Annotated in this window: 188 protein-coding genes, 1 other RNA gene and 1 pseudogene (1 of these 190 only partly in view); 87 read left to right on the top strand and 103 right to left on the bottom strand. The window is 63.4% G+C overall.

Annotation, left to right across the window (positions count from 1 at the left end; all coding sequences use genetic code 11):
* Window positions 1-265: 265 nt before the first annotated feature.
* A complete protein-coding gene (gene rhtA, locus ACLEJW_RS14270) occupies window positions 266-1,153 on the top strand; it encodes a threonine/homoserine exporter RhtA (RefSeq protein ID WP_145188749.1) in 888 nt (295 codons plus the stop codon).
* Window positions 1,154-1,339: 186 nt separating this feature from the next.
* Entirely contained in the window at window positions 1,340-1,621 is a 282-nt protein-coding gene (locus ACLEJW_RS14265; protein WP_145188752.1) for a hypothetical protein, read from the top strand.
* A gap of 58 nt (window positions 1,622-1,679) precedes the next feature.
* Here ACLEJW_RS14265 and ACLEJW_RS14260 read toward each other — a convergent pair whose 3' ends face one another.
* Window positions 1,680-3,488, bottom strand: a complete 1,809-nt coding sequence (locus ACLEJW_RS14260) for an aminopeptidase P family protein (protein ID WP_440777778.1) — start codon at window positions 3,486-3,488, stop codon at window positions 1,680-1,682.
* A 185-nt stretch (window positions 3,489-3,673) separates the two neighbouring features.
* Between ACLEJW_RS14260 and ACLEJW_RS14255 the strand changes: the two genes are divergently transcribed.
* Both ACLEJW_RS14255 and ACLEJW_RS14250 read left to right on the top strand, forming a co-directional pair.
* Window positions 3,674-4,786, top strand: coding sequence for a DUF3182 family protein (locus ACLEJW_RS14255; RefSeq protein ID WP_313297926.1), 1,113 nt, complete (start codon window positions 3,674-3,676; stop codon window positions 4,784-4,786).
* A complete protein-coding gene (locus ACLEJW_RS14250; RefSeq protein WP_313297928.1) occupies window positions 4,770-5,540 on the top strand; it encodes an alpha/beta hydrolase family protein in 771 nt (256 codons plus the stop codon). The genes ACLEJW_RS14255 and ACLEJW_RS14250 overlap by 17 nt, the downstream gene beginning before the upstream one ends.
* Window position 5,541: 1 nt before the next feature.
* Here the strand turns inward: ACLEJW_RS14250 and ACLEJW_RS14245 are convergent, their stop codons facing one another.
* Entirely contained in the window at window positions 5,542-5,910 is a 369-nt protein-coding gene (locus ACLEJW_RS14245) for an antibiotic biosynthesis monooxygenase (RefSeq protein WP_145188763.1), read from the bottom strand.
* A gap of 92 nt (window positions 5,911-6,002) precedes the next feature.
* Here ACLEJW_RS14245 and soxR point away from each other — a divergent pair, with 92 nt between their 5' ends.
* A complete protein-coding gene (soxR, locus tag ACLEJW_RS14240; RefSeq protein ID WP_313297936.1) occupies window positions 6,003-6,452 on the top strand; it encodes a redox-sensitive transcriptional activator SoxR in 450 nt (149 codons plus the stop codon).
* A gap of 6 nt (window positions 6,453-6,458) precedes the next feature.
* Here the strand turns inward: soxR and ACLEJW_RS14235 are convergent, their stop codons facing one another.
* Entirely contained in the window at window positions 6,459-7,022 is a 564-nt protein-coding gene (locus ACLEJW_RS14235; protein WP_313297939.1) for a helix-turn-helix domain-containing protein, read from the bottom strand.
* 83 nt (window positions 7,023-7,105) lie between these two features.
* Here ACLEJW_RS14235 and ACLEJW_RS14230 point away from each other — a divergent pair, with 83 nt between their 5' ends.
* From ACLEJW_RS14230 to ACLEJW_RS14200, 7 genes are all read left to right on the top strand, one after another.
* The gene (locus ACLEJW_RS14230) at window positions 7,106-8,056 is read left to right on the top strand and encodes a DMT family transporter (protein WP_313297942.1); all 951 of its coding nucleotides are present in this window, start codon (window positions 7,106-7,108) and stop codon (window positions 8,054-8,056) included.
* Window positions 8,057-8,204: 148 nt separating this feature from the next.
* A complete protein-coding gene (locus ACLEJW_RS14225; protein WP_440777777.1) occupies window positions 8,205-11,120 on the top strand; it encodes a monovalent cation/H+ antiporter subunit A in 2,916 nt (971 codons plus the stop codon).
* Complete coding sequence (locus ACLEJW_RS14220) at window positions 11,120-11,464, top strand: Na+/H+ antiporter subunit C (protein ID WP_145188779.1); 345 nt, start codon at window positions 11,120-11,122, stop codon at window positions 11,462-11,464. Before ACLEJW_RS14225 ends, ACLEJW_RS14220 begins: the two co-directional genes overlap by 1 nt.
* Complete coding sequence (locus tag ACLEJW_RS14215) at window positions 11,461-13,140, top strand: monovalent cation/H+ antiporter subunit D (protein WP_440777776.1); 1,680 nt, start codon at window positions 11,461-11,463, stop codon at window positions 13,138-13,140. Before ACLEJW_RS14220 ends, ACLEJW_RS14215 begins: the two co-directional genes overlap by 4 nt.
* The gene (locus ACLEJW_RS14210; protein ID WP_145188785.1) at window positions 13,137-13,625 is read left to right on the top strand and encodes a Na+/H+ antiporter subunit E; all 489 of its coding nucleotides are present in this window, start codon (window positions 13,137-13,139) and stop codon (window positions 13,623-13,625) included. Before ACLEJW_RS14215 ends, ACLEJW_RS14210 begins: the two co-directional genes overlap by 4 nt.
* The gene (locus tag ACLEJW_RS14205; protein ID WP_440777775.1) at window positions 13,622-13,900 is read left to right on the top strand and encodes a K+/H+ antiporter subunit F; all 279 of its coding nucleotides are present in this window, start codon (window positions 13,622-13,624) and stop codon (window positions 13,898-13,900) included. The genes ACLEJW_RS14210 and ACLEJW_RS14205 overlap by 4 nt, the downstream gene beginning before the upstream one ends.
* Window positions 13,897-14,262, top strand: coding sequence for a Na+/H+ antiporter subunit G (locus tag ACLEJW_RS14200; protein WP_145188791.1), 366 nt, complete (start codon window positions 13,897-13,899; stop codon window positions 14,260-14,262). The genes ACLEJW_RS14205 and ACLEJW_RS14200 overlap by 4 nt, the downstream gene beginning before the upstream one ends.
* Window positions 14,263-14,323: 61 nt before the next feature.
* Here the strand turns inward: ACLEJW_RS14200 and ACLEJW_RS14195 are convergent, their stop codons facing one another.
* The 11 genes from ACLEJW_RS14195 to ACLEJW_RS14145 form a co-directional block, all read right to left on the bottom strand.
* A complete protein-coding gene (locus ACLEJW_RS14195; RefSeq protein WP_145188793.1) occupies window positions 14,324-14,794 on the bottom strand; it encodes a hypothetical protein in 471 nt (156 codons plus the stop codon).
* A gap of 446 nt (window positions 14,795-15,240) precedes the next feature.
* Window positions 15,241-15,645, bottom strand: a complete 405-nt coding sequence (locus tag ACLEJW_RS14190) for a TraR/DksA family transcriptional regulator (protein WP_145188795.1) — start codon at window positions 15,643-15,645, stop codon at window positions 15,241-15,243.
* 278 nt (window positions 15,646-15,923) lie between these two features.
* Window positions 15,924-16,697 carry an enoyl-CoA hydratase gene (locus ACLEJW_RS14185; protein WP_313297961.1) on the bottom strand — a complete coding sequence of 258 codons (774 nt, stop codon included), beginning with the start codon at window positions 16,695-16,697 and terminating at the stop codon, window positions 15,924-15,926.
* A 13-nt stretch (window positions 16,698-16,710) separates the two neighbouring features.
* Window positions 16,711-17,838, bottom strand: coding sequence for an acyl-CoA dehydrogenase (locus tag ACLEJW_RS14180; protein ID WP_440777774.1), 1,128 nt, complete (start codon window positions 17,836-17,838; stop codon window positions 16,711-16,713).
* Window positions 17,839-17,846: 8 nt separating this feature from the next.
* Window positions 17,847-19,040 carry an acetyl-CoA C-acyltransferase gene (locus tag ACLEJW_RS14175; RefSeq protein ID WP_440777773.1) on the bottom strand — a complete coding sequence of 398 codons (1,194 nt, stop codon included), beginning with the start codon at window positions 19,038-19,040 and terminating at the stop codon, window positions 17,847-17,849.
* Window positions 19,041-19,050: 10 nt separating this feature from the next.
* Window positions 19,051-19,818, bottom strand: a complete 768-nt coding sequence (locus tag ACLEJW_RS14170; RefSeq protein WP_313297970.1) for an SDR family NAD(P)-dependent oxidoreductase — start codon at window positions 19,816-19,818, stop codon at window positions 19,051-19,053.
* A gap of 13 nt (window positions 19,819-19,831) precedes the next feature.
* Window positions 19,832-21,478 (bottom strand): AMP-binding protein, encoded by a 1,647-nt coding sequence (locus tag ACLEJW_RS14165; protein ID WP_313297973.1) that lies wholly within the window; start codon window positions 21,476-21,478, stop codon window positions 19,832-19,834.
* Between the two features lie 125 nt (window positions 21,479-21,603).
* Complete coding sequence (locus ACLEJW_RS14160; protein WP_440777772.1) at window positions 21,604-26,055, bottom strand: NEL-type E3 ubiquitin ligase domain-containing protein; 4,452 nt, start codon at window positions 26,053-26,055, stop codon at window positions 21,604-21,606.
* 109 nt (window positions 26,056-26,164) lie between these two features.
* On the bottom strand, window positions 26,165-30,676 hold the full coding sequence (locus ACLEJW_RS14155; RefSeq protein WP_440777771.1) for an NEL-type E3 ubiquitin ligase domain-containing protein: 4,512 nt from the start codon (window positions 30,674-30,676) through the stop codon (window positions 26,165-26,167).
* A 63-nt stretch (window positions 30,677-30,739) separates the two neighbouring features.
* On the bottom strand, window positions 30,740-31,762 hold the full coding sequence (locus ACLEJW_RS14150; protein ID WP_145188817.1) for an AraC family transcriptional regulator: 1,023 nt from the start codon (window positions 31,760-31,762) through the stop codon (window positions 30,740-30,742).
* Window positions 31,763-31,816: 54 nt separating this feature from the next.
* Window positions 31,817-32,683 carry a LysR substrate-binding domain-containing protein gene (locus tag ACLEJW_RS14145; RefSeq protein ID WP_145188820.1) on the bottom strand — a complete coding sequence of 289 codons (867 nt, stop codon included), beginning with the start codon at window positions 32,681-32,683 and terminating at the stop codon, window positions 31,817-31,819.
* A 109-nt stretch (window positions 32,684-32,792) separates the two neighbouring features.
* On the opposite strand from ACLEJW_RS14145, the gene ACLEJW_RS14140 reads away from it, so the two are divergent.
* Together ACLEJW_RS14140 and phnX are read left to right on the top strand one after the other, a co-directional pair.
* Complete coding sequence (locus ACLEJW_RS14140; RefSeq protein ID WP_440777770.1) at window positions 32,793-33,908, top strand: 2-aminoethylphosphonate--pyruvate transaminase; 1,116 nt, start codon at window positions 32,793-32,795, stop codon at window positions 33,906-33,908.
* A gap of 29 nt (window positions 33,909-33,937) precedes the next feature.
* On the top strand, window positions 33,938-34,765 hold the full coding sequence (gene phnX / locus ACLEJW_RS14135) for a phosphonoacetaldehyde hydrolase (protein ID WP_440777769.1): 828 nt from the start codon (window positions 33,938-33,940) through the stop codon (window positions 34,763-34,765).
* A 3-nt stretch (window positions 34,766-34,768) separates the two neighbouring features.
* Here the strand turns inward: phnX and ACLEJW_RS14130 are convergent, their stop codons facing one another.
* Window positions 34,769-35,329: an NADPH-dependent FMN reductase gene (locus ACLEJW_RS14130; protein WP_145188828.1), complete on the bottom strand. Its 561-nt coding sequence runs from the start codon at window positions 35,327-35,329 to the stop codon at window positions 34,769-34,771.
* Between the two features lie 157 nt (window positions 35,330-35,486).
* On the opposite strand from ACLEJW_RS14130, the gene ACLEJW_RS14125 reads away from it, so the two are divergent.
* A complete protein-coding gene (locus ACLEJW_RS14125) occupies window positions 35,487-35,705 on the top strand; it encodes a hypothetical protein (protein WP_145188831.1) in 219 nt (72 codons plus the stop codon).
* Here the strand turns inward: ACLEJW_RS14125 and ACLEJW_RS14120 are convergent.
* The 4 genes from ACLEJW_RS14120 to ACLEJW_RS14105 form a co-directional block, all read right to left on the bottom strand.
* Entirely contained in the window at window positions 35,689-37,938 is a 2,250-nt protein-coding gene (locus ACLEJW_RS14120; protein ID WP_440777768.1) for an Orn/Lys/Arg decarboxylase N-terminal domain-containing protein, read from the bottom strand. The two genes, ACLEJW_RS14125 and ACLEJW_RS14120, sit on opposite strands and share 17 nt — an antisense overlap.
* Before the next feature lie 78 nt (window positions 37,939-38,016).
* Window positions 38,017-38,772, bottom strand: a complete 756-nt coding sequence (gene dnaQ / locus ACLEJW_RS14115) for a DNA polymerase III subunit epsilon (protein ID WP_145188839.1) — start codon at window positions 38,770-38,772, stop codon at window positions 38,017-38,019.
* A gap of 124 nt (window positions 38,773-38,896) precedes the next feature.
* Window positions 38,897-39,334, bottom strand: a complete 438-nt coding sequence (gene rnhA / locus ACLEJW_RS14110) for a ribonuclease HI (protein WP_313298000.1) — start codon at window positions 39,332-39,334, stop codon at window positions 38,897-38,899.
* Between the two features lie 13 nt (window positions 39,335-39,347).
* Window positions 39,348-40,121 (bottom strand): methyltransferase domain-containing protein, encoded by a 774-nt coding sequence (locus ACLEJW_RS14105; RefSeq protein ID WP_145188845.1) that lies wholly within the window; start codon window positions 40,119-40,121, stop codon window positions 39,348-39,350.
* Between the two features lie 83 nt (window positions 40,122-40,204).
* Between ACLEJW_RS14105 and gloB the strand changes: the two genes are divergently transcribed.
* The 7 genes from gloB to ACLEJW_RS14070 all read left to right on the top strand — a co-directional run bounded on the left by gloB (window position 40,205) and on the right by ACLEJW_RS14070 (window position 49,979).
* A complete protein-coding gene (gene gloB, locus ACLEJW_RS14100; RefSeq protein ID WP_440777781.1) occupies window positions 40,205-40,984 on the top strand; it encodes a hydroxyacylglutathione hydrolase in 780 nt (259 codons plus the stop codon).
* Between the two features lie 100 nt (window positions 40,985-41,084).
* Window positions 41,085-42,515: a transglycosylase SLT domain-containing protein gene (locus ACLEJW_RS14095; RefSeq protein ID WP_440777767.1), complete on the top strand. Its 1,431-nt coding sequence runs from the start codon at window positions 41,085-41,087 to the stop codon at window positions 42,513-42,515.
* 97 nt (window positions 42,516-42,612) lie between these two features.
* Window positions 42,613-44,442, top strand: a complete 1,830-nt coding sequence (locus tag ACLEJW_RS14090) for an extracellular solute-binding protein (protein WP_440777766.1) — start codon at window positions 42,613-42,615, stop codon at window positions 44,440-44,442.
* Entirely contained in the window at window positions 44,439-46,274 is a 1,836-nt protein-coding gene (locus ACLEJW_RS14085) for an extracellular solute-binding protein (RefSeq protein WP_440777765.1), read from the top strand. Before ACLEJW_RS14090 ends, ACLEJW_RS14085 begins: the two co-directional genes overlap by 4 nt.
* Window position 46,275: 1 nt before the next feature.
* Window positions 46,276-47,349 carry a microcin C ABC transporter permease YejB gene (locus tag ACLEJW_RS14080; protein WP_440777764.1) on the top strand — a complete coding sequence of 358 codons (1,074 nt, stop codon included), beginning with the start codon at window positions 46,276-46,278 and terminating at the stop codon, window positions 47,347-47,349.
* Window position 47,350: 1 nt separating this feature from the next.
* Window positions 47,351-48,370, top strand: a complete 1,020-nt coding sequence (locus ACLEJW_RS14075; RefSeq protein ID WP_145188859.1) for an ABC transporter permease — start codon at window positions 47,351-47,353, stop codon at window positions 48,368-48,370.
* 1 nt (window position 48,371) lies between these two features.
* Entirely contained in the window at window positions 48,372-49,979 is a 1,608-nt protein-coding gene (locus tag ACLEJW_RS14070) for an ABC transporter ATP-binding protein (protein ID WP_440777763.1), read from the top strand.
* A 60-nt stretch (window positions 49,980-50,039) separates the two neighbouring features.
* Here ACLEJW_RS14070 and ACLEJW_RS14065 read toward each other — a convergent pair whose 3' ends face one another.
* Window positions 50,040-52,244, bottom strand: a complete 2,205-nt coding sequence (locus ACLEJW_RS14065; RefSeq protein WP_440777762.1) for a TonB-dependent receptor — start codon at window positions 52,242-52,244, stop codon at window positions 50,040-50,042.
* 179 nt (window positions 52,245-52,423) lie between these two features.
* Here ACLEJW_RS14065 and ACLEJW_RS14060 point away from each other — a divergent pair, with 179 nt between their 5' ends.
* Both ACLEJW_RS14060 and ACLEJW_RS14055 read left to right on the top strand, forming a co-directional pair.
* Window positions 52,424-55,351, top strand: coding sequence for an aminotransferase (locus ACLEJW_RS14060; RefSeq protein WP_440777761.1), 2,928 nt, complete (start codon window positions 52,424-52,426; stop codon window positions 55,349-55,351).
* Window positions 55,352-55,411: 60 nt separating this feature from the next.
* A complete protein-coding gene (locus tag ACLEJW_RS14055; RefSeq protein WP_440777760.1) occupies window positions 55,412-56,317 on the top strand; it encodes a LysR family transcriptional regulator in 906 nt (301 codons plus the stop codon).
* 7 nt (window positions 56,318-56,324) lie between these two features.
* Here the strand turns inward: ACLEJW_RS14055 and ACLEJW_RS14050 are convergent, their stop codons facing one another.
* From ACLEJW_RS14050 to ACLEJW_RS13985, 14 genes are all read right to left on the bottom strand, one after another.
* Window positions 56,325-57,020, bottom strand: coding sequence for a response regulator (locus tag ACLEJW_RS14050; RefSeq protein ID WP_440777759.1), 696 nt, complete (start codon window positions 57,018-57,020; stop codon window positions 56,325-56,327).
* Window positions 57,017-59,671, bottom strand: a complete 2,655-nt coding sequence (locus tag ACLEJW_RS14045) for a DUF4118 domain-containing protein (RefSeq protein WP_440777758.1) — start codon at window positions 59,669-59,671, stop codon at window positions 57,017-57,019. The genes ACLEJW_RS14050 and ACLEJW_RS14045 overlap by 4 nt, the downstream gene beginning before the upstream one ends.
* Window positions 59,672-59,725: 54 nt before the next feature.
* The gene (gene kdpC / locus ACLEJW_RS14040) at window positions 59,726-60,271 is read right to left on the bottom strand and encodes a potassium-transporting ATPase subunit KdpC (protein WP_313644912.1); all 546 of its coding nucleotides are present in this window, start codon (window positions 60,269-60,271) and stop codon (window positions 59,726-59,728) included.
* A 10-nt stretch (window positions 60,272-60,281) separates the two neighbouring features.
* Window positions 60,282-62,336 (bottom strand): potassium-transporting ATPase subunit KdpB, encoded by a 2,055-nt coding sequence (gene kdpB / locus ACLEJW_RS14035; protein ID WP_440777757.1) that lies wholly within the window; start codon window positions 62,334-62,336, stop codon window positions 60,282-60,284.
* Window positions 62,337-62,346: 10 nt separating this feature from the next.
* Window positions 62,347-64,038, bottom strand: a complete 1,692-nt coding sequence (kdpA, locus tag ACLEJW_RS14030) for a potassium-transporting ATPase subunit KdpA (RefSeq protein ID WP_440777756.1) — start codon at window positions 64,036-64,038, stop codon at window positions 62,347-62,349.
* Between the two features lie 9 nt (window positions 64,039-64,047).
* Window positions 64,048-64,137, bottom strand: coding sequence for a K(+)-transporting ATPase subunit F (gene kdpF / locus ACLEJW_RS14025; RefSeq protein WP_313459172.1), 90 nt, complete (start codon window positions 64,135-64,137; stop codon window positions 64,048-64,050).
* Window positions 64,138-64,269: 132 nt separating this feature from the next.
* Window positions 64,270-65,325 carry an AI-2E family transporter gene (locus tag ACLEJW_RS14020; RefSeq protein ID WP_145188891.1) on the bottom strand — a complete coding sequence of 352 codons (1,056 nt, stop codon included), beginning with the start codon at window positions 65,323-65,325 and terminating at the stop codon, window positions 64,270-64,272.
* Entirely contained in the window at window positions 65,326-66,120 is a 795-nt protein-coding gene (locus ACLEJW_RS14015) for a DUF4892 domain-containing protein (RefSeq protein WP_440777755.1), read from the bottom strand. It abuts the gene before it with no gap.
* Window positions 66,121-66,229: 109 nt separating this feature from the next.
* Window positions 66,230-67,084, bottom strand: coding sequence for an alpha/beta hydrolase (locus tag ACLEJW_RS14010; RefSeq protein WP_145188897.1), 855 nt, complete (start codon window positions 67,082-67,084; stop codon window positions 66,230-66,232).
* Complete coding sequence (locus ACLEJW_RS14005) at window positions 67,081-67,869, bottom strand: alpha/beta fold hydrolase (RefSeq protein WP_313298054.1); 789 nt, start codon at window positions 67,867-67,869, stop codon at window positions 67,081-67,083. The genes ACLEJW_RS14010 and ACLEJW_RS14005 overlap by 4 nt, the downstream gene beginning before the upstream one ends.
* A 92-nt stretch (window positions 67,870-67,961) precedes the next feature.
* Entirely contained in the window at window positions 67,962-68,345 is a 384-nt protein-coding gene (locus tag ACLEJW_RS14000) for a hypothetical protein (RefSeq protein WP_145188903.1), read from the bottom strand.
* 100 nt (window positions 68,346-68,445) lie between these two features.
* Window positions 68,446-68,904: a phosphohistidine phosphatase SixA gene (gene sixA / locus ACLEJW_RS13995; RefSeq protein ID WP_440777754.1), complete on the bottom strand. Its 459-nt coding sequence runs from the start codon at window positions 68,902-68,904 to the stop codon at window positions 68,446-68,448.
* A complete protein-coding gene (locus ACLEJW_RS13990; RefSeq protein WP_145188913.1) occupies window positions 68,901-69,248 on the bottom strand; it encodes a DUF4389 domain-containing protein in 348 nt (115 codons plus the stop codon). The genes sixA and ACLEJW_RS13990 overlap by 4 nt, the downstream gene beginning before the upstream one ends.
* Window positions 69,249-69,263: 15 nt before the next feature.
* On the bottom strand, window positions 69,264-70,289 hold the full coding sequence (locus tag ACLEJW_RS13985; protein WP_313298065.1) for an NAD(P)H-dependent glycerol-3-phosphate dehydrogenase: 1,026 nt from the start codon (window positions 70,287-70,289) through the stop codon (window positions 69,264-69,266).
* Between the two features lie 153 nt (window positions 70,290-70,442).
* On the opposite strand from ACLEJW_RS13985, the gene ACLEJW_RS13980 reads away from it, so the two are divergent.
* The 5 genes from ACLEJW_RS13980 to fabB all read left to right on the top strand — a co-directional run bounded on the left by ACLEJW_RS13980 (window position 70,443) and on the right by fabB (window position 77,322).
* Window positions 70,443-72,557, top strand: a complete 2,115-nt coding sequence (locus ACLEJW_RS13980) for a TonB-dependent receptor plug domain-containing protein (protein ID WP_440777753.1) — start codon at window positions 70,443-70,445, stop codon at window positions 72,555-72,557.
* Window positions 72,557-73,447 (top strand): ABC transporter substrate-binding protein, encoded by an 891-nt coding sequence (locus ACLEJW_RS13975; protein WP_145188921.1) that lies wholly within the window; start codon window positions 72,557-72,559, stop codon window positions 73,445-73,447. Before ACLEJW_RS13980 ends, ACLEJW_RS13975 begins: the two co-directional genes overlap by 1 nt.
* Window positions 73,444-75,372 carry an ATP-binding protein gene (locus tag ACLEJW_RS13970; RefSeq protein ID WP_440777752.1) on the top strand — a complete coding sequence of 643 codons (1,929 nt, stop codon included), beginning with the start codon at window positions 73,444-73,446 and terminating at the stop codon, window positions 75,370-75,372. The genes ACLEJW_RS13975 and ACLEJW_RS13970 overlap by 4 nt, the downstream gene beginning before the upstream one ends.
* A gap of 202 nt (window positions 75,373-75,574) precedes the next feature.
* Window positions 75,575-76,090 carry a 3-hydroxyacyl-[acyl-carrier-protein] dehydratase FabA gene (gene fabA / locus ACLEJW_RS13965; protein ID WP_145188927.1) on the top strand — a complete coding sequence of 172 codons (516 nt, stop codon included), beginning with the start codon at window positions 75,575-75,577 and terminating at the stop codon, window positions 76,088-76,090.
* Between the two features lie 11 nt (window positions 76,091-76,101).
* On the top strand, window positions 76,102-77,322 hold the full coding sequence (gene fabB / locus ACLEJW_RS13960; protein WP_145188930.1) for a beta-ketoacyl-ACP synthase I: 1,221 nt from the start codon (window positions 76,102-76,104) through the stop codon (window positions 77,320-77,322).
* Window positions 77,323-77,394: 72 nt separating this feature from the next.
* Here fabB and ACLEJW_RS13955 read toward each other — a convergent pair whose 3' ends face one another.
* The 5 genes from ACLEJW_RS13955 to ACLEJW_RS13935 all read right to left on the bottom strand — a co-directional run bounded on the left by ACLEJW_RS13955 (window position 77,395) and on the right by ACLEJW_RS13935 (window position 82,262).
* Window positions 77,395-78,399, bottom strand: a complete 1,005-nt coding sequence (locus ACLEJW_RS13955; protein WP_440777751.1) for an amidohydrolase family protein — start codon at window positions 78,397-78,399, stop codon at window positions 77,395-77,397.
* 139 nt (window positions 78,400-78,538) lie between these two features.
* Window positions 78,539-79,264: a dienelactone hydrolase family protein gene (locus ACLEJW_RS13950; protein ID WP_440777750.1), complete on the bottom strand. Its 726-nt coding sequence runs from the start codon at window positions 79,262-79,264 to the stop codon at window positions 78,539-78,541.
* Window positions 79,265-79,328: 64 nt separating this feature from the next.
* Entirely contained in the window at window positions 79,329-81,236 is a 1,908-nt protein-coding gene (gene htpG, locus ACLEJW_RS13945; RefSeq protein ID WP_145188938.1) for a molecular chaperone HtpG, read from the bottom strand.
* Between the two features lie 70 nt (window positions 81,237-81,306).
* Window positions 81,307-81,789, bottom strand: a complete 483-nt coding sequence (locus ACLEJW_RS13940) for a PaaI family thioesterase (RefSeq protein WP_313301069.1) — start codon at window positions 81,787-81,789, stop codon at window positions 81,307-81,309.
* Entirely contained in the window at window positions 81,786-82,262 is a 477-nt protein-coding gene (locus tag ACLEJW_RS13935; RefSeq protein ID WP_440777749.1) for a PaaI family thioesterase, read from the bottom strand. Before ACLEJW_RS13935 ends, ACLEJW_RS13940 begins: the two co-directional genes overlap by 4 nt.
* A 154-nt stretch (window positions 82,263-82,416) precedes the next feature.
* On the opposite strand from ACLEJW_RS13935, the gene ACLEJW_RS13930 reads away from it, so the two are divergent.
* A complete protein-coding gene (locus ACLEJW_RS13930) occupies window positions 82,417-82,698 on the top strand; it encodes a hypothetical protein (RefSeq protein ID WP_145188946.1) in 282 nt (93 codons plus the stop codon).
* A 54-nt stretch (window positions 82,699-82,752) separates the two neighbouring features.
* Here ACLEJW_RS13930 and ACLEJW_RS13925 read toward each other — a convergent pair whose 3' ends face one another.
* The 11 genes from ACLEJW_RS13925 to sdhC all read right to left on the bottom strand — a co-directional run bounded on the left by ACLEJW_RS13925 (window position 82,753) and on the right by sdhC (window position 96,764).
* On the bottom strand, window positions 82,753-83,517 hold the full coding sequence (locus tag ACLEJW_RS13925; protein WP_145188948.1) for a DUF599 domain-containing protein: 765 nt from the start codon (window positions 83,515-83,517) through the stop codon (window positions 82,753-82,755).
* A 232-nt stretch (window positions 83,518-83,749) separates the two neighbouring features.
* Complete coding sequence (brnQ, locus tag ACLEJW_RS13920; protein WP_145188951.1) at window positions 83,750-85,063, bottom strand: branched-chain amino acid transport system II carrier protein; 1,314 nt, start codon at window positions 85,061-85,063, stop codon at window positions 83,750-83,752.
* Between the two features lie 361 nt (window positions 85,064-85,424).
* Window positions 85,425-86,309, bottom strand: coding sequence for a succinate--CoA ligase subunit alpha (gene sucD, locus ACLEJW_RS13915; protein ID WP_003254203.1), 885 nt, complete (start codon window positions 86,307-86,309; stop codon window positions 85,425-85,427).
* Window positions 86,309-87,475, bottom strand: coding sequence for an ADP-forming succinate--CoA ligase subunit beta (sucC, locus tag ACLEJW_RS13910; protein ID WP_003254205.1), 1,167 nt, complete (start codon window positions 87,473-87,475; stop codon window positions 86,309-86,311). Before sucC ends, sucD begins: the two co-directional genes overlap by 1 nt.
* 171 nt (window positions 87,476-87,646) lie before the next feature.
* Complete coding sequence (gene lpdA, locus ACLEJW_RS13905; RefSeq protein WP_145188954.1) at window positions 87,647-89,083, bottom strand: dihydrolipoyl dehydrogenase; 1,437 nt, start codon at window positions 89,081-89,083, stop codon at window positions 87,647-87,649.
* Between the two features lie 96 nt (window positions 89,084-89,179).
* On the bottom strand, window positions 89,180-90,403 hold the full coding sequence (gene odhB, locus ACLEJW_RS13900; protein WP_440777748.1) for a 2-oxoglutarate dehydrogenase complex dihydrolipoyllysine-residue succinyltransferase: 1,224 nt from the start codon (window positions 90,401-90,403) through the stop codon (window positions 89,180-89,182).
* Window positions 90,404-90,445: 42 nt separating this feature from the next.
* Window positions 90,446-93,277 carry a 2-oxoglutarate dehydrogenase E1 component gene (locus tag ACLEJW_RS13895; RefSeq protein ID WP_440777747.1) on the bottom strand — a complete coding sequence of 944 codons (2,832 nt, stop codon included), beginning with the start codon at window positions 93,275-93,277 and terminating at the stop codon, window positions 90,446-90,448.
* A 246-nt stretch (window positions 93,278-93,523) separates the two neighbouring features.
* Complete coding sequence (locus tag ACLEJW_RS13890) at window positions 93,524-94,228, bottom strand: succinate dehydrogenase iron-sulfur subunit (RefSeq protein WP_060478582.1); 705 nt, start codon at window positions 94,226-94,228, stop codon at window positions 93,524-93,526.
* 11 nt (window positions 94,229-94,239) lie between these two features.
* Entirely contained in the window at window positions 94,240-96,012 is a 1,773-nt protein-coding gene (gene sdhA / locus ACLEJW_RS13885) for a succinate dehydrogenase flavoprotein subunit (protein WP_145188964.1), read from the bottom strand.
* 3 nt (window positions 96,013-96,015) lie between these two features.
* Entirely contained in the window at window positions 96,016-96,384 is a 369-nt protein-coding gene (sdhD, locus tag ACLEJW_RS13880; RefSeq protein ID WP_145188967.1) for a succinate dehydrogenase, hydrophobic membrane anchor protein, read from the bottom strand.
* A complete protein-coding gene (gene sdhC, locus ACLEJW_RS13875) occupies window positions 96,378-96,764 on the bottom strand; it encodes a succinate dehydrogenase, cytochrome b556 subunit (RefSeq protein ID WP_178108345.1) in 387 nt (128 codons plus the stop codon). Before sdhC ends, sdhD begins: the two co-directional genes overlap by 7 nt.
* Before the next feature lie 351 nt (window positions 96,765-97,115).
* Between sdhC and gltA the strand changes: the two genes are divergently transcribed.
* Window positions 97,116-98,405: a citrate synthase gene (gene gltA, locus ACLEJW_RS13870; RefSeq protein ID WP_145188970.1), complete on the top strand. Its 1,290-nt coding sequence runs from the start codon at window positions 97,116-97,118 to the stop codon at window positions 98,403-98,405.
* Between the two features lie 62 nt (window positions 98,406-98,467).
* Here the strand turns inward: gltA and ACLEJW_RS13865 are convergent, their stop codons facing one another.
* The 9 genes from ACLEJW_RS13865 to ACLEJW_RS13825 all read right to left on the bottom strand — a co-directional run bounded on the left by ACLEJW_RS13865 (window position 98,468) and on the right by ACLEJW_RS13825 (window position 105,508).
* Entirely contained in the window at window positions 98,468-99,076 is a 609-nt protein-coding gene (locus tag ACLEJW_RS13865) for an START domain-containing protein (RefSeq protein ID WP_145189557.1), read from the bottom strand.
* A gap of 33 nt (window positions 99,077-99,109) precedes the next feature.
* Window positions 99,110-99,364 (bottom strand): YkgJ family cysteine cluster protein, encoded by a 255-nt coding sequence (locus ACLEJW_RS13860; RefSeq protein WP_145188973.1) that lies wholly within the window; start codon window positions 99,362-99,364, stop codon window positions 99,110-99,112.
* Window positions 99,365-99,486: 122 nt separating this feature from the next.
* Window positions 99,487-99,951, bottom strand: a complete 465-nt coding sequence (locus ACLEJW_RS13855; RefSeq protein WP_145188976.1) for a hypothetical protein — start codon at window positions 99,949-99,951, stop codon at window positions 99,487-99,489.
* A gap of 67 nt (window positions 99,952-100,018) precedes the next feature.
* The gene (locus ACLEJW_RS13850; protein ID WP_145188979.1) at window positions 100,019-101,461 is read right to left on the bottom strand and encodes an aminotransferase-like domain-containing protein; all 1,443 of its coding nucleotides are present in this window, start codon (window positions 101,459-101,461) and stop codon (window positions 100,019-100,021) included.
* 281 nt (window positions 101,462-101,742) lie between these two features.
* A complete protein-coding gene (locus tag ACLEJW_RS13845) occupies window positions 101,743-102,555 on the bottom strand; it encodes an OmpA family protein (RefSeq protein WP_440777746.1) in 813 nt (270 codons plus the stop codon).
* Window positions 102,552-102,905, bottom strand: a complete 354-nt coding sequence (locus tag ACLEJW_RS13840) for a DUF4398 domain-containing protein (RefSeq protein WP_313301092.1) — start codon at window positions 102,903-102,905, stop codon at window positions 102,552-102,554. Before ACLEJW_RS13840 ends, ACLEJW_RS13845 begins: the two co-directional genes overlap by 4 nt.
* A gap of 9 nt (window positions 102,906-102,914) precedes the next feature.
* Entirely contained in the window at window positions 102,915-103,736 is an 822-nt protein-coding gene (locus ACLEJW_RS13835) for a substrate-binding periplasmic protein (protein ID WP_440777745.1), read from the bottom strand.
* A gap of 80 nt (window positions 103,737-103,816) precedes the next feature.
* Window positions 103,817-104,758 carry an electron transfer flavoprotein subunit alpha/FixB family protein gene (locus ACLEJW_RS13830; RefSeq protein WP_440777744.1) on the bottom strand — a complete coding sequence of 314 codons (942 nt, stop codon included), beginning with the start codon at window positions 104,756-104,758 and terminating at the stop codon, window positions 103,817-103,819.
* Window positions 104,759-105,508 (bottom strand): electron transfer flavoprotein subunit beta/FixA family protein, encoded by a 750-nt coding sequence (locus ACLEJW_RS13825; protein WP_440777743.1) that lies wholly within the window; start codon window positions 105,506-105,508, stop codon window positions 104,759-104,761.
* A gap of 541 nt (window positions 105,509-106,049) precedes the next feature.
* Here ACLEJW_RS13825 and ACLEJW_RS13820 point away from each other — a divergent pair.
* Window positions 106,050-107,732: an electron transfer flavoprotein-ubiquinone oxidoreductase gene (locus tag ACLEJW_RS13820; RefSeq protein WP_313303209.1), complete on the top strand. Its 1,683-nt coding sequence runs from the start codon at window positions 106,050-106,052 to the stop codon at window positions 107,730-107,732.
* 70 nt (window positions 107,733-107,802) lie between these two features.
* Here ACLEJW_RS13820 and ACLEJW_RS13815 read toward each other — a convergent pair whose 3' ends face one another.
* Together ACLEJW_RS13815 and ACLEJW_RS13810 are read right to left on the bottom strand one after the other, a co-directional pair.
* Window positions 107,803-109,128: an MFS transporter gene (locus ACLEJW_RS13815; protein ID WP_313459224.1), complete on the bottom strand. Its 1,326-nt coding sequence runs from the start codon at window positions 109,126-109,128 to the stop codon at window positions 107,803-107,805.
* A gap of 69 nt (window positions 109,129-109,197) precedes the next feature.
* Entirely contained in the window at window positions 109,198-109,677 is a 480-nt protein-coding gene (locus ACLEJW_RS13810; RefSeq protein WP_145189002.1) for a histidine kinase, read from the bottom strand.
* A 306-nt stretch (window positions 109,678-109,983) separates the two neighbouring features.
* Between ACLEJW_RS13810 and ACLEJW_RS13805 the strand changes: the two genes are divergently transcribed.
* From ACLEJW_RS13805 to ACLEJW_RS13795, 3 genes are read left to right on the top strand one after another with little or no spacing between them, the layout of a single operon-like run.
* Window positions 109,984-111,150: an efflux RND transporter periplasmic adaptor subunit gene (locus tag ACLEJW_RS13805; RefSeq protein ID WP_145189005.1), complete on the top strand. Its 1,167-nt coding sequence runs from the start codon at window positions 109,984-109,986 to the stop codon at window positions 111,148-111,150.
* Complete coding sequence (locus ACLEJW_RS13800; RefSeq protein WP_145189009.1) at window positions 111,151-113,115, top strand: MacB family efflux pump subunit; 1,965 nt, start codon at window positions 111,151-111,153, stop codon at window positions 113,113-113,115.
* A gap of 3 nt (window positions 113,116-113,118) precedes the next feature.
* Window positions 113,119-114,531 (top strand): efflux transporter outer membrane subunit, encoded by a 1,413-nt coding sequence (locus ACLEJW_RS13795; RefSeq protein WP_313459231.1) that lies wholly within the window; start codon window positions 113,119-113,121, stop codon window positions 114,529-114,531.
* A 61-nt stretch (window positions 114,532-114,592) separates the two neighbouring features.
* Here the strand turns inward: ACLEJW_RS13795 and ACLEJW_RS13790 are convergent, their stop codons facing one another.
* The 8 genes from ACLEJW_RS13790 to ACLEJW_RS13755 form a co-directional block, all read right to left on the bottom strand.
* Complete coding sequence (locus tag ACLEJW_RS13790; RefSeq protein ID WP_440777742.1) at window positions 114,593-115,984, bottom strand: aspartate aminotransferase family protein; 1,392 nt, start codon at window positions 115,982-115,984, stop codon at window positions 114,593-114,595.
* A 77-nt stretch (window positions 115,985-116,061) separates the two neighbouring features.
* A complete protein-coding gene (locus tag ACLEJW_RS13785; protein WP_313303092.1) occupies window positions 116,062-117,390 on the bottom strand; it encodes an ATP-binding protein in 1,329 nt (442 codons plus the stop codon).
* The gene (locus tag ACLEJW_RS13780) at window positions 117,387-118,070 is read right to left on the bottom strand and encodes a response regulator transcription factor (protein WP_313303094.1); all 684 of its coding nucleotides are present in this window, start codon (window positions 118,068-118,070) and stop codon (window positions 117,387-117,389) included. The genes ACLEJW_RS13785 and ACLEJW_RS13780 overlap by 4 nt, the downstream gene beginning before the upstream one ends.
* Window positions 118,071-119,016: 946 nt before the next feature.
* Window positions 119,017-119,583: a nucleotidyltransferase family protein gene (locus ACLEJW_RS13775; RefSeq protein WP_440777741.1), complete on the bottom strand. Its 567-nt coding sequence runs from the start codon at window positions 119,581-119,583 to the stop codon at window positions 119,017-119,019.
* Complete coding sequence (locus ACLEJW_RS13770) at window positions 119,580-120,551, bottom strand: XdhC family protein (protein WP_313301502.1); 972 nt, start codon at window positions 120,549-120,551, stop codon at window positions 119,580-119,582. The genes ACLEJW_RS13775 and ACLEJW_RS13770 overlap by 4 nt, the downstream gene beginning before the upstream one ends.
* Before the next feature lie 3 nt (window positions 120,552-120,554).
* Window positions 120,555-121,766 carry a cytochrome c gene (locus ACLEJW_RS13765; protein ID WP_313301505.1) on the bottom strand — a complete coding sequence of 404 codons (1,212 nt, stop codon included), beginning with the start codon at window positions 121,764-121,766 and terminating at the stop codon, window positions 120,555-120,557.
* A 2-nt stretch (window positions 121,767-121,768) separates the two neighbouring features.
* Entirely contained in the window at window positions 121,769-122,305 is a 537-nt protein-coding gene (locus ACLEJW_RS13760; RefSeq protein WP_145189034.1) for a (2Fe-2S)-binding protein, read from the bottom strand.
* A complete protein-coding gene (locus ACLEJW_RS13755) occupies window positions 122,298-125,129 on the bottom strand; it encodes a xanthine dehydrogenase family protein molybdopterin-binding subunit (protein ID WP_313458910.1) in 2,832 nt (943 codons plus the stop codon). Before ACLEJW_RS13755 ends, ACLEJW_RS13760 begins: the two co-directional genes overlap by 8 nt.
* 269 nt (window positions 125,130-125,398) lie before the next feature.
* On the opposite strand from ACLEJW_RS13755, the gene dsbD reads away from it, so the two are divergent.
* The 3 genes from dsbD to dsbG are packed head-to-tail and all read left to right on the top strand — an operon-like array spanning window position 125,399 to window position 128,707.
* Window positions 125,399-127,111, top strand: coding sequence for a protein-disulfide reductase DsbD (gene dsbD, locus ACLEJW_RS13750; RefSeq protein ID WP_440777740.1), 1,713 nt, complete (start codon window positions 125,399-125,401; stop codon window positions 127,109-127,111).
* On the top strand, window positions 127,111-127,947 hold the full coding sequence (locus ACLEJW_RS13745) for a prolipoprotein diacylglyceryl transferase family protein (RefSeq protein ID WP_313301516.1): 837 nt from the start codon (window positions 127,111-127,113) through the stop codon (window positions 127,945-127,947). Before dsbD ends, ACLEJW_RS13745 begins: the two co-directional genes overlap by 1 nt.
* A gap of 1 nt (window position 127,948) precedes the next feature.
* Window positions 127,949-128,707, top strand: coding sequence for a thiol:disulfide interchange protein DsbG (gene dsbG / locus ACLEJW_RS13740; protein ID WP_313301519.1), 759 nt, complete (start codon window positions 127,949-127,951; stop codon window positions 128,705-128,707).
* A 77-nt stretch (window positions 128,708-128,784) separates the two neighbouring features.
* Here dsbG and ACLEJW_RS13735 read toward each other — a convergent pair whose 3' ends face one another.
* Window positions 128,785-141,726, bottom strand: a complete 12,942-nt coding sequence (locus tag ACLEJW_RS13735) for a non-ribosomal peptide synthetase (RefSeq protein ID WP_440777739.1) — start codon at window positions 141,724-141,726, stop codon at window positions 128,785-128,787.
* Window positions 141,727-142,029: 303 nt separating this feature from the next.
* On the opposite strand from ACLEJW_RS13735, the gene ACLEJW_RS13730 reads away from it, so the two are divergent.
* Window positions 142,030-142,554: an RNA polymerase factor sigma-70 gene (locus ACLEJW_RS13730; RefSeq protein WP_145189054.1), complete on the top strand. Its 525-nt coding sequence runs from the start codon at window positions 142,030-142,032 to the stop codon at window positions 142,552-142,554.
* A gap of 47 nt (window positions 142,555-142,601) precedes the next feature.
* On the opposite strand, the gene ACLEJW_RS13725 is transcribed toward ACLEJW_RS13730, so the two are convergent.
* Both ACLEJW_RS13725 and ACLEJW_RS13720 read right to left on the bottom strand, forming a co-directional pair.
* Window positions 142,602-143,615, bottom strand: coding sequence for a GNAT family N-acetyltransferase (locus tag ACLEJW_RS13725; RefSeq protein WP_440777738.1), 1,014 nt, complete (start codon window positions 143,613-143,615; stop codon window positions 142,602-142,604).
* Between the two features lie 62 nt (window positions 143,616-143,677).
* Entirely contained in the window at window positions 143,678-144,478 is an 801-nt protein-coding gene (locus ACLEJW_RS13720; protein WP_145189060.1) for a substrate-binding periplasmic protein, read from the bottom strand.
* A 160-nt stretch (window positions 144,479-144,638) separates the two neighbouring features.
* Here ACLEJW_RS13720 and ACLEJW_RS13715 point away from each other — a divergent pair, with 160 nt between their 5' ends.
* The gene (locus tag ACLEJW_RS13715; protein WP_145189062.1) at window positions 144,639-145,190 is read left to right on the top strand and encodes an exonuclease domain-containing protein; all 552 of its coding nucleotides are present in this window, start codon (window positions 144,639-144,641) and stop codon (window positions 145,188-145,190) included.
* A gap of 77 nt (window positions 145,191-145,267) precedes the next feature.
* Complete coding sequence (locus tag ACLEJW_RS13710; protein WP_145189066.1) at window positions 145,268-145,552, top strand: pyrimidine/purine nucleoside phosphorylase; 285 nt, start codon at window positions 145,268-145,270, stop codon at window positions 145,550-145,552.
* A 52-nt stretch (window positions 145,553-145,604) separates the two neighbouring features.
* Here the strand turns inward: ACLEJW_RS13710 and ACLEJW_RS13705 are convergent, their stop codons facing one another.
* On the bottom strand, window positions 145,605-146,297 hold the full coding sequence (locus ACLEJW_RS13705; RefSeq protein ID WP_440777737.1) for an alpha/beta family hydrolase: 693 nt from the start codon (window positions 146,295-146,297) through the stop codon (window positions 145,605-145,607).
* A 50-nt stretch (window positions 146,298-146,347) separates the two neighbouring features.
* Between ACLEJW_RS13705 and ccoN (ACLEJW_RS13700) the strand changes: the two genes are divergently transcribed.
* The 17 genes from ccoN (ACLEJW_RS13700) to ACLEJW_RS13620 all read left to right on the top strand — a co-directional run bounded on the left by ccoN (ACLEJW_RS13700) (window position 146,348) and on the right by ACLEJW_RS13620 (window position 162,778).
* Window positions 146,348-147,772, top strand: coding sequence for a cytochrome-c oxidase, cbb3-type subunit I (gene ccoN / locus ACLEJW_RS13700; RefSeq protein WP_440777736.1), 1,425 nt, complete (start codon window positions 146,348-146,350; stop codon window positions 147,770-147,772).
* Between the two features lie 13 nt (window positions 147,773-147,785).
* Complete coding sequence (ccoO, locus tag ACLEJW_RS13695; protein WP_145189075.1) at window positions 147,786-148,394, top strand: cytochrome-c oxidase, cbb3-type subunit II; 609 nt, start codon at window positions 147,786-147,788, stop codon at window positions 148,392-148,394.
* 6 nt (window positions 148,395-148,400) lie between these two features.
* A complete protein-coding gene (locus tag ACLEJW_RS13690) occupies window positions 148,401-148,607 on the top strand; it encodes a cbb3-type cytochrome oxidase subunit 3 (RefSeq protein ID WP_440777735.1) in 207 nt (68 codons plus the stop codon).
* Entirely contained in the window at window positions 148,604-149,542 is a 939-nt protein-coding gene (gene ccoP / locus ACLEJW_RS13685) for a cytochrome-c oxidase, cbb3-type subunit III (protein ID WP_440777734.1), read from the top strand. The genes ACLEJW_RS13690 and ccoP (ACLEJW_RS13685) overlap by 4 nt, the downstream gene beginning before the upstream one ends.
* Before the next feature lie 270 nt (window positions 149,543-149,812).
* Window positions 149,813-151,255, top strand: a complete 1,443-nt coding sequence (gene ccoN, locus ACLEJW_RS13680) for a cytochrome-c oxidase, cbb3-type subunit I (protein WP_145189085.1) — start codon at window positions 149,813-149,815, stop codon at window positions 151,253-151,255.
* Complete coding sequence (gene ccoO / locus ACLEJW_RS13675; RefSeq protein ID WP_313297193.1) at window positions 151,255-151,863, top strand: cytochrome-c oxidase, cbb3-type subunit II; 609 nt, start codon at window positions 151,255-151,257, stop codon at window positions 151,861-151,863. The genes ccoN (ACLEJW_RS13680) and ccoO (ACLEJW_RS13675) overlap by 1 nt, the downstream gene beginning before the upstream one ends.
* A 5-nt stretch (window positions 151,864-151,868) precedes the next feature.
* Window positions 151,869-152,060, top strand: a complete 192-nt coding sequence (locus ACLEJW_RS13670) for a cbb3-type cytochrome oxidase subunit 3 (protein WP_145189091.1) — start codon at window positions 151,869-151,871, stop codon at window positions 152,058-152,060.
* Window positions 152,057-153,037 carry a cytochrome-c oxidase, cbb3-type subunit III gene (gene ccoP / locus ACLEJW_RS13665; protein ID WP_313458939.1) on the top strand — a complete coding sequence of 327 codons (981 nt, stop codon included), beginning with the start codon at window positions 152,057-152,059 and terminating at the stop codon, window positions 153,035-153,037. Before ACLEJW_RS13670 ends, ccoP (ACLEJW_RS13665) begins: the two co-directional genes overlap by 4 nt.
* A 144-nt stretch (window positions 153,038-153,181) precedes the next feature.
* Window positions 153,182-154,165 carry a metallophosphoesterase family protein gene (locus tag ACLEJW_RS13660; RefSeq protein WP_440777733.1) on the top strand — a complete coding sequence of 328 codons (984 nt, stop codon included), beginning with the start codon at window positions 153,182-153,184 and terminating at the stop codon, window positions 154,163-154,165.
* Between the two features lie 223 nt (window positions 154,166-154,388).
* Window positions 154,389-155,804, top strand: a complete 1,416-nt coding sequence (gene ccoG, locus ACLEJW_RS13655) for a cytochrome c oxidase accessory protein CcoG (RefSeq protein WP_313458942.1) — start codon at window positions 154,389-154,391, stop codon at window positions 155,802-155,804.
* An 18-nt stretch (window positions 155,805-155,822) separates the two neighbouring features.
* The gene (locus tag ACLEJW_RS13650; RefSeq protein ID WP_313458945.1) at window positions 155,823-156,353 is read left to right on the top strand and encodes a FixH family protein; all 531 of its coding nucleotides are present in this window, start codon (window positions 155,823-155,825) and stop codon (window positions 156,351-156,353) included.
* A gap of 65 nt (window positions 156,354-156,418) precedes the next feature.
* The gene (locus ACLEJW_RS13645; protein WP_440777732.1) at window positions 156,419-158,896 is read left to right on the top strand and encodes a heavy metal translocating P-type ATPase; all 2,478 of its coding nucleotides are present in this window, start codon (window positions 156,419-156,421) and stop codon (window positions 158,894-158,896) included.
* A complete protein-coding gene (gene ccoS / locus ACLEJW_RS13640; RefSeq protein WP_145189109.1) occupies window positions 158,878-159,093 on the top strand; it encodes a cbb3-type cytochrome oxidase assembly protein CcoS in 216 nt (71 codons plus the stop codon). The genes ACLEJW_RS13645 and ccoS overlap by 19 nt, the downstream gene beginning before the upstream one ends.
* Entirely contained in the window at window positions 159,086-159,769 is a 684-nt protein-coding gene (locus ACLEJW_RS13635) for a sulfite exporter TauE/SafE family protein (RefSeq protein WP_313458954.1), read from the top strand. The genes ccoS and ACLEJW_RS13635 overlap by 8 nt, the downstream gene beginning before the upstream one ends.
* A 105-nt stretch (window positions 159,770-159,874) precedes the next feature.
* Window positions 159,875-161,257 carry an oxygen-independent coproporphyrinogen III oxidase gene (gene hemN / locus ACLEJW_RS13630; RefSeq protein WP_440777731.1) on the top strand — a complete coding sequence of 461 codons (1,383 nt, stop codon included), beginning with the start codon at window positions 159,875-159,877 and terminating at the stop codon, window positions 161,255-161,257.
* 182 nt (window positions 161,258-161,439) lie between these two features.
* Window positions 161,440-162,174, top strand: a complete 735-nt coding sequence (gene fnrA / locus ACLEJW_RS13625; protein WP_145189118.1) for a Crp/Fnr family transcriptional regulator FnrA — start codon at window positions 161,440-161,442, stop codon at window positions 162,172-162,174.
* Window positions 162,175-162,229: 55 nt separating this feature from the next.
* Entirely contained in the window at window positions 162,230-162,778 is a 549-nt protein-coding gene (locus tag ACLEJW_RS13620) for an adenine phosphoribosyltransferase (RefSeq protein ID WP_145189121.1), read from the top strand.
* Window positions 162,779-162,836: 58 nt separating this feature from the next.
* On the opposite strand, the gene recR is transcribed toward ACLEJW_RS13620, so the two are convergent.
* The 3 genes from recR to dnaX all read right to left on the bottom strand — a co-directional run bounded on the left by recR (window position 162,837) and on the right by dnaX (window position 166,053).
* The gene (gene recR, locus ACLEJW_RS13615; RefSeq protein ID WP_145189124.1) at window positions 162,837-163,439 is read right to left on the bottom strand and encodes a recombination mediator RecR; all 603 of its coding nucleotides are present in this window, start codon (window positions 163,437-163,439) and stop codon (window positions 162,837-162,839) included.
* A 145-nt stretch (window positions 163,440-163,584) separates the two neighbouring features.
* The gene (locus ACLEJW_RS13610; RefSeq protein WP_145189127.1) at window positions 163,585-163,920 is read right to left on the bottom strand and encodes a YbaB/EbfC family nucleoid-associated protein; all 336 of its coding nucleotides are present in this window, start codon (window positions 163,918-163,920) and stop codon (window positions 163,585-163,587) included.
* A gap of 63 nt (window positions 163,921-163,983) precedes the next feature.
* A complete protein-coding gene (dnaX, locus tag ACLEJW_RS13605; RefSeq protein ID WP_440777730.1) occupies window positions 163,984-166,053 on the bottom strand; it encodes a DNA polymerase III subunit gamma/tau in 2,070 nt (689 codons plus the stop codon).
* A 124-nt stretch (window positions 166,054-166,177) separates the two neighbouring features.
* Here dnaX and ACLEJW_RS13600 point away from each other — a divergent pair, with 124 nt between their 5' ends.
* Window positions 166,178-166,936 (top strand): substrate-binding periplasmic protein, encoded by a 759-nt coding sequence (locus ACLEJW_RS13600; protein WP_145189132.1) that lies wholly within the window; start codon window positions 166,178-166,180, stop codon window positions 166,934-166,936.
* Window positions 166,937-167,021: 85 nt separating this feature from the next.
* Window positions 167,022-167,240, top strand: a complete 219-nt coding sequence (locus tag ACLEJW_RS13595) for a TIGR02450 family Trp-rich protein (RefSeq protein WP_145189135.1) — start codon at window positions 167,022-167,024, stop codon at window positions 167,238-167,240.
* A 21-nt stretch (window positions 167,241-167,261) separates the two neighbouring features.
* On the opposite strand, the gene ffs is transcribed toward ACLEJW_RS13595, so the two are convergent.
* The 5 genes from ffs to ACLEJW_RS13570 form a co-directional block, all read right to left on the bottom strand.
* Window positions 167,262-167,358, bottom strand: an RNA gene (gene ffs / locus ACLEJW_RS13590) — signal recognition particle sRNA small type.
* Window positions 167,359-167,516: 158 nt separating this feature from the next.
* Window positions 167,517-169,853, bottom strand: a complete 2,337-nt coding sequence (gene ligA / locus ACLEJW_RS13585) for an NAD-dependent DNA ligase LigA (protein ID WP_440777729.1) — start codon at window positions 169,851-169,853, stop codon at window positions 167,517-167,519.
* Between the two features lie 114 nt (window positions 169,854-169,967).
* Window positions 169,968-170,852 (bottom strand): cell division protein ZipA, encoded by an 885-nt coding sequence (gene zipA, locus ACLEJW_RS13580; protein ID WP_440777728.1) that lies wholly within the window; start codon window positions 170,850-170,852, stop codon window positions 169,968-169,970.
* Between the two features lie 204 nt (window positions 170,853-171,056).
* Complete coding sequence (gene smc, locus ACLEJW_RS13575; protein WP_440777727.1) at window positions 171,057-174,545, bottom strand: chromosome segregation protein SMC; 3,489 nt, start codon at window positions 174,543-174,545, stop codon at window positions 171,057-171,059.
* Window positions 174,546-174,548: 3 nt separating this feature from the next.
* Window positions 174,549-175,208, bottom strand: coding sequence for a GntR family transcriptional regulator (locus tag ACLEJW_RS13570; RefSeq protein WP_313297267.1), 660 nt, complete (start codon window positions 175,206-175,208; stop codon window positions 174,549-174,551).
* Window positions 175,209-175,475: 267 nt separating this feature from the next.
* Between ACLEJW_RS13570 and xdhA the strand changes: the two genes are divergently transcribed.
* The 4 genes from xdhA (at window position 175,476) to guaD (ending at window position 181,571) form a co-directional block, all read left to right on the top strand.
* On the top strand, window positions 175,476-176,930 hold the full coding sequence (gene xdhA / locus ACLEJW_RS13565) for a xanthine dehydrogenase small subunit (RefSeq protein ID WP_313458979.1): 1,455 nt from the start codon (window positions 175,476-175,478) through the stop codon (window positions 176,928-176,930).
* Window positions 176,923-179,322: a xanthine dehydrogenase molybdopterin binding subunit gene (gene xdhB / locus ACLEJW_RS13560; protein WP_440777726.1), complete on the top strand. Its 2,400-nt coding sequence runs from the start codon at window positions 176,923-176,925 to the stop codon at window positions 179,320-179,322. Before xdhA ends, xdhB begins: the two co-directional genes overlap by 8 nt.
* Window positions 179,323-179,410: 88 nt before the next feature.
* A complete protein-coding gene (xdhC, locus tag ACLEJW_RS13555; protein ID WP_440777725.1) occupies window positions 179,411-180,256 on the top strand; it encodes a xanthine dehydrogenase accessory protein XdhC in 846 nt (281 codons plus the stop codon).
* A 10-nt stretch (window positions 180,257-180,266) separates the two neighbouring features.
* On the top strand, window positions 180,267-181,571 hold the full coding sequence (guaD, locus tag ACLEJW_RS13550; protein WP_313297279.1) for a guanine deaminase: 1,305 nt from the start codon (window positions 180,267-180,269) through the stop codon (window positions 181,569-181,571).
* Window positions 181,572-181,631: 60 nt separating this feature from the next.
* Here the strand turns inward: guaD and ACLEJW_RS13545 are convergent, their stop codons facing one another.
* Window positions 181,632-182,387, bottom strand: a complete 756-nt coding sequence (locus tag ACLEJW_RS13545) for a GntR family transcriptional regulator (RefSeq protein ID WP_313297282.1) — start codon at window positions 182,385-182,387, stop codon at window positions 181,632-181,634.
* Between the two features lie 283 nt (window positions 182,388-182,670).
* Between ACLEJW_RS13545 and ACLEJW_RS13540 the strand changes: the two genes are divergently transcribed.
* Window positions 182,671-184,020 (top strand): NCS2 family permease, encoded by a 1,350-nt coding sequence (locus ACLEJW_RS13540; protein ID WP_440777724.1) that lies wholly within the window; start codon window positions 182,671-182,673, stop codon window positions 184,018-184,020.
* Between the two features lie 67 nt (window positions 184,021-184,087).
* Here ACLEJW_RS13540 and ACLEJW_RS13535 read toward each other — a convergent pair whose 3' ends face one another.
* Entirely contained in the window at window positions 184,088-184,870 is a 783-nt protein-coding gene (locus tag ACLEJW_RS13535; RefSeq protein ID WP_313458993.1) for an RHS repeat-associated core domain-containing protein, read from the bottom strand.
* A gap of 181 nt (window positions 184,871-185,051) precedes the next feature.
* Window positions 185,052-185,405 carry a hydroxyisourate hydrolase gene (gene uraH / locus ACLEJW_RS13530; protein ID WP_145189167.1) on the bottom strand — a complete coding sequence of 118 codons (354 nt, stop codon included), beginning with the start codon at window positions 185,403-185,405 and terminating at the stop codon, window positions 185,052-185,054.
* A gap of 388 nt (window positions 185,406-185,793) precedes the next feature.
* Between uraH and puuE the strand changes: the two genes are divergently transcribed.
* The 7 genes from puuE (at window position 185,794) to ACLEJW_RS13495 (ending at window position 192,739) form a co-directional block, all read left to right on the top strand.
* Window positions 185,794-186,720 (top strand): allantoinase PuuE, encoded by a 927-nt coding sequence (puuE, locus tag ACLEJW_RS13525; RefSeq protein ID WP_145189170.1) that lies wholly within the window; start codon window positions 185,794-185,796, stop codon window positions 186,718-186,720.
* On the top strand, window positions 186,720-187,235 hold the full coding sequence (gene uraD / locus ACLEJW_RS13520) for a 2-oxo-4-hydroxy-4-carboxy-5-ureidoimidazoline decarboxylase (protein ID WP_145189173.1): 516 nt from the start codon (window positions 186,720-186,722) through the stop codon (window positions 187,233-187,235). The genes puuE and uraD overlap by 1 nt, the downstream gene beginning before the upstream one ends.
* A gap of 50 nt (window positions 187,236-187,285) precedes the next feature.
* Window positions 187,286-187,789: an ureidoglycolate lyase gene (locus ACLEJW_RS13515; RefSeq protein ID WP_133331566.1), complete on the top strand. Its 504-nt coding sequence runs from the start codon at window positions 187,286-187,288 to the stop codon at window positions 187,787-187,789.
* Window positions 187,790-187,846: 57 nt separating this feature from the next.
* The gene (locus ACLEJW_RS13510; protein ID WP_145189175.1) at window positions 187,847-189,175 is read left to right on the top strand and encodes a urate hydroxylase PuuD; all 1,329 of its coding nucleotides are present in this window, start codon (window positions 187,847-187,849) and stop codon (window positions 189,173-189,175) included.
* 147 nt (window positions 189,176-189,322) lie between these two features.
* Window positions 189,323-190,678, top strand: a complete 1,356-nt coding sequence (locus ACLEJW_RS13505; RefSeq protein WP_145189178.1) for a nucleobase:cation symporter-2 family protein — start codon at window positions 189,323-189,325, stop codon at window positions 190,676-190,678.
* Window positions 190,679-190,817: 139 nt separating this feature from the next.
* Window positions 190,818-191,603, top strand: coding sequence for an outer membrane protein OmpK (locus tag ACLEJW_RS13500; protein ID WP_440777723.1), 786 nt, complete (start codon window positions 190,818-190,820; stop codon window positions 191,601-191,603).
* Between the two features lie 353 nt (window positions 191,604-191,956).
* Window positions 191,957-192,739, top strand: coding sequence for an outer membrane protein OmpK (locus ACLEJW_RS13495; protein WP_145189184.1), 783 nt, complete (start codon window positions 191,957-191,959; stop codon window positions 192,737-192,739).
* A gap of 60 nt (window positions 192,740-192,799) precedes the next feature.
* Here the strand turns inward: ACLEJW_RS13495 and ACLEJW_RS13490 are convergent, their stop codons facing one another.
* Window positions 192,800-193,720, bottom strand: coding sequence for a DUF808 domain-containing protein (locus ACLEJW_RS13490; RefSeq protein WP_440777722.1), 921 nt, complete (start codon window positions 193,718-193,720; stop codon window positions 192,800-192,802).
* Window positions 193,721-193,868: 148 nt separating this feature from the next.
* On the opposite strand from ACLEJW_RS13490, the gene ACLEJW_RS13485 reads away from it, so the two are divergent.
* Complete coding sequence (locus tag ACLEJW_RS13485) at window positions 193,869-194,480, top strand: TetR/AcrR family transcriptional regulator (protein WP_145189190.1); 612 nt, start codon at window positions 193,869-193,871, stop codon at window positions 194,478-194,480.
* A gap of 82 nt (window positions 194,481-194,562) precedes the next feature.
* On the opposite strand, the gene ACLEJW_RS13480 is transcribed toward ACLEJW_RS13485, so the two are convergent.
* Window positions 194,563-195,003, bottom strand: coding sequence for a GlcG/HbpS family heme-binding protein (locus ACLEJW_RS13480; RefSeq protein ID WP_145189193.1), 441 nt, complete (start codon window positions 195,001-195,003; stop codon window positions 194,563-194,565).
* 255 nt (window positions 195,004-195,258) lie between these two features.
* Here ACLEJW_RS13480 and gcl point away from each other — a divergent pair, with 255 nt between their 5' ends.
* The 6 genes and pseudogenes from gcl to ACLEJW_RS13450 all read left to right on the top strand — a co-directional run bounded on the left by gcl (window position 195,259) and on the right by ACLEJW_RS13450 (window position 202,776).
* Window positions 195,259-197,034 carry a glyoxylate carboligase gene (gcl, locus tag ACLEJW_RS13475; protein ID WP_313297307.1) on the top strand — a complete coding sequence of 592 codons (1,776 nt, stop codon included), beginning with the start codon at window positions 195,259-195,261 and terminating at the stop codon, window positions 197,032-197,034.
* Window positions 197,035-197,087: 53 nt separating this feature from the next.
* Window positions 197,088-197,870: a hydroxypyruvate isomerase gene (hyi, locus tag ACLEJW_RS13470; protein WP_313297310.1), complete on the top strand. Its 783-nt coding sequence runs from the start codon at window positions 197,088-197,090 to the stop codon at window positions 197,868-197,870.
* A gap of 65 nt (window positions 197,871-197,935) precedes the next feature.
* Window positions 197,936-198,841 (top strand): annotated as a pseudogene (locus tag ACLEJW_RS13465) (2-hydroxy-3-oxopropionate reductase); the annotation flags it as partial.
* A 223-nt stretch (window positions 198,842-199,064) separates the two neighbouring features.
* Window positions 199,065-200,339, top strand: coding sequence for a glycerate kinase type-2 family protein (locus tag ACLEJW_RS13460; protein ID WP_145189204.1), 1,275 nt, complete (start codon window positions 199,065-199,067; stop codon window positions 200,337-200,339).
* Complete coding sequence (pyk, locus tag ACLEJW_RS13455; RefSeq protein ID WP_145189207.1) at window positions 200,336-201,751, top strand: pyruvate kinase; 1,416 nt, start codon at window positions 200,336-200,338, stop codon at window positions 201,749-201,751. Before ACLEJW_RS13460 ends, pyk begins: the two co-directional genes overlap by 4 nt.
* Before the next feature lie 149 nt (window positions 201,752-201,900).
* Window positions 201,901-202,776: an urea transporter gene (locus ACLEJW_RS13450; RefSeq protein ID WP_440777721.1), complete on the top strand. Its 876-nt coding sequence runs from the start codon at window positions 201,901-201,903 to the stop codon at window positions 202,774-202,776.
* 11 nt (window positions 202,777-202,787) lie between these two features.
* Here the strand turns inward: ACLEJW_RS13450 and ACLEJW_RS13445 are convergent, their stop codons facing one another.
* The gene (locus ACLEJW_RS13445) at window positions 202,788-203,612 is read right to left on the bottom strand and encodes an RHS repeat-associated core domain-containing protein (RefSeq protein WP_440777780.1); all 825 of its coding nucleotides are present in this window, start codon (window positions 203,610-203,612) and stop codon (window positions 202,788-202,790) included.
* 195 nt (window positions 203,613-203,807) lie between these two features.
* On the opposite strand from ACLEJW_RS13445, the gene ACLEJW_RS13440 reads away from it, so the two are divergent.
* Window positions 203,808-204,632 carry an ion transporter gene (locus ACLEJW_RS13440; protein ID WP_440777720.1) on the top strand — a complete coding sequence of 275 codons (825 nt, stop codon included), beginning with the start codon at window positions 203,808-203,810 and terminating at the stop codon, window positions 204,630-204,632.
* Here the strand turns inward: ACLEJW_RS13440 and ACLEJW_RS13435 are convergent.
* A complete protein-coding gene (locus tag ACLEJW_RS13435) occupies window positions 204,594-205,238 on the bottom strand; it encodes an RHS repeat-associated core domain-containing protein (RefSeq protein WP_440777719.1) in 645 nt (214 codons plus the stop codon). The two genes, ACLEJW_RS13440 and ACLEJW_RS13435, sit on opposite strands and share 39 nt — an antisense overlap.
* A gap of 251 nt (window positions 205,239-205,489) precedes the next feature.
* On the opposite strand from ACLEJW_RS13435, the gene ACLEJW_RS13430 reads away from it, so the two are divergent.
* Window positions 205,490-206,488, top strand: coding sequence for a sulfate ABC transporter substrate-binding protein (locus tag ACLEJW_RS13430; protein ID WP_145189217.1), 999 nt, complete (start codon window positions 205,490-205,492; stop codon window positions 206,486-206,488).
* Window positions 206,489-206,580: 92 nt separating this feature from the next.
* Here ACLEJW_RS13430 and ACLEJW_RS13425 read toward each other — a convergent pair whose 3' ends face one another.
* Entirely contained in the window at window positions 206,581-207,522 is a 942-nt protein-coding gene (locus ACLEJW_RS13425) for a class I SAM-dependent methyltransferase (protein ID WP_440777718.1), read from the bottom strand.
* Between the two features lie 506 nt (window positions 207,523-208,028).
* Between ACLEJW_RS13425 and ACLEJW_RS13420 the strand changes: the two genes are divergently transcribed.
* Window positions 208,029-209,561, top strand: coding sequence for an NCS1 family nucleobase:cation symporter-1 (locus tag ACLEJW_RS13420; RefSeq protein ID WP_313459035.1), 1,533 nt, complete (start codon window positions 208,029-208,031; stop codon window positions 209,559-209,561).
* Window positions 209,562-209,577: 16 nt separating this feature from the next.
* Complete coding sequence (locus ACLEJW_RS13415) at window positions 209,578-210,306, top strand: aspartate/glutamate racemase family protein (RefSeq protein ID WP_440777717.1); 729 nt, start codon at window positions 209,578-209,580, stop codon at window positions 210,304-210,306.
* Window positions 210,307-210,343: 37 nt separating this feature from the next.
* Here the strand turns inward: ACLEJW_RS13415 and ACLEJW_RS13410 are convergent, their stop codons facing one another.
* The 14 genes from ACLEJW_RS13410 to ccmA form a co-directional block, all read right to left on the bottom strand.
* On the bottom strand, window positions 210,344-210,958 hold the full coding sequence (locus ACLEJW_RS13410) for a histidine phosphatase family protein (RefSeq protein ID WP_256675095.1): 615 nt from the start codon (window positions 210,956-210,958) through the stop codon (window positions 210,344-210,346).
* 164 nt (window positions 210,959-211,122) lie between these two features.
* The gene (locus ACLEJW_RS13405; RefSeq protein WP_313459041.1) at window positions 211,123-211,461 is read right to left on the bottom strand and encodes an FKBP-type peptidyl-prolyl cis-trans isomerase; all 339 of its coding nucleotides are present in this window, start codon (window positions 211,459-211,461) and stop codon (window positions 211,123-211,125) included.
* Window positions 211,462-211,498: 37 nt separating this feature from the next.
* Window positions 211,499-212,287 carry a PhzF family phenazine biosynthesis protein gene (locus ACLEJW_RS13400; protein ID WP_145189232.1) on the bottom strand — a complete coding sequence of 263 codons (789 nt, stop codon included), beginning with the start codon at window positions 212,285-212,287 and terminating at the stop codon, window positions 211,499-211,501.
* A 46-nt stretch (window positions 212,288-212,333) separates the two neighbouring features.
* A complete protein-coding gene (locus ACLEJW_RS13395) occupies window positions 212,334-213,272 on the bottom strand; it encodes a 2-hydroxyacid dehydrogenase (protein WP_145189236.1) in 939 nt (312 codons plus the stop codon).
* Window positions 213,273-213,405: 133 nt separating this feature from the next.
* Window positions 213,406-213,822, bottom strand: a complete 417-nt coding sequence (locus ACLEJW_RS13390; RefSeq protein WP_145189239.1) for a hypothetical protein — start codon at window positions 213,820-213,822, stop codon at window positions 213,406-213,408.
* 12 nt (window positions 213,823-213,834) lie between these two features.
* Window positions 213,835-215,019: a c-type cytochrome biogenesis protein CcmI gene (gene ccmI / locus ACLEJW_RS13385; protein ID WP_145189242.1), complete on the bottom strand. Its 1,185-nt coding sequence runs from the start codon at window positions 215,017-215,019 to the stop codon at window positions 213,835-213,837.
* Entirely contained in the window at window positions 215,012-215,488 is a 477-nt protein-coding gene (locus ACLEJW_RS13380) for a cytochrome c-type biogenesis protein (protein ID WP_440777716.1), read from the bottom strand. The genes ccmI and ACLEJW_RS13380 overlap by 8 nt, the downstream gene beginning before the upstream one ends.
* Window positions 215,485-216,021 carry a DsbE family thiol:disulfide interchange protein gene (locus ACLEJW_RS13375; protein ID WP_313297353.1) on the bottom strand — a complete coding sequence of 179 codons (537 nt, stop codon included), beginning with the start codon at window positions 216,019-216,021 and terminating at the stop codon, window positions 215,485-215,487. Before ACLEJW_RS13375 ends, ACLEJW_RS13380 begins: the two co-directional genes overlap by 4 nt.
* Window positions 216,018-217,991, bottom strand: coding sequence for a heme lyase CcmF/NrfE family subunit (locus ACLEJW_RS13370; protein WP_178108349.1), 1,974 nt, complete (start codon window positions 217,989-217,991; stop codon window positions 216,018-216,020). Before ACLEJW_RS13370 ends, ACLEJW_RS13375 begins: the two co-directional genes overlap by 4 nt.
* An 11-nt stretch (window positions 217,992-218,002) precedes the next feature.
* Window positions 218,003-218,458 (bottom strand): cytochrome c maturation protein CcmE, encoded by a 456-nt coding sequence (gene ccmE / locus ACLEJW_RS13365; protein WP_145189252.1) that lies wholly within the window; start codon window positions 218,456-218,458, stop codon window positions 218,003-218,005.
* Window positions 218,455-218,631 carry a heme exporter protein CcmD gene (gene ccmD, locus ACLEJW_RS13360; RefSeq protein ID WP_145189254.1) on the bottom strand — a complete coding sequence of 59 codons (177 nt, stop codon included), beginning with the start codon at window positions 218,629-218,631 and terminating at the stop codon, window positions 218,455-218,457. The genes ccmE and ccmD overlap by 4 nt, the downstream gene beginning before the upstream one ends.
* Window positions 218,628-219,395, bottom strand: a complete 768-nt coding sequence (locus ACLEJW_RS13355; protein WP_313297358.1) for a heme ABC transporter permease — start codon at window positions 219,393-219,395, stop codon at window positions 218,628-218,630. Before ACLEJW_RS13355 ends, ccmD begins: the two co-directional genes overlap by 4 nt.
* Window positions 219,396-219,436: 41 nt before the next feature.
* Window positions 219,437-220,105 carry a heme exporter protein CcmB gene (gene ccmB / locus ACLEJW_RS13350; protein ID WP_145189260.1) on the bottom strand — a complete coding sequence of 223 codons (669 nt, stop codon included), beginning with the start codon at window positions 220,103-220,105 and terminating at the stop codon, window positions 219,437-219,439.
* Window positions 220,102-220,734 carry a cytochrome c biogenesis heme-transporting ATPase CcmA gene (ccmA, locus tag ACLEJW_RS13345; protein WP_145189263.1) on the bottom strand — a complete coding sequence of 211 codons (633 nt, stop codon included), beginning with the start codon at window positions 220,732-220,734 and terminating at the stop codon, window positions 220,102-220,104. Before ccmA ends, ccmB begins: the two co-directional genes overlap by 4 nt.
* Before the next feature lie 165 nt (window positions 220,735-220,899).
* Here ccmA and fliK point away from each other — a divergent pair, with 165 nt between their 5' ends.
* From fliK to ACLEJW_RS13325, 4 genes are all read left to right on the top strand, one after another.
* Complete coding sequence (gene fliK / locus ACLEJW_RS13340) at window positions 220,900-222,456, top strand: flagellar hook-length control protein FliK (protein WP_440777715.1); 1,557 nt, start codon at window positions 220,900-220,902, stop codon at window positions 222,454-222,456.
* Window positions 222,453-222,797 (top strand): EscU/YscU/HrcU family type III secretion system export apparatus switch protein, encoded by a 345-nt coding sequence (locus tag ACLEJW_RS13335; RefSeq protein WP_440777714.1) that lies wholly within the window; start codon window positions 222,453-222,455, stop codon window positions 222,795-222,797. Before fliK ends, ACLEJW_RS13335 begins: the two co-directional genes overlap by 4 nt.
* Window positions 222,798-222,861: 64 nt before the next feature.
* Entirely contained in the window at window positions 222,862-225,588 is a 2,727-nt protein-coding gene (locus ACLEJW_RS13330; protein WP_440777713.1) for a dermonecrotic toxin domain-containing protein, read from the top strand.
* A gap of 88 nt (window positions 225,589-225,676) precedes the next feature.
* On the top strand, window positions 225,677-227,848 hold the 5' portion of the coding sequence (locus tag ACLEJW_RS13325; protein WP_440777712.1) for a dermonecrotic toxin domain-containing protein. 552 nt of this gene lie beyond the right edge of the window; only the first 2,172 of its 2,724 coding nucleotides appear in the window; the start codon lies at window positions 225,677-225,679; the stop codon falls past the right edge of the window.

The following is a 227,848-nucleotide window of genomic DNA, read 5'->3' as shown; positions in this document are numbered from 1 at the left end:
CAGCGTTTAAAACCGCTGTCAACCATTCATCTCAACCGCTGCCGATCTGACGATCGAAGCGCCTCCAGCACCGCTTGAACAATCTAACTCGTTGAATCTCAAGGAGTTTCTCGTTCCGTTGTCGCTGGAAGTGGGGCGCATTATAAGGGGATTCGAGAGGGCGTCAACCTTTAACTTCATATATTAGTCCATTCCCGTCCTTGCGCCCCACTCCGCCATTTGCGCACTATATTGCACACTCGCCCCTCAGGAATGTCATCGCTAAATGAACAACAAGCCCCGCAGCCTGGCCGCCATGCTTTTCCCTATCGGCCTGCTGCTCATTGCCATGGCCTCGATTCAATCGGGCGCGTCGCTGGCAAAGACCATGTTTCCCATGATCGGTGCCCAAGGCACCACCACCCTGCGCCTGATTTTCGCTAGCGTCATCATGCTGCTGGTGCTGCGCCCATGGCGTGTACGCATGACCGCCAGCACGCTGCGTAACGTCGTCATCTACGGCATGGCATTGGGTGGGATGAATTTCCTCTTTTATATGTCCTTGCAGACGACGCCACTGGGCATCGCCGTCGCCCTCGAATTCACAGGCCCCCTGGCCGTGGCGCTGTTCGGCTCGCGCCGCGCGCTGGACTTCCTGTGGATTGCGCTTGCAGTGGCGGGCCTGCTCTTGCTGCTCCCGGTAGGCCATGGCGGGCAACCGGTGGACCTGGTCGGTGCTGCCTACGCGCTTGGCGCCGGCGTCTGCTGGGCGCTGTACATTCTATTCGGCCAGCGCGCAGGCGCCGAGCACGGGATCCAGAGCGCAGCACTGGGCGTTGTGGTCGCGGCATTATTCGTCGCACCGATCGGCATCGTGCACGCCGGCAGCGCATTGCTCACTCCTGCGGTCATTCCACTGGCCCTGGCCGTTGCGGTGCTGTCGACCGCGTTACCCTACAGCTTGGAAATGGTCGCCCTCACACGCATGCCCGCTCGCACGTTCGGCACCTTGATGAGCATCGAACCGGCCATCGGTGCGTTGTCGGGCCTGGTGTTTCTCGGCGAGGTATTGAGCACCACGCAGTGGCTGGCAATCGCAGCCATCATCGCAGCATCCGTGGGAGCCACACTGTCCATGGGCCGCAAAGCCACCCCTGCGGTTGTCGCGGATTGATCGGCAAGCGATTGGCCACCGCAACGAGATAAGGATTGTCGCAGCCTGGCCTGCTGATTAAGCTGTGGCGAAGATCATCATCGCTCAACGATCGCACTGCACGAATGGATGCCGGGGAAATTCAGGAAGAACGAAGCCATAACGACAGGGTCAGACAGCAGTCACGCCCTGCATATAAGGACAGGAATGAAACGAATTTTGCTCATCCTGGCCGTCTTGGCCATTGCCGGATGTGCCGCTACGGCCAAGACTGAGGTCAAAAAAGGTAAGAAAGGCCTGCACATCAACTGCTCAGGTCTGTCTTCTTCGTGGGACAAGTGCTACAGCAAGGCCGCCAGTTCCTGTAGCTCGCGCGGGTACAAGGTGATTGCCCGTTCGGGGGACACCGACGCCGAGGCGGGGGACTACCTGTTCGGCATCAATCCTGCCGGTTACACCAGCCGCAGCATGATCGTCATCTGCAAATAACATCAAGGGCAGCCACTGGCTGCCCTTCCTTTTAAACTGCCGCTTAGGAAGCGCTCGCTCAAATCGCAGCCGTACGCGATTGCAGCCACGCCAGGGCGTCACCCTGCAGCAGTGGCGACAAGCGCTCGCGCACCGTTGCGTGGTAGTGATTGAGCCAGTCTCGCTCCTCTTCGGTCAGCCGCTCGGCGAGCAGGCAGCGGGTATCGATTGGGCACAGCGTCAGGGTTTCGAAGTCGAGAAACTCGCCAAAGGCGCTGGCACCTGATTCGCGGTTGACCACCAGGTTCTCGATCCTGACGCCCCACGACCCTGGCCGGTAAGTGCCAGGCTCGATAGAGCTGATCATGCCAACCTGCATTGCCGTTTGCGGCGTGGATGGCGCCTGGTAGGCAATGACCTGAGGCCCTTCGTGCACATTCATGAAATAACCGACGCCATGGCCGGTGCCGTGACCGTAATCCACCTGATCAGCCCAGATCGGTGCCCGAGCGATGGCGTCGAGCAGCGGTGAGAGAATGCCTTTCGGGAAACGCGCACGGGACAGCGCAATCATGCCCTTGAGCACCCGCGTGCAATCTTGTTTCTGTTCGACACTCGGCGTGCCCACCGGGACCATGCGGGTGATGTCGGTGGTACCTCCCAGGTACTGCCCGCCGGAGTCGATCAACAACAAGCCGTCACCTTCGATCACTGCATGGGCGCGCTCGGTTGCGCGATAGTGCGGCATCGCGCCGTTGGCATTGAAAGCGGCAATGGTGGCAAAACTGAGCGAGACAAAGCCCGGGCGGCGCGCCCGGGCGGCGCTGAGCTGCTCGTCGATGGTCAGCTCAGTGATGACTTCCTGGCCTTGATGAGCTTCGAGCCAGGCAAAGAATTCGCACAACGCCGCGCCATCTTGCTCCATCGCCTGGCGAACATGCGCGAGCTCCAGATGAGTCTTGCGTGACTTGCTCAAGGTCGTCGGATTGAGCCCTTCAACCAGCTGCACCTGCTTGGGCAGCGTGCTTACCGAGCCACAGGTCACGCGCGCCGGATCGAGCAGCAAACGGCTGCCGGGTGCCAGCTCCGCCAACGCCTGTTGCACTGCCGCATAGTCGCGCACCTCGATACCGTCGACTTCCAGCACGTGGCGCAGATGCCCATCGAGCTTATCGGCGCCCACGAACAGTAGCGCCTGCTCTTTGCCGACCAATGCGAAGGCCAGGAACACCGGGTTGTAAGAGACGTCGCTGCCACGCAAATTGAACAGCCAGGCGATGTCATCGAGTGTGGCGATAAAGTGCCAATCGGCGCCACGCTCTTCCAGGGTACGACGCAACTGGGCCAGTTTTTCCGCTCGGTTGATCGTGGCGTGCGGCGGCAGATGCTGATACACCGGATTGCTCGGCAGCGCCGGGCGCCCCTGCCACACCTCACCGAGCACATCCTGGTGGGTGACCAAGCGCGATCCGCGCGCCTGTAGCCGAGCTTCGAGCTGGCGCGCCGCAGACAAAGCCATCACGGCGCCATCGACTGCCACAGCGCCATTGACCGGCGTGTGCTCGCCCAGCCATTCGAGCGCTCCGGGCTTACCGGGCGCCAGCTTCATCAAGGCGATACCGCTCCCGGCCAGTTCTCGCTCAGCCTGCTCCCAATAGCGGCTATCGACCCAGACGCCGGCGAACGCAGCAGTGACCACCAGCGTGCCGACCGAGCCCTCGAAGCCAGACAACCACTGCCGCCCTTGCCAGAAACCCGGCAGGTACTCGGACAGATGTGGGTCGGCCGAGGGCACCAGCAGAGCGTCAAGGCCTTCCCGCGCCATGACCTCACGCACCCGCGCCAAGCGCTCCGGCACAGTCTGTACTCCGGTGGTCTGAACGTTCATGCGCACTCCTGGCAATCCATCGTGGTGTTCTGGTGCGCTAAATAATGGAGCAGCCGCCCCGTCGTCGCAACGGTGTCGATCAAGGCCTGGGGCCAAGCTCGCACACGCCATCAGTCGTTTACCGCTGAACTAACCGTCGACGGGCGCTTCACAACTGTACATTCACCGACAGCAAGCAGGTGCGCATGGCCAATGTCAACGACCGCAAGACTGCCGTCATCTTGCTCGATACGCGCGAGCACACCCCGGAGCACGAGCGTGCCGTGCACCTGAAGATCGCCGAGCGACTGGCCTGCTTGCTCGGCTGCGATCAGGTGCTCAACGCACTGCCGGGCGACATCAACGGGCGCTACTACTACCTGCCCACTTCAACCCTGGTCGGCCCCGAGCGCTATGCCGCACTAGGCATTCATAGTGAGGCAGACCTGTTTGGCGGCTTGGTCGCCCAGCCGTACATGGCCACCAAGGCCATCTCTCACCCACTGCCTGCCGATGCGGTAATGCCACCCGGCTGGACGGACGGATTCGCTCGCCAGGCCAGCGATGCCTTGCTGCGCGGCTACAGCGTGTTCAGCAAGGCCGATGCTCGACGCGCCGTGCAATTGCTGCTGCCTGAAGGGCCAGTGCGGGTGAAACCGGTACTGGCCACGGCGGGGCGCGGGCAGTGCGTGATCACGCAGGCCGCAGAGCTCGAGCCACTGCTTGGCGAAATGGACGACAGCACGCTGGCGCTCTACGGCCTGGTGCTTGAGGAAGATCTACACGATGTCGAGACTTTCAGCGTCGGCCAGGTGAGGGTCGCAGGCTTGACCTGCAGTTATCACGGCATTCAGCACCTGACCCACGACCACCAGGGCATGTCAGTGTACGGCGGCTCGTCTCTGGCCGTGGTGCGTGGCGGCTATGACGCCTTGCTGCAGTTGCCCCTCGAAGAGCATCTACGCCTGGCGATCAACCAGGCCATGGTCTATGAGGCGGCTGCCGAACAGCACTTCCCAGGTTTCCTCGCCAGCCGGCGCAATTACGACATCGCCCGCGGCACCACCGCCAACGGTCAGGTTCGCAGCGGTGTGCTGGAACAGTCCTGGCGACTGGGCGGGGCAAGCAGCGCGGAAATGCTGGCCCTGCAGGCGTTTGCCAGCGACCCGACACTGCTGCGCGTGAAGGCTTCGACCCATGAGATCTTTGCGCAGGTTTCCCTGCCCAGCGATGCCACCCTCTTCTATCAAGGAAACGACAGTGAACTCGGACAATTCAGCAAGTACGCGCGCATCGGCCAGCATGAGCATTCAGAGTGAAACGGTTGAACTGCAAGTCGAAAATGACAGCATCGTCGGCACGCTGGTAAGCCCTGGCAGCAAGATGCCAGGGATTCTATTCGTGCATGGCTGGGGCGGTAGCCAGCAGCGCGACCTGGCCCGCGCCCGACACATCACCGGCCTGGGCTGCGTGTGCATGACTTTCGACCTGCGCGGCCATGAGAAGACCGAAAGCCAGCGCCTGACCGTCACCCGCGAGCAGAACCTGCAGGACCTGCTGGTCGCCTATGACCGCCTGCTCAGCCATCCGGCCGTGGACAGCGACGCCATTGCCGTAATTGGCAGCAGCTACGGCGGCTACCTGGCTACCTTGCTGACCTTGCAGCGGCCGGTGCGTTGGCTGGCCCTGCGCGTGCCGGCGATGTACTGGGACGACGAATGGAACATGCCCAAACAGGGGCTTGATCGCCAGCGCCTGAACGTCTACCGGCAAAGCACGCTTGGCCCGGCCGATAACCGAGCGCTGGCAGCCTGCGCTGAGTTCGCAGGCGACGTATTGCTGGTCGAATCCGAGCAGGACGATTACGTACCGCACGCCACGCTGATGAACTATCGCTCAGCCTTCGTCAACGCCCATTCGCTCACCCATCGCATCGTCGACGGCGCCGACCACGCGTTGTCCAGTGAGCAGAGTCAAAAAGCCTACAGCTCGATCCTGGCCGCCTGGATCAGCGAGATGGTGATCGGCGCACGCCTGGACCGCTACCCGCACTACGCGCCCTGGTATGCCTGAGCTAGGCGTGATTGGGGCTCAACTGGCAGTGCAAGCCGCCATCGCTGCTGCGCACCAGGCTGCGCAGGGCCTGGAACGCCGCGAAATTGACCCCATGGGCTTGGTTCTGCCTGAGCAGCTGCAAGAACGGCTCGTCGCTGAAGCACTGCGCTGAAGCCTCCCAGGCCTGACGCGATTGCCACTGCAAGCATTGCAGCACACGGCTGCCATCATCGCTGGCCTGTATGCTCACCCCTTGCAGGCCAGGACAGCGGGAGGCCAGTTGCTCGCTGCGGGTTGCCAGTGCCTGGGCCAGGGACTCCTGGCGGCAAGCAGGGACGTGATATTCGATCATCTGGGTGAACCACAAAGCGTTAGGCATGGCCGTCATGGCAGGTCTCCTGGCTGAACGCGCTTGCTTGAGAATGTCCAGCAGGGTAAAACCTCGAGTTAACTCAAGGTCAAGCGCTCTATTGTCCCTCTATGCCCAAACCAATGTCCGCCGCTGCCGATAAGCTACTCACCGTGGGCCAACTGGCTGCGCGCAGTGGCGTTGCCGTCACCGCACTGCACTTCTATGAAACCAAAGGTCTGATCAGCAGCACGCGTAATGCGGGAAACCAGCGCCGCTACCCCAGGGCGATGCTGCGCCGCGTAGCAGTGGTCAAGATGGCGCAGCGCCTTGGCATTCCCTTGGCGGAAATCGCCTGCGCGCTCGCCGCGTTGCCTCTCGACCACACCCCCACTGCGCAGGACTGGCAACAGCTCTCGGCGCGCTGGCGTGAAGACCTGAACCGTCGCATCGATAAGCTGCTCAGGCTGCGTGACCAACTCGATGGCTGCATTGGCTGCGGCTGCATGTCGCTCAAAGAGTGCCCGCTGCGCAACTGTCAGGATCGCCTGGCTGACGAGGGGCCAGGGCCGCACCTTTGAGCGACTTCAGATCACCACGTTGCGCACGAAGCGCACGGGCACTGCCTGATCATTGCGATAGGCATAGCGACAGTTGCTGGCAAATACATGGAAATGGCCGGCTGCCAGCGCATGCTCGATGCCTTCGATGATGAGCGTCAACTGGCCTTCGGCCACGTAAATCTGCTCGTGCCAACCCTCGGCATCCGCTTCGCTGGTGTAACACTCACCTGGCGCCAGGCGCCACTCCCAGATTTCTACCTCACGTCGGGCGCTGCTACTGGCCAGCAGCGTGGCCCGGCTCAATGGGTGCTCGCCAGCCCAGGCCAGTTCATCGATACGGCCAGGGTCGCGCTGATCCGGCGCCTGGATCAACGTACTGAAGGCCACACCCAGCGCTTCGGCGATCAGGTCGAGGGTGGTCAGGCTGACGTTCTTCTCGCCCGCCTCGATGGCGACCAGCATGCGCCGACTGACCCCCGAGCGCTCGGCCAGCGCGCTCTGGCTCATCCCCGCAGCATTGCGCAGGCTCCGTACATTGAGGCTGACGTGTTGCAATACCGAGGCGCGGTGGGCGGAATCTTTGTGCACTATATTGCTCACATGCCAGGGCTGCGCAGTATACTGCGCACTTTGCGGCGATTGTGCGCCGCGTTCAGCGAGTGCGCAAGAACATGAAGCCAGCCAGCAGCCGCCCGACAACCACCGTCTCGTTCCGCCTGAGCAAGGCAGAATGGGTGCTGGTGTTCATCACCATGTTGTGGGGCGGGACATTCCTGTTGGTGCACAACGTCATGGCCGTGAGCGGTCCGATGTTCTTCGTCGGCCTGCGCTTCGCGGCCGCTGCCTTGTTCGTCGGCCTGGCCTCGGCGCGGGCACTCTCCGGCCTGACCTTCACCGAACTCAAGGCTGGCCTGCTGATCGGCGTTGCCATCATGCTCGGCTACGGCCTGCAGACCATGGGATTGCAAACCATCAGCAGCAGCCAATCGGCGTTCATTACCGCACTTTACGTGCCGTTCGTGCCGCTGCTGCAATGGCTGGTGCTAGGCCGCCGCCCGGGCCTGATGCCAAGCATCGGCATCTGCTTGGCCTTCATCGGCCTGATGCTGCTGGCTGGGCCAGAAGGCGGCGGCCTGCACTTCAGCGAAGGCGAGATGGTGACCTTGGTGAGTGCGGTGGCGATCGCTGCGGAGATCATTCTGATCAGTCGGTTCGCAGGCCAGGTCGATGTACGCCGGGTCACGGTGGTGCAATTGGCGACTGCGTCGCTGCTGGCATTTTTGATGATCGTACCGACCCAGGAGCGTCTGCCAGACTTTTCCTGGCTGTTGCTGCTGAGCGCCCTGGGCCTTGGTGTGATGAGTGCGGTGATCCAGGTGGCGATGAACTGGGCACAGCAGTCAGTCTCGCCTACCCGCGCCACCCTGATCTATGCCGGCGAGCCTGTCTGGGCCGGTATCGTCGGGCGCTTGGCCGGCGAGCGCCTGCCCGGCATCGCACTGCTCGGCGGGTTGTTGATCGTCATCGCTGTCGTAATTAGCGAACTAAAGCTGCGGCGCAACCGTCAACTCGATGATGCTACGCAAGTTGCCATCACCCGCGAGCCTGAAGCCGGGCACTGATTACCTGGCGATGACTATGCTCTGTAAAAAGCTGTTATAAAAAAACAGCTAGTCACAGCGCTTTTGTAGGATTCTGCGACAGCTTGCGTGTTGGTGATGAACGGTCTGGCACGTATGATCCCTGCAAACCTTTCCAGAATAGATCGCTATGTCCTTGATAGTGCTACTGCTTCTGCCGTTCGTGGGCAGTTGCCTGGCAGCTGCGCTGCCGCACAATGCACGTAACGCCGAGTCCATACTCGCCGGGCTCGTGGCCTTGGTCGGCACCGTCCAGGTAGCACTGCTGTACCCTCAGGTTGCCCACGGCGGGGTGATCCGCGAGGAATTCCTCTGGCTGCCCAGCCTGGGGTTGAACCTGGTGCTGCGCATGGACGGCTTCGCCTGGCTGTTCTCCTTACTGGTGCTGGGCATCGGTACCCTGGTATCGCTCTACGCGCGCTACTACATGTCGCCGCAAGACCCCGTGCCGCGCTTTTTCGCGTTTTTCCTGGCCTTCATGGGCGCAATGCTGGGGCTGGTGATTTCCGGCAACCTGATTCAGCTGGTGTTCTTCTGGGAATTGACCAGCTTGTTCTCTTTCCTGTTGATCGGCTACTGGCACCACCGGGCCGACGCTCGCCGAGGCGCCTATATGGCGCTGATGGTGACCGGCGCCGGCGGGTTGTGCCTGCTGGTGGGGGCGCTGTTGCTCGGCCATGTGGTCGGCAGCTACGACCTCGACCGGGTCCTGGCTGCCGGTGCAACCATACGCGAACACGCCTTGTACCCTGTGCTGCTGCCGTTGATCCTGCTCGGCGCCTTGAGCAAGAGTGCGCAGTTCCCCTTCCAGTTCTGGCTGCCCCACGCCATGGCGGCGCCCACGCCGGTGTCCGCTTACCTGCACTCGGCGACCATGGTCAAAGCCGGGGTGTTCCTGATGGCGCGTCTCTGGCCGGTACTGTCAGGCAGCGAGGAGTGGTTCTGGATCGTTGGCGGCGCTGGCGCGATCACGCTGGTACTGGGCGCCTTCGCCGCCATGTTTCAGAACGACCTCAAGGGCTTGCTGGCCTATTCGACCATCAGCCACCTGGGCCTGATCACCCTGCTGCTGGGACTCAACAGCCCGTTGGCGGCCGTCGCCGCGGTGTTCCACATCCTCAACCATGCCACCTTCAAGGCCTCATTGTTCATGGCAGCGGGAATCATCGACCATGAAAGCGGCACGCGCGACATTCGCCGCCTCAGTGGCCTGATACGCCTAGTGCCCTACACCGCTACCCTGGCCATGGTGGCCAGCGCCTCGATGGCCGGCGTACCGTTGATGAACGGGTTCCTGTCCAAGGAAATGTTCTTCGCCGAGACGGTGTTCATCAGCTCGACTGCGTGGGTAGAGGCCGCTCTACCGGTCATTGCCACCCTGGCCGGGGCATTCAGCGTCGCCTACGCCTTGCGATTTACGGTCGACGTGTTCTTCGGCCCCACCGCACAAGACCTGCCGCACACCCCGCACGAGCCGCCACGGTGGATGCGCGCCCCGGTCGAGTTTCTGGTACTGGCCTGCCTGGTGGTGGGTATCTTCCCCGCCCAGTCGGTTGGCCCCCTGCTCGCAGCGGCCGCGCTGCCCGTGGTCGGCGGCACGCTGCCTGAATACAGCCTGGCCATCTGGCACGGCTGGAACGCCCCGCTGATCATGAGCCTGGTGGCGATGTGCGGCGGGGCCGTGCTTTACCTGCTGCTGCGCAAGCAGCTGCGCCGGGGCCGCTTCCCTTATCCGCCGCTGATCGAGCGCTTCAATGGCAAGCGCCTGTTCGAGCTGGGCCTGTTGCGCCTGATGTTGTTGGCAAGGCGCCTGGAAACTGCACTGACCAGCCGCCGGCTGCAGGCGCAGCTGTTCATGCTGGTCACCGCGGCCTTCATCGCTGGCCTGGCGCCCATGCTCTACAGTGGGCTCAGCTGGGGCGAGCGACCGAAGATTCCAGGCTCTGGCGTCTTCGTCGCGCTGTGGCTGATCGCTATCGCCTGCGCCATCGGCGCCGCTTATCAGGCCAAATATCATCGACTGGCGGCCCTGACCATGGTCAGTGTCTGTGGCTTGATGACGTGCATCACCTTCGTCTGGTTCTCGGCGCCTGACCTTGCACTGACCCAGTTGGTTGTCGAAGTGGTCACCACCGTCCTCATCCTGCTCGGGCTGCGCTGGCTGCCACGGCGGATCGAGGGCGTCTCGCCACTGCCGGGCCGGTTCGATCGTGCCCGCGCCAGGCGCCTGCGCGACCTGCTGCTGGCCATGCTTGTAGGCGGTGGCATGGCTGTGCTGTCTTACGCCATGCTGACCCGGCCGACCCCCAACGACATTTCGTCGTTCTACCTCAGCCGCGCCTTGCCGCAAGGCGGCGGCACCAACGTGGTCAACGTGATGCTGGTGGACTTCCGCGGGTTCGACACCCTGGGCGAGATTACCGTGCTGGTTGCGGTAGCTCTGACGGTGTTCGCCTTGCTGCGACGCTTCCGCCCACCCAAGGAAAGCATGCAGTTGCCTGCCCAGCAGCGCCAACTGGCTCCGGATGTGGTCACCGACCTGGTCAACCCGCGGCACGTCGCCGACACCGCCCTGGGCTTCATGACGGTGCCGGCGGTACTGGTGCGTCTGCTGTTACCCATGGCCCTGCTGGTGTCGATGTACCTGTTCATGCGCGGTCACAATCAACCAGGCGGAGGCTTCGTCGCCGGGCTGGTGATGTCGGTAGCGTTCATCCTGCAGTACATGGTCGCCGGCACCCAGTGGGTCGAGGCGCAAATGAGCCTGCGCCCACTGCGCTGGATGGGGACTGGATTGTTCTGCGCAACGCTCACCGGCGCGGGCGCGATGATGCTTGGCTATCCGTTCCTGACCACCCATACCGCGCACTTGCACCTGCCAGTGCTGGGCGACGTGCACGTGGCCAGCGCACTGTTCTTCGATGTCGGCGTGTACACCGTGGTGGTGGGTTCGACCTTACTGATTCTCACCGCCCTGGCGCATCAGTCGGTACGCGCTTATCGCCCCGGGCAACCGTCCAAAACCAACCGAGCAGGAGCCGCCTGATGGAAGAAGTCATTGCAGTCGCCATCGGCGTTCTCGCGGCCTCCGGGGTCTGGTTGATCCTGCGGCCACGCACTTTCCAGGTGATCATGGGCCTTTGCCTGCTGTCCTATGGGGTCAACCTGTTCATCTTCAGCATGGGCAGCCTGTTCATCGGCAAGGAGCCGATCATCAAGGAAGGCATCACCCAGGACCTGCTGCACTACACCGACCCGTTGCCGCAAGCCCTGGTGCTCACGGCCATCGTCATCAGTTTCGCCATGACTGCGCTGTTCCTGGTGGTGTTGCTGGCTTCGCGCGGCTTGACCGGTACCGACCATGTTGACGGCCGGGAGCGCGACGAATGAGCGGTATGAGTCAACTGATCGCCGCCCCCATCCTGCTGCCGCTGCTGACCGCGGCATTGATGCTGTTGCTCGGTGAAAAGCATCGCCGGGTCAAGGCCCGTCTGAATCTGCTGTCGACCGCTGCAGGGTTGGGCATCGCCATCTACCTGCTACTGTGGGTGCGCACCCAGGGCCAGGCCGAATCGTTCGGTGTCTACCTGCCAGGCAACTGGCCGGCACCCTTTGGCATTGTGTTGGTAGTCGATCACCTCTCTGCGCTGCTGCTGACGCTGACCGGGGTAATCGGCATCAGCGCCCTGCTCTTCGCCCGGGCGCGCTGGGACGGGGCAGGCGCCAGTTTCCATGCACTGTTCCAGATCCAGTTGATGGGGCTGTACGGGGCATTCCTGACCGCCGATCTGTTCAACCTGTTCGTCTTTTTCGAGGTATTGCTCGCCGCGTCCTACGGGCTGCTGCTGCACGGCTCGGGACGAGCTCGAGTGCGCGCCGGCTTGCATTATGTCGCCATCAATCTGTTCGCCTCATCGCTGTTTCTGATTGGCGCCGCGATGCTGTACGGCGTAACGGGTACGCTCAACCTGGCCGACCTGGCGCTGAAGATACCGCTGGTGCCCGAAGCCGATCGTGGCCTGCTGCATGCCGGTGCAGCCATTCTGGCCATCGCTTTTCTGGTCAAGGCGGGTATCTGGCCGCTCAACTTCTGGCTGGTACCGGCCTATGCCTCGGCCAGCGCGCCGGTGGCCGCGCTGTTCGCCATCATGACCAAAGTCGGTTTGTACGCACTGTTACGCCTATGGACCCTGCTGTTCTCCGGCCAGGCCGGCGCATCGGCGCATTTCGGCGGTCAGTGGCTCGTCTATGGCGGTCTGGTGACCCTGGCGGTCGCAGCCGTGTCGATACTGGCCGCTCAGCGTCTGGAGCGCATGGCCGCGCTCAGCATCCTCGTTTCGGCTGGCACCCTGCTCGGCGCCGTTGGCTTCGCCCAGCCAGCGCTCACCGGCGCGGCGCTGTTCTACCTGGTCAACTCGACCCTGGCCTTGTGCGCGCTGTTCTTGCTGGCGGAGCTGATCGAGCGGTCGCGCTCGGCGAACGAAGCGCCGCTCGAGGACGAGGAAGGCGCCCTGCCCTCGCCACTGGAATCGCTGCACCCGCCTAAAGGCATCAACCTCGACGACCAGCAGAAAGCGGTGATCGGCCAGATCATTCCCTGGACCATGGCCTTTCTGGGCTTGAGCTTCATCGCCTGCGCGCTGTTGATCATCGGCATGCCGCCGTTATCCGGGTTCGTCGCCAAGCTCAACTTGATCAGTGCGCTGTTCAACCCACTCAGCCTGGGCACCCCGGCCGACCAACCCCTGTCGGCGGCTGGCTGGGCGCTGGTCACGCTGCTGGTGCTGTCTGGCATGGCTTCGTTGATCGCCTTCGGCAGGGTTGGCATCCTGCGCTTCTGGAAGCCGGAGGAGCGACCCTCGCCTGTGCTGCGCCGCTATGAGTGCCTGCCGATCGTCATCCTGCTGGGCCTGTGCATCTTCGTCAGCCTGCGGGCCGAGCCATTGCTGCGTTATACCCAGGACACCGCCGCCAGCCTGCAGGCGCCAAACGCCTACATCGAAGCGGTGATGGCGGCGCGTCCGATACCAGGCCCGACCACAGTCGACACGCAGGTGCAGCCATGAGTAAGTTATTCCCCGCCCCGCTGTTATCGGCCGCATTGTTTGCCCTGTGGTTAGTGCTGAATTTGTCCGTGAGCCCGGGCAACCTGCTGCTGGCCGCCGCGCTCGCGCTGCTGGCCCCGCTATTGCTGGCGCCGCTGCGCCCCCAGCATGCCCACGTGCGCCGGCCTTGGACAATCCTCAAGCTGGTCGGCCGGGTCGGCATCGACGTCATTCGCTCCAACCTGCAGGTGGCAGCGGGGGTGCTACGCGCTGGACGACGTTCGCCAAACTCGGTGTTCGTGCACATTCCACTGGACCTGCGTGACGCACATGGCCTGGCGGCCTTGTCGATGATCACCACGGTAGTGCCGGGCACCGTGTGGTCGGAGCTTGCCTTGGATCGCAGCGTACTGCTACTTCATGTGTTCGACCTGGCCGATGAAGCGGCCTTCATCGAGCACTTCAAGCTCACTTATGAACGGCCTCTGATGGAGATCTTCCAATGACCGGTCTGCTTGCCACTGCGGTGCTCGCCAGTCTGTTCATCTTTACCCTGGCCATGGGCCTGACGTTGATCCGACTGTTTCGCGGGCCGTCCGCCCAGGACCGGGTCCTGGCACTGGACTACTTGTATATCCTGGCCATGCTGATGATGCTGGTGCTGGGGATTCGCTATGCCAGTGACACCTATTTCGAAGGTGCCCTGCTGATTGCCCTGTTCGGCTTCGTCGGCTCCTTCGCGCTGGCCAAGTTCCTGCTGCGGGGCGAGGTGATCGAATGAACGAAACCTTGGAACTGCCGTTCTGGCTGGAACTGCTCACAGCCGCCCTATTGCTGATCGGCAGCCTGTTCGCTTTGATCGGCGCCTTGGGCTTGCTGCGTTTGAAGGATTACTTCCAGCGCATGCACCCGCCAGCATTGGCATCGACCATCGGCGCCTGGTGCGTGGCGCTGGCCTCGATCATCTACTTTTCCTGGCTCAAGCAAAGCCCCGTGCTGCATGCCTGGCTGATCCCGATACTGCTGTCGATCACCGTACCCGTCACCACGCTATTGCTCGCCAGGGCGGCGTTGTTTCGCAAGCGCATGGCCAAAGAGCCTGTGCCCGAGGAAGTCAGCAGCGGTGGTGATCGCGGTAACTGAAACGACAACGCCGTGGCAACCCGTCTGTCGATGTGCCCGCCCGGGCTTGGGCGGGCTTTGATCACTCACTGGCCTTGAAGGTGGTCAATTCGCCCTTGCGCCATTTTGCGACCTTGCCCGTCACAGCCTTGAGCAGCTTGCCAAGGCCCTCCTGAATCTGCTGCTGAGCAGCGAACACCAGCATCACCCCTTGGCCTTCGCGAAAGACGATGCCCTCGCCTTCTGGCACGGAGACGAACGCGTAGTCGCCCACACCATAGACGTTAAGCTTGATCTCGCGAAAGCGCATCTCCAACTTGCCGCCCTCGCGACTGGGCAGCACAGCCGCGCGGAAGTGATCGCCGACCTTTAATTCCAACCGCTGTTTGTCGTCGACCACCAAAGCACTTTCGGTGTCGATCTCGGCCATATACAAGCCTTCGGGGGTCTGTTCGGTGACATAGATGAAACGGCCCTGAAACAGCTTGGCCAACTTGCCGCGCAGATCGCCCAGGGCAAACAAGGCGTGGGTATCAAGTGTACTGACTGCCAATGAAGTAATCCTCAAACCGGTGACATCCGCCCTCTCCCGCAAGCGGCGAGGCACGGCATTACAGTGCGTTAAGCGAAAAATAATATAAAAGTAATGCACGAACCGTCTGTGCCCGCCGACGATGCAGCACGCAGGAAACGTTACTCTGGCTTGCCAGATACGGCCTCAAAACAGGGGGTCGACCTAGGCGCCGCGAGGGCCGCGTAGTTTCTGACAACAAACCTGTCGGAAAAGATGCGATGGATAACTGCGCGCCCCTCGGCACAAAGGGCTCGACGTTCCATCGGCGCATTACCTGGATAAATATGCACGAAAACACTGAAATCCGTCGAGTGGTAAAGCGTATTTCTTGTTTGTGTCACGGGCCGAGCCAGCTGTATTCAGGCTCGCGATAAACGCAAAAAGCCCCATGAATCGCTTCATGGGGCTTCGCGCGCTACGCCGGGTTAAACCTGGCGCTGGTGACGATCAAGCTGCTCGTGACGCTCCTGCGCCTCGATGCAGTACTTGGTGGTCGGGCTGATCAGCAGACGTTTCAGGCCAATGGGCTCGCCACTGTCATCGCACCAGCCGAAGCTCTCATCGGCGATTCGATCCAACGCCATTTCGAGCTGCGGCAACAGGCGCTGGTCGCGGTCGATGGCATTGACCAGCCAGCTGCGCTCCTCTTCGACCGACGCTACGTCGGCGGGATCCGACGGCGTGTCCAGGCCCTCGATGGTGGCGCGGCTCAGCTCGATGCGTTCATGGGTTTCGACTTTCATCGCCTGCAGCAGGCCAGTGAAGAAGGCCAGCTGGTCGGCATTCATGTAGTCATCGGCCGACATGGCCAGCAACTGTTCCTTGGTCATCGATTTCTCTATGAAAAAATGTGCATTTAGGCGATACAGGGGTCACCGACGCCTCAGCGTCGATGACAGAATTCTTCAAGCGCCTATCGGCACTCTTTTACAGGGGGCGGCAGTCTAAGGCGCCACGTCGCGTGGAGCAACTGCAATCGGAAGCGAATTTGCCCCAACTGGGCACAATCCGCTGGTCGGTGCCGGCACAAGGCCCGGGGCAATCGTACAACAACCAGCACGTCCGGGCCGCCGGCCTGGAGCGCAGCGACCCGGACCGTTGACCTGTCTCAACGATTCTTGAACTGGGCCTCGCGCTTGGCGATGAAAGCAGCCATGCCCTCTTTCTGGTCCTCGGTGGCGAACGCGGCATGGAAGACCCGGCGTTCAAAGCGTACACCTTCGCTCAGGGTCACTTCAAAGGCGCGATTGATACTTTCCTTGACCATCATGCTCACCGGCACGGACTTGCCGGCTATCGTCGCTGCAACCTTCAGGGCCTCCTCCAGCAGCTGCGCTTGCGGCACGATCCGCGCCACCAGGCCAGCCCGCTCCGCCTCTTCAGCGTCCATCAGACGGCCGCTCAGGCACAATTCCATGGCCTTGGCCTTGCCCACCGCGCGGGTCAGGCGCTGAGTCCCGCCCATGCCCGGCAGCACGCCGAGGTTGATTTCCGGCTGGCCGAACTTGGCATTGTCGGCGGCCAGAATGAAGTCGCACATCATCGCCAGCTCACAGCCGCCGCCCAGCGCAAAGCCCGAGACCGCAGCGATGATCGGCTTGCGCCGGTTGGCGATGCGGTCGGCGTCGCTGAATAGATCGTCAACGTAGATCTGCGGGTACTGCAGCTCAGCCATTTCCTTGATGTCGGCACCGGCGGCAAAGGCCTTGGCTGAGCCTGTGAGGACCACGCAACCAATATTCGCGTCACGCTCAAGCTGATCCAGCGCCTGGTTGATCTCGCCAACGATCTGCGCATTGAGCGCATTCAGCGCCTGGGGCCGGTTGAGGGTGATCAGGCCGACCTTGCCGTGGATGTCCAACAGGATGGTTTCGAATGCCATGCAGGCTGCTCCTTCAAAGATTGCGCGCAATGACCATGCGCTGAATGTCGCTGGTGCCTTCGTAAATCTGGCAAACCCGCACGTCGCGGTAGATGCGCTCCAGCGGGAAGTCACTCAGATAGCCATAACCGCCAAGGGTCTGCAAGGCATCGGAACAGACATTTTCGGCCATTTCCGAGGCGAACAGCTTGGCCATGGACGCTTCGACCAACGCGGGCCGCCCCGCATCACGCAGCGCTGCGGCATGCAGAACCATTTGCCGGGCCACGGCAATCTGGGTCGCCATGTCGGCCAGGCGAAACGCTACCGCCTGATGCTCGAACAGCGGCTTGCCGAAGCTGTGTCGCTCATGGGCGTAGTCCCGGGCCACCTCATACGCCGCGCGGGCCATGCCTACCGCCTGGGCAGCGATGCCGATACGGCCGCCTTCAAGATTGGCCAAGGCGATTTTGTAGCCTTCCCCTTCTGCACCCAAACGGTTGCTCAACGGTACCTGCACATTGTCGAAGACAATCTGACAGGTGTCCGAAGCATGCTGCCCAAGCTTGTCCTCGACCCGCGCCACCTGATATCCCGGCGAGTCCGTCGGCACGATGAACGCGCTGATGCCTCGCTTGCCAGCGGCAGGATCGGTCACGGCGAAGACAATCACCACTGCGGCGTTCTGCCCGGAGGTGATGAACTGCTTGCTGCCATTGAGTACGTAGTGGTCACCGTCCAGGCGCGCCCGGGTCTTCAGGCTGCTGGCGTCCGAGCCCGCATGGGGCTCGGTGAGGGCGAACGCCCCGAGCATGGCGCCGGTGGCCAGCGGGGTCAGAAACCGTGCTTTCTGCTGCTCGGTGCCAAATCGCAGAATCGGCACGCAACCCACCGAATTGTGCACGCTCATGATCGTCGAGCAGGCACCGTCACCGGCGGCGATTTCCTCCAGCGCCATGGCATAGGCCACATAGCCGGTGTCACTGCCGCCCCACTGCTCAGGGACCAGCATGCCGAACAAGCCCAGCTCGGCCATTTCGCCGATGGCTTCACGGGGGAAGCGATGGGCTTTGTCCCACTGCTCGGCGAATGGCTTGAGCCGCGCCTGGGCAAACCCCCGTACCGCATCGGCGATTTGTTGTTGCTCTTCAGATACCAGCATGGTGCACCTCAGTACAGGCATTCAATGGCCATGGCCGTGGCTTCGCCACCGCCGATGCAGATCGCTGCGATGCCGCGGCGCAGCTTGTTCTGGCGCAAGGCCCAGAGCAAGGTCACCAGGATGCGCGCGCCCGAGGCCCCGATGGGGTGACCCAAGGCGCAGGCGCCGCCGTGGATGTTGACCTTGTCATGGGGCAAGTCGAAATGCTTCATGGCCGCCAAGGTCACCACGGCAAACGCTTCGTTGATCTCGAACAGGTCAACATCGGCCAGGCTCCAGCCGGTGCGCGCCAACAGCTTGTCGATGGCCCCGATCGGTGCAGTTGGGAACAGCGCCGGCGCGTCGGCGAAAGCCGCGTGGCCGTGAATCAGCGCCAGCGCCTGCAAGCCCCGCCGCTCGGCCTCGGAGCGGCGCATCAGCACCAATGCGGCGGCACCGTCGGAGATCGAGCTGGCATTGGCCGCGGTCACCGTACCGCCCTGGCGAAACGCCGGTTTGAGCTGTGGGATCTTGTCCAGACGCGCTTTGGGCGGTTGCTCGTCGCTGGCAACGACCCGCGTCTGTTTACCCTCGCTGACCTGCACCGGGATGATTTCATCGGTAAAGCGGCCGTGCTCGATTGCCGCCTGGGCACGGGTCAGCGAGGCAATCGCGAATTCGTCCTGGGTCTGGCGACTGAAACCCTCGGCCTGCGCGCAGTCTTCGGCAAACGTGCCCATCAGACGGCCTTTGTCGTAGGCATCCTCCAGGCCATCCATGAACATGTGGTCGATGATCTTGCCGTGGCCCATGCGATAGCCACCGCGGGCCTTGTCCAGCAGGTAAGGCGCATTGCTCATGCTTTCCATCCCGCCGGCCACCAGCACGTCGGCGCTGCCAGCCAGCAACAGGTCATGGCCGAGGATCGCTGCCTGCATGCCCGAGCCGCACATCTTGTTCAACGTCGTGCACGGGGTGTGCTGGCCGAGCCCCGCGCCCAGCGCCGCCTGGCGCGCCGGTGCCTGACCTTGCCCAGCAGATAGCACGCAACCGAACAGCAGCTGATCGACGCTCTGGGCATCGATACCGGCGCGTTCGACGGCGCCACGAATGGCTGCGCTACCCAGCTGCGCAGCGCTCAGCCTCTGCAAATCACCCTGCAAGCCGCCCATGGGCGTGCGCACAGCACTGACGATGACAATCGGATCATTGCTCAGAATCATGTTGTACTCCTTATCTGGCAGCCATGCGCAGCGCGCCATCGAGGCGAATCACCTCGCCGTTGAGCATGCTGTTCTCGATGATGTGGCGCACCAGCGCCGCGTATTCCTGCGCGCGCCCCAAGCGCGGCGGGAACGGCACCCCTGCGGCCAACGAGGCCCTGACCTCATCGCTCATGCCGGCCATCATTGGGGTTTCAAAAATGCCGGGGGCAATGGTCATCACGCGAATGCCGAACCGCGCCAGCTCGCGGGCCGCCGGCAGGGTCAGACTGGCGATCGCGCCCTTGGAGGCGGCATAGGCGGCCTGGCCGATCTGACCGTCATAGGCGGCGATCGATGCGGTATTGATGATGACGCCCCGCTCGCCGCCCTCGTCCCCAGTGCCCTCGGCCATGGCCGCTGCGGCCAGGCGCAACATGTTGAAGCTGCCGATGAGGTTGACGTTGATGACCTTGGAAAAGCTCAACAACCCGTGCGGCCCTTGTTTGCCCAGCACCTTCTCGGCACCGACGATACCGGCGCAGTTGATCAGCCCTTGCACAGATCCGAAGGCCTGCATGGCGGCATCAACCGCCGCTTGCGCCGCGACCTCGTCGCTGATGTCTGCCACCGCGAAATGGGCATTTTCGCCCAGCGCCTCGGCCTTGGCCTGGACGGCCGCCGCGTTGAGGTCGACCAGCATGACTTTGGCACCGGCCTCGACCAGCATCTGTGCGGTGGCAGCGCCAAGCCCTGAGGCTGCGCCGCTGACGATGAAATGTGCGTTCAAAATGTGCATGTGAAGGTTCCTGTCAGGCGCTGGCTGCGGTGGCTGGCTGCGCGTGTTGTCGGGCGATTTCCTGATTGCGCAGGATGAAGCGCTGCAGCTTGCCGCTCGGGGTCTTGGGCAGCTCGCTGACGAACTCGATTTCCCTGGGGTAGGCATGGGCGTAGAGGCGCTGGCGCACGTGCTGGCGCAGCGCTTCGGCAAGCTCGGCGGAGGCCGGGTGGCCTGCAGCCAGAATCACGAATGCCTTGATCACCTCGGTGCGCTGGGGATCGGGCTTACCGATCACTGCTGCCTCGATGACCGCGGGGTGCTCTATCAACGCACTCTCCACATCGAAAGGGCCAACCCGGTAACCGGAGGTGGTGATCACGTCATCACTGCGGCCAACGAAACTGATGCTGCCATCTTCATTCAATTCCACGGTGTCGCCGCTCAGGTAATAGCGGCCGACGAACGCCTTGGTGGGCAAGCCGAGGTAGCCGCCGAACCAGCACAGCGGCGAGCGGTCACGATCTACCGCGAGAATGCCTGGCTGCCCCGCTGGCAGCTCCTGGCCCTGCTCGCCCAGCACGACGATGCGGTGTCCGGGAATGGCGAAGCCAGCGGAGCCCTGGTGCACGGGATGGCGCAGGCCGTGGTGGTTGCACAGCACCATGCCCAGTTCGGTCTGGCCGTAATGGTCGTGTAGGGTCACCTGCAGTTCATCGGCGAACCAGCGAATGACCTCGGGATTCAACGGTTCTCCGGCACTGCTCACCACCCGCAGCTGCCCCTTGATCGCTGTCGAGAACGTGCTGCCCGCCGCGATCAGCAGGCGAAACGCGGTAGGCGAGCCGGCCAGGTTGGTGATGCCCAGCTTGGTGATCAGCCGGGCACAACTTTCGACTGAGAACGGCCCGTCGTAGAAAGTCGTGCTAAGGCCCAGCGACAGCGGCCCGGTGACCGCGTAGTACAAGCCATAGGCCCAACCTGGATCAGCCAAATTCCAGAAGCGGTCCGGCTCGCGCAGGTCGATGGCATCGCGCATGTAACCCTGGAACGCGACGATGGCCCGCAGCGGCACTTCAAGCGGCTTGGCAGGGCCGGTGGTACCGGAGGTGAACATCAACAGGAAAGGGTCATCCCCCGTGCGCAGCACCGGCTCGCAGTTTGCGTCGCAGCCATCCAGGCACTGCTGGAAATCCAATTCGCCGGGGCGGGCCTGGACGGTAACGATGATTGGGCAGGCGGTCACTTCATCGAGCTTGCCGCGATTATGGGCATCGGTGACCACCACGCGGGCAGCGGACTGCTGCAAACGATGCTCAATGGCCTTGGGACCGAACGCCGTGAACAGCGGCTGGTAGACCGCGCCAAGGCGCCAGGTGGCGAGAATGGTGATAAGCAGCTGGGGGGTACGAGGCAGCAGCCCGGCGACCCGATCGCCTGCGCGCACACCTTGCGCCTTCAGCGCATTGGCGAAGCGGCTGGACTGGCTCTTGAGTGCATCGAAATCGAGCTGCCCGCTATTGCCTTGTTCGTTCTCCCAGCGCAATGCCACCCGGCCTTGGCCGGTATGGCGGTCACAGCACTCGATACAGGCATTGAGCGCCCGCAGGTTGCCCTGCAGCGCCGCCGCCGCAGTCTGCTCAAGGTCGAAGCCCCGGGCGGCCTCGGTGTAATCGCGCATCGTCGCACTCCTGGTCTCTTGTTTTTGCAGTTGAACCATCGGTGCGACGATGTTCGCCCTGGCCAGCACAGGCGGCAATGGCCAAAGGCATCAATATGGATGACCGGTTTGGCCGCTGGCGCCAGTCAACCGGCGCGACGCTCCAGGACGTGGATGAAGCGCAGGCTCAGCGCCCGTTTCGCGGCGTCTCGTTGATCCTCCAGGTCGATCAATTGCGCCTGGTACTGCTGCTCCCCCAGTGCAGCGCGCTGCGCCAACAGGGCTTGGGCGCCTTGCTGGTAGACCTGCTCGATCGTGGCCAGGTCGGCGGCATAGGTTCGTTGCATAAGCGCCTGCCAGAAAGGCCGCTGCCCCAGATAGGCGACCAAGGCTGCCGGCGTCTCCGCCTCTCGCACCGCGCGACGTGCCGCCAGCAGTTGCTCGCTGGTGATGCGATTGAGATCGCTGACATGCATCGCCCGGGGTTGGCCTGGCAAGCCAAGCCATTGGCGCAAGCGCACGCGGTAGGCGAGCCTGATACCTGGCGCATCGATCACCTCGCGCCGCGCGTTGCGCGCATTGATGTCCTGCCTGGCCACGCGCTCGACCTGCTCGAGTCGGAACAAGCTGCGCCCAAGGTTGAACCAGCTGACGTCGCGGCTGCCGACCGGCTCGTCGGCAGCCAGCGCGCCGCTCTGACTGCGCAGTCGATGCACCAGCAACTGGCTGAAGCAATCAATGACTGCGTTGTCGTCCGTCGGACGCTGGCCAACCAGCCGCAGCATGGCGCTGCGCAGATTGTCATCGACATCGGCGGCAGCCAGCAGCGCCCATAATTGCTCGGTCATGTAGCCTTGAGTCCAGGCATAGTCGGCCAACGGCATCAATCGCTCAAGCAAATGGAGCAGATCGCCGCCGCCGGCTTGCGCCGACAGGCGCTGCCAGCGCACCGCGCGACCCGCCTGCGCCTGTTCGTCGGCTCCCAGCCACCAAGCACGCGTCTGCTCCGCGTCTGGGGTGTTGGCGGCGATCGACTCGGGCGCCTCGACGATGGTATCCAACGCCCGCAATGCCAAAAGATCTAGGCTCGGCAGCGGATTGTTGTCGACCAGCAACGAGCGGCGAAACTCGTAGGGCATCAGACGAATTTCAGCGGGCACTTCGGTCAATGCGTTGTCTCTCAGATCACCCTCTTCGAGGAACCCACACAACCACAGCCCCTCTGGCCACGTGCCCAGTTGGCAGCTGCGCAGGCCCAGGCGCACAAGATGAGGAAGGCGACTGTAGCTCATCGCGTACTGGCCCAGCGGGTTGTAGCTCAGGTCCAGGTGGGTCAGGCGTGCCAGGCTCTGCAGCGCAGCCAACGAAGCGGAATCCGGACGGATATTGTTGTGCCGCAGGTTCAGTTCCCGCAGTTCAGTGAGGTAACCAATCCCGTGCGGTATGCGCAGCAGATTGTTGTTGCCCAGGTTCAGTTCACGCAAGGCCGAGAATGCTTCGATGAAGCGCGAAGGAAGATGAGTGAGCCCGGTTTCATTAAGCACCAAGGCCGACACGTGGTTGAACTCGACCGACATCGGTATTTCCGGCAGGCTGCTGATCTGCAGGCCGAACAAACGCAAGCGTTGACCACTGTGTCGGCCTTGCCCATCGATCACCGGCTCAGCCTGTACTCGCCAGGCCCTGGCGATTTCTTCACGCACCCGCACCCGTAATGCACGCCGTGTTTCGTTCAGCTCGCTGCCCACCCACTGGTTCAAGGTACGCTGCAGCTGCATGTGGTCGTCCTGCACATCCAGCAGCACCTGATAAGCGCTACCGCGACTGGCAATCCGCCGCTCGATCTCCAGTTCGACCTGTGCCGGGGTCAGTCCTGGGAAATAGCGCAGCAGGATCGCCCGCAGCAGCAAGCTGGGTGTGCCGCTGCCAGCGCCACGCCCGCTCAGCGGATAACCGACTCGGCCATCGTCAAGCCGTCTGCCAGGGTTGAACCACTTCGGTTGCGGCGCCCAGTTCAGCAACTGCGCAAGGCCCTGGTGGGAGCTAGGCAACTGCGCCATTACCCAGCTCCGCAACTGACCGGCCGGGTCTGCGCCGGTGATGTCGAATTCGGCCAACTGTTGCGTCGATAACGCGGCGACGACTGCCCGGAACAGATCGCCGGCGTCATCGACCGCAAGCGTCAGGGCATGGCCCGCGGCATCGTAAAGCCAGAATCTGCCTTGGTCACGCACCAGCACCTTGGCCGCCTCGGTGACTGCATGGGCCACCACGCTCCCGATCAGACGCCCGGCCGCAGAACCTTCTCGAAGCTCCAGGTTGACGGAGGCCGAACCGCGTTGGGTCATGACCGCCAGCACCAATGCGCCGCTGTCGTCGCTGTAGGCATTGCTCAAGTACAAGCCTTCCAGGGCACGGTTGAGCCGGGCCACGCGCATCAGCGATGCCGCCTTGGTCGCCAGCGCCAGCGGCACTTTCTGCCCGGCAATCGCCTCGCGCCGTGTATGCGCTGATACATCATGCAGCAGCTCGCGGGCATAAGCCTCGGGCAGCGCCACAAAATCTCGACGCAGCAGCGTCAGCAAGGCGTCGTCCATGGGCGGCAGGCTCGCCAAGTGCTCGAACAGCGGCTCACGCAAGGCGGTCTGGCTGGCGCGCACATTGGCCACGCCCGTGCCCACCAGCGCTTGCGATTCACACCATTGCAGCAGCGGCAATTCGTCAACGGGCAACTGGCCGGCGCGCACATGTGCAAAAAAGCGCTCTACGCGCGCGTCCACTTCAAAACGGCGCAAGGTTTCGCGCAAATTGACCGGGGTGCGGCGGTTTTCCAACAGGATGCCACGCAGCTCATCCTCATCGACCCCGGCCACGTGCAGCATCTGTCGGACCCGCTGCAGGCTGGCCGGTGGGTGCTGCGGCCATAGCGTGTCGAGCATGCGCTGGGGATCGTCCCAGGCCTGCGGATGCTCGCGCAGCAGACGCCAGCAGCGCTCGCCGTTGTGCACCACCTCAGGCGCGTAGGCATCGCTGCGCAAGGGGTGGCGCACGCAATACGGCGCCTCCGGATCTGGTCGATGCACCTCGAAATAACGGCTGCCAGCGCGCATCCATTGACGCCCGCCCTGGGTGTACAACCCGTTGCTGCCCAACTCGAGCGATTCAGGCTGCGACTGGTAGGGCGTGAGGTCGCCTGACCACAATCGCTGCCCTCGCCCGCCAAGGTTCACGGGCTCCATCGCAGCGACCACCGCGTTACTCACCAGCACGCCAGTACCTGCGGTCGCGGCGCTGGCCAAAACGGTTTCAAGCACGTCGAACAGGTGTTGCAGCGCCTCGTGCTGATGCCCCTCGGCCAAATCGGCGAAACCCTCGTACACATCCGCTACGGTTTGCACCACCAATTGCCCAAGCAACATCGCGCCGACCACCGGCATGAACAACCCCGCCAGGTTGAGAATGCCCATGCCGACACTCTCCCAGTCCTCGATCCTCGCTCGCGCTGCCTTGGCGTCGGCCTGCGCGGTGGGTACCAGCAATAACCGCGCATCGTCTTTGACGCGCTGCACCTGCTCCTGGGCCAAGGCGCTGAATACCGACGCCGGCGGCACGCGGCCCAGCAGCTGCAGGTCGCTGCGAGGGTCACGCAGACGCAGGGCCAACGTGCGGATGAACGCAGGGCGCTGCTCGATGCCGATGAGTTGGCTGAAGAACTGGCGATAGCCAGCGTCTGCAAGCTCTGCCACCACGGCTCGCTGCATGGCAACGCCATTGTCGTAACGGCGCAGCGCCCTCACAGGGTCACCTGGCAAATACAGCACCACGGCCTTCTCGGCGCCAGCGCTGTCCTTGAGTGTAATGTACAGGCCATCGGCCACCGGGTGCCCCAGCACCTGCAACAGGCCGGGGTAGCTTCTCAGTCCGCTGGGCAGCTTGTCGGTGTCTGGCTCGGCGATCTCCCGCAACGCCAGCTCCTCATGGCCGCTAATCTCGCCCTTGAGCGCGGCGATCTTACAGGCCAGGCGAAAGCCCGCTTGCTTGTCTGCAGCCAGCGCCTCGATCGCCTCAGGCGTAAAGGTGTCATTCAACTGACCCTGGTATTGCTTGCCGACATCCAGCGTGCGACACGCCTGGACCAAATTGCCCACGTCGCCGGAAAGCACCTGGTCCTTGCCGGGCATGACCAGACCGGTACCTTGGTAGTAACTGGCCGTGGGCGCAAAGTTGCTCATCAGTTGCAGCAGGCCGTTGCGTCTGCGCTCGCCGTAGCCATAGGTGGGCAACGTCAGGTTAGTCAGGGTATCGAAGCTAGGCGTGATCTCCAGCCATTCGAGCGAACTGAACGGCACGCCATCGGCCAGCGGTGATGCCAGCAGCGTGCTCAATCGCTGTTCGGCATAGACCTGCAACGGCAGCAGTTGCGCGGTGTGTTGCCGCAAGCGCTGCTGACTTGCGCGGTGCGCCGCGAACAGCCCGCGCAACGCGGCGATTTGCGCTGCCGAGGCGCGGCTGAGCCAGTCGGGTAAACGGGCGCTGATGAAGTCTGTGGTGGCCGTCGCGATCTTCTCCTCGTTCGAGCGTTTTACTTGTGTGCCCATGTTTGGCTCCTGCGTTGTGCTGGCAAAACGCAGATGCTCACCCATGGGCATGGCCGTGGGCAGAGGGAATCGTGCAGCCTGAAGCGCCGATCAAACGCAGCAGCGCGCCTCAGTCATCGACGAAGCTCGCCAAGGCTTCGCGGGTCAGGCGCAGCGCCAGCACCTCAACCGCATCCTGGCGTTCGATGGCCAGTTCATTGGAGCTGCGCAGGTAGTCCACGCTGTCGAGCTGCGCCGACTCCAAAGTCTGCAGGCGCACCCAGAATGGCGCCTCCACCTCGCTGAACGCTTGGGCATGTTGCGCCCGCAGGCTTTCCAACCAGTATTCGCGCTGGCTGATATAGCGCGGCAATGCGTCGCTGGCCTGTGCCTGACGCACGGCGACGGCGGCTGCAGCCAACTGCTCGCGGGTCACCCCGGCGAGGGCCTGGAAGTGCATGGTGCGCGGTTGGCCCGGCAGATCGAGCTCGATAGCCAGGCCCGTGCGATAAGCCAGGCTTATCTCAATCTCATCGCCAGCGCGATTCTGCGCACGACGCACATTCATGTCTTCACGCGCGATCATTTCGACCTGATCGAGCCGAAACAGCTGCCTGGCCAGGCGCAGGCGCGCCCGCGTCGCCGCCGCTGGGTCGCTGGCGCGCAGGGCGTTGGCCACGTAGCGGCGTACCTCCAAGGTACTGAAGCAAGACGCGACGCTGTCCACGCAGGTGCGTGGATTGCTTGCCAGCGTGAACAGTTCCTCGCGCAGCTCTGGATCGTTGCCGGCATCTTCGAGCAAGGCCCAGACCCGTCGCCTGAGGTCCGCCGGGACACTGTGGAAATCCTGGGTGTCGACCAGTTCGGTCAGTAGCTGGAACAAGGGGCGACTGCCGGACTCGGCATAGAGCGCGTCCCAAAGTGCGGCCCGCTCGCCGCGTACCTGCCCGCTCGCCGTCTGCAACCAGGTGTTCCGGGCAGCGGTTACGGCGGCGTGCAGGTCTTCCACCGGCTCGACCAGGCTGGGAATTATGCCAAAGCGTCGGCTGAGTGCCGCTGGCAGCGGATTACCGTTGAGTACCAGTGCCCTGCGCCACTGCTCAGGCGCGTCGAGCACCGCCTGGGGCACGCTCGCCAGATGATTGTCGCGCAAATCGGCGATTTCCAGCTGCCCGCACCAGTGCAGGTCGGACGGTACATTGAGCAGGTTTGCGCTACGCAGGCTGAGCTCGCGCAATCGCGCCAAGGGCCGCAGATTGAGGCTTATGCTGCCTAGCGGATTGAAGCTGAGGTCCAGTACCTGCAAGCGTGTCAGCCTGGCCAACGTACCCATACCGGCCGCGCTCAAGGTGATCTGATTGCCGGCCAGGCGCAGGTTGCGCAGTTCGCTCAATTGCCCAAGCTCAGGCGGCACACTGGTCAGCGCATTATCGCCCAGGTTCAGCCAGCGCAAGCGGGTGAAGCTTCGCAAAAATCCTTCAGGGACCTGCTCCAGGCGCAATCCCGTCAGCGTGAGCTCGGCCACGTGGCTGAAGCTGGTCGCCAAGGGCAGGTGCGGCAGGCTGCGCAATGGCATGTCAGCCAGGCTCAGGCTCATGCCCTGGGGGATATCCCACTGATCGACGATGCGCTCGCCAATCAATTGCCAGTTGCGCCGCAAGCGCCGCGCTGCGCGCCGCCGCAGGGCAGTGGCTTCGCTGCCGCGGGCGCGCTCGATCCACAGCTCAAGCGCTTTTTTCAGCTCGCGGTACTCCTGCTCCTGCAGCAACAGGTTGCGATAGGCAGAGCCTGGACGTTGCAGCAGGATGTCCAGGTACTGCTGCACCTCCTGCTGGTCGAAACCTGGATAAAGCCCGCGGATTCGTGCACGCAACAGGTTCAATGGCGGGTGATCACCGGGCAGGCGCCCGCTGAGCAGGTACCCGATGCGCCCGTCGGCAAGCCGGCGCATCGGATTGGGCGCGACGCCTGCGTCTGGCTTGCCTAACAGCTGCAGCAAAGCCGAGCGCTGCGCGGGCAGCCAGGCCTGCAGGTCGCCACGCAGTTTTTGCGCAGCCTGAGGCCCCTCCCAACCGAGCCGGGCCCGCTCGGCTGCATCGAGGCATGCGAGCAATGCTTCGGCAAGCATGGCCGGCTCGTTCTGTTCGGTCGTAGCGCTGCCAGCCCCGATGTGTACCCTGAACCCACCCTCGGCGCGCACCAGCACCGTAGCCTTGCCCCCCGGCACAGGCGCGCGCAAGCTGGCGATGCGCGCGCCGGTTGCCGATCCCTCACGTACTTCCACGGCCGGGGCCAGCGGCCAGCGGCCCGGTTGCTCAAGCAAGGCAAAGATCAGCTCGAGCTGGTCGCCCCGTTGACAGCAGTTGAGGTAAAGGCCTTCACGCAGGCGCGTCAATTGCGCGACCTGCAGCAACTGCCGAGCCTGCTGCGCCACCGCCAGCGGAATGCGCCCATGGCTGCGCAGGCTGACGCGCTGCTCGAGCGTGATGCCCTTTAGCAAATGCACGGCATAGGGCTTGGGCAGCCCTGGGAAATCCCGCAGTACCAGCGCAAGCTGCGGATCATCGGCGACTGTCTGAGCGGTGAAGTGCTCGAACATCCGTTCACGCAGTGCAGGGGCCTGCTGCCCGATCGCCGCTCGCTGCGCGGGTAATCCAAGATCCTGTATGCCCAGCTCGTCCATGCACCACTGCCAGAGCTCGGTGTCGGGCTCGCCAATGCCGATCGCCGCGACGAAGCGATCGATCCTGGCATCCACGGCGAAGCGCTCCAAGGTATCGCGCAGCGCTATCGGCAAAGGACGATTCTCCACCAGCAAACCGCGCAGATAAACGTCATCGACGTCCGCCACGTTGAGTACCTGGGCTATCCGTTGCGCCTGCAATGCTTGCGCCGCTGGCCACAGGCGGCCCAGCAACTGCTCGACACCCTGCCATTCCAGGGGCCGTTCATGCTGCAGTCGCCAGCCTCGCTCGCCGTTGAACGCCAGCGCGGGACCATAGGCGGTGGGGTCCTGCACATCCACCAGGCGCCACCCACCCGCGAGCGCCGTGGCGCGCACGCGATAGTGCTGCCCCTCGTGCCGCCACCATTGTTCGACGCCGTCGCTAAGCAGGCCGTTATCGAGCTCAAGCAACATCGCCGGGGGATTGGCATCCTGATAGGCCGTGAGGTCGTTACGCCAGAGCCGCTGCTGGTTGGCATCGTTGACCACCGGCTCAAGCTCGGCGACCCAGGCACTGCGCTTGAAGGCGCTGGCGACGACCTTTGCTCCGGTCAGGACAGCAGCGTTGACTGCAACCGTTTCGGCAACGCCCAACGCGTGTTCGAGCGCTTCGTGCTGATGGCCCTGCGCCCAGTGGACGACGCCTTCGCACACCTGCGCGAGGGTTTGACGGACCATGTCGGCCAGTAGCAAGCCCCCGACCACAGGTGCAAAGGCGCCGGCCAGGTTGAGGATGGTCATGCCCACGGACTTCATCAAGGCCAGACGTTCGGCCGACTGACGGGCATCGGCATCGGCAGTGGGCACGACGACAAAGCGGGCATCGTCGCGAATCCGCTGCAGCCGCGCCCCGGCCAGCGACGCGAACCACTGCCCGGCAGGACCAACGTACGCACTCAGATCCACGCCGAGGTCAGGCTCGTCGTCGAGCAGCCGCTGGCTGAGCATTTCAAGAAACTGTGCCCTGTCGCGCAGTGCCACCCGTTGTACAAGGCGCTCGCGCTTGAGCGCGTCGTTCAGCCACTGCACCAGCAAGGTGTTGAGCGCGCCCCAGGTGCTCAGGTGGCGCACCGGCTGGTCGGGGTCATCGGCCATGCACAGCAGCACACCATTGACCGTGTTGCGCTTCACGGCACCCGTGAGTCCGGGTTTCCAGTCGCCGCTGAGTTCGATGACCATCAGCCCTGACAGACAGCTGTCCAGAATCTGCAACTCGCCATACCGAACAGTGGGACTTTGGCTGTGCTTGGGCAGGCGCCCTTGTCCCAGGTCACGCAATACAGCCACCTCTTGCGACGGCAACGCGCCGCGGGTGGCGGCCAATTCAGCCATCAGCACGAAGTTGCACCGCAGGTCCTCGCCCAATTCGGCTGTCAATGAGTCGGTGAACAGCCTTGCCAGATGCTGTTGATACTGCTTGCCGGCGTCGATTTTGCGACACAAGGACACGACCTTGGCAGCGTCCTTGCTCAGCACTGTCTCCGGGGTAGCAGCGGCTTCATCGGCGGGGTAAATCAAGGCAGTCTCGCTGTAGAACGACTCACCGTTCTTGAAATTCTGCATCAACACCTGCAGCGCCGGCACTGTCACGAAGTAACTGTCACCGCTGGGCAGTTCCCCTGGTTTGACGGTAAAAGTCCGCCGCTCTTCTCGCCAACAGGCTCGGGCCAAATCGATCGTCAGGCCCATGTCGCGCTTGATCGCCGCTTGCAGCAAGTCCTGCACGAAAGTGTGCAACGGCACGAGGCGCTCGAAAACCGCCTTGACCTTGCGCTGACTGGCCATATGGGCAGTGAAAGCCCGGCGCAGCGCAGCGATCTGCGCAGGCGGCGCCGTGGTCAACCAGCGAGGCAGGATCTCGCCGAGAAACTGATCCGTGGCATGTTCGATCTTGGCAGGCAATGTGGATCCAGGCATGACAGGTAACCCTCTGGGAAACCTGCGAAACTGGCTCATCGCGCGCCTTTCAAGCAGCGGGAATCAGTCACCTGCCTGCTGCGCCAGCATCAACGTCCGGTAGTGCCCTGGATTACAGCCGAACCACTTGCGGAATGCTTTGTAGAACGAGCTGGTGTCGGCAAAGCCCAAGCGCTCGGCGACCTCGCTCGTACTCAATTCGGGGGCCGCCAGCCAGGCGATGGCCAGCTCTCTGCGCACGCTGTCCTTGAGACCCTGGAATGTCTGCCCTTCGTCAGCCAAGCGCCGGCGCAGGGTCGAAAGCGAAAGGCACAACGTCTGCGCCAGACTGTCGGCGTCTGGCCACTGGCTGGGCGGTTGATGCGACAAATCGTGACGTATGCGCCGGCCCAGGCTAGCGGGGTCACGGTACTTGACCAGAATGTTGCCAGGCGCTTCGGCCAGGAAGCGCTGCAGTTCTTCCTCGCTGCGCCGCAGCGGCAGATCGAGGCAATCGGCCGCAATGATCATGCGACTGCGTGGCCGGTCGAATTGCAGGTTTTCCGAAAACATCACCCGGTAATCATCACAGAACGGCGGCTCGGCACAGCGCGACTCGATGGCCAGAATAGGGATCCGCCTGCCCGCCAGCCAACACGCAACACCGTGCACGATCATCCAGAAGGTGAAGTAGGTGAACGCCCGTCGCGGCGCCTCCTGCGGTTCATCGATCACCACCTGCGCCAGGCTTTGCTGGCGCACAAGAGCCGGCTGCAGGTCCTCGAGCATCAGTGCCAGAAACGCCAAGGCGGTTTCAAGGGCCGCGCCCAGGGTAGGCTGGGCCATGCTCGCCCGGCACATGAATGCCAGGCTGCCGCTGCGCAGGCCACGCGGGTCCATGGCGAAGAATTCATCGTTGCAACGGCGCGCCAACAGTCGCCAAAGCCTGGCATAGGCTTGGGCAGTGACGCGCGCCTCTGGCCATGCCAATGCCTGCCCGTCGATCCCGGCACGCGCCAGCAAGCCCATGTCAGCGTCTGCACCTGGACAGGTTTGCAACAGCGCCTCGCGCACCAGTTGCATGGAGATGGTGTCTTTCTCGCTCATCGATGGCCCTATCGCTCCATTGCCGGCCATCTTAGCCGGCCCTGCTGGCAGACGTCAGCATGCCTCGCTCGCCAGGCTCAGAAACGCCTGGATCACGCGCAGTTCCCGGCGCCGCTCAAGGCAGGCGAGCCAGTGCTGGTTGACCAGCCCCTGCCCTGCCAATGGCCGTGCCACCAACCGCGGATCGTTGGCGATCTCGGTCGATGAAACCACGCCGATGCCCAACTGCGCGGCAACCGCTTCGGTCACCGCTTCGCGGCTGTCCAGCTCCAGCAGCACGCGCGGCTGCACTGCGGCCTCGGCGCAGGCCCGATCGAAAGTGATTCGAGTGATGGAGCTCGGCTCGCGCATCACCATGACCTGCTGATCGAGCTCAGCCAGGGACAGATCGCCCTGGCCTTGGGCCAAGGCATGGCTGGCCGGCAACAGCGCGCATACCTGTGACTGGCACAGGCGCTGCAAGTGCAGGCCGTTACGCGGCTCAACGTCGGTCAGCACAGCGACATCGGCATGCTCGCCGAGCAGCGCCGCCAGGGTGTCCTGGGCATTGCCCAAACGCAGATTGACGGTCACGCCTGGGTAGCGTTGGCGCAGCCGGGCCAGAATCGGCATGACCCGATGCGGCCCGTCGGCGGCCACTTGCAGACACCCGGTCAGCAATTGGCGATTGGCTTCGAGCATGGCCTGGGCCTCATCGGCCAGACCGAACAGCGCCCGGGTGATCGCAGCCAGACGAGTGCCTTGTTCGGTGAGTTCGACCCGCCGCGCAGTGCGCCTGAGCAAGCTCACCTGGTAATGCGCTTCCAGTGCCTTGACGTGCCCGGTCACCGCCGGCTGGCTGATGAACAACCGCGCAGCCGCGCGGGTAAAGCTGCCCTCGCGGGCCACGGCGTCGAAGGCACGCAACTGAAACAGGTTCATCGGCATCGGCCTGACTTATGGCTGGGATCGGAACAAGCAATTTGATTGATGAACCGCGCGATTGCAACCTGTGCCCTCGCTTGCGCTTACCGCTTGAGGGCTATCTTCGATGACTATCACACCGATTCTGCTGACCCCAGGACCGCTCACCACGTCACTGCGCACCCGCCAGGCCATGTTGACGGACTGGGGCTCCTGGGACCGCGACTTCAATCAACTGACGGCCAGCGTCTGCGAGCAGTTGCTGGGCATGGCCGGCGCCAGCAGCAGTCACCATTGCGTACCGCTGCAAGGCAGCGGCACGTTTGCCGTGGAAGCGGCAATCGGTACATTGGTGCCGCGCGCGGGCAAGGTCCTGGTGCTCATCAATGGCGCCTACGGTCAGCGCCTGGCGAAGATCTGCAGCGTTGTGGGCCGTCGTTTCAGCACGCTGCAAAGCGCCGAGGACCAACCCATCAGCGCCGCCGAGCTCGAACGCGTGCTCGCAGCCGACGCAGCGTTCACCCACGTGGCGCTGATCCACTGCGAAACCAGCACCGGCCTGCTCAACCCGCTCAGGGAGATCGCCGCTGTGGTCGCGCGCCACGGCAAGCACTTGATCGTCGATGCCATGAGTTCATTCGGCGCGTTGCCGCTCGATGCCCGACATATCCGCTTTCAAGCGTTGGTCGCAGCCTCGGGCAAATGCCTTGAAGGCGTGCCCGGCATGGGGTTCGTGCTGGCCGAGAAAGCGGCCCTGGCAGCTGCCGAAGGCAACGCCCACTCACTGGCCATGGATCTGCATGAGCAGCAGGCGTACATGGCGAAAACCGGCCAGTGGCGTTTTACCCCGCCGACCCATGTGGTGGCGGCCTTGCATGCAGCCCTGCAGCAACATGCCGAAGAAGGCGGGCAACCGGCGCGCTTGCAACGCTACGCCCGCAACTGCAAGACCTTGCTCGATGGCATGCAGGCGATCGGCATACGTAGCTTTCTGCCGGCGCATGTCCAGGCGCCAATCATCGTCACCTTCCGCGCCCCCAGCCATCCACGCTACCGCTTCGATGATTTCTACCGGCGGGTCAAGGCCAAGGGCTTCCTCATCTATCCGGGCAAGCTGACCCAGGTCGACACCTTTCGCATCGGCTGCATGGGCTGCATCGATGCGGCCGCTGGGAACGGTATGCAGGCTGCGGTAGACGCTGTGGCCCAGGTGCTAGGCGATATGCGCGTGCTCAACAGCTGATTATGCAGTTGCAACCCTTGGAGGCCACCATGAACTACAGCAATCCCCGTCAGCTTCAAGCCGTCATCCTCGATTGGGCCGGTACAGTCATCGACTTCGGCTCTTTCGCCCCGACCCAGATCTTCGTCCAGGCGTTTGCCGAGTTCGGCGTGCACCTGAGCCTGGACGAGGCGCGCGGCCCCATGGGCATGGGCAAGTGGGATCATATTCGCGCCCTGTGCAACCTGCCGCACATCGCCGAGCGCTACTGCAATGCAGTCGGCCGCAAGCCCTGCGACGACGACGTGACCGCCCTCTACGAGCGCTTCATGCCGCTGCAGATCGAACACATTGCCCAGCACTCGGCGTTGATTCCCGGAGCATTGGACACCCTCGATCGCCTGCGCCAGGCTGGCCTGAAAATCGGCTCGTGTTCGGGCTATCCGAAAGTGGTGATGGACAAAGTCATCGAGCTGGCGGCGCGCCAGGGCTACCGCGCCGATTACGTGGTAGCCAGTGATGAAACCCCCAATGCTCGCCCCTGGCCTGCGCAAGCGCTGGCCAACGTCATCGTCCTGGGGATCGACGACGTGGCAGCCTGCGTGAAGGTAGACGACACCGTCCCAGGTATTCTCGAGGGGCGGCGCGCCGGCATGTGGACCGTGGCGTTGGTTTGCTCGGGCAATGCCCTGGGGGTGACATGGGAGACTTATCAGGCGCTGGGCCGCGAGCAGCTGCAACGGGAGCGGGCGCGCATCCATGCGCAATTCGCAGGCTCACGGCCGCACTATCTGATCGACACCATCAACGATCTGCCAGCGGCCATCGCCGATATTCAAAGGCGCCTGGCCAGAGGCGAGATGCCGCAAGCCTGCTGAACCTCAAACCGCGCGGTTGAGCTTGACCCACGAGGCGAACTTGTCGATGAAACCTTGCAGGAAGGGCCGGGTCTTTTCGCTGAGTTTGCCATTGTCGTCGAACAGGTTGGCCGCACCGCCGATGTAGGCTTCGGGCATTTGCATGCACGGCATGTCGAGAAATACCAGGGTTTGGCGCACATTGTGGTTGGCCCCGAAGCCGCCAATGGCCCCCGGCGAAACGCTGGCCACCGCTGCCGGCTTGCCGCCCCAGGCGCTTTGCCCATAGGGCCGCGAGCCCACATCGATGGCGTTCTTCAGGCAGCCCGGGACCGAGCGGTTGTACTCGGGAGTCACGAACAGCACGGCATCGCTGCGACGGATTTCATCACGAAACCGCTGCCACGGCTCGGGCGCGCCCTGGGCCTCGACATCCTCGTTGTACATCGGCAGGTCGCCGATCTCGACAATCTTCAGGGCAAGGCTGGACGGCGCCAGCTCCGAGAGTGCGCGGGCCACCTTGCGGTTGTAGGAATCCTTGCGCAAGCTGCCGACGACGACCGCTACCGAATACACCTGGCTCATGGCGATTTCCAACCTTTGCTGGGAAAAGGGACGTGTTAGTTATAGATGACCGTTCCTCGGCGACTTGGTTTTTTTTCCGAGGTATTAAAACTTCCCTGTAACTCGGACGGTCTATCTATTCAGACATTTCCTACGTAATTCAGAGGTTTTCCCCCAAATGGCAGCAGTAATGGTCGGCCAATTTCACGCCCGTGACGCCGAAGGCCGTATCTATCCCGTCCACGAGTTTCAGGAATCCACCCTGCAGGCGGACGGCAGCGCAGTCGGCGCGCCGATCACCACCTACCGCCTGGCCATCGGCGACCGCGTCAACCACCTGGGTGATAACCGCTTCGAACTGGCCCAGACGGGCGTCGAGATCATTCGCATTCCTTGATGCAATCAACGGTGTACTGGCCATGTTGATACTGCAGGCCATGCACATCGGCCACGAAGCCTGGGAATTCGCTATTGAAGGCGCGGGCGAAAGCCAGATAGTCGAGAATCGAGCGCGTCTGCTCAGTGAAGCGTTCACCCGGCATGATCAAGGGGATGCCTGGCGGGTAAGGCACCAGCATCACCGCCGACACTCGCCCGAGCAATAGCTCGATCGGCACCGCATGCACGTCCCCGCGTACCATCCGGTCATAGGCGTGCGCCGGGCTTGTCGCGACCTCTGGCAGGCGGGTGAACAGGCGTTTGAGCTGTTTGGCAGTGGCATTGCTGCGATAGCACTCATGCAGTTGATCGCACAGCTCGCGCAGCCCCAGCCCTTGATAGCGCTGCCCATCCACGGCAACGATACTGGGCAGGCAGGTACTGAGCAGGGTATTGGCCTGGTAGTGGCGCTTGAACTCGAGCAACTCGGTCAGCAGGGTGCTCCACTTGCCCTTGGTAATGCCCATGGAGAACAGCACCAGAAAACTGTACAGGCCGGTTTTCTCCACCACCAAGCCACGCTCCCAGAGAAACTTGCTGACCACCGCTGCCGGCACACCTCGCTGGTCCAAGATCCCGCCGGCGCTCAGCCCTGGCATGACCAGCGTGACTTTCAGCGGATCGAGCAGCGCGTAGTCCTCGACCACTTCGCCAAAACCATGCCAGGGGTCGTCCGGTTGCAGCAGCCAATCCGCTGCGTCCTGGCGCTGGGCGCCGTCTGCAGCCGGTGGTTGCCAGATACTGAACCACCAATCCTCGGCCGCGATGTGTTCGCGCAAGTTGGCCAATGCCCGGCGGAAACTCAGGGCCTCGTCGAACATCTCCTGCAACAACGAACGCCCCGCCGGTCCTTCCATCATGGTCGATGCCACGTCCAGCGAGGCAAGGATGCTGTACTGCGGCGAGGTGGAGATATGCATCATGAACGCTTCATTGAAACGGTCCCGGTCCAGCTGACGCAATGCGCCATCCTGCACATGGATCATCGACGCCTGACTGAACGCCGCCAGCAGCTTGTGGGTGGAATGGGTGCTGAACACCAGCGGGCTGCGTTCGCCGCGCGCAGTGCCCATGGCATAACGCCCTTCGAAGAACTCGTGGAAGGCGGCATAGGCGAACCAGGCTTCGTCGAAATGCAGCACCTCGACACTGTCGCCCAACGCCTGTTTGATCATGCCAGCGTTGTAGCACAGCCCGTCATAGGTGCAATTGGTCACCACTGCCAACCTGATCCGCCCCTCGCGCCCCCTGGCCAGCGGGTTGGCCTGAAGCTTGGCCTGGATCGAAGCGGGGCTGAACTCGCTCAAGGGGATAGGCCCGATGATGCCCAGTTCGTTGCGTTCCGGGCACAGGTAGATAGGGATCGCACCGGTCATGATGATGGCGTGAACCACTGACTTGTGGCAGTTGCGATCGACCAGGACCAGGTCGTCGCGACCCACCATGGCGTGCCAGACGATCTTGTTGGCGGTGGAAGTGCCGTTGATCACGAAAAAGCTGTGGTCGGCGCCGAAGTTGCGCGCCGCACGGGCCTCTGCCTCGGCCAGGGGGCCGGTGTGATCGAGCAGCGAGCCTAGTTCGGGCACTGATACCGAAAGATCCGAGCGCAAGGTATTTTCACCGAAAAATTGGTGAAACGCCTGACCCACCGGGCTTTTGCGGTAGGCCACGCCGCCGCCGTGGCCGGGGGTATGCCAGGAGTAGTTGGACTGGGCAGTGTGCTGCACCAGCGCCCTGAAGAACGGCGGGAGCAGACCGTCGAGGTAATTGTGCGCGGCCCTGGCCACCTGGCGTGCCAGAAACGGCACGGTGTCTTCGAAGAGGTACAGAATGCCGCGCAATTGGTTGAGCTCGCCCATGGCCTCGGCCGGTGCGTTTTCCAAGGTCACTTGTTCGCCCAAGGCGAAGATCGGCAGGTTGGGTGCGCGCAGATGGGCCAACGCAATCAGCTCGGCCATGTTCTGCAACAGATGCAGGTTGTCGCCCACCCCCTCAGCGGCGATCAGCATGCACGCCAGGCCATGATGCGTGGTCGCGACCAGCCGGGCCTCGGTATGCTCGGCAGCCTTGATGACGGCAAAGCCGTCCTGGATCAGCTCATCGGCGATGGCGCGGATCCGCTCACCTGCGACGCTGTCGCTCTTGATCGCGCGGTGGACGATGAGGATCGGGAACTTGAGGTCCTTGTACATCAGCCAGCTACCTTTGCCGGACACGTTGTCCTAAGGGTAGTAGCCCAACTGCCGCGTGGGCTTTTTCTGACGCCGTTATCAGCCCGCCGTGGCTTCGCTCAGGGCCTGCCACAGGGATGGGCCGCCTGCCGACTTGGCCACTGCCGCCAGCCGCTCGGCATGCGCCTCGAGTTCCTCGGCGCTGGCCAGGATCACCCGCCCCGGTGCCCGTCCGACAATGCGCCGGATCTCGCTGCCACCACTGCCCTGCCCTTCGTTGTCATCAGCGCCTTGACCTGCCAGCGACAGGCTGGTCTGGCCACCGGTCATGGCCAGGTAGACGTCGGCGAGCAGCTCGGAGTCGAGCAGCGCGCCGTGCAACTCGCGACCCGAGTTGTCGATGTCGTAGCGTTTGCACAAGGCATCGAGGCTGTTACGTTGCCCAGGGTGACGGGCACGCGCCAGCAGCAAGGTATCGAGGATGGTGCAGTGGTTGGCGATTTCGGCGCGGTCAGCCTGACCGGCCAGGGCGAACTCGTTATTGATGAAGCCTACGTCAAACGCCGCGTTATGAATGACCAGGGTAGCGCCTTGGATGAACGCGAAGAATTCTTCGGCGACATCGGCGAAACGCGGCTTGCCAACCAGAAACGCATCGGTGATGCCGTGAACGTTGATCGCGCCTTCATCGCTTTCGCGATCCGGTTGCAGGTAGACATGGAAATGCCGGCCGGTGAGGCGTCGACCGATGACTTCGACACAGCCAATCTCGATGATCCGGTGTCCTTCGCTGACAGGCATACCGGTGGTTTCGGTATCGAGAATGACGAACCGTTTATCTTGCTGCTGCTCCACGCCAGGCACTCCAACTTACATCGAGGGCGCGCATTATAGCGCGTTCGGCGCGCTGCAAGGGGCAAGCTGCAAGCTGCAAGCAAAACCAGCGCGCCGGCAGTTCGACTTGCCGCTTGCTGCGGACCTATCGCAGTTCAGCGACGCCGCGGTTGGCCAGTTGGTCGGCGCGTTCGTTGCCGGGGTGGCCGATGTGGCCGCGGACCCACTTCCAGGTGACCTTGTGGCGATTGACCTGCTCATCCAGCAGCTTCCAGAGATCGGCGTTCTTGACCGGCTCCTTGGCTGCGGTTTTCCAGCCGCGCTTCTTCCAGTTGGCCATCCACTCGTTGATGCCTTTCATCACGTACTGCGAGTCCGTGGTCAACACCACCTCGCATTCGCGCTTGAGTGCCATCAGGCCCTGGATCGCCGCCATCAACTCCATGCGGTTATTGGTGGTTTCGCGCTCGCCGCCCCACAATTCCTTCTCGACGCCCTTGCAAACCAGCAGGACACCCCAGCCGCCCGGGCCAGGATTGCCCTTGCAGGCGCCATCGGTATACATCTCGACGCTATCGCTCATGTACCACTCTTGTTCAGTGCTCTTCGGTGTCTGGATGAACGGCCGTGCGATTGACCTTGGCCAACGGCAGGGGGAGCAGCTTGCCCATCGGCTCGCGGCGTTCCTGGCGCAACGGCCGCAGGCCAACCACCATCTTGCGCGCCACCAGCAGGTAGACCCCGCCGCCAGCGCTCTGCCAGCCACCGGCCAGCCGTTCCCATCCGGCCAGGCGTTGCTGCCAGGCAGGTGAGGCAAGCGGCGGACGATAGCACCCGAAGCGGCGTTTCTCCAGCGCAAAGCCCAGCAGGTTCAGCCAATCACCTACCCGTGACGGCGGAATGCAACGCGCCTTGCGCAGCGCACCTTGGCTGAAGCAGTGGCGAACACCCCAACCGCTCCAGGGATTGATACCGACGATCAGCAGGTGCCCGCCCGGCCGCACAGCGCTGGCCGCCTCGCGCAGCAGGCCATGGGGCGACAGGCTGAAGTCCAGGCCGTGCTGCAGCACCACCACGTCGGCCGCGTGCTCCCCCAATGGCCAGGCCTGCTCTTCGCAGACGATCTCGACCCCCGGCAACGGCGCCCCGAGGCGCACATTGCGTTGCACGCGCGGTGCGGTAGGGGGCGCTTCGGCGCACGGGCCGTAGTGCACGAGGTAGCCGCCGAAAAAACGCCCAAGCTCTTCTTCGAGCAGTTTCTCCTCTTCCTTGAGCATCAGTTGGCCCAATGGGCCACGGAACCACTCACGGGCCAGGCTGATCAGCTCAACCCACTGCGGGTCGGCCTGGGCAAAGGCTTGGTCGGTCATACGCTCTCCCTCGAGGTTCTCGTACCACGCCAAGGCGGCTAAGATGCCTGCATGTGCCACGCCAGGCGATACGGATCCGCACCATGATACAGATCGATGCTCTACCTGCTTTCTCCGACAACTACATCTGGTTGTTACAGGATACTGCCAAACGCCGCTGCGCGGTGGTCGATCCTGGCGATGCCAGCCCGGTGGAGAGCTGGCTGCAGGCCAACCCCGGGTGGACACTCGACACCATCATGATCACTCACCACCACCATGACCATGTCGGCGGCGTCGAGCGTCTCAAGCAACTGACCGGCGCGCATGTCTGCGGTCCGGCCAACGAGCAGATCCCGGGGCGCGACCAGGCGCTGGACGACGGCGATCAGGTCACGGTGCTCGGCGTCACATTCCAGGTGTTGGCCGTGCCCGGCCACACCTTGGGCCACATTGCCTATTACAGCGACCAGCCAGCAACACCGCTGCTGTTCAGCGGCGACACCCTTTTCGCTGCCGGTTGCGGGCGCATGTTCGAAGGCAGGCCCGAGCAGATGCAGCCTGCCCTGTCCCGCTTGGCTGCGCTGCCTGAGCAGACCAAGGTGTACTGCGCCCACGAATACACGTTGAGCAACCTGCGCTTTGCCAAGGCCGTGGAGCCGAGCAATCGCCACATACAGCAACGCTTCGACGAAGTCACTCGACTGCGCGCCGAGCAGCGCATTACGCTGCCGTCGACCATCGGCCTGGAACGCCTGACCAACCCCTTTTTACGTACCGCTGAAACATTAGTTAAACAAAAAGCAGACGAATGGAAGGGACATTCAAACGACTCGCAGGTCACTGTTTTTGCTGCTTTGAGGTCTTGGAAAGACAGCTTCTGATAACCTCAAGATATATCGCAATGGGTTGTCAACGGTTGACCCGGCCGGGTGCGGTTTCTAGAATCGCCGAAATTTTTTGCCCGGATACCTGTCTCAGCCGATGTCTTCCAGCAGCCGCAGAACCGCTCATTCAGTCGCCCTGACGCGCCTGGCCCAAGTCAGTGCGCTGGCGCTCGCCGCCACCCTGGTGGGCTGCCAGAGCACCCGTCAGGTCGAGGAAACCGACAGCGTCCGCGCGCACAGCTACCAGGCGCGGATCAAGCACAAGCCCGCGCCGCTGGTGGTCAAGGTCGCCGACCAGCCGCCGCAGGATGTCTGGGAACGCATGCGCCGGGGCTTCGCCCTGCAGGACAGCATCGACGTCAATCCGCGTATCGAGCAGCAACGCCTGTGGTTCGCCAGCAACCCATCGTTCCTGGAAAGCGCGGGCGAGCGCGGCAGCTTGTACCTGCACTACATCGTCGAGCGCCTCGAAGAGCGCGACATGCCGCTTGAACTGGCGTTGCTGCCGGCCATCGAAAGCGCCTACAACCCGATGGCCTATTCGCGCGCCAGCGCAGCCGGCATGTGGCAGTTCATGCCAGCGACCGGTCGCCACTTCAACCTGCGCCAGACCAACTTCTATGATGGTCGCCGCGACGTCACCGCCTCCACCAATGCCGCTCTGGACTACCTGACGCGGCTGCATGACATGTTCAACGGTGACTGGATGCTCGCACTGGCGGCGTACAACGCCGGTGAAGGCACGGTCAGCCGGGCCATCGAGCGCAATGAAAAGCTCGGCCTGCCAACCGATTACTGGAACCTGCCGCTGCCCCAGGAAACCCGCGACTACGTGCCCAAGCTGCTGGCCCTGTCGCAGGTGGTGCTGACGCCGGAAGCCTATGGTGTGAACCTCACCCCCATCGCCAACGAGCCGTACTTCGAAGCGGTGGCGATCAACGACCGTCTTGACCTGTCGCGGGTTGCCGCCTTCGCCAATATCGACGAAGACGAGCTGCTCCAGCTCAATCCGGCCTTCAAGAAGCGCATGACCGTCGACGGCCCGAAGCAGCTGCTGGTGCCCACGGCCAAGGCGCAACTGCTCAGCGCCAGCCTGTCCAACCTCAAGCCCGAGCAACTGGTCAGCCTGCAACCGAACAAGGCCGTGTTCGCTCGCGCCGTGGCCGAAAGCCGCGCTCCGGCTACGGCCCGCAGCTACCGCGTCAAGCGTGGCGACAACCTGAGCACCATCGCCAAAGCCAACCGAGTGTCGGTCAAGGACATCCAGCGCTGGAACAAGCTGCCCGGCAACCGCCTCAAGGCCGGCCAGGTATTGGCCCTGCGCGGTGGCAATGCGCCAAGCGCGGCAGCCAATCGAGTCGCGGCCGCTGGCAAGCGTTCGACACAATACAAGGTTCGCAAGGGCGACTCCTTGTATCTTGTAGCCAAACGTTTCAATGTGGAAATGCAGCACCTCAAGCGCTGGAACCCGCGCAGTGGCCACGCGCTCAAGCCGGGCCAGACCCTGACGGTCTACCTGGGGCATTAAGGCGCAGGGGCTGCTTGCAGCCCCTCTCTTTTTCCATACCCGCCAAGCTGTTACTGTACGCCGATCAAAGCCCAACGCCTCTGGATCGGATGCCGACTTGATACGTCCCCTCCTGCTGTCTCTCAGCCTGGCCTTGAGCTTCCCCGCCGTCGCGATGGTGAGCGAAAGCCACGGATACGCGCAATTCGGCACGCTCAAGTACCCGGCCTCATTCACCCACTTCGACTGGGTCAACCCGCAGGCGCCCAAGGGCGGGACCTTGCGCGCCATGGCGTTCGGCACATTCGACACGCTCAACCCCTACACCTTCAAGGGTACCAGCCCGGTCAGCACGCCCAACTTCTTGCAGTATGGCGTCAGTGAGCTGAACGAAACGCTGATGGTCGGTACCGGCCAATACGACCCGTCAGGCGACGAGCCTACCTCCAGTTATGGACTGATCGCCCGTTCGGTGGAGTACAGCGAGGACCGCAGCTGGGTGGTATTCAACCTGCGTCCCGAGGCGCGCTGGCATGACGGCAAGCCGATCACTGCAGCCGATGTCGCGTTTTCCTACCGGACCTTGCTCAAGCAAGGCCACCCGATCTACCGCACCAACCTGCAGGAGGTGCAGCGGGTCGATATTCTCGGGCCACTGCGCATTCGCTTCGTGTTCAAGCGGGCCGGTAACCCGCTGCTGATCCTGCGCCTTGGGGAAATGCCGGTGCTACCCAAGCATTACTGGCAAAAGCGCGACTTCCAGGCCACGACCTTCGAGCCGCCGCTGGGCAGTGGGCCCTATCGCATTACCCAGGTGCAATCGGGGCGCAGGCTAGTGTTCCAGCGCGTGAAGAACTACTGGGGCAAGGACCTTGCCGTGAACCGCGGCAAGTACAACTTCAACCGGGTCGAGTACGAATTCTACCGCGATGCCACGGTAGCCTTCGAAGCCTTCAAGGCGGGCGAGTTCGACATCTATATCGAGCACCAGGCGAAAAACTGGGCCAATGGCTACAACTTCCCTGCAGTACGCCGGGGCGAAGTGATCAAGGCGCAGATCCCTCATCGCATTCCCACGCAAACCCAGGGTTTGTTCATGAACAGCCGCCGGGCCACTTTCAGCGACCCTGCTGTGCGCCAGGCGCTGGGCTTGATGCTGGACTTCGAGTGGACCAATCGGGCGCTGTTCAGCGATGCCTACCGGCGCTCGACCAGCTATTACCCCAACAGCGAATTCAGCGCCAGCGGCCTGCCCACGGGCAAGGAATGGCTGCTGTTGGCGCCGTTTCGCGACCAGCTGCCCGAGCGGTTGTTCACCCGGCCTTATCAGGTCAGCCACACCGACGGGCGCGGCATCAACCGCCAGACCCTGCGCCAGGCGCTGAGCCTGCTGGGTCAGGCCGGCTGGAAACTCGACGGCCAGCGCCTGGTCAATGGCAAGGGCCAGCAACTGCGCATGGAAGTGCTGCTGGTCAACCCCAACCTGGAACGCATTCTGCAGCCCTACGTCGAAAACCTTGCCAGCATCGGTATCGACGCGCATTTGCGTACCGTTGATCGCGCCCAGTACAAGCAGCGCCTGGACCAGTTCGATTTCGACATGATTCTGATGACCCTCAACCAGACGCTGAGCCCGGGGCTCGAACAGTGGTTGTATTTCCATTCGAGCCAGGCCTCGGTCAAAGGCAGCAAGAACTACGCAGGAGTGAAGGATCCAGTGGTCGACCACTTGCTCGATACCTTGCTCGCCGCGCGCAGCCGTGACGACCAGGTCGCCGCCGCCAGGGCGCTGGACCGCGTGTTGTCCTGGCATTACTACATGATTCCCAACTGGTACCTCGACAATCACCGCCTGGCCTACCGCAACCGGTTCGCCTTCGTCAGCACACCGCCCTACACGCTGGGGCTGAACAGCTGGTGGATCAAGCCTTCGGAGAAAGCCCAATGAAGCCGACCCATCGCCTGGCGCGCAGCCTCCTGCTCGCCTGCCTGAGCCTGCCGGCGCTGGTTGCACTGGCCGCGCCGCAACATGCGCTGACGCTGTACGACGAGCCGCCGAAGTACCCGGCGAACTTCAAGCATTTCGACTACGTCAACCCTGATGCGCCGAAAGGCGGCACGTTCCGCCAGTCCAGCTTCGGCGGCTTCGACAGCCTCAACCCGTTCATCAACAAAGGCGTGGCCGCAGACAATATCAGCAGCATCTACGACACCTTGATGCGCCAGAGCCTGGATGAGCCGTTCACCGAATACGGCCTGGTCGCCGGCCAGATCGAAAAGGCCCCGGACAACAGCTGGGTGCGCTTCTACCTGCGCCCTGAGGCACGCTTTCACGACGGCCATCCCATGCGCGCCGAGGACGTGGTGTTCACCTTCAATGCCCTGATGAAGGATGGCGCACCGTTGTACCGCCAGTACTACGCCGATGTCGCCGAAGTGGTGGCCGAAGATCCGCTCAAGGTGCTGTTCACGTTCAAGCACACCAACAACCGGGAACTCCCGTTGATCCTCGGCCAGCTTCCGGTACTGCCCAAGCATTGGTACCAGAACCGCGAATTCACCCGCGGCAGCCTCGAGCCGCCGCTGGGCAGCGGCCCGTACCGGGTCGCCGAGGTCAAGCCAGGGCGCTCGATCCGCTACGAGCGGGTCAAGGATTACTGGGCCAAGGACCTGCCGATCAACCGCGGTTCCTACAACTTCGACGCCATGACCTTCGATGTCTATCGCGACAACAACGTGGCATTGGAGGCGCTCAAGGCTGGCGCATTCGACTACGAGCTGGAAATGAGCGCAAAGAACTGGGCCACCGCCTACGATGTGCCCGCCGTACGCGACGGCCGCCTGATCAAGGAAGAGATTCCCAACGGCAACCCGGTCGGCATGCAGGGCTTCATTTTCAACCTGCGCAAGCCGGTGTTTCAGGACGTGCGAGTGCGCAAGGCGATCAGCCTGCTGTTCGATTTCGAATGGACCAACAAACAGTTGTTCAACGGCGCCTACATCCGCACCGACAGCTACTTCGAAAACTCCGAGATGGCCGCTAGCGGCCTGCCGTCGGCGGCTGAGCTGAAGATCCTCGAGCCTTTGCGCGGCAAGGTCCCGGATGCGGTGTTCGAGCAGGCCTTCGCCAACCCGGTAAGCGACGGCAGCGGCATGATCCGCGAACATCAGCGCGAGGCGTACAAGCTGTTGCAGGAAGCGGGTTGGAAGATCGTCGACGACAAGATGGTCGACAAGGACGGCAAGCCCGTCAGCATCGAGTTTCTCCTCGCGCAAACCCAGTTCGAGCGCGTGTTGCTGCCATTCAAGCGCAACTTGGCGGACCTGGGCATCGGTTTCGAGATTCGCCGCGTGGATGTGTCGCAGTACATCAACCGCCTGCGTTCGCGAGACTTCGACATGATCGTCGGGGGTTATCCGCAATCCAATTCGCCAGGCAACGAGCAACGTGAATTCTGGTCCAGCGCCGCTGCGGATAACCCCGGCAGCCGCAACTTCATTGGCCTGCGCGACCCGGCCATCGATCAGTTGGTGGAGCAGTTGATCAACGCCGACTCGCGCCAGAGCCTGATCGAGCACTGCCGAGCGCTCGACCGTGTCCTGCAATGGGGCTACTACGTGGTACCCAACTGGCACATCAAGACCAACCGCGTGGCGTACTGGAACCACATCGGCCATCCCAAGGTGTCGCCCAAGTATGACGTTGGCATCGACACCTGGTGGATCAAGCCCAACGTGCAGCCGGCGGTGAACGCAGCACCTGTGGATGAGGCTAACTGACATGCTCGCCTATATCCTGCGGCGCCTGCTGCTGATCATCCCGACCCTGTTCGGCATCCTGGTCATCAACTTCATCATCGTCCAGGCGGCCCCAGGCGGGCCGGTGGAACAGATGATCGCCAAACTCGAAGGCTTCGAGGGGGCCACCAGCCGTATCGCCGGGGGCGGCGCCGAAGTGTCCGTGGCCGGTTCCAACTACCGCGGCGCGCAAGGCCTGGATCCGGCGCTGATTGCTGAAATCGAGCGCATGTATGGCTTCGACAAGTCTGCACCGGAGCGCCTGTGGTTGATGATCAAGAACTATGCGCAACTCGATTTCGGCACCAGCTTCTTCCGCGACGCCAAGGTCATCGACCTGATCGCCGAAAAGCTGCCTGTGTCGATCTCCCTGGGGTTATGGAGCACGTTGATCATGTACCTGGTGTCGATCCCGCTGGGCATCGCCAAGACGGTGCGCCATGGTAGCCATTTCGATGTCTGGACCAGCTCGGCGATCATCGTCGGCTACGCGATACCGGCCTTTCTGTTCGCCATCCTGCTGATCGTGCTGTTTGCCGGCGGCAGCTATTTCGACTGGTTCCCCTTGCGCGGGCTGACCTCCAACAATTTCGACGAGCTGTCCACTACCGGCAAGGTGCTCGATTATTTCTGGCACCTGGTGCTGCCGATCACCGCGCTGGTGATCGGCAACTTCGCCACCATGACCCTGCTGACCAAGAACAGCTTCCTCGACGAAATCGGCAAGCAGTATGTGGTCACCGCCAAGGCCAAGGGCCTGAGCCGCTCGCGCGTGTTGTACGGCCATGTGTTCCGCAATGCCATGCTGCTGGTGATCGCGGGCTTCCCCTCGGCGTTCATCGGCATCTTCTTCACCGGCTCGCTGTTGATCGAGGTGATCTTCAGCCTCGATGGCCTGGGCCTGATGAGTTTCGAGGCGGCCATCAACCGCGACTACCCGGTGGTCTTCGGCACCCTGTTCATCTTCACCCTACTCGGCCTGGTGGTGAAATTGATCGGTGACCTGACCTACACCCTGGTCGATCCACGCATCGACTTCGCCAGCCGGGAGCACTGACATGGCCCTGTCCCCTCTCAACCGTCGCCGCTTCGAGCGCTTCAAGGCCAATCGCCGCGGCTGGTGGTCGTTGTGGCTGTTCCTGATTTTGTTCGGCCTGAGCCTGGGCGCCGAACTGATCGCCAACGACAAGCCGATTGCCGTGCGCTACGACGGCTCGTGGTATTTCCCGGCGTTCAAACGCTACCCGGAAACCACTTTTGGCGGCGAGTTTCCCCTCGAAGCCAACTACAAAAGCCCATACATCCGCGATCTGCTGGATAAAAAGGACAGCCTGGTGCTATGGGCGCCTATCCCGTTCAGCTACCAGAGCATCAACTACGACCTGCGCGTGCCCGCCCCGGCGCCCCCGTCGGCGGACAACTGGCTGGGCACCGACGATCAGGGCCGGGATGTCCTGGCGCGGGTTATCTACGGCTTCCGCGTGTCGGTGTTGTTCGCCCTGACCTTGACCGTGCTCAGTTCGATCATCGGCGTGATCGCCGGCGCCCTGCAGGGCTTCTACGGCGGCTGGGTGGACCTGGCCGGCCAGCGCTTCCTGGAGATCTGGTCGGGGCTGCCGGTGCTGTACCTGCTGATCATCCTGGCCAGCTTCGTGCAGCCGAATTTCTGGTGGCTGCTGGGCATCATGCTGCTGTTCTCGTGGATGAGCCTGGTGGATGTGGTACGCGCCGAGTTCCTGCGCGGGCGCAACCTTGAATACGTGCGCGCCGCGCGCGCGTTGGGTATGCGCAATGCCGCGATCATGTACCGGCACATTCTGCCCAACGCGATGATCTCGACCATGACCTTCATGCCGTTCATCCTGACCGGCGCCATCGGCACCCTTACCGCGCTGGACTTCCTCGGCTTCGGGCTGCCGCCCGGCGCGCCTTCGCTTGGCGAGTTGGTAGCCCAGGGCAAGTCCAACCTGCAGGCACCGTGGCTGGGCATCAGCGCCTTCGCCGTGCTGGCGATCATGCTCAGCCTGCTGGTGTTCATCGGTGAATCCGCCCGCGATGCCTTCGACCCGAGGAAGTGAAATGACGCAACAGAACCTGATCGAAGTACGCGACCTGGCCGTGGAGTTCGTCACGGGCGAGCAGGTCAACCGGGTGGTCGATGGCATCAGCTTCGATATTCGCAAGGGCGAGACCTTGGCCCTGGTCGGCGAAAGCGGCTCGGGCAAATCGGTCACGGCTCACTCGATTCTGCGCCTGCTACCCTACCCGCTGGCCCATCACCCCAGCGGCACCATCGTCTACCAGGGCAAGGACCTGTTGCAGCAGACCGAGAAGAGCCTGCAGCGCATTCGCGGTGATCGCATCGCGATGATCTTCCAGGAGCCGATGACCTCGCTGAACCCGCTGCACAGCATCGAAAAACAGATCAACGAGATTCTCCTGCTGCACAAGGGACTCACTGGCAAACAGGCCACCGCGCGCACGCTTGAGCTGCTGGAGCTGGTTGGTATTCCCCAGCCGCACAAGCGTCTGAAGGCCCTGCCGCATGAGCTTTCCGGTGGTCAGCGGCAGCGGGTGATGATCGCCATGGCGCTGGCCAATGAGCCTGAACTGCTGATCGCCGATGAGCCCACCACGGCGCTGGATGTCACCGTGCAGCTGAAGATCCTCGACCTGCTCAAGTCATTGCAGGCACGCCTGGGCATGGCCCTGTTGCTGATCAGCCACGACCTCAACCTGGTGCGTCGCATCGCCCACCGGGTGTGCGTGATGCAGCGTGGGCAGATCGTCGAGCAAGCCGACTGCGCGACCTTGTTCAGCGCACCGCAACACCCCTACACGCAGATGCTGATCAATGCCGAGCCCACCGGGCTGCCGGCGCATAACCCAGTGGGGGCGCCGCTGCTCGAGGTCGACGACCTCAAGGTGTGGTTTCCGATCAAAAAAGGCCTGCTGCGCAAGACGGTCGACCACGTCAAGGCCGTGGACGGCATCAACTTCAGCCTGCCCCAGGGCCAGACCCTCGGCATCGTCGGCGAGTCCGGCTCGGGCAAGTCGACCTTGGGCCTGGCCATCCTGCGGCTGATTGCCAGCCAGGGCGGCATCCGCTTCCGTGGCCAGTCCCTGCAACACCTCAACCAGCAGCAAGTGCGCCCCCTGCGCCGAGAGATGCAGGTGGTATTCCAGGACCCCTTCGGCAGCCTCAGCCCGCGCATGTGCGTGGCGGACATCGTCGGCGAGGGCCTGCGCATTCACAAGATCGGCACGCCTGAAGAACAGGAGGCGGCGATCATCGCTGCCCTCGAAGAGGTTGGCCTGGACCCGGCCACTCGCCATCGTTACCCCCATGAATTCTCCGGAGGTCAGCGCCAGCGCATCGCCATCGCCCGGGCGCTGGTGCTCAAGCCCGCCTTGATCCTGCTGGATGAGCCAACCTCGGCACTGGACCGCACGGTCCAGCGCCAGGTGGTCGAATTGCTGCGCAACCTTCAGCACAAGTACAACCTGACCTACCTGTTCATCAGCCACGACCTGGCAGTGGTCAAGGCGCTGAGCCATCAACTGATGGTGATCAAGCAGGGCCAGGTGGTGGAGCAAGGCGACGCGCAGCAAATCTTCCGTGCTCCGCAGGATGCGTATACCCGGCAGTTGCTCGAGGCGGCGTTCTTGCAGGTCGAGGGTAGCTAGCCAACGCGCCACGCTGCCAATGGCTGATAGCGCGGCGTTGAACCGATGGCTCCCGACACGCTAGAAATCAATGGTGCCAGAGAACTTCACCAGACGAGGATCGCCCTGGGTCAGGTAGCCGCCATTGGCTGAAGCCCAGTAGTTCTTGTCGGTCAGGTTCTCGACGTTGACCCGCAGGGTCAGGTCTTTTTCGGCGACCTTGAGCGTGTAGCGGGCGCCGGCATCGAAGCGGTTCCAGGTCGGCAGGCTGACGTTGTTCGCCGCATCGACGAATTGCCCGCCAGTGCGCAGCATGCGGGCGTTGAGCGCAAGGCCAGGCACGCCGGGTACATCCCAGTCGACGCTGGCATTGAGCTGGAAGGTCGGCACACCGATCGCATGATTGCCGTCATTGCTCCCGTTAGCGGTGTTCTTCTGCTGCGAACTCATGCGCGTGCCGCCGGCCATCAGGCGCAAGCCTTCGACAGGCTCGCCGAACAGGCTCAGTTCCACGCCTTTGTTCACCTGCTCGCCATCGCGGATGTAGGTGACGCCGTCAGTGTAGCCATCCGATGGCTTCTCGATCCGGAACACTGCCAGGTTGGCACCGTAGGTCTGTTTGTCGAACTTGATGCCAGCCTCGAGCTGCTTGGTGCGCCCCGGTGGGAACATCTGCCCGGCATTGACCACGTTGGCCGGCGCGGTGGGGCCTTGGGCCAGGCCTTCGATACGGTTGGCATACAACGAGATGCTGTCGGTGGCCTTGAACACGATGCCGTACACCGGCGTGGTGATCGACTCGCTGTAGGGCTCGCCATTGCGGCTGCCGTCCTTGGACGGGTTGCTCGGCGTGGCCGGAGTGGTGCCGTCGTAGAAGTAGTTCTCCACCCGCAACTGCTGTCGGCGCAGGCCGTAGGTCAGCAGCAGACGGTCATCGAAAACGCCGATCGTGTCGGAAATCGCCAGGCTGCGGCTGCGGGTCTTGCCGGTGACGCCCGGGTCGCCCATGTCGCCGCCGGTGATGCTGACGTCAGTCGGCCGCGGTAATTTGCCCGGGTTGTAGATATTGCTGTTGCCTGGGGTGGAGCGGTAGAAGACGTAGGCGTTGCTCTGCTCCGCCCACAAGGTGGTGGCGCCCAGCGCAATCTGGTGGCTGAACGGGCCGGTCTGCAGCCGGCCATTGAGCCCGGCGGTGAAGCTGGTATTGTCCTCACCGTGGACGATATCCGAGCCGCCGAGGGTGGCCCTGCCACTGTTGCCGACCAGCACTGGCGTGCCGTAGGTGCCGTGCTCGCGGGTATGGCGGGCGCCACCGGCCAGGTAGGCGGTCCAACTGTCGTTGAGGTCCCATTCGCCTCGCAGCATGCCGAAGGTATCTTCCGACTCGCTGTAGCTCCAGTTCTGGCCATAGTTGTGGCTGGCATCCGGCGCGGTTGGAGCCTTGGTGGTGAGGTTGGCGCCCGTGCCCAGGCGCACCGAGTTGCGCAGGTGATTGATGCGTTGCTTCTGGTAACCGATGTCACTGGATAGGCGAAAACCATCGCCACGGTAATCCAGCCCGGCGGTGAACAGCTTGGTGCGCTGATCCTGATCGTCGATCGCCGTCTCGCCTTCACGCTGGCTGAGGTTCAGGCGCGCGCCGAAGCGGTTGTCCGCGCCGAAGCGCTGGCCGATGTCCAAGTGCTCGCCGAGGCGGCCATCGGTGCTGATGTCCTGGGTGTAGCGACGGGTCGGCTGGTCACCAGCGCGCTTGGGCTGCAGGTTGATGTTGCCACCAAGCCCGGTGCCGGTTGGGCTGACTCCGTTGAGGAACGCGTTGGGCCCTTTGAACACCTCGACCCGCTCGACGCCATCGGTCGACATGATTTGCCGCGGCAGCAGACCGTACAGGCCATTGAAGGCAATGTCATCCCCGGCCAGGGGCAGGCCACGGATGACGAAGACCTTGGACTGGTTGCCGAAGCCGAACGACTCGCGCACCGACGGGTCATTGGCCAACACATCACCGATATCCTCGGCCTGCTGGTCCTCGATCACCTGCGCGGTGTAACTGGTCATCGTGAACGGTACGTCCATGTAGTCCTGGTTACCCAGCAGCCCCATCTGCCCACCCCGGGCCACCTGACCGCCTGCGAACGCTTCGGGCAGCGCGCCAGGCTGGGCCTTCAGCGCATCGGCGTTGACGTCGGTGGCTTCTAACTGGATGGGCTCGGCCGCGTGTGCCACCAGTGTGGCCGAACAGCAGAGCGCGAGTAATGCGGGGCGCGAGGGAAAGAGGCATGACATGGTGATGACCTGGCGGCGCTGGATGGGAAAGGAAGCGTAAATGGTAACGCTTCGCATATCCAGAAAATAATTGCACCGGGCTTACTGTCAAAAATCATGAAGACAATCGTCTTTCACTATCAGCGAGTCAAAGCATAAAGTTGGCCCAACACAAAAACACCTGCACTCAAGGTAGCGCCATGTCCAGCCAGCCACAGTCCAGCTCCGCCATACTCGAGACATTGATCGAGCGCTCTGCCCTGCCCAGCCCCGCGGTCACTGCGGCGCAGGCGCGGGCGTTGTTGCAGGCCCACTATGGCATGGAGGGCGAGCTGACGGCGCTGGGTAGTCAACAGGACGTGAACCTGCGTGTCGACGCCGCATCCGGCCGTTACGTATTGAAGGCCTGCCACGCCAGCTATGCCGAAGTCGAGTTGCAGGCTCAGCATGCCGCCCTGGCTTACCTGCACCGGCAGAGCCTGCCAGTACCGGCCGTGCAAGCCGCGCGCGATGGGCAAACCCTGTTGGCCGTCGAAGTGGGTGGCCAGGCGCTGCGCGTACGACTGCTGGACTTCATCGAGGGTCAACCGCTGACCCGTCTCAAGCATATGCCGGCGCAGCTCATGGCAGCGCTGGGCGAGCTGTGCGCACGGCTCGACCAAGCCTTGGCTGGCTTCGACCACCCAGGGCTGACGCGTACCCTGCAGTGGGATCCGCAACATGCCCAGACATTGATCGCGCACTTGCTATCTGTATTACCGGATGCCGGGCAGCGTACGCGCCTCGAGCAGATCACCGGCGAAGCGGCCGCTGTATTGGCGCCACTGGTCGAGGCCCTGCCCAGCCAGGCCGTGCACCTGGACATCACCGACGACAATACCGTTTGGGCACGTGACGCGCAGCGGCAGTGGCAACTGCAGGGCGTCATCGACTTCGGCGATCTGCTGCGCACCTGGCGGGTTGCCGATCTGTCGGTGACCTGCGCCGCGCTGTTGCACCACGCCGAAGGCGACCCGCTGCGCATTCTGCCGGCAGTCAGCGCCTACCAGGCGATCAACCCGCTGACCGAGGCCGAGCTGCGGGCGCTGTGGCCGCTGGTGCTCAATCGCGCTGCGGTGCTGGTATTGAGCAGCGAGCAACAACTGGCGGTCGACCCTGATAACCAGTACACCCGCGATAACATCGCCCATGAATGGGAGATCTTCGACACCGCCGCAGCCGTGCCCCTGGCCTTTATGCAGGCGGCCATCCTGCAGGCTGCCGGATTGCCCGCGGACGTCTTGTCGCTGCAGGGCTGTGCGCCGTTGCTGCCTGACCTGCGGGAACAAACGGTGACGCGTTTGGACCTGGGCGTGCTTAGCGAGCATTACCAGGCAGGCAACTGGGAGCAGCCAGGGTGTGACCAGCGACTGCTGTCGGCACAGCCGGCACCAGCGTGCACCCTGCATGGCGAGTACCGGCTGTCGCAAACCCACATCGACCGCGCCGATGAACCTGCGACCTGCGCGCTGGCGGTTGAACTGCTGTTACCGGCCGGTAGCCGTGTGCAAGCACCGCAGGCTGGCGCCTGGCAGTGTCACGCCGATGGGCGAGGCTGCCTGCGTACAGCGGACTGGACGTTGTGGCTGCATGGGCTTGAGCAATCGCCGGCAGACGGCCTGCATCTCGACAAAGGGCAGCCCTTGGGTACCAGTGGCGCGTACCTGACCGTCCAGCTGTGCCTGGACCCGGCGATCTGCCCGCCGCGATTCGCCCAACCGTCCCATGCCAAGGCCTGGCTGGCCATCTGCCCGTCGCCGGCCGCATTGCTTGGGTTCGATTGCGATGCCGCGCCCCTGCCCGACGCACAGGCGCTGCTGGCCCGCCGTGATGCCAGCTTCGCCCGTTCGCAAAAGCACTACTACGCCCAACCGCCGCAGATCGAACGTGGCTGGCGCAATTACCTGATCGACCTGCAGGGTCGTTCGTACCTGGACATGCTCAACAACGTCGCGGTGCTTGGCCACGGCCACCCGCGCATGGCGGCCGAGTCAGCGCGGCAATGGTCGCTGCTCAACACCAACTCGCGCTTCCATTATGCAGCCGTCACCGAGTTCTCCGAGCGCCTGCTGGCGCTGGCACCGCCAGGCTTCGATCGGGTGTTCATGGTAAACAGCGGCACCGAAGCCGGCGATTTGGCGATCCGCCTGGCATGGGCCTACAGCGGCGGGCGTGACCTGCTCAGCGTGCTGGAGGCCTACCACGGCTGGTCGGTGGCCACCGATGCCATTTCCACCTCCATCGCCGACAACCCGCAAGCCCTGCAAACCCGCCCGGACTGGGTACATCCGGTCGAGGCGCCGAACACTTTCCGTGGCCGCTTCCGCGGCGCGGACACGGCTGCCGACTATTTGGCCGATGTCGACGCCAAGCTGGCCAGGATCGATGCCAGTGGCCGCCAGTTGGCAGGTTTCATGTGCGAGCCGGTGTACGGCAATGCCGGTGGTATCGCGTTGCCGGCGGGTTACCTGCAGCAGGCCTACGCCAGGGTCCGCGCACGCGGTGGCGTGTGCATCGCCGACGAGGTGCAGGTCGGTTACGGACGCCTGGGCGAATATTTCTGGGGCTTCGAGGAGCAAGGCGTGGTGCCGGACATCATCACCATGGCCAAGGGCATGGGCAATGGCCAGCCATTGGGCGTGGTCATCACTCGCCGGGAGATCGCCGAGGCGTTGGAGGCCGAGGGCTATTTCTTCTCTTCAGCCGGTGGCAGCCCGGTCAGTTGCCGTATCGGCATCGCGGTCCTCGACGTCATGCAGGAGGAAGGCCTGTGGCACAACGCCCGCGAAACGGGGCGTTACTTCAAGGCGCGCTTGCAGGCGCTGGTGGATAAATACCCCCTGGCCGGCGCAGCCCATGGCTCGGGCTTCTATCTGGGGCTGGAGCTGGTCCGTGACCGCCAGACCCTGGAACCGGCCACGGAAGAAACCATGCTGCTGTGCGAGCGGCTGCGCGAACTGGGCATCTTCATGCAGCCCACCGGCGACCACCTGAACATCCTCAAGATCAAGCCGCCAATGTGCACCACCCGAACCAGCGTCGACTACTTCGTCGACTGCATCGAGCAGGTCCTGGCCGAAGGCCTTTAGGGCTGTGATACGGGCCGCCGAGTGTTCATACTTTGCGACCCGATCGACAGGTAGGCGGCTATGGCGTTCAGCAGCGACTCTCTGACCCTTTTTCTTGCGGTACTCGAGGCCGGCTCGTTCTCAGCCGCTGCGCGCAAGCTGGGCCGTGTGCCTTCGGCGGTGAGCATGGCCATCGGCCAACTGGAAGCAGAGCTGGACCTGACCCTGTTCGACCGGTCCACGCGCAAGGCCTTGCCCACCAGCGCAGCCCTGGCCCTGGAGCCGCAGGCGCGCCAGGTGATCTGCCAGCTCAACCTGCTCGATGCGCAGGCCCTGCAATTGCACCAGGGCCTGGAAAAACGTCTGACCATCGCCATGGCGCCCGAGCTGCAAACCGGTCGCTGGAGCGAGCCGCTGCAGGTACTCGCCCAGGAATTCCCCAGCCTTGAAATCGAAGTGCGTTCGGCCACGCAGACCGAAGCAGTGCGCTTGCTGCACGAAGGCAGCGTGCAGTTGGCGCTGGTCTTCGAGCGGCCCGGGATCGACGAGCGGGAATCGTTCCTGGAGGCTGGCAGCCAGTTGCTGGTGGCGGTCGCTTCACCGCGCCACCCCGCTGGGCAACACAGCGAAACGCCGCTGGCCGAAGAGGCGTTTGCCGAACAGCGGCAGATCATCGTGGCCTCCGGCAAGGCCACAGGCTCCGACCCACGCATGGTGTTGTCGCGACGCATCTGGCTGACCGACAGCTACCTGGCGACTCTCGACCTGGTGCAATCAGGCTTGGGCTGGGCCTACCTGCCGCAACCTCTGGTCGAGCCGTTGATCGCCTCCGGCGCGCTGGCCGAAGTACGCTTCGACAACATGGCCAGCCGTTTGCGACTGTGGGTCGATATCCTCTGGCTGAAGCCGCGCCCATTGGGTTTGGGCGCCAGGCGCTACCTGGAGGTCGCGCGGCAGTTGTTCGAGCAGGAGCCGCCCAGGGCATGAGCCCTGCTCAAGGCGCGGGCGCCATCAGGCGATAGCCCACGCCTGCCTCGGTGACGATGAAGCGTGGCGCGGTCGGATCGTCGCCGAGCTTCTGGCGCAGGTGCCCGACCACGATGCGCAGGTAGTGGGTGTCGTCCACATGGGTCGGTCCCCAGATGTCCTTGAGCAACTGCCGTTGGGTGATGACCCGACCCGGATGCCGAGCCAACTGCGCCAGAAGCGCATATTCCTTGCGCGTCAGGGCGATTTCGGCGCCCGCCAGGGTCACTCGGCGAAAAGCGAAGTCGACCACCAGCGGCCCGAAATTCGCCTGCGCCGGGTTGCTGCCGACCTGTGGCACCTGACGCAGCAAGGCCCGCACCCGGGCGAGGAATTCCTGAATGCCGAACGGCTTGGTCACGTAGTCGTTGGCCCCACCATCCAGCGCGTCGACCTTCTGCAACTCGCTGGCACGCACCGACAGCACCATGACCGGTACCGCGCTCCACTCGCGTAGCTCACGCAGAACCTGCTGGCCGTCCATGTCGGGCAAACCAAGGTCGAGCACCACCAGGTCCGGCCTGGCCAGGGCAGCCTGGGCCAGACCTTCGGTGCCGTTGGCGGCTTCGATCACCCGGTAGCCTTGGGCGCTCAGGCTGATACGCAGAAACTTGCGGATCTGCGCTTCGTCGTCGATGACCAACAAGGTCGCGGGCTGGCTCATGGGCGTTCACTTTCGGCAGTCGGCTGCTGGGGCAGTGGCAAGCATAGGGTGATGCACGTGCCTTGGCCATCGAGGCCTTCGCCGACCCGCACCTGCCCCCCATGAGCGCCGACCATGCCCTGGCAGATTGCCAGGCCCAAGCCCGTGCCTTGCCCGCCGCGATCACCCCGGGCGGCGGTGTAGAACATGTCGAAGATCAGCTCGCGCTCCTCTGCCGGTATGCCCGGCCCCTGGTCGCTGACGGCAATCAGCAAGTGCTCTTCCTGCACCGTGACCTGCAGCAGCAGACGCCCTTGGGCTGGCGAAAAGCGCGCGGCGTTTTCCAGCACGTTGACCAGCCCCTGCTCGATCAATGCAGCGTGGACGTAAAGCAACGGCAACTGCGGCGGTACTTCGGTATGCACCTGCAGCAGTGCCAGCAGCACGCGCAGACGCTGCAGCGCGCTGGCGATGATATCGGCCGGCGCCACCCAGTCCCGGGCAAGCTTGAGGGCACCGTGGCCGAGCCGGGTCATGTCCAGCAGATTCTGGATATAGCGGTCCAGGCGCTCGGCCTCGTCGCGGGTGCCTTCGAGCAGCTCGCGGCGGTCATCGACGGGGATCGCCTCGCCCAGCGCCAGCAGGCTGTCGATGCTGCCGCGCATGGCAGTCAAAGGGGTGCGCAAGTCATGGGAAACTGAAGCGAGCAAGGCACTGCGCAGCTGCTCGGTTTCGCCATGCAGACGCGCCGCTTCCAACTGCTCGGCCAGGTGCACGCGGGCCAGGGCCTGCGCCAACGGTTGGCCGAGGGCCATGAGGAGACGGCGACGCTGGCCACTCAGCGGCTCGCCGGCGCGCGAACGCACCCCAAGCAGGGCCAAGGGCCGTTCCTCCACCGTCAGCGGCCACCACCACCAGCGGCCATCGGGTAGCGTGTCAGTGCCGTGGCCCGCAGCCTGGCCATGCTGCCAGGCCCAGTCGGCAGCGGCGCGCTCGGTGTCGGTGAACGTGCCGCCCTCACCGCTGGCCAACTGCAACTGGTCGTTACCATCACGCTCCAGCAGGCACACCTGGACCTGCTGCCAACCGCCCAAGTGCTGCCCGGCGGCACTGAATACGGCCTGACGGTCGGTGGCGACCGTCAGGCGTCGAGACAAGTCGAGCAGCTGACTGGTCTGCGCCTGGGTCTCGCGCAGGGCCTGCACCTGTCGGCGTTGGCGCGCCGCCAGGTTGCCGGTGAGCGCGGCCATGAGCATGAAGAACACCAGCGTCAGCACGTCCTCCTCGCGCTGGATGCTCAGCGAGAAATTCGGTGCGATGAACAGGTAGTCGTAGGCCAGGAACGACAAGGTCGCGCAGAACAGCGCAGGCCCCAGGCTGCTGCGCACTGCCACCAGTAGCACGGCGGCGAGAAACACCAGGGAGATGTTCGGCAGCTCCAGCACCTGCGATACGCCCCAGGCTGCCGCCGCGGCGCTTAGCGTGGCCAGCACTGCCCACAGGTAGTGACGCCACGCCCAGGCCTGCCCCACCGCCCGCGGCGCAGTTCGGGCGCGGCTGTCGCGGTCCAGCACATTGATCTCCAGGCCGTGGCGTTCGCGCAGCAGGCGCGTGGCGACGCCGGCGCCGAACAAACGCCGGCGCACGCGGTCGCGCGATTGGCCGACCAATATCAGGCTGGCCCGACGCTGCTGGGCGTGCTGAATCAAGGTGCGTGCCACCTCGCCCGCACGCAGCACCACCACCTCTGCACCCAGCCGTTCAGCCAGTTGCTGGGCCGCTTGCAAATACTGGCGGGCCGCCTCGTCGCGCAGCTGGCCGTTATCCACGTGCACCAGGCTCCACGGCAGATGACGGCGCTGGGCTACCCGACTGGCATGGCGCACCAGACGCTCGGCTTGGGCATCCCCCTCCACCCCGACCAGCAGGCGCCCGCGCAGGGCTGGCGGCGCTTCGCCGCGCTGACGGTAGCCCTGTGCGAGGTCCGCGTCGACCTGGGCGGCAGCGGTGTGCAAGGCCAGTTCGCGCAGGGCGCTCAAGTTGGTCTGGGTAAAGAATGCATCGATTGCCGCGCGCGCCTGCTCCGGCACGTACACCTTACCCGCGCGCAGGCGCTCGAGCAGCTCGCGCGGTGGCAGGTCGATCAGCACCAGTTCGAACGCCTCCTGCAGCACCCAGTCGGGCACGGTTTCGCGCACCTGTACGGCAGTGATATCGCGCACTTTATCGTTGAGGCTTTCCAGGTGCTGGACGTTGACCGTGGTATAGACGTCGATGCCTGCGGCCAGCAGCTCCTGCACGTCCTGCCAGCGCTTGGCGTGACGGCTGCCGGGGGCATTGCTGTGCGCCAGCTCATCGACCAGCACCAAGCGCGGTGCGGCCTCGAGCAAGCCGTCAAGGTCCATCTCTTCCAGGGTGACGCCACGGTACTCGCTGCGCAGCAGCGGTTGCTGAGCCAAACCTGCGAGCAGCGCCTCGGTCTCGGCCCGGCCATGGGTCTCGACCACTCCGGCCAGCACGCGCAAGCCCTGGCGCTGATGGGCGTGCGCGGCCTGGAGCATGGCGTAGGTCTTGCCAACCCCTGGCGCTGCGCCGAAAAACACCTTGAGCCGGCCCCGGCCGCTGCGCGGCAACCCGGCCAGCAGCGCATCGGCGCGCGTGGCATCACTCATGGTCGATCCCTTGCGCCGATGTACGCCTGCCGCGATCACTCATCGAACATCTCCTCAAAGCCGTTGCAATGCTTGGTTCAAGGCCAGCACGTTGACCACCGGTGGCCCGATCAGCGGATGCAGGGTGGCCTCTTCCAGCAGGGCCTGCAAGCGCTGTGGCGATAGTTTCCGCGCCGCTGCCACCCGCGGGATCTGGTAGGCCGCTGCGGCAGGCGGCAAATGCGGGTCCAGGCCGCTGCCCGAGGTGGTCAGCAGCGCCTGGGGCACCGGCCCGAGCTGGGGCTCGAACAACCTCGCCGCGTCGTCCATGACCCGCTGGGCCAGCGCCGGGTTGCTGGGGGCCAGGTTGCTGGCAGCGCTGGCCACCGTGGCGAAGGCTCCGGCCGATGGCCGCGGGTGGAACCACTCAGGCCCCTCGAAACCCTGGGCGATCAAGGCCGAGCCGCGAATCTGCCCCTGGTTATCGCGCACCAGGCTGCCATTGGCCTGTTCGGGGAATGCCAGCTGGGCGATGCCGGTCACCGCCAGGGGGTAAAGCCCGCCGGTAATGGCGGTCATCAGCAGGATCAGGCTCACGGCCGGGCGTAGATAGCGAGTCATGATGGCCTCCTCAGACCAGGTGCAAGGCATTGAGCAACAGGTCGATCAACTTGATCCCGGCGAACGGCACGACGATGCCGCCCACGCCATAGATCAGCAGGTTGCGCCGCAGCAGCTGCGCGGCGCTCGCCGCCTGGACGCGCACACCGCGCAGCGCCAGGGGAATCAACGCGATGATGATCAGTGCGTTGAACACGATGGCCGATAGAATCGCGCTTTGCGGGCTGGCCAGCTGCATCAGGTTGAGCACACCCAGCTGCGGGTAGATAGCCGCGAACAACGCCGGCAGGATGGCGAAGTACTTGGCAACATCGTTGGCGATGGAAAAGGTGGTCAACGCGCCGCGGGTCACCAGCAGTTCCTTGCCGACCTGCACTACGTCCAGCAATTTGGTCGGATCGCTGTCCAGGTCGACCATGTTGGCCGCCTCCCGTGCCGCCTGTGTGCCGTCGTTCATGGCCATGCCGACATCTGCCTGGGCCAGGGCCGGAGCATCGTTGGCGCCATCGCCACACATCGCCACCAGGCGCCCGTCGTGCTGCTCCTGGCGGATACGCTCGAGTTTTTTCTGTGGGGTCGCTTCCGCCAGAACATCGTCAACGCCGGCCTCGGCGGCGATGGCGGCAGCGGTCAGCGGGTTGTCGCCGGTGACCATGACGGTGCGAATGCCCAGCTTGCGCAACGCGGCGAAGCGCTCGCGAATGCCCGGTTTGACCACATCCTTGAGGTGGATCACGCCGAGCAGCCGTTTGTCCAGGCACACCAGCAGCGGTGTGCCACCACTTTGTGCAATGCGTTCCACCTCACGGGCCAGGGCAGGCGGCATGTCCAGGCGCTGCAGGCCAACGAAGGCCAGGACCGCGTCCACAGCACCTTTGCGATAGCGATGCTGCTGGAAATCGATCCCCGACAGCCGCGTCTGCGCGCTGAACGCGACGGCCTCGTACTGGCCCGACGACGGCTCGATGAAATCGTGCAATTGCCGCAAGAACTCGACGATCGACTTGCCTTCTGCCGTTTCATCGGCCAAGGAGGCGAGCAAGGCCCCCTCCCCCAGGGCCTTTGCGGTGATGCCCGGCGCTGCGTGCAGCGCCGCGCAGCGACGGTTGCCGAACGTGATGGTGCCGGTCTTGTCGAGCAGCAAGGTGTGCACGTCACCGGCGGCTTCTACCGCGCGCCCGGAGCGGGCGATTACGTTCAACCGCACCAGCCGGTCCATGCCGGCGATGCCGATGGCCGAGAGCAATCCACCAATGGTGGTGGGGATCAGCGTCACCAGCAAAGCGGCGAGGAAGATCAACGGCAGGCTGCCGCCGGAGAAATGGGCGAACGGCTGCAGGGTGACCACGACGATCAGAAAAATCAGCGTCAGGCCAATCAGCAGCATGTCCAAGGCAATTTCATTCGGCGTCTTCTGCCGTTTGGCGCCTTCGACCAGCGCAATCATGCGATCCAGGGTCGATTCGCCGGGATTGCTGGTGACGCGAATCAACAGCGCGTCCGACACCACCTGGGTGTTGCCGGTAACCGCCGAGCGGTCGCCACCGGACTCGCGGATCACCGGGGCGGACTCCCCGGTGATGGCCGCCTCGTTGACCGCCGCGATGCCCTCGATGACTTCACCATCGGCAGGGATCATTTCGCCAGCCACCACCCGCACCACATCGTCGCGACGCAGCGCGCTGGCGGCCACGGTCTCGAAACTGCCGTCGCGCTGCCGGCGCTGGGCACTCAGCCCTCGACTCCCGGCCTTCAGGCTGTCGGCCCGGGCCTTGCCGCGGCCTTCGGCCAGGGCTTCGGCAAAGTTGGCGAAGAGCACGGTGAACCACAGCCACAGGGCGATCTGCAGCGCCACCAAGCGGCTGACGCGCGGATCGGGGACCAGGCACAGCAGCGTGGTCAGCAACGCGGTCAGGGCCACTACCAGCATCACCGGCGAGCGCTTGAGCTGACGCGGATCGAGCTTGATCAACGCCTGGATCAAGGCCGGGCGCCACAATGCGCGAAGGCGTATGCGGTCGCCTGCGTGGGACCGGGCTGTTACTTCGGGAATGGGCATGTTCATCAATGGTTCCTCAGAAACCCAGGCTCAGGTGCTCGGCAATCGGCCCCAGGGCCAAGGCCGGCAAGAAGGTCAAGCCGCCGATCAGCAGGATGCTTACCAGGAGCAGGCCGGTGAACAACGGACCGTGCGTGGGAAAGCTGTTCAGCCCTTGAGGTGCACTGTTCTTGGCCGCCAGGCTGCCGGCCAGGGCGAGAATCGGCAGGATGTAGCCAAACCGGCCGATCAGCATCGCCAGGCCAATCATCAGGTTGTGATACACCGTGTTGGCCGAAAAACCGGCCAGCGCCGAGCCGTTGTTGGCGGTGCCGGAGGTGTAGGCGTACAGCAGCTGGCTGAAGCCATGGGCACCCGGGTTGCTTACCGCAGCGGCCGAGCCTGTCAGGCTGGCCGCGATGGCGCTGAACGCCAGCACGCCGACCGGCATCACCAGTAGGGTCGCCACCAGCAGCTGGACCTCGCGGGCCTGCAGTTTCTTGCCCAGGTATTCAGGTGTGCGGCCAATCATCAACCCGGCGAGGAATACCGCGATGAGCACGAACAGGAGCATGCCGTAGAGACCTGCGCCCACGCCGCCGAAAATCACTTCACCGACCATCATGTTGATCATCGCCACCATGCCGGTAAGCGGGTTGAGACTGTCATGCATGGCGTTGACCGAGCCGTTGGAGGCCGCCGTAGTGGTCACCGTCCAGAGCACCGAGCCTGTGGTGCCGAAACGGCTCTCCTTGCCCTCGAGCGGGGCGCTCTGCTCGACCTGGGCACTGCGCAGCGCCGGGTTTGGCTGCTGCTCCGACCACAGCGCCGTGCCAGCACCAAGCAGGAACAGGCTGAACATGCAGGCCAGGATCGCTCGGCTCTGGCGCAGGTCCTTGACGTAATGACCGAAGGTGAATAGCAGCGCCACCGGGATGAGGATGATGGCGGCGACTTCGAACAGGTTGCTCCAGGCGGTAGGGTTCTCGAACGGGTGCGCCGAGTTGACGCCGAAAAAGCCGCCGCCATTGGTGCCCAGTTGCTTGATCGCGATCTGGCTGGCGACTGGCCCCAACGGCAGGGTCTGCTCGTTGCCCTGCAAGGTCAGGGCATGGGCGTAATCGGCGAAGGTCTGCGGCACGCCCTGCCACACCAGCAGCAAAGCCAACAGCAGGCACAACGGCAGCAGCCCATAGAGGGTGGCGCGGGTCATGTCGACCCAGAAGTTGCCCAGGCTGCTGGTAGAGCGCCGGGCGATACCGCGACACAGCGCGACCAGCACTGCCAGGCCCGTGGCAGCGCTGACGAAGTTCTGCACCGTCAAACCCAGCATCTGGCTCAGGTAGCTGATCGATGCCTCCCCGCTGTAGGCTTGCCAGTTGGTGTTGGTGACGAAGCTGACGGCGCTGTTGAATGCCAGTGACCAGTCCAGACCGGGCAGATGCTGCGGATTGAGCGGCAGATGGCCCTGCAGGAGCAGGACACTGAATAGCAACACGAAACCGGCCAGGTTGAACGCCAGCAGCGCCAGTGCGTACTGCTGCCAGTTCTGTTGCTCGGTATTGACCCCGGCAAGGCGGTAGCAGCCGCGCTCGATCGGGCCCAGCAGCGGTGTCAGCCAGGTGCGATTACCCTCCATCACCTGATAGTAAAAACGTCCAAGCCAAGGCGCTGGCAGCAGCACGATCACCAGGAAGGCCAGCAGCAATGCGTAGTCGTAACTGTGCATGGCCGCTCCCTAGCTGCGATCGGCGCGCAGCAGCGCCACCAGCAGGTATACCGCCAACGCCACTGCCACAAGCAGTGACAGACCATCGAGCATGTACATGAATGCAAATCCCCCAGGATGCGGCGTCAGCCGCTGTGGGGGAATTGTCGGTGCGAGGGGCGTAAAGGAACGAGAGCGAAACCGCGAGGGAGGAATAAAGAAAGCGTAAAGTCTACTTTTTACGCGTTCGCTTCAAGGCTGTACCTGGGCGGTATTGCGGCTCCAGTCCAGCAACAGGCTGTAACCCACCGCCAGCAACGTCGGCCCGATGAACAGGCCGATGAAGCCAAAGGCGATCAAACCGCCGAACACACCCAGCAGCACGATCACTAACGGCAGATTGCCGCCACGGCTGATCAGGTAGGGCTTGAGCACGTTGTCCACGCCGCTGATGACGAAGGTGCCCCAGATACCCAGGAACACCGCCATGCCATACTCCCCCTTCCACACCAGCCAGCCAGTGGCAGGGATCCATGCCAACGGCGGTCCCATGGGGATCAGGCTGAGCATGAAGGTCACCAGGCCCAGCACGATGGCCCCAGGCACACCGGCGATCAGAAAACCGATCAGTGCCAGCAGGCCCTGGGCGGCGGCCGTGCCGATCACGCCGTTGACCACCCGCTGCACGGTGCCGGCCACCAGTTCGAGGTAGTAGTCGGCGCGGGCGCCCACCAGGCGGTTCAGCAACCGCAGCACGAAGGCCGACAAGCGTGGGCCGTCGCGATAGAAAAAGAACACGAAGACCAGGCTAAGGGTGAGCTCGAGTATGCCGCTGCCAATCTGTGCACTGCGCGCCAGCAGCCAGTTGCCGACCTGCCCTAGGTAAGGCTTGAGCGAGGCCAGCAAGGCCGCGCCCTGTTGGTCAAGCGACTGCCAACCGCTGACCAGGCGCTCGCCCACGAACGGTATCGCCCCGAGCCACGCCGGGGCATCGGGCAGGCCATCGACCTGCACGTCGCGCACGAACGCCGTTGCATCACGGATATGATCGGCCAGGTTGAAACCCAACCACACCAGCGGCAGCGCCACGATGAGGATCCAGGCCGTGGTCAACAGGCTGGCAGCCAAGGTTTCGCGCCCGCCCAGGGCGCGCGTCAGCAAGCGCATCAGCGGCCAGCTGGCGAAAGCCAGGATGGCGCCCCACAGCAGCGCGGAGATGAACGGCGCCATCACCCATAGGCCGGCGCCGAGCAAGGCCAGCAGGAGAATCTGGATCAGCAGGCGATCATTGTTGATGGCGGCGCTCATTCAGCGGATCAGCTCCAGGTGCAGGCCATCGGTCGCGGCACTGCCGATCTCGAGACGGCCGGCGCGGACCCCGGCCTTGACCAGCTGCTCGCGCCAGGCCTCGGCCTCGGCGCCGCTCAGGCTGGCGCGCAAGGTGCTGTCCAGGTTCAAGCTGCGGGACAGTAAGGTTACCCAGCTGGCTTGCGGCTCGCCCAGGTCCGGGTAGTCGAGCTTGCCGGTATCGCGCATTTCACGCAGCACCGTGGCGGCAGTCGGCAAGATTTCGCCCAGCGGCTGCGCTGCGACGAACTCTTCGACATGCAGGTACGCGCGGCGGTTGCCACGGGTCACGCTGTACAGCGCGACCAGGGTGTCTGCCTCTTCGGCCGAGCGGCGCAGCAGGATGAACGCCTGGCGCTCGTCACCGCCATTGAGCCGGGCATTGGCGAACACGTCGTTGGCCCACAGGCTGGCTTCGCCGCAATCACGGCCCTGACACCAGAACAGCGGATAGCCGCCTTCGCTTTGCAGGGTCTCGCGTGCACGGGTGAAGGCTTCGCGGGCGCTGCGCTCCACCGGCAATTCGTAGGTCACCGAGCTGACCTGGCCACGGCTCTCGACCTTGTCGTCAACGCGCAGCCGACCGCTGATCTTGCGCAACGGTCCCATGGGATAGATGCGCTCCTGCTCCACGGCCGGGCGCTGGTCGACGACCTTGGCGTCGACCGGCACCGGCAAACTGCCGGCCCACAGCAGCGGGCTGGCAAGGATCAGGCAGGCAGCAAATGTGCCACGCATGGCGGTAGGTGCGCTCATGGGCGGCCCATGCGGCGCAACGCGCCGGGTTGAAGCTCCAGGATGTCTGGCAGTTGCATGGTTGTCTCCCTGTTCAACCCGCCCAGCCTCGACACTTGTCCGGTGCAAGTCAAGCAAAGCCAAAGAAGCGATTGAAACAGTCTGCGACAAGGGTCGCGCCTTGCTCGTCGTTAACGTGCAGGTGATGCCCACCCGGCAGCACCGTCTGCTCAAAGGGTAGCTGCTCCAGCAGGTCGGTGTGCTGCACCAGCATGCCGTCGGCCGCCACCACCAGGCTCACCGGACAACTGACCCGTTGCACGTAGGCCATCGCCTGGCCCTGGCTCAGGCGCAGCGGCGAGGGCAAGGTCAGGCGACTGTCGCTGCGCCAGCTGAAACCGCCGGGCACCGGCATCAGCCCGCGCTGGGCCAACAGCTCGGCCGCCTCACGGCTGACGGCCACCATGCCCTTCATGCGCGCTTGCACGCCTTGCTCCAGGGTCGGATAGACCGACTTGCGCTTGCCATCCAGGCGCAACTGCGCCTGCAACGCCACACCCAGGCGCTCGCCGGCATCCTGCTCGGCCGCCGTCGGAGGAATGACGCCGTCGATCAGCGCCAGGTGGCTGACCCGCTCGGGCAACGCTGCGGCCAGTTGCACGCAGATGATTGCACCCAGCGAATGGCCCATCAGGGCAAAGCGCTGCCAACCCAGTTGCTCGGCCACGCGCAGCACATCGTGGGCGTAGTCGGCCAAGGCGTAGCCAGCCCCTGGCGGGCGGTGCTCGGAATAGCCGTGGCCAGCCAGGTCGAGGGCAACGATACGCAGGCCTTTCAAGCGCGGCGCCAGGCGAGCGAAGCTGTTGGCGTTGTCCAGCCAACCGTGCAAGGCGATCACCGGCAAGCCCTGCTCGGGGCCAAACAGGTGTGCGGCCAGCTCGATATGCCCAAGGCTCAGGCGCACCTCCTCGACCTGGGCGCTCATGCCTGGCTCCAGCGGTCGAACAGGCCTTTGAGCAGGCTGGCGGTATCGGCTGGCCGTTCCAGTGGGAACATGTGCCCACCCGCAACGCTGTGGTACTCGCCGCGCGGCATGCCGCGCACTGCCAAGGCGTGGTGGCGGCGAACGACCTTGCTGCGATCACCGCCCACCATGGCCAGCGGCACCTGCAACTGCCGCGCAGGTGCCGGGCTGGCATGCGGGATGCTGCGGTAGATACTGATTTCCGTGGCCGGATCGAAACGCAGCCGCAAGCCGTGCTCGGCCGCTTGCAGGCCGTGCTCGAGGTAGGCTTCCAGGCAGTCCGGGTCAAAATGCCGAAACAACGACTTACCGGCGAAGTAGGCCCGCGCGCTGTCACGGTCGCTGAATGTTTCGCGCCGACCCAGGGTACGGCCAGCCGGGGTGATACGGTCGATGAAGCCCAAGCGCTTGGCGGTGCGCAGCAGCCACTGGTCGGCGCGGGTCAGCACCGGTGAATCGAGCATCACCACCCCGCGGTACAGCTCCGGGCGGCGCAAGGCCGCATGCAGGTGCAGCAGGCCGCCCAGCGAGTGGCCCACGCCCCAGACCGGCGCGCGCTGTTGCACCAGGTGGTGCAGCAGCTCATCCACCAGGTTGTGCCAGTTGTCATCTACCGGAAAGCGCGGGTCATGACCATGCTGAGCCAGGTGCGTGACTTGATAATCCGGCGCCAGGGCGGCGAACAGCTTGCCATAGGTGGCAGACGGAAAACCGTTGGCGTGGGCGAAGAATATCTGCTGCGACATGGCGCCATGTCCGGAGGGGGAAGATGGCTTATTGTCGGCATCGCGCCCCGCTCGGGCAACGTCCGTATAGGTCATCGCCAAGGGCGTTCAGGTCATGCCGACTGATCGAAGCTGCCGCGAGAGCGGCGCAGGCACGCCTGCAGTAGCGCCACCTGGGCCTCCAGCGTCTGGCGCGCCAGGTCCTGGTCCTTGGCGGACAACTGCACCCGGCGCAGCGCCAGGCAGCTGGTCTGAATCAGATGCGAGACGCGCAAGCAGGCATCCTGCAGTTTGCGCAGCTGTTCCTGGGCGTGCTGATCATGGGCATGCGGGCTGCCTGTCTTGTGCAGGTGCCCCATCAATTGATACAGCTTGGCGTCTGCGGCATCGCGCAGCAGGCTGTAGTGCACGAAATCCAAGGCGATGTCATTTTTCACCTTGTCCACGGTGGGGCCCAGATCCAGCGAGGCTACCAACTCCAAACGTGGTACTGGCATAGCGTGCTCCCTGGCTGGCCCGAAAATCGATTCCTGGGTGCAACGCTACCAATGGATCCAAAATGTGGGCAACTGGCAAATTTGTCAGTTGCCCACGCCCTCACGGTGTGTGAAGCAGGTTGCGTAGCGTCATCAGCCCCGCGAGAGGCCAATCGCCGTCAAGCTCGGCAAGGCTGGCTGTACTCAACGGCGCCGGCTGGCGAGCATGGCCGTGCTCGAGCAGACCGACCAGATTGCCCACCAGCGGCTGATGGCTGACCAGCAGCACATGCTCCAGGCCCAGCCGCTCGATCTCAGCGATCACCATCTGCGCGTCGCTTTCCGGCGTCAACCAAGGTACCGTCTGCACCGGCTGGGCAAAGCCCAGGGTGTCATGCACCAGTGCCGCGGTCTGCTGCGCGCGCACATAGGGGCTGGCAATGATCGCCTGCAAGGGCTGGCCCAGCAGGTGCGCTGCGCTGTGCAGGACCTGTTCGCGGCCATGCGCGGTCAGGCGTCGTTCGGCATCGGTGTTGGCGCGCGGCTCCGCCTCGCCGTGGCGCAGTACCCACAGCCTCACAGCTTCGGTTCCTCGTCACGCACCGGGTGCGGCGCCGGGGGCACGCTGTGCGGCGCCTCGCCCTGGGCCGCGCGCGGGGCCGGCCAGTCGGCGAACGGCCAAGGTTTCTGGTCGGTGTGAAAGATCCCGAAGCGGCCGATCTGTGCCAGGTACTGGCTCAGGCTGTCACCGAAGTTCATCAGGCTGGCGCTCGGCGCACCGTAGATCAGGCGGTAGATCAACTGCACCAGGACCAGCGCACCCAGGAGCAGCTCGGCCAGTTGCCAGACCACCAGGAACACCAGCATCCACAGCACTCGCAGGATGATCGACTCGCGCTCGGCGCGTTCAGGGGTATCGTTCACGTGCTGCTCCTTGGCTCAATTGAAACCGCTGATGGAAATGAAATCGACGTCGGTCTTGGGCTCGGCGCGCATCAGGTGCTCGATCACCTGATTGAGCGTACGGCCTTCGAACAAGATGGCATGCAGACCAGCCACCAGTGGCATGTAGACCTGGGCTTGCTGAGCCTTGGCCTTGAGCACCTTGAGCGTGTTGACGCCTTCGGCGACCTCGCCCAAGCGGCTGACGGCCTGCTCCAGGCTCAGGCCCTGGCCGAGCGCATGGCCGACCTGATAATTGCGGCTCTTGGGCGAGGAGCAGGTGACGATCAAGTCGCCGACGCCGGCCAGGCCAAGGAAGGTCATGGGGTTGGCGCCAAGGCTTACGGCAAAGCGCGTCATCTCGGCCAAGGCACGGGTGATCAGCATGCTCTTGGTGTTCTCGCCCATGTCCAGGGCCACGGCCATGCCGGCGATGATGGCGTAGACGTTCTTCAGTGCCCCGCCCAGCTCGACGCCGAAGCGATCGCTGCTGGCGTAGACGCGGAACGTGCGACCGTGCAGGACCGCCTGCACGCGCTGGCAGAGCTCGTCGTCCTCGCTCGCCACCACGGTCGCGGTCAGCGCGTGCTCGGCGATCTCCCGCGCCAGGTTGGGGCCGGACAACACGCCGATACGCGCCTGCGGGGCAATTTCTTCGAGAATCTGACTCATCAGCTTGAAGCTCTGCGCCTCGATGCCCTTGGTCAGGCTTACCAGGAGCTTGCCGCCAAGCAGTTCGGCATGCGGGGCCAGCACGCTGCGCAAGGCACTGGACGGCAAGGCGACGAAGATCAGGTCGCTGCCTTGCAAGGTCGACAGCAGGTCGTTGACCGGCTCCACCCCTGGCTGCAGGCGAACGCCCTTGAGATAGCGCGGGTTCTCGCGGTTGACGCGCATCGCCTCGGCCTGCGCCGGGTCGCGCATCCACTGGCGCACGGGCACGCCGTTCTCGGCCAGCAGGTTCGCCACGGCGGTGCCGAAGCTGCCGCCCCCCAGAACCGCAACAGGTTGCTGTTCAGTCATATCCAATCCGTTAAAGCCATAAGTTAAGTGGCGACCGGGGCATTATACGGCTCGTCCGCGACAGAACCAGTGCCAGGCAATCCACTGGCATTGCTGGCAAAACCGTCACGGTCGGTTAACATCGCCGTTTCAATCGTGAAACAAGGCTGTCCTGTGTTCCCTGGCCCGCCCCCTTACCCGCGCCTGCTCTTGCTGACTGCCCTGCTTGGCGGCCCGGCCCTGGCCGATGATCTGTTCATCGACAACAGTGACTTGCCACAGGTTCTGACCGCCACGCGCTTGAAGCAATCGCCGGCTGCGGTGCCAGGCAGCATGACCGTGCTCGACACCCAGCTGATCCGCGCCAGCGGCGCACGCGACATTCCCGAACTGCTGCGCCTGGTGCCGGGCATGATGATCGGCTACGGCGCCGGCAATCAGCCGACGGTCAACTACCACGGCAGCAATGTCAGCGATGCACGGCGCATGCAGGTGCTCATCGATGGCCGCTCGGTGTACCGCGCAGGCCTGGCCACGGTGGACTGGAGCGATATTCCGCTGGCCATCGAGGATATCGAGCGCATCGAGGTGTTTCGCGGCCCCAACACGGTCAGCTATGGCGCCAACGCGCTGATGGCGGTGGTCAACATCCTCACCCGCAACCCGGCTGACAGTCATGGCACCCGGGTGAAACTGACGCGCGGCCAGGACGGTATCAACGATTATTACCTCAGCCACGGCTTCGGCTGGGACGGCGGCGACCTGCGCCTGTCGCTTTCGGGGCAGCAGGACGACGGCTTCGACGAAGACCAGTTCGGCCAACACTATCGGGACAGCCGACGCCTGAACCGCTTCAACCTCAGCGCCAGCCATGTGCTCGCCCCCGACCAGACTTTGGAATGGCAACTGGCGGCCAAGGAAGGCAGCAACCAGCGGCCCTACACCTACCAGCCGGTGTTTCCCTACGTCACCCAACGCGGCGACGATGCCGACGTCACCGCCAAGGACTACGCCGGGTCGGTGCGCTGGAACATCGACTTCAACCCCGAGCACAGCCTGTACGTGCAAGGCTCGGCGCAGCACTTCGATCGCCAGCAGGTGTGGCGCGCCTGCGACGCGGCACTGTCGTTCAGCCCTGAACTGACCCGCCTGTGGCAGCTCAATCCCGACTTCGCGGAAAAAGTCGCGCGCGGCGCCAACGACCCGCCCAGCAGCACTAACCCTGAAGAGCAGGCGCTGGTCGATGCAATCAGGGACCAGTGGAACAACCAGGGCGGCAAGAACGTGGTATGCGGCGATGTCGATCAGAGCACGCGCGAAACCCGCTACGATCTGGAAATCCAGGACACCTTCAGCCTGACCGACAACCTGCGCCTGCTCAGCGGCATGAACTATCGCTACGATCGGGCCGATTCGCAGACCTACTTCAATGGCAGCCTCGACGACCAGACCTGGCGTCTGTTCGGCCAGCTCGAATGGCGCGCCGACGAGCACTGGATCATCCAGGGCGGCGCCATGCTCGAAGACTCGCGCCTGTCCGGCAGTTCCCTGACGCCGCGCCTGGCGGTCAACTACCTGATCACGCCACGGCACGGCCTGCGCGCGGTGTATTCCGAAGCCGTACGCTCGCCCGACATGTTCGAGAACAACGTCAACTGGAGCTACACGGTCAAGAACCTGGCCCCTGCCGCGTTCGGCCAACGCAATGCCGAATATTTCGTCAAGACCCGAGGACCGGGCGACCTCGAACAGGAGCGCATGCGTTCGCGCGAGCTGGGGTACAACGGCTACTTCAGCGACCTGGACCTGAGTGTCGACCTCAAGCTGTTCTACGACGAGATCACCGGCATGATCAGCGAACCGTTGAAGAACAACCAGTACATCGCCAGCAACGCCAACCGGGCCCGCTTCAGCGGCAGTGAAGCGCAACTGGATTGGCGCCTGAGCCCGCGCGACCGCTTGCGCATGACCTACGCCTACGTCGACGCCTGGGCCAGCAACCCGGCCGATCGCCGGCTCAGTGCGCGCAACAGCGGCTCGGCCGGGTGGATGCGCGACTGGGGTGCAGGGTGGTCGAGCGCGCTGTTCTACTACGGTGACGATGCGCTCAATCAGTACCGCTACGAGCGCGTCGATCTGCGCGTGGCCAAGCGTTTTCGCCTGCACGGCAGCACCCTGGAACTGGCGGCGCTGTGGCAACAGCGCCTGGACGATCAGCCCACTACCGTGGAGCAGAACCGCTACGACAGCCGCCAGCGCTTGAGTGTCAGCGCGGAGCTGGAGTTCTGATGGTGCGCATGCTGCGCCTGCTGCTGCTGTGCCTGTGGCCGCTGGGTTCGCTCTCGGCCAGTGAAATCCTGCTGCTCGGCGGTGAAGACCAACCCGGCATCCGCAGCTTCGTCGAAGCCCTGCAAGCCCGTCGTGGGCACGATCAGGTACGCTTCCAACGCGTCGCCCAGGCGCCGCGCCCCAGTCAGCTCAAGAATGACCTGCGGCTGGTCCTGCTCGACAGCGCCGCCATGGACTGGCGCCTGGCCGACGCCAGTGGTCCCCCTGCCCTGGCCATGCGCATCAGCCGGGTGCAGGCTGAACGCCGCCTGGGAAAGTCCCGCCCGGCCTTCCTCACCCTGCTGTGGAGCGATCCGCCCGTGCAGCGCCAATTGCGCCTGGCCCGCTACCTGCTCCCGCAGGCCCAGCGTGTTGGCGTGCTGTACGGTGAGCACAGCCATTTTCTGCTCGACGAGCTGCGCGAGGCGGCCCATTCCCTGGGTCTGGAAATTGTCGCGCAGGCCTGGCCGGACCCCCGCGACAGCCGCCCGCTGCAGCATCTGCTGGGGCACAGTGACGTATTGCTGGGCCTTGACGACCCCGAGCTGTACAACTCCAAGACGGCGAAGAACCTGCTGCTCAGCAGCTATGGGCGGCAAATGGCGATGATCGGGCCGAATGCAGGGTTCGTGCGGGCCGGGGCACTGGCCAGCACCTACAGCGATCAAGAGGATTGGCTGGCCGTACTCGACCAGTTGCTCGACCAGCCGCCAGCGCGCTGGCCGCGCAGCCTCTATCCCCAGCATTACGGCGTCAACGGCAACCAGCAGGTTGCGCGCGCCCTGGGCCTTGAGCCGATCGATCCGACTGCCACCGCCAAGGCCCTGGCCGAAGGAGAGCCCACCCCATGAGCAAACGCCTGAGCTGGGACATCCACACCCGCACGCAGATCATCAGCCTTGGCCCGGCATTGCTACTGACATTGCTGTTGATCAGTTTCTTCACCTTCGTGCGCATTCAGGACTTGCGTCAAGAGCTCAATCACACTGGGCAGTTGATCGCCAATCAGCTGGCTCCGGCCTCTGAATACGGCGTCATCTCCGGCAACAACGAAGTGCTCGAAGGCCTGATGCGCGCCACGTTGAGCATACCGCACGTGCGTTTTCTGGAAGTGCAGGACAGCCGCAACCACATCCTGGTGTACGTCGAACAACAGGGTGAAAGCAGCAACCGCGCGCAGCAGGTAGAAGTGTTCCAGGCGCCGATTCGCCTGCAGCAGATTCGCCTGGACAGCGACTTTCTGCAACAAGGCAAGGCACTGCCAGCCATTGGCGACGACTACTTGGGCAGGGTCATCGTCGGCATGTCCGATGACGCGTTCAGCCAGCGGCAGCAGGAAATCGTGATCAAGGCCGGCATTCTCGCGCTGTTCGCCTTGCTGTTCACCTTCCTGTTGGCCCGCCGCCTCGCCATGAGCCTGGCCAAGCCGATCAGCGACATGGGCCATGCGGTCAAAGCCATTCAGCAAGGCCAGTACAACGTGCCGTTGCCGGTGGTCGACGACAGCGAGCTGGGTCATCTGGCACGCCACATCAACAACCTCGCCAGCGCCCTGGAACAGGCCAGCGCAGAACAGAAGAAAGCCATCGCCCAATTGATCCAGGCCCGCGAGGAAGCCGAGCAGGCCAACGGCGCCAAGTCTGATTTCCTGGCCATGATGAGCCACGAGCTGCGCACGCCGATGAACGGGGTATTGGGCATGCTGCAGTTGCTGGAAACCACGCCGCTGACTGCCGAGCAGGCCGATTACGCGGCCGTGGCCAGTGAATCGACCGGGCACTTGCTCAAGGTCATCAATGACATCCTCGACTTCTCGCGGATCGAGCGCACCACCCTTGAGCTCGAACACATCGACTTCAACCTGTGCGAACTGGTCAGCAGTTGCGTGCAGTCGTTCCAGCACAATGCCCAACAGCGCGGGCTGGAGCTGCATCTGCAGCTGCCGACGGACGGCGCGCAGCCGCAGGTGGTGGGCGACCCGACGCGTATCCGGCAAATTCTCCTCAACCTGATCGGCAATGCGCTGAAATTCACCGAGCGTGGCCAGGTGCAGGTGCAGGCGCGCTGGCAAATGCTCGATCGCCAGCTGCTGTGGGTGACATGCAGCGTACGTGACACCGGCATCGGCATCGACAGCGAGCGCCTGGAAACCATGTTCGTCGCCTTCCAGCAGGCCGACAGCTCGATCTCGCGGCGCTATGGCGGCACCGGCCTGGGCCTGTCCATCGCACGCACCCTCGCCGAACGCATGGGCGGCAAGCTGCGCGGTGAGAGCCGCGAAGGCCTGGGCTCGACCTTCACGCTGGAAATTCCGCTGGCCCTGGCCGCCAGCGCAGCAAGCAGACAACCTGGCACGTCACCGGCCAGCGCAGCGCTCAATCACGGCACGCGCATCCTGTTGGTCGAAGACAACCCGGTCAACCAGAGCGTCATCGAAGCCATGTTGCGCAGTCTGGGCCTGGAAGTCAGCGTGGCCCATGACGGCCTGCAGGCCGTCGAGCAAGTCAGCAGCCAGCCGTTCGCCGCCGTGTTGATGGATTGCCGCTTGCCGCAGGTCGATGGCTACGAAGCGACCCGGCGCATTCGCCTGTTGCCCGATCACGCCGACCTGCCGATCATCGCCTTGACCGCCAACGCCCTGCAGGGCGATCGCGAGCGCTGCATGGCTGCCGGCATGAACGATTACCTGAGCAAACCGTTTCGCCGCACCGAGCTGCAACGGGTATTGCAGCGCTGGTTGCCCGGCCGCACAGCTGCGACTGGCGATAAATGCTAAAGTGCGGCAGTCTTAAGGACTGGACAGGACCTGATTCGGACCTGAAAATAGACGTTTCAGTGCACACCTGTACTTCTTTCGTCGGGTGCACTGTGACTTTCACCACAACGCAATAGTCTACCTGTAGGCTGCCGCCCTGAGCGTACGTCAGGCCGGTCGGGAAGATTCATCCCCTGCCACAGGGGGTTATTGAGGAGCTCGCATGACCAAACAACACGCCTTTACTCGGGAAGACCTGCTGCGCTGCAGTCGCGGTGAGCTGTTCGGCCAGGGTAATGCGCAACTGCCCGCGCCGAACATGCTGATGGTCGATCGCATCACCCATATCAGCGAAGAAGGCGGCAAGTACGGCAAAGGTGAATTGGTCGCTGAGCTGGATATCACCCCGGACCTGTGGTTCTTCGCCTGCCATTTCGAAGGCGATCCGGTGATGCCGGGCTGCCTGGGCCTCGATGCCATGTGGCAGCTGGTTGGCTTCTTCCTGGGCTGGCAAGGCCTGCCAGGTCGCGGTCGCGCACTGGGCTCGGGCGAAGTGAAGTTCTTCGGCCAGGTCCTGCCGACCGCCAAGAAAGTCACCTACAACATCCATATCAAGCGCGTCCTGAAGGGCAAGCTGAACATGGCCATCGCCGATGGCTCGGTCAGCGTCGATGGCCGCGAGATCTACACCGCCGAAGGCCTGCGGGTCGGCGTGTTCACCTCCACTGACAATTTCTAAGGGTTATTCGCATGCGCCGCGTCGTTATCACTGGTCTGGGCATCGTGTCGTGCCTGGGCAATGACAAAGCTACCGTCACCGAAAACCTGCGCAACAGCCGTCCGGGTATCCGTTACAACCCGGAGTACAAGGAACAGGGGCTGCGTAGCCAGGTGTCCGGCTCGATCGACCTCAACCTCGAAGAACTGATCGACCGCAAGGTCTACCGCTTCGTCGGTCACGCCGCTGCCTACGCCTACCTGGCGATGCAGGATGCGATCAAGGACGCGGGCCTGAGCGAAGAGCAGGTGTCCAGCCCGCGCACCGGCCTGGTGGCCGGCTCCGGCGGCGCCTCGACCCTGAATCAGATGGAAGCGCTCGATACCCTGCGCGAAAAAGGCGTCAAGCGCGTCGGCCCTTATCGCGTCACCCGCACCATGGGCAGCACCGTGTCGGCCTGCCTGGCTACCCCGTTCAAGATCAAGGGCATCAACTACTCGATCTCCTCGGCCTGCGCCACTTCTGCACACTGCATCGGCACTGCTTTGGAGCAGATCCAGTGGGGCAAGCAGGACATCGTCTTCGCCGGTGGTGGTGAAGAAGAGCATTGGAGCCAGTCGTTCCTGTTCGATGCCATGGGCGCCCTGTCGACCAAGCGCAACGAGACCCCAGAACTGGCTTCGCGTGCCTACGATGCCGACCGTGACGGCTTCGTCATCGCGGGCGGCGGCGGCATGGTGGTGGTCGAGGAGCTGGAGCACGCCCTGGCCCGTGGCGCCAAGATCTACGCTGAAATCGTCGGCTACGGCGCTACCTCCGATGGCTACGACATGGTCGCGCCAAGCGGCGAAGGCGCCATCCGCTGCATGCAGCAGGCGCTGTCCACGGTCGATACCCCGATTGACTACCTGAACACCCACGGCACCTCGACCCCGGTCGGTGACGTTGCCGAAATCAAGGGTGTGCGCGAAGTGTTCGGTGCCAATGCGCCGAAGATCAGCTCGACCAAGAGCCTGTCGGGTCACTCGCTGGGCGCTGCGGGCGTGCACGAGGCAATCTACTGCCTGCTGATGATGGAGAACAACTTCATTGCCGGCTCGGCCAACATCGACGAGCTGGATCCGCAAGTCGCCGACTTGCCGATCCTGCGCAAGACCGAAGAAAACGCCAAGATCGATACGGTCATGAGCAACAGCTTCGGCTTCGGCGGCACCAACGCCACTCTGGTGCTCAAGCGCTGGACTGGCAAGTAATACCCCGCCGCTGCAACGAAAACGCCCCGACTGGTTCGGGGCGTTTTCGTTTCCGGCATCGCCGGCGCCCGCTTAGCGGGCCTTGGGCAGCACGGCGAGGAAATTATCCCGGGCGACTTTGTTGGCGACTTCCGTTGGCAAAGCATCGAGGAACGGCTTGAAGCCGTGCATCTGCTCCCCCAGGCTGCCAAAGCGGCCGACCACGTCCGAGCCCAGCATGAATTTATCCGGATGCTGCTCGACCAGTGCCAGCCATTGCTTGCGCGGAACGCCCTGCTCGTCGAGCAGGTAGGGTTGCAGCACGCTCCACGAAAGGTCGACGTACAGATTGGGGTAGTCGGCCAACAAGCGCGTCAGCACTGGCAGCAGGAAATCCATTTGCGTCTGATGGCGATGGATCTCGGCACTGCTGCCAGCGTGCGCCCAGATGAAGCGGGTGTGCGGGTGATTGCGCAACGGCTCTTCGATTTCGGCCAGGTAGAGCGGGTTGCGTTCACGCTTGGAGGTGATGTTCGAATGCACCAGTACGGGCATGTCGCGTTCGGCGGCCAGGTGGTAGATACGGGTCATGGCTTCGTTATTGGCCCGCGGTGTGTCGCCAACGGTCAGCGCAGTCAGGTCGTCATGGCGGGTGAACACTTCGCCGATGCCCTGCCACAACCCTGGATTGAGCTCGAGCATGCGCTCGATGTGGCTGACGGCGTTCTTGTCGACCGGGTTGAAGCCGGTCAGGAACGGATGGAAGCGCTTGCGTTGCTCGGCCGACAGTTTCTGCAGCGCCGCGGCGACGTAGGTGTCGGTGGCGCTGTACCAATAGGCATCGGCGTCATCGCCTGCGTAGTAGCGCGGGCGCTTGGGCTCGTCCTCGTGCCATTTCTTGGCCACCGGGATCCCGGAGATCATCGAATGCTCGACGCCCGCACGGCCCATGGCCTCGATCAGCGCCGGCATGCCCTCGGTTTCCTGGAAAAAATCCACGTAATGAAGGTGAGCATCGCTATAGCGGTAGTCACGGGCTTGGGCTGCCTGACACAAGCAGCCAGACACCACCAGGCAGGCCAGTACTCTGGCGATCATCGATAACTTCCTTATCTGGGCATGAACAGAATAGACCGAGCGGCAAGCGCAACGGTTCAGCCCTGCCCGCTACTCAGGCGCTGTGGCTCTAGTCGCCGAGCAAGCCGCGCAGGGGCTGCCAGGCAGCCCCTGGGTGCCATCAGCGGGCGAACACTTCGCTGAGCAGGTTGTGCATCGAGCGAAACGCACGCTCACTGGTGCGTCGGTCGTACTGCATCTTGCCGGGGACATTGGCATTCGGGTCGGTGAACGAGTGCACCGCGCCGCCGTAACTCAGGAGCTGCCAATCAACCTTGGCTGCATTCATTTCGTCCTCGAAGGCCGGCAGCTGCTCTTTCGGCACGAGGGGATCGCTCGCCCCGTGCAGCACCAACACCGAGCCTTTGATGAACTTGGCATCCTCAGGATTGGGCGTATCGAGGGTACCGTGGAACGACACAGCAGCGCGCAGCTCGGCGCCGCTGCGGGCCAGCTCCAGCGCACAGCAGCCGCCGAAGCAGAAGCCGAACGCGGCGATCTTGCCAGGCGCCAGCAGCGCCTTGGACTGGCCAAGCAACTGCTCGAGCGCTACCTGCATGCGCTTGCGCAGCTCGGCACGGTCATTCTTCAGCGGCATCATCGCCGCGCCCGCTTCCTCGGCAGTGGAGGGGCGTACCGACTGGCCGTACAGGTCGGCGAGCAGCACCACGTAACCCTGGGCGGCGACTTCCTTGGCAATGCGCTCGGCGCCTTCGGCGATGCCCATCCAGTTCGGCGCCATCACCAGACCGGGGCGGCCCAGGGCACCTGGTTCATACACCAGGCGGCTTTCATAGGTCTTGCCGGAGAGGTGATAGACCAGCGATTCGACGATTACCTTGCTCATCAGGCGCTCCTTAACTGCTCACAATGAAAAAAGCCCGCCGAAGCGGGCTTTGCTGTGCGTCAACTCATGCAGACAGCTCGACGAGCAGCTTGTTCAGGCGACGCACATACGCCGCAGGGTCCTTCAAGCTGTCACCGGCGGCCAAGGCTGCCTGATCGAAGAGAATGTGCGACAGTTCGGCGAAGCGATCTTCGCTTTGCTCATGATCGAGTTTCTCGATCAGCGGGTGAGTTGGATTGAACTCGAAGATCGGCTTGGATTCCGGCACTTTCTGCCCGCTGGCCTCGAGAATCTGACGCATCTGCAGACCCAGATCCTGCTCACCGATGGCCAGAATGGCCGGCGAGTCGGTCAGGCGATGCGAGACCCGCACCTCGGCCACGCTGTCACCGAGCGCGCCTTTGAGGCGCTCGACCAGGCCTTCCTTGTCCTTGGCGACTTCTTCCTGGGCTTTCTTGTCCTCTTCGGAGTCCAGCTTGCCCAGATCCAGGTCACCACGGGCCACGTCGACGAACGCTTTGCCGTCGAATTCATTGAGGTAGCTCATCAGCCACTCATCGATGCGATCGGTCAGCAGCAGCACTTCGATGCCTTTCTTGCGGAAGACTTCCAGGTGCGGGCTGTTCTTCACCTGCGCGTAGGACTCACCGGTGAGGTAGTAGATCTTGTCCTGGCCTTCCTTGGCACGCGCCAGGTAGTCGGCCAAGGCAACGCTCTGCTCGCCGCTGTCGTCATGGGTGGAGGCGAAGCGCAGCAGACCGGCGATCTTTTCCTTGTTGGCGAAGTCCTCGGCCGGGCCTTCCTTGAGCACCTGGCCAAAGTTCTTCCAGAAGCCTTTGTATTGCTCAGGTTCGTTCTTGGCCAGCTTCTCGAGCATGTCCAGCACGCGCTTGGTCAGCGCCGTCTTCATCGAGTCGATGATCGGGTCCTTCTGCAGAATTTCCCGCGATACGTTCAGCGACAGGTCGTTGGAATCGACCACACCCTTGATGAAGCGCAGGTACAGCGGCAGGAACGACTCAGCCTGGTCCATGATGAACACGCGCTGCACGTAGAGCTTCAGGCCGCGCGGCGCTTCACGCTGATACAGGTCGAACGGGGCGCGGGCCGGTACGTAGAGCAGCGAGTTGTACTCGAGCTTGCCCTCGACCTTGTTGTGGCTCCAGGCCAGCGGGTTTTCGAAATCGTGACCGATGTGCTTGTAGAATTCCTGGTATTCCTCGTCCTTGACCTCGCTGCGCGAACGGGTCCACAGGGCACTGGCGCGGTTGACGGTTTCCCATTCCTGCGCAGGCTGCTCTTCACCCTCGGCGGCTTCGGCCTGCTCCTTGGGCAGCTCGATGGGCAGGGCGATGTGGTCGGAGTACTTCTTGACCACATTGCGCAGGCGCCAGCCGTCGGCGAATTCCTGCTCGTCCTTCTTCAGGTGCAGGACGATTCGGGTGCCACGCTGTGGCTTGTCGATGGTGGCGACTTCGAATTCGCCCTCGCCCTTGGACGACCAGTGCACGCCTTCTGCAGCGGGCTGACCGGCACGGCGGCTGTAGACGTCGACCTGGTCGGCGACGATGAACGCCGAGTAGAAACCAACACCGAACTGACCGATCAGGTGCGAGTCCTTTTTCTGGTCGCCGGTGAGGTTCTTCATGAAGTCGGCGGTACCGGATTTGGCGATGGTGCCCAGGTGGGCGATCACATCGTCGCGGCTCATGCCGATGCCGTTGTCTTCGAGCGTTACGGTGCCGGCCTCCTTGTCGAAGCTCAGGCGGATTTTCAGGTCGGCGTCGTTCTCGAGCAATTCAGGCTTGGCCAACGCTTCGAAACGCAGCTTGTCGGCGGCGTCAGAGGCGTTGGAGATCAGCTCCCGCAGGAAGATTTCCTTGTTCGAGTACAGCGAATGGATCATGAGGTGCAGCAGCTGCTTTACCTCGGTCTGGAAGCCCAGCGTTTCTTTTTGAGTCTCCACACTCATGGTCTTCAAAACTCCGATCTGATGGCAATGGCGCCTGGCGGCCGTTACGGCCAGCCTTTGACGGCGGATGTCATTCAGATGGGGGCTGGCCTGACGAATTCAAGGGCTTTTGCGGTTCGATCTTGAAATGAGCGCGCGCAGTGGCGATCGGCGTGTGCGCATCGGCCTGCCAGGCGGTGATGGCGACGTTGGTCACACGCCGCCCCTGGCGCCACAGCTGGCAGCGTGCGTAGGTGTCGCGGTAGTGCCCGGCACGCAGGTAGTCGACGGAGAAGTCGATGATCTTGGGAATGCTCGCGCTTTCGCTGTAGATCAACAGGTACAAGGCTGCAGACAGCTCCATGAAACCGGCGATGACCCCGCCGTGGATGGCCGGCAGCAATGGGTTGCCGATGTTGTCTTCGCTGGCCGGGAGCCGAAACAGCAAGTCCTGCCCTACCCGCTCGCACTCGACGCCGATCAAGCCGGCGTAGGGTATCAACGCCAGCAGCGGCCGGTAATCACCGACCGCGTGTGCGGCGCTGAGTTGCTGGCGCACCTCCTGCGGGATCATGCTTCACCCGCCTTGAGGCTGTTGCCGAAGCGAATACCGCCCTTGATGTCCTGCCCCAGGCGCATGAAGGTGCCTACCGCATGGCAGATCGGTTGGGTAGGGTCGTCCTGATAGGCTGTGCCACGGGTGAAGATCACGTCGCGGGTCACTCGATAGCACTGTGAATGGCCGTAGATCGGCTTGTGCGGGGTGGCGGCATGCATGTAGTCGATGCGCAGGTCCAGGGTTGGGCACACTTCGAAACGCGGTAGCACGCACAGGGTTGCCATGCCGCAGGTCGTGTCCATCAACGTGCTGAGCGCGCCTCCATGCACCGCACCACTTTGCGGGTTGCCGACAATTGCCGGTGACCACGGCAGCATGAGTGTGATACCTGCAGGACCGGCGGCGGCCACCTGCATGCCCAACAACTGACAGTGTTTCAACGCCGACAGAAATCGCTCGGCCATGGCCATTAACTCAGTGTCGTTCATATCCCGTTCCGTCATTAACTGCGCATGGACATAAAAGCAGTAGCCAAGGCGCGCTTGAATGAGTTGTTATATATCTGCAACCGCAGCGGAACTTATCCGAAACGGCTGAACTCGAAGGAACAAGTCGATTATTCCACCAAGGAGATACACCCTCATGCGTAAACCTTTTGCTTTTGCTCTGATGCTGGCTGCTGCCATGGGCCTGGCCGCTTGCGATAAAGCGAGCGAAGACAAAGCCCAGGACGCACAAGAACACCGCGAGCAAGCCCAGGAAAAAATGGACGACGCTCAGGATAAGATGAACGACGCTGCCAAGGAAAACGCCGAAGCTGCCAAAGATCAGGCTGAAGCCCAGCAGAAGGCCGCTGAAGAGGCCGCACCGGCCACTCCAGCCACCGCCCCTGCAACTGCTCCGGCCGAACCTGCCAAGCAGTAATAAGCCAGATACAAAAAACCCGACACCTGTGTCGGGTTTTTTTATGCCGGTGGATTAACGATTAATCGTTTCAGTCGGTAGTACAGGTGCATCTTTACTCGCTTCCAGTGGCAGGCTTTGGGTGGGCGTGAAGACCATCACCTCCAACACGTCGGAATGAAACTCGCGGCGGTACAAGATCAATACCACGCCGACACTCACCAGCATGAACAACCACGGGCTGATGAACCAGGTCAGCATGGCCATGCCGAAGTAATAAGAGCGCAGGCCCAAGTTGAACTGGTTGGCCGCCAGTGACAACACCCGCGCAGCCCGTGAAGCGAAGGCCTTGCGCTCCAATTCATTGACCAGGCGCTCACCGATCATGGGTGCCGAGCCGACCAGCACTGCGGCGAAGTTGTACTGGCGCATGCACCAACTGAAAGTGAAGAACGCGTAGACGAACACCATGGCCAGGCACAGCAATTTTATTTCCGACATGCCCTGGGAGGCTTGCTGCACCATAGGCAGGTCAGCCAGGAGCGACAGCGCTCGGTCGGAGGCGCCCAGTACGGTAAGAATGCCCGCCAGGATGATCAGCGTGCTGGAGGCGAAGAACGACGCGTTGCGCTCCAGATTGCCAATCACGCTGGCGTCGGCGATGCGGTTGTCCCGTAGCAGCATGCGGCGCATCCAGTCCTCGCGATACAGGTGCAGCACGCTGGCCAGGCACGCCGTGTCGCGGCCCTTCCAGATCGCGTAGCGGGTATAACCGCCCCAGCAGAGTGCGAACCAGCAAACGGCCAGCAGGTTGTGAAGGTTGCTTTGGATGAAGTGCATGCAGAGTTCCCGAGCGGCAGGTGCACAGAGAATAAGGTCGCCTGTTCGACGCTGCCTAGCGGTAAAAGGCACAGGCTGAGGTTGAAAGCGGCGCGAGGTGCGCAGGCCTTGCTGCAGCAACAGCCAGGCAAGAAAAAGCCCCGCCTCTCAACAGAGAACGGGGCTTCGGCGTTGACAGCTTGGGCAGGCGCCCCTTGGCTTGTGGCCGGCGCCGCCTCAAGCCATCAACCCATCACGCCAGCGCTTCGCGCGGCTTGCCGAGCATCCGGTCGCACGCCACGGCGGCTACCAGCGTCAGCACTGAAGGCACCAACCAGGCCAGGCCTTGATCACTGAGTGGCAGGTGCGCCATGAAGTCAGGCAGCACGTGGGCAACGCTGCTGCCCTTGACCGCGTCGACCACACCGAACAGCAACGACACCAGCATTACCGGCGCCAGAATGCGCGTCGGCGAGTTCCACAGATCCTTCACGAAGCTCAGCCCCACCACCACGATGCATGGCGGATAAATCGCGGTGAGCACCGGGATCGAGAACATGATCAGCTTGGTCAGGCCCAGGTTGGAGATCAGCAGCGAGAAGCCGGCCAGGATCACCACCAGCGCGCGGTACGACAACGGCAGGATCTTGCTGAAGTACTCGGCACAGGCGCAAGTCAGGCCGACCGCGGTCACCAGGCAAGCCAGGGCGATCAGTACGGCGAGAAAACCGCTGCCCAACCAGCCGAAGGTATGTTGCACGTAGGCATGCAGCACCGCAGCACCATTGGAGGCACCGGCGGCGATTTCATGGCTGCTGGCGCCGAGTCGGAACAGGCTGACATAGACCAGGGCCAGACCGACACCTGCGATCAGACCGGCGATGATCGCGTAGCGCGTGATCAATTTAGGCGACTCGACGCCGCGCGAGCGGATGGCGTTGACGATGACGATACCGAACACCAGGGCGCCCAGGGTATCCATGGTCAGGTACCCATCGGAGAAGCCCTTGGAGAACGCGGCAGCGGCATAGGCTGGCTGCGCTTCGCCAACGGTACCCGCCGGCAGCGCGAAGGCCGCGACGCCCAGCACCGCCAGGGCCAGGATTTTCAACGGTGCGAGGAAGCGCCCGACCGTGTCGAGCAACTTGCCCGGATACATCGACACCGCCAGCACCACGGCGAAGTACACCAGGCTGTAGATGAACAGCGCCGTCGGGCTTTCACCGGTCAACGGCGCCACGCCCACCTCGAACGAGACGGTCGCAGTACGCGGCGTTGCGAACAGCGGGCCGACCGACAGGTAGCACACAGCTGCCAGCAGGCCACCGAAGAACTTGCCGATCGGGCTGCTCAGGGCGTCCATGCCACCACCGACCTTGGCCAAGGCAATCACAGTGATCACGGGCAGGCCCACGGCTGTCACCAAAAAGCCCAGCGCCGCCATCCAGACGTGCGGACCAGACTGCAGACCGACGATAGGCGGGAAGATGATATTGCCGGCGCCAACGAAAAGCGCAAACGTCATAAAGCCAAGCGCCAGGATATCCTGGCCTTTGAGAACTTTCATTTAGGGTAGTACCACACTGCTGAAATCGGGATTCGAGAGGGGATTTCCCCGTGGATGAGGGAAATGCTGCCCGGCTTGATAGGCCAGACCCGTTTAGCGTGTCGTTCCCTTTTGGGGTACGGGCACAGAGTGAACGCGTAGATTAACCGTTTTACCCAGCAAACGCACTGGCACAGTGCCGGTTGTCCGATGTGCATACATGTTTGTCGTCTCTGTGAACGCAGACAGCAGGGATTATCCTCCTATCGAGGATGCCGTCTGTGTGAAAATTCCTATCAATCCCATCGAAAATTCTTTATTGCCTAGATACGACAAAGGCCACCCGAAGGTGGCCTTTGTGCGCGTGGGGGGTGTAGCGGTATTACTTCTTGGCTTCCCAGCCGGTCAGCTCGGCCAGCGCCTTGCCGATGTCAGCCAGGGAACGCACGGTCTTCACACCAGCGTCCTGCAGCGCGGCGAATTTCTCGTCCGCAGTGCCTTTGCCGCCGGAGATGATCGCACCAGCGTGGCCCATACGCTTGCCCGCAGGTGCAGTGACACCGGCGATGTAGGAAACCACTGGCTTGGTCACGTGGGCCTTGATGTAGGCCGCAGCTTCTTCTTCAGCCGAACCGCCGATTTCGCCGATCATGACGATCGCTTCAGTCTTCGGATCTTCCTGGAACAGCTTCAGGATGTCGATGAAGTTGGAGCCTGGGATCGGGTCGCCACCGATGCCCACGCAGGTCGACTGGCCGAAGCCGGCGTCGGTGGTCTGCTTGACCGCTTCGTAGGTCAGGGTGCCGGAGCGCGAAACGATACCGACCTTGCCCGGCAAGTGGATGTGGCCTGGCATGATGCCGATCTTGCACTCGCCCGGGGTGATCACACCTGGGCAGTTAGGGCCGATCAGGGTCACGCCCAGTTCGTCGCACTTGACCTTGGCATCGAGCATATCCAGGGTAGGAATGCCTTCGGTGATGCACACGATCAGCTTGATGCCACCGAACGCGGCTTCCAGGATCGAATCCTTGCAGAACGGAGCCGGAACGTAGATCACCGACGCGTCAGCGCCGGTTGCTTCAACGGCTTCCTTGACGGTGTTGAACACCGGCAGGCCCAGGTGGGTGGTGCCACCCTTGCCTGGCGTAACACCACCGACCATCTTGGTGCCGTAGGCGATGGCTTGTTCGGAGTGGAAAGTACCCTGCGAGCCGGTGAAGCCCTGGCAGATGACTTTGGTGTCTTTATTGATCAGGACGCTCATTACTTGCCCTCCGCAGCTTTGACAACTTGTTGAGCAGCGTCGGTCAGGCTGGTTGCCGCAATGATGTTCAAACCGCTTTCTGCCAGTACTTTAGCGCCCAGTTCGGCGTTGTTGCCTTCGAGGCGAACCACGACCGGAACCTTGACGCCAACTTCTTTCACTGCACCGATGATGCCTTCGGCAATCATGTCGCAGCGAACGATGCCGCCGAAGATGTTGACCAGCACTGCAGCGACATTGCTGTCGGACAGGATGATCTTGAACGCTTCGGTAACGCGCTCTTTGGTAGCGCCGCCACCTACGTCGAGGAAGTTGGCTGGCTTGCCGCCGTGCAGGTTGACGATGTCCATGGTCCCCATGGCCAGGCCAGCACCGTTGACCATGCAGCCGATGTTGCCTTCGAGGGCAACGTAGTTCAGTTCGAACTTGGCAGCGTGGGCTTCACGGGCGTCGTCCTGGGACGGGTCATGGAAGGTCTTGAGCTTCGGTTGACGGTACATCGCGTTGGCGTCGATGTTGATCTTGGCATCGAGGCAGTGCAGGTCGCCATCAGCCTTGATCACCAGCGGGTTCACTTCCAGCAGGGCCAGATCGTGATCCTTGAACAGCTTGGCCAGACCCACGAAGATCTTGGCGAACTGTTGAACCTGCTTGCCTTCCAGACCCAGCTGGAACGCCAGTTCACGACCCTGGAACGGCTGAGCGCCGACCAGAGGGTCGATGGTGGCCTTGAGAATCTTCTCAGGCGTTTCGTGAGCGACTTTCTCGATGTCCACGCCACCTTCGGTGGAAGCCATGAACACGATGCGGCGGCTCGAACGATCCACTACAGCGCCCAGGTACAGCTCCTTGGCGATGTCAGTGCAGGATTCGACCAGAATCTTGGAGACGGGTTGACCGTTGGCATCGGTCTGGTAGGTAACCAGATTCTTGCCCAACCACTGTGCAGCGAACGCCTTGGCGTCTTCCTTGCTGCGAACCAGCTTGACGCCGCCCGCCTTGCCGCGACCACCGGCGTGAACCTGGGCCTTAACCACCCACTCGTTCCCGCCGATCTTGTCGCAGGCTTCTGCAGCTTGCTCAGGGGTATCGACTGCGAAACCCTTGGAAACTGGCAGGCCGTACTCAGCGAACAGCTGCTTACCCTGATACTCGTGAAGATTCATGCTTTTTACCGTCTTCGTTAGGTACTGCGCTTCGGCGCTGCGCCATTGCTGGCGCCGCACCACCTGTGACCGTCAACCCCGGTTTTCCCGTGTAGTCCGGTCCGGCGGACGTTCCGCGGTGAGTCATGCACGCAAGACTCACGACGGGCAGCCCGCCGTGGTTTCTTATAATTAACGCTTCTTACGGTTGGCCACGTGAATGGCGCCGCCATTCACTGCCAGCGCTGCTTCATGCAGCGCTTCGGACAGGGTCGGATGGCTGAAGACCATCATGCCCAGATCCTCGGCACTGGTGCCGAATTCCATTGCGATCGCGCCTTGCTGAACCAGCTCGGCAGCCGATGGGCCGATCACGTGAACACCCAGGACGCGGTCGGTCTTGGCATCGGCGATGACCTTGACGAAACCGCCGGTGTCGTTGGCTGCCATCGCACGGCCGCTGGCGGCGAACGGGAAGGTGCCTACGTTAACCTCAACACCCTCGGCCTTCAAGGACTGTTCGGTCTTGCCGACCCAAGCGATTTCCGGGTGGGTGTAGATGACCGATGGGATCAGGTCGTAGTTCATCTGGGCCTTGTGGCCCTTGATGCGCTCAACCACCATGATGCCTTCTTCCGACGCCTTGTGCGCCAGCATCAGGCCGCGCACCACGTCACCGATGGCGAACACGCCCGGTACGCTGGTGGCGCATTGGTCGTCGACATAGATGTAGCCGCGCTCGTCGATGTTCACACCGCTGTCGGCAGCCAGCAGGTCAGTGGTCACAGGACGGCGGCCAACGGCAACGATCAGCTTGTCGAAGGTGATCTTCTGCTCGCCTTCGGCGTTGGTGTAGGTCACTTCGACTTCGTCGCCGTTGACTTTCGAGCCAGTGACGCGAGCGCCCAGCTTGATGTCCAGGCCTTGCTTGGTCAGGGTTTTCTGGGCTTCCTTGGACACCGCGGTGTCGGCAGCCATCAGGAAGGTGTCCAGCGCTTCCAGGACAGTCACTTGCGCGCCCAGGCGAGCCCAGACCGAACCCAGCTCCAGGCCGATCACGCCAGCACCGATAACGCCCAGACGCTGCGGTACGCTCTGGAATTCCAGGGCGCCAGTGGAATCGACGATGACGTTCTGGTCGACCGGCGCCGGTGGAATGTCGATCGGACGCGAGCCGGAAGCGAGGATCACGTTCTCCGCTTCGATGACTTCGCTGGTACCGTCAGCCTTGGTCACTTCGACTTTCTTGCCGGCCAGCAGCTTGCCGTGGCCCTGGATGGAAGTCACGCCGTTGGCCTTGAACAGGGTGGCGACACCACCGGTCAGGTTCTTCACGATGCCAGCCTTGCGGCCAACCATCGCGGCGACGTCCATCTTCACTTCACCGGTGGAGATACCGTGAACGTTGAAGCTCTCCTTGGCTTCCTTGTACTTCCAGGAGCTGTCGAGCAGCGCCTTGGACGGGATGCAGCCTACGTTCAGGCAGGTGCCGCCCAGGGCCAGCTTGCCCTCGGCGTCGGTGTACTTCTCGATGCAGGCAGTCTTCAGACCAAGTTGGGCGGCCTTGATGGCAGCCACATAGCCGCCAGGACCTGCACCAATCACCACTACGTCGAATTTCTGGGTCATAAAAGATTCCTTGTTAGCTTCAAGCGGCAAGCTGCAAGCCGCAAGACAGACACGCTTCGGCTTGAAGCATGCCGCTTGCAGCTTACAGCTGCGCGATTAGATGTCCAGCAGCAGGCGAGACGGATCTTCCAGCAGGTTCTTGATGGTGACCAGGAAGGTTACCGCTTCCTTGCCGTCGATCAGGCGGTGGTCGTACGACAGCGCCAGGTACATCATCGGGCGGATCACGACTTGGCCGTTGATTGCCATCGGACGCTGGATGATGTTGTGCATGCCCAGGATCGCGGCTTGTGGCGGGTTGACGATCGGCGTCGACATCATCGAACCGAAGGTGCCACCGTTGGTGATGGTGAAGGTGCCGCCGGTCATCTCTTCGATGGCCAGCTTGCCGTCACGGGCCTTCTTGCCGAAGGTGGCGATGCCGTTTTCGATTTCAGCCAGGCTCATCGACTCGGCATTGCGCAGCACCGGCACCACCAGGCCACGGTCGCTGGAGACGGCAACGCCGACGTCGGCATAGCCGTGATAGACGATGTCGTTGCCATCGATCGATGCGTTGACTGCCGGGAAGCGCTTGAGGGCTTCGGTGGCGGCCTTGACGAAGAACGACATGAAGCCCAGACGCACGCCGTTGTGGGTCTTCTCGAACAGGTCCTTGTACTTCGAACGCAGGGCCATGACTTCGGTCATGTCGACTTCGTTGAAGGTGGTCAGCATGGCCATGTTCGATTGCGCTTCTACCAGACGCTCGGCGATCTTGGCACGCAGACGGGTCATCGGCACGCGCTTCTCGGTGCGATCGCCAGCGGCGGTCACCACAGGCGCGGCAGCGGCGGCAGCAGGCTTGGCAGCCGGTGCTGGAGCGGACTTCTTGTTGGCCACGGCAGCGACCACGTCTTCCTTGGTGATGCGACCGCCTTTGCCGGTGCCGGTGATGCTGGCCAGGTCAATGGCGCTTTCCTCGGCCAGCTTGCGCGCAGCCGGTGCAGCGATCGGGTCGTCTTCGCCGGCATCGGTGCCGGCGGCGGCGGCAGCCGGCGCGGCAGCAGCAGGAGCGGCGGCCGGCGCGGCGGCGGCAGCGCCGCCTTCAACGATCGAACCCAGCACTTCGTCGGACAGAACGGTGTCGCCCTCGCCCTTGACGATCGCGCCCAGCACGCCATCAGCGGTGGCCAGCACTTCCAGGACGACCTTGTCGGTCTCGATGTCGACGATCAGCTCGTCACGCTTGACGGCGTCGCCTGGCTGCTTGTGCCAGGTGGCAACGGTGCCATCGGCAACCGATTCCGGGAAGGTTGGGGCTTTGATCTCGATAGCCATTATCTGTGTTTCCTTAAATTCGGTTTCAGGTGCGCGAAGGCATTAAACGGTGAAGGCGTCTTGCAGCAGTTTTTCCTGCTGTTCGGCGTGCTTCGATGCGTAACCACAGGCTGGCGCAGCAGAGGCGTCGCGGCCGGCGTATTCCAGGACCAGCGCCTTGTTGTGGCGGCCCAGGATACGGCGCATGTGGTGCTGGCTGCTGTACCAGGCGCCCTGGTTCATCGGTTCTTCCTGGCACCACACCGCATGCTTGAGGTTGCTGTACTGCGCCAGGATTTCGACCAAGTCGTCCTCAGGGAACGGATACAGCTGCTCAAGACGCAGGATCGCGATGTCTTCGCGGCCTTCGGCACGGCGTTTTTCCAGCAGATCGTAGTAAACCTTGCCGCTGCACAGGACCAGGCGTTCGACCTTGGCCGGATCGAGGGTGTCGATTTCCGGGATCACGGTCTGGAACGAGCCTTCGGCCAGGTCTTCGAGGGTCGACACGGCCAGCTTGTGACGCAGCAGCGACTTCGGCGTCAGGACGATCAGCGGCTTGCGCAGCGGACGGATGACCTGGCGACGCAGCAGGTGATAGATCTGCGCTGGAGTGGTTGGCACGCACACCTGGATGTTGTGCTCGGCGCACAGCTGCAGGTAACGCTCAAGACGTGCGGAGGAGTGCTCCGGCCCCTGCCCTTCATAGCCGTGCGGCAGCAGCATGGTCAGACCGCACAGGCGACCCCACTTGTGCTCGCCGCTGGTGATGAACTGGTCGATCACCACCTGGGCACCGTTGGCGAAGTCGCCGAACTGGGCTTCCCAGATCACCAGCGCATTCGGCGTGGTGGTCGAGTAGCCGTATTCGAAGGCCAGAACCGCTTCTTCGGAGAGGAACGAGTCGTACAGCTCGAACTGCGGCTGACCTGGGAACAGGTTCTTCAGCGGCACATAGGTGCTGGCGTCCTTCTGGTTGTGCAGCACCGCGTGACGATGGGAGAAGGTGCCACGGCCGATGTCCTGGCCGGTCATGCGGATCGGGTGACCTTCGAACTGCAACGTGGCGTAGGCCATGGTCTCGGCGTAGCCCCAGTTGATCGGCAAGCCACCGGCTTGCATCTTCTGGCGATCTTCGTAGATCTTCGCGACCTGACGCTGGACGACGAAGCCCTCGGGCAGCTCGAGCAGCTTGGCCGACAGATCCTGCAGGGTCTTGAGGTCGAAGCGGGTGTCGTGACGCGCGGTCCAGGCATGGCCCAGGTATGGACGCCAATCGACGAACAGCTCGCGGTTCGGCTCCTTGACCAGGCTCTTGACCACGTGCAGACCGTTGTCCAGCGCGTTGCGGTACTCGTCGATCTTGGACTGGGCACGCTCGGCGTCGATGCGTCCGGCCTGCAGCAGTGCCTCGGCGTACAGCTCGCGGGTGGTGCGCTGCTTGGTGATCTGCTGGTACATCAACGGCTGGGTGCCGTTCGGCTCGTCGGCCTCGTTATGGCCACGACGGCGGTAGCAGACCAGGTCGATGACCACGTCACGCTTGAACTGCATGCGATAGTCGATGGCCAGCTGGGTCACGAACAACACGGCTTCCGGATCATCGCCGTTGACGTGCAGGATCGGCGCCTGAATCATCTTGGCGACGTCGGTCGCATACTCGGTGGAACGCGAGTCTTCCGGGTTGCTGATGGTGAAGCCAACCTGGTTGTTGATCACGATGTGCACGGTACCGCCGGTCTTGAAACCGCGGGTCTGCGACATCTGGAAGGTTTCCATGACCACGCCCTGACCGGCGAAGGCAGCGTCGCCGTGGATCGAGATCGGCAGCACCTTGTCACCCACGGTATCGTTGCGGCGATCCTGACGGGCGCGCACCGAACCTTCAACCACTGGCGAGACGATTTCCAGGTGGGAGGGGTTGAACGCCATGGCCAGGTGCACTTCGCCACCCGGGGTCATGACGTTGGAGGAGAAGCCCTGGTGATACTTGACGTCACCGGAGCCCAGCTCGTTCATCTTCTTGCCTTCGAACTCATCGAACAGCTCGCGCGGGTTCTTGCCGAAGGTGTTGACCAGCACGTTCAGACGACCACGGTGGGCCATGCCGATCACGACTTCCTTGGTGCCGTAGGAGCCGCAGCGCTGGATCATCTCGTCCAGCATCGGAATCAGGCTCTCGCCACCTTCGAGGCCGAAGCGCTTGGTGCCTGGATACTTGGTGCCCAGGTACTTCTCCAGGCCCTCACCGGCGGTCACGCGCTCGAGCAGGTGGGTCTGCACGTCGACGGAAAACTCCGGACGGCCGCGCACGCTCTCCAGGCGCTGCTGGAACCAGCTGCGCTGCTCGGAATCGACGATGTGGGTGAACTCGGCGCCGATGGTGCGACAATATGTCTTCTGGAGCGCCTCGATGATCTCGCGTAGGATCGCCTCCTCTTTGCCGATGAACAGGTCGCCGGCACGGAAGGTCGTATCAAGATCGGCATTGGTCAAGCCGTAGTGATTGATCGACAGGTCTACGGGCGCTGGTCGCTGCCACAACCCCAAGGGGTCGAGCTTGGCAGCCTGATGGCCGCGCATACGATAGGCCTGGATCAGTCGCAGTACTTCAACCTGCTTCTTCTCGTGTTCTGTGCTCACGCTCCCGGCTGAAACCGGTTGGGCGCGGCGCTGGTTCTTTGCCAGCAGTACGAAATGATCGCGGATCGTCGAGTGCGATACGTCGGTAGCGGTGCTGCCGTCGGCGGGCAACTTCTGGAAGTAGGTGCGCCACTCTTCTGGCACAGCGTTAGGGTCGTGCAGGTAGAGCTCGTAGAGCTCTTCCACATATGCAGCGTTACCACCTGAAAGGTGGGCGCTTTCCCACATGCGCTGCATCACGCTTTCTTGCATGCTTGGTCACCCTCGGTTAGGGGACTGATCGGCGAGAGCCACAGCAAACCTGGAAAAGTCCGAATAAAGCGACTGAACCACGCCACTTGGATCCTGCTGATTTTCCGGGTACCAGCCCGGAAAGCCCCTGCTGGTCTCATATCTTCATAGGTATCGAGCGCGGGCTTTGTGAACCCTTGCTCAGGTTTTACCTCAGTGCGGGCTCACCACCCGCACCTCGGCTTACTACAGGTACAACGCTTTGAATCAGGTGCCGCTTTGCAGCAGCATGTTACGTACGTGACCGATTGCCTTGGTCGGGTTCAGACCCTTGGGGCAAACGTTGACGCAGTTCATGATCCCGCGGCAGCGGAATACGCTGAACGGATCATCCAGGGACGCCAGGCGCTCCTGGGTCTTGGTGTCACGGCTGTCGGCCAGGAAACGGTAGGCTTGCAGCAGCGCGGCTGGGCCCAGGAACTTGTCCGGGTTCCACCAGAACGATGGGCACGAGGTCGAGCAGCAGGCGCACAGAATGCACTCGTAGAGGCCGTCGAGCTTCTCGCGGTCTTCCGGCGACTGCAGGCGCTCGATGGCCGGTGCCGGCGTGTCGTTCTGCAGGAACGGCTTCACCTTCTCGTACTGCTTGTAGAAGATGCTCATGTCGACCACCAGGTCGCGAATGACCGGCAGCCCAGGCAGCGGACGCAGCACCAGCTTGTTGCCCTTGACCACGCCGGACAGCGGGGTGATGCAGGCCAGGCCGTTCTTGCCGTTCATGTTCATGCCGTCGGAGCCGCAAACGCCCTCACGGCAGGAACGACGGTAGGAGAACCCTTCGTCCTTTTCCTTGATCAGCGCCAGGACGTCCAGCACCATCAGGTCCTTGCCGCCGGTATCGACGTCGAACGACTCCATCTTGGGCGCCGAGTCGGTATCCGGGTTGTAACGATAAACTTCGACTTTCAACATAGCAGCCATCCTCAATAAGTCCGGACTTTTGGTTCGAAGGCTGGAACAGTCTTCGGCGCAAAGTTGACGCCACGCTTGGCCACGCGCTTCTCACCCGGGTAGTACAGGGTGTGGCACAGCCAGTTCTCGTCGTCACGGTCTTCGAAGTCTTCACGGGCGTGAGCGCCGCGCGACTCTTTACGGGCTTCGGCCGCGATGGCGGTAGCTTCGGCGACTTCCAGCAGGTTCTGCAGCTCCAGCGCTTCGATACGCGCGGTGTTGAAGGCCTGGGACTTGTCGTTGATCTTGACGTTGGCGATGCGATCACGCAGGCCAGCCAGTTGCTCGATACCCTTCTGCATGTATTCACCGGTACGGAATACACCGAAGTAGTTCTGCATGCAGCTTTGCAGCTCACGCTTGAGGCTGGCGACGTCTTCGCCGGTGGTGCGCTCGTTGAGCTTGTTCAGGCGGTTCAGCGCGACATCGACGTCGGTATCGCTGGCGTCGCGATATTCTACGCCTTCGCTCAGTGCCTTCTCCAGGTGCAGACCGGCCGCACGACCGAAGACCACCAGGTCGAGCAGCGAGTTGCCTCCCAGGCGGTTGGCGCCGTGAACCGATACACAGGCCACTTCACCCACGGCGAACAAGCCCGGGATGATGTGATCCTTGCCGTCGGCGTCCATGGTGATCGCCTGACCATGAATGTTGGTGGCAACGCCGCCCATCATGTAGTGGCAGGTCGGTACGACCGGCACCGGCGCGACCACTGGATCGACATGGGCGAAGGTCTTGGACAGCTCGCAGATACCAGGCAGGCGGCTGTGCAGCACTTCTTCGCCGAGGTGGTCGAGCTTGAGCAGCACGTGGTCCTTGTTCGGGCCCACGCCGTTGCCAGCGATGATTTCCTTGACCATGGAACGGGCCACCACGTCGCGGCCAGCCAGGTCTTTCGCGTTAGGCGCGTAGCGCTCCATGAAACGCTCGCCATGGGCGTTGATCAGGTAACCACCTTCACCACGGCAACCCTCGGTGACCAGAACACCGGCGCCGGCGATGCCGGTGGGGTGGAACTGCCACATTTCGATGTCCTGCACCGGTACGCCAGCACGCAGGGCCATGCCGATACCGTCACCGGTATTGATCAGGGCGTTGGTGGTCGAGGCGTAGATACGCCCGGCGCCGCCGGTGGCCAGTACGGTGGCCTTGGACTTGATGTAGACGGTTTCGCCGGTTTCGATGCAGATGGCGATCACGCCCACGAACGCGCCGTCCTGGTTCTTCACCAGGTCGACTGCATAGTATTCGTTGAGGAACGTGGTACCGGCTTTCAGGTTGCCCTGGTACAGGGTGTGCAGCAGCGCGTGACCAGTACGGTCGGAAGCGGCGCAGGTACGGGCCGCCTGGCCACCCTTGCCGAAGTCCTTGGACTGACCACCGAACGGACGCTGGTAGATACGACCGGTCTCGGTGCGCGAGAACGGCAGACCCATGTGATCCAGCTCGAAGACCGCGGCCGGGCCTTCCTGACACATGTATTCGATAGCGTCCTGGTCACCGATGTAGTCGGAACCTTTGACGGTATCGTACATGTGCCAGCGCCAGTCATCGTTCGGGTCGGCCGAAGCGATGGCGCAGGTGATGCCGCCCTGGGCCGATACGGTGTGCGAACGGGTCGGGAACACCTTGGTCACGACGGCAGTCTTGTGACCGCCCTGGGCCAGCTGCAGCGCTGCGCGCATGCCGGCACCGCCGCCACCGATGATGATGGCGTCGAAGGAAATGGTTGGAATGCTAGCCATGGATCAGATACCCCAGAGAATCTGCACACCCCAGACGAAGTAAGCGAACATCGCAACGCCGCATACCGCCTGGAACAGGAAACGAATCGCAGTCGCCGACTTGCCGAACGACATCGGCGTCAGGTAGTCGGTGGCAATGGTCCACATGCCGACCCAGGCGTGTGCGCCCAGGGCAACGAGGGCCAGCAGACTGAAGATGCGCATCGCGTTATTGGAGAACAGACCATGCCACTGGGCGTAGTCGACACCTGGGTGAGCGATGACCCAACCGATCAGGAACAGGAAGTAAGCCGCGAGAACGACCGCAGACACGCGTTGCGCCATCCAGTCATAGAGGCCCGAACGCGACAGGTTCGTGACATTGGTTACCATACCCAAACTCCCACCAGAACGATCACCACCACGGAGATGACAATCACGATTTTCGAGCCCAGCTTGCCGCCTTCCAGCGTCTCACCGATGCCCATGTCCATGATCAGGTGGCGTACACCTGCCACCAGGTGATACAGCAGGGCGGATAGCAGGCCCCAGGTCACGAACTTGGCCAGCGGGCTGGTCAGACACGCCTTCACCTCGCCGAAGCCTTCTTCCGAACCCAGCGACTTGCCCAGTGCGTAAAGCATGATGGCAAGGCCGATGAACAGGATGACGCCGGAGATACGGTGCAGGATGGACGTGTACGCAGTGACAGGAAGCTTGATGGTCCTTAGGTCTAGGTTTACAGGTCGTTGGCTTTTCACGGCTTTTTTCACACTGAAGAGCCCCTAGCGAATCAGGGCAAAGTTGTTGGTAAGTGTACTGGTCAGGTACCCACCACCCAGGGAACGGCGACCCCCAGTAGTTCGGGCTTGCAAGCCCCAGGGAGTCGGGTGCCGAGTATAGACAGTTAGGCTGCTTATGACAACGTGAGGGGGTAGCCCAAATAGCGCATTGCCTTTAGCGAGCAAAAGGCGTAAATGGGCGAGAAATTCGTGAAAAATCAGGGCTGGGGAGCGGTTTCAAGCAGCCTTTAGGCAAATTGACATTCGAATTTACTTCTCTATAGTGGTGCGGGCCCTGCGTGGGGGGCTGTCTGATGATTTCAAGCATTAATAGGAGGCCACATGGCTGACAAAAAAGCGCAGTTGGTCATCGAGGGCGCTGCCCCCGTCGAGCTGCCCATTTTAACCGGCACCGTTGGTCCTGATGTAATCGACGTCCGCGGGTTGGGGGCCACTGGTCACTTCACCTTCGACCCTGGTTTCATGGCGACTGCCTCGTGCGAATCGAAGATCACCTACATCGACGGCGACCAGGGCGTGCTGCTGCACCGCGGCTACCCGATCGAGCAACTGGCCGAGAAATCGGACTACCTCGAAACCTGCTACCTGCTGCTCAACGGTGAGCTGCCCAACGCCGAGCAGAAGGCGCAGTTCGTCAGCACCGTGAAGAACCACACCATGGTTCACGAGCAGCTGAAATCGTTCTTCAACGGCTTCCGCCGTGATGCCCACCCGATGGCGGTGATGTGCGGCGTGGTCGGTGCGCTGTCGGCGTTCTACCACGACTCGCTGGACATCAATAACCCACAACACCGCGAAATTTCCGCGGTGCGCCTGGTCGCCAAGATGCCGACCCTGGCCGCGATGGTTTACAAGTATTCGATGGGCCAGCCGATGATGTACCCGCGCAACGACCTGTCGTACGCGGAAAACTTCCTGCACATGATGTTCAACACCCCCTGCGAGATCAAACCGATCAGCCCGGTGCTGGCCAAGGCGATGGACCGGATCTTCATCCTCCACGCCGATCACGAGCAGAACGCCTCCACCTCGACCGTGCGTCTGGCCGGCTCCTCGGGCGCCAACCCGTTCGCCTGTATCGCCGCCGGCATCGCTGCGCTGTGGGGCCCTGCCCACGGCGGTGCGAACGAAGCGGTGCTGACCATGCTCGATGAAATCGGCGATGTCTCGAACATCGACACATACATCGCCAAGGCCAAGGACAAAAACGATTCGTTCAAGTTGATGGGCTTCGGCCACCGCGTCTACAAGAACCGTGACCCACGCGCTACCGTGATGAAGCAGACCTGCGACGAAGTCCTCGGCGAGCTGGGCATCAAGAATGACCCGCAGCTGGAACTGGCCATGCGCCTTGAAGAGATCGCCCTGACCGATCCGTACTTCATCGAACGCTCGCTGTACCCGAACGTTGACTTCTATTCGGGCATCATCCTCAAGGCGATCGGCATTCCAACCAGCATGTTCACCGTGATCTTCGCCCTGGCGCGTACCGTCGGATGGATCTCGCACTGGAAAGAAATGCTCTCGAGCCCGTACAAGATCGGCCGCCCTCGCCAGCTGTATACCGGCGAACTGCAGCGCGATATCGTCGAGCTGAAAGACCGCGCGTAAGCACCACCGCGAACGCAAAAGGCTGCCTCGGGCAGCCTTTTTTCATTGCGCAACGAGACTGACTACTGGCGCTTCTCGGCGCGCTCGCGCAGCCCTTTGAGGGTGTTGAACGGGGCATCGACCACGAACTTGTTCGCCACCATCGCCGGCACGCTGCCACCAGGCTCGGTGTGCACCTGGTAAGTCACCTCGGTAGCGTCACCCTTGGGCACCAGCTTCCAGAAGCCCTCCACCTTGGCCACGCGCACGAAGCCTTTTTCTTCCGCAATGTAGGTCGGCTCTTCCTCAAGCTTGCGGGTCAGGCTGCCATCGGCACCCTTGACCGTGGTCACCCGCAGCACGGAGTCACGCGGCGTCACTGGCCACGGCGTGTTGAACTGCGTGTAGGTCCAGCTCTGGTCGCCTTCGTGCTTGAGCAGTTTCTGTGTCTTGCACTCGTGGATCCAGGCACAAGCCCCCGCCACGTCTTCCTGCAGCGCCTGAACCTTGGCCAGCGGCGCCTTGATCAGGGTGATGCCCTGGTAAGCCTTGTACTTGGAGCCCGGCACCTCGCTGAGCGAAACCTTGATGCCATCCTCGTCCTTGGCCACCTGCCAGTTCTCGGCCCAGGCCGCCGGCGCCAGCAGAACTCCCATGCCACACAGCAGTGCAATACGCTTGAACGATCTCATCATGCTTATCCTTGTTGTCGAAGATCCAGCCTTTTACGCCGCCGTCATCTGCTCCCACCAACCCAGAATCCTGATCGCCTCGTCACGGTCGCTGCCACACACCTCGACATCGGCTTTGAAGCCCCCGCACACCGCTGGCCGCTCGGGCAAGCCGAACAGCTCGCAGAGGTTGTCCGCCGTCAGGTGCAGGCAGCGCTGGCCAGCGGGCTTGCCATCAGGCATGCGCGGCATCGCCGAAGAGATGGATGGGGCGATGCAGCAGGCACCGCAGCCTTCACGACACTTCATGGTCAAACAGACTCCGTGGAACAGGATGGGGCGGACGCACTGGAATAGTAACCGCTCAAACAGACGTTTGAAATTGCCAGGCGGATGAAATCTGCCGTGACTTTGCAGTCAGTTGCGCTCGCTCAATTGCGGAATTGAAACTCGATGGCCGCACCCTCTACATCACGCCGGCTGTCATTGCGCAGTTGTAACTGCATTTCATTGCTGATCAAGCGGCCATTGAGCTGAAACGGGCTATCAGAGTCGCCTGCCTTGTCAGGAAACATGGCCGGCAGGATAGGCTTGCGCCGCAGCGTCGCGTCACCCACGGCGGGGTCGAGCTCCTCGACCATGTGGGTTGGCAAGCTCAGGTCGAGCTTGGCCTTGGGCAGCGGCTGCTTGACCTCTTTGCTGACGGTCTTGGCCTTGCCCTTGCGCTTGTTGGCGGCAGGCTTGGACTTAGCTGCAGGCTTGGACGTTGCCGCAGGCTTGTTGCCCGTCCCGCCCTGCCCCGCCTGCACGGCAGGCTGCGCGGCCTGCGCCACGGCAGCAGGCAGACACAACGGCATGGCAAGGACAATCAGGGCGACACTACGCAAAAGGTTCATGGACATCAACGAAAGGCGCAAGCGAAAAGAAGGCATATGCTCACCGCTCCATCGGTCGCTGGCAAGCCTACATTAGTGAGGACTGTGACTCCCGGCATAATTGCTGAGCCAGCAGCCCCAGGGTAATGACTGCCCGCTCGGCCTCCTTGTTCCATGGAATACCGCAGTTCAAGCGAATGCAGTGGTTGAACTGCTCGGTATTGCTGAAAATCAGCCCCGGCGCGATGCTGATGCCTTGCTCCAGGGCCCGTACGTGCAGCTCCTGGGTGTTGACCCGGCCAGGCAGGCTGACCCAGAGAATGAAGCCGCCCGTTGGCCGAGTCATTTGCGTGCCTTCGGGGAAATGCTGCTGCACTGCCAATTGATAGGCACTGAGGTTTTTCCGGTACTCCTGACGAATGAAGCGCAGATGCCGGTCATAACCGCCGTTTTCCAGGTAGGCAGCCACGCCCATCTGGGTGACGCTGCAGGCCGAATGGGTCGTAAAGGTCTGCAGACGCTGAATCTCATCCTGATAACGCCCCGCCACCATCCAGCCGACACGCACGCCAGGAGATAACGTCTTGGAGAAACTCGAGCAGTAGATCACCCGGTCAAGCCGGTCGAAGGCCTTGAGCGCCTTGGTCTTGCCTTGCTCGAACATCAATTCGCCATAGATATCGTCCTCGACGATCTGGATATCGAAGTCCGAGGCCAGGCGCAACAGTTGCTTCTGCCGCTCTTCGGGCACAGTGCCGCCCAGCGGATTGCTCAAGCGCGAGGTCAACACCAGCGCCTTGATCGACCATTGGTTGGCAGCAAGCTGCAGGGCCTCAAGGCTGATGCCGGTCGCAGGGTCGCTGGGGATCTCGATCACTTTCAGCCCCAGCAAATCGGCCAATTGCAACAACCCGTAATAAGTCGGCGACTCGGCGGCGATCAGGTCACCAGGGCGGGTCAATACGCGCAGTGACATCTGCAAGGCGTCCACGCACCCATGGGTGACGATGACTTCGCGCGGATCGACCAACACACCGGCGTCGCGCATGCGGATGGCAATCTGTCGACGCAGGGGTTCGAAACCGGGGCTGAACATGTAGCTGAATGCCCGCGGGCTGTGAAACCGCGTGACCTTGGCTATCTGCTGATGCAGCGCCCTCACAGGCAAATAGTCGACATGCGGCACGGCGGCGCCAAAGGGGAATACGCCATCACGACGCGCTTCGGTCAGCACTTGCTGGATGATACTGGCGCGGGTGACCAAGCCTGGGCGTTCGACCCGCGCGATATCAGGGGTCTGCGCGGTCAGGGCGGGTGTCTGATGGACGTAGTAGCCGGACTGCGGCCGAGCGCGAATCAGCCCCTGGTCTTCAAGATTGGCGTAGGCCTGCAACACCGTGGCATGGCTGACGTTGAGCTGGGCGCTCATCTTGCGCACCGATGGCACGCGCTCGCCGGGCTGGTAGACACCGCGACGAATATCATCGGCCAGTTGCTGGGCGATACGCTGGTACAGCAGCAGGTTGGTCATGGCGAAGTCTCGGCGCGGCGTGTTGTTCTTGTAAGACTGACTGACGGCTAAGCATACCGTAACAGTTGCAAAGTGTACTGGGACAGTTTGCAGCTCAAACAACGATACAGCGGCGTGAGACCTTGCGAAATGATTAATTGATCTCCCCAACAGCGAGGTCACCGTGGGCGCGGCCTCGTGTCGCGAAAGGGCCGCGACGGGGCCCCGGCATTATCGGCAGCGAAGCTGTCATCATGGGGGCTTTGCGCACCCTTGAGCGACGCCAGCCCGCTACCCCATCATCAGCGCGCAGGCGCCAGCTTGCCTTTGTCGTCGGAGAAAACAATCTCCACGCGGCGATTCTGCGCCCTGCCTCGCTCCGATGCATTGGCCTCGATGGGATACTGGTCGCCATAACCCTCGACCTGCAAACGCTTCTCGTCCACCCCAAGGTCGACCAGCATGTCGGCGACCGACTGGGCCCGGTCGCGGGACAACGCGAGGTTGTCTTCAGGCGTACCGGTGCTATCGGTGTAACCCTCGATGCGCACTACACGGCGTGGGTTCAACTGCAGAAACTGCACCAGTTTCAGCACGGTACGGCTGGCCGAGTTTTTCAGCTCGGCGCGGCCTGTGTCGAACAGCACATCGCCCAGGGTCATCACCAATCCACGGTCAGCCTGCTCGGAGGCCAATGCGGCAATTTGGTGCTCGATCCATTTGCCCTGTTGCTGAACGCTGGCGAGCTTGGCCTCACGCAATGCCAGTTGCAGACGCTGACGCTCCAGGTCGAGCTTGGCCAGGCGCTCCTGGTTCGCTGCAAGTTTGGCATGCTCGCCGGCAATCTCGCTGTAGCGTTGGCTCAGGTAGGCATAATGACGCACGTCGCTCCCGCTGCCGATATAGCTCGATAGCCGTTCGGCCCGCGCCAGCGACTCACCGGCGCGTATCACATCGCGCGGCGCGCTGCGCAGCACGTCGGAATCGTCCTTGACCTTCTGGAAGGCCGCGCTGGCGTCTTCCAGCGCCGCCGAACTGCGCTGGCTGGCGCAACCCTGCAGGCCTGCGCTGAGGACCAACAGGGCCAGCAGCGCCTTACGCTGCAAGCGCATCATGGCTGCACCTCCAACTGCTTGTGCAAGCGCTTGATCCGCGCCTGCAGCAGCTCGAGTTGCTCATCGCTCTTCTGGTTCAGCACCTGCGCCTCAGCCAGGCGCGCATCCAGCTCGGCCTGCTCGGCACGCATGCGCGCGTCACGGTAGTCGGCGGTCAGCATGTTGGTCTTGGCTCGAGCGAATTTGTCTTCTGCCAACTTCAGCGCTTCGACCTGGTCGGTGGCACCAACCGCCCTGGCCTGCTCCAGGGCCTGCTCGGAAATACGCATCTGCTCATTAGGCGCCGGGTCGTTGGCACAGCCAGCCATGGCGAGCATGACCATGGCGAGGATAAGGGGTTGGGTTCTCACGCATTCTTCCTACTGTTTTGGGGCGTCGGCCTGCGCCTGCATTTGCGCTTTCCAGCGCTCGACATTGCGTTGCAGCACAGCTTCGGACACGCCGGAGATCGGCAATTCTGTCAGCTTTTTCGCCAGTTGCCCACGCAACCACGCGTCATTGCAGGCTGAATTGTGCGACAAGGCCAGATACAGCCCTGGGCGGTCTACAGGCAGACCCCGGGCGATCAGGTCATTGCTCATGCCCAGACCCTGGGTCATGGCCATGCCCGAGAAGCGCCCGGCCAGTACATAGTCGACCTGCCCCAGGATCAGTTTCTGGAACGCCTGGGTGAGATTCTGCGCAGGCGCCAGGTCCAGTTGCGCCTTGGCGAAAGCAGAAAATGCAGGCGTCAGGCGGGCACGCTCGGAGAGGCTGCCGCGGTACTTGGCCAGATCTGCCGGGCCATCGTAGACCAGGCTCGCGTCATGGCGCGTCCATACCAGGTATTCGTTGAGCTGCAATGGCGGGTGCAGGTAATCCATCGCGGTCAGCTGCTCGACCTGCAGTGGCATGTCGAGCAGCAGGTCCATGCGCCCGCTGCGCACCTCCTGCAAGGCCACATCGCGCCGTCCGGCGTTGAGCACCTCGACACTGATACCCAGCTCGCCAAGCACCTGGCGCAAGAGATCGACGTTGGCACCAATCAGGTGCTTGGGGTCTTGTGGATCTTGCCAGGCATACGGCGGCGCGTCCGGGCTGCCGGTGGCCACCAGTCGCTCGCACTTGCCAGCCGCCATGGCCAGCGCTGGCAGCAGCGCCAGCATACACGCCAGCCCTCTGCCCGCATTGCGTAACAGCATCGCTCACTCCTTGCCCTGCAACGAAAAAAGCCCGGCCCTCGAAGCGAGGGCCGGGCTTCTTTATAAGTGAAGCAGGCAGATCAGACCAGCTTTTCCAGCTCTGGCACGGCCTCGAAGAGGTCGGCGACCAGGCCATAATCGGCCACCTGGAAGATCGGCGCTTCTTCGTCTTTGTTGATCGCAACGATCACTTTGGAGTCCTTCATGCCAGCCAGGTGCTGGATCGCACCGGAGATACCGACGGCGATGTACAGCTGCGGCGCGACGATCTTGCCGGTCTGGCCGACCTGCATGTCGTTGGGCACGAAGCCTGCGTCAACCGCAGCGCGCGAGGCACCGACAGCGGCGCCGAGCTTGTCGGCCAGGCTGTACAGGTGGCTGAAGTTGTCGCCATTGCCCATGCCACGGCCGCCGGAGACCACGATCTTGGCAGCGGTCAACTCCGGACGATCGGACTTGGCAAGCTCTTCACCGACGAATGCCGACACACCTGCATCGTGAGCCGCGCCCACGGCTTCGATGGCAGCCGAGCCGCCTTCGCTGGCCACGGCGTCGAAGCCGGTGGTACGCACGGTGATGACCTTCACCGCAGCGCTCGATTGCACGGTGGCGATGGCGTTACCGGCGTAGATCGGGCGCTTGAAGGTATCGGCCGACTCGACCGAGATGATCTCGGAGATCTGGTCGACGTCCAGCAGTGCAGCCACGCGCGGCAGGATGTTCTTGCCATTGGTGGTGGCCGCAGCCAGCACGTGGCTGTAGGCGCCGGCCAGCTCTTTGATCAGCGGCGCGACGTTTTCCGGCAGCGCGTGGGCGTAGGCGGCGTTATCGGCCACCAGCACCTTGGCCACACCGGCGATCTTGGCAGCGGCTTCGGCGGCAGCGCCGACATTTGCGCCTGCGACCAGTACGTGGACATCACCACCGATCTTGGCCGCGGCGCCAACAGTGTTCAGGGTGGCCGGGGCTACGGCAACGTTCTCAGGACCTTGTAGAAGGTCAGCGACAACCAGGATAGTCATTTAGATTACCTTCGCTTCGTTCTTCAGCTTCTCGACCAGTTCGGCCACCGATTTGACCTTGATGCCAGCGCTGCGGGCAGCCGGGGCTTCGACTTTCAAGGTCTTGGTGGTGGAAGCCAGGGAAACGCCCAGTGCGTCGGGGGTGAGGGTCTCCAGTGGCTTCTTCTTGGCCTTCATGATGTTGGGCAGCGACGCGTAGCGTGGCTCGTTCAGCCGCAGGTCGGTGGTGACGATGGCAGGCAGGTTCAACGCTACGGTCTGCAGGCCGCCGTCGATTTCACGGGTGACGTTGAGCTTGTCGCCCGCCACTTCGACCTTGGAGGCGAAGGTGCCCTGGGCATAGCCGGTCAACGCAGCCAGCATCTGGCCGGTCTGGTTGTTGTCGCTGTCGATGGCCTGCTTGCCGAGGATCACCAGCTGTGGCTGCTCCTTGTCGACAACCGCTTTCAACGCCTTGGCCACCGCCAGGGAGTTCAGTTCTTCTGCCGCTTCGACCAGGATGGCGCGGTCGGCGCCAAGGGCCAGGGCGGTGCGCAGTTGCTCCTGGGCAGAGGTCGGGCCGATGGAAACCACGACGATTTCGCTGGCAATGCCCTTTTCCTTCAGGCGTACGGCTTCTTCCACGGCGATTTCGCAGAAGGGGTTCATGGACATCTTGACGTTAGCAAGGTCGACGCCGGAGTTGTCCGCCTTGACGCGAACCTTGACGTTGTAGTCGACCACTCGTTTGACAGCTACAAGAACCTTCATGGATTCCTCGTTACTCTCCGGTGAATAGATAGTCGCCTGGGGCAAAGCCCTGCGATGCGCGTGGGTACAAGGGCACCTCTGAAAAACGTACCGGCATCGGGAAAATTGATGGTGACCGAACAGTCCTTTCACGACTGTTGCGGCAAATCCCCACGGGTCATTTGCTGTCGTGAAGTGTAAACTCCACTACAAACCGGCCTGTACCGCTCTGCATCGAACGCCAGCCTGCTCCGCACCTGTCTTTAGAGGTGTACCTGCGCCCGGCTGCAAGCCTACGGCGAACGTAAAACCGCTCGTATCTTGACCGGATCACCCCATCCGGTCAATACGGCATATCGGTCACCTTCTAGCCGCACTCCTGTGATTTTACTGGGCTGCGGCAAATTCAAACAAACGTTTGTATTGGACCCGCCAAGTGGTGTAGATATAATGCGCGCCAAGACAAAGCGGTGTAGTCCGTCCATTGCGTTGCTACAGCTTTGCGCCTCGCAGCGCCGCCGCACGCAAGCACCCATAAGACCAAGCAACAGCACGAGCCTTGATGAGTAGGAGAGAACCTGTGGAACGCGAATACATGGAATTCGACGTGGTCATCGTCGGGGCAGGCCCCGCGGGCCTGTCCGCCGCCTGCCGCCTGAAGCAGAAGGCCGCCGAAGCCGGTAACGAGATCAGCGTCTGCGTGGTGGAAAAAGGCTCCGAAGTCGGTGCTCACATTCTTTCCGGCGCCGTGTTCGAACCGCGCGCGCTGAACGAGCTGTTCCCTGACTGGAAGGCGCTCGGCGCACCGCTGAACACCGAGGTCAAGCGTGACGACATCTATGTGCTCAAGGATGCCGGCAGCTCGACCAAGGTCCCTGACCTGTTTGTGCCCAAGACCATGCACAACCACGGCAACTACATCATTTCCCTGGGCAACTTGTGCCGCTGGCTGGCCCAGCAGGCCGAGAACCTGGGCGTGGAAATCTATCCGGGCTTCGCCGCCCAGGAAGCGTTGTTCGACGATAACGGCGTGGTCCGCGGCATCGTCACCGGTGATCTGGGTGTCGACCGTGAGGGCAATCCCAAAGAAGGTCTGTACACCCCCGGCATGGAACTGCGCGCCAAATACACCCTGTTCGCCGAAGGCTGCCGCGGCCACATCGGCAAGCAGCTGATCCAGCGCTTCAACCTCGACAGCGACGCCGACGTCCAGCACTACGGCATCGGCCTCAAGGAAATCTGGGAAATCGATCCGGCCAAGCACGAGCAGGGCCTGGTGGTCCACACCGCTGGCTGGCCGCTCGATGTCACCAGCAAGGACAACACCGGCGGGTCGTTCCTGTATCACCTGGAAAACAACCAGGTGGTGGTTGGCCTGATCGTCGACCTGTCCTACGCCAACCCTTACCTTTCGCCGTTCGACGAGTTCCAGCGGCTGAAGCACCATCCGGTCATCAGCCAGTACCTCGAAGGCGGCAAGCGCATCAGCTACGGCGCCCGTGCCATTAGCAAAGGTGGCCTGAATTCGCTGCCCAAGATGGTTTTCAACGGCGGCGCGCTGATCGGCTGCGACCTGGGCACCCTGAACTTCTCCAAGATCAAGGGCAGCCATACCGCAATGAAGTCGGGCATGCTTGCCGCCGAGGCGGTCGCCGATGCCTTGTTCGCCGGCCGCGACGGGGGTGATCAGCTCGACGGTTATGTCAGCGCCTTCAAGGCTAGCTGGCTGTACGAGGAACTGTTCGCCAGCCGCAACTTCGGCGCTGCGATCCACAAGTTCGGGCCATTGCTTGGCGGCGCCTTCAACTACATCGACCAGAACTGGTTCGCTGGCAAGCTGCCGTTCACCCTGCATGACAACAAGCCCGACTACGCCTGCCTCAAGCTCGCGGCCGACTCGAAGAAGATCGACTACCCCAAGCCCGACGGCAAGCTTAGCTTCGACAAGCTCAGCTCGGTGTTCCTCTCCAGCACCAACCATGAAGAGGAGCAGCCCTGCCATCTGAAGCTGACCGATCCGAGCGTGCCGATCGCCAGCAACCTGCCTTTGTACGACGAGCCGGCCCAGCGCTACTGCCCGGCCGGGGTCTATGAGGTGGTTACCCAGGAAGACGGCAGCAAGCGGTTCCAGATCAACGCGCAGAACTGCGTGCACTGCAAGACTTGCGACATCAAGGACCCGGCGCAGAACATCACCTGGGTCGCGCCTGAAGGTGCCGGTGGGCCTAACTACCCGAACATGTAAGGCCCCTGCCCTTCGCAAGGCGTGAAAAAGCCCCCGGCTCGCAAGAACCGGGGGCTTTTTTTGCAGCGCCTTATTTGTCAGCGCACAGTGCGATGCCTGGCTCGGCAGCGAATGTCAGCGGCTCGCGGCGCCCGTAATGAAGCGCCGTGACCACGCCGACCAGGCCCATGATCAAGCAAAAGCCGACACACACCCACGGGCTCCATGGCATCAGCGCAATCAATGCCAAGGGCGTGGTGCTCGCCCACAGGGCATAGGCCACGTTATAGGTGAACGAGATGCCCGACACCCGAATTTGCGCCGGAAACAGCCCGACCATCACCGACGGCACCACCCCGACGACGCCGCAGGCCAGCCCGGCCAGGGCGTAGGCCAGCCCCGTCAGGCCCCACTGGCACACCAGGCTTGCGTACAACGCGCCGATCCCCAGCGGCAGCAGCGCGCTGTAGATCATCAATGCGCGCCAGGCGCCCAGGCGATCGACCAGCAGCCCGGCCAGCACGCAGCCTAAGTTGAGAAAAACGATGCCGACGCTGCTCAGGGCAAACGTGTGCCCTGCGCTCATGGCGAAACGTTGCTGCATCACCGTCGGGGTGATGACCACCAGCACCACGACCGCCGAGGTCAGCACGCAGGTCAGCAAGGCGGCCGGGATCAAGGCTGAGCGGTGTTGCCCAAGTACCTGGCGCAGCGGAAACCTGACCGGCTCCTGGCGACGTTCGCGCAGGGCCAGGAACACAGGCGTTTCGCTTAGCCAGCGGCGTAGCCAGACGCCGATCACCCCGAAGACGCCACCCAGCAGAAACGGGTAGCGCCAGGCGTAGTCGAGGATTTCCTGCGGCGTGAACAGCTGCGCCAGCAGTGTCGCGGTCAATGCACCGAGCAGGTAACCAAAGGTCAACCCCGCCTGCAGAAAGCCCAGTGCGTAACCACGACGCCCGGGTGGCGCATGCTCGGCGACGAAGGTCCAGGCGCTTGGCACCTCGCCGCCCACCGCAGCGCCCTGCAGGATGCGCAACGCCAGCAGGATCAACGGCGCCGCATAACCGATCTCGGCGTAAGTCGGCATCACCCCGATCAACAGGCAGGGCAGCGCCATCATCAGAATGCTCAGACTGAAGACCCGCTTGCGGCCCAGGTGATCGGCAAAGTGCGCCATCAGGATGCCGCCCAGCGGTCGGGCCAGGTAGCCGGTGACGAAGATGCCGAAGCTCTGCAGCAAGCGCAGCCATTCGGGCATCTGCGGCGGGAAGAACAGCTGGCTGAGGGTCAGGGCAAAGAACACGAAGATGATGAAATCATAGATTTCCAGCGCGCCGCCCAAGGCCGCAAGGCCCAGCGTCCGGTGATCGCCGCGGCTGAACCGGGGCGGGCGAGCGGTATCGATGGCAGTCATGACAGGTTCCGCGAATCGGCAAAGGGCATGAGGATACCAAATGCCCGGGGGCTTGCCCCAGCGCGGGGGTTAACGGCTGAACACGGTGGGGGCGAAATGACCAGACCGGCGCCGCTGTGTGGCACCTGGCGCCAGCCCTGCTGGCAGGGCGATCTTGCCCACCAGCACGGGGCTGTCGATGATCGCCATGAAGGACTGCAAGGCATCGTTGTCGGGTGCCTGGGGCAGGCTCACGCTGACCGCTTGGCGCTCGGTTGCCGGCACTGCGGGCACCTTCAGGTGCTGGGTGTGATACAGCAGGGCGTGCTGAATCTGCGCGCTGACCCGGCAAAAACGCTCCAGGTCGACCCCCACGTGGCTGGCCAGCTCGATGTTGCCCAGCAGCAGGTTGAATGGTTGCAAGGCCGAGTGCACCAAACGCTGTAACTCGTCGAAGGACTCGACCGGGGCGATTCGGTAATAGCCCAGCCCGTTGAGCAGCTTTTCCAGCTGCAAGCGCTGGTGCAGGTGCTCGTCGGCGATCAGGATGCGCAAGGTCTTGTTCGTCATGGTCGGACCTGGGCCTTGGGGTCAATGTCAGCACAGCTACCTGACCACGCGCCCAAGCAACAGGCAGACACCAGGGCGCTGCCTGGCGGGGTCAAACTAGATAGTTGTCGTGAACCTGCGAGAAATCAAGCGGCCATCACACAGAATTTTCACGCGCATTTAACCTGAGCATCAGCCTTACCCCTGCCGCGCAGCCGCCATCAACAGGCCTGAGGCTAAATCCGCTTGCCCAGGCTTCGTTTATCTGGGACTTCGCTGCGCACCGCTACAGACCGCGCATCATCACCACCCAGGCTGGAAGTCCGCATGAGCCGCTTACCCTCCCCCCGTCGCCGCTGGGCGCTTGCCAGCGTGGGCTTGCTCAGCCTGGCCGGCCTGGTTGCCTGGCAATCCTCGCCGTTCGCCGAGCAGTCGCTCGATACCATCGCCGTGACACGCGGCGACATCGAGAGCAGTGTGACCGCGCTGGGTACGTTGCAACCACGCCGTTACGTGGATGTCGGCGCCCAGGCGTCCGGGCAAATTCGCAAATTGCACGTGGAAGCCGGCGACGCCGTGCGCGAAGGCCAATTGCTGGTCGAAATCGACCCCTCCACCCAGCAGGCGCAGCTCGATGCCGGGCGCTTCGCCATCGACAACCTCAAGGCCCAGCTCGCCGAACAGCGCGCGCAGTTCCAGCTGGCTGGCCAGCAGCTCAAACGCCAGCGCGACCTGGCCGCCGCCGGGGCAACCCGCGAGGAAGACCTGCAGGCCGCAGCGGCCCAGGCGAAGGTTACCCAGGCGCGTATCGACATGTTCCAGGCACAGATTCGGCAAGCCCAGGCCAGCCTGCGCAGCGCCGAGGCGCAGCTCGGCTACACGCGTATCTACGCACCCATGGACGGTACCGTGGTGGCGGTCGATGCCCGCGAGGGCCAGACCCTCAATGCCCAGCAACAAACGCCGCTGATCCTGCGCATCGCCAAGCTGTCGCCGATGACCGTCTGGGCCCAGGTTTCGGAAGCCGACATCGGCAAGGTCAAACCCGGCATGAGCGCCTACTTCACCACCTTGGCGGGCGGCAAACGGCGCTGGCACAGCCGTGTACGGCAGATTCTGCCGCTGCCGCCCAAGCCCTTGGAGCAGGCCAGTCAGGGCGGCGGCAGCCCGGCCAACGCGGGTAGCGCAGGTAGCCAGGTGGTGCAGTACACCGTGCTGCTGGACGTCGACAACCCGGACGGCGCACTGATGGCCGACATGACCACCCAGGTGTTTTTCGTCGCCGGCCAGGCCAGCGCCGTGCTCAACGTGCCGATGGCCGCGCTGGAGGAGGTCGACGGCCATTACGTGGCCCGCGTGCTCGAACCGCATGGCAAGGTGGTGCAACGCCCGGTTCGCACCGGCATCAGCGACCGCTTGCGCATCGAGGTCGTGGATGGGCTCAGCGAAGGCGAGCAATTGCTGATGGGCGCCCCCAGCGCCAGTGGGGGCTGAATGACGGCGCCATTGATCGAGCTGGTTGATATCCGCAAGCGCTACGGCGGGGTCGACACCCCCGAAGTCGAAGTATTACGCGGCATCAGCCTGAGCATCTACCCCGGTGAGTTCGTCGCCATCGTCGGCGCTTCCGGCTCGGGCAAATCGACCCTGATGAACATCCTCGGTTGCCTCGATCGCCCAAGCACCGGCAGTTACCGCTTCGCCGGCAAGGATGTGGCGGCGCTGGACAACGATGCGCTGGCCTGGCTGCGCCGCGAAGCCTTCGGTTTCGTGTTCCAGGGCTACCACTTGATCGCCTCGGGTTCGGCCCAGGAAAACGTCGAAATGCCGGCCATCTATGCCGGCACCCCCGCCGCCGAGCGGCACGCGCGGGCTGCCGCCCTGCTCGAGCGCCTGGGCCTGGCCAGTCGCAGTGGCAACCGCCCGCACCAGCTCTCGGGCGGGCAGCAGCAACGGGTGTCGATCGCCCGCGCGCTGATGAATGGCGGGCATATCATCCTGGCCGACGAACCCACCGGCGCACTCGACAGCCACAGCGGCACCGAAGTCATGGCGCTGTTGGACGAGCTGGCCAGCCAGGGCCACGTCATCATCCTCATCACCCACGACCCTAAGGTCGCAGCCCGGGCCCAACGGGTGATCGAGATCGGTGACGGCCAACTGCTCAGCGACACCGGCGAGCAACCTACACCCGGCGCGCCGCATCCTGGCCTACAGGCCGACGAACTGCGCCAGCGCCTGGACTGCGGTGCGACGCAACGCGGAGCCTGGAAAGGCGAGCTGTTCGAAGCGCTGCAAGCGGCCTGGCGGGTGATGTGGGTCAACCGCTTCCGCACCGCCCTGACCTTGCTCGGCATCGTCATCGGCGTAGCGTCGGTGGTGGTCATGCTGGCGGTCGGCGAAGGCAGTAAGCGCCAGGTCATGGCGCAGATGGCTGCCTTCGGCTCGAACATCCTCTACCTCGATGGCAAGCCGGCCAGCCTTGGCGAGCCGGCCGGCATCATCACCCTCGACGATGTGGCCGCCATCGGCCAGCTGCCGCAAGTCAGGCAGATCATGCCGGTATTGGGCGCCAAGGTCATGGTGCGCAACGGCAACCAGAGCCAGCAGTATTACGTGGGCGGTAACAACAATCAGTTCCCGTCGATCTTCAACTGGCCAGCGGTCGAGGGAGACTTCTTCAGCGAGGACGACGAAGCCAGCGGCGCAGCGGTGGCAGTGATCGGACAAAAAGTCCGCCAGCAGATGTTGGCGCCTGATCGCGATCCGCTCGGTCAGTACATTCTGATCGGCAATGTGCCGTTTCAGGTAATCGGAATCCTGGCTGGCAAGGGCGCAAGCTCTGGCGACACCGATGCCGACGGACGCGTCGTGGTGCCCTACGCCGCCGCCGCGATCCGCCTGTTCGGGCAACGGGCGCCGGACTACATCACCATCACCGCAGCCGACGCCACCCGTGTCGATGAAACCGAAGCCGCCGTCGGCCGCCTGCTGCGTCAACGCCACCAGGGCCGCGACGACTTCGAGCTGACCAACTCGGCAGCGCTGATCCAGGCTGAGGCGCGCACCCAGAACAGCCTGTCGCTGATGCTCGGCGCCATCGCCGCCATTTCCTTGCTGGTCGGCGGCATCGGGGTGATGAACATCATGCTGATGACGGTGCGCGAACGAACCCGCGAGATCGGCATCCGCATGGCCACCGGCGCGCGCCAGCACGACATCCTGCGCCAGTTCCTCAGCGAAGCGGTGCTGCTGTCGATGGTCGGCGGCATCACCGGCATCACCCTGGCGCTGCTGATCGGCGGCGCGCTATTGCTGGGCAAGGTAGCGGTGGCGTTCACCCTGCCCGCCATGCTCGGCGCCTTTTCCTGCGCCGTGCTCACCGGCGTCGTGTTCGGCTTCATGCCGGCACGCAAAGCCGCCCGACTCGACCCGGTCAAAGCCCTTACCAGCGAATAGTCCATGACCCTGCCAAGCCGCATCAGCCTGTTGACCCTGTGCCTGGGCCTCACCGCCTGCAGCCTCTCGCCCGCGCCACCCAGCGGCATCACCGCGCCGCCCGCCTGGCAAAGCGGCAGCGCCAAGGCCGCGGGCGAGCTGCCCCCGTCCCAGTGGTGGCAGGCTTTCGAGAGTGCCGAACTAAGCCGGCTGGTCGAGCGCGCCAGGACCAATGCCCATGACCTTGGCGCTGCTACCGCGCGGGTGCGCCAAGCGCAAGCGCGCGCGGTGATCGCCGGCGCACCACTGCTACCGGAGCTGAAATTCGAATTCGACGGCAGTCGTCAGCGCCTGCTGCATGGCGAGGGCTACGATCAGCTGGACGTCAGCCGTTACGAGCGCACCAGCACCTCGTTCGGCCTGCAACTGGCTGCCAGCTACGAGATCGACTTCTGGGGCAGTCTGCGCGCTGCGCGGGCGAGCGCCTTGCACAGCCTCGAGGTCAGTCGCTTCGAGCGCCAGACGGTCGAGCTGACCCTGATCAGCAGTGTGGCGAACACGTACCTGCAGGGCCTGGCCGTGCAAGAACAACTGCGCATCGCCCGCCTCAACCTGAGCAATGCCCGTGACGTACTGGCGCTGGTCGAAACCCGCCAAGGCGCAGGCTCGGCGACTCGTCTCGAGCTGGCCCAGCAGCGCAGCCTGGTGGCGGCCCAGCAGCGCCAGCTGCCGTTGCTCGAGCAGCAGTGGCAAGACAACCGCATCACCCTGGCAACCCTGCTCGGGGACCCGGTGCAGGCGCTGCCTGCCAGCCGCGATACCCTGGCCGCCTTGCACTGGCCGGACATCGGCAGCGGCGTGCCCAGCCAGTTGCTGACGCGCCGGCCTGACATCGCCGCCGCTGAAGCGCGGCTGGCCGCCGCCCACGCCAACATCCAAGTGGCCAGGGCCGCGCTGCTGCCAAAGCTGACCTTGGGCGCCAACCTGGGCACCGGCGCCCCTACCCTGCCCCACGTCTTTGACAGCGCTTTCTACACCTTGGCTGCCGGGCTGGTGGCGCCGGTGTTCAACAATGGTCGACTGCGGGCGGCGCAACAACTCGCCGAGGCCGAGCAGAGCGAGCTGCTGGAAAGCTACCGGGCGAGCATTCTGGCGGGCTTTGCCGATGTGGAAAAAGCGCTCAACGCCATCCACGGGGTGGATCGGCAGCGCCAGTGGCAGGATCGGCAAGTCGAACAGGCGCAGGTCGCCTTTGACCTGGCCCAACGGCGGTATGCCGCTGGCGCCGAAACCCTGCTCAGCGTGCTCGAAACCCAACGCACGCTGTACCAGGCCCAGGATCAGCAAGCCACCTTGCGCCTGGCCCGCCTGCAAGCCAGTGTGGCGTTGTACAAGGCCTTGGGTGGCGGTTGGCAACTGGCGGGTGTGGCTCGGTAGGTCAGGGGCGAAAATAGGCGCTGGCGAACGCAAAAAAGGGCCGCGCAGCGGCCCTTGTCACTCAGATGGCGGCGGCTAGCGCCTGCGCGAAGCGTTGTGCGACTTCGTCGATCTGCTCGGCGCTGATGATCAGCGGTGGCAGGAAACGCACCACCGCGCCGTGGCGCCCGCCCAACTCGAGAATCAGCCCACGGCGCAGGCATTCGCGCTGCACCTTCGGCGCCAGCAGGCGGTGCGCCGGCGGATGGCCCAGCGTGTCGGGCTTGCCGAGCGGATCGACCAGCTCCACGCCCAGCATGAGGCCACGGCCCCGTACATCGCCCAACTGTGGGTAGTCGCGCTGCAGGCGCAGCAGGTGCTCACGCAGACGCTGCCCCATGGCCTCGGCATGCGCCGCCAGGCGGTGCTCGAGCAGGTGATCGATCACCGCCGAGCCTGCGGCCATGGCCATCTGGTTACCGCGGAAGGTGCCGGCGTGCGCGCCCGGCTTCCAGGTGTCCAGCCAGTCACGGTAGACCACCACCGCCAGTGGCAGGCTGCCGCCAATGGCTTTGGACAAGGTGACCACATCCGGCACGATGCCGGCGTGCTCGAACGCGAACATCCGCCCAGTGCGGGCAAAGCCGCTCTGGATCTCGTCGACGATCATCGCCACCCCGGCTTGTTCGGTGATGCGCCGCACGCCTTGCAACCACTGGATGTCGGCGGGGATCACGCCTCCCTCGCCCTGCACCACCTCAAGGATCACCGCTGCAGGCAATGGCACGCCGCCTTCTGGGTCGAGCAGCAGGTTTTCCAGGTAATGCAGGTTGGCCTTGACCCCCGCCTCGCCCCCCAGACCGAACGGGCAACGGTAATCGTAAGGGTACGGCATGAACTGCACACCGTTGCTCAGCAGTGCCCCCAGCGGCTGCTTGGGGCCGTGACTGCCCATCAGGCTCAGCGCACCCTGACTCATGCCGTGGTAGGCGCCCTGGAAGGCCAGCACAGTGCTGCGGCCGGTGGCGCCGCGCACCAGCTTGAGCGCTGCTTCAACCGCATCGGTGCCGGTGGGGCCGCAGAACTGGACCTTGGCTTCCCGGCGCAGGGCTTCTGGGAGGATGCCGAACAGGTCCTGGACGAAGCGGTCCTTGACCGGCGTGGTCAAGTCCAAGGTATGCAGGGGTAACTCGTCGGCCAAGACCCGCTGGATCGCCTCGATCACCACCGGATGATTGTGTCCCAGCGCGAGGGTCCCGGCGCCGGCCAGGCAATCGATGAACTGCCGGCCTTCGACGTCCTCGACGTAGATGCCGCGGGCGCGCTTGAGCGCCAGCGGCAGGCGCCGTGGGTAGCTCCGGGCGTTCGACTCCTGTTGCTGCTGACGCTGCAGCAGCGGCGACTCGCTGAATTCGTACAACGGCTGCGGCGCCCCGGGCGGTGCAACCTGAGCCAGGCTGGTGGCGGTGGACATGGGTGAATCCTCGCAAGCAAGCGAATGGGCAGTTATCGCTTGGAAAACGCTTGAGTGCGCAGAGGATTTAGCCGTTGTTACGGGATTTTGCCCAACTGTGCCGGCACCTGCAGCAGCACTCGCAGCCCACTGTCGTCGCTGTCGAAACGCAGGCTACCCGCGCAGCGTTGCGCGATGGCCTGCACAATCGCCAGACCCAAGCCGCAACCGCTGCTCTGGCCGGTGCGCCAGAAGCGCTGGGTCAAATGCTGCAGGTCGTGCTCGGCAATGCCTGGGCCATGGTCGCGCACCAGGAACCCAACCTGCCCTTCGGCCATTTGCACCTGCACTTCCACTTCGCTGTCCCCGCCATGGCGCAGGGCGTTGTCCAGCAAATTACGCAGCGCCGCCACCGCCAGCGGCGCGGGCATGGCCAGGTAGACTTGCGCAGCCTGCTCGGGCAGGCGCAGGACGATACGCCGGTCGTCTCCTGCGCCGGCATCCTGTAGCGCCTGATGCACGACTTGTTCAGCACTGCACTGCACGCCGTCCTCGAACGACAGGCTGCCCTCGACCCGCGCCAGCATCAGCAACTGCTCAAGGGTGCGATGCATGCGGTCGGCGCCCTGCTCGGCATGCGCCAGCGCCTGCTCGCGCACTGCGCCATCGGTCATCTGGGCCACCTGCAGGTGGGTCTTGATCGCAGTCAGCGGGCTGCGCAGCTCGTGGGCGGCATCGTCGGTCAGGCGCCGCTCGCGTTCGAGGGTCTGGGCGATGCGCAGGAACAGCTGGTTCTGGGTATCGAGCAAGGGCTGCAATTCGCTGGGCAAGCCCGCCACCCGCAGCGGCTCAACACTGTCGGCACGCCGCCTGCGCAGGGCGTCACGCATGCGATTGAGCGGCTCCAGGCCCTTGCCCAGGCCGATCCACAGCAGGCCCAGGCTACCCAGCAAGGCCATCAGCACCGGGGCCGAGGCGGCCAGCAGGATCGACTGGTTCAGCGCCTCACGCTCCAGGTGCCGGTCGGCGGTGGTGATGCGCACGTCGGCATGGTTGTAGGTGAAGGTGCGCCACAACGCGCCATCGATGGTCTGGTCGCCAAAGCCGCTGCGCTGGTCATCCATGGCGCCATCGTGCTTGTGGTTGCTGGCCAGGATTTCGCCGCGCAGTGAACTGACCTGGCAGGCCATGCCGTCAGGCACGCTCAGCTGGTCGGCAGCGATGTGCGCCTCTTCGCCCTTGGCCGTCAGCGGTTGCGGCAGCTGGTCGATCAACCCGGCCACCATGCGCGCCGACGCCACCAGGCGCTGGTCGAGGGAAAACATCATCTGTTGGCGCAGGTCGCGCAGCATCCACGCTGCCGCCAGGGCCCAGATGATGATGAACGCGCTGCCCAGGATCAGGCTCAGGCGTACCCGCAGGCTCATGGTGCTGAGTCCTGCTGGGCCTGCGCCGGCCCCAGCCGATAACCCAGGCCGCGCACGGTTTCGACGATGCCGTTGCCAAGCTTGCGCCGCAAGTGATGGATATGCACGTTGAGGGCGTTGCTTTCGACCTCGTCACTGAAGCCGTAGACGCAGTCTTTGAGTTGCTCGCTGGACAGCACGCGACCGGGGTTGTGCAGCAATGCCTGGAGCAGCGCCTGTTCACGCCGCGACAAATCCACGGTTTGCCCTGCCAGAGTCGCTTCGCAGCTGCTCGGGTCGTAGCGCAGCGGACCGTGTTCGATCACGTTGACGGCCCGTCCTGCCACGCGGCGCAGCAAGGTGTGCAGCCGCGCTGCCAGTTCGCGCAGGTCGAAGGGTTTGAGCAAATAGTCGTCGGCACCGGCCTGCAGGCCGTCGACCCGGTCGGTGACCGCATCGCGTGCGGTGAGCACCAGCACGGGCAGGTCGATACCTTGCTGGCGCAGGCGGCGCAGCAGCTTGAGGCCGTCTTCATCGGGCAGGCCCAGGTCGAGAATCATTACGTCGAAGCGCGCTGCCTGCAGCAATGCCCGGGCACTGGCGGCGTTGGCCACGCGATCGACGATCAGGCCTTGGGCAGTGAGGCCTGCACAGATGCCGCTGGCGATCAGGTCGTCGTCCTCGCAGAGCAGAACGTGCATGGTGAGGCTCCCGGAGTGGTGTGGCTGGTATTGCACTATGGGGGGATTAAGGGGGAATTATGGACCTTTTTGTGGCCGCCTTGATGCTTTCAGCGCCTGGGAGATCGAGCGCCGCCCGCGCGGCGCATCGCGAGCTCTGCTCGCTCCTACGTTTGTTTCGGGCCAATTATTCCTGTGGCGTTTGCGCGCGTACGCCTTGGCGCACGGCGCGCTATCGCGTCGCACCAACAAAGCGGTCGCGCGCGCCTGTCACAAACGTTATTGGCCCGAAACAACCGTAGGAGCGAGCGCAGCTCGCGATGCGCCGCGCGGGCGGCGCTCGATCTCAAGGACGACAACACCCTCCCGCCCTACCCATTACAGAAAAAACCGAATCCCCACACCCCCGGGACGGGCATCAGCGTTGGGGAGATCGAGCGCCGCTCGCGCGGCGCATCGCGAGCTGCGCTCGCTCCTACGTTTGGGGTTATGCGCGCGTACGCCTTGGCGCACGGCGCGCTATCGCGTCGCACCAACAAGGCGGTCGCGCGCGCCTGTCACAAACGTTATTGGCCCGAAACAAACGTAGGAGCGAGCAGAGCTCGCGATGCGCCGCGCGGGCGGCGCTCGATCTCAAGGACGACAACACCCTTCCGCCCTACCCATTACAGCAAAACCCGGATCCCCACACCCCCGGGACGGGCATCAGCGTTGGGGAGATCGAGCGCCGCTCGCGCGGCGCATCGCGAGCTGCGCTCGCTCCTACGTTTGGGGATTTGCGCGCGTACGCCTTGGCGCATGGCGCGATATCGCGTCTCGTACCAAAAGGCGGTCGCGCACGCCTGTCACAAACGTTACTGGCCCGAAACAACCGTAGGAGCGAGCGCAGCTCGCGATGCGCCGCGCGGGCGGCGCTCGATCTCAAGGACGACACCACCCTCCCGCCCAACCCTTGCGACAGCAGCGTTCACTGGCGCAGTGCATCAGGCGTATCGACATCGCGCAGCACTCCGGCATCTTCGACGGCCAGCCTGATGCAACGGTCCGGATGCGCCTTCACTACCGAACGCGCTCCCTCATCGCCCGTCAGCTGCGTAAGCGCGGGCCAGAACTCCCGTCCGAACAACACCGGATGGCCCTGCTGCCCGGCAAGACAAGGCAGCACGATCGTCGACACGCAGGCCTCGCGCGCAAGCAGATCGAGGGTACCGAGTTCCACCCAGGGCATGTCGCCCAGCACAATCGCCACCGCCTGCGCGTCGCTGTCCACCAGCGACGCGGCGCCCGCCGCCAGACTATGGCCTAAGCCCTGCGCGTGATCCGCGCTGCAGATGACCCGGCACGCCGATGGCAAGCCGAGGGCCTCGCCCCGCTCGCCGTCACGCAGCACCACCCGCACATCATCGAACACGGCACAGGCACGTTCGACGCTGTGTACCAGCAAGCTGCGCCCATCGGCCATCAGGGCCCGGCGCTTGTCAGCACCGAAACGCACGCTGCTGCCAGCCGCCAATACCAACGCCACCACACTCACAGCGCCGTCCGCCCGATGCCATTACGCAGGCGCAGAATATCGGCAAGTACCGCCAGGGCGATCTCGGCCGGGGTCTTGCTGCCCAGGTTCAGGCCTATCGGGGCGTGGATCCGCGCCAGCGCGTCGGGGTCCAGGCCGCCGATGCGCTGCAAGCGTTCGCGACGCTTGTCGGAGGTGGCCTTGGAGCCCATCACGCCAATGTAAAACGCTTCGGTACGCACCGCTTCAAGCATGGCCAGGTCATCGATTTTCGGATCATGGGTCAATGCAACCACTGCCGTGTCGGCATGGCAACCGCCATTGGCGATAAACGCTGACGGCAGCTCGCGGCGCACCTCGATGCCGTCCAGCACCAGGCCTTCCAGCACTTCGTCGCGCGGGTCGCAGAGGATGACTTCAAAGCCCATGGCTTTACCGAATTCGGCACAAAAATGCGCGACGCTCGAGTAGCCTGCCAGCAGCAGCCGCTGGGCAGCGCCAACCCGCAAGCGCACGCGACCACTTTCGCGCTCCACACGCGAACCCTGGCTGGGGTCGTCGCGCAAGTGGCGTTCCCCATTCGGCAGGCTCACCTCGCGCAACAATCGGCGTTGGCCCCGCAGCGCGCCTTCCAGCTCGCGCAGGTGCGCCTGTACGTCACAGTCGGCCGGCAGGTTTTCCACCAGCACCTCGAGCACACCGCCGCAGGGCAGGCGAATGCTGGTGCGCGGGTCGCTGCCATCGCCGTAGCGCACGATGGCAACGGGCTCGGGGAATTCGCCGTGGGCCACGCGCTCGAGAAAGTCATCCTCGACGCACCCGCCCGACAACGACCCCAGCCACTGGCCGCTGTCGTTGACCGCCAGCAGCGAACCCGGCGCGCGCGGCGCCGAGCCGTAGGTGGCAAGAACGCTGCACAACCACACGCGCTGGCCGTTGCACGACCACTGCAAAGCCTGGCGGATCACCTGCAGATCCAGATGCTGCATGGCTTACTCCGCTTTCAGCGCCGCGACCTGTTGCGGCTGCAGATCACCCGGCAAGCCACCCCAGGCCTGACGCAGGTAATTGACCATGTCGGCGACCTGGGCGTCGCTGAGCTTGTCGGCAAAGCCTGGCATCGGTTGCATGCGCTCGAAGCCGGTGAATTGCTGCTCACGAATGCCGTCGACGATCGCCTTGACCAGGTTACGCGAGTCGCCCTGGCGCAGCACGGTGTTGCCGCGCATGGCCACGGCGATATGCGGCTTGCCCTCGCCCTCGACCCCATGGCAGCCGGCGCAGACGTTCAGGTACTGCTGGCGGCCACGTCGGGCGCTGTCGCTCATTCCGGTCAGCGCTACCGCCTCGATGACCTTGGCCGCGGGCGGCTGGTCCCCCAGCAGGTAGGTGGCCATGGCGCCCAGGTCGTCGTCGCTCAGGTGCTGGGTGCTGTGGTGCACGACCGGGTACATCTCGTTGAACATGCTGCCCTGGGCGCTGATGCCGTGCTTGAGGAAGGTGGTCAGGTCCGGCTGGCTCCAGCCGCGCTCGGCCAAATCATGAGCCAACAGGCTCGGCGCCAGGTAGCCCAGCAGCAGGCCACCGCTGAGGCGCTGGTCCTGCTGCAGCGCGCCGATGGCGTTGCGCGGGGTATGGCACTCGCCGCAATGGCCCATCACTTCGACCAGATACTGACCCCGCTGCCAGGCCGGGCTGTTGCCCTCGCTGGGCTGCAACTGCACGCTCTTGCCGTAGAGCATGTTCCAGCCGGTCAGGCCCAGGCGTACATTGAACGGAAAGCTCAGCTGGGTGCGCGGCGCCGGGCGGCTGATCGGCGCGGTGGTCATCAGGTAAGCCAGGATGGCATCTGAATCTTCGCGCTTGATCAGGTGGTACGAGGTGTATGGCATGGCCGGGTAGAGATTGGCGCCATCCTTGCGCTTGCCTTCAGTCACGGCAGCGAAGAATTCATCGGCGCTATAGGTACCGATGCCGTACTGCTTGTCCGAGGTGATGTTGCTGCCATAGATGGTGCCGAACGGCGAGTGGATCGGCAGCCCACCGGCATAGGGGGCGCCGCCTTCGGCAGTGTGGCAGGCCATGCAGTCGGCCGCGCGGGCCAGGTATTCACCGCGTTTGACCTGATCCTGATCGGCCGCCTGGGCAGCCGCAGCCAAGGTCAGCCCCAAGGCCAGCGCCAGGGCGTTACGAACGAAGCCCATGCTCAACCCTCCTTGACCAGGCCGAGATCGTTGAGCACGGTGCGCGTCGCTTCGTAATACCGCACATAGCCGGTGCAGCGGCAGATGTGATGCCCCAGACTCGTTTCGATGTGCTGTTCCACTTCACTTTGCTTCAACGGCTGACGCTGGGCGCTTTCCACCAGGACCGTGGCGGCATTGACGAAGCCCGGCGCGCAGTAGCTGCACTGGAAGGCGAACAGATCGACGAACTTCTGCTGGATCGGGTTCAGCGTCAGGTTACCGGCTTCATCGACCTGGGCATGGCCTTCGATGGTGCGCACGGTCTTGCCTTCGAAGTAATGCGCGCCGGTGATGCAGGTGCGCACTTCCTCGCTGGTGCCGTCGGGATGGTCGACGATCACCACGCAGGCGTGGCAGATGCCCTGGCCGCAGCCCAGGCGTGAGCCGGTCAGGTTCTGGTGCTCGTGCAGGTAGTCGATCATTGCCAGGTCGTCAGGGACCTCGACCGGGCCGACCGGTTGACCGTTGAGGGTCAGTTGCAGTGGACGGTTAGCCATTGAGGGCCTCCTTGATACGGGCTGGGGTGATGGGAAGGTCGCGCACGCGCTTGCCAATGGCATGTGCCACGGCATTGCCGATGGCACCGACGACCGGAATCATCACCACTTCGGCGATGCCCTTGGACGGGTCGGTCGATGACAGCGGCGGGAGAATTTCGCTGGTCTGTGTCCACACCGCGACATCCCGCGCATGCGGCAGGCGGTAGCGGTTGAAGTTCCAGTCGCCCTCCCCTGGCCCGCCCTCGTACAACGGCATTTCTTCGGTCAAGGCGTGACCGATGCCCATGGCGATGCCGCCTTCGAGCTGGCCCTTGACCAGCTCCGGCACCAGCACCCGGCCACACTCGATCCAGCTGTGGTGATTGAGCACCTGCACGGCGTGGGTGCCCTTGTTGACCTTGACCTCGACCAAGGTCGCCACCGGGCTGTAATAGGTCACCATGGCGTTGTTCAACTGAGTGACCGGATAGGCAGCGTTCTGCCGGTCGAGCAGGTGATAGCCGTGGCTGTTCATCTGCGCTTTCTTGGCATTCACCGCGCCGTCGCCGTATTTCACCGCCAGTGCATCGAGCGGGAAGCGCTCGCGCACACCGTCGATGACGAAGTCGGCCTCGGCCCAGCTCCAGCGGTTGAAACCATGCACGCTGACGCCGGTTACCAGGCCCATGTCATGGGCTTTCTGCGCAAGCTGGGCGAACGGAATCGGCGCCATGCCATTGCCAGTCAGTTCGCCGTTGACCCACCGCGCATTTTCGCGGCGCACCACCAGCGGGTTGGCCGAACCACCATGCGGCCCCTGACTCCAGATGGCCATCGCGGCTGGCCACAGCCCATGATGGAACAGCACCCGCGCCGCTTCACGCGTGGCATGGCTGAAATAGAAAGCCGAGTTGGTCGCCGACGACGGCGAAGCCAGCTTGCCGACCCAACGCGGATTGCGCAGTGCGCCATCCTGGTCGGCCTGGCTGATCAGGTAGGGATTGCCGCTGGTGGCCAGTTGCAGTTCCGGCCATTCGGTGACCGCGGTCTTCACTTCATCGGCCGAGCGGCCGAGGAAATCGCTGACCACCAGCGCCTGCGAGGTGGACATGCCGGTGCCCAGCTCGGTACCGATGTGACGCAGGCTGATGCGCCCATCGCGGCTGAACTCGACGCTGGCCATCGGCGCTTCGGCGCCGGTGCCGAAGTCTTTCTGACAGATGGCGAAGCCCACCCCGTACCAGTGATCCTGATCCTGCGCATCCATTTGACGCTTGCGCGCGTCGCGGTTGCGCCAACGCTCGTCGACGGCGGCTTTGTCGAGAATCTCGTACAAGCGCAAGGCCCCGGCAGGCACCGCGCCCTGGGTATTTTTCATGCCCGACTTCAGCGCGTTGGCGCGACGCAGGTCGATGGCATCGACACCCAGGCGACCGGCGATCTCATCGACCATCATTTCCGTGGCCGCCATGCTCTGCAACGTGCCGTACCCGCGCATGGAGCCGGCCTCGACAGCGCGCGAATGGTAGGCGGTGACCGCGAGGTCGTTTTGCGGCATGTAGTAGATCGACTGCGCCGCCGTCGCTCCCACTGCGGCCACCGACGGGCTGTAGTTGATGCGCCCGCCGCCGTCGCAACTCATGTCGGCGCGGAAGATCTTGAAGCTGTTGTCCTTCTTGTCCACGGCCAGTTGGTAGCGGATATCGAAGGCGTGGCGCTTGATACCGCTTTGGAACTGCTCGTAGCGGTCGTTGGCCAGGCGAATCGGTATCCCGGCGCCGTACAGCGCCGCCACGGCGGCATAGAAAACGAAGATGTTGTTGTCCTTGGAGCCGTAGCCAACGGTGTAGCCAGGATGCATGTTCAGCGACTTCAAGGCGAAGCGCGACGGCTTGATCATGTGCACGCATTCTTGCGCTGCCTCGAACGGGCACTGCGTCGCGACCACAAAATGCAGGGTGCCGCTGGCGGCGTCGTACCAGCCATTGCCGTTGTCCGGTTCGAGCGCCGCCGGCTCGATGGACGGCGTCTTGTAGCGCTCATCGAAGACCAGCCAGTCTTCTGGCGGGTTTTCCAGCTGCTCGGCCATGCGCTTGGCGTAGAACAGCCCTTGCTCGGTCAGATCGCCATGCTGGTTGGGCGCCTTGGACCACACCGGCTTGCGGTTGAGGATGGTGGGGAACAGCATGGAATTCTTCAGGCTGGAAAATTCATCCTCGTCGAACGGCGTGGCGCCGCCGACCCGCACGAAGCGGAAGCTGCCATACGGGTCGCGCTGGTACAACGCCGCCTGGGCGCCATAGCGGATCGCCTGGTCGTTGAACTGCAACTTGCGCTTGGCCTGGCGGAAGCGCTCGAAGTCGTGCCAGATCAAGATCGCCACCGGGTGGCCGATGAACATCGGCACCTTGCCAGGCGGCAGCAGCGGATCAGGCGAATGCGCCTCGGGCCAGGCGATGCCGTCGTTTTCCAGGTCCGCTGCCGTGACGATGCGGTCGGGCTGCAGATCGGCGCCCAGCAGGCTCAGGTCATGCCCGGCATAAATGCGGTCGGCCTTGGTGGTCTTGAGCAACAGGGCGTGACCTTGCTGGGTCGGCCAGCCGGGCATGTCCTTGGCGCGAATGTCGCGGGCGAACACCTTGTTGCCGCACACCTTGGACAACGCGTCATTGCGAAAACGCGCCTTGCCATCATGGTTCATCCATTTTTGCGGCGAAGTGGTGACGCGCTCCTCCATCAGAGCGGCGAAGGCCTGGCTGCCAAGCGGCGCCATGGTCACGCCGACACCAGCGATCAGGCCGCCCTGCAAGAAGGCGCGCCGGGAAATATCACGGTTGGACATGCTTGTTCCTCTGGGCAGAGAGGGTCTGCCCACTTTTTTTCTGATTCTTGTGCGGGGACTCGGAAGGGTGCGAATCTTGTCACGCGGGTCAGTAAAATCTGACTTGTGCGTCAACTTTAACGCAAGTGGGGGGCGATAAGCAAAGTCAAGTCGACATTATGTCGCGGTGTGTCTGCAGCACCGCTCTTGCACTCGATGTCCATGGTTAACCATGGGTTAATCGATGCCCGCCAGCATGGCCAGCATTCAAGAACTGCCAAGGCGAAGACATGCGCATTTTCCTGCTGTTGCTGACGTTGTTCGTGATCGGCCCGTTGCAGGCCAATCCGTTCGAGACCAAGCCTGATTTCCTGCCCGTGGAACAGGCCTTCATGCTGACTCACGACCGTCAGGCCGACGGCCAGATGCGCGTGTATTTCCAGATCAAGCCCGGTTACTACCTGTACCAAAAACGCCTGAAATTCGACGGCCTGTCAGCCGATCAACAGCCGCAGTTGCCCCCTGCCTTGAACCATAACGACGAATTCTTCGGCGACAGCGCCGTATACCGCGAGCAGCTCGAGCTGGTGATTCCGGCCAATGCTCAAGGCCAGCTGCGCCTGGGCTGGCAGGGCTGCGCCGACGCCGGGCTGTGCTATCCGCCGCAGACCACGGTGATCGACCTGGGCGGTAAGCCGGCTGCGGTGGCCGAGCAGGCCAGTGACCAGGCGCTGGCCAGCGACCTGCAACGGGCGAGCCTGGCCTGGAGCCTGCTGGCCTTCTTCGGCCTGGGCCTGCTGCTGGCCTTCACACCCTGTTCGCTGCCGATGCTGCCGATCCTGGCCGGGCTGGTACTGGGCAATGGCGCCAGTGCCCGGCGCGGCTGGCTGCTGGCGGGTGTCTATGTGCTGAGCATGGCCCTGGTCTATGCAGGCCTGGGTGTAGTGGCCGCGCTGCTCGGCGCCAGCCTGCAGGCATGGCTGCAGCAACCGTGGCTGCTCGGCAGCCTGGCGGCGCTGTTCATCCTGCTTGCCTTGCCGATGTTCGGCGCCTTCGAGTTGCAACTGCCGGCTGCCCTGCGCGATCGGCTCGACCGTGCCGGGCAAGGCACCCGCGGCGGCAATTTGTACGGCGCAGCGCTGCTCGGTGCGCTGTCTGGCCTGCTGCTCGGGCCGTGCATGACCGCACCGTTGGCAGGGGCACTGCTGTATATCGCCCAGAGCGGCGACGTCCTACAAGGTGCCTTGGTGCTGTTCAGCCTGGGGCTGGGCATGGGCGTGCCGCTGCTGCTGTTGGTGACGTTGGGTAATCGATATCTGCCGCGCCCGGGCGCGTGGATGAACCGGGTCAAGGGCGTGTTCGGCTTCGTGTTCCTCGCCATGGCGCTGTACACCGTGCGCAGCCTGCTTGCTGAACCGTTGGTACTGGCCTTGAGCGGCGCCTGGCTGATCGCCCTGGCCTGGGCGATGTGGCCAGCGCTGCAGCGGCTGCCAGCGTTACGCGCGCTGCCCGTGCTGGCCGGCTTGTGGGGCAGCTTGCTGTTGGTTGGCGCAGCGGCTGGGGGTGACAACCTCTGGCAACCGCTGCAACCCTTTGCCGGGGGGCCGTCCCCGGTTGCACGCACGCCTGGCGAGCACGGTTTCGTCACCCTCGACAGCCCCGAGGCGCTGCAACGCGAACTCGATGCCGCCCAAGCCGCCGGGCAATGGGTCATGGTCGATTACTACGCAGACTGGTGCGTATCCTGCAAAGTCATGGAAAAGCAGGTGTTCAGCCGCGCGGACGTACAGGCCAGCCTCACCGGCGTGCGCTTGCTGCGCCTGGACGTCACCGCCGACTCTGCCGCCAGCCGCGCCCTGCTGCAGCGTTATCAAGTACCCGGCCCACCCAGCATCGTCTGGCTGGGCCCGGAAGGCGATGAACGTCGCGCTCGACGCATCACCGGGGAAGTCGATGCCGATGCATTCCTGCAACACTGGACCGCCACCCGGAGCCAAGGCTGATGCTCACCGTAACCCTCGGGCCGCTGACCCTGGCCCTCAATCATCTGCTGATGCTCAGCGCCCTGCTGGTCGCGACCCTGGTGGGCTGGCGGGTCGCCCGGCGCGGCGGGCAAAGCCCTGAGTCGGCCCTGTTCAACCTGTTCGTGATCGGTGTGCTGTGCGCTCGCCTGGGCTTTGTGCTGGCCTACTGGCCGATGTACCGCAACGATCCGCTGCAGATGATCGACATCCGCGACGGTGGCTTCCTGCTGTGGTCCGGGTTGCTCGGCATCGTCCTGGCCAGCCTGTGGCAAGGCTGGCGCCAGCCCGGCCTGCGCCGCCCGCTGGCCTGGGCGCTGTTCAGCGGAGCGTTGTTCTGGGGCATGACCAGCCTGGGCAGCCACCTGTACAGCAAGGGTACCGAGCTGCCGGCGCTGAGCCTGCGCGACGCTGCCGGCCAATCGGTGGCGCTGCACAATTACCGCGGCAAGCCGTTGGTGATCAATATCTGGGCCACCTGGTGCCCGCCCTGCCGACGGGAAATGCCGGTGCTGCAGCAAGCCCAGGGCGAATACCCCCACGTCACGTTCATCTTCGTCAACCAGGGCGAAACCCCGGAAAACGTCAGCACCTTCCTCGCCACCACCGGCCTGAGCCTGACCCATGTGCTGTTCGACGGCACGGGCTCTCTGGCCCAGCGGGTGGGTTCGATGGCCTTGCCAACCACCTTGTTCTACGACGCCGATGGCCGCCTGATCGGCAGCCATCTCGGCGAGCTGTCCCGGGCCAGCCTGCGCCATGCCCTGGAACCTTTCGACCGGGCCAAGTCGCCCGCCTCTGCCGCACAAGGAAACTGACATGCGATTGACTGCTCTGCTGCCCCTGACCTTGGCCCTGCTGGCCGCTCCGCTGGTGCAGGCCGAAGACCTGCCCAAGGCTATCCAGCAACTGCAAGCCAAGGGTGCCGAGATCAAAGGCAGCTTCGATGCCCCCAACGGCCTGCGTGGCTACGCCGCGCAATACCACAACAACGCCCTGGCGCTGTACCTCACCGCCGACGGCAAGCACGTGCTGGTGGGTAATCTGTTCGATGAACAGGGCAAGGACCTGAGCGCCGAACCGCTGCAAAAGCTGGTCTATGCGCCGATGAGCAAGGAAATCTGGGCCAAGATGGAAAAGACCGCCTGGATCGCCGACGGCAAGGACAGCGCCCCACGCAAGGTCTATCTGTTCAGTGACCCCAATTGCCCGTACTGCAACATGTTCTGGGAACAGGCCCGCCCGTGGGTCGAGTCGGGCAAGGTGCAGCTGCGCCACATCATGGTCGGCATCATTCGCGAGGACAGCCCTGGCAAATCCGCCGCCTTGCTGGCCGCCAAAGATCCCGCCAAGGCCCTGCACGAGCATGAAAAGGCGGGCAAGGCGAGCAGCCTCAAGGCGCTGCAGCAAGTGCCGCCCGCCGTACAAGCAAAGCTGGCGGCGAACATGGCGTTGATGCAGGAGATGGGCTTGCAGGCTACCCCCGCCATTTTCTACCAGGATGAGCAGGGCAACCTGCAGAGCCAGCAAGGCGCGCCGCGGCCTGAGGCCCTGGAGAAGATTCTCGGTAAGCGGTGAGCTGCCAATCGCCAGCTCAAGCCTGACATCGAGCAGCAACGCTCGCCGGCACTGGGGCGCTAAGCGCCCCTACGTGTTTAAAGCCCCTCCAACTCGGCCATCAAGTCACTGAGCCGATCCGCCTTGGCTTCATCCAGCCCGGCGCCCTGCATGCCGCGCACATACTCGGCCAGCTCCTGCACGCTGCTGCATTCGAACATCGCCCGCAGCGGCACATTCAGTTGCAGCTGTTTCTGCACGCGCGAGGCGATCTGCGTGGCCAGCAGCGAATGCCCGCCCAGTTCGAAGAAATTGTCGTGCACCCCGACCCGCTCGACCTTGAGCACTTCTGCCCAGATTTCGGCCAGGGTCTGTTCGAGCTCATCACGTGGGGCCAGATAAGCCTGGCCGTGCTGAGCGCCAATGGCGAGTGCGGGCAGCGCCTTGCGGTCGAGCTTGCCGTTGGCGTTGCGCGGCAGAGCGGGCAACCAGCCCCAATGCAGCGGCACCATGTACTCCGGCAGCTCGGCGCGCAGGCGTTGCTTGATCTGCTCCAGCAACACGGGCTGCTCGCCCGCCGCGCAATGAGCGACCAGATAGCCGACCAGGTGCTTGCCATTGGCGCCCTCCTGCACGCCCACCGCGGCGTCGCGGACTTGCGCATGCTCATGCAGGCGCGCCTCGATCTCGCCCAGCTCGATGCGATAGCCGCGAATCTTCACCTGATGGTCGATGCGACCGACGTACTCGAACACCCCGTCCGGACGCTGACGCGCCAAGTCGCCGGTGCGATACAGACGCTCGCCCGGGGCACCGTGCGGGTGCGGCACAAAGGCCAGGGCGGTGCGCACCGGGTCGCCGACATAGCCACGGCCCACGCCGGTGCCTGCCACGCACAGCTCACCCACCGCACCCAGCGGGACCAGCGTCTGCGCCTCGCTGAACAGGTACAGGCGGTTGTTGTCGGTCGGCGTGCCGATCGGCAGGTAGCTGCCCTGGGTCGAGGCCTGGTCGACACGGAAGAAAGCCACGTCGTCCGAGCATTCGGCCGGGCCATAGGCGTTGACCAAGCCGACCTGCGGGTATCGCTGCAGCCACTGGCCGGCGAGCTCAGGCGGCATCGCTTCGCCGGTCGGCAGCATCCAGCGCAGGCCCCCCAGCGCCTGGTGATCGCTGGCCAGCATGCCTTGAATCAACGACGGCACGCTTTCGAGCACGGTGATGCCGGTGGCCTGCACATGCGCCAGCAGGCCTTGCGGGTCGTGGGCGATGGCATTCGGCACGATCTCGATCCGCGCACCGAACAACGGTGCGGCCAGGAACTGCCAGACCGAGATGTCGAAGCTTTGCGAAGCGGTCTGGGCGATCACGTCGTGCTCGCTCAGGGCCAGGTACGGCACTTTGCTCAGTTGGTTGTTGAGCATGCCGCGCTGCTCGACCATCACGCCCTTGGGCAACCCGGTCGATCCGGAGGTGTAGATCACATAGGCGAGGTTTTCCGGCCCGCTGTAGATGCCGGGGTCATGGCTGGCGACCGTGCTTGCCTGGACGTCTTCCCAGACCAGCAACTGCGGCCTGGCTACCCCGGCCAGCTCATCGAGCAACGACCGCGCCTGCTCGGCACAAGCGGCACTGCACACCAGAACCGGTGTGCGGCTCAGTTCGACGATGCGTTGCAGGCGCGCTGACGGCAGCCCAGGGTCGAGCGGCAGGTAGCCGGCGCCGGCCTTGAAGCTGCCGACGATCATGCCCAGCAACGACAGACCGCGCTCGGCCAGCAGCGCCACCGGTTGATCGATAGCGACGCCCGCTGCCAGCAGGGCATGACCCAGACGGTTGGCGGCCAGGTTCAACCCAGCGTAATCGTAGGCACCTTCCAGGCAGCGGGCCACGGTGCGCTGCGGATGCGCCGCGACCTGCGCTTCGAACAGCGCGGCGTAGCTCTGCGTCAGGGGGTAGACGCGCTCGGTGCGGTTGCAGTGTTCGAGCACAAAGCGCTGTTCCGCCTCGCCAAGCAGTGGCAAGGCACTGACCTGGCCGTCAAAGCCGTGCACCAGCGCCAGCAGCAGGCGCTTGAACTCAGCCAGCAGGCGCTCGACCGTCGGGTAGTCGAAATAGCGCTGGTCGAACGACAGGTGCAGGCCCAAGTCGTCGCCTGGGTAGCACACGGCGGTCAAGGGGAAATTGGTGTGCGTGCGCCCTGAATCGGAGCTGGCGTTCAGGTGCTGGGCATGGTCGAGCACGGCGGTTTCCACCGGGGCGTTCTCGAACACGAACAGGCTGTTGAACAGCGGCTGGCCTTTGGGCAGTTCGCTGCAATCCTGGATCGCCACCAGCGGCAGGTACTCGTACTCGCGCAGCTCCATGTTGCGCTCCAGCAGTTCTTGCAGCCATTGCCGGACGCTGCACAGCTGGCCCGGCTGCGGCAGTTGCACACGCAGGGCGATGCTGTTGATGAACAAGCCGACAGTACGCTGCAGGTGCGGCATGCTGACCGGTCGTCCGGCCACGGTCACCCCAAAGGCCACGTCGCGCTCGCCGCTGTAGCGCGCCAGGACCAAGGCCCAAGCGGCCTGGGCGAAGGTGTTGACGGTCAGCTGGTGCGCCTGGGCCAGTTCCCGCAGGCGCACACCATCGCTGACCTCCAGGCGGGTGTAGCAGTCGCCGACGCGCATGCCGTCACCGGCGTGGTCGTGGCGCAGCGGACGGTCACTGGGCAGCGCCGTGGCCCGCTCGAAGCCGGCCAGGTTGGTTTGCCACCAGTGGCGCGCCTCAGCCAGATCCTGGCGTTGCAGCCAGCCGATGTAGTCGCGGTAGCGTGGCGGCGCCGGCAGTTGCGCCGCACGGCCCTCGCCCAGGGCCTGGTAGAGTTCGAAGAAATCGTTCATCAACAGCGAGCGGCACCAGGCATCGATGAGGATGTGGTGGTTGCTCATCATGAACCAGTAGCGTGCGTCGGCAACACGTATCAGGCGCAGGTGGAAGGGCGCTTCGCGCAGCAAGTCGAAACCGGCTTCGCGCTCTTGCTGGTGCAGCGCTTGCAAACGCGCTTCCTGCGCAGCGTCGTCCAGCTCACGCCAGTCCTGATAATCCACCTCGGTATGGCCTGGCTTGTGGATGATCTGCAGCATGGTCTGCCCGGCGTTCCAGCTGAACGAGGCGCGCAAGGCTTCGTGACGCGCCACCACGGCCTGCCAGGCCTGGGCAAAACGTGCAGGGTCCAGGGCGCTGTTGATGCGATAACGGTCCTGCATGTAGTACAGGCCTGTGCCGGGTTCGAGCAGGGTGTGCAGCAGCATGCCCTCTTGCATGGGCGTCAGCGGATAGACATCTTCGATGCAGGCCGACGCTACCGGCAGTTGATCGATCTGCTCCTGGGTCAGGTGCGCCAGGGGGAAGTCCGAGGGCGTGAAACTGCCATTGCCATCGGCCAGGCAATGCTCGATCAACGCCAGCAACTCCAGGCGGTAGGCGTCGGCCAAGCCTGCGATGGTGCTGTGTTCGTAGCGTTCGCCACTGTAGGTCCAGCGCAGTTGCAACGCCCCGCCATAGACCTGGCCGTCGACGCTCAGCCAGTTGGGCAGCGCAGCATCCGCATCATGGGCAAGCCCGGCGGGGGCGTCCAACGGCAGCAGCAAGGCATCCTCGGCGAACTGCTGGTCGAACTGCCCGAGGTAGTTGAAGGTGATACGCGCCTGGGGCAGCGCCGCCATCTGCTCACGTACCGGGGCCTCGGCCAGGTAGCGCAACACGCCATAGCCCAGGCCCTTGTGCGGGACCTGGCGCAATTGCTCCTTGATCGCCTTGATCGAGCTGGCACGTGCGCCATCGTCGTCGCCGGCCTGGGGGCTCAAGCGCAGGGGATAGGCATTGGTGAACCAGCCAACGCTGCGGGTCAGGTCCATGTCTTCGAACAGACCGTCGCGGCCGTGGCCTTCGAGCTGCACCAGCACCTGCGAATGCCCGCTCCAGCGGCACAGGGTGCGCGCCAGTGCGGTCAGCAGCAGGTCGTTGACCTGGGTGTGATACGCCGCAGGCGCCTGTTGCAACAGTTGCCGGGTCTGCTCGGCATCCAGGCCGATGCTCAGGGTCTGGGCATGACGCTGCAGATTACCGCCCTGGGGGTGGTCGCACGGTAGCTCGAAACCGACCTCGGCGAGCTGCGTTTGCCACCACCGCGCCTCGTCGCGCAGCGAATCGCTGCCCGCATAGCTGTGCAGGCGCGCGGCCCAGTCGGCCATGGCGTGACTCTTGGCCGCCAACGCCTGGCCACGGTACAGCGCCTGCACATCCTCGAGCAGTACCCGCCAGGAAACCCCATCGACCAGCAAGTGGTGAATCGCCAACAGCAAGCGCTGGGCGCCGCTGGCGTCGCTCACCAGCAACGCGCGCAGCAGCGGGCCGCGCTGCAGATCGAGGCTGCGCTGCACATCGGTGTACAGCGCCTGGCAACTGTCGAAGTCGCTCACCGTCGCGCTCCACAGTAATTGCTCGGTGGCAGCCTGGGTGAAGGTCGCCTGACGGCCGTGGAAGCGCAGGCGCAGGCTGTCGTGATGCGTCACCAGCGCGTCCAGCGCGCGCTCCAGGGTCGCCGCGTCCAGTGGCTGCACGGCTTGCAGCAGCACGGCTTGGTTCCAGTGCTGCGGCTGCACCACATCACTGTCGAAGAACCAGTGTTGAATCGGTGTCAATGCGCTGCTGCCGACCCGCAGGCCCTGGTCGATGCTGCTGGGCGCCGCGCTGACGCTGACCACCGCCGCCAAGGCCTGGATGGTCTGGTGCTGGAACAGGTCGCGGGGCGTGAACTGCAAGCCCAGTTGACGGGCACGGCTGACCACCTGGATCGACAGGATCGAATCGCCGCCCAACTCGAAGAAGTTGTCCTGCACACCCACCCGCGGCAGATTCAGCACCTCGGCCCAGACGTGGGCCAGCTGGCGCTCAAGCTCGCTGGTCGGGGCCTGGTAATGCCAGCGCGCCTGTTCCAGGTCAGGCATTGGCAAGGCCCGGCGATCAAGCTTGCCGTTGCCCATCAGCGGCAGGCTGTCGAGCAGCACCAAGTGCGCGGGCACCATGTAGTCGGGCAAATGCAAGCGGGCCTCGGCCTTCACCGCTTCACGCAGCTGCGCTTGCCGCTCGCTTGCGGCGTTGGCGTGCCGACACACCAGATAGCCCACCAGCTGCTTGCCGCCCGGCAGATCCAAGGCCAGAACCACGGCTTCATCGACCTCGGCATGGGCCTGCAAGCGGCTTTCGATTTCCCCCAGCTCGATCCGGAAACCGCGAATCTTCACCTGCTGGTCGGCGCGGCCGATGTATTCGACCAGGCCATCGCTGCGCAGGCGCACCAGATCACCGGTGCGGTACAGCCGCCCGCCGTCGCGGCTGAACGGGTCGGCAATGAAACGCTCGGCGCTCAGGCCAGGCCGCTGGTGATAACCCTGGGCCAGGCCTGCACCGCCAATGTACAGCTCGCCGATGCCGCCTTGCGCCAGCAAGGCCAGGTCGTCATCGAGGACGTAGGCGCTGCGCGCGCCGATCACCCGGCCGATCGGCACGCTGCCAGCGTCGCCAGCCAGGGTCGGCGGGGCCAGGCAGGCCAGCGGCATGACCACGGTTTCAGTGGGGCCGTAGGCATTGAACACCTGCTGCGGGGCAAAGGCCTGGCGGATCCGCTGCAGGTGCTCGCCGGTCAATGCTTCGCCACCGGTGATCACCAGCCGCACCGCCAACTGCTCGCCCTGACTGGCCAGGTACTGCGCCAACTGGCTGCCGTAGCTTGGGGTGAAACCAAGAATGCTCACCTGCTGCTCGCGCACCAGCTGGCAGATTTCCTCGGCGCCCCACTGGCCCTGGCCGCGCAGCACGACCCGCGCACCGCACAGCAGCGGCGTCAGCAGGCGCTCACTGGCGGCATCGAAGTTGATCGAATAGAAATGCAATTCGCAGTCATCGCTGCGCATGCCGAATGCCTTGATCACCGCCTGGCAGTGCATGGCGATTTCACCGTGGCTGACCATCACGCCCTTGGGCTGGCCAGTCGAGCCTGAGGTGTAGATCAGGTACGCCTGATGCTGTGCAAGGTTGGTGTTATCCAGCGGCGCTGCGCTGTAGGCCTCAAGCGCTGGCGCATCGTCTTCCAGGCTCCAGCGGGTCACGCCGGACGGCAACTCGCCCAAAGCCTGCAGCAGCCCGCGCTGGCTCAACAGCAGGCCGATGCCGCTGTCCTCGATCATGTAGCGCAAGCGGTCGAGCGGGTACTCGGGGTCGAGCGGCACGTAGGCACCGCCGGCCTTGAGGATCGCCAGCAGGCCCACCACCATCGACAACGAGCGCTCGAGCGCCAAGCCCACCCGTACCTGCGGGCCGACACCACGCTCGCGCAGGGCGCGGGCCAGGCGGTTGGCCTGCTGATCGAGCTCGGCATAGCTCATGTGCTGCCCGGCGAAGGTCAGCGCCTGGGCATGCGGGGTACGTGCAGCCTGGGCGGCGAACAGCCCATGCACGGTGTGTTCGAGGGACAGGCCCTGCTCGCCTTGCAGCTGACCGATCAGCACGTGCCGTTCGGCCTCGCTGAGCATCGGCAACTCGCACAGGCGTCGCTGCGGATCATCGAGCAGCCCCACCAACAGCTGCTGCCAGTGTTCGGCCATGCGCGCAATGCGGGGTGCGTCGAACAAGTCGCGGCTGTAGGTCAGGCAGCAACCCAGACGGCCATCCAGATCGGTGACTTCCAGGTACAGGTCGAACTTGGTCGCACTGGCATCGTTGACCAGGTAATCGACCTGCATGCCGGCCAGCGTGCGGCTTTGCTGGAAAGCCCAGCGCTGCACGTTGCACATCACCTGGAACAGCGGATTGTAGGCGCTGCTGCGCGGTGGCTGCAGGGCTTCGACCAGTTGTTCGAAGGGCAGGTCCTGGTGCGACTGGCCTTCGATGGCGGCCTGGCGTACTTGCTCGAGCAAGGCAGCGGCGCTCATCTGCCCGTCCAGCTCGCAGCGCAGCACCTGGGTGTTGAGGAAGGCGCCGATCAGGCCTTCGCTCTCCGGGCGAATGCGGTTGGCCACCGGCGCACCGATGCGCAGGTCGCGCTGGCCGCTGTAGCGGTGCAGCAGCGCGGCCAAGGTGGCGGTCATGGTCATGAACAAGGTGAGCCCGTGCTGCTGGTTGAACGCGTGCACGCGGGCCACCAGCGCCGGATCCAGATCGAAGCGGTACAGCTCGCCTTGGTGGCTCTGCACCGCTGGACGCGGGCGGTCGGCAGGCAGTGCCAGCACCGGGTGCTCATCGCCCAGGCGCGCCTGCCAGTAGGCCAACTGCCGTGCGCCCTCGCCGCCCTCCAGCCACTGCCGTTGCCACACGCTGTAGTCCAGGTACTGCACGGGCAGCGGCAGCAAAGGCGACTCGCGGTCGTCGACGAAGGCCTCATACAGCTCGCCCAACTCGCGCGCGAAGATGTCCATGGCCCAGCCTTCGGTGACGATGTGATGCAGGGTCAGGACAAAGTAGTGCTCGCGCTCCTGCGCCTTGACCAGGCAGGCGCGCAGCAGCGGGCCACGCTCCAGGTCGAAAGGCTGGTGCGCCTGGTCGTCGGCCAGCTGCTGCAAACGCTGCTGGCGATGCGCGTCGGACAAGGCGGTGAAGTCCTCCCAGTGCAGCTGCAGGCCGGCGTCGCTGGCCACACACTGATAGGGCACCCCGTCGATGCTCGGGAAGGTGGTGCGCAGGGTCTCGTGGCGCATTATCAACGCCTGCAACGCGCGTTCGAAGGCATCCACATGCAGTGCCCCGCGCAGCCGCGCCATGCCACCGACGTTGTAGGCGGGACTGTCCGGCTCCATCTGCCAGAGGAACCACATGCGCTGCTGGGAATACGACAGCGGCACCGCCTGGCGGCGGTCGACGATGGCGATCGGGCCTTGCCGATCGTGTTCACCTGCCGCGCGTATGCGTTCGACCTGGGCACAGAATGCGCCCAGCTCGCTGGCCTCGAACAGCACCTTCAGCGGCAGCTCCACATCGCACGCCTGGCGGGTCCGCGAGACAATCTGGGTAGCGAGCAACGAATGTCCACCGAGGGCGAAGAAGTCATCATTCAGGCCGATCTCGTTGAGGCCCAGCACCTCGCGCCAAATGCCGGCGACCTGCTGCTGCAGCGCGGTCTGCGGCGCGACATGCGCCCGCTGCTGCCAGACTGGCGCCGGCAAGGCGTTGCGGTCGAGCTTGCCGTTGGGTCCGAGCGGCATCTGTGCGAGGCTGATCAGCTGCGCCGGTACCATGTAGGCCGGGAGCTGCTCGGCCAGGGCCGCCAGCAGCGTCTGCGCCTGGGCAACGCCACTGAAATAGCCGACCAGCTGCGCCGCGAGCGCATCCTGATGAACCAGCACCACAGCGTGCTCCACACCCGGCTGGGCCAGCAGGCACGCTTGCACTTCTTCGGGCTCGACCCGGAAACCACGCACTTTCACCTGCTGGTCAAGACGACCCAGGTACTCCAAGGCCTGACTTGACACCAGCCAGCGAGCGCGGTCGCCACTGCGGTACACGCGGGCGCCGTTGCCATCGGTCTGCGGTACGAAGCGTTCGGCGGTCAAGCCGGGGCGCCCCAGGTAACCGCGGGCCAAGCCGGCGCCACCCAGGTAAAGCTCGCCGGGCACACCCGGCGCGCTCAGTTGCAGTTCATCGTCCAGCACCCGGCACAGCACGTTGCCCAGCGGGCGGCCAATCGGCGCGCGCGCGCCATCTTCAGCGCGGCTGTGCCAGTGGGTGACGTTGATGGCGGTTTCGGTCGGCCCGTAGCGGTTGTGCAATTGCACCTGCGGCAGCAGCTGCAGCACACGGTCGCGCAGTGGCGCCGACAGTGCCTCGCCGCCACTGAACAGGCGGCGCAGGCTGGTACAAGCAGCGGCCTGGGGCTCCTGCACGAACACCTGCAACAGCGGCGGCACGAAGTGCAGCGTGGTCACGCCGTGGGCTTGCACCAGGGCGGCGATTCGCTGGGGATCACGGTGCTCGCCAGGGCCGGCCAGCACCAGCTTGCAGCCGCTGAGCAACGGCCAGAAGCATTCCCACACCGACACGTCGAAGCTGATCGGCGCTTTTTGCATCAGCACATCACTGGCATCCAGCGCATAGGTGGCCTGCATCCATTGCAGGCGTTCGGCCAGCGCCGCATGGGTGTTACCCACGCCCTTGGGCTGGCCGGTGGAGCCGGAGGTATAGATCACATAAGCCAGGTTTTCGCCGTGCAAGCGCAGGCCTGGCGCATGGCTGGGCCAGCTGTCCAGGTGCAACTGGTCCAGGGCGATGGCACTGACCCCGTCCACCTGCGGCAACGTGCCGAGCAAGCTGCTGTGACTGAGCAGCAGCGCGGCCTGGCAGTCACCGAGCATGTAGGCCAGGCGCTCTGCCGGGTAGTCGACGTCCAATGGCACGTAGGCGCCGCCGGCCTTGAGAATGGCCAGCACGCCGACCAACAACTGCGGCGAGCGTTCGAGGGCGATCGCCACACAGGTGTCGGGGCCGACGCCTTTATCGCGCAGGTAATGGGCCAGGCGGTTGGCCTGTTGGTGCAGGCTGGCATAATCGAGGCTGCCCCCGTCCCAGACCAGCGCCGTGCGCTGCGGGGTCAGGCGCGCTTGCTCGTTGAGTTGCTCCACCAGCAAGCGCGGCGCGCCAGGCATCGGCGCCTGGCCCCAGTCGAGCAACTGCGCACGGCTTTGCTCATCGAGCAATTGCACTTCAGCCAGGGGTAATTGCGCCTGCGTGCTGACTTGCTCGAGCAGTGCCAGCAGCTGCTGGGCCAGACGCTCGATGGTGGCGCGGTCGAACAGTTCGGCGGCGTAGTCGAACGACAGGCGCAAACGGCCCTGGTGGTCTTCCTCACTGTGCAGTTGCAGGTCGAACTTGGCTTCGCGGCTGTGCCAAGGCAGCTCTTCAGCCAACAGCCCGGGCAAGCGGCGCAGCGCCGACAGGTCACGCTGCTGGTGGTTGAACATGACCTGGAACAGGCCCTGCTCACGGGCCTCGGGCAGCGCTTCGAGCAGTTGCTCGAACGGCAGGTCCTGGTGGGCCTGGGCATCGAGCGTGGTTTCGCGCACCTGGCTAAGCAATTGGGCGAACGGCATGCGCCCGTGCAACTGCGCGCGCAGGACCTGGGTATTGATGAAGAAGCCGACCAGGCCCTGGGTTTGCTGGCGCGGGCGGTTGGCGTTGGGCACCCCGACACGGATGTCCTGCTGGCCCGTGTGGCGATGCAGCAATGCCTGCCAACCGGCCAGCAGCACCATGAACAGGCTGGCATTTTGCTCGCGGGCCAGGGCCTTGAGGGCATCGGCCAGTCTGCCGGGCACCTTCACGCTCAGTCGGGCAGCGCGGTGGCTGCGTTGGCTGGCGCGCGGCTGGTCGGTGTGCAGGTCCAGTACCGGCAAGCTGTCGCCGAGCGCCGCTTGCCAGTAGGCCAGTTGCCGTGCGCGCTCGCCCTCGGCCAGCCACTGGCGCTGCCAGCTGCCGTAGTCGGCGTAGCCCAGGACCAGCGGCGCCAGCTTGGCATCCGTGCCTTGGCAATGGGCGGCATACAGCTGGGCGAATTCCTCGAGCAGGATGTTCAGCGACCAGCCGTCGGCGACGATGTGGTGCAGGGTCAGCCACAGTTGGTGCTCTTCATCGTCCAGGCGTGCCAGGGTTACACGCAGCAGCGGGCCTTGGATCAGGTCGAACGGTTGCTGCGCCTCCTGCTCACGGCGCGCAGCCACGTGCTGCGCATCCAGGCCATGCAGATCCAGGCGCTGCACGTGCAGCGCCTGGGCCGGCAGTATGTGCTGCAGCGCCTGGCCATCCACTTCGCTGAAGCGCGTGCGCAACGACTCATGGCGCGCCACCAAGGCCTGCAAGGCGCCTTCCAAGGCGGCCTGGTCCAACTCGCCGCGCAAGTGCAGGCCAGCCGGAATGTTGTAGGCGGCAGACTGCGGTTGCAGTTGCCAGGTCAGCCATAAACGGTTCTGCGCCAATGACTGCGGCAGGGCCTGATCGCGGCTGTGCAGCGCGATGGCTGCCGCTTCGCCGCCGCCTTGCGCAACGCTGGCGGCGACCGCCGCGCTGTATTCGGCCAAGGTCGGGGCTTCGAACAGGGTGCGCAGGCTCAGCGCCACCCCAAGGGTTTCGCCCAGCTGCGCCGTGACCTGGGTGGCGGCGATCGAGTTCCCCCCCAACAACAGGAAATGATCGTCCGCAGCGACCGTTTCGAGCTTGAGCACTTCGCACCAAGTGGCGGCGACCAGGGCCTGCAGGTCATCACCAGCCGCTGCGGGCACCGCGCGCGAGGCAGCCGTCGGGAAGCGCGCATAGCAATCCAGGCTGCCGTCTTCCAGGCGCAGGCGGCAGGCCGAGCGTTGCAGTTTGCCGCTGGAGGTCTTGGGCAAGGCGCCAGGGTTGAGCAGCAGCACGACCGCCGGCGCCTGCCGGCAGGCCTCGGCGATGACCTGACGCAGGCGCTTGATCAGCTCGTCAGGCAGCACCGACTTCTGCACATTGCGGCTGATTTCCACCGCCACGCCGATGCCCTCCTCGCCCTGATCGTCGACGGCGAACACCGCCACGCGGCCCTTACGCAGGACCTCGACCTCGCGCTCCAGGGTCTTTTCCAGATCCTGCGGGTAGAGGTTCTGGCCACGGACGATGAGCATGTCTTTCAAGCGCCCGGTGACGAACACCTCACCGCCGCGCATGAAGCCCAGATCGCCAGTGCGCAGCCAGGTCTGGCCGTCGCTTTCGACGAAGGTGCGCGCCGTGGCTTGCGGGTTGCGCCAGTAACCCAGGGCGATACTGGGGCCTGCGGCCCAGATTTCGCCGATGCAGTTGTCCGCCACCGGCTGCAACTGCTGCGGCTCGACGATACGCACGCGGTGGCCAGGTTGCGGATAGCCGCAGCTCATCAGCACGCTGCCGGATCCAGGCTCGGCACGATTGGCCGCCAGCGCCAGGGCGTCCACTTCCAAGGCCGGGATGCCTTGACCGCGGCGACTGCCGCTGACGAACAAGGTCGCCTCGGCCAGGCCGTAACTGGCGAAGAAACTGTTTGGCTGGAAACCGCAGGCCGCGAATTTGTCGGCGAAGCTGCTCAAGCTGTCCTGACGAATCGGCTCAGAGCCCGAGTAGGCCACGCGCCAGCGGCTCAGGTCGAGGCCGGCCATGGCTGCCTGGCTGATGCGCTCGCTGCACAGGCGGTAGGCGAAGTCCGGCCCGCCGCTGATGGTGCCACCGTATTCGCTGATGGCCTGCAACCAGCGCTGCGGACGCGCCAGGAAGTAGCCCGGCGACATCAGCACGCAGGGCACGCCGCTGAAGATCGGCTGCAGCAACCCGCCGATCAAGCCCATGTCGTGGTACAGCGGCAACCAACTGACGATCACATCATCCGGGTTCAGGTCGATCCCAAAGCCTGCGCGGATCAGTTGCTCGTTGGCCACCAGGTTGCCATGGCTGACCTGCACGCCCTTGGGCAGCGCGGTCGAGCCTGAGGTGTACTGCAGGAAGGCGATGTCGTCGGGCATCAGCGCAGGTTCGCGCCAATCCGCCGCCAGGCTCGGGTCGAGCAGGTCCACGGCGAGCAACTGTGGGGCGTCAGCGCCGTTGAGGGCCTCCAACTCGCGTAGGCTGTCGGTCAGCGCCGCAACGGTCAGCAGCAGACGCGGCTCGGCATCGTCGATGATCGATAGCAGACGCTCCTGGTGATGACGACGGGCCGATTCCGGCGGATAGGCTGGCACGGCGATGATACCGGCGTACAGGCAACCGAAGAACGCCGCGACATAGTCAGGCCCACTGGGAAACAGCAGCACTGCCCGCTCGGCGAACCCGGCACGCGCTTGCAAGGCTGCGGCGATGGTGCGCGCACGCGCGTCCAGGTCGCGATAGCTAAGCACGGCCTGCTCGCCCGGCGCATCTGCCAGAAAGCGCAGGGCGATGCGGTGCGGAGTCGAGGCGGCGCGTTGCGCCAGGGCCTGGACCAGCGAGAGCGGGAGTTCGAAGGCGTCCGTCATGGGGGGTTCCTGCCAGTGTCTGGATGGGGCGGGCTGCTGTCCGACGCCGGGTCGGAGCAGTGGCTGCAGCCGGATGTACACAGGGGAACGGATGGAGGTGACAAGAAATTACCGGCACGCCTGAGCCCCAGCGGCCTGGCGCGGCGGCGCAGGGTCGGTCGCAGTGGCTTAGAACTGAAACCAATGGAAACTCATTAACTTTCGTATTTGACAATCATTATCATTCTGAATAGTTTGTCGCACGTCGTAGGAAGCTTCATCAATCGCTGAGCTTTCTTCCCCTTTCGTGACAAGGTGATTTCCATGGCGGAACAACTATCCACAAGTAAGTGCGATTCACCGTTACTCCAGGCGTTCGTCGACAATCGCAACATTCTGGTCAAGATCGCGGCGCGCATCACCGGCTGCCGCTCGCGTGCCGAGGATGTGGTGCAGGACGCTTTCTTCCGGCTCAGTGCCGCCCCGCAGATCACCTCGTCGTTCAAGGCGCAGCTCAGCTATCTGTTCCAGATCGTGCGCAACCTGGCCATCGATCACTACCGCAAGCAGGCGATGGAGCTCAAGTACTCGGGCAGCGAGGAGGAAGGCCTGAACGTGGTCATCCCCAACGCGTCCCCGGAAGCCACGCACATCAACCTGGCGGCGCTCGAGCACATTGCCCAGGCCCTCAACGAGCTGCCGCAACGCACCCGCTACGCCTTCGAGATGTACCGCCTGCATGGCGTGCCGCAAAAAGACATCGCCAAGGAGCTGGGGGTATCGCCGACCTTGGTCAACTTCATGATCCGCGACGCCCTGATTCATTGCCGCAAGCGCTCGGGAGCCTAAGGGGTGCGGGAGCCTCTGGCTCCCTCCAGCTGCAACTGCAAGCTGCCTCAACCCAGGCGGCAGTGGTCGAAGAAGCGTTCGCGGCCCAGCAGCATGAGTGCCGCGCGCTTGTGCGGGAAGTCGAATTCCTTTTCGCAGTGGAAGCACTGGTTGTGCATGTAGCCGATCATCTTGGCATTGTCGGCGCGCGGCTCGGCAACCACCTGCTGGGTGCGCGGATCGTCCAGGAACAGATAGTGCACCAGCGCTGATAGCCAGCTGGCGACCTTGTGCGGGCCGCGGTGGGCCTCTTCACCGACCAGCATGTGGATGCCGCGGTCGTAATCACCGGCCGGATAGAACGGTGCGATGCGGTCTTCCTTGGCCCAGTAGGCCTCGAAGTAGGCGAACGGCTGGTCATCGAAGCAGCCGATCAACGTTACGGTGTGCGGGTCGGCTTCAAGCTTGCTCAAGTAGGCGCGGTGCTGGTCGAGCGAGCCTCCCTCCTGCCAGAACTGCTCGACCCGAGGGTTGTTCTGCCAACGACTGAAACGCTCGAGGTCGTGCTCGACATCCAAGGTGCGCAACGACACCCAGGCGCCCAGGCGGGCATCGAAACGGCGGTACACCTCACCCAGGGGTTTCGGCGCCCGGCGCGGGTGGCGCTTGCCCTCGCTCATCACCATCTGCTGCGGGTAGACAGGAGCAGCCGGCTGGCTCAGCCACGGTTGCGGCAGTTGCCAGAACAGCGCACGTTCGCACAGGTACACCCGCGCCTGCTCGGTGGCCACCAGCAAGCCACTGCCCACGGCCTGCGGTGCAGGTTCGCTCAGCTCTACCTGCAGGCGCTGGCGCGACGGTTCGCGGGCCAGCAACCAGTAGCACAACGCCCACAGCGCCTGCTGCACGCGCTCCGGGCACACGTGCTGGACCTGGACGCGCAAGGGGTCATCAGCTATCACCTGAGCCTGCGCCAACGCTCGATCGTCCAGCGTCAGGTTCAACCTGCCCTCGGCTTCCTCGGCGCACAGGCCCGGCCAGCGGGGTAAGGACAGGGGCGGCGAAGCGGCATCGAACGGCATGGTCTGGGCTCACGTTAGGGAGGAAAGGCTCACTGGTGAAGACGTGCCCCTACTGGCGCAATTTAGTCGCTCGGCACCGCGACGCTGATCCGATAAGGCTGGAAGATCCGCGTCAGCTCGCCCGACTCGCGCAGTTGCCCCAACAGCTTGGCGAACTCGCGCCCGCTGATCGGCGCTGCCGGGCGCAGCAAGGCATAGTGATGATAGACCTGGTCGATGCGCTGCGAGGCGATCAGCTGGTTGCGGCTGTCGGGATGGCGGGTGAGAAAGTCGCTCAGGTACGAGCGGGTGACCAGGGCGATGTCGGCACGCCCGGCCTGCACCATCAGCAGATTGCTGTCGTGGGAGTAGGTCAATGTCGCGCTGTACACCTGGCGCAGGTAACCAGGGTCGGAATTGAACCCGGCAAAGGCATAGTGGTAACCGTTGAACAGCGCCAGGCGCTTGCCGCCGAGGCTGTCGAAATAACCGGGCGTGCGGCCATTGGCCCGGCGCGCGACGAAAACCTCGGCGTCCTCCAGGCCCATGTCCACCTGCTGGTGAGGGATTTGTTGCCAGCCCCACTGGGGGTTTTCGAAGATCGCCATGTCGGTGCGGCCTTGCTGGAAATCGCCGAAGCGCCGCTGGATGGACGTGGGCACCAGAATGAAACGGTAATCGGTCTGCAGGCGATTCAAGGCCTCTGCCAACTGCGGCAGCAAGCCGGTGTCGGCGCCCTGCTCGGGGCGCACGGTATAGGGCGGGAAATGCGCAGCACCGATCTTGACGTCAATGGCGTCGGCGGCCCACGCTGGCACTCCCAGCCAGGCTGCTGTCAGCATCGACAAAGTGAAAATGGCCTTGCGGCCCGGCGCTGGAGTCAAAACGGATGCTCATACGGTCATACCTGGATGCGCTTAAGCTAGGCGTTTTCCGGGCGGTGCACAACTGCTGCTTAAGTCCAAGTGACGGCATTTTGCCACAGGATGCCGTATGGCTGCGGATTGACTACGCTGCTTGAGCAGACATGGCGAGGAGCCTGGTATGGGCCACTGGTTGGTGATCGACCTGGAAGCCACCACCGATGACGGTGGCTGGCCGGTCACGGAAATGGAAATCATCGAAATCGGCGCCAGTCTGGTGACCCGCGAAGGACGCGAGGTGGACCACTTCCAGCGCTTTGTGCGGCCGCGCCGGCGACCACAGTTGACGCCGTTCTGCCGTGAGCTGACCCATATCACTCAGGCCGACGTGGACGGCGCGGCGGTGTTCCCCGAGGTATGGGCGCGCTTCGAGCGCTGGCTCGGGCACCACCGTGGGCAATTGCAGGCGTGGGTGAGCTGGGGCGACTACGACCGCCAGCAATTGCTGCAGGAGTGGCGGCAGCACACCCTCGACAGCCTGCTGCTGCACGTGCCGCACATCAATCTCAAGCAGCGCTTTGCCAAGGCGCGTCACCTGCAGCGCCCGACCGGCCTCAACGGCGCCCTGCAACTGGCGGGCATGCACTTTTGCGGGCAACAGCACCGGGCCCTGGAAGATGCCCGCAACACAGCACGCCTGTTGCCCTTGAGCCTGCCTGCCGCGGGCACCTGAAAGCAGATGACGCAGACAATGGGCTTGGGCATACTGGCCAGCCCATTTTTCCACCTGCTTTGTTTCAGGAGTCGCGCATGTTCCAGGTCAACGAGTACTTCAACGGCAGCGTCAAATCGATCGCCTTCGCAGGCGAGCAAGGCCCTGCCACGGTCGGTGTCATGGCCCCGGGCGAATACGAGTTCGGTACCGCCAAGCGCGAAATCATGCACGTTGTGGCCGGTGCGCTGACCGTCAAGCTGCCAGGCAGCGACAGCTGGGAAACCTTCACCAGCGGCGCCTCGTTCAATGTCCCGGCCGAGAGCAAGTTCCAGCTGCAGGTGAAGGTCGACACCGCCTACCTGTGCGAGTACGTCGACTAAGCACCGGCGTTAGCGGCTTCTTCGCCGCACGCGCCTTGCGAAGAAGCCGGCATCATTGCCCAAGAAACCGCGCGACCTGCTCAGCCGCCGCCTGCAGATGCTGCTCATGGCTGAACCCCGAGGCCTTCAACGGCTTCAGATCGTGATCTCCCGCCACCAACCAGCTGACCTCGATGGACGCCGACAGCGCATACTGCTGCACGGTTTCGCGGTTACCCAGCGGGTCGCGCTCGCCCTGAACGATCAGCGTGGGGGTGCGCAGCTCAGCCAGGTGTTCGACCCGCGGCTTCTCGGGTTTGCCCGCGGCGTAGAACGGATAGCCCAGGCACACCAGGGCATCGGCCTGCAACGTGTCGGCCAGCAGACTGGCCATGCGCCCGCCCATGGACTTGCCGCCAATGGCCAGCTTGCCCGTGACCAATGGTCGCACCTGGGCATACACCTCACGCCAGCATTCGAGCAGCACCTGCTGCGGATTCGGCGGGCGCTTGCCGCCGCCATGGCGCCGCTGGGCCATGTATGGAAACTCGAAGCGCACCACGCCAACCCCAAGCGCCGCCAGCCTTAGCGCCATTTCCGCCATGAACCCGCTGTCCATCGGCGCACCCGCGCCATGGGCCAGGATCAGGCACGGTTGCGCGCCATTGGCTGCCGGTGCGGCAGGCGGATCGCAATGCAAGCCTGGGACATTTCCGACTTGCGCCCATTGATCCCCGTCAATACCGGCACTTTGCCCTTCTCTCATTCTTGCCTCGCTTCAAAGCCTGCCAAATAACCGTGGATGGGAACCCATACATGAACACAACCAGCAGTACCGCCTATAACTACAAGGTGGTCCGCCAATTCGCCATCATGACGGTGGTGTGGGGAATCGTCGGGATGGGGCTCGGCGTCTTCATCGCCGCCCAGCTCGCCTGGCCGTCCCTCAACTTCGACCTGCCGTGGACCAGCTTCGGCCGCCTGCGACCGCTGCACACCAATGCGGTGATCTTCGCGTTCGGCGGCTGCGCGCTGTTCGCCACCTCCTATTATTCGGTGCAACGCACCTGCCAGACCACCCTCTTCGCCCCGCGCCTGGCCGCATTCACCTTCTGGGGCTGGCAACTGGTGATCCTCCTGGCCGCCGTCACCCTGCCGCTGGGCTACACCAGTTCGAAGGAATACGCCGAGCTGGAATGGCCGATCGACATCCTCATCACCATCGTCTGGGTGAGCTACGCCGTGGTGTTCTTCGGCACGTTGATCAAGCGCAACACCAGGCATATCTACGTAGGCAACTGGTTCTTCGGCGGTTTCATTCTGACCGTGGCGATGCTGCACGTGGTCAACAATCTGGAACTGCCGGTCAGCCTGACCAAGTCGTACTCGATCTATGCCGGCGCGACCGATGCCATGGTGCAGTGGTGGTACGGCCACAACGCCGTGGGCTTTTTCCTCACCGCAGGCTTTTTGGGCATGATGTACTACTACGTGCCCAAGCAAGCCGAACGGCCGGTGTATTCCTATCGCCTGTCGATCGTGCACTTCTGGGCCTTGATCACCCTGTACATCTGGGCCGGCCCGCACCACCTGCACTACACCGCCCTGCCAGACTGGGCACAGTCGCTGGGCATGGTGATGTCGCTGATTCTCCTGGCACCGAGCTGGGGCGGCATGATCAACGGCATGATGACCCTCTCCGGCGCCTGGCACAAACTGCGCAGCGACCCGATCCTGCGTTTCCTGGTGGTATCGCTGGCGTTCTACGGCATGTCCACCTTCGAAGGCCCGATGATGGCCATCAAGACCGTCAACGCCCTCTCCCACTACACCGACTGGACCATCGGCCACGTGCACGCCGGCGCCCTGGGCTGGGTAGCGATGATTTCCATCGGCGCGCTGTACCACACCATCCCGAAGGTGTTCGGCAAGCAGCAGATGCACAGCATCGGCCTGATCAACGCGCACTTCTGGCTGGCGACCATCGGCACCGTGCTGTACATCGCCTCGATGTGGGTCAACGGCATCGCCCAGGGCCTGATGTGGCGCGCAGTCAACAGCGACGGCACGCTCACCTACTCGTTCGTGGAAACCCTGGTGGCCAGCCACCCAGGCTTCATCGTGCGCTTCGTCGGCGGCGCGATCTTCCTCGCCGGCATGCTCCTGATGGCCTGGAACACCTGGCGCACGGTGCGTTCGCCGGCGCTCGACGCCGTCCCTGCGAACGCCCAGTTGGCTTGAGGAGATCCGCCTGATGAAACATGAAGTCATCGAGAAGAACGTCGGCCTGCTGGCCTTGCTGATGGTGTTGGCCGTCAGCATCGGCGGCCTGACGCAGATCGTCCCGCTGTTTTTCCAGGACGTCACCAACACGCCCGTCGAGGGCATGAAGCCCTACACCGCGCTGCAACTCGAAGGCCGCGATATCTACATCCGCGAAGGCTGCGTGGGCTGCCACTCGCAGATGATCCGCCCGTTCCGCGCCGAGACCGAGCGCTATGGCCATTACTCGGTGGCCGGCGAAAGCGTCTGGGACCACCCGTTCCTGTGGGGCTCCAAACGCACCGGGCCAGACCTGGCACGGGTGGGCGGGCGTTACTCGGACGACTGGCACCGTGCGCACCTGTACAACCCGCGCAACGTAGTGCCCGAGTCGAAGATGCCGGCCTACCCCTGGCTGGTGGCGGACAAAGTCGACAACAGCCATACCGACGCCAAGATGCGCGCGCTGCGCACGCTGGGCGTGCCGTACAGCGACGAGGACATCGCCGGCGCCCGCGAGGCGGTCAGCGGCAAGACCGAGATGGACGCCCTGGTCGCCTATCTGCAGGTGCTCGGCACCGCGATCAAGAACAAGAGGTAACTGACGATGGAACTGGACATCGGCATGATCCGCGGCCTCGGCACCCTGGTGGTACTGGTCGCGTTCATCGGCCTCTCACTGTGGGTGTGCAACCGTCGCCGCGACAATGACTTCGCTGAGGCACGGCTGCTGCCGTTCGTCGACGATCGCCTGCCCCCCGCCGGGGAGGATCCTGCTGGGATGACTGCTGCTGTTAGGAGCGACGCACCATGACCACCTTCTGGAGTATCTATATCAGCGTGCTGACCATCGGCAGCCTGATCGGCCTGACCTGGCTGCTGCTGTCGACGCGCAAGGGCCAGAGCCACAGCACCACCGATCAGACCATGGGCCATAGCTTCGACGGCATCGAGGAATACGACAACCCGCTGCCAAAGTGGTGGTTCTGGCTGTTCGTCGGCACCTTGGTATTCGGCGCGGGTTACCTGGTGCTGTACCCCGGCCTGGGTAACTGGAAGGGCCTGCTGCCCGGTTATGAGAACGGCTGGACCGGCGCCAACGAATGGCAGAAGGAAATGGACAAGGCCGAGGCCAAGTTCGGCCCGATCTTCGCCAAGTACGCGGCCATGCCTGTCGAAGAGGTGGCCAAGGACCCGCAGGCGCTGAAGATGGGCAGCCGTCTGTTCGCCTCCAACTGCGCGGTCTGTCACGGCTCCGACGCCAAGGGCGCCTACGGCTTTCCCAACCTGACCGACCGGGACTGGCGCTGGGGTGGCGAACCGGAAACGATCAAGGCCTCGATCATGAACGGCCGCCATGGCGTGATGCCGGCATGGGCCGACGTGATCGGCGAGCAAGGGGTTTCTGACGTCGCGGCCTACCTGCTGGTCAACCTCGATGGCCGCAGCCTGCCCGAGGGCGCCAAGGCCGACGCCGAGCACGGCAGGGCGATCTTCGCCAGCAACTGCGTAGCCTGTCACGGCCCTGAAGGCAAAGGCACGCCCGCCATGGGTGCACCCGACCTGACCCACCCGGGCGCCTTCATCTACGGCTCGAGCTTCGCCCAGTTGCAGCAGACCATCCGCTACGGCCGCCAGGGGCAGATGCCAGCCCAGGCCGAGATTCAAGGCAACGACAAGGTGCATCTGCTGGCCGCTTACGTGTACAGCCTTTCGCAGGAGGCCGACACCCGCAACGTTCAGCGTTAACCCCGCCGGGGCCGCCTCGCGGCCCCGCTTTGCTGCCCGCCCCTAACCGCCCCTTCTTGCCTCCCCTGCGAACCTAACTAAGCTTGTTGCCACAGTGCGCCTGCCAGCGGCGAGGCGTAGCCGTGTTGGTGTATCGCTCGTCGCCAGCGGCAAAAAAAAGCTTGACCGATCGATCAGAAAAAGGCGAAAAACGGTACACATAACAAATATTTATTTGTGTACAATCGCGACAGCCAAACCAACAAGAACATAAAACCGTGGAACCTTAGCATGAGCACAGCTATCAGTCCGACTGCTTATAACTATAAGGTCGTCCGCCAGTTCGCCATCATGACGGTGGTCTGGGGGATCCTTGGCATGGGCCTGGGCGTCTTCATCGCCTCGCAGCTGGTGTGGCCGCAACTGAACCTGGACCTGCCCTGGACCAGCTTCGGTCGCCTGCGTCCGCTGCACACCAACCTGGTGATCTTCGCCTTCGGCGGCTGTGCGCTGTTCGGCACCAGCTACTACGTGGTCCAGCGCACCTGTCAGACACGGCTGATTTCCGACAGCATGGCGGCGTTCACCTTCTGGGGCTGGCAAGCGGTGATCGTCGGTGCCTTGATCACCCTGCCGATGGGTTACACCACCACCAAGGAGTACGCCGAGCTGGAATGGCCGCTGGCGATCCTGCTGGCCATCGTCTGGATCACCTACGCCATGGTGTTCTTCGGCACCATCGTCAAGCGCAAGACCAAGCACATCTATGTCGGCAACTGGTTCTACGGCGCTTTCATCGTGGTGACCGCGATGCTGCACATCGTCAACCATATCTCGTTGCCGGTGAGCCTGTTCAAGTCCTATTCGGCCTACGCCGGCGCCACCGACGCGATGATCCAGTGGTGGTACGGCCACAACGCCGTGGGCTTCTTCCTGACCACGGGCTTCCTGGGCATGATGTACTACTTCGTGCCCAAGCAGGCCGAGCGGCCGATCTACTCCTATCGGCTGTCGATCGTGCATTTCTGGGCGCTGATCACCCTGTACATCTGGGCCGGCCCCCACCACCTGCACTACACCGCCCTGCCCGACTGGGCCCAGTCGTTGGGCATGGTGATGTCGATCATCCTTCTGGCACCGAGCTGGGGCGGCATGATCAACGGCATGATGACCCTCTCCGGTGCCTGGCACAAACTGCGCACCGACCCGATCCTGCGCTTTCTGGTGGTGTCGCTGGCCTTCTACGGCATGTCCACCTTCGAAGGCCCGATGATGGCCATCAAGACGGTCAACGCCCTCTCCCACTACACCGACTGGACCATCGGCCACGTGCACGCAGGCGCCCTGGGCTGGGTGGCGATGATCTCGATCGGTGCGGTGTACCACATGATCCCGCGCCTGTATGGCCGCGAGCAGATGCACAGCATCGGCCTGATCAACGCACACTTCTGGCTGGCGACCATCGGCACCGTGCTGTACATCGCTTCGATGTGGGTCAATGGCATCACCCAAGGCCTGATGTGGCGCGCCATCAACGATGACGGCACGCTCACCTACTCCTTCGTCGAGGCGCTGCAGGCCAGCCATCCTGGCTATATCGTGCGCGCCGTCGGCGGTGCGTTCTTTGCCAGCGGCATGCTGCTGATGGCCTACAACGTTTTGCGCACGGTGCGTGCCGCCAACCCGCAAGAGGCTGAACAAGCCGCCAAGATCGTCGTCGTGGGAGCGCACTGATGAAGCATGAAGCCGTCGAGAAGAACATCGGCCTGCTGGCCTTCTTCATGGTCATCGCCGTCAGCATCGGCGGCCTGACCCAGATCGTCCCGCTGTTTTTCCAGGACGTGACCAACAAACCGGTCGAAGGCATGAAGCCGCGCACCGCACTGGAGGTCGAAGGCCGCGACATCTATATCCGCGAAGGCTGCGTGGGCTGCCACTCGCAGATGATCCGCCCGTTCCGCGCCGAAACCGAGCGCTACGGGCATTACTCGGTCGCTGGTGAAAGCGTCTGGGATCACCCGTTCCTGTGGGGCTCCAAACGTACAGGGCCAGACCTTGCCCGGGTCGGCGGACGCTATTCGGACGACTGGCACCGGGCGCACCTGTACAACCCGCGCAATGTCGTGCCGGAGTCGAAGATGCCGGCCTACCCCTGGTTGGTCGAGAACACCCTCGATGGCAAGGACACGGCGAAAAAGCTCGAAGTGCTGCGCACCCTCGGCACCCCCTATACCGATGCCGACATCGCCGGCGCGCGGGACGCGGTCAAGGGCAAGACCGAGATGGACGCCCTGGTGGCGTACTTGCAGGGTCTAGGCACCCTCATCAAGAGCAAACGGTGACGCTGATGGATATCGGGATGATTCGCGGCCTCGGCACCGTGGTGGTGATGGTGGCCTTCGTGGGCCTGGCCCTGTGGGTGTTCAGCCCGCGGCGCAAGAAAGACTTCGACGAAGCGACCCAGCTGCCTTTCGCGGATGATCCGCAGGACCGCAAGCACGTCGACAAAGCCAAAGCGTCTGGGAGCAAACAACAATGACAATCTTCTGGAGTCTGTACGTCACCGTCCTGACCCTGGGCACCATCTTCGCCCTGACCTGGCTGCTGCTGTCGACCCGCAAGGGCCAGCGTGAAGAGGCCACGGACGAAACCGTCGGGCATGCCTTCGACGGCATCGAGGAATACGACAACCCACTGCCAAAGTGGTGGTTCTGGCTGTTCATCGGCACCATCGTGTTCGCCCTGGGCTACCTGGTGCTGTACCCGGGCCTGGGTAACTGGAAGGGTATTTTGCCCGGCTACAGCTATGTCGATAACGACAAGCAGACCGAGTTCGGTGATGGCCAGGCCGGCTGGACCGGTGTCCACGAATGGGAAAAGGAAATGGCCAAGGCCCAGGCGCGCTTCGGCCCGATCTTCGCCAAGTTCGCCGCCATGCCCATCGAAGAGGTGGCCAAGGATCCGCAGGCGCTGAAAATGGGCTCACGGCTGTTCGCCTCCAACTGCTCGGTGTGCCACGGCTCCGACGCCAAGGGCGCCTACGGCTTCCCTAACCTGACCGACAATGATTGGCGCTGGGGCGGTGAGCCGGAAACCATCAAGGCCTCGATCATGGGCGGCCGCCACGGCGTGATGCCGGCCTGGGGCGAAGTGCTGGGCGAACAAGGCGTGGCCGACGTGGCAGCCTTCGTCGTCAGTCAGCTCGATGGCCGCAGCCTGCCGGAGAACGCCAAAGCCGATGCAGCCAATGGCCAGAAGCTGTTCGCGGCCAACTGCGTGGCCTGCCATGGCCCCGAGGGCAAAGGTACACCCGCGATGGGTGCGCCGAACCTGACCCACCCACAGGCGTTCATCTACGGTTCGAGCTTCGCCCAGCTGCAACAAACCATCCGCTACGGCCGCCAGGGCCAAATGCCGGCCCAGGAGCAGTTGCAAGGCAACGACAAAGTGCATTTGCTCGCCGCCTACGTCTACAGCCTGTCGCAGCAGCCGGCAGCCACCACCGCAGGCCAGTGATTGATCAGCAACGGCTACGCTGGCGAGTGGGCAGGCCGTTGTCCGCTTACCCAGACTGGAAGCAGTGCAGCGTGTCGCGCGCGCAGTCCTTCGGCAATGCTCCGTGAACAGGCAGCCCGCCTGTTCATGGAGACACTCGAAGCGATGACTACCTCTAACTATCCCGATGCCCTGCCCGCCAAACAGCCCGGACATTTCGGTAATCGAGGCACTCCCAGAGCCTTTGTATTCGCATCAGATCCGCAGTACCCGTGGACGCCTGCCAGCGACGATGGCCTGGAACAAACCAGCGCCGAGCGTGACCGTGAGTCGCGGCAGTTGATCGAGCAGCAGTACGCGAGCATTGCGCAATACCGTGCCAGCCGAGGCGGCAACGCCATCCCGGTGATGATCAACGGCGACATGACCGCCTTTGGCCACGACTGGCAACGCAAGGTGTTATACCCGATCCTGCGCGAGCATCTGCAGGAAAACTACTACTTCGGCTTGGGCAATCATGACTACAAGAACAACATCAACGACACCTTGAACGATGGCGCCGCCCGCGACAGCGTGCTCGCCCTGATCGATCATCACAAGGAGCGGGCCGATGCGATGCAACTACACATCGCCCGGGGCGCCGATGAAATCCGCTATGAGGGCTCTCTGGCCTACAGCGTCAGCTTTGGCAGGGTGCGGCTGATTCAGCTGAACAACGAGCCGACCTACCGCGTGACGTTCAACAGCGGTCTGCTCGCACAGCGCGCCCGCTTCGTCATCACAGATGCGCTGGACTGGCTGGAATCGCAGCTCCAGGAAAGCTACGAACATGGCCAGGTGCTGCTGCTGAATCTGCATCAACATGATCAGTGGCACGGTAGCAAGGAGCAGCAGCAGCGTTTCAAGGCCATGGTCGAGCATTACCAGGTCAATGCCGTGTTTGCCGGTCATTATCACAAGGAAGCGGGCCGCTGTTCCTTCGCTGTCGGCCACTACGGCAACGTGCCGGTGTACCTGAGCGGGTCTGCCTCACAGCGCACCTACCTGCTGGCCGAGCTGGACGACCACGCCGAATTTCTCAGCATCAAGCTGGCCAGCGACAATGACTGGGCCGCCGCGCCGCAAATAGGCCGAATCAAGCTTTACTGAGCGCGCTGGCCGCTGCCTGACAGGCGCTGAGCGGCCTGTCAATTGACCTGCGTCAAGGCGCACGCGCTTACAGCAAAATGCATTCGGCACCAATGCGACTGAATGCCGCACTGCAACTTGGAGCGACCTGACAGGCGTATCATGCCCACAGGCGCCAGCTTGATACGACCGCGGCCGGCATGTACTGGCCGCGGCAGTTTTTCCACTGCCGTGGGACTTGATGATGAGCAAACACATTCCGGTACATGACGTTACCCCGCCTGCCAGCAATGGGAAGGAATCCGTCGATCTCTACGCCTCGCGCGAGAAAATCTATACCCGGGCTTTTACCGGCCTGTTCCGCCGCCTGCGCATGGTCGGCGGCGCGCTGCTATTTCTGTTGTATTTCGGCACCGTGTGGCTGAACTGGGGTGGCCATCAGGCGGTGTGGTGGAACCTGCCGGAGCGCAAGTTCTACATCTTCGGCACCACCATCTGGCCGCAGGATTTCATTTTGCTGTCGGGCCTGTTGATCGTCGCCGCCTTCGGCTTGTTCTTCATCACCGTGTTCGCCGGGCGCGTGTGGTGTGGTTACACCTGCCCGCAAAGCGTGTGGACCTGGATTTTCATGTGGTGCGAGAAAATCACCGAGGGTGATCGCAACCAACGCATCAAGCTCGACCGCGGCCCCATGAGCGGCAACAAGTTCGTGCGCAAGTTCGCCAAGCACAGCCTGTGGCTGCTGATTGGTTTCGTCACCGGCATGACCTTCGTCGGCTACTTCTCGCCGATTCGCGAGCTGGTCATCGAGTTCTTCACCGGCCAAGCCGATGGCTGGGCGTACTTCTGGGTCGGCTTCTTCACCCTGGCCACCTATGGCAATGCCGGTTGGCTGCGCGAACAAGTGTGCGTGCACATGTGCCCCTACGCGCGTTTTCAAAGCGTGATGTTCGACAAGGACACCTTGATCGTCTCCTACGACCCGCGCCGCGGTGAGGTGCGCGGGCCGCGCAAGAAAGGCGCCGACTACAAGGCTCAGGGCCTGGGTGACTGCATCGATTGCACCCTGTGCGTGCAGGTCTGCCCCACCGGTATCGACATCCGCGATGGCTTGCAGATCGAGTGCATCGGCTGCGCCGCCTGCATCGATGCCTGTGACAACGTCATGGACAAGATGCATTACCCCAAGGGCCTGATCAGCTACACCACCGAGCATAACCTCTCGGGGCAGAAGACCCACATGCTGCGGCCGCGCCTGATCGGCTACGCCGTGGTGCTGCTGGTGATGATCATCGCCCTGGCCACGGCCTTCGCTACCCGCTCGCTGGTCGGCTTCGACGTCAGCAAGGATCGCGTGCTGTACCGTGAGAACGCTCAAGGCTGGATCGAAAACGTCTACAGCCTCAAGGTCATGAACAAGGACCAGCGCGACCACGTCTACGTGCTCGACGCCAGCGGCTTGCCGGGCTTGCGCCTCGACGGTCAGCGCGAGATCCGCGTCGCCGCCGGCGATATCGTCAGCCTGCCGGTACAGCTCTCGGTTGCACCCGAGCAGCTGCCCTCGACCACCAACGACATCACCTTCACCCTCAAGAGCGCGGACGACAGCGCTGCCGAGGTGCAAGCCCAGAGCCGTTTCATCGGCCCCCAGATCCGCTGACAGAGAGAAACCCTGAACATGCCTGCCGCTACCGCCGCCAGCCCCTGGTACAAGCACCTCTGGCCCTGGATCATCATCGCCATCCTCACCACCTCGGTGTGCCTGAGCCTGACCATGGTGAGCATTGCCGTGCACAACCCGGATAATCTGGTGAACGACAACTATTACGAGGCCGGCAAGGGCATCAACCGCTCCCTGGACCGCGAATGGCTGGCCCAGAGCCTTGGCCTGAAAGCCAGCGTGCACCTGGACGAAGTGACTGGCGAGGTGCAACTGCGCCTGACTGGCGCCAGCGACCCGCAGCAGTTGGAACTGAACCTGATTTCGCCGACCCAGCCGGACAAGGACCGCAAGGTGTCGTTGAACCGGATCGAAGCCGGGCGCTACGTCGGGCAGCTGGACGACCAGGTCGAAGGACGGCGTTTCGTCGAGCTGCTGGGCAACCAGGACGGTCAGGTCTGGCGCCTGTTCGAGGAAGAGAAGGTCGCGCATGGCGTCACGTTGCAGCTTGGCGATGAAGCGCTGCAAGGTGCCGAACATCAGCCATGAAGCCTGTGATGATTCAGGGCGCCTCGCGAGCCTCGCGCGCCGTCACGATATGAGAGCGCTGCAAAATGACCCAACCCACCCCCTGCTACCATTGCGCCTTGCCGGTCCCGGCCGGCAGCCGCTTCAGTGCCGTGGTGCTCGGCCAACCGCGGGCGCTGTGCTGCCCTGGCTGCCAGGCGGTGGCCGAATCGATCGTCGCCAGTGGGCTGGAGCATTACTACCAGCACCGTAGCCAAAGCAGCACCAACCCTGAAGCGCTGCCTAAGCAGCTGCGCGACGAACTGGCGCTGTATGACCGCCATGACGTGCAGCAACGCTTCGTGCGCCACGCCGACACGCTGGCCGAAGCCACCCTGCTGGTTGAGGGCATCAGTTGCGCCGCCTGTGGCTGGCTGATCGAAAAGCACCTGCGCAACCTGCCCGGTGTGGCCGAGGCGTGCCTGAACCTGTCCAACCACCGTTTGCGGCTCAAGTGGGACGACCAGCAAGTGCCGCTTTCGCAGCTGCTCGACGAGCTCCGCCAGATCGGCTATGTCGCCCACCCTTACCAACCCGACCAGGCCACCGAACAGCTGGCCAAGGAGAATCGCAGCGCCTTGCGCCGATTGGGTGTCGCCGGGCTGTTGTGGTTCCAGGCGATGATGGCAACCATGGCCACCTGGCCTGAATTCAACATCGACCTGTCACCACAGCTGCACACCATCCTGCGCTGGGTTGCGCTGTTTCTGACCATCCCCATCGTGTTCTACAGCTGTGCGCCCTTCTTCAAAGGTGCCGCCCGTGATCTGCGCACCCGCCACCTGACCATGGACGTGTCGGTTTCGCTGGCCATCGCCCTGGCCTTCGCTGCCGGCATCTGGACCGCCGTCACCGGTAGCGGTGAGCTGTACTTCGACACCGTGGGCATGTTCGCCCTGTTCCTGCTCAGCGGTCGCTACCTGGAGCGGCGCGCACGCGAACGCACCGCCGCCGCCACTGCGCAGTTGGTCAACCTGCTGCCGGCATCGTGCCTGCGCCTGGACAGTCACGGTCAGACCGAACGCATCCTGCTCAGTGAATTGCAGTGCGGCGACACCGTGCAAGTGCTGCCCGGGGCAGTGATACCGGCGGATGGACGTGTCGTCGAAGGTCGCTCCAGCGTCGATGAATCGCTGCTGACCGGCGAATACCTGCCGCAACCGCGACAGAGGGGCGAGCGCGTCACGGGCGGTACGTTGAATGTCGAAAGTACCCTGAACGTGAGCGTCGAGGCCCTGGGCCCCGACTCGCGCCTGTCGGCCATCGTGCGCTTGCTGGAACGAGCGCAGACGGAAAAACCGCGCTTGGCGCAAATCGCCGACCGCGCGTCGCAATGGTTCTTGCTCTTCTCGCTGTTGGCTGCCGTGGCGATTGGCCTGTGGTGGTGGCACCTGGACCCGGCACGGGCCTTCTGGATCGTCCTCGCCATGCTGGTGGCGACCTGCCCGTGCGCCCTGTCGCTGGCCACGCCGACCGCACTGACCGCCGCCACCGGCACCTTGCACAAGCTCGGCCTGCTGGTGACCCGCGGCCACGTGCTCGAAGGCCTCGACCAGATCGATACGGTGGTCTTCGACAAGACCGGCACTCTGACCGAAGGCCGCCTGACCTTGCGCAGCATCCGTCCACTGGCAACCCTACCCGCCGACCGCTGCCTGGCCCTGGCCGCCGCCCTCGAGCAGCGCTCAGAGCACCCCATCGCCCGCGCCTTCGGCCGTACAGCTGCGCAGGCCGGGCAGGTACAGAACGTGCCAGGGCTGGGGCTGCAAGGTGAGGTTGAGGGGCAATCGCTGCGTATCGGCCAAGCCACCTTCGTCTGCGCCCTGAGCGGCGCCGCGGCGCCCGCTGCGCCCGAGCCACGCGGCCAATGGCTGTTGCTCGGCGACGCTGATGGCCCTTTGGCCTGGTTCGGCCTGGACGACCGCCTGCGCGATGACGCCCCCGCCCTGCTTGCAGCCTGCCAGGCACGCGGCTGGCGTACCCTGCTGTTGTCCGGCGACAGCTCGCCGATGGTCACCGAAGTGGCTGTGCAACTGGGCATCGACCAAGCCATTGGCGGTCTGCGCCCGGATGACAAGCTGGAGCATCTGCGTACCCTGCAGTCGTCCGGTTGCAAGGTGCTGATGCTGGGCGACGGGGTCAACGACGTGCCAGTGCTGGCGGCGGCCGATATCAGCATCGCCATGGGCAGCGCCACCGACCTGGCCAAGACCTGCGCCGATGCCGTGCTGCTGTCCAACCGCTTGCAGGCTCTGATACAGGCCTTCGTCCTGGCCCGCCGCACCCGCCGCACCATCCACCAGAACCTGCTCTGGGCAACCCTGTACAATGGCCTGATGCTGCCGTTCGCCGCCCTGGGCTGGGTCACCCCGGTGTGGGCAGCCATCGGCATGTCGGTCAGTTCGCTGATCGTGGTACTCAATGCCCTGCGTCTGACCCGCCTGCCCAAGGCGGCAAGCACGCGGTTACCCGCGCGCGATCCGGCGCCCTTTGCGAGGAAATCACCATGCCCGCCCTCTATGTGATGATCCCGGCCGCCCTGCTGCTGGTCGGCGTGGCTGTGTATATCTTCTTCTGGGCGGTCGACAGCGGCCAATACGACGACCTCGAGAGCCCTGCCCACAGCATCCTGTTCGATGACCAGGATCCGCGGCATCAGGCTGCGGTCAAAAACGACGAAACTGTCTCGACCGACGAACAGGAACGACCGCCCCGTGCATGACCTGCTGCCTTTGCTGGGCTCAGCGCTGATCCTTGGCCTGCTGGGCAGCGGCCATTGCCTGGGCATGTGCGGCGGGCTGATGGGCGCCCTGACCCTGGCTATTCCGCCCGAACAACGCGCTCGGCGTTGGCGCCTGCTGCTGGCGTACAACCTGGGACGGGTATTGAGCTATGCCGGCGCCGGCCTGCTGCTGGGCATGGCCGGGGTGGCGCTGGCCAACAGCCCGGGCGCCATGCTCCTGCGGGTGATCGCCGCACTCTTGCTGATCGCCATGGGCCTGTACCTGGCGGGATGGTGGAGCGGCTTGACCCGTATCGAAGCCCTGGGCCGGGGGCTGTGGCGGCACATTCAGCCACAGGCCTCGCGCCTGCTCCCGGTATCGAGCGTGCCGCGCGCAGTGTTGCTGGGTGCATTGTGGGGCTGGCTGCCCTGCGGCCTGGTGTACAGCACCTTGCTGTGGGCGGCCAGCCAAGGCAACGCCGGCTACAGCGCAGCGTTGATGCTGGCCTTTGGTGTGGGGACCTGGCCGCTGCTGTTGCTCACCGGGCTCGCCGCCCAGCGGCTAAACACGCTGTTGAGGCAACGCCGGGTACGGGTCGTCAGTGGCGTGCTGATCATCCTGTTTGGCCTGTGGACGTTACCCGGCCCGCACCAGCATTGGCTAATGGGGCATTGATCGGCACGCCATCCTCGCCCCTGCGCGCCTTGATACAAATCAACACAGTTTCCTACAGACATCCCTAGACTGCGGCTACCGCTGCATTCTCCGGGGAACGCCCACATGCTCGACGACCTACGCTGGGATGCCGACCTGATCCGTCGCTACGATCTGGCCGGCCCGCGCTACACCTCCTACCCGACCGCGGTGCAACTGCACAGCGAGGTAGGCTCGTTCGACCTGCTGCATGCCTTGCGCGAGAGCCGCCGCGCAGTGCGGCCGCTGTCGCTGTACGTGCACGTGCCGTTCTGCGCCAACATCTGCTACTACTGCGCCTGCAACAAGGTCATCACCAAGGACCGTGGCCGCGCCGCACCTTACCTGCAACGCCTGGAGCAGGAGATCCAGCTGATCGCCTGTCACCTGGACCCTAAACAGCGTGTCGAGCAGCTGCATTTCGGGGGGGGCACCCCCACCTTCCTCAGTCACGTCGAGCTGCGCCAATTGATGGCCACCCTGCGTCATCATTTCACCTTGCTGGATGACGATTCCGGCGACTACGGCATCGAGCTGGACCCGCGCGAGGCTGACTGGTCGACCATGGGGCTGTTGCGCGAGCTGGGCTTCAACCGCGTCAGCCTTGGCGTGCAGGACCTGGACCCGGCCGTGCAGCGGGCGGTCAACCGTCTGCAAAGCCTGGAGCAGACCCGCAACCTGATCGACGCGGCACGCACGCTGCAGTTTCGCTCGATCAACCTCGATCTGATCTACGGCCTGCCGAAACAGAGCGTCGAAGGCTTCGCACGTACTGTCGATGAAGTGATCCGCCTGCAGCCCGACCGCCTGTCGGTGTTCAACTACGCCCACTTGCCCGAGCGCTTCATGCCCCAGCGGCGCATTGATAGCCAGGACCTGCCGCCACCCGCACAAAAACTGGAAATGCTGCACAACACCATCGAGCAGTTGACCGCCGCGGGCTACCGCTACATCGGCATGGACCACTTCGCCCTGCCCGATGACGAGTTGGCGATGGCTCAGGAAGAAGGCACGCTACAGCGCAATTTCCAGGGCTACACCACCCATGGCCATTGTGACCTGATCGGCCTGGGGGTTTCCGCAATCAGCCAGATCGGCGACCTGTACTGTCAGAACAGCAGCGACCTCAACACGTACCAGGAAAGCCTGAGCAATGCCCAACTGGCCACCCAGCGCGGGCTTATCTGCAGCCATGACGACCGTCTGCGCCGCGCGGTGATTCAGCAGCTGATCTGCCATTTCCAGCTGGATTTCGAGCCGATCGAAGAGGCCTTTACCGTCGATTTTCGTGGCTACTTCAGCGACCTGTGGCCGCAATTGCAGACCCTGCAGCGCGACGGCCTGATCAGCCTCGATCACCAGGGCATCCGCATTCTCCCGGCCGGCCGCCTGTTGGCCCGCTCGGTGTGCATGGTGTTCGATGCCTATCTGACGCTGCACAACCAACAGCGTTTCTCGCGGGTGATCTGATCACGCGCCATACTGCCCTTGGCCGTTGACGCCTGCCAGGCACCCAAGGCCCTTTGAGCACCCCGGCAACCATCCTGCCGGGGCTTTGTCGATTCGCACACGTCTAGCGGACGCTGGCCTACACCCTATGTCGTGGGTTACCCTTACGACTTATGTGTGCTTTCCCACAAGGATCGATCCAAATGTCCGAGCCAGTCAAACTGCGCACCCATGCCCAGGCCCATTGCAAGGATTGCAGCCTGGCGCCCCTGTGCCTGCCTCTTTCACTCAATCTGGAAGACATGGATGCACTGGATGAAATCGTCAAACGCGGTCGACCGCTGAAAAAAGGCGAGTTCCTGTTCCGCCAGGGTGACAATTTCGGCTCGGTCTACGCAGTACGCTCCGGCGCCCTCAAGACCTTCAGCCTGAGCGACAGCGGCGAGGAGCAGATCACCGGCTTCCACCTGCCCAGCGAGCTGGTCGGCCTCTCCGGCATGGACACCGAAACTTACCCGGTGTCGGCCCAAGCCCAGGAAACCACGTCAGTCTGCGAAATTCCCTTCGAGCGCCTCGATGAACTGTCGGTCCAGCTGCCGCAGCTGCGTCGCCAGCTGATGCGAGTCATGAGCCGCGAGATTCGCGATGACCAGCAGATGATGCTGCTGCTGTCGAAAAAAACCGCCGATGAGCGCATCGCGACGTTCCTGGTCAACCTCTCGGCACGCTTCCGCGCCCGCGGCTATTCGGCGAACCAGTTCCGCCTGAGCATGTCGCGCAACGAAATCGGCAATTACCTGGGGCTGGCAGTCGAAACCGTCTCGCGCGTGTTCACCCGCTTCCAGCAGAACGGCCTGCTGCATGCCGAGGGCAAAGAAGTGCACATTCTCGACCCCATCCAGCTGTGCGCGCTGGCCGGTGGGGCAATGGAGGCCTGACAGCTGGCATTAGCAGGTATACTGGCGCATTCGTTACTCCAGGATACCCGCAATAATGCACAGCGACGCCTTCGACCTCAAAGCCCTGATCCGCCCGGTAGTGGATTTCCCCAAGCCGGGTGTGATCTTTCGCGACATCACGCCGCTGTTCCAGTCGCCGCGGGGGCTGCGCTACGTGGCCGACCAGTTCATCGAGCGTTATGTCGAGGCGCAGTTCAGCCATATCGGCGCCATGGACGCGCGGGGCTTTCTGATCGGCTCGATCATCGCCCACCAACTGAACAAGCCGCTGATCCTGTTCCGCAAGCAGGGCAAGCTGCCGGCTGACGTGCTGAGCGAAGGTTACCAGACCGAATATGGTGAAGCGTTCCTCGAGGTGCACGCCGACAGCCTCTGCGAGGGCGACTCGGTGCTGATCTTCGACGACCTGATCGCCACCGGCGGTACCCTGCTGGCTGCCGCCAACCTGGTGCGCCGCACAGGCGCTGAGGTCTTCGAGGCCGCCGCGATCATCGACCTGCCCGAACTCGACGGCTCACGCCGCCTGCAAGCGGCCGGCGTGCCCACCTTCTGCCTCACCGCGTTTTCCCTCAGCGAGCGCTGAGAGAAGCAGCTGCGAGCGGCGAGACAAAGCAGATTTGCTTTGGCTTGCAGCTTGCAGCTCAGAGCGCGATGGGCTTGCGACCTGCGAAGGCATGGGCCAGGGTGCCGCCGTCTACCAGTTCCAGCTCGCCGCCCAGGGGTACGCCGTGGGCGATGCGGGAGGCGACCAGGCCTTTCTCGGCCAGCAGCTGCGCGATGTAGTGCGCGGTGGCTTCACCCTCGACCGTAGGGTTGGTCGCCAGGATCACCTCCGTGAAGCTGCCCTGCTCTTCGATGCGTGCCATCAATTGCGGCACACCGATCGCCTCTGGCCCCAGCCCGTCAAGGGGAGACAAGTGCCCCTTGAGCACGAAGTAGCGGCCGCGATAACCGGTCTGCTCCACGGCATACACGTCCATCGGCCCCTCCACCACGCACAACTGGGTGTCGTCGCGGCGCGGGTCACTGCACTGCGGGCACAGCTCCTGCTCGGTCAACGTGCGGCACTGACGGCAATGGCCAACGCCCTCCATCGCCTGGCCCAGCGCCTGGGCCAGGCGCAGACCACCACTGCGGTCGCGCTCGAGCAGCTGCAGGGCCATGCGCTGGGCGGTTTTCTGGCCCACGCCTGGGAGGGTGCGCAAGGCGTCGATCAGTTGGCGGATCAGGGGGCTGAAGCTCATGGGTATGGCCTGAAAATCAATGAGGGGCGGTTTATACCCAGCACAGGCATGGGCGTCAAATCGGTAGACCTTGGCGCAACGCAATGTGCACAGGCGAAAAAAACCGCCGCTGTGGGGCAGCGGCGGTTCGGTGCAGGCCGATGCCTTAGAACGGCATCTTGAAGCCTGGGGGCAATTGCATGCCTGCGGTCATGTTGCCCATCTTGTCCTGGCTGTTCTGTTCGATCTTGCGCACGGCATCGTTCAATGCGGCGGCGATCAGGTCTTCGAGCACTTCCTTGTCGTCTTCCTCGGTCGACATCAGGCTCTGGTCGATGCTGACGCGCTTGACGTCGTGACGACCGGTCATCACCACGCTCACCAGGCCGCCACCGGACTGGCCGGTGACTTCGGCGTTGGCCAGTTCTTCCTGCATCTTCTGCATTTTTTCCTGCATCTGCTGGGCCTGCTTCATCAGGCCGGCCATGCCACCTTTCATCATGGGGTATACCTCGATTGGGTCATGTGCTGCGCCACGGCACGGGTCCGGGCGCATGGTTATCGATTACTGGCCCTGGCTGACCAGGGCGTCTACAGGCTCAATAGTATCCTGTCGCACCGTGGCGCCGAACAGCTTGATCATCTGCTGGATCAACGGGTCGTGCTCGATCGACGACACCGCATCCTGCTGACGCTCGGCACGCTTGCGCGACGCCGCCTGGGCAGGGGTTTCCTGCTCCGGGCGGATCAGCTCGATACGCAGGTTCAGGGTACGCCCCAAATGCTGATTGAGCGCCTCGTTCAAACGCCGTTGCTGTGTGGTATTGAACAGCGCGCCCTGCCCCGGATCCAGGTGCAGCAACCAGTCGTCACCGTCAGCGGCTATCAACGTACAGTTTGCAGCGATGTTGCCTGTCATCCCGGAGATAGGCAATTGTGGGAATAATTCCAGCCATTGCAAGGCCAGGCCCGTGGCTGGCTGCGCGGCTGGCAGCGGCTCGGGGGCCGCCGCAGGTTGCTCCTGCACATGCTCGGCCAGTTCGTCCAGGTAGGTGAAGCCCACCGGGTCGCTTTCGCCGCCGTAGTAGTCCTCGTCCAACGGTGGTTCGTCGTCACGTTCCATGCCGGCGCTGACGTAGGCGGTCGGGTCGAACGGCGGCTCGTCGTGCACTGCCGGTGCCGCTGCGGGTGCCGCAGCAGGGGCTGGCAACGGGGTCGGTTGCGGTGCCGTGGCAGCGGCTGGCAACGGCGCAGGCGCGCCTTGCGGCTCGTCCCAGGGCAGGTCGATGACGTCGGCAGCCGGTTCGGGCACCGAAATGGCCTCGATCTCGGCCTTGAGCTGCACGTCAGCCTTGGTTTCCGGCTCATGGTCGGCAGTCGCCGGAGGCGGCACTTCCAGCGGCGCAGCATCAGCCAGCGGCGCCTCGGGCGCAGGCGCCTGGGCCGCAACCGGCTCAACCTGAACTGCTGGGGCCACCGGCTTTACTGGGTCAGCTGTGGCCTGGCTGATCCCCGCTGGCTTTAGCACAGGGGTTGGCGCGTCCTCGGCATCAGCTGGGCGGAACGCCAGCATGCGCAGCAGCACCATCTCGAAGCCACCGCGCGGGTCTGGGGCCAATGGCAGATCGCGCCGGCCTATCAGGCCCATCTGGTAATAGAACTGCACATCTTCTGCCGGCAGCGCCGCTGCCAGCGCAAGCACGCGATCACGGTCGCCCTGGCCGTTGTCCACCGCTTCAGGCAGTGCCTGGGCAATCGCCACACGGTGCAGCACATTGAGCATTTCAGCCAGCACACCGCTCCAGTCGGGCCCCTGCTCGGCAAGGTTGCGCACCGCCTCGAGCAAGGCCCGCGCATCGCCTTCGAGCAGCGCTTGCAGAACGCCGTAGACCTGGCCGTGATCGAGGCTGCCAAGCATGGCGCGCACGTCGGCGGCCAGCACCTTGCCTTCGCCAAAGGCGATCGCCTGGTCGGTCAGGCTCATGGCATCGCGCATCGACCCGTCCGCCGCGCGACCCAGCAGCCACAGCGCGTCGGCCTCGAACGGCACGTTTTCGGCTTGCAGCACATGGCTCAGGTGCTCGACCACCCGCTCAGGGCTCATGTTCTTCAGCGAGAACTGCAGGCAGCGCGACAGGATGGTGGCCGGCAGTTTCTGCGGGTCGGTGGTGGCGAGGATGAACTTGACGTAGGGCGGCGGCTCTTCCAAGGTCTTGAGCAGCGCGTTGAACGAGTGCGTGGACAGCATGTGCACTTCGTCGATCAGATAAACCTTGAAGCGCCCACGGCTGGGTGCGTACTGCACGTTGTCGAGCAGTTCGCGGGTGTCTTCGACCTTGGTGCGGCTGGCGGCGTCGATCTCGATCAGGTCGACGAAGCGGCCCTCGTCGATCTCGCGGCACACCGAGCAGGTGCCACAGGGGGTCGAGGTGATGCCGGTTTCGCAGTTCAGGCACTTGGCGATGATACGGGCAATGGTGGTCTTGCCGACCCCACGCGTGCCGGTGAACAGGTAGGCGTGGTGCAGGCGCTGATTGTCCAAGGCATTGATCAAGGCCTTGAGCACATGGGTCTGGCCGACCATTTCGCGGAACGAGCGTGGACGCCATTTACGTGCAAGAACCTGATAACTCATCGAAAAACCATCGCAGCCTGATCCAGCCCAAAGATCGCTAATGCTAGCGGAGCGAGGGCAAAATTGCACCCTGCGTGGCTCGTCTACGCTATGCAAAGAGCGCGCTGATCAGGGAGGATGCGCATTGCGACGATTGTTGACCGCACTGATGCTGTACTGCACCTGGGCGCAGGCCGAGCAACCGGTGCTGCGTTTCTCCGTGGCCGAGAGCTGGAGCATGCCGCTGGTGCGGGTGGTAGACGACCAGCCCGTTGAAGGCCTGCTGTTCGATCTGATGCAGGCCCTGGCCCGCGAGGCCGAGGTGCGTCCGCAATACCACGTGCTGGCCCGGCTGCGCCTGCAACAGGCGATGGATGACGGTGACATCGACGTGCGCTGCTATGTGAGCACACGCTGGTTCAATGATCGCCCCGGCAATTTCGTCTGGAGCATTCCGCTGATCGCACAGCGCGATGTGCTGGTCGGCCGGCCGGGTGATACCCAGCCTGTGGTTGCCGCGCAATTGCCCACGCAGGCGATCGGCACGGTGCTGGGGTATGCCTACGACACCCTCGAGCCGTTGTTCGACCAAGGCCGATTGCTGCGCGAAGACAGCCGCAGCCAGCAACTGGCATTGCAGAAACTGCAGGCCGGGCGCTATCAGCATGCGGTGAGCAACGAGCTGTCGCTGCGCTGGTTCAACCAGCAAGTGCCGCCCGGCCAACGTCTGACCCAGCAAGCCGTGCTCGAGGAACAGGCATTGGGCTGCCTGGTGCGCAATGACCCGGCGGTGCCGACCCAGCGGCTTCTGCGGGCCTTGGTGCGGATGAAGGAATCGGGGCAGATCGACCGCATCGTGCAGCGGTATGGGGCGGCCGACTACACGGCGGCGGGTGCCCGGTGATGACAGGCTGCGTCGTGCAGCGGACGTCTGACCGCGGCGACTGTCATAGCGAAGGCAGGCCGAAAAGATTTCCGAGGAGTGTCCCATGAACCGCTTCAACCCCGCCAAACTCAAGCTGTCGAAATGGACCGCGACGCAGCCGCAGAACCGCGAAAAGCACTTCTTGGTGACTGACCTCGAGCATGATGAGCACAGCGGCGAATTGCTGCGCGTGGAATTGCAGGCGGTATACAGCAAGCGCAGCGAATGGCTGGACTGGCGAGTGTTGCGCGATGCGCACGTGTGGGCAATGGGATGGCGATGACGGATCGCGAAATGGAGGCGGCCCCACCAGCCACACCCCGGCACTCGATGTTCCCGCTATGGCTGCTCCCTTCCGGGCCTGACCAGGTTAACGGGTAATCAATGCGGGGGGACCGATGGGGCCACCACTACAGAGCTCGCTGAGCAGCGAGTGGCGCCATTGTACCGGTCCTGAACGCAGATACAACCTCTGAAGCAGAAAAAGTCATCATTTCTCAATGACTTGTCTGGCCAGGGCGGTTTCTGGCCATCGCCCCCCGCCCCAGCCAGGCCATCTTCAAGCGTCCACGGCAATGCCATGCTCGCCCAGGAAGGCGACGAAGGCGTCTTCATCGAGCACCTTGACCCCCAGCTCACTGGCCTTGGCCAGTTTCGAGCCAGCGCCCGGCCCGGCTACCACGCAGTGAGTCTTGCCGGAGACGGAGCCGGCCACCTTGGCGCCAAGGCTTTCCAGCTTGTCCTTGGCGATGTCGCGGCTCATGCGCTCCAGCGAGCCGGTCAGGACCCAGGTCTGGCCGGCCAGCGGCAGGCCTTCGGCGACTTTCTTCTCGCTGTGCCAGTGCATGCCGAACGCCAGCAGTTGCGCCTCGATATTGCGCGCCAACTGCTGGTTGGCAGGGTCCTTGAAAAATTCACGCACCGCATCGGCCTGCTTGGCCGCCAGGGCCTGGCGCAAGTCGATGCCATCGGCAGCGATGATCTTGTCCAGGCTGTCGAGCTTGGCCACCAGTTTTTCCGCGCCAGTCGGGCCGACCGAGGCAATATCGAGCTTGGCGATCACGCCGGCGAGGCTGGTGCTGGCGGCGAATTCGGCCGCCAGCTCGCCTTCGTCCTGCAGTTGCATGCCGCTGCCCAGCAACTGCTCGATGACCTTCTGGTTGTGCTCGTCTTCAAAGAAGTTGTGGATCTCGTAGGCCACCTCCAGACCGATGTCCGGCAGGTACGTCAGTACCTGCGGCAGCGCCTGCTGCACGCGCGCCAGGCTGCCCAGCGAGCGAGCCAGGACCTTGGCGGTTTCCTCGCCGACGTCCGGGATACCCAAGGCATAGATGAACCGCGCCAGGCTTGGCCGCTTGCTCGCCTCGATGGCATCGAGCAGTTTTTTGCTCGACACCTCGGCGAAGCCTTCCAGCCCGACCACCTGCTCGAATTGCAGCTTGTACAGGTCTGCGGGCGAAGCGATCAGGCCCTCGTCCACCAACTGCTCGACGCTCTTCTCACCCAGGCCATCGATGTCCATGGCGCGACGCGACACGTAGTGAATGATCGCCTGCTTGAGCTGGGCACCACAGGCCAGGCGGCCAACGCAGCGGTAGACCGCGCCGTCGCTGGTGGTTTCCCTGCCCTTGCTGCGCTTGACCAGCTGGGTCCGTTCGACTTGCGAGCCGCACACCGGGCACTGGCTGGGCACCTCGACCTGGCGTGCATGTTCGGGACGGCGCTCGAGCACTACCTGCATCACCTGTGGTATCACATCGCCAGCCCGGCGAATGATCACTGTATCGCCAATGCGTAATCCCAGGCGGGCGATCTCGTCCATGTTGTGCAACGTGGCATTGGACACCGTCACCCCCGCCACCTTGACCGGCTTCAAGCGCGCCACCGGCGTCACCGCACCGGTGCGGCCGACCTGGAACTCAACGTCGAGCACTTCGGTGAGCTCTTCCATGGCCGGAAACTTGTGGGCGATGGCCCAGCGTGGCTCGCGGGCACGGAAACCCAATTCACGCTGAGAAGCCAGGCTATTGACCTTGAACACCACGCCATCGATCTCGTAGGGCAGGTTGTTACGCCGCTCGCCGATATCGCGGTAGTAGGCCAGGCACTCTTCGATCCCGGCAGCATGCCTGAGCTCGCGGCTGATCGGCAGGCCCCACTGCTTGAGCTGCTCGAGGGTGGCGATGTGGCTGTCGCCGATGCTCGCCGACACCTGCCCGACACCGTAGCAGCAGAACTCCAGCGGGCGGCTGGCCGTGATCTTCGAGTCCAGCTGGCGCAAGCTGCCGGCAGCGGCGTTGCGTGGGTTGGCGAAGGTCTTGCCCCCGGCTTCAGCCTGGGCGGCATTGAGACGGTCGAAGCCGGCCTTGCTCATGAACACCTCGCCACGCACTTCAAGCACAGCTGGCCAGCCCGTACCTTGCAGCTTCAGCGGGATATTACGCACCGTGCGCACATTGGCGCTGATGTCTTCGCCCGTTGTGCCGTCGCCACGGGTAGCGCCCTGCACCAGTTGGCCGTCGCGGTACAGCAAGCTGACCGCCAGGCCGTCGAGCTTCGGCTCACAGCTGAAATCCACGGTCCCCGGCTGATCGAGCCCATCGGTAACGCGCCTGCCGAACTCACGCAGGTCGGCCTCTTCGAAGGCATTGCCCAGGCTCAGCATCGGCACTTCGTGACGCACCTGGCTGAAGGCAGCCAAGGCACTGCCACCGACACGCTGGGTCGGTGAATCGGGGGTGACCAGGTGCGGGTTTTGCGCTTCGAGCGCCTTGAGCTCATTGAACAGGCGGTCGTATTCAGCATCGGGCACGCTCGGCTCGTCGAGCACGTAGTAGCGGTAGTTGTGCTGGTCGAGTTCGGCGCGCAGTGCGTGGATTCGGGTTTCGGCGGTCATGGTTCAGGTTCTCTGGCAAAGCAAAAAAGCAGCCCCTGGACTGCCTGGGGTTTGGGCAGACCTCGCCCCGAACCCACCAGCACACCCCAGAGGCTGCTCTTTGGTCTGGATCTATCAGCGTTTCTGCGTCAGCGCACGGCGCTCGAACTCGACGATGCGCTGGCGATAATGTTCGATGGTCTGGGCAGTCAGGACACTGCGTTGATCATCCTTCAATTCGCCGTTGAGCTCATGGGCCAGCTTGCGCGCTGCCGCCACCATCACATCGAAGGCCTGCTTCGGGTGACGCGGGCCAGGCAGGCCGAGGAAGAAGCTCACCGCACGGGTGCTGAAGTGGTCGATATCGTCCAGGTCGAAGATGCCGGGCTTGACCGCGTTGGCCATGGAGAACAGCACCTCGCCGTGACCCGCCATGCTTTCGTGGCGATGGAAGATATCCATCTCGCCGAAGCGCAGGCCGCTTTCGAGGATGTTCTGCAACAGCGCCGGGCCTTTGAAACCACCCTCATCACGGGAAATGACGCTGATCACCAGCACTTCGTCAACCGGTGGCAGTTCCTTGGCAGCGTTGCCGCTGGCGGCAAAACCACTGTTGCGGGTATTGTCGGCGGCGAAGTCTTCCTCGGCCTCGACATACAGCTGCGCTTCGCGCGGTTCGGCGGCCAGGCCCAGGTCGGCGGCTGGCGGCACGTCACGCTTGGTGCGCTTGTTGACCTTGGCCGGTTTAGGCTCGCGCTCGCGTTCGCGATCACGTGCTGGCGCACTCATCGAAGGCAGGTCGGCTTCATCCAACTCAGGTTCCTTCTGGCCTTCCAGCACTCGCGACGGGCCGAGCACTTCGGCGCTGCCCTCTTCATCAGGCAGGTTGGAGTAGCTGCGATCCAGACGGAATTTCAACTTGCCCTTGCCGCCGCGCATGCGGCGCCAGCCGTCGAAAAGAATCCCGGCGATGACAATGATGCCGATGACGATCAGCCACTCGCGCAGACCGATTTCCATGTAATCCCGTGCCTCTATAAAAATATGCTTGAAAACAAAGGCTTCAAAGCCCTTTAACACGTGGCGCCAACTCTATGTTCTGACAGGCGTTTTATCCACGTTAGAAACGAGTGACATTAAGCTAGCACGACCAAAGACAACTTTACACCGTCTGTCGCACATGACAGGGGCATTTACCTACAGTTTTCACCCTCTCTTCCCGCATCAGGCATCGACCATGGCCAGTGCCTGCTCCACATCCACCGCCACCAGCCGCGAGCAACCCGGCTCATGCATGGTGACCCCCATCAACTGATCGGCCATTTCCATGGCGATCTTGTTGTGGGTGATGTAGATGAACTGCACGCTTTCACTCATTTCCTTGACCAGGCGTGCATAGCGTCCGACGTTGGCATCGTCCAGCGGCGCATCGACTTCGTCGAGCATGCAGAACGGTGCCGGGTTCAACTTGAAAATGGCAAACACCAGCGCCAATGCGGTCAATGCTTTCTCGCCACCGGACAGCAAATGGATGGTGCTGTTCTTCTTACCCGGTGGACGCGCCATGATTGTCACCCCTGTATCGAGTAAATCTTCGCCCGTCAGTTCCAGATAAGCGCTGCCGCCACCGAAAACTTTTGGAAAAAGTGCCTGTAATCCGGCATTTATCTGATCAAAGGTATCTTTGAAGCGGCTGCGGGTTTCCTTGTCGATCTTGCGGATGACGTTTTCCAGGGTATCCAAGGCCTCGACCAGGTCGTCGTTCTGGGCATCCAGGTAGCGCTTGCGCTCGGACTGCTGTTCATACTCTTCGATGGCCGCCAGGTTGATGGCGCCCAGGCGCTGGATACGCGCTTCCAATTGCTCGAGGGCCTGCTCGGTGCTCTGCTCGCTGGCATCGGCGGCGACCGTGGCCAGCACACCCTGCAAGTCGTAACCATCAGCCAGCAGTTGTTCCTGCAGGGTCTTGCGGCGAATATCCAGCCCCTGGCTTTCCAGACGCATCTGCTCGAGCTGGCCGCGCAGCATCTGCGCCTGCTGTTCGGCCTGGGTACGGCGCTTCTCGGCATCGCGCAGCTCACGGTCGGCCTCGTCCATGTGCAGGCGGGCCAAGCGCATTTCTTCATCGACGCCCATGCGCCGCTCGAGCAACTCTTCAAGCTTCAGGCGCAGCTCTTCCTGCGGGGCCTCACCCTCCTCCAGGTTCAAGTTCAACTGCTCCTGACGCTCGCTGAGCCGCGCAGCCTGCAGCTCCAGGCGTTCGAGCGCCTGGCGGGTGGAGTCGTGCTGGGCACGTAGCGACCCCAGACGCACAGCCAGTTGATGGGCGTGGTCCTTGTGCTGACGGGCCTCCTGGCGGATGCGGTCGAGGCCTTCGCGCAAGGTGTCGCGGCGCGCCATCAGTTGCTCACGCTGCTCGGTGTCCTGCGCCATCAGTTCCAAAGCGTCTTGCAACAGTAGACGGGCTTCGCCGAGCTGTTCTTGCTCCAGCGCCTGTTGCTGTTCGAGTTCGCCGAGCTCTTCCTGCAAGCGCCGATGGCGCAGCTCGAGTTGTTCGGTGCGGGCACGGCTGGCGCTGAGGCTGGCCTTGAGCTCGGCCTGCCGGCGGGCTTCTTCCTGAGCCTGACGGCGCAGTTGCTCACGCTGCTCTTCAAGCTCCAGCTGCTGTTCGCGTGTCGCCTGCAGGTGCTGTTCGACCTGCTCCAGCGCCGCTTCGGACTCCAGCTGCTGCTGGCCAAGGCGTTCGATTTCCTGGCTGCGGGCGAGTACCCCGCCCTGGGCATCACCCGCGCGGCTGACGCGCAGAAAGTGCTTGCCGACCCAGAAGCCATCGCGGCTGACCAGGCTCTGCCCATCACCCAGCGCAGCGCGCCCGGCCAGCGCCTGGGCGAGGTCTTCTACCGGATACACCTGGCCCAGCCAGGGCGCGAGGTCTGCCTGGCCTTCGACCTTGTCGAGCAGACTGCCGGGGCGGTTCGCCGCACCGCCGCCGGCCACCACCAGACACACCTCGCCTTGCGCCAGCCCGTCGAACTCCAGCCCCGCCAGATCATCGAGCAGCACAGCCTGCAGGTCGGCGCCCAGCACGGTTTCCACCGCCAGTTCCCAACCCGGCTCCACGCGCAGGCCTTCAGCCAGGCGCGGACGCTGCTCCAATCCTTGCTCACGCAGCCATTGCGCAGCCCCCGCGCCAGGCTCCAGCGCCGCTTGCTGCAACGCCTCGAGCGAGGCCAGTCGACCACCGAGGCGTTGCAGCTCGCCCTGCTGACATTGCTGGGCAGCGCTGGCTTGCTGCAATTGCTCGCGCACACCGTCCAGGCGCTCGACCACCTGCTGCTCGGACAGCTGCAATTGTTCGAGCTGCAGCTCGCTGCTGGCCAGGTTTTCAACCAGCTCGTCGAAACCGGCATCGTGCGCCTGTGCGGCCAACTGCGCGTGCTCTTGCGCCAGCTTGCGCTGACGTTCGGCCAGGCGCTGCAGGCTGGTTTCCAGCTGCTGCAGGCGCGATTGCTGCACCTCGGCCTGGCGCCGTGGCTCGGCCGAGCGGGTGTTGAAGCTGTCCCACTGCTCTTGCCAGCCGTGCATGCCGACTTCGGCTTCCTCCAGCACCGCTGCCGCTTCTTCGGCAGCAGCCAGGATCAGTTCCTGTTCAGGCTCAAGCTCGGCGAGCTCTTCACCGAGCGTGGCCACCAAGGTACGGTCATGACCCAGGTGCGATTCGGTTTCCAGGCGGGTGCGCTCCGCTTCCTTGAGGTCGTCCTGCAACTGACGCAGGCGCTGTTGACCATGCTGAATGCTCTGCTCGACCCGGGCGATGTCACCTGCCACGGAGTAGAAGCGCGCCTGCACCTGATTGAAACGCTCTGACAGTTCATGGTGCCCGTCGCGCAGGCGCTCGATACTGGCATCGGCATTGCGCTGCTCGGCCACCAGGGCCTCATGGGCAATGTCCTGATCGCCGATCACCGCCTGGCGCTGGCGCACGCGCTCGTCCAGCTCGCGCCAGCGCAGGGCCGCCAGGCACGCCTTGAGTTGGCGCTCCTGGGCTTTGTACTCGCGAAACTTTTCCGCAGCCTGGGCCTGACGATGCAGGCGTTCGAGCTGGCGCTCGAGCTCTTCGCGCAGGTCGGTCAGGCGCGCCAGGTTCTCCTGGGTGCGGCGAATGCGGTTTTCGGTTTCGCGGCGGCGTTCCTTGTACTTGGAGATGCCAGCGGCTTCTTCGATGAAATTGCGCAGCTCTTCCGGCTTGGCTTCGATCAGCTTGGAGATCATGCCCTGCTCGATGATCGAGTAACTGCGCGGGCCAAGCCCGGTGCCCAGGAAGATATCGGTGATGTCGCGGCGCCGGCACTTGGTACCGTTGAGGTAGTAGCTGTTCTGCCCGTCGCGGGTAACCTTGCGGCGGATCGAGATTTCGGCATAGGCCGCATACTCGCCGAGCAAGGTGGTTTCGCTGTTATCGAAGACCAGCTCGATGCTGGCCTGGCTCACCGGCTTGCGGCTGGTCGAGCCGTTGAAGATGACGTCGGTCATCGACTCGCCGCGCAGGTTTTTCGCCGAGCTCTCGCCCATCACCCAGCGCACTGCATCGATGATGTTGGACTTGCCGCAGCCATTCGGGCCGACCACGGCCGCCATGTTGCTGGGGAAGTTGACTGTGGTCGGGTCGACGAACGACTTGAAGCCGGCCAGGCGGATGCACTTCAGGCGCATCGATCAGCCCCGCGCCAATGCCGCCAGCACCAGTTCGCAGCTGCGCCGGCCATAGGCGGCGAGCACCTCGCGAATGCGCGCCAGGTCACGGGCCACGACCGCTTCGAGCAGGCGCGCGAAGAGGTCGAGGTAGTCATCCATGTTGGCCTGGCGCTGGTCCAGGGCCAGGTAATAGGCGCGGCTCATGGCCGGTTGCAGGTTCTCGACCGTCTCCTGCAAGTAGGGGTTGTCGGCGAACGGATAGGCGGCGCGCATCACGGCGAAGCTCTCGGCGACGAAGACCTTGATATCCTGCTGCTCGCAGGCCTGGCGCAGACGCTGCTGAATGTCCAGAAACGGGCGCAGATCGGCTTCCAGGCGCCATTGTTGGGCAACCGCGTTGCCCAGCAGGATGTAGAACTCGCTCATCAAGGTGCACAGGCTGCGCACGCCGCGTTCATCCAGCTCGGTGACGTGGGCGCCGCGACGCGGCAGGATCGCCACCAGGTGACGCCGCTCCAGGATCAACAAGGCCTCGCGCACCGAACCACGGCTGACGCCCAAGGCCACGGTGACCTTCTGCTCCTGGATGCGTTCGCCAGGCGCTAGCTCGCCACGAATGATGCGCTCGGCCAGGTAGTCGGCAATCTGCTCGGAGAGGCTGTCCGGCGCCTTGAACGTCATGGTTTTCCTTCAGAATCATTGAACTGGGCACAAGCGGGCGATTGTAGCGCACTTGCCTGGCCGTCGCGCAGAGGGGCACTGCGCTTTATTTGACCGCCCAGACAGCCCCTCAGGCGGCGCGATCTATGCTTGATGAACAGGCAGCGATTCCAGGCGAGCGTCGACATGCGCATTTTCCTGACCTTTGAGTCAGAAAATCATTGACCACCGTGATCGGTCTGCTTATTGTCCGCTCAACAACAATAAAACCATTGCGAGGCCATCCCCGTGATCCAGTTTCTCGTCAACCAGGCACTGCACAGCGAGCATGCCCTGGACCCGAACATGACGGTGCTGCAGTACCTGCGTGAGCACCTGGGCAAACCCGGCACCAAGGAAGGCTGCGCCAGCGGCGACTGCGGCGCCTGTACCGTGGTGGTCGGCGAGCTGGTGCAGGACGATCAAGGCCAGGACAGCCTGCGCTATCGCAGCCTCAACTCATGCCTGACCTTCGTCTCGTCCCTGCATGGCAAGCAGCTGATCAGCGTCGAAGGCCTCAAGCACAACGGGCAACTGCACAGCGTGCAGCAGGCCATGGCCGACTGTCATGGCTCGCAATGCGGCTTCTGCACCCCAGGCTTCGTCATGTCGTTGTTCGCCCTGCAGAAGAACAGCCAAGGTGCCGACCTGCACCAGGCCCAGGAAGCACTGGCAGGCAACCTGTGCCGCTGTACCGGCTATCGGCCGATCCTCGACGCCGCCGAGCAGAGCTGCCGGCAGCCCTGCCGCGACCAGTTCGACGCCCAGCAGGCGCAAACCATCGCGCGCCTGAAAGCCATCGCCCCCACGCAAACCGGCGAGCTCAACAGCGGCGACAAACGCTGCCTGGTGCCGCTGACCGTGGCCGATCTGGCCGACCTGTACAGCTCGCACCCCGAAGCCCGCCTGCTCGCCGGCGGCACCGACCTGGCGCTGGAAGTGACCCAGTTCCACAAGACCCTGCCGGTGATGATCTACGTCGGTCATGTCGCCGAACTCAAGCGCATCGACAAGACCGCCAGTCACCTGGAGATCGGCGCTGCCACGCCGCTGACCGACTGCTACAGCGCGCTCAACGACGAATACCCGGATTTTGGCGACTTGCTGCACCGCTTCGCCTCGCTGCAGATCCGCAACCAGGGCACCCTGGGTGGCAATATCGGCAATGCGTCGCCGATCGGTGACTCGCCGCCCCTGCTGATCGCCCTGGATGCCCAGGTGGTGCTGCGCCAAGGTCAGCGCCAGCGGGTCATGCCACTGGAAGACTATTTCATCGACTACCGGATCACGGCCCGCCAGGACAGCGAGTTCATCGAGAAGATCATCGTGCCGCGCGCCAGCAACGACTGGGCGTTTCGTGCCTACAAGGTCTCCAAGCGCCTGGACGATGACATCTCGGCAGTGTGCGCTGCGTTCAACCTGAGCATCGAGAACGGCGTGGTCAGCGGTGTGCGCATCGCCTTCGGCGGCATGGCGGCGATTCCCAAGCGCGCCCGCGCCTGCGAAGCGGCCTTGCGCGGCAAGCCATGGAGCCAAGCCACGATCGAGCGCGCCTGCCAGGCCTTGGCCGAAGACTTCACGCCGCTGAGCGATTTTCGCGCGAGCAAGGAATACCGCTTGCTGACCGCGCAGAACCTGCTGCGCAAATACTTCATCGAACAGCAAACGCCTCACATCGAGACCCGGGTGACCGACTATGTCTAACCACCACGTAGCCAAGAGCCAGGCTGAAATGGCCGAACTGTTCAGCCAGGACCTCACCACCGGCGTCGGGCGCAGCGTCAAGCACGACAGCGCCGACAAGCATGTGACTGGCGAGGCGGTGTACATCGATGACCGCCTGGAGTTTCCCAACCAGCTGCATGTCTATGCGCGCACCGCCGACCGCGCCCACGCACGCATCCTGCGCATCGACACCGCGCCCTGCTACGCCTTCGAAGGCGTGCGCATCGCCATCACCCATGAAGACATCCCTGGCCTGAAGGACATCGGCCCGGTGGTCGCCGGCGACCCGTTGCTGGCTATCGACAAGGTCGAATTCTTCGGCCAGCCAGTGCTCGCCGTGGCCGCGCGCGACCTGGAGACCGCGCGCCGCGCGGCCATGGCGGCGATCGTCGAGTACGAAGACCTGGAACCTGTGCTCGATGTGGTCGAGGCCCTGCGCAAGAAGCACTTCGTGCTCGACAGCCACACGCATCAACGCGGTGACTCGGGGGCGGCACTGGCCAGCGCGCCGCACCGTATCCAAGGCACCCTGCATATCGGTGGGCAGGAACATTTCTACCTGGAAACCCAGATCTCCTCGGTGATGCCCACCGAAGACGGCGGCATGATCGTCTACTGCTCCACGCAGAACCCTACCGAAGTGCAGAAGCTGGTCGCCGAAGTGCTCGATGTGCCGATGAACAAGGTGGTGCTGGACATGCGCCGCATGGGCGGCGGCTTCGGCGGCAAGGAAACCCAGGCGGCCAGCCCCGCCTGCCTGTGCGCGGTGGTCGCGCGCCTGACCGGTCAGCCGACCAAGATGCGCCTGCCGCGCGTCGAGGACATGGCCATGACCGGCAAGCGCCACCCGTTCTATGTGGAATACGACGTCGGCTTCGACGACCAGGGTCGCCTGCATGGGATCAATTTCGACCTGGCCGGCAACTGTGGCTACTCGCCTGATCTGTCCGGCTCGATCGTCGACCGTGCCATGTTCCACTCCGACAATGCCTACTACCTGGGCGATGCCACCGTGCATGGCCATCGCTGCAAGACCAACACTGCCTCCAACACCGCCTACCGCGGCTTCGGCGGACCGCAAGGCATGGTCGCCATCGAACAGGTGATGGACCACATCGCCCGTCACCTGGGCCGTGATCCGCTGGCGGTGCGCAAGGCCAACTACTACGGCAAGACCGAGCGCAACGTCACCCACTACTACCAGACGGTCGAGCACAACATGCTCGAAGAAATGACCGCTGAACTGGAAGCCAGCAGCGATTACGCCGAACGCCGCGAGTCGATCCGCCGCTTCAACGCCAACAGCCCGGTGCTCAAGAAAGGCCTGGCGCTGACGCCAGTCAAGTTCGGCATCTCGTTCACCGCCACCTTCCTCAACCAGGCCGGTGCGCTGATCCACATCTACACCGACGGCAGCATTCACCTGAACCATGGCGGCACGGAGATGGGCCAGGGCCTGAACATCAAGGTGGCGCAGGTGGTGGCGCAGATCTTCCAGGTCGATATCAGCCGTATCCAGATCACCGCCACCAACACTGACAAGGTGCCCAACACCTCGCCAACGGCGGCCTCCAGTGGCGCCGACCTGAACGGCAAGGCGGCGCAGAACGCCGCCGAAATTCTCAAGAAACGCCTCACCGAGTTCGCCGCACGGCATTACCACGTGACCGAGGAGGACGTCGAGTTCCGCAATGGCCATGTGCGCGTACGCGAACAGATCGTCAGCTTCGAGCAACTGGTACAGCAGGCTTATTTCGCCCAGGTGTCGCTGTCGAGTACAGGCTTCTATCGCACACCGAAGATCTTCTACGACCGTAGCCAGGCGCGCGGGCGGCCGTTCTACTACTTCGCCTTTGGCGCTGCCTGCGTGGAGGTGATCGTCGATACCCTGACCGGCGAGTACAAGATGCTGCGCGCCGACATCCTGCACGATGTGGGCGACTCGCTGAACCCGGCCATCGACATCGGCCAGGTCGAGGGCGGCTTCATCCAGGGCATGGGCTGGTTGACCACCGAGGAGCTGGTATGGAATGCCAAGGGCAAGTTGATGACCAACGGCCCTGCCAGCTACAAGATTCCGGCCGTGGCCGACATGCCGCTGGATCTGCGGGTGAAGCTGGTGGAAAACCGCAAGAATCCGGAAGACACCGTGTTCCATTCCAAAGCCGTGGGCGAGCCGCCGTTCATGCTGGGCATCGCTGCCTGGTGCGCGATCAAGGACGCCGTGGCCAGCCTTGCCGACTACCGCCTGCAGCCGCACGTGGATGCACCCGCGACGCCGGAGCGGGTGTTGTGGGGCTGCGAGCAGATGCGCAAGGCGGTGGCTGCGGCGCAGCCTGCCGAATCGGCGCGCGAACCCGTTACCCATTGACACGCTGGGGCCGCTTCGCGCCCCTTTCGCGACGCAAGGCCGCCCCCACAAAAAAGCAGGCCATGTTGATCTGAAGAGGATCTGAATCATGCACCAATGGATCAACGCCCTTGCCGATCACCAGAGCCGTGGCCAGGCCTGCGTGCTGGTGACCATCATCGAGGAGCGCGGTTCTACGCCGCGCAATGCCGGCTCGAAGATGGTCGTTAGCCAAGCGGGCCTGTTCGACACCATCGGCGGTGGGCACCTGGAGTACAAGGCGCTGCATATCGCCCGGCAGATGCTCGAAGAGCAGCGCACCACGCCGCACCTGGAGCGCTTCAGCCTGGGCGCAAGCCTGGGACAGTGCTGCGGTGGCGCCACTGTGCTGCTGTTCGAGCCGATGCCCGCGGTGCAGGCGCAGATCGCCGTATTCGGCGCAGGCCATGTCGGCCGGGCTCTGGTACCCTTGCTCTCCGCGCTGCCCTGCAGGGTGCGCTGGATCGATTCGCGCGAGCAGGAATTCCCCGAAGCGATGCCCAACGGGGTGACCAAAGTGCTCAGCGAAGAGCCGGTCGATGAAGTCGATGGGCTGCCTGCCGGCAGCTATTGCATCGTCATGACCCACAATCATCAGCTCGACCTGGAACTGACCGCCGCCATCCTCAAACGCAACGATTTCACCTGGTTCGGCCTGATCGGCTCGAAGACCAAGCGAGTCAAGTTCGAGCATCGCCTGCGCGAACGCGGCTACGACGACGCCGTACTGGCGCGCATGCGTTGCCCCATGGGCTTGCCCGAGGTCAAGGGCAAGCTGCCGATCGAGATCGCCGTGTCCATCGCAGGCGAAATCATTGCCACCTACAACGCCTGCTTCGGCCAGCATGACGCTGCTGCCAATGCCGGCCCCATCGCCCAATTGCTGCCGCCCTCGCGGCGCAGCCAAGCCATTTGACGAGTGTGTTATGACCCTTACCCGCAAAGCCTACCGTGCCGCCATCCTGCACAGCATCGCCGACCCGGCCGAGGTCGGCCTGGACGCCTCCCACGAATACTTCGAAGACGGCCTGCTGGTGATCGACGATGGCCGCATCAGCGCCGTGGGCCATGCCAGCGAGCTGCTGCCCAGCCTGCCCGCCGATATCGAGGTGGTGCATTACCAGGATGCGCTGATTACCCCGGGCTTCATCGATACCCACATCCACTTCCCGCAGACCGGCATGATCGGCTCGTATGGCGAGCAACTGCTGGATTGGCTCAACACCTACACCTTCCCCTGCGAAAAGCAGTTCGCCGACAAGGCGCATGCCGACAAGGTGGCGAAGATCTTCGTCAACGAACTGCTGCGCAATGGCACCACCACTGCCTTGGTGTTCGGCAGCGTGCACCCCGAATCGGTCAACGCCCTGTTCGAGGAGGCCGAACGCCTGGACCTGCGCATGATCGCCGGCAAGGTGATGATGGACCGAAACGCGCCCGACTACCTGACCGACACCGCCGAAAGCAGCTATAGCCAGAGCAAGGCGTTGATCGAGCGCTGGCACGGCAAGGGCCGCCTGCACTACGCCGTTACCCCGCGCTTCGCGCCGACCAGCACCCCCGAACAGCTGTCGGTGGCAGGTCAGCTGCTCAAGGAGCACCCAGGCGTGTACCTGCACACGCACCTGTCGGAAAACCTCAAGGAAATCGACTGGGTCAAGGAGCTCTTTCCCGAGCAGAACGGCTATCTGGATGTGTACGATCATTTCGAGCTGCTCGGCGAGCGCTCGGTGTTCGCCCATGGCGTGCACCTGTGCGATGCCGAATGCCAGCGCCTGGCCGACACCGGCTCGGCGATTGCCTTCTGCCCGACCTCCAACCTGTTCCTGGGCAGCGGCCTGTTCAACCTGCCGCAGGCAGAACGCTTCAAGGTCAATGTCGGCCTGGGCACCGACGTGGGGGCCGGCACCAGCTTCTCGCTGCTCAGCACCTTGAACGAAGCCTACAAGGTGATGCAGCTGCAAGGCGCCCGCCTGCACCCCTACAAATCGCTGTACCTGGCCACCCTTGGCGGCGCGCGGGCCTTGCGCCTGGACGATCGCATCGGCAGCCTGCGCCCAGGCAATGATGCCGACTTCGTGGTACTCGACTACAAGGCCACGCCGTTACTGGACTACCGCATCGAGCAGTCCCAGAGCATCGAGGAAACCTTGTTCGTGCTGACCACCCTGGGGGATGACCGTACCGTGCGCGAAACCTACGCCGCCGGGCGCTGCGTGCATCAGCGCTGACTTGGCGAAAAGGGCCGCTGATCAGCGGCCCCTACGCACAGAGAGAAGCTCGGCGAACCTTCAGCCCTTGGCCGAGACCTTGGGGCGCTTGAGCAGGTGAGAGAACACCGCATGCAGATCGTCCGAGGCGCTTTCCTCGTCCAGGTTGAGCTTGCTGTCGATGTGGTCCATGTGATGCATCATCAGGCTTACCGCCTGCTCGGCATCGCGCGCCTCGATGGCATCGATCAGTTGCATGTGCTCATCGTACGAGCAATGCGAACGGTTGCCGCTTTCATACTGGGCGATGATCAGCGAAGTCTGCGAAACCAGGCTGCGCTGGAAGCTGACCAACGGCGCGTTACCGGCAGCCTCGGCGAGCTTGAGGTGAAACTCGCCGGAAAGACGAATGCCGGCACCCCGGTCACCGCGCGAAAAGCTGTCGCGCTCTTCGCGCACCATGTGGCGCAACTCACCGAGCTGCTCGGCGGTAGCGTGCTGCACGGCAAGCTCGGTGATGGCCCGCTCGACCATGCGCCGCGAGAAGAACACCTGGCGCGCCTCCTCCACGGTAGGGCTAGCCACCACCGCACCGCGGTTGGGTCGCAGCAGCACCACGCTTTCATGGGCCAGGCGCGACAGGGCACGGCGGATGATGGTGCGGCTGACGCCGAAGATCTCGCCCAGCGCTTCCTCGCTCAACTTGGTGCCCGGCGCCAGACGCTGCTCGAGGATGGCCTCGAAGATGTGCGCATAGACGATGTCGTCCTGGGTACCACTGCGACCGGCCTTGCCAGTGCGCGCAGTTTTTTTCAGAGGTTGCAGCTGTTCGTTCATGGGCTCTCGAAGCACGAAGAGAAAGTATGGCGCCATTGTACACAGGCTGACGCGTTTGAGCAGGTACGCTTTCACCTATATAGCCGTTGTACGACACATTGCGCGCACAAAACATAAAACATTATTTGCATTCTTTGTACACAAAAGCATAATCCAACCAGCAACATCTTGACCTATGAGTCAACAAATCGGTCAGACGTCTGCCTTCCCTCGTGGAGCCGCCAAGTGCATCGCTCAGGATCTGGCTCCAACAACAACAAGAAAGACTTGAGGAGTACTTGCTGTGGAAACCCGCAAATCCGAAGCCCCTACGCTGGATCTTGCCCCGCCACCGGATACCGGTTGGCTGGAGCGGATTTTCAAACTCAAGCAACATGGCAGCACCGTCAAAACCGAAATGATCGCCGGGGTGACCACCTTCATCACCATGGCCTACATCATCTTCGTCAACCCCAACATCATGGCTGATGCCGGCATCGACCACGGCGCCGCCTTCGTCGCCACCTGCATCGCCGCTGCGCTGGGCTGCCTGTTGATGGGCCTCTACGCTAACTGGCCGGTGGGCCTGGCTCCAGGCATGGGGCTCAACGCCTTCTTTACCTACACCGTGGTCGGCACCATGGGCTACAACTGGGAAACGGCGCTGGGGGCGGTGTTCGTCTCAGGCGTGCTGTTCATGTTCCTGACCCTGTCGAAAGTGCGCGAGTGGTTGCTCAACAGCATCCCGGTCAGCCTGCGCCATGCCATGGGGGCTGGCGTCGGATTGTTCCTCGGGCTGATCGGCCTGAAGACCGCCGGCATCATCGTCGACAGCCCCGCTACCCTGATCAAGCTGGGCTCGTTGCACGAGCCAGGGCCATTGCTGGCTGCGGTATGTTTCCTGCTGATCGCCATTCTCAGCTACAAGCGCGTGTTCGGCGCCATCCTGATCAGCATCATCGGCGTCACCCTGGCCGGCTGGGGGCTGGACCTGGTGCAGTTCGGTGGCGTGATGTCGATGCCACCCAGCCTGGCCCCGACGTGGATGGCCATGGACGTGGCCGGCGTGTTCAATGTCAGCATGATCAGCGTGGTGCTGGCGTTCCTGTTCGTGCACATGTTCGATACCGCCGGCACGCTGATGGGCGTGGCGCAGCGCGCCAACCTGGTAGCGCCGGACGGCCGTATCGAAAACCTGTCGCGGGCGTTGAAGGCCGACAGCGCTTCAAGTGTGTTCGGCGCGGTGGTCGGCGTGCCGCCGGTAACCAGCTATGTGGAAAGTGCTGCCGGTGTGGCTGCAGGTGGGCGTACTGGCCTGACGGCGGTGGTAGTCGGCCTTTTGTTCATCGCGGCAATGTTCTTCGCGCCGTTGGCAGGGATGATTCCGGCTTACGCAACTGCCGGCGCCCTGATCTATGTAGCGATGCTGATGATGGGCAGCATGGCGCACATTCATTGGGATGAAGCCACCGACAGCATCCCGGCGATCGTCACGGTGATCATGATGCCGCTGACCTTCTCGGTGGCTGATGGCATTGCACTGGGCTTCATCAGCTATGTGGCGTTGAAGGCGGGTACCGGCAAATACAAGGAAATCTCCGCCAGCCTGTGGGTGCTGTGCGCGATTTTCATTGCCAAATTTGTTTTCCTCTAATCAGGAGGCATTACAAAGGGCGCTTCGGCGCCCTTTGTGAAAAACTAGCAATTTCATCGATAGCTTCTCAGGGCGTAAGATAGAAGTCACTACGCACGAGCTCTACTTCGACTCCGAGCTCATTCAGGTGTTGCTTCACAGGGTAGAGAGTCTCGAACCGCGGCTGAAAGTGACCAGAGTAGTTAGTTAAAGTAATGTCACCTGCCCTGCCTTTGACGATGTAACCTGCGCCGATAGCTGTCTCGCCCAGACCTTTTTTACCAAAGCCAAGCCCCGAGTATTCACCAAGGCTGCCATGACTCGGCATTTTGTATTCATCCATGCCGCTGAACACTACGAGCTTGCGCTCGTTCGTATATACGAACTTGTGAAACTTCAACGGATTTAGCTGGGCGATTCCTTCTGAACTTTGTATGACGCGGTAGGTGATCTCGCCGGCATTCACTGCTCGCTTGGCATACATCATCTCACTCGCAAGATTCCAAGACTGGTTATTCGTCAGCTTTCCATCCTGCACAAGCGATTGGAAACGACTGACTGCCTGAGTCGCCAAGCGATTGGCTGCCTGAACTGCATTCTTGAATAAAGGCCATCTCCCACTGGGATCCTGTCCATTGACAGGGTCATTCAGGCAGTACGCATAGGCATTGATACCGCCTAAGAGAAAAGGGCTCAAGGCGTCAGGGCAGAGAAATCGCATCAAGCGGGGGTTATACAGACGGTGCCCGTTCCCCAGTCCATAGCACTCCAACGCAGCATGGTAATGCTGACCATTGAAGCCCAAGGCTGCGCCCGGCGTTGTTGGTGGTTTTCGGTATCCATAAGGCAAAAACACAGTTCTGATGCTCATCAGGCGCGCCTCTTAAGGTACGACACGAAGCGCGAGCATGCCGAACGAGCTGGTCATTAGCTACTGACAAAAATGTCAGTGACACACCTGCGTTCCCCATGCTTACTGAACGCCAGACGAAAAAAAGCCCGCCAGTGTGAGAGCGGGCCAAAGGACCTACGAAGATTCTTCTAGCGACCAACTAGCTTCCACGATAGGTCGAATAACTGTACGGCGAGATCAACAGTGGCACATGGTAGTGTTCCTGTTGTTGATCGATACCGAAACGCAGCACCACGACATCCAGAAATGCCTGGGCCGGCAATTGCACGCCACGGGCGCGGTAATAGTCGCCAGCGCTGAACTGCAGCTGGTAGACGCCGCTGCGGTAATCATCGCCCTGCAGCAGCGGCGCATCGACACGGCCATCGCTGTTGGTCAGGGCAGTGGTGACCAGCTCCAGTTGCTGGCCTTCGACGCGGTACAGCTCGACTTTGATCGAACTGCCTGGGCAGCCATGCGCGGCGTCCAGTACGTGTGTGGTCAAACGTCCCATCTGCTTGTCGCCTCTTGTTCACTCTATGGGCAAAAAATACACAGCTGGCGCCCCAGCGTGGGGCTCGCGTTGTGCGGGAATGCGGTCATTAAGACATTTCACTCGCAGATTGTACACAATTTTTTAATCCCTTCTGCGGCACCTCGTGCCCAATCATCGAAATCCTGCAGATAGGCGCCCAGCCGATGCTCGCGAGCCATTAACTGACCGAACGGGCAAGTTTCTTGCAGTGTCTGACGCATCGGTTTCTCAGGCGACCATACGGAAGAAATGCGGAAAAACAGGCTTACAAATGATTTCAGAAGTTGTATACAATCAGCCCATCCGGTGGTGCGACATCCCGACGCGGCCCGCCACCCCTGCACAACGCACAAGAAGGAAGACTGCAGTGAGCGCTGACTATCCTCGCGACCTGATCGGTTACGGCAACAACCCTCCTCACCCGCAATGGCCGGGCAACGCGCGTATCGCGCTGTCCTTCGTGCTCAATTACGAAGAAGGCGGTGAACGCAACATTCTTCACGGTGACAAGGAATCCGAAGCCTTCCTGTCGGAAATGGTAGCGGCCCAGCCGTTGCAGGGCGTACGCAACATGAGCATGGAGTCGCTCTACGAATACGGCAGCCGCGCCGGCGTCTGGCGCTTGCTGAAACTGTTCAAGGACAGCGGTGTACCGCTGACCATCTTCGCCGTGGCCATGGCCGCCCAGCGTCACCCGGACGTGATCCGCGCCATGGCCGAGGCCGGTCACGAGATCTGCAGCCACGGCTACCGCTGGATCGACTACCAGTACATGGACGAGGCCCAAGAGCGCGAGCACATGCTCGAAGCCATCCGCATCCTCACCGAGATTACCGGCGAGCGCCCAGTCGGCTGGTACACCGGCCGCACCGGCCCCAACACCCGCCGCCTGGTGATGGAGGAAGGTGGCTTCCTGTATGACAGCGACACCTATGACGACGACCTGCCCTACTGGGAGCCGAACAACGCCACCGGCAAGCCGCACCTGGTGATTCCCTACACCCTGGACACCAACGACATGCGCTTCACCCAGGTCCAGGGCTTCAACTGTGGCGAGCAGTTCTTCCAATACCTCAAGGACGCCTTCGACGTGCTCTACGAAGAAGGCGCCGAGGCACCGAAGATGCTCTCGATCGGCCTGCACTGCCGGCTGGTCGGTCGCCCTGCCCGCCTGGCTGCGCTCAAGCGCTTCGTCGACTACGCCAAGAGCCACGAGCAGGTCTGGTTCGCCCGTCGCGTGGACATCGCCCGCCACTGGCACGCCACCCACCCGTACAAGAAAGAGAACGCCTGATGACCGCTTTCAAGACCCTGACGCCTTCGACCCTGGACCGTGACACCTTCGTCAAGGCCTTCGCCGACATCTATGAACACTCGCCGTGGGTCGCCGAACGCGCCTATGACCTGGGCCAGCTGGCCGAACTGGACCAGATCGAAGCGCTGCACCAGCGCATGAGCGATATTCTGCTCAGCGCCACGCATGCCGAGCAGTTGGCGCTGATCAACGCCCACCCGGACTTGGCCGGCAAGGCCGCGGTACGCGGCGAGCTGACCGAATCGAGCACCAACGAGCAAGCCGGCGCCGGTATCCATCAATGCACCGCCGAAGAGTTCGCGCGCTTCACCGAACTCAACGAAGCGTACAAGGCCAAGTTCCAGTTCCCCTTCATCATGGCGGTCAAAGGCAGCAACCGGCATCAGATTCTCGCCGCCTTCGAGCAACGCATCCATAACGACACCGATGCCGAGTTCAAGGAAGCCTTGGCGCAGATCAACCTGATTGCGCTGTTCCGGCTGTTGCAGCTGTAAGCGACAACCGCACCTCATTCAGAACAACGATTAATAGAAGAGATATCCGCATGCGCACCCTGATGATCGAGCCCCTGACCAAAGAAGCCTTCGCCCCGTTCGGAGACGTGATCGAAACCGACGGCAGCGACCACTTCATGATCAACAACGGCTCGACCATGCGTTTTCACAAGCTCGCCACGGTCGAGACCGCCGAGCCTGAGGACAAGGCGATCATCAGCATCTTCCGCGCCGACGCGCTGGAGATGCCGCTGACCGTGCGCATGCTGGAACGCCATCCGCTGGGCAGCCAGGCTTTCATCCCGCTGCTCGGCAACCCCTTTCTGATCGTGGTCGCGCCCGTTGGCGATGCACCTGTATCAGGTCTGGTCCGTGCCTTCCGCAGTAATGGCAGGCAGGGCGTTAATTACCATCGCGGCGTTTGGCACCACCCGGTGCTGACGATCGAAAAGCGGGATGACTTCCTGGTGGTTGATCGCAGCGGTTCTGGCAACAACTGCGACGAGCATTACTTCACCGAGGAACAGATGCTGATCCTCAATCCCCACCAATAAGAAAAGGTCGATCATCCCGGTGTCGAAGCCGGGCGGTGATCGGCAGAGGTACATACTGTGGAAGCACACCTTCACGAATGGCTGAACCTGAGCATTCGCTGGGTTCACATGATCACCGGTGTCGCCTGGATCGGTGCATCGTTCTACTTCGTCTGGCTGGAGAACCACCTGAATCGAAGCAATCCGCGCGATGGGTTGTCAGGTGACCTCTGGGCCATTCACGGCGGTGGTATCTACCACCTGGAGAAATACAAGCTCGCCCCACCGAAAATGCCGGAGAACCTGCACTGGTTCAAATGGGAAGCGTATTTCACCTGGATGTCCGGTATCGCCCTGCTGTGCGTGGTGTTCTACTGGAACCCAACGCTGTACCTGCTGGCACCTGGCAGCACCTTGACCGGTGCCGAGGGCGTGGCCATCGGTATCGGCTCGCTGGTGGCCGGCTGGTTCATCTACGACTTCCTGTGCGACTCGCCACTGGGCAAGCACCCGGCCCTGCTCGGTGCAGTGCTGTTCGTGCTGATCATCGCGGCGTGCTTCGGCTTCAGCCAAGTGTTCAGCGGCCGCGGCGCGTACCTGCATACCGGCGCGATCATCGGCACCATCATGGTCGGCAACGTGTTCCGCATCATCATGCCGGCCCAGCGCCAGCTGGTGGCGGCGATCGAGAACAACCAGACGCCTGACCCGGTACTGCCGGCCAAGGGCCTGCTGCGCTCGCGCCACAACAACTATTTCACCTTGCCGGTGCTGTTCATCATGATCAGCAACCACTTCCCGAGCACCTACGGTAGCCAGTACAACTGGCTGATCCTGGCCGGCATTGCAGTCGCAGCGGTGTTGATCCGCCATTACTTCAACACCCGCCACGACAGCAACAAGTACGCCTGGACCCTGCCGGTCGGCGCACTGGCGATGATCTGCCTGGCCTACGTCACCGGTCCCAAGCCGATGGCGACCAGCCCTGAGCAAGCCGCAGCGCAGGTCGAATACCAGCCACTGCCGGCAACCGCAGTCGGTGGCAAGACCGCCGCCGAGCATCGCGCCGAGCAAGCCGCACAGGCCGCCCAGGCACCTGCCGAGCCTGCACAAGCGCCAGCCCAGGCCTCGGCCCAGGCCGGTGGTGACAGCTTCGAGAAGATTCACAGCGTCATCCAGGAACGCTGCACCGTGTGCCATTCGTCCAAGCCGACCAGCCCACTGTTCAGCGCAGCGCCAGCCGGCGTGATGTTCGACACCCCGCAGCAGATCCAGGCCCAGGCCGCGCGCATTCAGGCGCAAGCGGTCGCCAGCCAGATCATGCCACTGGGCAACATCACGCAGATGACCGCCGAGGAGCGCAAGCTGGTCGGTGACTGGATCGCCAAAGGCGCCCAGGTCAACTGATCGAACTGCAAGCCTCTAGCTGTACGTAGTAGGAAGCAAGCATCGAGTGTCAGGCTCCAACGCGGGAACCACAGGCTTTTTCTTGAAGCTTGCCGCTTGGAGCTTGTCGCTTGGATCCGAGAATAAAAACAAAACTCGAGGTGCTGCATGTCCGAGTCCCGCAAGGCGTACATCCCAGTTGCGCCGCCGCGACAGCCTTTGCCCCTGTTCCAACTGTTCCTGGTTGGCCTGCAACACGTGTTGCTGATGTACGGAGGCGCGATTGCGGTGCCTCTGATCATCGGCCAGGCCGCCGGTCTGTCCCGTGAGGAAGTCGCCTTTCTGATCAACGCCGACCTGCTGGTCGCCGGCGTCGCCACCATCGTGCAATCGTTCGGCATCGGCCCGGTCGGGATCCGCATGCCGGTGATGATGGGTGCCAGCTTCGCTGCCGTCGGCAGCATGGTGGCCATGGCCGGCATGCCCGGCGTGGGTCTGCAAGGCATCTTCGGTGCAACCATCGCTGCCGGTTTCTTCGGCATGTTGATCGCGCCGTTCATGTCCAAGGTAGTGCGCTTCTTCCCCCCACTGGTCACCGGTACGGTGATCACCTCCATTGGCCTGTCGCTGTTCCCCGTGGCCGTCAACTGGGCCGGGGGCGGTCAGGAAGCCACCACCTTCGGTTCGCCCATCTATCTGCTGGTCGCAGGCCTGGTGTTGGCGGTGATCCTGCTGATCAACCGCTTCATGCGTGGCTTCTGGGTCAACGTGTCCGTGCTGGTGGGCATGGGCCTGGGCTACATCCTGGCGGGCTCGATCGGCATGGTCGACCTGTCGGGCTTGAGCGAAGCGCCGTGGCTGCAAGTGGTGACGCCCCTGCACTTCGGCATGCCGACCTTCAGCCTGGCCCCGATCCTGTCGATGTGCCTGGTGGTGGTGATCATCTTCGTCGAGTCCACCGGGATGTTCCTGGCCCTGGGCAAGGTCACCGAGCGTGAAGTCACCCCGGGGATGCTGCGTCGCGGCTTGCTGTGCGACGCTGGGGCATCGTTCGTCGCTGGGTTCTTCAACACCTTCACCCACTCCTCGTTCGCCCAGAACATCGGCCTGGTGCAGATGACCGGCGTGCGCTGCCGCTATGTCACGGTCACGGCCGGAGCGCTGCTGATTCTGCTCAGCCTGCTGCCCAAGGCGGCCTACCTGATCGCCTCGATTCCCCCTGCAGTGCTGGGCGGCGCGTCGATTGCCATGTTCGGCATGGTTACCGCCACCGGGATCAAGATTCTTCAGGAAGCTGACATCGGCGATCGTCGCAACCAGCTGTTGGTGGCGGTGAGCGTGGGCTTCGGCCTGATTCCCGTGGTGCGGCCGGAGTTCTTCGCACAGATGCCACAGTGGATGGAGCCAATCACCCACAGCGGTATCGCCATGGCCACGGTCAGTGCCCTGGTACTGAACGTGCTGTTCAACATCCTCGGTGGCGCCGAGCGCGCCGTGCACAACGACGCCTGCCACCAGCACTGAGCCAAGCGGGGCGGCGCAACTTGCCGCCCCTCGTCTTTCGCCTTCAACGCTTCACCGTCGGCCCGCCGGAATGGGCCGCTCGGGGCGCCTGCGCGCCAAAAAAACCGCCAACAAAAACAATAAGTCCGGGAAGCACACCATGAAGCGCATCACCCCGTCTCTGCTATTGGGCAGCAGCCTGCTGGCCACCCTCCCCGCGCATGCCGACGACTGGCTGCAATGGCACGGCGAGAGCCTGACCTACTTGTATGGCAAGGATTTCAAGGTCAACCCGAGCATCCAGCAGACCGTCACGTTCGAGCATGCCAACAAGTGGAAGTACGGCGACACCTTCCTGTTCGTCGACAAGATTTTCTACAACGGCAAGGCCGACGCCAGCAAAGGCGTGACCACCTACTACGGCGAATTCAGTCCGCGCTTGTCGCTGGGCAAGATCTTCGACCGCAAGTTGGCCTTCGGGCCGATCAAGGACGTGTTGCTGGCCATGACCTACGAGCGTGGCGAGGGCGATAACGAGGCCTACCTGATTGGTCCGGGCTTCGACCTGGCGGTGCCGGGCTTCAACTACTTCACCCTGAACTTCTATGTGCGCAACACCGAGGGCAGCCGCCCGGGCGACAATGTCTGGCAGATCACTCCGGCCTGGTCGTACACCATCCCGGTCGGCAAGTCGGACATTCTGTTCGACGGCTACATGGACTGGGTCACCGACAACGACCAGACCCGCCGCGGCACCTATCACGCCAACCTGCACTTCAATCCCCAGGTCAAGTACGACCTGGGCAAGACCCTGAACCTGGGGGTCAAACAGCTCTACGTCGGCTTCGAATACAGCTACTGGAAAGACAAGTACGGCATCGACAGCCGCGGCAATCTGGACAGCAACCAGAGTGTCGCCAGCGCGCTGATCAAGGTACATTTCTGAAAACCTGACCACGTGCCCAGCTTTGAATCACCGTGCGCCAGGAAGGAGCACTTGAGGCGCGGCGCGCAAGCCAGTAATCTGCGCGCCCCCTCGATCAGGGCAGGAAGGATTCTGCCCGCGTTTACTGACCGCTCAGTCAATGAATTCGGGCGGTTGGCCAACGTGTTGCCAGCCTGAAATACCCATTTTCATCCGTTGTGAACGAGTCGAGCAGGAAGGTTGTGGCTAACCCGGAAAGTTGGCGCAGCGCTTGCCAAACAGCTGTGGCCAATCGAAAAAAGCTGACTCAAAAGACAAAAAAGGCGCCAACACCGAGCGCTGACAACAGATCCACCAAGGGAGCGACACTCGCAATGCGTACCATCAATAGCCTGATTCTCGCGGGCGGCCTGCTGGCCTGCGGCACTACTTTCGCCGATGACCTGCTGCAGTGGCAGAGCAACAGCCTGACTTACCTGTGGGGCAAGAATTTCAAGGTCAACCCAGCGATTCAGCAAACCCTGACCTTCGAACACGCCGACGGCTGGAAGTACGGCGATAACTTCATCTTCGTCGACAAGATCTTCTACCAGGGGCAGAAAGACGCCGGTAACGGGCCGAACACCTACTACGGCGAGATCAGCCCGCGGCTGTCGTTCAACAAGATCTTCGACCAGAAACTGGAATTCGGCCCGGTCAAGGACGTGTTGCTGGCCATGACCTACGAGTTCGGCGAGGGTGACACCGAGGCCTACCTGATCGGCCCAGGCTTCGACCTGGCGATTCCAGGCTTCGATTACTTCCAGCTCAATTTCTACAACCGTACCACTGACGGCAGCCGCGCCGGCGACAACGTGTGGCAGATCACCCCGGTGTGGGCCTACACCATCCCCGTGGGCGATTCCGACGTGCTGATCGACGGCTTCATGGATTGGGTAGTGGACAACGACGAGAACCGTCGCGGCACCTACCACGCCAACCTGCACTTCAACCCGCAGATCAAGTACGACCTGGGCAAGGCTTTGCACCTGGGCGAAAAGCAGCTGTACGTCGGTGTCGAGTACGATTACTGGTCGAACAAGTATGGCATCAAGGACAGCGATGCCTTCACCACCGACCAGAACACCATGAGCTTCCTGGTCAAGGTGCACTTCTGACCTGAGCCAGACGCGCGCGCCCACCATCACGTGGGCGCGACGCCTATTCCGATGGCCGGGTCATCGCGCGACTCGACGGCGAACCTTCGAAACGCCACTGACCACCAGCGCGGTAAGCCATCCTGCCAGCGCCCCGACCACGCCAAAGGCCACCAGCTTGACCGCCGCGCTCCAGCCTCCAATCGCTGCTACCAGCGCCTCGACGGCGTGCTCGAGCGGGGCAATGCCTTCGGCGACGAACGTTCCGCCGACCAGGAACATGGCGACCGTGCCGATCCACGACAGCGCTTTCATCAGAAACGGTGCGGCCGAGACCAGCAGCTCGCCAGATGCCCTGAGCGCCCTGCCCCACACCCCTTGCGCCTTCGATTTGGCCAGCGCAAAGCCGGCGTCGTCCAGGCGCACGATGCCCGCGACCAAGCCGTAGACGCCGATGGTCATTACCACCGCAATCAAGGTCAGGGTCAAAATCTGCTGATACAGAGGCGCATCCGCGACAACGTTCAAGGTGATGACGATGATCTCTGCGCTGAGGATGAAGTCGGTCTTGATCGCACCTCTGATCTTGCGCTTTTCGTATTGGGCAAGTTCTTCTGCGGTCTTGGGGACGGCCTTTTTACCCTGCTCGGCAGAACCATGCCCTTTGCGGGAAAACTTGTCCTTGATCGCCTCGTAGCCTTCGTAGCACAGGTACAACCCGCCTGCCATGAGCAACCACTTGACTGCCGCAGGGAGCACGGCGCTGAGAATCAGCGCGCACGGCACCAGGATGGCCTTGTTCTTGAGCGAGCCCTTGAACACGGCCCAGACCACCGGCAGTTCGCGATCGGCTTTCATGCCGGTGACTTGCTCAGCGTTCACGGCCAGATCGTCGCTCAGGACGCTGGCCGATTTTTTCGCGGCGACCTTGCTCATCAGCGAGATGTCATCCAGCAGCGCCGCGATGTCATCGAGTAATGCAAAAAAGCTGCTGCCCGCCATGTCCGATTCTTCCTAAGTGAATACTTCGCTCTGAGGCACCAGACTGCCTGACTCACCCCCGGGTTCCCTGCCTTGAGCCGTCGTCGGGCACGGTGCTACCATGCCCGATCCCTCCGAGAGGCGGTCTAACACGAGGAAGAGCCCTGACATGAGCACCATTCGCGAGCGCAACAAGGAGCTGATCCTGCGCGCAGCCAGTGAAGAATTCGCCGACAAGGGCTTCGCCGCCACCAAGACCAGTGACATTGCCGCCAAGGCTGGGCTGCCCAAGCCGAACGTGTACTACTACTTCAAATCCAAGGACAACCTCTATCGCGAGGTCCTGGAAAGCATCATCGCACCCATCATGCAGGCGTCGACGCCGTTCAATGCCGACGGCGACCCCAAGCAGGTGCTCAGCGCCTACATTCGCTCGAAGATCCGCATTTCGCGTGACCTGCCCCATGCCTCAAAGGTGTTCGCCAGCGAAATCATGCACGGTGCGCCGCACCTCTCGGCCAACCAGGTGGAGCAATTGAACGAGCAGGCGCGGCACAACATCGAGTGCATTCAGCGCTGGATAGACCGCGGGCAGATCGCCCATGTCGATGCGCATCACCTGATGTTCAGCATCTGGGCGGCGACTCAGACGTATGCCGACTTCGATTGGCAGATCTCGGCGGTGACCGGCAAAGCCAAGCTCACCGACAGCGACTACGATGCAGCGGCGCAGACCATCATTCGCATGGTGCTCAAGGGCTGCGAGCCGGAAGTGGCCTGAATCAGTTTCGCCCAGACCTGCTCGCGGCCCTGGCAACGGCCTTGCCAGGAACCACGAGCAAACCTGGGCAGACAGGCAATGGCTAGGCTGCCACGCCCGCGTCGGCCTTCATTCCCGCCGCTTCGATCGCACTGATCGCGCATTGCTCATCGATATCCGAGGTATCGCCGCTGATACCGACCGCCCCCAGCACTTTACCCTCCTGATCGCGAATCAATACCCCACCTGGTGCCGGCACCACTGGCCGTTCACCTAGCCCGTTCAAGGCGGCGAAGAATGCAGGCCGTTGTTGCGCATCCAGCGCCAGCAGGCGCGAGCCTTTGCCGACGGCAATCGCACCCCAGGCTTTGCCAATGGCCACGTCCGGGCGAATCAGGCTGGCGCCGTCTTCGCGCTGCAGCGCCAACAGATGGCCGCCGGCGTCAAGCACGGCCACGGTCAATGGCGCGGCGTCGATCTTGCGCCCGGCAGCCAGCGCAGCATTCACCAGGCTGACCGCGATTTTCAGGTTTAAAGCGTTCATGACAGGTCCTCTTCTTGTTGTTGGAAGCCATAGGGCAAGTGAAAATCGGATAAGCCAATAGAACACAACTCGGTTGTTTTTTGTATACAATAAATTGAAACGATCGTATGCGATGGCGCAAACGATCATTTTCATGGGCGCTCGGCGCCAACGCACTCAGCCCGACGAAAACCCGTTGACCTGAAGCGCCAGCCGTGAATACACTCTGGCACAAAGAAAGTTGTATACAATTACAAAATCGATGAGGCACAAATCATGAGCAAAATGAGAGCAATCGATGCAGCCGTTCTGGTCATGCGCCGTGAAGGTGTAGAGACTGCGTTCGGCATCCCGGGGGCTGCCATCAACCCGCTGTACTCGGCCCTGAAGAAAGTGGGTGGCATCGATCACGTCCTCGCTCGTCACGTCGAAGGCGCCTCGCACATGGCCGAGGGTTACACCCGCGCCAATCCAGGCAACATCGGCGTGTGCATCGGTACCTCAGGTCCCGCCGGTACCGACATGGTCACAGGCCTGTACAGCGCCTCGGCCGACTCCATCCCGATCCTGTGCATTACCGGTCAGGCGCCACGTGCTCGCCTGCACAAGGAAGACTTCCAGGCCGTGGACATCACCAGCATCGTCAAGCCTGTCACCAAGTGGGCTACAACCGTGCTGGAACCCGGTCAGGTGCCTTATGCGTTCCAGAAAGCATTCTTCGAAATGCGCAGCGGCCGTCCGGGCCCGGTGCTGATCGACCTGCCGTTCGACGTGCAGATGGCCGAAATCGAGTTCGACATCGACGCCTACGAGCCGCTGCCGGTGCACAAGCCGGCCGCCAGCCGCGTGCAGGCGGAAAAAGCCCTGGCCATGCTCAATGACGCTGAGCGCCCACTGCTGGTGGCAGGCGGCGGTATCATCAATGCCGACGCCAGCGACAAGCTGGTCGAATTCGCAGAGCTGACCGGCGTGCCGGTGATCCCGACCCTGATGGGCTGGGGCACCATCCCGGACGACCACGCGTTGATGGTCGGCATGGTCGGCCTGCAGACCTCGCACCGCTACGGCAATGCCACCCTGCTCAAATCCGATCTGGTGTTCGGCATCGGCAACCGCTGGGCCAACCGTCATACCGGCTCGGTGGACGTCTACACCGAAGGCCGCAAATTCGTCCATGTGGACATCGAACCGACCCAGATCGGCCGCGTGTTCACCCCAGACCTGGGTATCGTTTCCGATGCAGGCCAGGCCCTCGATGCCTTCCTGGACGTGGCACGCGAGTGGAAAGCGGCCGGCAAGCTCAAGTGCCGCAAGGCCTGGCTGGAAGACTGCCAGCAACGCAAGGCCAGCCTGCAACGCAAGACCCACTTCGACAACGTGCCGGTCAAGCCGCAGCGCGTCTATGAAGAGATGAACCAGGTATTCGGCAAAGACACCTGCTATGTCAGCACCATCGGCCTGTCGCAGATCGCTGGCGCGCAGTTCCTGCACGTGTACAAGCCCCGTCATTGGATCAACTGCGGCCAGGCCGGCCCGCTGGGCTGGACCATTCCAGCGGCCCTGGGTGTGGTCAAGGCCGACCCGGCGCGCAAGGTGGTGGCACTGTCGGGCGACTATGACTTCCAGTTCATGATCGAAGAACTGGCAGTGGGCGCGCAGTTCAACCTGCCGTATGTCCACGTGCTGGTGAACAACGCCTACCTGGGCCTGATTCGCCAGGCGCAGCGTGGCTTCGACATGGATTACTGTGTACAACTGGCGTTCGAGAACATCAACTCGACCGACGCTGCCACCTACGGTGTCGACCATGTCGCCGTAGTCGAAGGCCTGGGTTGCAAGGCCATCCGCGTATTTGAACCGGCAGAGATCGCTCCGGCCTTGCTCAAGGCGCAGAAGATGGCCGAAGAGTTTCGCGTGCCGGTGGTGGTCGAAGTGATCCTCGAGCGTGTGACCAACATTTCCATGGGCACCGAGATCAACGCGGTCAACGAATTCGAAGACCTGGCCCTGGTCGGTAACGACGCGCCAACCGCCATCTCGCTGCTGGACTGACCGCCTGACGCCCCCGGCCGCGACCGGGGGCCCTCATCGCAAGGAGACACCCCATGCCTCGCTTTGCCGCCAACCTGTCCATGCTGTTCACCGAACAGGACTTCCTGGCCCGCTTCAAGGCTGCCGCCGACGCAGGTTTCAGCGGCGTCGAATACCTTTTCCCGTATGATTTCAGCGCCGCCGAAATCAAGCAGCAGCTCGACGCCAATGGCCTCACCCAAGTGCTGTTCAACCTGCCGGCCGGCGATTGGGCCAAAGGTGAGCGTGGCATCACCTGCCACCCTGACCGCGTGCAGGAATTCCGCGATGGCGTCGACAAGGCCATCGAGTACGCCAAGGTGCTGGGCAACACCCAGGTCAACGCCCTGGCCGGGATTCGCCCGCAAGGCCTGGCCTGCGCCGACGTGCGCAAGACCTTCGTCGACAACCTCAGGTATGCCGCCGACAAGCTCAAGGGCGCCGGGATCCGCCTGGTCATGGAAATGATCAACACCCGCGATATCCCGGGCTTCTACCTCAATACCACTGAGCAGGCCTTGGATATCCAGGCCGAAGTGGGCAGCGACAACCTGTTCCTGCAATACGACATCTATCACATGCAGATCATGGAAGGGGACCTGGCGCGCACCCTGCAAACCAACCTCGCCCTGATCAATCACGTCCAGCTCGCCGACAACCCAGGGCGCAACGAGCCAGGTACCGGTGAAATCAATTACCACTTCCTGTTCGAGCACCTGGACCGCATCGGCTATCAAGGCTGGGTGGGCGCCGAGTACAAGCCGCTGACCACCACCGAGGCGGGTCTGGGCTGGCTGAAAACCCATAACGCAATCTAAGACCGTACACGCAATCTGCAGGGGCGCACCGGCAACGCAGCCCACCCAGATTCAACAACTACAAGAGGCACATTCTCATGGCTAAAATCGGTTTCCTCGGCACTGGCATCATGGGCAAACCCATGGCGCAAAACCTGCAGAAAGCAGGCCACAGCATCTTCGTCTCCACCCACCACGATGCAGCACCTGCCGACCTGATCGCTGCCGGCGCCGTGGCCCTGGCCAACCCGAAGGAAGTGGCTCAGGAAGCTGAATTCATCATCGTCATGGTCCCCGACACTCCGCAGGTCGAGAGCGTGCTGTTCGGTGAAAACGGCGTCGCCGAAGGCGTAGGGCCGAACAAGGTGGTGATCGACATGAGCTCGATCTCCCCGACCGCCACCAAGGCCTTTGCCGAGAAGATCAAGGCCACCGGCGCTGCCTACCTGGATGCCCCGGTATCCGGCGGCGAAGTCGGCGCCAAGGCGGCGACCCTGAGCATCATGGTTGGTGGTTGCCCGAAAGCCTTCGAGCGCGCCCAGCCGCTGTTCGAGGCCATGGGCAAGAACATCACCCGTGTCGGTGGCAATGGTGACGGCCAGACCGCCAAGGTCGCCAACCAGATCATCGTCGCCCTGAACATCCAGGCGGTCGCCGAAGCGTTGCTGTTCGCCGCCAAGAATGGCGCGGATCCGGCCAAGGTGCGTGAAGCGCTGATGGGCGGTTTCGCCTCCTCGAAGATTCTCGAAGTGCACGCCGAGCGCATGATCAAGGGCACCTTCGACCCAGGCTTCCGCATCAACCTGCACCAGAAGGACCTCAACCTGGCCCTGCAAGGCGCCAAGGAACTGGGCATCAACCTGCCCAACACCTCCAACGCCCAGCAAGTGTTCAACACCTGCCAGGCCCTGGGGGGCGGCAACTGGGACCACTCGGCGCTGATCAAGGGCCTGGAGCACATGGCCAACTTCTCGATCCGCGACGAGCAATAAGTTGTAAGCCTCACTGGCCTCATCGCGAGCTGCGCTCGCTCCTACGGGATCAGCGCAAAGCCCGTAGGAGCGAGCATAGCTCGCGATAAAGCCCACGCCGCCTGACCTGCGACCACAGGCCAGGCAGCGACACCGAGCAACACCCGCCCCTGGTTCGGCCTGCACGGAGGCAGTTCCAGGGGCGTTTTCGATTTTGCAGAACAACAATAAATGGGAGCCTGCCATGTCGGTCGATCCGCAAAAAATTCTCCGCGAGCTGTTCGACACAGCCATCGCCGCCGCCCACCCGCGCCAGATTCTGGAACCTTACCTGCCCGCCGATCGCAGCGGCCGGGTCATCGTCATCGGGGCCGGCAAAGCTGCCGCCGCCATGGCCGAAGTGGTGGAAAAGAACTGGCAAGGCGAGGTCTCGGGCCTGGTCGTCACCCGTTACGGCCATGGCGCCAACTGCCAGAAGATCGAAGTGGTCGAAGCCGCGCATCCGGTACCCGACGCCGCCGGCCTTGCCGTGGCCAAGCGCGTGCTGGAGCTGGTCAGCGACCTGAACGAAGACGACCGCGTCATCTTCCTGCTGTCTGGCGGTGGTTCTGCCCTGCTGGCCTTGCCCGCCGAAGGCCTGACCCTGGCCGACAAGCAGCACATCAACAAGGCGCTGCTCAAATCCGGTGCGACCATCGGCGAGATGAACTGCGTGCGCAAGCACCTCTCGGCGATCAAAGGGGGTCGCCTGGCCAAGGCCTGCTGGCCGGCCACGGTGTACACCTATGCGATTTCCGACGTACCCGGCGACCTTGCCACCGTCATCGCCTCAGGCCCCACCGTGGCCGACCCCAGCACGTCCGCCGACGCCCTGGCGATCCTCAAGCGCTACGCCATCGACGCGCCTCAGGCGGTGATCGACTGGCTCAACAACCCCGCCTCCGAAACCGTCAAGGCGGGCGATCCGGCCTTGGCGCGCAGCCACTTCCAGCTGATCGCCAAGCCGCAGCAGTCGCTCGAAGCGGCCGCCGTACAAGCCCGCAAGGCCGGCTTCAGCCCGCTGATTCTGGGCGATCTGGAAGGCGAATCGCGCGAAGTGGCCAAGGTGCATGCCGGGATTGCCCGGCAGATCGTGCAGCATGGGCAGCCGCTCAAAGCGCCTTGCGTGATTCTCTCGGGCGGTGAAACCACCGTGACCGTACGCGGCGACGGCCGTGGCGGGCGCAACGCCGAATTCCTGCTCAGCCTGACCGAAAACCTCAAAGGTCTGCCAGGCGTCTACGCCCTGGCCGGCGATACCGACGGCATCGACGGTTCGGAAGAAAACGCCGGCGCCATCATGACCCCGGACAGCTACGTCCGCGCTGCGGCCTTGGGCCTGTCGGCCAGCGACGAGCTGGACAACAACAACGGTTATGGCTATTTCGCCGCGCTCGATGCGCTCATCGTCACCGAGCCGACCCGCACCAACGTCAACGACTTCCGCGCCATTCTGATCCTTGAGACTGCTCAATCATGACGCCTGATAAAAAAGTGAAGATCCTCGCCACCCTCGGCCCTGCGATCGAAGGCATCGACGATATCCGCCAGCTGGTCGAGGCCGGGGTGAATATCTTTCGCCTGAACTTCAGCCACGGCGAGCACGCCGACCACGCCCTGCGCTACCAGTGGATTCGCGAGGTCGAACAGCAGCTGAACTACCCACTGGGTATCTTGATGGACTTGCAAGGGCCGAAACTGCGGGTCGGCCGCTTTGCCGAGGGCAAGGTCCAGCTGCAACGCGGCCAGGCGCTGCGCCTGGACCTGGACAAGGCGCCAGGCGACAGCCAACGGGTCAACCTGCCCCACCCGGAAATCATCGCAGCCCTCGAGCCGGGCATGGACCTGCTGCTTGACGACGGCAAACTGCGTTTGCGCGTGACCGCCAAGCACAGCGATGCCATCGACACTGAAGTGCTCAACGGTGGCGAGCTGTCCGATCGCAAGGGCGTCAACGTGCCGCAGGCCGTGCTCGAGCTTTCGCCACTCACCGAAAAGGACCGCCGTGACCTGGCCTTCGGCCTGGATCTGGGCGTCGATTGGGTGGCCTTGTCGTTCGTCCAGCGCCCTGAAGACATCGTCGAAGCACGCCAGCTGATCGGTGACCGCGCTTACTTGATGGCCAAGATCGAAAAACCCTCGGCCGTCGAACACGTGCAGGCCATCGCCGAGCTGGCCGATGCAATCATGGTCGCCCGCGGCGACCTGGGCGTGGAAGTGCCGGCCGAGAGCGTGCCGCAGATCCAGAAGCGCATCATCGGCACCTGCCGCCAACTGGGCAAGCCGGTGGTGGTGGCCACGCAGATGCTTGAATCCATGCGCTTCTCGCCAGCGCCGACCCGCGCCGAAGTCACCGACGTGGCCAACGCCGTGGCCGAAGGTGCCGACGCGGTGATGCTGTCGGCCGAAACCGCCTCCGGCGACTACCCGCTGGAAGCGGTGCAGATGATGAGCAAGATCATCCGCCAGGTGGAAAACGGCCCGGACTATCAGGCGCAGCTCGACGTCGGCCGGCCCAAGGCCGAAGCCACCGTGTCGGACGCGATCAGCTGCGCGATCCGGCGTATCAGCGGCATCCTGCCGGTGGCGGTACTGGTCAACTACAGCGAGTCCGGCGCCTCGACCTTGCGCGCGGCGCGTGAACGGCCGCGCGCGCCGATCCTCAACCTGACGCCGAACCTGGCCGCTGCCCGTCGTCTGAGCGTGGCCTGGGGCGTGCATTCGGTGGTCAACGACCGCTTGCGCCAGGTCGACGAGGTGGTTTCGACTGCCTTGGAGATTGCCCAGGCGCAAGGCATGGCCAGCCGTGGCGACACGCTGCTGATCACCGCCGGGGTGCCGTTCGGCAAACCGGGTTCGACCAACACCTTGCGTATCGAGATCCTGGTCTAGCCCCCCTTGGGGCGCTTCGCGCCCCAAGTCGGTGCGGCCTTGCGTCATGCTGGGAGGGCGCAGCCCTCCCCCACACCGATACACCTGAACGGCGGATAACCGAGGCCCAAAGAGGCCCACCGCTTACCTTCTCACCTCACTGACTGCCCATGTACACCAAAAATTTCGTCAACCCGTGCCCTGACTGGGCCACGGCCTTGCTCAACGGCTTCAGCCAGGTGCTGCTGCTGCGCAGCCCCCTATGCGGCCTGTGCTGCCTGCTGGCCATCCTGCTGACCGCCCCGGACCTGGTCGGCGGCGCCCTGCTCGGCGCCCTCGCCGGCCTGCTTACTGCCCAGGCCAGGGGCTACGATCGCGCCGACCGCCAGGCCGGGCTGTATTGCTACAACGGCGTGCTGATCGGCATCCTCATCAGCGCCGTGCTGCCCTGGTCAGCCATGCTCCCGCCGCTGATCATCGCAGCCGGCGGCCTGTCGAGCATCATCACTCACCAGTGGCGCAAGCGTGGAGGCAAGCTGCTGGTCGCCTACACCGCACCCTTCGTGCTGCTCGGCTGGGTTGCCTTGCTATTCGCGAACCCCGCGCCCAGCGTGTTCGTCGAGGCAGAACTTGCCAATGCCGTGGCACGTGGCCTGGGGCAGATTTTTCTGCTCGACCAGCCGCTGGCCGGGCTGCTGATCATCATCGGGATACTCATTGCCAACCCCTATGCAGCCATGTGGGCCGTGCTCGGCTCGGCCATTGGCGGCGGTGTGGCAGTGCTCGCCGACCAGGCGCAAGCCGCATGGTTTGGCCTGTTCGGCTTCAATGCCGCGCTGGCAGCGCTGGCGTTCAGCCGACAAGGTGAAAAACCATGGGTAACATTGCTGGCCATCAGCCTAGCGATACTGCTGCAGTTGCTGGTCAACCAGCTCCCGGTGCCCGGCCTGACAGCACCTTTCGTCGCCGCCTGCTGGCTGATTCATGTGGCTGGTCATATAGGCTACAGGAAGCAGAAAATCGGCTCCCATCAATTCCGCAACTGAGTGTTCGATGCTTACACTGGCCCCTGTCGTATGTCATCTCGAGCGCTTGCTGAGGGACGAGTTCTTGGTGGAAGCGGAGGTGGAGGACCAAGATCAGTTCTTGGTGGGAGCGGAGGTGGAGGACCTAGATCAGTTCTTGGTGGGGGCGGAGGGGAACCCAGACCAACTCTTGGTGGAAGCGGAGGTGGAGTACCAAGATCATGAACCTGCGGAGACACATCACCCCACATGACCTCACCGCCCGAGAATAACTTGGGATGGACCAACGGGTGAAGCGTTTCAAAAACATTCATTGCCCTTAAGGTCTGGATGCTCTCCGATCGCTGTTCAATCGGCGCCGTCAGTCTCTTACTCTCTGGGTCGGGTCGCGCGATGGCAGAAAAGCGTCCACTGCTGTTCCTGTATACAGTAAAAATTCTGCCATCCGAATTGATGAATGTTTGCTCCTGAACGAGACGATCACTGACAGGGATCGCCGTGCCCCTCAGCGCTTGCTTAGCGTATCCTTTGTCTAGACGGTGTTTCTTAATCATTGCCGACAGCCCAGTACCTACGCGCCCTGACGGGTCAATTTTATTTATCGGGTCCCCCGAGCAATACGCATAGCAATTGATCCCGCCGTCTCCGAATGGGCTTAGGGCATCTGCGCTGTGGAAACGAAATAGTCGAGGCTGGTAGAGTCGATGCCCGTTGCCCAAAAGATATCCCTCACTGATCGCTTCATACCACTGGCCGTTGAACTTCAACAGGGTCTGCGCGTGATTTGGCGCCTGGTAACCATAAGGCTCATAACAGCAATGACTGTGCGGGCCTTGCGCACTAAAGGCTGCAGCCATTGATTCATTCTGCAAACGACTTTTGCGAGCTCCATCAGGGTTAGGCATTGCGGCTCTCCTATACCTGGCAAACAGAGGATTACATTGACAAATTCACAAGCACTTTAAAACTGGTAGTTTTATCAGGGCGATTACTCACGCAAGCTGTAGTATCAAGAAAAAACGCCCGTCTTAATGCTTTTGGAATCTCATACGATGCAATTATCACCCGCCCTACGCGAACGTCTCTACATCATGGTCTTCCAGACCGACACCGTAGCCGGCCGGCGTTTCGACAAGATCCTGCTGTTGATCATCCTGGCCAGCCTGGTAACCGTGATCCTCGACAGTATCGACCAGGTACACCAGGGCTATGCCAGCGTGCTCGCCGGTATCGAATGGGGCTTTACCGCGATTTTCCTCGCCGAATACCTGACCCGCCTGTATTGCTCGCCCAAGCCGTTGCGCTATGCGTTCAGCTTCTACGGCCTGGTCGACCTGCTGGCGATCGTGCCGGGGATCATCGCCCTGTATTACAGCGATGCGCAGTATCTGCTAATCATTCGCGTGATCCGCATGCTGCGCATCTTCCGCGTGCTCAAGCTCAGCCCCTACCTCAAGCAGGCCAATTATCTGCTCAGCGCGCTGGCCGGGAGCAAGCAGAAGATCATCGTCTTCCTGGTCAGCGTATCGACCTTGGTGACCGTGTTCGGCACCCTGATGTACGTCGTCGAAGGGCCTGAACATGGCTTCACCAGCATCCCCAAAGGCATCTACTGGGCCATCGTCACCCTGACCACGGTGGGTTTCGGCGACATCGTCCCCACCACCCCGCTGGGCCAGGTACTGTCTTCGCTGGTGATGATCACCGGTTATTCGATCATCGCCGTGCCGACCGGCATCTTCACTGCCGAGCTGGCCAATGCCATGCGCGGCGAACAGCTGCAGCACGCATGCCCCAGTTGCAGCAAAAATACGCACGAGCACGGGGCAGCCTTCTGTTCAAGATGCGGTAGTGCGCTGTTCGCTAAGAAAATTTGACTCACGAGGCGGCAGACCTTCACGGATTCGGGAAAGACTTTGATCGAAGATCTGCTGTTTCGCCTTTGTGAACCTGGCCTCTGCATCAGGCTGTCCACTCATCATGTCGCCCAACGCACCGATGGCTTGCGCAGCCAGGTACTCATAAAAGACTGACCTGATCTGTTCGGAACGGAGGGCATTTTCAAGGTCAGCGCTGTGATTTTTCGCGTCCGCAAAATCCATATCGAGCGCTCGATAATGGGTAGCTTTCGGCTGGCTTTTTCCCCTGTCATAGCTGAGGACGCTGAACTCTGAATGCAACGTCCGCCCCGTGCGTTTCATCAGCCCAACCGCTTTGAGCCCTCCTGTCAGCGAGAATTTATGCCCGGAGGGATCAATACGATTGACTGGATCCCCAGCGCAGTAGGCATAGGTATTCAATCCGCCCGTTCCAAAGGGGCTGCTTGAATCAGCAGAGAGAAATCTTCGCAGGATCGGTCTGTATAATCTGTAACCGTTGCCGAGCAAATAACCGTGACTGACGGGCGCCCAGCGCTCGCCATTGAAGCCTATCAAAACGCCTTTCTCCAGCGCCCTGTAACCATATGCACAGTAGGCAAGCATCCGTATCTTGCAGTGGGCCTGAGCCATCGGTAAGGATGAAGATAACGTCCTCCATTGCACCATCGCCCCGCTCCTTCTTGAAGGTCTTCCTTCACTGCACTACGAATACGCCAGCCACTCAACTGACAGAACTGATAGGCCGCGCAGCGCTAAGCGCATAAACAAAGAACCATTGGGTCTTTAAATGCCAAAGTACCAAACGCTATAGTCGCAGGCATTCTGCCCACTCCCATCGATAACAAGGACGCACCGTGAAAAAACTCTTCAGCGCCTCGCTGCTCGCCGCCGGCCTGGCGTTGGGCAACCTGGCCCAGGCTGCCCCAACGCTGCTCAACGTCTCCTATGACGTGATGCGCGACTTCTACAAGGACTACAACCCAGCCTTTCAAAAGCACTGGGAAGCGGAGCACCAGGAGAAGGTCAACGTACAGATGTCCTTCGGTGGCTCGAGCAAGCAGGCGCGTTCGGTGATCGATGGCCTGCCAGCCGACGTCATCACCATGAACATGGCCACCGACATCAACGCCTTGGCCGACAATGGCAAGCTGGTGCCGGACAACTGGGTCAGCCGCTTGCCGAACAACAGCGCGCCGTTCACCTCGGCGACCGTGTTCATCGTGCGCAAGGGCAACCCCAAGGCGCTCAAGGACTGGCCGGACCTGCTCAAGGATGGCGTACAGGTGATCGTGCCCAACCCCAAGACCTCGGGTAACGGCCGCTACACCTACCTGTCGGCCTGGGGCTATGTGCTCAAGCAGGGCGGCGACGAGAACAAGGCCAAGGATTTCGTCGGCAAGCTGTTCAAGCAGGCGCCGGTACTGGACACCGGCGGTCGCGCCGCGACCACCACGTTCATGACCAACCAGATCGGCGATGTGCTGGTGACCTTCGAGAACGAAGCCGAGATGATCGCCCGTGAATTCGGCCGTGATCAGTTCGAGGTGGTCTACCCGAGCGTGTCGGCCGAAGCCGAGCCACCGGTGAGCGTGGTCGACAAGGTCGTGGCCAAGAAAGGTACCCAGGCAGTGGCTGAGGAATACCTCAAGTACCTGTGGTCGCCAGCCGCCCAGGAAATCGCCGCACAGAACTACCTGCGCCCGCGTGACGCGACAGTGCTGGCCAAGTACACCGACCGCTTCCCGAAAGTCGACTTCCTGTCGGTCGAGAAAACCTTCGGCGATTGGCGCACCGTGCAGAAGACTCACTTCAACGACGGTGGCATCTTCGACCAGATCTACACCAATCAATGATCTACAGGCCTCTCGCGGTCACTCAGGACCGCGCGAGGCCTGTCTGCAACAGCCGATCCGTCAGGGTCTATCCATTACCGGTGCGCGCCGTCTCAGGCTGATGCCAGCGCTTGCTGGCGGAACACCAGCGCCTTCAGCCCGCCTGCCGGGTCGGCATCGGGAAACTCCGGCGGGTTGGCCAGGCGCTCGATGAACGCCAAGTTGGGCGCCTGCTCGGCCATGGCGTCGATCAGAAACGCCGGGGCAATGGCCGGGTCGTTCACGCAGGCCAACACCGTGCCGCCAGGGCTGAGCAAGTCGGGCAAGCGGCGCAGGATCTTGGCGTAGTCCTGGGTCAACACGAAGCTGCCGCGCTGGAAGGTCGGCGGGTCGATGATGATCAGGTCGTAGGGCCCATATTTGCGTACCTTGCCCCAGGACTTGAACAGTTCATGGCCCAGGTAGGCGACCCGCGAAGCATCGTGGCCATTGAGCCGATGATTATCACGGCCGCGCGCCAGCGCCGCCTTGGCCATGTCGAGGTTGACCACCTGTTCGGCGCCTCCGGCAATGGCGGCTACCGAGAAGCCACAGGTGTAAGCGAACAGGTTCAGCACCCGCTTGCCCGCAGCCTGCTCGCGCACCCAGCGACGGCCATAACGCATGTCCAGGAACAGGCCGTTGTTCTGCCGCACACCGAGGTCGAGCAGGTAACGCAGGCCGTCCTCGATCACCTCACGCTGCTGGCCCGCCTCGCCCAACAGCCACTCGCCCGGGCTGTCCGGCAGGTAGCGGTGCTGGATGAGCACAGCCTGAGCGCTCCATTGCGGGCGTTCGGCAAGACGACGCAGCATGCCCTCGAGTTCGGCCAGCTGCTCAGCGGACGGTTCACGAAACAGCGCAACCGACAGCACGCCCTGCAGCCAGTCCACCGTTACCTGCTCCAGGCCCTCCCAGCAGCGCCCGCGACCATGGAACAGACGGCGGGTCTCGTTGGGCGCGGGATCAAGGCCCGCCTGCAAAATCTGTTCGAGGGTGTGGATAGGCGAGGTCATGGTAGGCCGCAAGCGATTGAAGGGGGCGCATTCTAACGTTTTTGCCAAAGCTCAGCCCAGCGCCAGGAAACCTGACTATTTTTTGTACACACAAATGTCACCATAGGTGCCATTTTTGTGTGCACTTTGCGAAATTATGCCCCAACCCGTTACACACTTCGTGTAACTAATACTGACCAATCGATCAACTAATATTACTAGAAGCAAATTAAACTTGATCATTTGGTCAATTTATAAACGATGACTTTCAGCGAGTTATAGCCGGCTGAGCGAAGTCAGAAATCAGCAGAATCTAAAGTCCCTTGTTTCATGGCATGGAACTCGCTTTCCTGTGTTCGTGTTTTGTATACACGTTATCCAAAACATCAATACACAAGAACTCGCGACGCCGGCTCCATACCGGCCGCCGCGCCTAGAACCCAGTGATGCCAAGCTGCACCGACGAGATGGCGAGCCCGTGCGCATGCCCGCTCCTCGCAGTCCACACGCATCAGGAGCCTGCCGGAATGAGTACCAGCCTCGACCTTGCCCCTGAACTATCCGTCGCCAGCACACAACCTTCAGCCACCGTTGCCGGTGAACTTGCGCACCTTGAATTGAGCCCGCGCCTGCACAACCGCGACCTCGCCCCGACGCGCCTGGCTGGCCGCCGCTGGGGCCGCTACAGCATCTTTGCGCTGTGGACCAACGATGTGCACAACATTGCCAACTACTCATTCGCCATGGGCCTGTTCGCCTTGGGCCTGGGTGGCTGGCAGATCCTGCTGTCCCTGGCCATCGGCGCCGCCCTGGTGTATTTCTTCATGAACCTGTCCGGTTACATGGGGCAGAAGACCGGTGTGCCGTTTCCGGTGATCAGCCGCATCGCCTTCGGTATTCACGGCGCGCAGATTCCGGCGCTGATTCGCGCGGTCATCGCCATCGCCTGGTTCGGCATCCAGACCTACCTGGCTTCGGTGGTCCTGCGCGTGCTCTTGACGGCCGTCTGGCCAAGCGTGGCCAGCTACGATCACGACAGCATCCTGGGCCTGTCGAGCCTGGGCTGGGTGTGTTTCGTGGCGATCTGGCTGGTGCAACTGGTGATCCTCGCCTACGGCATGGAAATGGTGCGCCGCTATGAAGCCTTCGCCGGGCCGGTGATCCTGCTGACGGTCGCAAGCCTGGCGGTGTTCATGTATTTTCGCGCCGACGCGCGCATCGCCTGGTCGGTCGCAGAACCGCTGAGCGGCTACGAGATGTGGCGCAACATCTTCGCCGGAGGCGCGCTGTGGTTGGCCATCTATGGCACCCTGGTGCTGAATTTCTGCGACTTCGCCCGTTCCTCGCCGTGCCGCAAGACCATCCGCGTCGGCAATTTCTGGGGCCTGCCGGTGAACATTCTGGTGTTCGCCATGATCACCGTGGTGCTGTGCGGCGCGCAGTTCCAGATCAACGGCCAGATCATCGACAGCCCGACGCAGATCGTCGCCAGCATCCCCAGCACGCCGTTCCTGGTGCTGGGCTGCCTGGCCTTTCTGATCGTCACGGTGGCGGTGAACATCATGGCCAACTTCGTCGCCCCGGCCTTCGTGTTGAGCAACCTGGCACCGCGCCATCTGAACTTCCGCCGGGCCGGGCTGATCAGCGCGACGGTGGCAGTACTGATCCTGCCCTGGAACCTCTACAACAGCCCGCTGGTGATCGTGTACTTCCTGTCCGGCCTGGGCGCCCTGCTCGGCCCCCTGTACGGCGTGATCATGGCCGACTACTGGCTGCTGCGCAAAGGCTGCATCAACGTGCCGCAGCTGTATACCGAGCACCCGACCGGCGCCTACCACTACAGCAAAGGCATCAACCTGCGTGCGCTGGCCGCGTTCCTGCCGGCCGCGCTGCTGGCGATCGTCCTGGCGCTGGTGCCGCACTTCCATGGTATCGCGCCGTTTTCCTGGCTGATCGGCGCCGGCATCGCCGCTGCGCTGTACCTGCTGATCGCCCCGCGCAACCGTCACTATCACGATGTCAGCGGCGAGTGCATTGCCGTCGACCACAGCAGCCACTGACCAAGGAGGCCCTGTCATGCGTATTCTGATCGCAAACGTCAACACCACCGAGGCGATTACCCACGCCATCGCCGATCAGGCGCGCAGCGTCGCCGCCCCCGGCACCGAGATCATCGGCCTGACGCCCTGGTTCGGGGCCGAATCGGTAGAGGGGAACTTCGAGAGTTACCTGGCGGCGATTGCCGTGATGGACCGGGTCATGGCCTATGACGGCCCTTACGACGCCGTGATCCAGGCCGGCTACGGCGAACATGGCCGCGAGGGCCTGCAGGAATTGCTCGATGTGCCGGTGGTGGACATCACCGACGCTGCCGCCAGCACGGCAATGTACCTGGGCCACGCGTACTCGGTGGTCACCACCCTGGACCGTACCGTGCCGCTGATCGAAGACCGTCTGAGGCTCTCGGGCCTGTATGAACGCTGCGCCTCGGTGCGGGCCAGCGGCCTGGCGGTGCTGGAGCTCGAAGAAGATCCGCAGCGCGCCGTCCAGGCCATTGTCGAGCAAGCGGAACGGGCAGTGCGCGACGACAAGGCCGAGGTCATCTGCCTGGGCTGCGGTGGCATGGCCGGCCTGGACGAGCAGATCCGTCAACGCACAGGCGTACCGGTGGTGGATGGCGTGAGCGCGGCGGTGACCATTGCCGAGTCATTGGTACGCCTGGGGCTCACTACCTCGAAAGTGCGCACCTACGCCACACCACGGGCCAAGAAAGTGGTGGGCTGGCCGATGAGGTCAGGTCGCTGACAGCGGCTGTTGCCCGCTCAGCCATCGTGGCGGCGCCTCACGTCGGGCATTTGTGCGCGCCGCCGTCGAGACCTTGGCGCACGTTGCGGCTGAGCAGGCTGGCCTTGCCGTCGTGCCAGGTCAAGGTCAGGACGTAGAGGGTGTCGAAGTCGTCGCCGTTCCAATCCTCGGTGATGACCCGTTCGTCGCCCAGGGCCTTGGCCGCTACGGTGTTGATCAACTCAGGCAGGTAGCCATGCGACCACGCCGTGTAGACCGTCGCGTTGCGGTATTTCTCGCTGAGCAATTCGTCCGCCAGCGCGTCGGTGTCATTGGCACTGAAGTCGATATTGACCGGCAAGCCGAGGCGGATCGCACTCGGGCTGATGGTCATCAGTGGGCGAATGTAGCTGTAGCTTTGGTCGTCACTGCCTTCTTCGACGTGTCGCGAGGGGTTTGCGGCAAATACGTAATTGGCTTTGCCGAAGCGCTCGGGCAGTACGGTGGCCAGATCCAGCGCGCGGTTCAGGCCCTGGCAGTTCAATTGCCCAAGGCCCTCTCCGGGCTTTTCGGCATGACGCAGAAATACCAGGGTCTGGGTCCCGTCGACGGGCTCGGCACGGCTTTCCAGCACCTCCAGCGTCAACGGCACGGCAGCGGCAACCAGCGCCATACCCAACAGCAAGGAACGGCGGCGGCGCCAGAAAGCAGATAACTTGGCGAGAGCGAAGGGTGATGGCAAGCGAGGCATTCCTGGCAAAAGTACGCTACTGAGAGTGACTTATGCGCGTTTTGTTCCCATGCACCGCCCGATCAACCACGCACCTTCAGGCTCCCTCAATCATCGCGCGTCAGCACTTCCAGCAATTCGATCTCGAACGTCAGGTCCGAATGCGGCGGGATCTTTCCCACCGCGCGCTCACCGTAGCCAAGCTGCGCGGGCACTTGCAGCCGGCGCTTGCCGCCGACTCGCATGCCCTGCAAGCCCTGGTCCCAGCCCTTGATCACCCGCCCAGTGCCGATCACGCATTGAAAAGGCTTGCCCCGCGACCAGGATGAGTCGAACTCACTGCCGTCGGCCAGCCAGCCGGTGTATTGGGTGGTAATCAAGGCGCCTCTGACGACGGCCTTGCCGTCGCCTTCGATCAGGTCGGTGATCTGCACTTCGCCGCTCATGGGATGCTCCAAGGTAAGAATCAAGGCCGCCCTTTTATCAGATAAACACCGTGCCACGCATGTACAACGCCGCGCGGCCACTGATGATCACTCGCCCATTGCCCGGCACCTCGCAGTGCAGTTGTCCTTTGCGCGCCCCGCCCTGCTCGCAGGTCAACGCCTGCTTGCCCAGCCGCTGCGCCCACAGCGGCGCCAGCGACGTATGGGCAGAGCCTGTGACTGGGTCTTCGTTGACGCCGACCCGTGGGCCAAACCAGCGGGTGACGAAATCGAAGCCTCGGCCTGGGGCGGTCACAGCGATGCCGCGCACATCGAACGCCGACAGCGCGGCGAAGTCAGGCGTGAGCGGATCCAGCAATGCCGGGTCATCGATCATCACGATGTAGTCGTCCGAGCGATACACCGCCCGCACTGCGGGCAACGCCAGGGCCTCGAGCAAACCGGCTGGCATTTCGACCGCCTGCGGTTGCTTGGCAGGGAAGTCCATGGCCAGCAGGCCATCCTGCGCGCGGCTCACGCGCAATTCGCCACTGCGGGTGTTGAAGCGCAACACCTGCGCTTGCTCGGCCAACTGCTCGAACAAGACATAAGCCGCGGCCAGGGTGGCGTGGCCGCACAGATCGACCTCGACAGTGGGGGTGAACCAGCGCAAGTCGAAGCCATCACCATTGCGCACGAAATACGCGGTCTCGGACAGGTTGTTCTCTTCGGCGATACGCTGCAGCACGGCATCCGGTAACCAGCTTTGCAGGGCAATAACCGCTGCCGGGTTGCCACCGAAGGGCTCGGCACTGAAAGCATCGACCTGGAAAATTTCAAGTTGCATCAAACGCTCCTTGTGATCCGGCGAGGGCCGGCGACTGTCGAACAGATCATGGACGCACCGGGGTCAACACCGACTCACCGGCAAAGAAAGCCTGCAGATTGCGCAGCACCAGCTCTACGGTATCGCGCGCAGCTTCAGGCGACTGGCCCGCGACGTGTGGCGTGAGCACGGTGTTGCCCAGGACCTTGAGCGCATCGGGCACTGCCGGCTCGTCGTCGAAGACATCCAGCGCAGCGCCGGCCAGGCGCCCCTGTTGCAGGGCCGATACCAATGCCTGGGTATCCACCACGCTGGCCCGGGCAATGTTCACCAGGTATCCCTCGGCGCCGAGCGCATGCAGTACCTGCGCGTCCACCAAGTGGCGTGTCGCGGCACCGCCAGGCGTGGCAACGAGCAGAATGTCCACCGCGGCGGCCAACGCTACCGGGCTGTCGAACCAGGTATAAGGCAGTCCTTCGCGGGCAGTGCGGCTGTGGTAACTGATGGGCATGTCGAAGCCCAGGTTGGCGCGCTTGGCGATCGCCAGGCCAACCGCACCAAGCCCCAGAATGCCCAGGCGCTTACCGCTCACCGAGGGGCTGATGACCCGATTCCACTCGCCACGTCGCGTGCTGGCGTCGGCGCGCGGAATGTCGCGCAGCAGGGCCAGGAGCAACGCCAAGGCGTGATCGGCCACCGCTGCGGCATTGGCCCCCGCGCCATTGGTGACGGTAATGCCGCGAGCAGCGGCGGCGGCCAGATCGACCTGCTCGTAGCCTGCGCCGATCACGCAGATGATCTGCAGCGCGGGCAAGGCGGTTATTTCCGCTGCGCTCAAACCCAGAGGACCGCGCGTTAGTACGGCATCGATCGTGCCGGCATGGTGCTCAATGGCCTGGCTGCGCAGTTCTGGCGAAGGCGCACGGATCAGCCGGTAACCGGCCTGCTCAAGCAGAGGCAAGTAGGCGTCGACAGTTTCAACCAGAACCAGAATCGTTTTATGCATGCCGCCACCTTCGAGGATCGAAGCGGCATTATGCGGAGTGACCCGGCGGTACAGTCAAACGGAAAAACCAGGGCCAACTGTACTGTATGGGCAAACGGACACCCTTGCGGCGCCCGTGCCTCGATGTTCGGCATTATTGCCCGAATGCGCGTCCCAAGCCGCCGGGCACGCCGCTGCTATCGGTATCCTGCCAAGGGCCCTCGGGGCTCACTGACCAGCTCCAGCCATTGTCATAGCGATAATAGGTGCGCTGGCGATAGAACACATTGGTCTTCTTCTCGAGCACATAGACACCCAGTTTAGGGTCCCAGTGGCTCGCGCCGCCGGGCGGTGGCGCGAAGCTGGCGGAGGTGCGTGGCATCGGTTTGGGCGCTGGCGCCGGCTTGTCCACCGGGGTCGAGGGCTGGCCGCCTGGCAAGGGCTTGACCGCAGGTCCGGTTCGCGGCGGCACCGTTTCGATAGGCGGTGATGGCTCACGCGGCGGGTGCGAGGTGCACGCGGACAAGCCCACGGCCAAGGCAATCAAGGTCAGGCGGACGGTGCTGTGCATGGCATTGCTCTCTTACTGGTCGGGGCTGTCGATGGTCAGCTGCTGGGTGGCCGTGGTGGTCGTGGCCACAGGCGCTCCCTGACCGATCCACTCGCCGTGCGTGGGCTGGCCGGCGCGGGAGACGCGTGCAACCAGTTGGACTTCGGCGAATTGAGACAGTTTCATCTGCGCCAGCATGGCATCGGCATCGGTCAACGCCACTTCGATGGGTAACTGCGCCACCGTCACTCGCCTGGCCGCCAGCGGCATGGGCGGGCCATTGCTGGCACGGGCGAAGATGAACACGCTGTCGTCCGGTTTCACCTTGTCCTTGAGCGCAGGCGCCAGCGCGACCTGTACGGTGAGGCGTACCGGCGCCGTGGCCTGGGAACCGCCATTACCCAAGCGCTGCGCGGCCCGGTCGATGCCGCCTTGCAGCGCCGCGCGCGAGGCGTCGCCTGCGGGCAGTTGCGCCAGCAGGCGGTTCCAGTAATCGATCGCTTCCTGGTATCGCTCGCCTTCGAACGCGGCGATACCTCGCAGGCCCAGGCTGGTGACTTCATTGGCATCGGCGCGCAGCGCTTCATCGGTCAGCGCCTGCAACTGCGGGCTCCACTGTTTGTCAGCGGCAAAATACAGCGCCTGGGCCCATTGCCCCAGCAGCTCGGGCTGGCGACCGGCCAATGCCACGGCGCGCTCGTAGGTGCGCGCGGCATCGGCAGGGCGCTGTTCGGCCATGTAGGCGCGGCCGAGGAAATACAGGCCTTCGGCCGAGTCAGGCTGAGCCTGCACGGCCCGCTCCAGGCGTGTGGTCATCTCCTCGAGACTCTTGGGCGCGGCGGCAAACTCCTGCGTCAGCGCCACCTTGTCGGCAGCGCCAAAATGCACGTAAAGGCCCAGCGCTGCCAGCGGCACCAGCAGCGCGGCCAGCAGCGGCAGGGCCTTGCCCAGGTGGCCCTGGCGCGAAGGTTCGGCGTTTTCGGTGTCGGCCAGCAACTCGCGCGCCGCTTCGTCGCGCCCGCTGGCCAACTGCACCGGGTCGAGCACGCCTGCGGCCTGCTGCGCCGTCAACTCGGCGACCCGCTCCTGGTACAAGGCCACATTGAGCGCGGTACGGTCTTCTTCCTGCTGCTGGCGGCGGCCACGCAGGATCGGAATCAGCAAAAAACCAAGGGCGGCGAGCAGCAGCAGGCCCGCGCTAAGCCAGAATTCAGTCATGGGTAGGATCTTTTTCCAGCAGTTTGGCCAAACGTCGGCGTTCTTCGCCAGACAGCTCATCACGCACTTGCGCAGCCGCGCCACGGCGGCGGCGAACGATCACCGCCAGCACCACGAAGCCTGCGCCCAGAAGGATGCCGGGGCCGAACCAGAGCAACCAGGTACGGCCACTGAGCGCCGGTTTGTAGCGCACGAAATCACCGTAGCGGTCGACCATGAATTCGATGATCTGCTCATTGCTCTGGCCCTGGCCGAGCATGCGGAAGATTTCCCGGCGTAGATCGGCGGCGATCGGTGCATTGGAGTCGGCGATGTCCTGGTTCTGGCACTTGGGGCAGCGCAACTCCTTGGTCAGTTGCTGATAGCGCTCGCGCTCGGCGTCATCACGAAACTGATAGGTGTCGATGGCCGCCTTGGTCACGCCAGCCAGGCTCATGCCGAGTACGGCGGCTGCCAGCCAGCGCCTCATGGTTGGGCCTCATCGACCAGGCCCTGGTACAACGGTGCCAGTTGTTCGCGCCAGACGCTGGCGTCGACCACGCCCACATGCTTGTAGCGGATCACGCCCTGGGCATCGATCAGGAAGGTTTCCGGTGCGCCATACACGCCCAGGTCCAGCCCCAGGCTGCCCTGCTCGTCGCGGATATCCAGCTGGTAAGGGTTGTGGAATTCAGCCAGCCATTTCTGCGCAGCGGCGTTGTCATCCTTGTAGTTGATGCCGTAGATCACCACACCCTGCTGGGCCAACTGGTTCAAGTACGGGTGCTCGACCTTGCACGACGGGCACCAGGTCGCCCAGACGTTGACCAGCGCCGGCCGGCCCTGCAGGTCGGCCTGGGTCAGCATCCGCTCACCGTGGGTCGAGGCCAGCGAAAACGCCGGGAACGGCTTGCCGATCATCGCCGAGGGCAGCTCTTCGGGCTTGAGGAACAGCCCCTTGTAGAGAAACACCGCCATCAGCAGAAACAGCGCCAACGGCAGAATCATGATCCAACGCTTCATGCTGGCGCTCCAGACACGCCCAGGGCCTCACGCACCCGGGTCTTGACCTTGACGCGATAGCGTCGATCCAAGGCCGCCAGCAACCCGCCCAGGCCAGTCAGCAGACCGCCCAGCCAGATCCAGCGAACATAAGGCTTGATGTGCACGCGCACGGCCCAGGCACCGTTTTCCAGCGGCTCGCCCAATGCAACGTAGAGATCACGGGTGAAACCGGCATCGATCCCCGCTTCGGTCATCATCGACTGCTGCACGGTGTACAAACGTTTTTCCGGATGCAGAGTGGTCACGCCCCGCCCGTCTCGGGTCACCACAATGGTGCCTTTGTCGGAAATGAAGTTGGGCCCCTCGAAGTGCTTGGCCCCTTCGAAGAGGAAGCGGTACCCGCCCAACTCGACGCTCTCGCCGGGTGCCATGCGCAGGTCGCGCTCGGCGCTGTTGTTGCTCGACAGCACCACGCCCAAGGCGCACACCGCCAGGCCCAGGTGCGCCAGCTGCATGCCCCAGTAGCTGCGCGAAAGGCTGCGCAGGCCTTTGCCCAGGCCTTTGTGCCGAGTCTTGTCGAAAATATCGCGCAGACCCCCGAGCACCACCCAGGCGGCCAAGGCGAAGGCGCTCAAGGTCGGCCAGGCGAAATCATCGACGATCAGGCCGGCGACCGGCGCCAGTACGGCGCTGCCGATCAGTACCGGGGTCATCATGCCAAGCAGCCATTGGCCCGGCGTATCTTTCCAGCGCACCACCACGCCGAGGCTCAACACCACCATCAGCAGTGCCATCAGCGGCAGGAACAGGGCGTCGAAGTACGGTGGGCCGACTGACAGCTTGGCCCCGGTCAAGGCATCGAGCACCAAGGGATACAGGGTGCCGAGCAGGATCATCGAGGCCGCTACCACCAGCACCAGGTTATTGGCCAGCAGCAGCGTTTCCCGAGACCACAGGGCAAAGCCCACCTGGCTCTTGACCACCGGCGCGCGCAAGGCGAACAGCGTCAGCGAACCGCCGACGACGAACAGCAGGAAGATCAGGATGAACACACCACGGGCCGGGTCCGAGGCAAACGCATGCACCGAGGTCAGCACCCCGGAGCGCACCAGGAAGGTACCCAGCAGGCTCAGCGAAAAGGCGGCAATGGCCAGCAACACGGTCCAGCTCTTGAATACCCCGCGTTTTTCGGTGACTGCCAACGAGTGGATCAGCGCGGTGCCCACCAACCATGGCATGAACGAGGCGTTTTCCACCGGGTCCCAGAACCACCAGCCGCCCCAGCCCAACTCATAGTAGGCCCACCACGAGCCCAGGGTGATGCCCACCCCGAGAAAAGCCCAGGCGACGATGGTCCAGGGCCGCGACCAGCGCGCCCAGGCCGCATCCAGACGGCCGCCGAGCAACGCCGCGATGGCGAAGGCGAAGGCCACCGAAAAACCCACGTAACCCATGTACAGCATCGGCGGATGGACGATCAGGCCGAAGTCCTGCAGCAACGGGTTGAGGTCGCGCCCATCGGTGGGCACCTGCGGCAGCAGGCGCTGGAACGGGTTGGAGGTGATGATCAGGAAGCTCAGGAAGCCGACGCTGATCATGCCCATGACCGCCAGCACGCGCGCGAGCATGACCTGCGGCAGTTGCCGCGAGAACACCGAGACGGCGAAGGTCCAGCCGCCGAGGATCAAGGCCCAGAGCAGCAGCGAGCCTTCGTGCGCGCCCCACACGGCACTGAACTTGTAGTACCAGGGCAAGGCGCTGTTGGAATTACTGGCCACATAGGCAACCGAGAAATTGTCGGTCATGAAGGCGTGGGTCAGGCAGGCGAAGGCGAATGCGAGGAAGGCGAATTGGCCCCAGGCTGCCGGGCGCGCCAGGCTCATCCACAGGCTGTCGCCGCGCCAGGCGCCGACCAGCGGCAGGGTGGCCTGCACGCTGGCGAAGCAGATCGCCAGGATCATCGCCAACTGGCCCAGTTCAGGGATCACCAGGGCGGCATTCATGGCTGCACCTGCGCGCCGCTGGCTGCCTGGCCGCTTTCCTTGAGCGCTTTGGTCACCTCCGGCGGCATGTACTTTTCGTCGTGCTTGGCCAGCACCTCGTCGGCCACTACCACGCCTTGCGCATTGAGCTTGCCCAAGGCGACGATGCCCTGACCTTCACGGAACAGGTCGGGCAAGATGCCGCGGTAGGTGATCGGCACGGCCTTGTTGAAGTCGGTGACCACAAAGCGCACATCGAGCGAGTCGGAGGAACGCTGCACCGAGCCCTTTTCGACCATGCCGCCTGCGCGAATGCGCGTGTCCAGCGGTGCCTCGCCGTTGGCGATCTGCGTCGGGGTGTAAAACAGGTTGATGTTCTGTTGCAGGGCGCTCAAGGCGAAGGCAACGGCCACCGCGACCCCGGCCAGCAGGCCGAGGATCAGGAACAGGCGTTTCTTGCGCTGCGGTTTCACAGGTTGTTCTCCCGGCGCAGACGACGCGCCTCTTCTTGCAAGTAGCGACGCCGAGCGAGCCACGGAGCGGCAACGTTCAGCGCCAGGACCGCCAGGCAGATGCCGTAGGCCGACCAGACGTACAGGCCATGATGGCCCATGGCGAGAAACTCGCCGAAGGATGCGAAACTCATCGCGCGGCCCTCTGTTCCAGGCTGCTCGACACTTCGTCGCGCACCCAACTGGCGCGGGCCTCGCGCTTGAGCACTTCGAGGCGCATGCGCATCAGCAGCACGGCGCCGAAGAAGCAGTAGAAGCCGAGCGCCGTGCACAACAGTGGCAGCCACATTTCGGCAGGCATGGCCGGTTTCTCGGTCAGGGTGAAGGTGGCGCCCTGGTGCAGGGTGTTCCACCACTCCACCGAGTACTTGATGATCGGGATGTTGATCACCCCGACGATGGCCAGCACCGCACAGGCTTTACCCGCGCTGTCGCGATTGCTGATGGCCTGGCCCAGGGCGATGATGCCGAAGTACAGGAACAGCAAGATCAGCATCGACGTCAGCCGCGCGTCCCACACCCACCAGCTGCCCCAGGTCGGCTTGCCCCAGATTGCCCCGGTGACCAGCGCCAGCGCGGTCATCCAGGCGCCGATCGGCGCTGCGCATTGCAAGGCGACGTCAGCCAGTTTCATCTTCCATACCAGGCCCACTACCCCGGCCAGGGCCATCAGCACATAGCAGGACTGGGCGAGCATCGCCGCTGGCACATGGATATAGATGATGCGAAAACTGTTGCCCTGCTGGTAGTCCTGCGGCGCGAAGCCCAGGCCCCAGACCACGCCGACCGCCAGCAGCAGCGCAGCAGCGAACGCCAGCCACGGCAGCAGGCGAGCGCTGATGGCGTAGAACCATTTCGGCGAACCCAGTTTGTGAAACCACGTCCAGCTAATTTTCATCAGGTACATCCGGTGTTAGCCGAGCTTGGGCCCGGGACTCGTTATTCGCCGACGCTGATCTTCAGGCCGGCGGCTATCGCAAAAGGTGCCAAGGTCACGGCCAAGGCCGTCAGGCTGGCCAGCCAGAGCAGGTGGCCGGTGGCTGGCATATTCTGCAACGCCGCCTGCAGCGCACCACTGCCCAGGATCAATACAGGGATATACAACGGCAGAATCAGCAACGCCAGCAGCAGACCACCGCGCTTGAGCCCGACCGTCAGTGCCGCGCCCACGGCGCCCAGCAGGCTCAGCACCGGAGTGCCGAGCAACAAAGAGCCGAGCAGCACCGGCAGGCAATGGCTCGGCAGGCCCAGCATCAACGCCAGCAGCGGCGCCAGCACGACCAGCGCCAGCCCGGAAAATACCCAGTGCGCCAAGACCTTGGCCAGCACCAGCAGCGCCAGCGGATGCGGTGAGAGCACCCACTGCTCCAGCGAACCGTCCTCGAAATCGCTGCGAAACAGGCCGTCCAGCGACAGCAGCACCGCCAGCAAGGCAGCCACCCAGACCAATCCCGGTGACAAGGTTTGCAACAATTGGCTTTCCGGACCGACGGCCAGCGGAAACAGCGCCACCACGATGGCGAAGAACACCAGCGGGTTGGCCAGTTCTGCCGGACGGCGGAACAGCAAGCGCGCTTCGCGGCGCAGCAACAGAATGAATACGCTCATGCCGCCCATTGCCCCAGGTTCAGTTCACGGTAACCAGAAGGCTTGCGCGCAAGGCTGTGGTGGGTGGTCAAGACCACCGTCCCACCCTGCTCGCAATGGGTCGCCAGGTGCGCTTCGAGCTGCGCCACGCCCTGCTTGTCCAGAGCGGTGAACGGCTCGTCGAGAATCCACAGCGGTGGCCCCGGCAGATACAGGCGGGCCAAGGCCACGCGGCGCTGCTGGCCGGCCGACAGGGTATGGCAAGGCACGTCTTCGAAACCACGCAGGCCGATCGCCGCCAGTGCGGTCCAGATCGCCTCGCGGCTGGCTGGCTGGTGCAAGGCGCACAACCAGGCGAGGTTCTCTTCGGCGCTGAGCAGGTCCTTGATGCCTGCGGCATGGCCGATCCATAGCAGCAGGCTGGCCAGGGCCTGGCGTTGCTCGCCCAGCGCTCGACCATTGAGCAGGATTTGCCCGGCGGTCGGCTGCATCAGGCCCGCGAGCAAACGCAACAGGCTGGTCTTGCCGCTGCCGTTAGGGCCACTGATCTGCAGCATGTCGCCAGGGCGCAGGGCGACATCGAGCTGCTCGAAGAGCAGGCGCCAGTCGCGCTCGCAGGCCAGGCCTACGGCTTGGAGGTGAAGGGTCACGGGTTCGCCTTATGTGCTCGGCAGCCACGCTGGCATGGCCAGCGCACTGCCAATGTCTCAAGTCACTCGCCACCCTGCCGTTATACTGGCCAGTGAGGAGCGGTCGGCATTATACATGCCTGCCCCGGCAAGCAAGCTGACCGGTACGACAGGTTGTATACAATCATGACTGAAATCAATAGTCTCAGCGCACAAACCGCTTTCAACAGCCAAGTCCTCAAGGCCCAGCTCAGTGGCCAGTTGCTGCAATTGACCCAGGACCAGCCCGGTCTGCTCAAGCCCGGCGAAACCGCCCAGGCCCAAGTACTGGGCCTGCGCCAGACGGGTAGTACCTTCCAACTGTTGTTGCAGGTGGTGCAAGCCGACGGCAACCAGACCCACGTCCAAGCCAGCACCACCCAGCCGCTCGCCCCAGGCAGCCAGATCACCGTTACCCAGCCGCAGAGCAACAGCCTGGCATTGCTGGTGCCACAGGCCAATGCCAGCGCCATGGCAACCCTCACTCAGCTCGATACCAGTAAGATACCGCTGGGTAGCCTGCTGCAGGGCAAGGTACTGACCAATCAGGCGCTGCCTGCTGGACCAGGCCAGGCGGCCGGCTATCGCGCCCTGGTGACGCTGCTCAACACTGCCCAGGCCGGCGCTACGCTCACGCTCGACAGCCCTCGCCCGCTTGCCGTGGGCAGCCTGCTCAGCGCCGTCGTGCAAGGTGACCAGGCGCTGCGCTTGGTACCCTTGAGTGGCCGTCAGGAGCAGCTGAACATCGCCCAGCACCTGCAGGCCCAGCAACACCGCCAGGCGTCGCTGCCGAGCCTGCTCAATGCCTTGCAGCAACTGGCCAGCCGCCCGAGCGTCGACGGGGCGCTGCGCGTCAGCGCCAGCAGCCTGCTGGCCAGCCTGCCGGACGCTCGACAATTGAGCGACAGCAAGCTGCTTGCCCAAGCCCTCGACAACAGTGGCGCCTTCCTCGAACCGAAGTTGCTCACAGGCCAAGCTGCGGGGATGGCCAGTGACCTCAAGACCCAGCTGTTGCGCCTGATGGCTCAGGCCACGGTCAGCGCGCCGGGCAACCCAGCGATCGCTGCGACGAGCCTGGCGCAAGCACTGCCGGTGATGGCCCGTGGTGCCCTGGGCATGCTCGAACGGGTCAGCCCCAAGACGCCGCCGGGCGCGTTTCCCATCCCCTCGCGGCTGCTGCAAGCCCTGGAAGACGAAGGCGACGTACAGCAGCTGCTGCGCTTGGCCGCCGCCGCCATTTCGCGCTTGCAGAGCCATGCGCTGAGCAGCTTGCAGCAATCGGGCAGCTTGGAAAACGGCAACCTGCAGACCACCTGGCAAACCGAGATACCGGTACGTCACGGGCAAGACTTCATACCGTTGCAGGTCAAGCTGCAGCGCGAGGAGACCCCCGAACAACAGGCGCAACGCCAGCGCGATCCGGCCGATCCTGTGCAAGCGCTGTGGCGCATCGACCTGGCCTTCGACCTCGCGCCATTGGGGCCGCTGCAGGTCCAGGCGCAATTGAGCCAAGGTCGTTTGTCCGGGCAGCTATGGGCCGAGCACGAGCGCACGGCACGTTTGATCGACAGCCAGCTCGGCGCCCTGCGCGAACGGCTGCTGGCCCGCGGCCTGGATGTCGGCGACCTGGACTGCTACCAAGGCAGTCCGCCACAAGGACCGCAGACGCGGGTCGAACAGCGTTGGGTGGATGAAACAGCATGAACAGCAAAGCACCGCGCCAGGCCATCGCGCTCAATTACGACGGCCAGCAGGCGCCCACCGTGACCGCCAAGGGCGACGACGAACTGGCCGAAGCCATTCTGGCGCTGGCTCGGGAATATGAAGTCCCGATCTACGAGAACGCCGAACTGGTCGCCCTGCTGGCTCGCCTGGAGCTGGGCGAGCAGATTCCCGAAGCGTTGTACCTGAGCATCGCCGAGATCATCGCCTTCGCCTGGCAGCTGCGCGGCAAGGTCCCTGCAGGATTCGTCGACGAACCGCCGGGTGAGCGGGATATCACGCCCCATCCAGGCGTGCTGCTGCCTGCGCCAAACCAGCGTTAATTAGCACCTGCCTGGCTGCTAGCTGTTTACCTTGGCCCGCTTTGAATGGCCAAGGAACCTGCACATGCCTGCCCCAACCCCTCCCCGCTCCTCGCTCGCGCGCACTGCGCTGGTGGGCTTTCCACGCCCTGACACGCTTGCAGCGAAACTGCTCGAAGATTGGCTCAAGGCGCGCGGCGTCACTGTCTCGCCCGCTGCCATCGATGTCGTCACCTTGCATTATCAGTACACGCGCCTGGCCGCCAACCCGGATCGCTATACCCTCACAGCAGTGGTCAAGCAGCGGGCCAACCTGGTCGAAGCCATGCTCGGCAACTGGCAAGGAGAGCCCGCGGCCGGCTACACCGGCCTGCACTACGGTAATTGGGCGGGCCTGGCGCCGCTCGAGGCGGTGGTGGTGGTCAAGCGCCTGGACCCGCTGTCGGCCTGGTCCAATGCCTCGCCCTATCTCATTTTCAATGGCTTGTACCGGCACACCGCCAGCGGCGAATACAGCCCAGCCACACGCCTGAACATTCGTGCTGAAGATTTTCAGGCCTACCTGTGGGAAACGCATCTGCAGGCGCGCTTGAAGGTTCAGCTCGACAGCTATTGGACGGCCAGTCAGGCGCGTTACCGGCGTGCGCTGAAGATCGCTTTCATCAATGCCTGCAACCGCCAGGTGCGCGCAGGCGAATTGAGCGAAGCAGCCCGCGTGCTGGCCTGGCAAGCAGCTGCGATCGTTGCCCCGAGCCCGCGGCCGATCAAGTGCTGGATGTTGAACGTCTATGGCTACCGCAGTACGTCGTTGTTGTGCATCAAGCCAGACGACAATGCCCACGTGCTGCTGTATCTGCCGGGCAACGCGTCGCCGCTGCATGAGTTCAGCGACATGGCGGCGCTCAAGCAATGGTTCGCCCGGCAATGCCAGGAGCCGGCCAAGCGCGAGTGGCTGCAAAAGTGCTTCTCCCCCGCCGATTGGGAGGACGGCCTGGATTACAGCGGACTGCGCACGGCGCTCGAAGGACTTGGCGTCTATCCACGGGCGCACCACCTGCCGGTCAACTACACAGGCTTTGCTACCAGCGGCGTCTGGAGCCCGGAGGAAACCATCGATTTCGCACCCCAGACCAATAGCCGGCCGATTGCCGGCGACCTGTTCAGCCACCTGGCCGAGCGCCAGCGCCAGCGCAGTTATGACGAGGCTGACTACCTGGTGGTGACCAATCAACAGATCGACCGCAGACGTCTGGGCAACTACTTGAACATCGCCCTGGGCATGCTGGCGCCGATGGCATTGGTGGTGCCGGAACTGATACCGGTGCTGGTACTGGGCGGCTTGTCGCAATTCGGCATCGGCCTCGACCAGGCCGTCAATGGCCACTCCCTGGAAGAGAAGGCTCAAGGCGTCGAAAACCAGGTGTTCGGGCTGTTCAACGCGGCGCCGCTGACACTCGGGGTCGAGCGCGCCACCCAGGTTTTCCGTTATCTGCGGCCCGGCTTCAGCCGCCCGTCACAGCTGGCGCAATTGCTCGGTGAATCGACCCCTGCGACCGAAACGATCGAACTACTGCCTGCCGAGTGGGCGTTTCACCAGCCAGGGGAGGTGCCATCGGATTCCAGCTCACCGGTGTTGGACAGCATCGGTGAAGACCTGGCCCACCGCTTCGAGGGTGCGTTCGACAGCGATACTGGCGTGCACACCGAGCCTGTCGTGCTCGACCTGCGCGGCAACAGCTTCATCAAGGTTGCCGAACTCGCGCTACTCGCGCCTACGCGCTGGATCATCGCCAGCGGCAGCTCCCAGACCCTGACCCGACTGCTCGACCTGCAGCGCGCGGTGACCGATGCCCAGCGCACCATGACCCTGCAGCAATTGGGAATCGAACTGGAGTATCCACTGGACTACTCGCATTTCGACAGCCTGGTGCGCACCCCCATTCCACACATCGTCTCCAGCCTCTGGGTGGGGGACAAGGTCATTGCCGGTAGTTTTCTCGACGCACTGGTGCACAACGCCAGCGCCCTGCATGGCACGGGTTTTACCTATCAACTGTTCCTCTCGCGGCAGTACCCGAGCGTGTACCAGACCAACCTGCGACTGCTGCAGGCCAACGCCCCACACCTGAACGTCTTCCCCTTGGAAGATGAGGGTTTCTACCAGGCCTTTACCCGTTCGGCCTACTTCCCCCAGTACCAGGCGGCGATGGGCAGCGCTGGGGCCGAGGCGACCAACTTCAGCTCAGCCACCGATATCCTGCGCTACCGCCTGCTCAAGCACTTCGGCGGCCTGTACCTGGACGCCGACGATCGCCTGCTCAATGCCGCATCCCCGCCAGGCAGCCTGCCCTTGGCCAACCAGCCGCTGCGCACCACCGCCGATGGTCTGCTGCTCTCGCCACCGGTGTCCAACGAGCAACTGGGCATGGACATCAAGTACAACAGCAGCGCGATTGGCAGCCATCCGCACAATCCGACGCTGGACGCCATCTCCGACGAGATGCTCAGGCGTTACCAGCAGGACCCTACCTTCTACGCCAGCCGCCCCGATTGGCGGCTTGATCCAGTGGCATTCAATGCCTATGCCAGACGCCTGAACAAGCTCACAGGCCCTGGCGTGCTCAATGACGTGATCGATGCCCGCCTGCCCTGGCTCAAGCAACTGCGCGAAATGTGCAGGCTACTGGTATCGCCCGTGTACAACATCCACAGCACGTTGGACATGACCCGCTTGAGCCAACTGTTGCGCGAGCACGTGCCACTCGATCAATTCATAGAGGTTGGTCGGGCCCATAGCTGGCAGCACACCTGAGCCGTGGGTTGACGACTGCAATATGTACCGCCCGAAGGGTGTGCCACTTCGCCAGGCTGGCACGCCCTCACTTCGCGAGTCCCTCGGTATGCGCAAAGCCATCATCAACGCCACTGGCGTGCAGTACGTCCGCGATCACCTGACCACCCTGCCGCGTCCCGATCAACAGGCCATCGCCGCTTTGAAGCGCTGGAGCAGCGAACGCGGCCAACCGCTGGATCCGGACCAGGTCGAGGTCATCACCCTGCATTACCAACCCGACGGCGCACGCGGCTATCGCGCTGCCATCACCCAACGCATGACCCTGACCGAGGCGATCCTGGCCAACTGGCAAGGCGAGAGTGCCAGCAACCTGGCGGGTGCTCTGTTCGGCGAGCCTTGGGCCGGGACGTTTCCCCAGGGCCGGGTAACCTTCGTCGACCACCTGCCGGCGCCTGGGCAATGGCAAGCAGGCGCCGGCTATCAGGTATTCAATGGCCTGTTTCGCCGCCAACGCCCTCAGCGCATCGACGCCAGTACCCAGGTGCAGATACCCGCCGAGGCATTCGAAGCGTTCATCTGGAACCTCGACCTGCACAGCGCCTACCTGGCCACGCTGGACCGCTACTGGCAAAGCGCTTTTGAAAGCCATCGTCTGACGGCCAAGCTAGCCTTTATCAGCGCCTGCAACAAGCAGGTGCAGGAAGGCTCGCTGAGCGATGCCGGACGCAAGCTGGTGTGGCAGGCTGCGGGACTGATGGTGCCAGCACCCGGGCACCAGGCCTGCCTGCTCAATGTCTATGGCTACCTCGCCAACGATGCAGTGTGCATCAGCGCCGCCGATGCGCCGCTGACGGTGCTGTACCTGCCGGGCAACAGTTCGCCGCTGCTGGAATTCCCCAACCTCGATGCCCTGCGCGACTGGTTTGGCGAGCAATGCCAGGACGCCGACAAACGTCGCGCGCTCAAGCGCTATTTTGCCCAGGCCGACAGGCCCGATGGGCTGGACTTCAGTGGCCTGGATACCGCGCTGACCGGTCTTGGCGTCTATCCTGCCATTCACCACCGCTCGCCCAACCGCGCAGGGTTCACCACCGACGGGCCGTGGGCGCCACGCGACTATGTTCATTATCGCCCCGAGCACTACAGCCCGCCGATCACTGGCGAGCTGTTCCACGCGCTGACCGTGCACCAGAAAGCGCGCAGCTACAGCGAGGCGGATTTCATCGTTATCAGCCAGGCGCAGGTGAACAAAGGCAAGTGGCTGGGCTACCTGAACAACACATTGACGATCCTCGCGCCACTGGCCATTGTCGTGCCCGAGCTGGTGCCGCTGCTGGCGGCAGGTGGGGTCGCGCAGCTGGGTCTGGGCCTGGACCGCGCCATCCATGGCAAAGGCGTCGAGCAACAGGCGCAAGGCGTCGAACAGGCGCTGTACGGCGTGTTCAACGCAGTGCCCGTGCTCGCTGAAGGGCTGGCCAACGGCGCGCTGTTTCGGGTCAAAAGCGAAAACTTCGTCCCGCCTAGCCGAATCAACGAACAGTTGGGCTACCCACTGAGCCCAATGCACGCGCCGCAATTGCCCGCGCTGGACGTTGCCGAATACTTTCATATCCCCGACGACATCCCGCCGCTGCCCGGCGCGGATGAAACGACGGCCAATGCAGTGACCCGAACGCCACGCTACGACGGCAGTGCCGATCGGTTGCAGGCGGAGATCGGTGGCTACAACTGGGAGGTGCTGTACGACCTGCAAGCCGATGCGTTTATCATGGAGGAAGACGCTAACGAAGTCGCGCCACGTCACTACATCGCTCGACCTGGAGCGCGCGCCCTGAGGCCGATGCCACCTGGGCGGGTAGTAACCGATGAAATGCGCTGCGCGACCTTGCGCGCCCTGGGCGTTGACCTGCCACTGCCGCTGACCCTGGCGGAAAACTCGCTCGCCGCTGCTGCGCCGATCCCCAAAACGATTTCCAGCCTGTGGGTCGGCGACAAGGTCATCGATGCGCAGCTGATCGCCAACCTTGCGCGCAACGCCGACCTGCTGCAAACCAGCCAGTACAGCTACCGGGTGTTCGTGTCTGGCGCTTCGCCTGCAGCCTTCGAGGAAAACCTGCGCTTGCTTGGCGAGAAGGCCCCAGGCCTGCAAGCCTTGCACCTGGAACAGCAGCCGTTCTTCCAAGCCTTCATCAAAAGCAAGTACTACCGGCAATACCAGGCGGCGCTCGAGGGTAATGGCGGCGTCGCCAGCAACTTTGCCTCGGCCGCCGACGACCTG

The sequence above is a fragment of the Pseudomonas sp. SMSB3 genome (assembly GCF_052041965.1).
In the GTDB taxonomy this organism is placed as follows: domain Bacteria; phylum Pseudomonadota; class Gammaproteobacteria; order Pseudomonadales; family Pseudomonadaceae; genus Aquipseudomonas.
The sequence above is the reverse complement of the archived record's forward strand: the minus strand, read 5'-3'. Positions and strand labels throughout refer to the sequence as shown.

Bases quoted from the DNA above. Each gene is read 5' to 3' on its own strand.
- rhtA (WP_145188749.1), top strand. From the start codon at position 266: ATGAACAACAAGCCCCGCAGCCTGGCCGCCATGCTTTTCCCTATCGGC.
- ACLEJW_RS14265 (WP_145188752.1), top strand. From the start codon at position 1,340: ATGAAACGAATTTTGCTCATCCTGGCCGTCTTGGCCATTGCCGGATGT.
- ACLEJW_RS14260 (WP_440777778.1), bottom strand. From the start codon at position 3,488: ATGAACGTTCAGACCACCGGAGTACAGACTGTGCCGGAGCGCTTGGCG.
- ACLEJW_RS14255 (WP_313297926.1), top strand. From the start codon at position 3,674: ATGGCCAATGTCAACGACCGCAAGACTGCCGTCATCTTGCTCGATACG.
- ACLEJW_RS14250 (WP_313297928.1), top strand. From the start codon at position 4,770: ATGAGCATTCAGAGTGAAACGGTTGAACTGCAAGTCGAAAATGACAGC.
- ACLEJW_RS14245 (WP_145188763.1), bottom strand. From the start codon at position 5,910: ATGACGGCCATGCCTAACGCTTTGTGGTTCACCCAGATGATCGAATAT.
- soxR (WP_313297936.1), top strand. From the start codon at position 6,003: ATGCCCAAACCAATGTCCGCCGCTGCCGATAAGCTACTCACCGTGGGC.
- ACLEJW_RS14230 (WP_313297942.1), top strand. From the start codon at position 7,106: ATGAAGCCAGCCAGCAGCCGCCCGACAACCACCGTCTCGTTCCGCCTG.
- ACLEJW_RS14225 (WP_440777777.1), top strand. From the start codon at position 8,205: ATGTCCTTGATAGTGCTACTGCTTCTGCCGTTCGTGGGCAGTTGCCTG.
- ACLEJW_RS14220 (WP_145188779.1), top strand. From the start codon at position 11,120: ATGGAAGAAGTCATTGCAGTCGCCATCGGCGTTCTCGCGGCCTCCGGG.
- ACLEJW_RS14215 (WP_440777776.1), top strand. From the start codon at position 11,461: ATGAGCGGTATGAGTCAACTGATCGCCGCCCCCATCCTGCTGCCGCTG.
- ACLEJW_RS14210 (WP_145188785.1), top strand. From the start codon at position 13,137: ATGAGTAAGTTATTCCCCGCCCCGCTGTTATCGGCCGCATTGTTTGCC.
- ACLEJW_RS14205 (WP_440777775.1), top strand. From the start codon at position 13,622: ATGACCGGTCTGCTTGCCACTGCGGTGCTCGCCAGTCTGTTCATCTTT.
- ACLEJW_RS14200 (WP_145188791.1), top strand. From the start codon at position 13,897: ATGAACGAAACCTTGGAACTGCCGTTCTGGCTGGAACTGCTCACAGCC.
- ACLEJW_RS14190 (WP_145188795.1), bottom strand. From the start codon at position 15,645: ATGACCAAGGAACAGTTGCTGGCCATGTCGGCCGATGACTACATGAAT.
- ACLEJW_RS14185 (WP_313297961.1), bottom strand. From the start codon at position 16,697: ATGGCATTCGAAACCATCCTGTTGGACATCCACGGCAAGGTCGGCCTG.
- ACLEJW_RS14180 (WP_440777774.1), bottom strand. From the start codon at position 17,838: ATGCTGGTATCTGAAGAGCAACAACAAATCGCCGATGCGGTACGGGGG.
- ACLEJW_RS14175 (WP_440777773.1), bottom strand. From the start codon at position 19,040: ATGATTCTGAGCAATGATCCGATTGTCATCGTCAGTGCTGTGCGCACG.
- ACLEJW_RS14170 (WP_313297970.1), bottom strand. From the start codon at position 19,818: ATGCACATTTTGAACGCACATTTCATCGTCAGCGGCGCAGCCTCAGGG.
- ACLEJW_RS14165 (WP_313297973.1), bottom strand. From the start codon at position 21,478: ATGCGCGATTACACCGAGGCCGCCCGGGGCTTCGACCTTGAGCAGACT.
- ACLEJW_RS14160 (WP_440777772.1), bottom strand. From the start codon at position 26,055: ATGGGCACACAAGTAAAACGCTCGAACGAGGAGAAGATCGCGACGGCC.
- ACLEJW_RS14155 (WP_440777771.1), bottom strand. From the start codon at position 30,676: ATGCCTGGATCCACATTGCCTGCCAAGATCGAACATGCCACGGATCAG.
- ACLEJW_RS14150 (WP_145188817.1), bottom strand. From the start codon at position 31,762: ATGAGCGAGAAAGACACCATCTCCATGCAACTGGTGCGCGAGGCGCTG.
- ACLEJW_RS14145 (WP_145188820.1), bottom strand. From the start codon at position 32,683: ATGAACCTGTTTCAGTTGCGTGCCTTCGACGCCGTGGCCCGCGAGGGC.
- ACLEJW_RS14140 (WP_440777770.1), top strand. From the start codon at position 32,793: ATGACTATCACACCGATTCTGCTGACCCCAGGACCGCTCACCACGTCA.
- phnX (WP_440777769.1), top strand. From the start codon at position 33,938: ATGAACTACAGCAATCCCCGTCAGCTTCAAGCCGTCATCCTCGATTGG.
- ACLEJW_RS14130 (WP_145188828.1), bottom strand. From the start codon at position 35,329: ATGAGCCAGGTGTATTCGGTAGCGGTCGTCGTCGGCAGCTTGCGCAAG.
- ACLEJW_RS14125 (WP_145188831.1), top strand. From the start codon at position 35,487: ATGGCAGCAGTAATGGTCGGCCAATTTCACGCCCGTGACGCCGAAGGC.
- ACLEJW_RS14120 (WP_440777768.1), bottom strand. From the start codon at position 37,938: ATGTACAAGGACCTCAAGTTCCCGATCCTCATCGTCCACCGCGCGATC.
- rnhA (WP_313298000.1), bottom strand. From the start codon at position 39,334: ATGAGCGATAGCGTCGAGATGTATACCGATGGCGCCTGCAAGGGCAAT.
- ACLEJW_RS14105 (WP_145188845.1), bottom strand. From the start codon at position 40,121: ATGACCGACCAAGCCTTTGCCCAGGCCGACCCGCAGTGGGTTGAGCTG.
- gloB (WP_440777781.1), top strand. From the start codon at position 40,205: ATGATACAGATCGATGCTCTACCTGCTTTCTCCGACAACTACATCTGG.
- ACLEJW_RS14095 (WP_440777767.1), top strand. From the start codon at position 41,085: ATGTCTTCCAGCAGCCGCAGAACCGCTCATTCAGTCGCCCTGACGCGC.
- ACLEJW_RS14085 (WP_440777765.1), top strand. From the start codon at position 44,439: ATGAAGCCGACCCATCGCCTGGCGCGCAGCCTCCTGCTCGCCTGCCTG.
- ACLEJW_RS14080 (WP_440777764.1), top strand. From the start codon at position 46,276: ATGCTCGCCTATATCCTGCGGCGCCTGCTGCTGATCATCCCGACCCTG.
- ACLEJW_RS14075 (WP_145188859.1), top strand. From the start codon at position 47,351: ATGGCCCTGTCCCCTCTCAACCGTCGCCGCTTCGAGCGCTTCAAGGCC.
- ACLEJW_RS14070 (WP_440777763.1), top strand. From the start codon at position 48,372: ATGACGCAACAGAACCTGATCGAAGTACGCGACCTGGCCGTGGAGTTC.
- ACLEJW_RS14065 (WP_440777762.1), bottom strand. From the start codon at position 52,244: ATGTCATGCCTCTTTCCCTCGCGCCCCGCATTACTCGCGCTCTGCTGT.
- ACLEJW_RS14060 (WP_440777761.1), top strand. From the start codon at position 52,424: ATGTCCAGCCAGCCACAGTCCAGCTCCGCCATACTCGAGACATTGATC.
- ACLEJW_RS14055 (WP_440777760.1), top strand. From the start codon at position 55,412: ATGGCGTTCAGCAGCGACTCTCTGACCCTTTTTCTTGCGGTACTCGAG.
- ACLEJW_RS14050 (WP_440777759.1), bottom strand. From the start codon at position 57,020: ATGAGCCAGCCCGCGACCTTGTTGGTCATCGACGACGAAGCGCAGATC.
- ACLEJW_RS14045 (WP_440777758.1), bottom strand. From the start codon at position 59,671: ATGAGTGATGCCACGCGCGCCGATGCGCTGCTGGCCGGGTTGCCGCGC.
- kdpC (WP_313644912.1), bottom strand. From the start codon at position 60,271: ATGACTCGCTATCTACGCCCGGCCGTGAGCCTGATCCTGCTGATGACC.
- kdpB (WP_440777757.1), bottom strand. From the start codon at position 62,336: ATGAACATGCCCATTCCCGAAGTAACAGCCCGGTCCCACGCAGGCGAC.
- kdpA (WP_440777756.1), bottom strand. From the start codon at position 64,038: ATGCACAGTTACGACTACGCATTGCTGCTGGCCTTCCTGGTGATCGTG.
- kdpF (WP_313459172.1), bottom strand. From the start codon at position 64,137: ATGTACATGCTCGATGGTCTGTCACTGCTTGTGGCAGTGGCGTTGGCG.
- ACLEJW_RS14020 (WP_145188891.1), bottom strand. From the start codon at position 65,325: ATGAGCGCCGCCATCAACAATGATCGCCTGCTGATCCAGATTCTCCTG.
- ACLEJW_RS14015 (WP_440777755.1), bottom strand. From the start codon at position 66,120: ATGAGCGCACCTACCGCCATGCGTGGCACATTTGCTGCCTGCCTGATC.
- ACLEJW_RS14010 (WP_145188897.1), bottom strand. From the start codon at position 67,084: ATGAGCGCCCAGGTCGAGGAGGTGCGCCTGAGCCTTGGGCATATCGAG.
- ACLEJW_RS14005 (WP_313298054.1), bottom strand. From the start codon at position 67,869: ATGTCGCAGCAGATATTCTTCGCCCACGCCAACGGTTTTCCGTCTGCC.
- ACLEJW_RS14000 (WP_145188903.1), bottom strand. From the start codon at position 68,345: ATGCCAGTACCACGTTTGGAGTTGGTAGCCTCGCTGGATCTGGGCCCC.
- ACLEJW_RS13985 (WP_313298065.1), bottom strand. From the start codon at position 70,289: ATGACTGAACAGCAACCTGTTGCGGTTCTGGGGGGCGGCAGCTTCGGC.
- ACLEJW_RS13975 (WP_145188921.1), top strand. From the start codon at position 72,557: ATGGTGCGCATGCTGCGCCTGCTGCTGCTGTGCCTGTGGCCGCTGGGT.
- ACLEJW_RS13970 (WP_440777752.1), top strand. From the start codon at position 73,444: ATGAGCAAACGCCTGAGCTGGGACATCCACACCCGCACGCAGATCATC.
- fabA (WP_145188927.1), top strand. From the start codon at position 75,575: ATGACCAAACAACACGCCTTTACTCGGGAAGACCTGCTGCGCTGCAGT.
- fabB (WP_145188930.1), top strand. From the start codon at position 76,102: ATGCGCCGCGTCGTTATCACTGGTCTGGGCATCGTGTCGTGCCTGGGC.
- ACLEJW_RS13955 (WP_440777751.1), bottom strand. From the start codon at position 78,399: ATGATCGCCAGAGTACTGGCCTGCCTGGTGGTGTCTGGCTGCTTGTGT.
- ACLEJW_RS13950 (WP_440777750.1), bottom strand. From the start codon at position 79,264: ATGAGCAAGGTAATCGTCGAATCGCTGGTCTATCACCTCTCCGGCAAG.
- htpG (WP_145188938.1), bottom strand. From the start codon at position 81,236: ATGAGTGTGGAGACTCAAAAAGAAACGCTGGGCTTCCAGACCGAGGTA.
- ACLEJW_RS13940 (WP_313301069.1), bottom strand. From the start codon at position 81,789: ATGATCCCGCAGGAGGTGCGCCAGCAACTCAGCGCCGCACACGCGGTC.
- ACLEJW_RS13935 (WP_440777749.1), bottom strand. From the start codon at position 82,262: ATGAACGACACTGAGTTAATGGCCATGGCCGAGCGATTTCTGTCGGCG.
- ACLEJW_RS13930 (WP_145188946.1), top strand. From the start codon at position 82,417: ATGCGTAAACCTTTTGCTTTTGCTCTGATGCTGGCTGCTGCCATGGGC.
- ACLEJW_RS13925 (WP_145188948.1), bottom strand. From the start codon at position 83,517: ATGCACTTCATCCAAAGCAACCTTCACAACCTGCTGGCCGTTTGCTGG.
- brnQ (WP_145188951.1), bottom strand. From the start codon at position 85,063: ATGAAAGTTCTCAAAGGCCAGGATATCCTGGCGCTTGGCTTTATGACG.
- sucD (WP_003254203.1), bottom strand. From the start codon at position 86,309: ATGAGCGTCCTGATCAATAAAGACACCAAAGTCATCTGCCAGGGCTTC.
- sucC (WP_003254205.1), bottom strand. From the start codon at position 87,475: ATGAATCTTCACGAGTATCAGGGTAAGCAGCTGTTCGCTGAGTACGGC.
- lpdA (WP_145188954.1), bottom strand. From the start codon at position 89,083: ATGACCCAGAAATTCGACGTAGTGGTGATTGGTGCAGGTCCTGGCGGC.
- odhB (WP_440777748.1), bottom strand. From the start codon at position 90,403: ATGGCTATCGAGATCAAAGCCCCAACCTTCCCGGAATCGGTTGCCGAT.
- ACLEJW_RS13895 (WP_440777747.1), bottom strand. From the start codon at position 93,277: ATGCAAGAAAGCGTGATGCAGCGCATGTGGGAAAGCGCCCACCTTTCA.
- ACLEJW_RS13890 (WP_060478582.1), bottom strand. From the start codon at position 94,228: ATGTTGAAAGTCGAAGTTTATCGTTACAACCCGGATACCGACTCGGCG.
- sdhA (WP_145188964.1), bottom strand. From the start codon at position 96,012: ATGGCTAGCATTCCAACCATTTCCTTCGACGCCATCATCATCGGTGGC.
- sdhD (WP_145188967.1), bottom strand. From the start codon at position 96,384: ATGGTAACCAATGTCACGAACCTGTCGCGTTCGGGCCTCTATGACTGG.
- gltA (WP_145188970.1), top strand. From the start codon at position 97,116: ATGGCTGACAAAAAAGCGCAGTTGGTCATCGAGGGCGCTGCCCCCGTC.
- ACLEJW_RS13865 (WP_145189557.1), bottom strand. From the start codon at position 99,076: ATGAGATCGTTCAAGCGTATTGCACTGCTGTGTGGCATGGGAGTTCTG.
- ACLEJW_RS13860 (WP_145188973.1), bottom strand. From the start codon at position 99,364: ATGAAGTGTCGTGAAGGCTGCGGTGCCTGCTGCATCGCCCCATCCATC.
- ACLEJW_RS13855 (WP_145188976.1), bottom strand. From the start codon at position 99,951: ATGAACCTTTTGCGTAGTGTCGCCCTGATTGTCCTTGCCATGCCGTTG.
- ACLEJW_RS13850 (WP_145188979.1), bottom strand. From the start codon at position 101,461: ATGACCAACCTGCTGCTGTACCAGCGTATCGCCCAGCAACTGGCCGAT.
- ACLEJW_RS13845 (WP_440777746.1), bottom strand. From the start codon at position 102,555: ATGATGCGCTTGCAGCGTAAGGCGCTGCTGGCCCTGTTGGTCCTCAGC.
- ACLEJW_RS13835 (WP_440777745.1), bottom strand. From the start codon at position 103,736: ATGCTGTTACGCAATGCGGGCAGAGGGCTGGCGTGTATGCTGGCGCTG.
- ACLEJW_RS13830 (WP_440777744.1), bottom strand. From the start codon at position 104,758: ATGACTATCCTGGTTGTCGCTGACCTTCTACAAGGTCCTGAGAACGTT.
- ACLEJW_RS13825 (WP_440777743.1), bottom strand. From the start codon at position 105,508: ATGAAGGTTCTTGTAGCTGTCAAACGAGTGGTCGACTACAACGTCAAG.
- ACLEJW_RS13820 (WP_313303209.1), top strand. From the start codon at position 106,050: ATGAGTAGGAGAGAACCTGTGGAACGCGAATACATGGAATTCGACGTG.
- ACLEJW_RS13815 (WP_313459224.1), bottom strand. From the start codon at position 109,128: ATGACTGCCATCGATACCGCTCGCCCGCCCCGGTTCAGCCGCGGCGAT.
- ACLEJW_RS13810 (WP_145189002.1), bottom strand. From the start codon at position 109,677: ATGACGAACAAGACCTTGCGCATCCTGATCGCCGACGAGCACCTGCAC.
- ACLEJW_RS13805 (WP_145189005.1), top strand. From the start codon at position 109,984: ATGAGCCGCTTACCCTCCCCCCGTCGCCGCTGGGCGCTTGCCAGCGTG.
- ACLEJW_RS13800 (WP_145189009.1), top strand. From the start codon at position 111,151: ATGACGGCGCCATTGATCGAGCTGGTTGATATCCGCAAGCGCTACGGC.
- ACLEJW_RS13795 (WP_313459231.1), top strand. From the start codon at position 113,119: ATGACCCTGCCAAGCCGCATCAGCCTGTTGACCCTGTGCCTGGGCCTC.
- ACLEJW_RS13790 (WP_440777742.1), bottom strand. From the start codon at position 115,984: ATGTCCACCGCCACCAGCCTGGCTCAGGTTGCACCGCCCGGGGCGCCG.
- ACLEJW_RS13785 (WP_313303092.1), bottom strand. From the start codon at position 117,390: ATGAGCCTGCGGGTACGCCTGAGCCTGATCCTGGGCAGCGCGTTCATC.
- ACLEJW_RS13780 (WP_313303094.1), bottom strand. From the start codon at position 118,070: ATGCACGTTCTGCTCTGCGAGGACGACGACCTGATCGCCAGCGGCATC.
- ACLEJW_RS13770 (WP_313301502.1), bottom strand. From the start codon at position 120,551: ATGCAGCATCTGGATCTGCAGGTGATCCGCCAGGCTTTGCAGTGGTCG.
- ACLEJW_RS13765 (WP_313301505.1), bottom strand. From the start codon at position 121,766: ATGGGCTTCGTTCGTAACGCCCTGGCGCTGGCCTTGGGGCTGACCTTG.
- ACLEJW_RS13760 (WP_145189034.1), bottom strand. From the start codon at position 122,305: ATGGCTAACCGTCCACTGCAACTGACCCTCAACGGTCAACCGGTCGGC.
- ACLEJW_RS13755 (WP_313458910.1), bottom strand. From the start codon at position 125,129: ATGTCCAACCGTGATATTTCCCGGCGCGCCTTCTTGCAGGGCGGCCTG.
- dsbD (WP_440777740.1), top strand. From the start codon at position 125,399: ATGCGCATTTTCCTGCTGTTGCTGACGTTGTTCGTGATCGGCCCGTTG.
- ACLEJW_RS13745 (WP_313301516.1), top strand. From the start codon at position 127,111: ATGCTCACCGTAACCCTCGGGCCGCTGACCCTGGCCCTCAATCATCTG.
- dsbG (WP_313301519.1), top strand. From the start codon at position 127,949: ATGCGATTGACTGCTCTGCTGCCCCTGACCTTGGCCCTGCTGGCCGCT.
- ACLEJW_RS13735 (WP_440777739.1), bottom strand. From the start codon at position 141,726: ATGACGGACGCCTTCGAACTCCCGCTCTCGCTGGTCCAGGCCCTGGCG.
- ACLEJW_RS13730 (WP_145189054.1), top strand. From the start codon at position 142,030: ATGGCGGAACAACTATCCACAAGTAAGTGCGATTCACCGTTACTCCAG.
- ACLEJW_RS13725 (WP_440777738.1), bottom strand. From the start codon at position 143,615: ATGCCGTTCGATGCCGCTTCGCCGCCCCTGTCCTTACCCCGCTGGCCG.
- ACLEJW_RS13715 (WP_145189062.1), top strand. From the start codon at position 144,639: ATGGGCCACTGGTTGGTGATCGACCTGGAAGCCACCACCGATGACGGT.
- ACLEJW_RS13710 (WP_145189066.1), top strand. From the start codon at position 145,268: ATGTTCCAGGTCAACGAGTACTTCAACGGCAGCGTCAAATCGATCGCC.
- ACLEJW_RS13705 (WP_440777737.1), bottom strand. From the start codon at position 146,297: ATGAGAGAAGGGCAAAGTGCCGGTATTGACGGGGATCAATGGGCGCAA.
- ccoN (WP_440777736.1), top strand. From the start codon at position 146,348: ATGAACACAACCAGCAGTACCGCCTATAACTACAAGGTGGTCCGCCAA.
- ccoO (WP_145189075.1), top strand. From the start codon at position 147,786: ATGAAACATGAAGTCATCGAGAAGAACGTCGGCCTGCTGGCCTTGCTG.
- ACLEJW_RS13690 (WP_440777735.1), top strand. From the start codon at position 148,401: ATGGAACTGGACATCGGCATGATCCGCGGCCTCGGCACCCTGGTGGTA.
- ccoP (WP_440777734.1), top strand. From the start codon at position 148,604: ATGACCACCTTCTGGAGTATCTATATCAGCGTGCTGACCATCGGCAGC.
- ccoN (WP_145189085.1), top strand. From the start codon at position 149,813: ATGAGCACAGCTATCAGTCCGACTGCTTATAACTATAAGGTCGTCCGC.
- ccoO (WP_313297193.1), top strand. From the start codon at position 151,255: ATGAAGCATGAAGCCGTCGAGAAGAACATCGGCCTGCTGGCCTTCTTC.
- ACLEJW_RS13670 (WP_145189091.1), top strand. From the start codon at position 151,869: ATGGATATCGGGATGATTCGCGGCCTCGGCACCGTGGTGGTGATGGTG.
- ccoP (WP_313458939.1), top strand. From the start codon at position 152,057: ATGACAATCTTCTGGAGTCTGTACGTCACCGTCCTGACCCTGGGCACC.
- ACLEJW_RS13660 (WP_440777733.1), top strand. From the start codon at position 153,182: ATGACTACCTCTAACTATCCCGATGCCCTGCCCGCCAAACAGCCCGGA.
- ccoG (WP_313458942.1), top strand. From the start codon at position 154,389: ATGAGCAAACACATTCCGGTACATGACGTTACCCCGCCTGCCAGCAAT.
- ACLEJW_RS13650 (WP_313458945.1), top strand. From the start codon at position 155,823: ATGCCTGCCGCTACCGCCGCCAGCCCCTGGTACAAGCACCTCTGGCCC.
- ACLEJW_RS13645 (WP_440777732.1), top strand. From the start codon at position 156,419: ATGACCCAACCCACCCCCTGCTACCATTGCGCCTTGCCGGTCCCGGCC.
- ccoS (WP_145189109.1), top strand. From the start codon at position 158,878: ATGCCCGCCCTCTATGTGATGATCCCGGCCGCCCTGCTGCTGGTCGGC.
- hemN (WP_440777731.1), top strand. From the start codon at position 159,875: ATGCTCGACGACCTACGCTGGGATGCCGACCTGATCCGTCGCTACGAT.
- fnrA (WP_145189118.1), top strand. From the start codon at position 161,440: ATGTCCGAGCCAGTCAAACTGCGCACCCATGCCCAGGCCCATTGCAAG.
- ACLEJW_RS13620 (WP_145189121.1), top strand. From the start codon at position 162,230: ATGCACAGCGACGCCTTCGACCTCAAAGCCCTGATCCGCCCGGTAGTG.
- recR (WP_145189124.1), bottom strand. From the start codon at position 163,439: ATGAGCTTCAGCCCCCTGATCCGCCAACTGATCGACGCCTTGCGCACC.
- ACLEJW_RS13610 (WP_145189127.1), bottom strand. From the start codon at position 163,920: ATGATGAAAGGTGGCATGGCCGGCCTGATGAAGCAGGCCCAGCAGATG.
- dnaX (WP_440777730.1), bottom strand. From the start codon at position 166,053: ATGAGTTATCAGGTTCTTGCACGTAAATGGCGTCCACGCTCGTTCCGC.
- ACLEJW_RS13595 (WP_145189135.1), top strand. From the start codon at position 167,022: ATGAACCGCTTCAACCCCGCCAAACTCAAGCTGTCGAAATGGACCGCG.
- ligA (WP_440777729.1), bottom strand. From the start codon at position 169,853: ATGACCGCCGAAACCCGAATCCACGCACTGCGCGCCGAACTCGACCAG.
- zipA (WP_440777728.1), bottom strand. From the start codon at position 170,852: ATGGAAATCGGTCTGCGCGAGTGGCTGATCGTCATCGGCATCATTGTC.
- smc (WP_440777727.1), bottom strand. From the start codon at position 174,545: ATGCGCCTGAAGTGCATCCGCCTGGCCGGCTTCAAGTCGTTCGTCGAC.
- ACLEJW_RS13570 (WP_313297267.1), bottom strand. From the start codon at position 175,208: ATGACGTTCAAGGCGCCGGACAGCCTCTCCGAGCAGATTGCCGACTAC.
- xdhB (WP_440777726.1), top strand. From the start codon at position 176,923: ATGTCTAACCACCACGTAGCCAAGAGCCAGGCTGAAATGGCCGAACTG.
- xdhC (WP_440777725.1), top strand. From the start codon at position 179,411: ATGCACCAATGGATCAACGCCCTTGCCGATCACCAGAGCCGTGGCCAG.
- guaD (WP_313297279.1), top strand. From the start codon at position 180,267: ATGACCCTTACCCGCAAAGCCTACCGTGCCGCCATCCTGCACAGCATC.
- ACLEJW_RS13545 (WP_313297282.1), bottom strand. From the start codon at position 182,387: ATGAACGAACAGCTGCAACCTCTGAAAAAAACTGCGCGCACTGGCAAG.
- ACLEJW_RS13535 (WP_313458993.1), bottom strand. From the start codon at position 184,870: ATGAGCATCAGAACTGTGTTTTTGCCTTATGGATACCGAAAACCACCA.
- uraH (WP_145189167.1), bottom strand. From the start codon at position 185,405: ATGGGACGTTTGACCACACACGTACTGGACGCCGCGCATGGCTGCCCA.
- uraD (WP_145189173.1), top strand. From the start codon at position 186,720: ATGACCGCTTTCAAGACCCTGACGCCTTCGACCCTGGACCGTGACACC.
- ACLEJW_RS13515 (WP_133331566.1), top strand. From the start codon at position 187,286: ATGCGCACCCTGATGATCGAGCCCCTGACCAAAGAAGCCTTCGCCCCG.
- ACLEJW_RS13505 (WP_145189178.1), top strand. From the start codon at position 189,323: ATGTCCGAGTCCCGCAAGGCGTACATCCCAGTTGCGCCGCCGCGACAG.
- ACLEJW_RS13500 (WP_440777723.1), top strand. From the start codon at position 190,818: ATGAAGCGCATCACCCCGTCTCTGCTATTGGGCAGCAGCCTGCTGGCC.
- ACLEJW_RS13495 (WP_145189184.1), top strand. From the start codon at position 191,957: ATGCGTACCATCAATAGCCTGATTCTCGCGGGCGGCCTGCTGGCCTGC.
- ACLEJW_RS13490 (WP_440777722.1), bottom strand. From the start codon at position 193,720: ATGGCGGGCAGCAGCTTTTTTGCATTACTCGATGACATCGCGGCGCTG.
- ACLEJW_RS13485 (WP_145189190.1), top strand. From the start codon at position 193,869: ATGAGCACCATTCGCGAGCGCAACAAGGAGCTGATCCTGCGCGCAGCC.
- ACLEJW_RS13480 (WP_145189193.1), bottom strand. From the start codon at position 195,003: ATGAACGCTTTAAACCTGAAAATCGCGGTCAGCCTGGTGAATGCTGCG.
- gcl (WP_313297307.1), top strand. From the start codon at position 195,259: ATGAGCAAAATGAGAGCAATCGATGCAGCCGTTCTGGTCATGCGCCGT.
- hyi (WP_313297310.1), top strand. From the start codon at position 197,088: ATGCCTCGCTTTGCCGCCAACCTGTCCATGCTGTTCACCGAACAGGAC.
- ACLEJW_RS13460 (WP_145189204.1), top strand. From the start codon at position 199,065: ATGTCGGTCGATCCGCAAAAAATTCTCCGCGAGCTGTTCGACACAGCC.
- pyk (WP_145189207.1), top strand. From the start codon at position 200,336: ATGACGCCTGATAAAAAAGTGAAGATCCTCGCCACCCTCGGCCCTGCG.
- ACLEJW_RS13450 (WP_440777721.1), top strand. From the start codon at position 201,901: ATGTACACCAAAAATTTCGTCAACCCGTGCCCTGACTGGGCCACGGCC.
- ACLEJW_RS13445 (WP_440777780.1), bottom strand. From the start codon at position 203,612: ATGGCTGCAGCCTTTAGTGCGCAAGGCCCGCACAGTCATTGCTGTTAT.
- ACLEJW_RS13440 (WP_440777720.1), top strand. From the start codon at position 203,808: ATGCAATTATCACCCGCCCTACGCGAACGTCTCTACATCATGGTCTTC.
- ACLEJW_RS13435 (WP_440777719.1), bottom strand. From the start codon at position 205,238: ATGCTTGCCTACTGTGCATATGGTTACAGGGCGCTGGAGAAAGGCGTT.
- ACLEJW_RS13425 (WP_440777718.1), bottom strand. From the start codon at position 207,522: ATGACCTCGCCTATCCACACCCTCGAACAGATTTTGCAGGCGGGCCTT.
- ACLEJW_RS13420 (WP_313459035.1), top strand. From the start codon at position 208,029: ATGAGTACCAGCCTCGACCTTGCCCCTGAACTATCCGTCGCCAGCACA.
- ACLEJW_RS13415 (WP_440777717.1), top strand. From the start codon at position 209,578: ATGCGTATTCTGATCGCAAACGTCAACACCACCGAGGCGATTACCCAC.
- ACLEJW_RS13410 (WP_256675095.1), bottom strand. From the start codon at position 210,958: ATGGCGCTGGTTGCCGCTGCCGTGCCGTTGACGCTGGAGGTGCTGGAA.
- ACLEJW_RS13405 (WP_313459041.1), bottom strand. From the start codon at position 211,461: ATGAGCGGCGAAGTGCAGATCACCGACCTGATCGAAGGCGACGGCAAG.
- ACLEJW_RS13400 (WP_145189232.1), bottom strand. From the start codon at position 212,287: ATGCAACTTGAAATTTTCCAGGTCGATGCTTTCAGTGCCGAGCCCTTC.
- ACLEJW_RS13395 (WP_145189236.1), bottom strand. From the start codon at position 213,272: ATGCATAAAACGATTCTGGTTCTGGTTGAAACTGTCGACGCCTACTTG.
- ACLEJW_RS13390 (WP_145189239.1), bottom strand. From the start codon at position 213,822: ATGCACAGCACCGTCCGCCTGACCTTGATTGCCTTGGCCGTGGGCTTG.
- ccmI (WP_145189242.1), bottom strand. From the start codon at position 215,019: ATGACTGAATTCTGGCTTAGCGCGGGCCTGCTGCTGCTCGCCGCCCTT.
- ACLEJW_RS13380 (WP_440777716.1), bottom strand. From the start codon at position 215,488: ATGAGGCGCTGGCTGGCAGCCGCCGTACTCGGCATGAGCCTGGCTGGC.
- ACLEJW_RS13375 (WP_313297353.1), bottom strand. From the start codon at position 216,021: ATGAAGCGTTGGATCATGATTCTGCCGTTGGCGCTGTTTCTGCTGATG.
- ccmD (WP_145189254.1), bottom strand. From the start codon at position 218,631: ATGAGTTTCGCATCCTTCGGCGAGTTTCTCGCCATGGGCCATCATGGC.
- ACLEJW_RS13355 (WP_313297358.1), bottom strand. From the start codon at position 219,395: ATGAAAATTAGCTGGACGTGGTTTCACAAACTGGGTTCGCCGAAATGG.
- ccmB (WP_145189260.1), bottom strand. From the start codon at position 220,105: ATGAGCGTATTCATTCTGTTGCTGCGCCGCGAAGCGCGCTTGCTGTTC.
- fliK (WP_440777715.1), top strand. From the start codon at position 220,900: ATGACTGAAATCAATAGTCTCAGCGCACAAACCGCTTTCAACAGCCAA.
- ACLEJW_RS13335 (WP_440777714.1), top strand. From the start codon at position 222,453: ATGAACAGCAAAGCACCGCGCCAGGCCATCGCGCTCAATTACGACGGC.
- ACLEJW_RS13330 (WP_440777713.1), top strand. From the start codon at position 222,862: ATGCCTGCCCCAACCCCTCCCCGCTCCTCGCTCGCGCGCACTGCGCTG.